Genomic DNA, 226,489 nt, shown 5'->3' with positions numbered 1-226,489 from the left:
AACACCATCGCCCCTGGCATCATGGAGACGCCGATGCTCAAGGGCCTGCCACAGGCGGCCCAGGACTCGCTCGGCCAGCAGGTGCCGTTCCCGTCCCGCCTCGGCCGGCCCGACGAATACGCGTCACTCGTGCAGCACATCGTCGAGAACCCGTACCTCAACGGTGAGACCATCCGGCTCGACGGGGCCATCCGGATGGCCCCGAAGTAGCACGCGAACCTGCGCCGGCCCGACACGCCCGCGACCCCCACGACAGACCCGAACCGAAAGGCCGCTCATGAGCGACAGCATCCTCCTGTCCGTCGACGACGGACTCGCCCACATCACCCTCAACCGGCCGCAGCGGCTCAACGCCATCAACGCTGAAGCTGCGCAGGCCTGGCGGGACATCGCCGCGGAGGTGGCAGACAGGCCCGATGTCGGCGCCGTCCTGTTCGATGCGGTCGGACCGGCGTTCTGCGCCGGAGGCGACGTCGCCGAGATGTCGGCCATGAACGGAGGGGAAGGCTCGATCGGCGGATTCGCCGACATCATCCACGAAGGTCACCGCACACTCGCCGCCATGCCCAAGCCGATCGTGGCAGCCGTGAACGGCGCGGTCGCCGGCGGTGGGCTCGGCTTCATGCTCGTCGCCGACTACATCGTCGCCTCCGAATCGGCGAAGTTCGTCTCCAAATACGCCGACATCGGGCTCACTCCCGACTGCGGCGTCTCCACGCTCCTGCCAGAGGCGGTCGGCATGCGCAGGGCCCTGCAGCTGACCCTGACCAGCCGGTCGCTCACCGCCGCCGAAGCGCTGGACTGGGGGCTCGTCACCGAGGTCGTCGCCGACGGTGAGACGGATGCCCGCGCCCGCGAGATCGCCGCGGGCTGGCTCTCGGGTGCGACCGCAGCCTTCGGTCAGGCGAAGCGCCTGCTCCGAGGCGGGGTCGGTCGCGACTACGCCTCCGCCCTCGACGACGAGGCACGCACCATCGGCGCCGCGTTCGAAACGCCGGATGCCCAGGCGCGCATCGGCGCGTTCCTCGCCCGCTCCGCCCGCCGCTGACAGCCCCGACTTCCGGTCGGGAGCACCTCACGCATGTGGTGCTCCCGGCCGGAACCGCTGCCATCGACCCCGGCATCCGCCCCCGCTCCCCACCCCGTAAGGAACTCCCATGAATGCACCCCTCGCAGGAAAGACCCTGCTCATGTCTGGCGGAAGCCGCGGCATCGGCCTCGCCATCGCCCTCAGGGCCGCCCGCGACGGCGCGAACATCGTGCTCCTCGCCAAGACGGACACCCCTGACCCGCGGCTCGAGGGAACGATCCACACGGCAGCGGATGCCATCCACCGGGCGGGTGGGCAGGCGCTCGCCGTCGTCGGCGACGTTCGCGACGACGAGTCGATCGCGATCGCGGTCTCGCAGGCCGTCTCGGCGTTCGGCGGCATCGACATCGTCGTCAACAACGCCAGCGTGATCAGCCTGGCGCGCACGCTCGAACTCGAGCCCAAGCGCTTCGACCTCATGCAGGACGTCAACATGCGCGGGACGTTCATGCTCTCGAGGGCGGCGATCCCGCACCTCAAGGAGGCCGACAACGCGCACATCCTCTCGCTCAGTCCGCCGATCAACCTCGACCCGAAATGGCTCGGCGCGCACACCGGATACACCCTCGCCAAGTACGGCATGTCGATGGCCACCCTCGGTTTCGCGGCCGAGTTCGCCCGCGACGGAATCGCCGCGAACACGCTCTGGCCGCGCACGACGATCAAGACCGCTGCTGTCGGCAACATCCTCGGCGGCGAAGCGCTGCTCGCGAAGAGCAGGACGCCGGAGATCTACGCGGATGCCGCATACGAGGTCCTGATCAAGCCGTCGCGTGAGTACACCGGCCAGTCCCTCATCGTCGAGGAGGTTCTGATCGCCGCAGGGGTGACCGACTTCGCGCAGTACTCGCCCGGTGTGGACGAGAAGGACCTGTTTCCGGACATCTTCCTGTAACGGCATCCGACGCGCATCAGTTCCGGACGACGGTATCCGGCTTGCGGGGAACCCTGGACCGGAACGGATGCTGTCGGCTGGGCGGCTGCAGAGTCGCTGATCAGCGGCTGAACTCAGATACGCTGCGGGGATGGGCAGACGCACGGCGGCACCGGCGATCGATACGCGTCCGCTGATCCTCCGCCTCGGCCTCATGGCGCTGGGTGCCGTCTTTCTCGTCGCGGGCGCCCTGACGACGCTCCTCGTGATCGGCGTGTTCATCTCCAACGGGTCGGCGAACTTCGAGCAGGTCGGTCATACCGACAATTCGGCCGGTGGCGCGATCCTCGGCATTGCGGTCGTATGCGCCATGGTCGCGTGGGCCGGCTGGGGCATCCTGCTGCACGGGCGCTACGTTCCGCGCAAGAAGTACCGGCTCGGGAAGCACTGGCGGGACGGCGGCGACGGTTCGGGTGGCGACGGATCGGGCGCCGGGTACTCCCGCGACGGCGACGGCGGTGGTGATGGCGGTGGTGACGGCGGTGGTGACGGCGGCGGTGGGGGCGGGGACTGACCAGCCACCTACTCACGCGTTCCGGACCTACTCACCCGGCGCACCTGGTGAGTAGGTCCGGAACAGGTGAGTGCGCCGGGCGATAGGCTCGAAGCGACGTGAGGGGAGCAGGTGTGGGCGAGCTGCTGACGAGCGTGTCCGACGGCGTCGGCCGCATTACACTGAACCGCCCTGAGGCGCTCAACGCGCTCAATCACGGCATGATCCTCGGCATCCGCGACGCCCTCGCCCTCTGGTTGGACGACGCGGAGGTGTCGCTCGTCGTGCTCGACGGAGCGGGCGACCGCGGGCTCAGCGCCGGAGGAGACATCCGGGCACTGCACGCCAACGCGGTCTCGGGCCGCAACGACCTGTCCCGACACTTCTGGCACGACGAGTACGCGCTCTGCGCCACCATCGACGAGTACCCCAAGCCGATCGTCTCGATCATGGACGGCATCACGATGGGCGGTGGTGTCGGCGTCTCGGCGCACGCCGGAATCCGCATCGTCACCGAGCGCAGCCGGGTGGCGATGCCCGAGACCCGGATCGGTTTCTCGCCGGATGTCGGCGGCACCTTCCTCCTCTCCCGCGCCCCAGGTGAGCTCGGCACGTATCTCGCGCTCAACGGTGCGACGATGACCGGGTCGGATGCCATCGCGTGCGGTTTCGCCGATTACTAAGTCCCGTCCGAGCGGCTTCCGCACCTCTACCAGGCACTCGGCGAACGGGCGGACCCCGGCTCGCCCGCCGAAGTGGTCCTGCTCTTCGACGAGACCCCTCCGCCGTCCGAGCTCGAGGCACAGCGGGTCTGGATCGACCGCTGCTACGCACCGGACACCGTCGCGGGGATCATCGAACTTCTCGGTGCCGAGTCCGAGCTGGCCGCCGGTCCGGCCGCCAACGAGCTCACCAGGCTGTCTCCCCTCGCGCTGACGATCGCGCTCGCCGTCGTGCGGCACGCACGGTCGCTCGGGTCCCTCCGCGACGCACTCGAGCAGGAGTACCGGGTGTCTGCCTGGCTGGCCGAACAGCCCGACCTCGCCGAAGGCATCCGTGCCCAGGTCATCGACAAGGACAGGAAACCGCGCTGGATGCCGTCGACGCTCGCAGCGGTCCCGTCCACAGTGGTCGAGGCAGCCTTGCATCACCACCCACCCCGACACTGACTCCGGTATACACAAGGCCGTCGTCGAGCCTGTTCCCTAAGGAATTATCTACTCTCTGTATACCGGTGGTCGCGAAGCCGCGTATGATGGGGCCGTGCGTGCAAGCGATCGGGCCTATGACGTCCTCAAGGATGACATCCTGTCGTGGCGACTCGCGCCCGGCACTGTGCTCGGAGAGACCGAACAGTCCGAGCGACTCGGCATCTCCCGAACGCCCCTGCGTGAAGCGATCACCCGCCTGGCCGCAGAGGGTCTCGTCGACACCCAGCGCGGACGGGCAGGCGTCGTCACCGACGTGTCTCCGGCGAACCTCACCGAACTGTTCGAGCTGCGCGAAGCACTCGAGACGCAGGCGGCGCGACTGGCTGCGCGCCGCAGAAGCACCCGGGTCTTCCAGGCGCTCCGCGACGACTTCCTCGCCGCCCCAGCCGTGCTCGAACGCGGCACTGCCGGCTACTACGAACTCGTGGCACGCCTCGACGCGGCCGTCGACGCCGCCATGGCCAACCCGTTCCTGCTCGCGTCCCTCTCCGGGTTGCGCAGCCACCTCGCCAGGGCCCGCCGACTGGCACAGGACAACCCTGCACGCCTCGCCGAGTCCGTCTCCGAGCACCTCCTGATCGTCCAGGCGATCCTCGACCGCGACGAAATGCTCGCCGCGCAGGCCACAGCGGTCCACCTGCGCAGGAGCCTCGCCAATCTTCTCGACTCCGCCGACTCGTTCGGCGCCTCAGACTCGTCCTCCACGAAGGGAAAACCATGAAGACCCACCACCTGCGGGTACACAAGAGCGAAGAGAACCTCGAGCGCCCCGGCCAGCTCGCCTGGGCCATCGCCGAGGTCGCCGCCGACCCGGTCGAGGTCACCGACGAGGTCACCGAAATGATCATCAACCGCGTGATCGACAACGCGGCCGTTGCAGCGGCATCCCTCACCCGCGCGCCCGTCGTCGCAGCGCGGTCGCAGGCGCTCGCGCATCCGTGCACCACGGGAGGTGACGGCGCCACCGTGTTCGGTGTGGATGCCGCCCGTCGCGTCAGCCCAGAGTGGGCGGCGTGGGCGAACGGCGTCGCCGTGCGTGAACTGGACTACCACGACACCTTCCTCGCCGCCGAGTACTCCCACCCTGGCGACAACATCCCGCCGATCGTCGCTGTGGCCCAGCACGTCGGTGCGACAGGCCGCGACCTCGTGCGCGGCATCGCTACCGGCTACGAGATCCAGGTCGACCTCGTCAAGGCGATCAGCCTGCACAAGCACAAGATCGATCACGTCGCCCATCTCGGCCCGTCGGCCGCTGCCGGTATCGGCACGCTGCTCGGTCTCGACGTCGAGACCATCTTCCAGGCGGTCGGCCAGGCACTGCACACCACGACAGCCACCCGGCAGTCCCGCAAGGGCCAGATCTCCACCTGGAAGGCGCACGCCCCCGCCTTCGCCGGCAAGATGGCCGTCGAAGCCGTGGACCGTGCCATGCGCGGCCAGACGTCACCCGAGCCGATCTATGAGGGCGAGGACGGCGTTCTCGCGTGGCTGCTCGACGGCCCTGACGCGTCATACGAGGTTCCTCTGCCGGAGGAGGGCGAGGCGAAGGTCGCGATCCTCGACAGTTACACGAAGGAGCACTCGGCCGAGTACCAGGCCCAGGCCTGGATCGATCTCGCCAGGAAGCTTCACAACGAACATCCGGAGATCCTCGAGCCCGGCTCGATCGACCACATCGTCATCCACACCTCGCACCACACGCACTACGTCATCGGGTCAGGCGCCAACGACCCGCAGAAGTACGACCCGACGGCGTCGCGCGAGACGCTCGACCACTCGATCCCGTACATCTTCACCGTCGCCCTGCAGGACGGCAGCTGGCACCACGTCGACTCGTATGCGCCCGCCCGCGCCGGCCGTGAAGACACCGTCGCGCTGTGGAACAGCGTCACCACGCAGGAGGACGAGGAGTGGACCCGCAGGTATCACTCGATCGACCCCGCCGAGAAGGCATTCGGCGGCCGCGTCGAGATCGTGCTGACCGACGGTTCGACGATCGTCGACGAGATCGCCGTCGCCGACGCGCATCCGCTCGGCGCCCGCCCGTTCGCCCGCGACGACTACATCGCGAAGTTCCGCACTCTCGCGGCGGACGTCCTCGAGCCGGAGGAGATCGAGCGGTTCCTCGACCTCGTCCAGCGTCTCCCCGAACTCACCGCCGACGAGGTCGGTGGACTCACCATCCATGCGGCCGCCGGGGTACTCTCCTCCGTCGAGTCGCCGAAGGGACTCTTCTGATGCTGTATTCGACGACAACGCCAGAGGACAAGCGGCGGATCTTCCGTGAGCGGCTCACCAGTGGTGAGCTCCTCCGCTTCCCCGGTGCCTTCAACCCCCTGTCGGCGCGGCTGATCGAGCAGAAGGGCTTCGACGGTGTCTACATCTCGGGTGCCGTGCTCAGTGCGGACCTCGGCTTGCCGGACATCGGCCTCACCACGCTCACCGAGGTGGCCGGGCGGGCGAAGCAGATCGCCCGCATGACCGAACTCCCCGCCCTGGTCGACGCAGACACGGGATTCGGCGAACCGATGAACGTCGCCCGCACGATCCAGGAGCTCGAGGATGCCGGTCTGGCCGGCATGCACATCGAGGACCAGGTCAACCCGAAGCGGTGCGGTCACCTCGACGGCAAGCAGGTCGTCGACGAAGCGACGGCGCTCAAACGGATCCGCGCTGCGGCCGACGCGCGCCGCGACGACAACTTCCTCATCATGGCGCGCACGGACATCCGTGCCGTCGACGGGCTCGATGCTGCCGTCGATCGTGCGAAAAAGCTCGTCGACGCCGGCGCGGACGCCATCTTCCCCGAGGCGATGCGCGACCTCAGCGAGTTCGAAGCGGTCCGCAAGGCCGTCGACGTGCCGATCCTCGCGAACATGACCGAGTTCGGCAAGAGCGAGCTGTTCACGAGTGCACAGCTCGCGGACGTCGGCATCAACATCGTGATCTGGCCGGTGTCACTGCTCCGCATCGCAATGGGCGCAGCCGGCCGCGCGCTCGACACGATCACCGACGAGGGGTCGCTGACCTCGAAGCTCGGCGAGATGCAGCACCGTGCAGACCTGTATGAACTCATCGACTATGAGGGCTACAACCACTTCGACACCTCGGTGTTCAACTTCACGGTGGCCAGGTAGCGCGAGACGCCAACGACATAGGCGGTCGCCCCGCCAGTCAATAGGGTAGAGACTCAGCGTCCGCCCTGAGCAAAGGAGCACGGAATGACAGAGACCGACATCAAGAAGGGCCTCGCAGGAGTCGTCGTCGACTACACGGCGGTCTCCAAGGTCAACCCGGAGACGAACTCCCTGCTCTACCGCGGGTACCCGGTCCAGGAGCTTGCAGCCCAGTGCAGCTTCGAACAGGTCGCGTATCTGCTCTGGCACGGTGAGCTCCCGACGGATGACGAACTCGCGGCCTTCGAAGATGTCGAGCGCGGACAGCGCGCCCTCGGCGACAACGTCAAGGCCGTCATCGACCTGATTCCAACGACGGCGCACCCGATGGACGTCATCCGCACCGCGGTCAGCGCGATCGGGGCATCCGACCCGGACGCCGAGCTCGCCACGGAGGAGTCCAGCCTGAACAAGGCTGCGCGCCTGTACGCCCAGCTCCCCGCCATCGTCGCCTATGACCAGCGGCGCCGCCACGGAGACGAGCTCGTCCCGCCGCGTGACGACCTCGGCTACTCAGAGAACTTCCTCTGGATGACCTTTGGCGAGGTCCCCGACCAGGTCGTCGTCGACGCGTTCAACGTGTCGATGATCCTGTACGCCGAGCACTCCTTCAACGCGTCGACGTTCACCGCCCGCGTGATCACCTCCACCCTCAGTGACCTGTACTCCGCTGTCGTCGGCGGGATCGGTGCGCTCAAGGGCGCCCTTCACGGCGGGGCGAACGAAGCCGTCATGCATACCTTCGACGAGATCGGCTCAGCCGACAAGGCCGAGGCGTGGCTCGAGGACGCGCTCGCCACCAAGCGCAAGATCATGGGCTTCGGACACCGCGTCTACAAGAACGGCGACTCGCGGGTGCCCACCATGAGGGCCGCTCTCGAAACGCTCGTCGAGCACTACGACCGCACGGACATCCTCGACCTCTACTCGACGCTCGAAGAGGCCATGGTGTCGCGCAAGAACATCAAGCCCAACCTCGACTACCCGTCCGGCCCGGCGTACAACCTCATGGGGTTCGACACGTTGACGTTCACCCCGCTCTTCGTGGCGTCGCGTGTCGTCGGCTGGACGGCGCACATCATGGAACAGGCGGCGTCGAACGCGCTCATCCGTCCGTTGTCCGAGTACAACGGGCCTGACGAACGTCACCTGCCCTCCTGACCGCACGAGAGCGGATGTTTGTCGGCTGGGTGCAGCACCGCGCCCGGCCGGGTCGTGACGGCTTGTCCGTCACCTACAGGTCGGATGCCTGTCGGCGGGTGAGCGCGTAGCATCCGGGAATGCACATGATCTTCCGCACCCTCCTGCTGTTCGCCCGTGCCAGGAGGGCCAGGCGCGGTGGCTCGGCTCTCGGCCACTACGACGTCGGCCGTCTGCAGATGCGTGTGCTCCCCACCGACCTCGACCTCAACAGGCACATGAACAACGGCGTGTTCCTCTCCGTGCTCGATCTCGGCCGGTTCGACCTGCTCATCCGCAACGGCATCTGGGACATCGTCCGGGAGCAGGGATGGTACCCCGTCGTCGTCTCGGAGACGATCACCTTCCGCAAGTCGCTCACGCTCTGGCAGAAGTTCGTGATCGAGACCCGGGTGTCCGGCTACGACGACAGGGCCGTGTTCGTCGACCAGCGCATCGTGGTCGACGGCGAGATCTTCGCGCAGGCGGTGATCCGCGCCCGGTTCCTCAGGAAGACCGGTGGGACCGTCGCCGTCGCTGAACTCATCGACGCCATCGGCACGGTGCCTCCCGAGCTCCGGATTCCGGACTGGCAGGTGCGGTGGGGCAAGGACGTCGCCCTGCCGTCGACGTCGGCAGCGGCGCCGAGCGAATGGCCGGATGCGGTTCCGGCCGGTTCGGATTCCTGACCGGTCGTCGACGACGGGTCAGACCGCGGCCGGTCCGTAGGCGAAGAGCCGGTCAGGGTCGTATTGCGCCCGTGTCTTCGCGAGACGTTCGAAAGTGTCCCCTGGCCACGCGCTGGCGAAGTGTTCGGAATCGGCGACGGTGCCGGCGAAGTTGATGTTCGTCTCCGGCGATACCCAGCGCGCCGCAGCAGCCAGGAACGCATCCGCTGCAACAGGCATCCGTTCGAACAGGGGCGGTGCGACGCCGATCATCGTCAGGGTGTGCGCGCTCTTCCTGCCGCCTGCCGCCGAGCCGCCCGAGACGTCCGTCGCTGTCGCGCCACCGAGGTGCCGCACCTCGACGCCGGCGAACGGCGCCCCTGCCTGCTGCCCGAAGTGGGCGAGGAGCTCGTCGATGAAGTCCTGGTCGATCGGCTTGAGAAGGAAACCGCGCGTCCACACCGGCCCGGGTTCGTCCGGGTCCCCGTGGATCGCGCCGACGGCGGATGCCGGGATCTCGGAGACCGTGTCGATGTAGACGGGCGCGGCCGCACGGAGGGGCGCGAGGATCCGCGCGCCCTCTGCCGGGTCGCCGACCCACGCGAAGCGGAGGCTGAGCAGGAACCGGCCGCGGAAGGGCTCGGGGATCTCCTCGATCGGTGGCATGTTCATCAGGGCCACGGATGTCGTGGCTGCGGCCGGCGCGCTCGGCAGCCAGTCCGTCCACGCCCGCAGCGCGGTCTCGGCGTGCGGGCCGTCGAAGAAGAGGCTCCCCGCGTACAGGGTGCGGATCGGGACGAGTTCGACCCGCATCTCGGTGACCACCCCGAGTCCGCCCTTGCCGCCGCGGAGAGCCCAGAACAGGTCGGGGTGCTCGTCGGCGTCCGCGGTGACGACAGACCCGTCGGCGAGCACCACGCGGAACCCGCGTACCCAGTCGGAAGTGAAACCGTGGCTGCGGGCAAGCGGCCCGAGACCTCCTCCGAGGGTGTAGCCAATGGCGCCGACGTGGGTGGATGACCCGGTGATCGGAGCGAGACCGTGTTCCGCGGCCGCGCGGATGACCGCCTCCCAGCGCACGCCTGCGCCGACGGTCGCGATGCGCGTGGTCGGATCGACCGTGACGTCGAGCATCCGTTTGGTGAGCAGCAGCAGACCGTCGGTCACCGGGACCTCGGCTCCGTGCCCGGTGGCCTGGATGCGCACCGCGAGCGCGTGCGTGGACGCGAATCGCACGGCCGCCCGCACATCTGCTTCGGAATGGGGGATCACCGCGAGGTCGGGCACGTGCAGGATCCGGGTGTTCTGGGCGGCCACCTCGGCCGCGAGAGCGGGGTCGTTCCGCTCGATGACGTCGCCGCTGATCGCGGCTCGGAATTCGCTGAGGTCGTGGTCGGAGAATGTCATGCGGCACACTTTACGCACGCCGTCGGGTCTGTGCCAGTGCTATCTGAGGAATCCTCATGAACGGGAATGTCGGGGGAGCTGACGTAGGGTGAACGGGATGGATGGACTCGTCGCACCCCGTATCGCGCCCGACGATGCGGTCGACCCAGGGGTGCTGGCGATCCGCATGCGGTACACACCGAGGCATCCGCTTCAGCTGCATCGCACGCTCACCCCGCTGGCCCGCGGAGGTGACGGTCCCTGCTTCAGGCGCACGGCCACCGGCGCGTGGATCACGATGCGCACCCCACACGGCCCAGCGACGCTGCGGCTCGACCAGGACGCCTCGGGCGTCGACGTGTTCGCCTGGGGTCCTGGTGCCGCGTGGGCCGCCGACGGTGTCCCCGAGCTTCTCGGCTCACGCGACGACTGGGACGACATCGACCTGTCGCGGAGCCCGCTGCTCACCGAGGTGCGTCGTCGCAACCCCGGGCTGAGACTCAGCCGCAACCGCCTCGTCTTCGAAATGCTCGTCCCGTCGATCCTCGAGCAGAAGGTCACGGCCGTCGAGGCGTGGGCGGCCTGGCGGTTGCTCGTCCGTCGCCATGGCGAAGCAGCCCCAGGGCCCGCCCCCGACGGAATGGTCGTCGCGCCCTCCGCCGAGAGCTGGCGCCGGATCCCGAGCTGGGAGTGGCACACCGCAGGCGTCGGGCCGCAGCGCTCGGAGACCGCCGTCCGTGCGTCGCGGGTGGCCGCAGCGCTCGAGCGCACCGTCACAGGAGCGGGTGGTGTCGTCGCCGAGGCGGCCGACGCATCCGTCAAGCTGCGCAGCCTGCCTGGCATCGGTGTGTGGACGGCCGCCGAAGTGACGAGCAGGGCGCACGGAGACCCGGACGCCGTGAGCGTCGGCGACTACCACCTCGCGTCGACCGTCGGGATGGCGCTCACCGGCTCACCGGTCGACGACGACGGGATGCTCGAGCTGCTGTCGCCGTGGGTCGGCCAGCGTCAGCGCGTGCTCCGGCTCATCCTCGCCAGCGGTATCCACAAACCCAGGCGGGGTCCGAAGATCACCATCCAGGACCACCGCAGGCACTGAGCCGCCCAGGCCCCGACGTGCCGGGCTACTCGCTTTCGAGCACGGCCATCGCCGCGTTGTGACCGCCGATGCCGCTGACGGCACCGCCGCGTCGTGCCCCAGAGCCGCAGAGCACCACGCGCGGGTGCGGCGTCGCCACGCCCCACCGTTCGGCCGGGGTGGATGCGGGGGCATCGTCCTCGAGGAACGGCCAGTCGAGGCCGCCGTGGAAGATGTTGCCGTTCGGCATGCCGACGGCCCGTTCGATGTCGAGTGTCGTCTTGGTCTCGATGCAGGCCTGCCCTGTGGCATCCGTCATGAGAACTCCTTCGATCGGCTCCGCGAGAACCGAGTTCAGTGAGGCGAGTACGGCGGCCTGCAGGGTGTCACGCATCTCCTCGTTGTTCTCGGGGGTGACGAGGCGTGAAGGGACGTGCAGCCCGAACACGGTGAGTGTGTGCGCGCCTGCGTCGCGCAGTGCGGGGGAGAGGATGGTCGGGTCGGCGAGCGAGTGGCAGTAGATCTCGCACGGCAGCGGGTTCGGGATGCCGCCGGCAGCGGCCGTGACGTACGCGTCGTCGAGCTGCGTCCAGGTCTCGTTGATGTGGAACGTCCCGCCGAACGCGGCCTCAGGGCTCACCGTCTCATCGCGGAGGCGCGGCAGCCGCTTCAGCAGCAGGTTCACCTTCACCTGGGCTCCCTCGCGGGCGTGGTTCGGGTTCGAGTCTGAGCCGATGCCGAACGGGCGGGCCTCGAAGACGCCGGCGGACGGTTCCCCTGCGGCGAGCTGCTCCCGGCCGTACGACACCTCTGTGCCCGCGACGAGGAGGCGGTCGAGGGTGGCAGGGGCCACGTTGGCGAGGATCCAGTCGGCCGTCACCTCGCGGTCGACGCCATCCGAGGAGAACCGCACAGTGCCGGCCGGGTCGACGGCGGTGACCTCCGCGCCCGTGACCAGGTCTGCGCCGGCACCGCGGGCGGCCCTGGCGAGTTCCGCCGATACGGCGCCCATGCCGCCGACAGGGACATCCCAGTCCCCCGTCCCGCCGCCGATGAGGTGGTAGAGGAAACAGATGTTCTGCTGCAGATCCGTGTCGTCCGCGCGGGCGAAGGTGCCGATGAGCGCGTCGGTGAGGAGCACGCCGCGCACGAGGTCGGTGTGCAGGTGCCTGATCACGTCGCCGATGGGCGTCTCGATCATGGCCTTCCACTCGCTCGCCCCTCCGGCATCCGTCACGAGGCGTTTCGCCTCCGATCGGGTCGGCAGCGGCTCGGTCATCGTCGGCCAGAGCACTTCGGTGAGCCGCCTGCAGTGCTCGTAGAACAACTCGAAGAGCTCGAACTCGTCAGCCGGGGCGCCGATCCGGTCGAAGGATGCCTCGGTGGCAGCGGCATCGTCATTGTCGATGAGCAGTCCGCGCGTCGGGTCGGCCGGGTCAGGCGTGTACGAGGAGTAACGCCTGCGCACGAGGGTGATGTCGAGTCCGAGGTCGTCGATGATCCGCTTCGGGAGGAGGCTGACGAGATACGAATAGCGCGACAGCCATGCTTCGACGCCCTCGAAGGCCTGCGCGGAGACGGCGGCGCCACCGACGGCATCCAGCCGTTCGAGCAGCAGCACCCGCTTGCCGGCCTTGCCGAGGTATGCGGCGGCGACGAGCCCGTTGTGGCCCCCACCGACGATGATCGCGTCGTACGTCTTCGTTGTCGTCATGCTGCGATTCTTCCACGCCGGGCACCGACCGCGAGTTGCTGACTTTGCAGGGGTGCGTCCACGGGCGGACCCCCACAAACCCAGCAACTCGCGGGGTCGGATCAGACCAGGAAGCCCGTCGCCCGCGCGAGCGCCCCGCGCACGGCGGTGACCGCAGGCCGCGCCGCACTCACCAGCCGGGCCGACGTGAAGACGGTCCGCGACGGGGTCCCTGGCAGGTCGGCGAGCCGCAGGCCGGGTTCGCGGCCCGCCCAGACGAGGTCGGGCAGCATCCCGACGGCGTTGCCTGACTCGATCAGGCGGATGTGCGCGATCAGGTCGGCCGTCTCGAACCGCACGTCGGGCTCGAACCCGGCGGCGCGGCAGAGTTGTGTCGCCCACAACCGGGCAACGGTGCCCTCCGGCTCCATCACGAACGGGAGCGTCGCGGCATCCGCGAGCGAACCTGCGGCGGATGCCGGTGGCAGGGCGAGCCTGAGCGCATCCGTCGCGAGGAATTCCCGATCGAGGTCGGGGAGGTGAGGCCGGGTGTGCCCCGGGTACTGCTCCGCGAGCACGAGGTCGAAGTCGCGGGCGGCGAGGTCGAAGAGACCCGCCTCCGGCTCGCGCTCGACGATCTCGACCCGCAGCTGTGGGTGCTCGACCCGCAGCAGCGACAGGGCCTCGGGGATCACCGCGTGCGCCGCCGACTGGAACACGGCCAGTCGCACCGTTCCCACCACCGCGTCGAGGGAGGTGGACAGTTCGGCCTCCGCCCGTTCCAGCCCGTCCAGCAGCTCAGCCGCCCGGTTCGCGAGCAGCTCGCCCTGCGGGGTCAGTTGCACCCGCCTGCCGCTCTTCTGCAGCAGTTTCACTCCGGCCTCGCGCTCCAGTTGTGCCAGTTGCTGGGAGACCGACGACGGGCTGAAGGCCAGCGCGGTGGCGACCTCGGCGAGCGTGCCGCGCAACTGGACCTCACGGAGCAGACGGAGCCGTCTCATGTCGAGCATGGCGCCAGCCTACTCGTCAGAAGAAGTGATGAATATCCATTAGAAAGATTCGCTTTTCTGAATCGAGGTGGGGGCGCACACTGAGACTGAGAGTTGCCGCCAGACCGAAGCGACTCACCGTCCACGACCTTCAGAGGGAATAGTCTCGTGATCATGCCTCACACCTCGGCCGGCGCCGATTTGAGCGCCAACCAGCTCGCAACGGATGCCGTCACCCTCGCCCGCAAGTGGGTGGACGAGAGCGCAGGTGCCCCCGTCGCCCCGGCAGCCCAGCGCCTCGCCGAAGTCCTCAAGGACCCGAACGGCCTGGACTTCACCGTCGGCTTCGTCGACGGTGTCATGCGACCTGAGGACCTTTTCGTCGCCGGATACAACCTGCAGCGTGTCGCGAAGCTCACCCCGGCGTTCCTGCCCTGGTACCTGCGTGCGGCGATCACCGCCGGTGGGATCCTCGGCCCTGTCATCCCATGGGTGGTCATTCCGGTCGCCCGTCGCGTCCTGCGGAACATGGTCGGTCACCTCGTCGTCGACGCCACCTCCGAGAAGCTCGGCCCGGCCATCGCCCACCTCAAGGAAGAGGGCTCCCGCCTCAACCTCAACCTGCTCGGTGAGGCCGTCCTCGGCGAACAGGAAGCGGCGAAGCGCCTCGCGGGAACCCGCGAACTGCTCGCCCGCGACGACGTGGACTACGTCTCCATCAAGGTCTCCGCCATCGCATCGCAGCTCTCGATGTGGTCTTTCGACGATGCCGTCGAGCGGGTCGTCGAACGCCTCACCCCCCTCTACGAGCTGGCCGCAAGCTCCGGCTCCGAGAAGTTCATCAACCTCGACATGGAGGAGTACCGCGACCTCGACCTCACCGTCGCCGTCTTCACACGGATCCTCGACCAGCCGCAGCTGAAGAACCTCGAGGCGGGCATCGTTCTGCAGGCCTACCTGCCTGACGCGCTCGCCGCGATGCAGACGTTGCAGGACTGGACCGCTGCGCGCGTGGCATCCGGTGGGGCCCCGATCAAGGTGCGGCTCGTCAAGGGAGCCAACCTCGCGATGGAAGGCGTCGACGCCGCCATCCATGACTGGGCCACGGCGCCGTACGACTCCAAACAGGACACCGACGCGAACTACAAACGCGTGCTGATGTGGGCACTCACCCCTGAGCGCGCGAAGAACGTGCGGGTCGGCGTCGCCGGTCACAACCTCTTCGACCTCGCGTTCGCGTGGCTCCTCGCTCAGTCCCGCGGCGTCACCGACGGGGTGGAGTTCGAGATGCTCCTCGGCATGGCCACCGGCCAGGCCGCGGCCGTCAAGCGTGACGTCGGCAACCTCCTGCTCTACACACCCGTCGTGAATCCGCGCGAATTCGACGTAGCCATCTCCTACCTGATCCGCCGTCTCGAAGAGAACGCGTCACAGGAGAACTTCATGTCCGCCGTGTTCGAGTTGCACGAGAACACCGCGTTGTTCGAGCGTGAGAAGCAGCGTTTCCTCGCCTCTGCCGCCCAGCTCGATGCCACGCCGCACGAGATTCCGTCGCCCCGCCGGACCCAGAACCGTGAGACGGAGTGGACCCTCGGCACGGCCGACGAGCTCGTCGCGCCGAAGCAGGCGGACTCCTTCACCAGGCCGGAGACCGAGGAACTCGGCATGACCCAGCAGGTGCTCGGGTTGTCGCGCGGCTCGAAGACGGAGTCGCCGTTCGACACCGTCCGAGTATTCGACACGACCACGCTCAACACCGTCCCAGCGACCGACCTCGGGGCACCCGGGTTCGTGAACACGAGGGACACCGACCCGGCCCTTCCGGCCAACCGTGCGTGGGCGGGCCGGATCCTCGCTCGCGTGCCAGGAAGCGAACTCGGCAACAGGACGATCACCGCCTGCACGGTCGAGGATGCTGAGACGCTCGAGTTCATCGTCGAGGGCGTCCGAGCCCGCGGCGCAGCGTGGGGCGCGCTGCCCGCAGCCGACCGCGCTGCAGTGCTCGACCGGGCGGGGCTCGCCCTCGCTGCCAACAGGGACCGCCTGATCGAGGTGATGGCATCCGAAACCGGCAAGACCATCGCCGAAGCCGACCCCGAGGTCAGCGAGGCGATCGACTTCGCCCACTACTACGCCGCCAAGGCCCGTGAACTCGACGCCGTCCGCGGTGCGCGGTTCGTGCCATCGCAGCTGACCGTCGTCACGCCGCCGTGGAACTTCCCTGTCGCGATCCCGGCAGGCGGGGTGCTCGCAGCGCTCGCCGCAGGGTCTGGCGTCATCATCAAACCGGCCCACCAGGCCCGCCGCTCCGCCGCCGTTATGGTGGAGGCGCTCTGGGAGGCAGGCATCCCGCAGGAGCTGCTCACCCTTGTCTCCCTCGACGAGCGCGAACTCGGGCAGAAGCTCGTCTCGCACCCCGCCGTCGACCGGGTCATCCTCACCGGGGCCTGGGAGACCGCGAAACTGTTCCGCTCCTGGCGCCCTGAGTTGCCCCTGCTCGCGGAGACCAGCGGCAAGAACGCCATCATCGTCACCCCGAGCGCCGACCTCGACCTGGCCGCAGCCGACGTCGTGAAGAGCGCCTTCGGCCACGCCGGCCAGAAGTGCTCTGCTGCCAGCCTCGTCATCCTCGTCGGTTCCGTCGCCAGGAGCGAGCGGTTCCTCCGCCAGCTCGTCGACGCAGCCACGTCGCTTCGCGTCGGCTACCCCGACGACGCGACGAGCCAGATGGGTCCGATCATCGAACCGGCCGACGGCAAACTGCTGCACGCCCTCACCGAACTCGGTGTCGGCGAGAAGTGGCTCGTCGAGCCACGCAAGCTCGACGACACCGGCCGGCTGTGGTCCCCTGGGATCCGGGCGGATGTCGCCCCCGGCTCCTACTTCCACCTCACCGAATTCTTCGGTCCGGTCCTCGGCGTCATGCACGCGGCGACCCTGACCGAGGCGATCCGGCTGACGAACGCCATCGACTACGGACTGACGTCCGGCCTGCACACCCAGGACCAGGACGACCTGGCCGAGTGGCTCGACACCGTCGAAGCAGGCAACCTCTACGTCAACCGCGGCATCACAGGGGCGATCGTCCAGCGTCAGCCGTTCGGCGGCTGGAAGCGGTCAGCGGTCGGCGCAGGTGCCAAGGCGGGTGGCCCGAACTACCTGCTCACGCTCGGCTCGTGGCTGCCGGACACCGGTTCGAGCAGCAAGACGCTGCATCTCCGTGGGCTCGACGCCCGGGTCACCCAGCTGATCGAAGCCGCCCAGCCGTCGCTCGGCTACGAGGAGTTCGACCTCCTGCGTCGCTCCGCGCTGTCGGATGCCATCGCCTGGGGCAACGAATACGGCGAGACGAAGGACGCATCGGGTATCGCGGTCGAGCGGAATCTGTTCCGGTACCGCCCGGTTCCCGTCGCCGTCCGCGCCACAGTCGATGCCGACCTCGGTGAGGTGCTGCGGGTCGTGCTCTCCGCCGTTCGTTCCCGTTCGGCGTTCACCCTGAGCGTGGCATCCGGGCTTCCGACCGCCATCCGCGGAGTGCTCGGCGACCTCGGTGTGTCGGTGTCCGTCGAGAGCGACGACGAGTGGGTGACCAGGACAGCGTCCAGCGATGTTCCCCGGGTCCGCCTGATCGGTGCCGACGCATCCCGTTCCTCCCTGCACCGGCAGCTCGCGGTCGCTGCGGACGGCAACCCCGACCTCGCGATCTACTCGGGTGCGGTCACCCAGGCCGGACGGATCGAGCTGCTGCCGTTCCTTCACGAGCAGGCGATCTCGATCACCGCGCATCGGTTCGGCAACCTCGACCCGTGGAGTGAGGGAGTCATCTAGGTCGCGACCGTCGGACCGGACCTATACTTTCCCCGGAACGGTTCGAACCATCGCCAATGGAGGTGCGCGGTCATCTCCTCTCATTTCCCGGGTTCTCAGACGTGGGTGCTGTCGCTTGCGGCTCGGCGGTGGGCGTCGCAGTGGAAGCTCTTCGCCCTCGTCCTGGCCGTCGCCATCGTTGCTGGATCCGTGCTGGCCGGAACACTTCTGCTCGTACGCTCCGGCGAGCAAGCCGGGGTGCGCGCTGCGCTGTCGTCCATCCCAGCTGAAAACGTCGACGTCACCGTGCGTGTCCTGAACCCGCCGACACCGGTCTCGGGGACCCGAACCGCTGTCGATGACGCAACGGCCGACGCCTTCGGTTCCGGGACGGAGTGGTCATCCACCGCGTGGGTCACCACGGCGTGGGTGACCACGGAGTCGAACGTGTTCTCCTATCTGGCCGAGATCGACGATCCGCAGGAGGCAGCTTCTCTCGTCGACGGCGTCTGGCCGGACTCCTGGCCCGGGGTTGCAGTGCCGGAGTCTGCGGCGCTGTCACTGGGGTTGTCGGTCGGAGATTCCCTCTCGTTCGATGACGACGACCGGTCGCTCGCCGTGCGCGTCGACGGCATCTATCGCGCAGACACGGCGTCCGGGATCTTCTGGGAGAACGACCCGCTCCTCGCGGCGGGCGACAAGCCACAGTTCGGCGAGCCTGGGAAATCCTTCGGCGACATCGTCCACGCCATGGGACCACTCCTTCTGCCGGCGGGCGGCGCCGACGCCTCAGGGGTGGGGGCGACCCAGCTCGGAGTCACCGAACACCCGTCCTTCGTCGGCGTCGGTGTCGAGGGACTCGATTCCCTGGCTGTGCGGCTTACCGACGCGGAGTCGACGATCGGCGCCGCCGTATCGGAGCCCCGTGGCGCTGTCATCATCGACACGAGCCTGGGGACTGCACTCAGCGATGTGTCCGCCGGGTTGGAGGCCACACGAGCCGCCGCTCTCACCGTCCTCCTCCTGCTGCTGGTCGTTGTGGTGATGGTCCTCTCGACGGCCACCCGGCTCCTCGCCGATGCGCGGGCGCCGGAGTTCGAACTGCTGGGCGAGAGGGGTGCATCCGTCGGTCAGCGAGCCGGGGCGGTCGCCGTCGACGCCCTGGTTGTGGGGACGATCGTTGCCGCAGTGAGTCCGTGGGGTGGGGCGGTCGTCCACGCGATGGTCAGCGCGGTTCCGTCTCTGTCGACAGCCGGCTTTGATCGGTGGGTACAGCCGGGCCGAGACGAGTGGATGGCGGTTGCCGCCCTGGCTGCCGTCGTCGCTGTGCTTGTCTGTGTGCCGTCAGCTCGACGGGGGGACGGGAGATCCGCCAATCGCGGTACGAGCACCCGGGTCGCGCTGGAGACGATCGCCGTGGTCTCGTCGATCGTCCTGTTGTGGCGAGCGGCCGCCCAGGCGTCGACGGTGGGCGACCCGCTTCTCGCCGCCACTCCGGCCGCTCTCGTCCTCGCGTCCGGCATGATGGGAGTACGGATCGTCTCGGCCGCTCTACGGCCCGTTGCGGCTGCCCTCGGGCGGACGCGAGGGGCCGTCGCACCGGTAGCAGGCTGGTATGCAGCACGGAGGCCGGGTCGGGGCGTCGGTCTTCTCGTGGTCGCGGCCGGGATCGGGGCGGCCGTGGTCGTCGCCGGATCAGCGGCCACCTGGCAGCAGTCACTCCGCGAGCTCGCCACTGTGGCGGTCGGCCCACCGGTGCGGCTGCATGGCGACGCTGCCGCAGAGGCCGTCGCGTCCGGAGTCGGTGCCCCCGTCACCCGCGGCGAATCGCTCATTTCGCGGGTGATCATTCCCGGCCTCGAGATCGACGTCCCGTTCGCCTCCGCCCAGGTCCTCGGACTGTCCCCTGCCGCACAGTCGCTGCTCCCGACCGAGGCGAGCGGACGTGCAGACATCATCGGTGCGCTTCCGCCCGCTGGTGCGCCGGACAGTGGGCCGACATTGCCGACTGGAACGGGCGAGGTGCGGGCAATCGTGGATGTCACAGCGCCCGCCGGGGTGTACGTGGAGGTCTCGGTCGTCACCGCGAGCGACCAAGGAGTGCTCACCGTCAGCAGCCTCGGGGAGACGGCGCCTGACCTCCCGCCCCACGAAATGGCGGCCACACTGGATCCGGATGTCGCCGGGACGAGACTGGTCGGAGTGGTGGCCCGTGTCGCATCGGATGTGGAAGGATCCGGGCGAGTGAGCATCATCCTCAGCTCGATCGCGACGGCGAAGGAAGCAGGGGGGAGTTCGTCGACCCCACTCGACCTCAGTGAGGCGGGGGGATGGGCAGGGTCGAGCAGCAACGGTGACGACTTCACCGGCGTGGACGCCACGGCGACGGGCGTCACGATTGCCGCGCCGGTCGTCCTCGGCGGTTTCCCGACAACGCTCGGTGCCGTGGGCTGGGAGCCGGTGGCACAGATCGCAGCCGTCGTGCCCGAAAGCATGGCCGACCACCTGGATGTGACGGCCGGCGCAGACATCACGTCGTTCGTCGCCGGGAGCCGGGTCACGTTCCGCATGGCTGGGACGACGGCCGGCGTCCCAGGGGCGGCATCGACAGGCGACCTCGCCGCACTGGAAGCCGGCCTCCCCGCACCCTCCCGCGCCGAGTCGACGATCGTCGTGGACGGCACAGCACTCGTGCACCAATTGGTGCAGACCTCGGCGCCCGGAAGTCTCGTCGATGAGGTGTGGACGGACGGCACGGCCGCATCGTCGCAATCCCTCGACGGGATGGGGTCGGTCGACGCCGAGTCGTTCGGTGAGCGGATGCTCGACGCCCCCCTTCGCGCGGTGCTTCCGGTCTCGTTCGTCCTCGTCGTCGCTGCGGGGTTCCTTCTCGCTCTCGTCGGATTCTCGGCTCAGACCGCGGCCTCCATCCGGGCGCGCAGGCTCGAGTCGGCGCAGTTGCGGGCCCTCGGGATGTCGCAGCGAGCGATGACTGCCGTCGCGTTGGCAGACGCAGCTCTGGCGGCCGTCGCCGGCGCCGTCATCGGACTCGTGGCCGGGCTGGTCACGCTGGCGTTCGTCGGAACCCGCCTGGTCACCGCCCCGGGGTGGACGGCCGTCGACCTCGTGCTGCCGTGGCAGATGATCGCCGTGCTCCCTGTGCTCGGTGCTGCGGTGCTGGTGGTCACGCTCTTCGTGATTCAGCGAGCACAGCGTGGTCTCCCCCTCGCCGACCTCCTGCGGTCAGGAGCCTCGGAATGATGTTCGGTCGTGTCACGCGGCATGCCGGTCAGGGCGGCGGTCTCCGCGGTGCCGTCAACGCATTCACCGGCACCAGGCGGCTCGTGATACGCCGCATGCGGCAGGATGCGCTTCCGCTCGTCGGTGTGATCGCCCTCATCGCCCTGACCTCGTCGATCGCCGTGGGTGTGCCGCGCACGATCGAGACGACCCTCGATGAGGCGGCGAGGGAGGCCGTCTCCGTCGCCGGCCATGAGGCCGATCTTCTCCTCGCTGCACCCGTCGGAAGCACACAGGAGCCGCGCATCACGACAGCAGAGCGGCTGACCACGTTCGGCGGGGAGTTGCCGTCGCGCCTCCCGCGATCGCTCTCAGAGGTGCTCGGCGAGGTGACCACAAGCATCCTCGGTCCGACTCTGGCCGGTTCGACGACGATCGGACGCGTCGAGGTGCAGGTCGGAGTGCTCGATGCTGCCGCCCGCGACGTGATCGAACAGGTGACAGGAGTGCTGCCGGAGGAGAGCAGCCAGGGCGCGCAGGACGGCTCGGCAGCGCCCACCCCCGTCGTGCTCTCGCCCGCTGTGGCCGATTCAGTCGGACTCGGCGTCGGAGACACCCTCGAGCTGGCCGGTGCATCAGCCAGCCCTCCGGTCCGGCTGATCGTCGTGGGAGTCATCGACCAGGTCACCGAATCTCCGGCGTCGTGGCTCGACCTGCCGAACGTCTGGATTCCCAGCGAGTCGGGGAGCGACCGCGATGCCCTCGGTTTCACCGTGCTGACGGATGCCGACTCGTACGACGACCTCTCCACCCGTTTCACTGGTTCCGTCTCGGGTGTGATCCGGGTGTCGTTCGACGCCGCACGGTTCGACATGGCGACCCTGTCACGGGTGAGTGAGAGCATCGACGCGCTTGAAACGTTGAGCGGCGGCCTCACCGAGAGTGCGCCGCTGACCGTGACGGTGGCATCCGGCTTCGAAGAGGAGCTCGCGCCGTTCGCGTCCGCCGCCGCAGCCGTTTCTGCGCAACTCTCAGCGCTCGGCGCCGGATTGTTCGGAGTCGCGATGTTGCTGCTCATCCTTGCGTTCGTCGCGGTCGGAGGTCGTCGTGAGCGTGAAATCGAACTCCTCCGTTCCCGGGGTGCGCCGCTGGGGCTCACCGCCGCGCACGCCGGTGTCGAGGCTGTCGTCGCCGTGCTCGTCGGCGTCGGCGTCGGTGCCGGTGTCGCCATCGCGGCTCTCGGCCCCCCAGACACGCTTGGGCTAGTTTTCGTCGTCGTCGGTATTTCCGTGGTGACCCCTGTGATCGTTGCGGTCAGGCAAGCCATCATGGCCGACACCAGGGCAGGCACGGTTTCGGCGAAACGACGGCTCTTTCCCGCCATCGCCGTGGCCGTCGTCGTCACGCTCGCAGGCACGGCCGTGATCGCCCTCCGGTCGAGGGAGCCGGACAGTGCGGCGACCGTCGACCCGCTCGCCCTCGTGGCCCCCGTGCTCCTGGCCGCTGTGGTCGCCATCGTTCTCTCGCCCGTTCCGGCGTTGCTGCTGCCACCACTCCGGTGGTTCGTCGAGCGAACCAGGGGGGCAGGTCCACTGGTCGCTGTCACCGGCACAGGGCGAAGCAGTTCTGTGCTCACGCTGACGACACTGACCCTCGCGGTCAGCGTCGCCATCACCTCCCTGGTTCTCACCGAGAGCGTGTCGGCGGCACAGGATGCCGCAGCCTGGAAGTACGTCGGCGCAGACGTACGACTCGACGGCGTCAGCGATCCGGATGCCGCCGTGGCCGCGTTCGAGAGCGAGGGAGGCATTGCGGCCGCCGTGACCGTGATCGGCAGGGCCGACCTGCGTGGGGATGGACACTCGTCGACCGTACGCATGCTCGCCGTCGACGACCGCTACGCCGAGCTGCTCGAGGCGCTGCCCGACGATCGGCCGGACCGGGCGAATGCCGCGTCGGTCTCCAGGCTGGTCGACGAGAGCGCGGATTCTGCCGCTGCCGGAAGCGAGGAACCCGTCCCCGTGCTCCTCGATCCCCGGCTCAGCTCGTCGTTCGAGGGCGAAACGGTCAGGCTCGAGCTCGATGGCCTGCGCGTGCCGATCCGGGTCGTCGATGCTCCTTTCGCCTCTCCTGGTTTTCCGACAGGGATGCTCATGGTGGTCGATTCTGAGGCCCTTGCAGCGTTCGTCACCGCCCAGGGCACAGCGTTGCCTGCGACATCGCAAGAGACGTCAGTGCTTGCCGTCGGCTCGACTGCCGCCGCGGCCGACGCCGGGTCTCAGATCGTCGACCGGCGGGAGGTGCTCGACGACGCGCGCGCCGGCGCCTTGACGGCTGGTGTGACAGACGCAACGCTGCTCTCACTTGTTGGAACGGGAGTTCTCGCTGCGTTCGGTATGCTCCTCATCTCCGTGCTCGGCGCCAGGCGCCGGGGGCGCACATTGGCACTGCTCGGCACGCTCGGGGTACCGAGACGGGCCGGTATCGCGGCCGCGTTCGGGGAACTGACCCCGGTCGTCGCAGGCGCGGTGCTCGGTGGCGCCGTGGCATCCGCGGCGATCCTCGTGGCGGCAGGGCAGGCCTTCGGGGTGGGGGAACCGGCCGGACCAGGCGAAGGGGTAGCCGTCGGGATCGTCGTGCCCGGATGGTCCCTCGTGGGTATCGTCGCCGCTTCGACAACCGCTCTCGCCTTGGCCGTGCTGATCGACACGCCGCTCTCGCGACGTACTCGAGCAACCGCTATTCTGCGATCCGGGGAGGACTCATGACTCTGGTCAGTGCGCTGTCGACAGGCGGCCATGGAGAATTCGGAGCCGGCGCGCTGATCGCCTGCGACAGCGTCGTGCGCGTCTTTCGCGCCGGCGGTGTGGAGGTGCAGGCTCTGCAGGGTCTGGATCTGCTCGTGGAGGAGGGCGACGTGCTGGCGATCGTCGGGGCGTCCGGCTCGGGCAAATCGACGCTTCTCGGCATCCTTTCCGGTCTCGACACGCCGACGGCCGGTCGAGCCCGCGTCGCCGGTCATGACCTCCTCACTATGCGGGGAGCCGAACTCGTGCGTTACCGTCGTTCCACCGTCGGCTTCATTCGGCAGCAATCGTCCCGCAACCTCCTTCCTACCCTGACCGCGGCCGAGAACATCGCTCTCCCGCTCGCACTGGCCGGATCCGGTCGCCGCGCGCGCGATGAGCGGGTGAAGGAACTGCTGGCGGTGATGGACCTCGTCGACAAGGGTGATCGCCGGCCGGAGCACCTCTCGGGTGGTGAGCAGCAGCGTGTGTCGATCGCTGTAGCGCTCGCGGGGGCGCCCCGGGTGCTTCTTGCCGATGAGCCGACGGGTCAGCTCGATGCTGCGACGGGGGACCAGGTCTTCGCCGCCCTGCGAGCGGCAAACGCCGCATTCGGCTGCACGGTCGTCATCGTCACGCATGATGTCGCCGTCGCTGGTCAGGTTCGACGCACCGTGGCGATCCGCGACGGCCGCATCTCGTCGGAGACCCTGCGCCGGGAGGGTCTCGATGCCGAGGGCGAAACCACACTGTCCGAGCAGGAGTTCGCGGTGCTCGACAGGGTGGGGCGATTGCAGCTTCCCGCTGACTACCGCGAGGCGCTCAACCTGAGCGAACGCGTCAGGCTCACCCTCGAGGACGATCACGTCGGGGTGTGGCCAGAGCATGACCAGGAATCGACGGAGACACCGTCATGAGTGATGTGCTCAGGGTCGAGAACCTCACGCGCACCTTTCCCACGCCGGCCGGTGACGTCACCGCGCTCCGCGAGGTCTCTTTCAGCATTCCGAAGGGCGCCATCGTCGCACTCTCCGGCCGGTCCGGCTCAGGGAAGACCACCCTCCTGAACTGTGTGAGCGGGCTGGATGTGCCCAGTTCAGGAACGGTGACGCTCGACGACAAGCCGATCACCGGCCTGAGCGAGGACGCCCGCACCCGGCTTCGCCGGGAATCGATGGCCTTCATCTTCCAGACCTTCGGCCTGCTGCCCCACCTCTCCATCGCTGAGAACGTCGGGATGCCGCTGCGGCTGAGACGCGAGGAACCCCTGCGGCGCGAGGAGAGGGTCGCCGAGCTCCTCGACCTCGTCGGCCTGGCCGGTCGCGGCCGGGTGAAGCCCGATCAGTTGTCCGGCGGACAGCAGCAGCGCGTGGCGATCGCCCGCGCGCTCGCGGGCCGGCCCAGACTGCTGATCGCCGACGAGCCGACGGGTCAGCTCGACGCCGCAACCGGGGCGGCGATCATGGACCTCATTCGCACGGCGGTCCATGCAGAGGGGGCCACAGCGATCATCGCCACTCACGATGTTTCCGTGCAGGGATCCGCAGACCGGGTGCTCCGCATCGACGACGGTCGCCTGGTGCGAACCGGAAGGCACCTCGCCTGAAGGACGGTCGCCTAAGCGTCCTGTTCGGCAGCGTCGAGGACGCCAGCAGCTTCCGACACCTGGGCGGCGGGGAATGCCAGTGAGGTGAGGTAGACGACGAGGACGCTCATGACCGCGATCTCGCCGCCGTCCTCAAGTGCGATGAAGAGCGGGTCGAAGAACGGCACGTCGATGAACGGGCTGTGGACGGCGTCGACGATCACTCCGAAGCCGGCGAGTGCGGCGAAGAGGATTCCGACCGTCACGGTGATTCGCCGCACCTCGCGGCGCGCGAGCTTGTAGCCCACAGCGAGCGCGATGATCAGAACGACGCCCACCACGCCCAGCCAGAGCGTCTCACCGATGTGGGTGGACAGCTTGCCGACGTAGAGCACCGTGCTGGCGAACCAGGTTCCAATGCGTTCGTGGATGAGGAAGTAGTCGTCGGCGAGCAGATACGCGGCAGCGCCCGCCCAGATCAGGAGGACCCCCGCACGCAGCCGGACAGCCGCGATCAGCAGCAGGAGAATCGTCCACGCTGTGAGCGTCTGGAAGAACACCTCGCCGTAGCCCCGCTCGGAGGAGAGGTCGAACAACGGGCTCCACGGTGCGCCGACGAGCCGGTGCGACAGGTGCAGCGCGATGTAGGCGGCGGTCGTCGTCCAGAGCAGAACGAGCATGCCGGTGAGGCGGGAATCGTCGAGCCCGAGTGCCGTCCGGGCGCGGGTGAATTTCGATGAGGTGTCGTCCATGACGGCCTTTCGGTCGGTGTTTCCCGTCGAAGGCCGGGTTCTCGGTGCCTATGATCACAGAAATTCGCTCTCATCGGGGCATCCCGCGCTGACGATCCCGAATTTCGTCTGGAGAGCTTTCGTCAGACCCGAGGAACGATGGTAGAGGTCTCGGGGGCTGACAGACGGGGCGCTCTTCGGAGCATACTTGTGCCATGGCATCCGTCCCCCGCACCGACCAGGCCACGCAGCGCATCGTCTTGCTCGTCGCTATTCTTGCGTCGTTCGTCGCCTTCCTCGATGGAACGATCATCAACGTCGCCCTGCCGGCGATCACCCGCGAATTCGGCGGGGGGCTTCCGGTCCAGCAGTGGGTGGTCGACGCCTACCTGCTCACGCTCGGCGCCTTCATCCTGCTGGCCGGGTCGTTGTCGGATGCCTTCGGTCGCGTGCGCATCCTCACCATCGGCCTGATCGGATTCGGCGTCACGTCGCTGTTGTGCGCTTTCGCACCGAGTGCTGAGTTCCTCATCGTCGTTCGGGCGCTGCAGGGTGCGGCGGCTGCGCTTCTGGTGCCGAGCTCGCTGGCCATCATCATTTCGACGTTCCACGGCCAGGCCCAGGCGAAGGCCATCGGCACATGGACTGCGTGGACCGGTACCGCCATGATCGTCGGCCCGTTGCTCGGAGGGCTGCTCGTCGACACGATCTCGTGGCGGCTGGTCTTCGGCATCAATGTGCTGCCGATCGCGGTCACCCTCTGGCTGCTCATGAAGATGGACAAGGAGCCGGCGCAGCTCACCCGTCCCCGGGTCGACGTGGTCGGTGCGTTCCTCGGGGCCATCGGTCTCGGTGGACCGGTGTTCGCGCTGATCGAGCAGGCCAGGTTCGGCTGGTCGAGCCCGGTGGTGTGGGTCCCGTTCGTCGTGGGCGTGATCGCGTTCGTCCTCTTCATCTGGTGGGAGGGTCGCACGCGTGACCCGATGATGCCGCTGTCGTTGTTCCGCTCACGCAACTTCTCCGCAGGCAACATCGCCACGGTGTTCATCTACGGCGCGCTCGGCTTCGGCTTCTTCGTCATCGCGATCTACCTCCAGCAGGTCGCGGGCTGGCCGGCGACCCTCGCCGGGCTGGCGACGCTGCCGCCCACCCTGGTGATGCTCCTGCTCTCGAGCCGCATCGGTTCCCTCGCCGGCACGTACGGTCCGCGGTTCTTCATGACCGTCGGACCGCTGGTCGCCGGGATCGCCTTCCTGCTGATGCTCTCCGTCACCGAGGACGTCAACTACTGGCTGCAGCTGCTCCCCGGGCTTGTGATCTTCGGCCTGGGGCTCTCCATCACCGTCGCTCCGCTCACCAGCGCGATCCTCGGGGCGATCGACCCCAGCCAGGCCGGCATCGGCTCGGCGGTCAACAACGCCGTCGCTCGTGTCGCCGGCCTCGTGGCCGTCGCGTGCGCCGGGCTCATCCTCGGTGGCGTCCTCGACCTGGCCGGATTCCACCGCGCCATGATCGCCACAGCGATCATGCTCATTCTCGGCGGTGCCGTCTCGTTCGTGGGCATCAGGAACCCGGTGCTCACCGAGGCGCAGTCGCCTCCGTCCTGAGCGACGCCTGCGTGAGGGGTCAGGAGCGGATGCCGAGGGCGGCGGTCACGATGGCCAGCGCTTCATCCGGGTCCAGCCCGAGGGACTTCACCCGGTCAGCGTAGGCGACGGCGGCCAGCTGCGCCTGCTGATGGCCCGCGTCACCGCTCGCGGCGATGAACGACCCGTTGCGTCCTCTCGTCTCGATCACTTCGTCGTGTTCCAGTTCGCGGTACGCGCGGGCGACAGTGTTGGCGGCGAGACCGAGTTCCTCGGCCAGCCGGCGCACCGTCGGTAGTTTGTCTCCAGGCACGAGGTCTCCTGAGCGCGCACGCTCGATCACCTGCATCCGCAACTGCTCGAAAGGGGGCGTCGAGGAGGTCGCGTCGATGACGAATCGTGAACCCATGTTCGCTCCTTCGATGGACATCAATTGTCGCAATACAAAGACGCCGCTGCAAGGCTGAGAGTTGCACGATCGGCATACGCTGGAACCATGACTTCTCGCATCACCGAGCATCGGATCTCGGGACCTGAGGCCCGCCCGTACGGTGTCGCGACGACCAGGGACGGCGCGATCTGGGTCACGCTCATCCACGGACAGGCACTCGTTCGTCGCGACCCGGACGGAACATTCACAACCCTGCCCCTCGGCGCGGGGACCGAGCCCTCGCTTCTCGCCGCGGCCACAGAGGACTCGGTCTGGGTGACGGATGCCGCGGGCGACCGGATTCTGCGGGTCGGCCCTGATGGCATCCGTGGAGCGACCGATCTGCCGACCGCCGGCGCCCGCCCGTTCGGCATCGCCGCCTCGGCAGGAGGCGAGGTGTGGTTCACCGAGATGGGCGGCGACGCACTCGGCCGGATCGGCATCCTCGGCCGCGTGGACGAATTCACCACCGGTGCCGCCGGCGGCATGGTCTCGATGGTGGCGTGCGAGGGTGAGAACGTCTGGTTCACCCTCAACCAGGCCGATGCCATCGGCTACATCCGTGGCGGGAACTCCGCCGTGGTCGTCACCGCACTGCCGACAGCCGCAGCAGCACCGGTGGGGATCACCGTGGCTGACGACGGTGCGGCCTGGTTCACCGAGATCGGCGCCGGCCAGATCGGACGCATCGACAGCGACGGGCGGGTCACGGAGTTCCCGCTGCCCGACCGAACGAGCAAGCCCCATGCCATTGTGGCGGCACCGGCGGGTGGATGCTGGTTCACGCTGTGGGCCTCGAATCAGGTCGGTTTCATCGACGCACACGGGGGAGTCGACCTGACGGACCTGCCGACAGCGTCGAGTGAACCCCATGGGCTCGCCGTCGCGGCCGACGGCACGGTTTGGGTGGCGCTGGAGACCGGATTCCTTGCCGAGCTGAGCGGGTAGGAGCCCCTACCTGATCCGCGTCGTGCTCACTGCTGCCTCTCGGATCGCGCTGCTCCGAGCATCCTGAGCAGGGCGTCCGGTAGTTCCATCCGGCCGATGTCCTTCGTGTCGATCACTCCGTCGTCCGTGCCGGTGACGTCGCTGAGTGCGACGACTTCGTCGTGCAGCCGTTCCATCTTCACGTCCAGCCGGTTCGCGGCCAGCGCCGCCTCGCGGAGCTCCCCGAGCAGTCGCTCAGGAACGTCGCGGTTGTACTTGTAGTAGATCTTGTGCTCGAGGCTGGCCCAGAAATCCATCGCGATCGTGCGGATCTGGATCTCGACTTTCACCTGCTCGACGTGGTCGGACATGAACACAGGGACCTCGATGATCATGTGCAGGCTCTTGTAGCCGTTCGCCTTCGGCTCAGCGATGTAGTCGCGCACCTGGAGCACGGTCACGTCACGCTGCGCGGCGATCATGTCGAAGATCTTGTAGCTGTCAGAGATGAAGCTGCAGGTCACTCGGATGCCGGCGATGTCGTGGAGTTCCGACCGGATGCCGTCGAGGGTGAGCTCGCATCCCTTTCGCGCCGCTTTCGAGAGGATGCTCTCCGGCGACTTCAACCGGGAGCTCACGTGCTCGATCGGGCTGTAATCGTGCCGGTGCGCGAACTCCTCCTTGAGGATGTTGATCTTCGTCATCACCTCGTCGATGCCGAACTTGTACGACAGCATGAAACGGGTGAACTCGTCGGTGATCGTGCGAAAGTCGTTCAGCTCCCGATGGACGTCGGCCATTGCAGCGGTTCCTTCCGGTGGCGGCTGGGTCCGCCGTTCCCCAGTCTGCCACCCGGTCGCTGGCCGTCAGCCGAGAAGGTCCTATGCCGAGAGGTCGCGGGTCCTGGCGTAGTGCCTGCGCGACTTCATGCGGTTACCGCAGGACTCCATAGAGTGCCACTTGCGCGAATTGGCTTTGCTGTTGTCGACGAGGAAGTGCTGGCATTCAGGGTTCGCACACGGCCTGATTCTCGACCCGGTCGGGGTCTGCAGGGCTGACCATTCCTCGATCGCGCGCGCTCCGACGGCGATCTCTTCCGGCACGTCGAGCCCCCAGGCCAGCCGGCCGTCGGCGAGAGTGGCTGACTTGTGCATCCGGGTCAGCCAGGGATCGAGGGCGCTTGCGGGAGCCTCGGAACGAAGGAACGGCACGAGCACGTCGCGCGCCTGCCGAGCGCCGGCGATCTCCGCAGAAGAACCGGTGCCGCCTCGGGCACGGAGCCAGGCCCCTGCCTCTGTCTCGTCGGCCAGTTCGTCGTAGACGCTGTCTCCCAGCACGAGCCGGGAATTCACCAGGTCGAGGAGGAGAGGTGTCGCAGCGGACGTTTCCGGAATGTTCATGACCTAACCATATCAAACCTCTTGACAGGTTGGGTTTTGTCGTGCTTGGATGTCCATACAACCACCCAAACCCCGCAAAGCGGTTAGAGAGAAAGAAGACAGTTCATGGCGTACATCACCGTCGGCCAGGAGAACTCGACGAACATCGACCTCTACTACGAAGACCACGGCTCAGGCCAGCCGGTCGTTCTCATCCACGGCTACCCCCTCGACGGCCACTCCTGGGAGAAGCAGTCTGCCGCCCTCCTCGACGCGGGCTACCGGGTCATCACGTACGACCGACGCGGCTTCGGCCAGTCGAGCCAGCCCACGATCGGCTATGACTACGACACGTTCGCCGCAGACCTGAACACGCTCCTCGAGACGCTCGACCTCAACGACGCCATCCTCGTGGGCTTCTCGATGGGCACGGGTGAGGTCGGAAGGTACATCGGCACCTACGGAACCGGTCGCGTCGCGAAGGCCGCATTCCTCGCGTCGCTCGAGCCGTTCCTGCTCCACACCGACGACAACCCGACCGGCGTCCCGCAGGAGGTCTTCGACGGAATCTCCGCAGCGGCGAAGGCCGACCGGTTCGCCTGGTTCGACGACTTCTACAAGAACTTCTACAACCTCGACGACACGCTCGGTTCGCGGATCAGCGAAGCCGCGGTGCGTGGCAGCTGGAACGTCGCCGTGACGTCGTCGTGGTTCGCGGCATCCGCCGTCGTTCCGTCCTGGCTCACCGACTTCAGGGGCGACATCCCGAAGATCGACGTGCCGACGCTGATCCTGCACGGTACAGCCGACCAGATCCTCCCGATCGACTCGACCGCCCGCCCGTTCTCGAAGCTGCTCCCGGACGCCGACTACGTCGAGATCGAGGGCGCTCCCCACGGTCTGCTCTGGACGCACGCAGACGAGGTCACCGCCGCGCTGCTCGCCTTCGTCCAGAAGTAGCCTTCAGCGCAACCAGATACACCGCCGGATGCCGCCGCTCGCCAACGCGACCGGCGGCATCCGTGCGTCCGGGGAGTCAGAGAATGTGCCGGGTGGGCTGCCCCGAAGCTTGCGGAAGGTCGAAGCGAGCTCTCGCGAGAATGGCGACGGCCCGCTCGATATCGTCGGGTGAGGCCGTGATCGGGATGCGGATGTTGCGTTCGAACTCGCCGTGGAGGCCGAACCAGGGGCCGGCCCCGATGAGGAGCCCGTGGGTGCGCGCTGCGATCGTGAGAGCCGAGCTGATCGGGGCGTCGAGGTCGATCCACGCGGCGACACCCCCTGCGACGTGATGGAGCCTGGCATCAGGGAGGTGTTCTCGCAGCGCACCGGCGAGGGCGCCCCTGGACTCCCGGTGCACGCGGCGGCGGTAGTCGAGGATGGCGGTGAAGTCCTCGAGCACCTCGGCGACGGTGAGCTGGTCGAGAACCCCGACACCGAGGTCGTACGAGAAGCGGGCCGCGTGCAGGCGATTGATGAGGTCGTGCGACGCGCGAATCCATCCAACGCGGAGTCCGCCCCAGATGGTCTTGCTGGCCGACCCGACACTGATCACGGTATCGCCCAGGGTGTCGAATGCGGCGAGTGGGGCGCTGCCGTCCCCCCGGTCGATGTCGAGGTCGGCGGTGGTCTCGTCTGAGACGATGAGCGTGCCGTGCGCTCTGGCGGCGTTCACCACCGACTCGCGGACATCGGTCGTCATGCTGCGGCTCGTCGGATTGTGGAAGTCGGGCATGAGGTAGGCGACCGTCGGAAGCGACCGGGCGAGCGTCTGCGTGAAATTCGCCGTGTCCCAGCCGTCGTCGCCATCGACGATCGTGGGGACGAGCCGGGCCCCTGCGGAGCGGAATGCTTCATTGGAGTGCGGGTAACCTGGCGTCTCGACGACGACCCGGTCACCGATCGAGATCAGGGTCCGCGCGATCAGAGAGATCGCGCCGGCGCCGCCATTGGTGACGAGGATCTGATCCGGTGACGTCGGCACGCCGTCTGCGCTGTACTTGTCGGCAAGCAGTTCCCGCAGGGCAGGCAGCCCCGACAGTTCATAACCGTCTGTCGCCAAACGTGCCGGCAGATGCGCCAGCGCGCGTTCGGCCGCTGCGTGCACGCCGGGTGCGGCGGGCGATGTCGCGCGGCTGAGGTCGAGGAGGTCGCCAGCCCCCGGTATCGGGAGATCGCCGGTTCTTCCCGGTATCGCGATCTCGGTGCCTGAGCCCTGCCGGCTCCGCGCGTATCCTGCGCGCCGGAGTTGCTCGAGCGCGGAATTCACTGTCGTGCGGCTGACCCCGAGGTGGTCAGCGAGCTGACGCTCGGACGGGAGCCGCATCCCCGCCTTGATGCGGCCGTCGATGGTGAGCAGGCGGATCCGCTCCGCCAGGGCCGAGTAGTCGCTGCCCGCGGCGCTGCGCCACTCGCCAAGCAGTTCGGTGAGGTGATGCAGCGAAACCGATGGTGCCGACATCTGACCAGTTTATCGCAATTGGTCTCTTGTTTGAATACCAATTCGGGATTGGTATGGAGGTGGAAAGTGACCAGATCAACGAACAGGAGATGTCATGACCAGTCGAAGTGCACTGACCGCCGGATGGATGTCGGTCGCCTGCGCCATCGTGCTCATTCCGACGACGGCGTCGGCGGCTGAAGGGCCCGGAACCTGCCTGGAGGAGGTGCGGTTGTCAGGGCCGATCGTCGCCGATCGCGTCGAACGCGCTCTCGAACGGTGCCGGGAGGATGCATCGGACGTGCGAGAACTCGCCGATGCGGAGTTCTCGGCGCGCGCGCTCGCGCTCGCCGGATGCGTCCGGGATGCACGGCAGGGCGGATTCCGGCCCGCCGACCGCCTCGAGCACGACATCGAGGTGTGCCTCGTTGCGTCGATGGATCAGGCCGGAACACGGTGACGGGGGCGGGTACGCACAGGAGAGATGCCGCCGATCGCCTTCCGCGACCGGCGGCATCCGTATGTCGACGCCCTATTCCAGATTCTCCTGGATCATCCGCGGTGACGCGTGGATGCACACCAACTCGAGTCGCCCGGTGCCGCTGTTCGTGAACTTGTGGGCCGCGCCAGCAGGCACGGTGACGATGTCGCCGGCGACGGCATCCACAGTCTCCCCATCCGCAACGATGGTGGCCGAGCCTGAACGGACGATCCACGTCTCGGTGTACGGATGCCGGTGAAGGCCGGGACCCTGACCGGGCTCGTTGTCGACCAGGAAGAAGGAGACCCCGGAACCGTAGCCCTCTCCCTCGAATCGCGCGGTGCGACCTGAGCCGACCACGAGGTCGGCGGATCTGACGACGGTGACCATCTGAACTCCTCCACATCGGTGTGCGTCCGGCCTATTGTTCCCGGCTGTGGGGTCAGGTTCAAGGGACTGTGCCCCGTGCGGACACCGTGCGTTCACCCTGCCGCCACCTGGGCTCAATAGACATGACAGGCACCCGTCACTTCCATCCCTTTCACGGAGTACCCATGCCTTCATCCCGGCGTCACCGCCGTCGCTCACCCGCTCTCGTCCTGGCCTCGGCAGTCGTCCTCGCCGTCGGGGGCTCGCTCGTCCTTGCCCCTCCGGCCGTCGCCGGTGTCGTCGCAGAGCCGATCAGCTTCTCGGCTCCAGACGCCGCGCTGGGACTCTCCGCCCTCGGCAGTTACGAGACGGGGCTCTTCGACGAGTCGGCAGCGGAGATCGTCGCCTACTACGGGAAGCGCGTCTTCACGGTGAACGCGCAGGCCGGTGCCGTCGACGTCCTCGACGTCAGCCGTCCGGAAGAGCCCGTGAAGCTCTATTCGATCGAGGGCGACGGCGTCGCCAACTCGATCGCCATCCGGTCGGACGGGCTCGGTGTCATCGCCCTCGAGTCGACGGTCAAGACGGACGCCGGATCGCTGGTCTTCTTCGATGCCAACAGCGCGACGTCGGATGCCGTCCTCGGCGACGTCGAGGTCGGCGCACTGCCCGACATGGTCTCGATCTCGGCAGACGGCACCTACGCGGTCGTCGCGAACGAGGGTGAGCCCAGCGACGACTTCACAGTCGACCCCGAGGGCTCGGTCGGCGTTGTGGCTCTTCCCGGCGCCGTCGCAGCACCCGCACAGGATGCGGTGGCGATCGCCGACTTCCACGACTTCGAGGCCGGCGGGTCCAGGACCCTCGACCCCCTCGTGCGCGTCTTCGGCCCCACGCCTGAGGCTGGGAACCCGATCTCACGCAACCTCGAGCCCGAGTACATCGCCATCGACGGCGGAACCGCGTATGCGGCCCTCCAGGAGGCGAACGCTGTCGCCGTGATCGACCTGGCCAGCGCGACGGTGACCGACATCTGGCCGCTCGGCTACAAGGACCATGGCGCTGCAGGCAACGGCCTCGACGCGTCCGACCGGGACCCGCGCGATGCTCCGACGATCAACATCGAGTCGTACCAGGGACTCCGTGGCGCATACATGCCGGACGGGATCAACGCATTCGACGCGAACGGAACCACCTACCTCGTCACCGCGAACGAAGGCGACTCGCGTGAGTGGGGCGACTTCATCGACGCAGCCAGGGTCAAGGACCTCGGCGACGACCTTCCACCGGTGTGTGAGGACAGCTCGCTGGCCGGGCTCACGGGGGACGCCGACCTCGGCCGCCTGAACATCATCACCGATCTCGGCCTCAGCGAATCCGGGGAGTGCTACGAGGAACTCGTCGCGTTCGGCGGGCGCTCCTTCTCGGTCTGGACCACGGACGGGAACCTCGTCTACGACTCGGGCGACAGCCTCGAACGGCTCACCGCAGAAGCGAATCCGGCGTTCTTCAACTCGAACCACTCCGAGTCGAACGCCGAAGGCCGGAGCGATGACAAGGGACCGGAGCCGGAAAATCTCACCATCGGCACGGTCGACGGTCGTACGTACGCCTTCATCGGACTGGAGCGCGTCGGTGGCGTCGCTGTGTACGACATCACGGACCCAGCTGACGCCACGTTCGTGACCTACGAGAACAACCGAAACTTCGACGAGTCCGTCGAGGACGGCGGGAACCTCGCCGAAGCGGGCGACCTCGGCCCCGAGGGCCTCGCCTTCATCCCTGCCACCGTCTCACCCACCGGCGAACCGATGCTCGCAGTCGGCAACGAGGTATCGGGAACGACGACCCTGTTCGGCATCGACACCCTCGGTTCAGGCACCACGACCGTCCAGGTCCTCGGGATCAACGACTTCCACGGCCGGATCGAACAGAACCTCGGCTCGCGCGAAGCGGGTGCCGCCGTCCTCGCCGGTGCGGTCGACGCTCTCACGGCGGAGAACCCGAACACGGTGTTCGTCTCAGCGGGAGACAACATCGGCGCCTCGACCTTCACGTCGTTCTCACAGCAGGACGCGCCGACCATTGAGGCGCTCGTCGCCTCCGGACTCTCGGTGTCGGCCGTGGGCAACCACGAGTTCGACGCCGGCTGGAGCGACCTCACGGACCGGGTCATCCCGGCCTTCGGCGGCCCGGAGTTCGCTCTCGGTGCGAACGTCTACCTCAGGGGAACGACGACGCCTGCGCTCGACGAGTATGCACTCAAGACCGTCGGGGGAGTCACCATCGGCTTCATCGGGACAGTGACGGAACAGACGGCCACCATGGTGTCGCCTGCAGGCATCGCGGCGATCGAATTCGGTGACCAGCTCGAGGCTGCGAACCGTGTCGCTTCCACGCTGCAGGACGGCGACCCGGCCAACGGTGAAGCAGACGTGATCGTCCTGCTCACCCACGACGGTGCCGCCGTCGCCGATTGCGACTCGATCGCGACGGGGACGAGCGACTACGCCCAGATCGTGCGTGGAGCATCCACGAACATCGACGCCATCTTCTCCGGCCACACGCACCAGGAGTACGCCTGCTCATACCCCGTCGCTGGCTGGGCAGACGGCCTCGAACGACCCGTCGTCCAGGCCGGTCAGTACGGCGCGGCCCTCGACCGCCTCACGATCGAGGTGGACGAGGCAGACATGTCCGTCGCGTCCCTCTCGGCCGAAGTACTCCCACTTGTGGTCGATGGCAAGGCGGCATACTCGGCGGACGCCGACGTGGCAGCTATCGTCGCTGCGGCAGCAGCTGACGCAGCCGTCGTCGGTGCGACGACGGTCGGCCGCATCAGCGGGGACATCCTCAGAGGGGGAACCGCTGGATCGGACCGGGGTGTCGAATCGACGCTCGGGAACCTCGTCGCCGACATCCAGCTCTGGGCGACGTCCAACGAGGACTTCGGAGGAAAGCCGGCGCAGATCGCGATCATGAACTCCGGCGGGCTGCGCGACGATCTGCTCTACGGCACGGACGGAGTGGTGACATACAAGGAAGCCGCAGCGGTGCAGCCGTTCGCGAACACGCTGTGGACGCTCGACCTCACTGGTGCGCAACTCAGGACGATCCTCGAGGAACAGTGGCAGCCGGACGGTGCTCCCAGGCCCAAGCTGCACCTCGGAATCTCTGACGGCTTCGGTTACGTCTACGACCCGGATGGCCCGCGCGGCAGCCACATCCTCTCGATGACCTTCAACGGCGACGAGATCGCTGACGACGACGTGTACCGGGTCGCCACGAACTCGTTCCTGGCAGGTGGCGGCGACAACTTCGGGACCTTCACGCAGGGCGCGAACGCGGCAGACACCGGACAGGCCGACCTCGCCGCGACGGTCGCATACTTCGACGCCCACGACGTCGTCGACCCGGCCGCGCTGGGCCGCGCCGTCGTCGCGGGCACTGACTGGGCCACTGTCGCGGTCGAGTCGGCCACCGTCGTCCAGGGTCAGTCCGTCGACGTCGTGGTGACCGGTCTCACAGAGGGTCAGGAGATCGCTGCCACGCTGTTCTCCGAGCCGCTCGTCATCGACGATATCCCTGCGGCGGATGCGACGGGGACCGCCCGGTTCACCGTCACGGTGCCGCTGGACTTCGCCCCAGGCGCCCACACGCTCGAGGTGTCGTCCGTCGGACTCGAGCCGATTCCGACGGCGCTGACCGTGCTCGCGGCAGCGGCAACCCCTCCCGGTGACGGCTCTCCCGCCGACCTGGCGGCGACAGGCGCGAACGTCGGAGTACTCGCTCTCCTCGGCGTGCTTCTGACGCTCGCAGGCGCCGGTCTGCTCCGTCGCCGTGCGTTGCTGACGGCCGTGGAGTCGACGCTGCACGGGCGCTGATCAGCAGACCGACGGATGCCGCGGCGCCCCACCAGGAGCGCCGCGGCATCCGTCGTCACATCGCTCTCATAACATCATAAATCGTGCAGAGTCAAGGCCCCCTGCTTTGAAAGCCCCGCAAGTCTGCGGCTGATAGCGTCCAGATATGAACATTCTTCTTATCGTCATTGCAGTCATTGCCGTCGTCCTTCTTGTGACCGGTGGGTTCGTGCAGTCCCTCAACTTCCTGCTGTGGGTTGGCGTCGTCCTCCTGGTCCTCGCGATCATCGCCTGGTTGCTTCGTGCAGTCACGGGCCGCAAGAGCATCTGATCTGATCGGCCGCCCTTTGGGGGGAAACCAAAGCACAACTGAATAGACAGACCACGCCGCCGCACATCAGTGCGAGCCGAAACCGAACGGGGTTTCGGGGGCGTGGTTTTGTCATGTCCGGGGATCGGCCGCCGGCCGCCGCTCAGTCTGCGGTGCGGTGGATCAGGCGGGAGAGCACGATGGCGCTGCGGGTGTGGTCGACGTTCGGAGCATTCCTCACCCGCTCGAGGGCGGCCTCGAGGCTCGGGATGTCACGTGAGCGCATGTGGACGATCGCGTCGGCCCCGCCGGTCACCGTCCCGGCATCCACGACCTCGGGAACCGCCGACAGGATCCTCAGCAGTTCATCCGGCGCGACAGTGCCCCGGCAGAACAACTCGACGTAGGCCTCGGTGTGCAGACCGTCGACGGCGGGGTCGACCTGGATCGTGAATCCACGGATGACGCCGTCGGCGACGAGCCTGTCGACCCGACGCTTGATCGCGGACGCGCTCAGCCCGACCTCCTGGCCGATGTCGCCGTAACCCGCCCGCGCATTCTGGCGGAGAAGGTCGATGATGCCGCGATCAAGATTGTCCATGCGGCCATTCTATGGGCCTTCGTTGCGTTTGGCCCCACTGTGACGCATGATTCCTGCGCGTCACTGCGAACAACTTCGCATCGGTGCGTGTCACACTGGAGACACGGCGTGCCCTCGCGATCGAATTGAGCTGCAGGGACTCGAGGACAGCGTCCGCCGCTTCCCTCTGATGGAGACGAGCATGACAAACATCGAAACGGCGGCGCAGGTGGCATCGGTCACCAGGACCCCCACCCCTCGCACCTACCTCATGTGCCGGCCTGACTTCTTCACGGTCTCGTACAAGATCAACCCGTGGATGGAACCGACCATCCCCACTGACACGGCAAAGGCCGTCGCCCAGTGGCAGACGCTCTACGACACCTATGTGGGCCTCGGCCACACCGTCGAACTCATCGACGGCGTCGACGGACTGCCAGACATGGTCTACTCGGCCAACGGCGGTTTCGTCATCGACAACATCGCGTACGGGGCGAGCTTCACCTTCCCCCAGCGCCAGGCGGAAGGCCCCGCATACATGGACTGGTTCCGGGCGAACGGATACGACGTGCGTGTTCCAGGGAACATCAACGAGGGGGAGGGAGACTTCCTGCTCGTCGGCAACACGATTCTCGCCGGTACCGGATTCCGCAGCGAGTCCCGCAGCCACTCCGAGGTCGGTTCACTGTTCGGGCGCGAAGTCGTGACCCTCAACCTCACCAACCCGGCCTTCTACCACCTCGACACCGCCATCGCCGTGCTCGATCCGCTCACCGGCGACGAGAACGCGAACATCGCCTACCTTCCCTCCGCATTCGACGCGAAGTCGCTCGCCATCCTCGAGGACCGCTACCCGGATGCCATCATCGTGAGCGAAGAGGACGCGTCGATCCTTGGACTCAACTCGATCTCCGACGGCTACAACGTGGTCATCGCCGTACGCGCGACGGGCTTCGAACGCCAGTTGCGCGAGCGGGGCTACAACCCGATCGGTGTCGACCTCTCCGAGCTGCTGCTCGGCGGCGGCGGAGTGAAGTGCTGCACGCTGGAATTGCGACGATGAATTTGCGGGAAGCGGCGGCAACACCGAAAGGTTCCGCCCATGGAGGCCCGACCGCACCCGAACCACTCGGCGTCGTCGCCGTGGGTCTCGCGGACGCCGCCAGTGTCCCTGAGGAGGCTGCAGCAGCGATTGCCAGCGAGGAAGTCGTCGTCGCGCACAACTACCACCCGCTTCCCGTCGTCGTGGCATCCGCCGAGGGGGCGTGGGTCACCGATGTGAGCGGCAAGCGCTACCTCGACTGCCTCGCCGCATACTCGGCCGTGAACTTCGGGCATTCGAACCCGATCCTGCTCGACGCCGCGCGCGCCCAGCTCGACCGGGTGACGCTCACCAGCCGCGCGTTCCACAACGACCAGCTCGGCCCGTTCGCCCAGGCGCTCGCCGACCTCTGCGGCAAAGACATGGTGCTGCCGATGAACACGGGCGCCGAAGCCGTCGAGTCGGGGATCAAGGTCGCCAGGGCCTGGGGTTACCGCGTGAAGGGCGTCGCGGCCGACCGCGCGAACATCATCGTCATGGCGGGCAACTTCCATGGCCGCACCACCACGATCATCAGCTTCTCCGACGACCCCGATGCGCGCGCCGATTTCGGCCCGTACACGCCCGGTTTCCGGACGGTGCCGTATGGAGACGCAGACGCGCTCGCCGCTGCCGTCGACGAGAACACGGTCGCCGTGCTCATCGAGCCGATCCAGGGCGAGTCAGGTGTCGTCGTGCCGCCGGCCGGCTACCTGCCTGCGGTCCGCGAGATCTGCACGGCGCAGAACGTCCTGTTCATCGCCGACGAGATCCAGTCCGGCCTCGGGCGCACGGGAGCGACCTTCGCCTGCGAGCTCGTCGGCGTCGTCCCCGACCTCTACCTGCTGGGCAAGGCGCTCGGCGGCGGTATCGTTCCCGTCTCTGCCGTCGTCGGCAACAGCGACATCCTCGGAGTGCTCCGGCCGGGCGAACACGGATCGACCTTCGGTGGCAACCCGCTGGCATCCGCCGTCGGCCACGCCGTTGTCAGGATGCTCGCGAGCGGCGAGTACCAGAAGCGCGCCCGAGTCCTCGGTGCGCGAATGCACCGCCGCCTCGGCGACCTCGTCGGACGGGGAATCGTCGACGTCCATGGTGCAGGCCTCTGGGCCGGCGTCGACATCGAACCGTCGCTCGCCACAGGCCGCGAGGTCTGTGAACTGCTGATGGACAGGGGAGTCCTTGCGAAGGACACCCACGGTTCCACCATCAGGTTCGCCCCGCCGATCGTCATCGAGGAGTCCGACCTCGACTGGATGGTCGACCAGCTGGCAGAAGTTCTGGAGGAGCTTCAGAGGTAGCGAAGACTAGCGGCCGAAAGCCGCGGAGAGTACCTTCGAGCGCATGAGTCAGGTCACCGACCCGTCGACTGCGCGCGAGGATCACAGCTTCTTCGGGCAGCCCCGCCCTCTCGCGAGCATCTTCGGTGTGGAGATGTGGGAGCGGTTCTCCTTCTACGGCATGCAGGGCATCCTCCTGCTCTACCTGTACTACTCGGTGGAGGAGGGGGGCCTCGGCATCCCTCAGTCGACGGCTGCGGGGATCGTCGGCGCGTACGGAGGCTCGGTCTACCTCTCCACGATCCTCGGGGCATGGGTCGCAGACCGGCTCCTCGGCTCGGAGCGGGTGCTCTTCTACAGCGCCATCGTCATCATGTGCGGGCACATCGCCCTGGCGCTGATCCCCGGAGTGGCGGGCGTGACGGTCGGACTCATCCTCGTCGCCGTCGGCAGCGGCGGGCTCAAGGCCAACGCCACCTCCGTCGTCGGCACGCTCTACGCCCCTGAGGATCCCCGCCGCGACGCCGGTTTCTCGATCTTCTACCTCGGCATCAATCTCGGGGCCTTCCTCGGACCGATCCTCACCGGCCTCCTGCAGCAATCGCTCGGCTTCCACTTCGGCTTCGGCCTCGCAGCCGTCGGTATGGCGATCGGGCTCACTCAGTATTCGTTCGGCCGCAAGCGCCTCCCTGACATCGCCAGGCGAGTTCCCGACCCGCTCCCACGTTCGCGCTGGTTGTTGTTCGGAATCGTGGCAGCCCTCGGACTGATCCTCATCGTCGTTCTGGTCGCCGTCGGTCTGATCACGGCGGACAACCTCGTCACTGTCGTCATCGGCGTGACGATCGTCGCGACGATCGCGTATTTCGTCGTCATCCTGTCGAGCAAGCTCATCACGACCACGGAGCGCAGGCGCGTGTTCGCGTTCATCCCCCTGTTCATCGCGAGCGCAGCGTTCTGGTCGCTCTATCAGCAGCAGTTCACTGTCGTGACGATCTACTCGGACGAGAGACTCGACCGCTCCCTGTTCGGCTGGGAGATGCCGGTCTCCTGGGTGCAATCGATCAACCCGATCTTCATCATCCTGCTCTCGGGAGTGTTCGCCGCCCTGTGGACGAAGTGGGGCGCCAGACAACCATCGACCCCTCTGAAGTTCGCCGCTGGGACGATCATCATGGGTGTCGGATTCCTCCTCTTCCTTCCGTTCGCCGGGGGCGCGGCCAACTCGACGCCGCTCCTGGCGATGATCGGCATCCTTCTCGTCTTCACCGTTGCGGAGTTGCTCCTGTCTCCTGTCGGTCTGTCCGTGTCGACCAAGCTCGCGCCCCAGGCGTTCACGACGCAGATGGTGGCGCTGTTCTTCCTCTCCGTCGCTTTGGGCACAGCGGTCTCAGGTCGCCTCGCCGAGTGGTACCTCACGGTCCCTGAGACGCTCTACTTCGGGGTGCTCGGTGGAATCGCGATCGTCCTCGGTGTCGCACTGGCGCTCATGGCCCGCCCCGTGCTCAGGTTGATGAGCGGCGTTCGGTAGTCTGGGATCCCGACTGCCCCGGCGCCCGTGCCGCTGGGCTCGACGTGCGGCCGGAGCCGCGCGAGGGAGGACCCCGTGGCCACGACGCTCGTCATCGTTCCCACCTACAACGAGCGTGAGAACGTCGCAGGCATCGTCGGCAGGGTGCGCACGGCAACGCCTGAGGTCGACGTGCTCGTCGTCGACGACAACTCCCCCGACGGCACCGGAGCGATCGCCGACGGCCTGGCGGCATCCGACGCGGCCATCCATGTGCTTCACCGCACCGGCAAGGCCGGACTGGGCGGCGCGTACGGCGCCGCGTTTCGCTGGGGGCTCGACCGCGGCTACGACCGGCTCGTCGAGATGGATGCAGACGGCTCGCACCAGCCCGAACAGCTCCCAGTGCTCCTCGCCGCCGCGGATGCCGGCGCTGACGTCGTTCTCGGATCACGGTGGGTACCCGGCGGGGGCGTGCGGAACTGGCCCGCCTACCGCGAACTCCTGTCGCGCGGCGGCAGCGTCTACGCCCGGATCGTCCTCGGGCTGCCGCAACGGGACGTGACCGGCGGATACCGCGTGCTGACCGCAAACGCGCTGCGGAGCATCCGGCTCGAGGACGTCCACAGCCAGGGCTACGGATTCCAGGTCGACCTGCTGTTCCACGCCCATCGCGCCGGGCTGAGGATCGTCGAGGTTCCGATCACCTTCATCGAACGCGAGTTCGGGGAGTCGAAGATGACGGGCGGGATCGTCGCCGAGGCGATGCTGCGGGTCACCCTGTGGGGGATCGGGGCGCTGCCCGGCCGGGTTCGCCGGCTGTTCCGGCGGCGGTAGGCCGAGCGCGAGCGCTTCGGGAGGACAATCAGGGGGTCCGTCCGGCTATGGACGATGGACCTCGCGATTGTCCTCCCGAAACCGCGGTTGCTTACTTCTGAGAGGCGGCCACGGCATCCGCTGCTGGCTGCGCGTATGGCACCAGCCTGGCCAGCTGGGTGACGTGGCGCGGTTCGAGCTCGTCGAGGCTCGCGACCCCGAGCAGCTTCATGGTGCGGCGGATCTCCTCGGACAGGATCTGGATCGTGCGGTCCACTCCCTCACGTCCACCGGCCATGAGGCCGTAGAGATAGGCGCGGCCGATGAGCGTGAACCGGGCGCCGAGGGCGACGGATGCCACGATGTCGGCACCGTTCATGATGCCAGTGTCGAGGTGGACCTCGACCTCTGAACCGACCTCGCGGACGACGCTCGGCAGCAGGTGGAACGGGATCGGCGCGCGGTCGAGCTGGCGACCGCCGTGGTTCGACAGGACGATGGCGTCTGCGCCGAGCTCGACGGCGAGACGGGCATCGTCGACGGACTGGATGCCCTTCACGACGAGCTTGCCCTTCCACTGTTCGCGGATGAACCTCACCTCGTCCGGGCCGACCGTCGGGTCGAACATGGTGTCGATGAGCGCGGCGACGGTGCCCGACCAGCGGTCGAGGCTCGCGAAGGCGAGGGGCTCCGTGGTGAGGAAGTTGATCCACCAGGCCGGACGCGGCAGGGCGTTGAGAACGGTCTTCGGGGTGAGGGCGGGCGGTATCGAGAAGCCGTTCTTCACGTCGCGGAGACGTGCGCCGCCGACGGGGGTGTCGACGGTGACCATGAGAGTGTCGTACCCGGCAGCTGCCGCTCGGTCGACGAGGGCGAGTGAGCGGTCCCTGTCTGTCCACATGTAGAGCTGGAACCAGTTGCGTCCACCTGGCGCCGCAGCGGCGACATCCTCGATCGACGTGGTTCCCATGGTGGAGAGGGTGAAGGGGATGCCTGCGGCCTCTGCTGCTGTCGCGCCTGCGCGCTCACCTTCGGTCTGCATCATCCGCGTGAATCCGGTGGGTGCGATGCCGAACGGCATGGCGCTCGTCTTGCCGAGGACTTCGCGGGTGGTGTCGACCTTCGACACGTCGCGGAGAACCGACGGGTGGAACTCGATGTCCTGGAACGCCTGCCGCGCACGGCTCAGCGAGATCTCGCCCTCGGCGGCACCGTCGGTGTAGTCGAACGGAGCCTTCGGGGTCACGCGCTTGGCGATCGTCCGCAGGTCGGCGATGCTCGTCGCCGAGGCCAGGCGGCGGGTCCTGGCGTTGAACTCGGGCTTCTTGAACTGCATGAGCGGTGCGAGGTCACGCACTTTGGGGATTCGTCTCTCGACCATGGGAGTGTCCTTCTGTCGTGTCGAGCTACCGGAACGGGTCGTCTACGCGCCGCGAGGGGCGGCATCCGGAACCATTGTCTGTAACTCGTCTGAGCGGTGGGAGGGGAGGTTGGTTTCGGAGTAGTAGTCGGCGATGTGGGCGTGCACGACCGCGCGGGCGCTCGCCGCGTCGCCGGACGCGATGGCGGTGAGGATGTCCCGATGCTCGCGCATGAGGCGGGCCGAGGTGCCCGCCCACGACGGGAGGTTCGAAGCCCCTGCCATGACGTAGCTCTCGATCGAGCTCCGAAGCCCGGCCATCGTCGCCGCGATCACCTGGTTGCCGGATGCTTCGGCCAGCGACAGGTGGAACTGCGCGTCGAGCGCCAGGAACTCGGCCTCGGGGAGGTCGCGCGATTCCATGACGTCGAGAAGCTCGGTGGATGCCGACAGATCGGGCCGGGGGGAGGCGTCCGCGAGGTCACCGGCGACCGCGGTCTCGAGCACGAGGCGGGTCTTCACGATGTCAGCGACGGCGAACCCGGTCGCTGCGACCTGGAGGCGCATGAGCGCAGACATCCCGCCACCGGGGAGGGCGACGATGATCGCGCCGGCGTTCGGTCCTGAGCCGGTGGCGGTGCGGACGAGGCCGAGTACCTCGAGAACACGGATGGCCTCTCGAACGCTCGACCGGCCGACGCCGAGATCGGCAGACAGGGCGCGCTCCCCAGGCAGGTGGTCACCGGGGCGCAGTCGACCGTCGAGCAGGTCGCGCTCGATGGTCTCGAGCACCACCTGCCATGCGCGTCGGTCGTCTGTCACGCTGCCCCTCCGTCGATGGTGTGGTCTGACCACACAGTTTACACACGTCGACGGCCAGGTGCGAGCGCGCGCTGCTAGCTGCGCAGCACCACGTTCACGGGCTCCTCGCCCTTGAGCATCCGTTCGGCCTGCTCCCTGACGAGGCGCGCCATCCGCGGCAGCATCGCGGTCGACGCACCTCCGACGTGCGGGCTGATCAGCACATTGGGAAGGGCGAACAGCGGATGCCCGTCTGGCAGCGGCTCTGGATCGGTCACGTCGAGCGCGAACCGCAGGCGACCGGATTCGGCGTGCCGCAGGATCGCCTCCGTGTCGGCGACCCGGCCGCGCGCGATGTTCACGAGGAGGGCGCCGTCGCGCATCACGGCGAGGAACTGGTCGTTGACCAGGTGGGTCGTCCCATTGGTCAGCGGGACTCCGACCACGACGATGTCGGCCTCCGGTAACAGCTCGGGCAGTTCGTCGAGGCCGTGGATCGTGCCACGCTCATCCGTCCTGGCACGACTCGCGACGCGGACGACGGTCGTCTCGAACGGGAGCAGGCGGTCCTCGATCGCCTTCCCGACCCCGCCGTAACCCAGAAGGAGGACGGTGCGGTCGGCGAGACTCTCGAACCGCGCGGGCGCCCAACGGCCCTGGTCGGCCGCACGGACGAACTGCGGGATGCCGCGCTGTGACGCGAGGATGAGCGCAAGCGTGAGCTCGGCCGTCGAGGTCTCGTGCACCGACGAGGCATTGGCGAACACATTGCCGGGCGGCAGCGCGTCATCGACGTTGTCGTATCCGATCGACTGGCTCTGAACGAGACGTGCGCTGACGCCGGCCAGGTTCGCGAGCTTCGCCGTGCCGTCCATGTATGGCTGAATGACGATGTCGATCGATGCGGCGGGAGGCGGCCCGTCCATGTCCCAGCGGACGAATTCGACGCCGTCGAGCTCGCCGATCTCGTTGCGGAGGGCGTTACCGGGGACACTGACAAGGAGCGGAGCGGTCATCTCCCGAGCCTACCGAAGGCCCCACAGGCAGGCGAGGTGCTTGGCGATCGTCCGCCCGCACCGCTGTAGGTTCGAGGGATGGAATCCCCGTTCGTGGCCGTGCTCCTGCTGGCCAATGCCGTCTTCAACCTCATCGCGTGGCCGCAGTTCCTCCGGCGGGTGATGCGCGATCCCCGGGCACGCGATTCAGCCGGGAAGCGGACGACGTTCCTCACCGTCCACCTCATCCTCGTCACGATCGCCGTGCTCCTGGCTGTGGCGAGTGCGATCACCGGGATCGTCCTGCTCGTCCCTTAGCCGCCGAGCAGAGGGCACTCCGGCGGGCGTGCGTAACGTCGGAGATTCTCCGCAGAATGCCGTCGTTCGTCTCGATCCGCGGCCTGAGGCGTCACATCTCCGACGTTCGGAACAGCCCGGGTCAGCGGCCCAGCGGCTCGAAGCGCACGGGCTCGAACGAGCGCGCCACGAGCGCCCGCATCGACTCGAGATCGCCCGTGAGCAATCCGACGGCTCGCGCCTGCACCAGGACGTTCCCCAGCGCGGTGGCCTCGACCGGTCCGGCCAGCACAGGGAGTCCCGCCCGGTCGGCGGTGATCTGGCAGAGGAGCGTGTTCAGCGACCCACCCCCGACGACGTGGATGACGTCGACCGGGGTGTTCGCGAGAGCGGATGCCGTGTGCACGGCGCGCGCGAAGGCATCCGCGAGGCTCTCGAGAATGGTGCGTACGAACTCTGCTTTCGACCGCGGCACGGGCTGGCCGTGTTCGGTGAGTGCCTCGGCGATGCGCCCGGGCATGTCGCCCGGCTGCAGGAAGCGCGGGTCATCCGCATCGAACACCGGCATGGGCGCTGTGACCGCCGCGGCCTGGGCGAGGAGCGCAGGGAGGTCGATCGTCTCGCCTGATTCGCGCTCCCAGGTGCGCACGGATTCGCTCAGGAGCCAGAGTCCCATGACGTTGTGGAGGAACCGGACGCGACCGTCGACGCCGCCCTCGTTGGTGAAGTTGGCTTCCCTGCTGGCCTCGGTGAGAACGGGGCGGTCGAGTTCGAGGCCGACGAGTCCCCAGGTTCCGCAGGAGATCCAGGCCGCCTGGCTTGTCGTCATGGGCACGGCCACGACGGCGGATGCCGTGTCGTGCGATCCGACGGCTGTGACCGGTGTCTGGGCGGAGAGTCCGGTTTCGGCGGCCACGGCGGGCAGCAGGGTGCCGAGCACTGTGCCCGGCTTCACGAGCGGCGGGAAGATGTTCCTGGGGAAGCCGAGGCGGGCGATGAGATCGTCGTTCCAGCTGCCGTCGCGCGAGAGCAGTCCCGTCGTCGACGCGTTGGTCACCTCCGCGCTGCGGGAGCCGGTCAGCCGGTTGGCGAGGAAGTCGGGGATGAGCAGAACGGAGTCGGCATCGTGGAGCCTGGGCCTGTCTGCTGCCAGCTGGTAGAGCGTGTTGAACGGCAGGAACTGCAGCCCGTTCTGGCCGTACAGCTCGGCGAACGGGACACGGGAGTGAACGTCGGCGACGCCTCGGTCGTTGCGGTCGTCGCGGTAGTGGAACGGCTCGGAAAGCATCCGTCCATCCGACAGGAGGGCGTAGTCCACCGCCCACGAGTCGATGCCGACGCTCCGGATGCCCGGGTCGCGCCGTGCGGCCTCGGTGAGACCGGTGACGACAGCACTGAGCAGCCCCGTCGCGTCCCAGTGCAGTCCGTCGTCAGTGGTTGTCGGTCCATTCGGGAACCGGTGCACAGGCTCGAGCCGCAACACGTCAGGGCCGACGTGGCCGAGCATGACCCTGCCGCTCGTCGCGCCGAGGTCGACGGCCGCGACGGTCCCGCTGGCGGCGCTCACGAAGCGGACCTGTCCGTCGCCACGTAGTCACCTGTTCCGGACGTACTCACGCGGCGTAACGGATGAGTGCGTCCGGAAGGAGTGAGTGGGTGCACGCTCATCGGAGGAACGCGGCAGCGACGCCGGCATCCACCGGGATGTGGAGCCCGGTCGTGTGCGAGAGGTCGCTCGTGCAGAGGACGAACACAGCGTTGGCGACGTTCTCAGGAACGACCTCACGCTTGAGGATGGTGCGCTGGGCGTAGAACTTGCCGAGGTCCTCTTCCTCGATGCCGTAGGTCTTGGCCCGGTTCGCACCCCAGCCGGAGGCGAAGATTCCGGAACCGCGGACGACGCCGTCGGGGTTGATGCCGTTCACCTTGACGCCGTACTCGCCGAGCTCGGCGGCGAGCAGCCGGACCTGGTGAGCCTGGTCCGCCTTCGTGGCCGAATAGGCGATGTTGTTCGGGCCGGCGAAGACCGAGTTCTTCGACGAGATGTAGATGATGTCACCGCCGAGTTTCTGGTCGATGAGCACGCGGGCGGCCGCCTTCGAGACGAGGAACGAGCCCTTGGCCATGACGTTGTGCTGCAGATCCCAGTCCGCCTCGGTCGTGTCGAGCAGCGACTTCGACAGCGACAACCCGGCGTTGTTCACGACGAGGTCGAGCCCGCCGAACGCGAGCACGGCGGCGTCGATCGCCGACTGCACCGCCTTCTCGCTTGAGACGTCTGCGGCGACGCCGATGGCGACATCCGTGTTTCCGATCTCCGCCGCGGCTTCCTGCGCCTTCTCGAGCGACAGGTCGGCGATGACGACGCAGGCGCCTTCGGCGGCGAGTCGGGTGGCGATGGCCTTCCCGATTCCAGACGCCGCCCCGGTCACCAGCGCGACGCGCGTCGCGAGCGGCTTCGGTTTCGGCATGCGCTGCAGCTTGGCTTCCTCGAGAGCCCAGTACTCGATGCGGAACTTCTCGGCCTCATCGATCGGTGCGTAGGTCGAGAGCCCCTCGGCGCCGCGCATCACGTTGATCGCGTTGATGTAGAACTCGCCCGCGACGCGGGCGGTCTGCTTGTTGGCGCCGTAGCTGAACATGCCGACGCCGGGAACGAGAACGATCAGCGGGTCCGCGCCGCGGATCGCGGGGGAATCAGCCGTCGCGTTGCGGTCGTAGTAGGCCTGGTAGTCGTTGCGGTACTCCTCGTGGAGAGTTGTGAGGCGTTCGATCGTCTCCTCCACCGATGCGGATGCCGGCAGGTCGACGAGAAGCGGCTTCACCTTGGTGCGGAGGAAGTGGTCGGGGCAGCTCGTGCCCAGCGCGGCGAGTCGAGGGTGCTCTGCGCTGGCCAGGAAGTCGAGGACGACGGCGTGGTCGGTGAAGTGGCCGACCTGAGGCTTGTCCGTCGATGCGAGGCCGCGGAGGGTCGGCGCGAGGGCGGCGGCCTTGGCGCGACGTTCGGCGAGGGGGAGGGCGCCGTAACCGTCGAGCTCAGGGCCGAACGGTTCCGGACGCGAGTTCGCTGCGATGTACTCTGCGGCCGTGTCGATGATCCAGAGGGAGTTCCTCTCGCTTTCGTCGCTCGTGTCGCCCCACGCGGTGATCCCGTGTCCGCCGAGGATGCAGCCGACGGCATCCGGGTTCTCGGCCTTGATTGCCGCGATGTCGAGTCCGAGCTGAAAGCCCGGCCTGCGCCAGGGCACCCAGACGACTCTGTCGCCGAAGATCGTCTTCGTGAGCTCTTCGCCGTCTGCGGCGGTCGCGATGGCGATGCCGGAGTCCGGGTGCAGGTGGTCGACGTGCGCCGCGTCGACGAGGCCGTGCATCGCGGTGTCGATCGACGGAGCTGCACCGCCCTTGCCATGGAGGGTGTAGTCGAAAGCTGCGACCATCTCGTCTTCGCGGTCGACACCGGGGTAGACGTTGGTCAGCGCACGCATCCGGTCGAGGCGCAGGACCGCAAGGCCCTGCTCGGTGAGGGTGCCGAGGTCGCCCCCGGAGCCTTTGACCCAGAGGAGCTCGACGTCCTCGCCGGTCGCCGGGTCGATGGCGGTGCCCTTGGCCGACGTGTTGCCGCCGGCGTAGTTCGTGTTCCGGGGATCGGCTCCGAGCCTGTTGCTGCGCGCGATCAATTCCGCTGCGGTGTCGTTCGTCATTGGCCGTCTCCCGGTGTTTGTTTGTGTTAACTGTTACAAAAAGTAACAGCCGTGATCCCCGGAGTCAAGAATTCAGAGGAGGTCCGTGAGCTCCCGGTAGGGCTCGAGCCGCTCATCGGCCGGATCGAGTTCGGTCACCATGGTCGAGATCCTTTCCCAGTCGAGCGCCCGGGCCAGCGCACGCTGACCGAGTTTCGTCGAGTCGATCAGCAGCACGGTTTCGTCAGACGCATCCACGAAGGCCAGTTTCACCTGCGTCTCAGCGAGAGTGACCTCGCTCGTTCCGCGCTCAGGATCTGCCGCAGCTGACGATGTGAAGAACCGCGAGTAGTGCAGCGATGCGGCGGCCTGGCACGCCAGAAGGCCGACGAAACTGTCCGTCCGTTCCTCGGCTTCGCCGCCCACAAGCAACGCGGTGACCCCTGGGAGTCGACGCGCCACCTGGAAGTTCTCGTACGAGTTCGTCGCGATCGAGAGATCGGATGCCCCGTCGAAGCGGGACAGGAAAGTCCCGACGGTCGACGACGCGTCGAAAGCCGCAGCACCGGATGCGGGGATCAGGGTGCGTGCCTTGTCGGCGATGACGAGTTTCGCGTCCGCTCCCGTCGACATCCGTTCGAGGAAGGACCGGGGCTTCAGCGACGGGACTGCCCCTCCACGGACCCGGCGGAGCTGCCCTTCGGTTTCGAGGTCGGCGAGGTCGCGGCGCACGGTCATCGCCGAGACGCCGAGGCGCTCGGCTGCGGCATCCAGGCGGATGATGCCGTCTGCGCTGAGGATTTCGAGGAGGCGCTCACGACGTGACTCCGCGTCGACGGTCGATGTCGTTGCCATCTGCTGCTCCTCGCTTCGCCTGAAATGCTACAGCGCCAGGCGGCGGTCGCACCTGCGGGGCTGGCGAGCTGAGGTCAGGACAACGCAAGTCGTTTGTATCTTTTTGGTTTCGTTTATTGACGCGAATTGTCTTTTGGGCTTGAATTTCGAGAGCAATCCTCAAGAGTTCGTCACTGTCGCCGGCTGGAGGGCCCCATGAGTCGTTACGACTTCGTGCGAGAAGAGATCATTCTCGACGAACTCCATGCGGCCGGCCGTGTGACCGTGAACGACCTCGCCCGCCGTTTCGGCGTCTCTCCTGTCACCGTCCGCAAGGACCTCGATCTCCTGGAGCGCCGGTCCCTCCTTCGCCGGGTGCGCGGGGGCGCCGTCGCTGCTCCGCGGGATGAGGGAGCGTTCGAGACCCGTCTCCGGTCGGATTCCCATGCGAAACACGCCATCGCTGTTGCCGCCGCGAAGCTCGTGAGCGACGGCGACGTCATCGCGATCGATTCGTCGACCACGAGCCACTACCTCGCAGCCGAGCTTCTCTCCCGCTCCGGTCTGATGGTCGTCACCAACAGCATGCGGACGGCGACCCTCCTGATGGAACGCTCGGACGCCACTGTGGTCATTCCCGGCGGTGTGCTTCGCCGGGCATCCCACTCGGTGGTCGGAGCGTTCTCCGACGTTCTCGAGGGCCGCGGGCGGATCAAGGCCGGGTTCTTCGGCGTCGCGAGCGTGTCCAGGACGCTCGGCCTGCTCGAGCTCTCCACTGAGGAGAGCGAGTTCAAGAAGGGCCTCGTGCGAGCGTGCGATTCGGTCATCGGCCTGTTCACCTCGTCGAAGACCCAGGGTTTCGGGCTCCACCCCTTCGTCGGACCTGACGGCATCACCGCCCTCTACACGGACGACGCTGTCGACCCGGGCTTCGTTGCCGCGTGGAACGACTCGAACGTCGAGATCGTCACCGTCCCGGTGTCGCACCCCGGCGGGCAGCACGGCGAAAGCATGACGGCATGACACGGCGAGCCGGATCCCCGGCAAACGACCCCCAGCGGCGGAACCGTCGCGCTCAATCCGGCCCGGCAGGGATGCCAGGGTCACCACCAGAAAGAGGCAACCCAATGTTGAAAAGGAAAGCACTCGCGTTCGGCGCCCTTGCGCTGACTGCAGCCCTCGTCACAACAGCATGTACGAGCCGTGGTGACGGAGGAGGAGACGACAATGCCGGTGGAGGAGGCGACGAGAAGGTCTCGGTCGCGTTCGTTCCCAAACTCCAGGGCATCCCGTACTTCGAGGCGATGAACGCCGGAGGAAAGGCCGCAGCAGAGGAACTCGGGATCGAGTGGCTCTATCAGGGCCCGACGACGGCGGATGCCGCCGCCCAGGCCGACATCGTCCGCTCGTACATCCAGCAGGGTGTCGATGCGCTCATCGTCGCGCCGAACGACCCCGACTCGATGGCTCCACTCCTGCAGGAAGCGGCCGATGCCGGAATCGCGGTCGCGACCAGTGACACGGATGCGCCGAACTCGGTGCGCGAGGTGTTCGTCAACCAGGCATCGGTCGAGGGCATCGGCCAGGGACTGACCGACGCGCTGCTCGAGGCCATGGGTGGGGCGGGCAAGTACGCGATCGTGTCGTGTGGTGAGACCGCCGCGAACCTCAATGCGTGGATCGAGGTCCAGGAGGCCTACACCGCGGAGAAGTACCCGGACGCCGAAATCGTCGACATCGTGTACGCAGGAGAGGACCAGGCCGTCGCGACATCGATGGCCACCGACCTCATGAACGCGCACCCTGACCTCACCGGTCTCGTCGGCGAGTGCACCTCGTCCGCGCCCGGTGTCGCCCAGGCGGTTTCGGACGCCGGAAAGACCGGAACGGTCTTCACTGTCGGACTCGGAACGCCGCAGTCCATGAAGCCGTACCTCGAGGACGGTTCCTCGAGTGCGTCCATCCTCTGGGACGTCGAGGCACTCGGCTACCTGACGGCGTGGGCAGGACTCCAGCTCGCTGAAGGCAACGAGTTCGAAGCGACGAACGACGTCAGCGAGGCCCTGCCCGAGGTCGAGTACGACGAGGAGACCAAGGTTCTCCTCCTCGGCCCGCCGCTCCGCATCACCACCGAGAACGTCGACGACTTCGACTACTAAAGGTGAATGACCGCCGGAGGGGTTCGGCCCGACCGTACCCCTCCGGCTCCCTCCCGTCCCAGAAGCAGTGAGGAACCCATGCCGAACGCAAGCGAAACCGTGGCGACGGTGCCACGCGTGGCGCTCTCAGGAGTGGTCAAGAGCTACGGAGGTGTCCGCGCCATCCGGAATGCCGACATGAGTGTCGCACCGGGTACGGTGCACGCGCTCGTCGGCGAGAACGGCGCGGGCAAGTCCACGCTGATCAAGATCGTGGCAGGGGCCGAGCGCGCAGACGCCGGTTCACTGCAATTCGACGGTGAAGCGGTCTCGATCGCGTCGACGACGGATGCCATCGCTCTCGGTGTGCAGACCGTCTACCAGGAGCCGCAGCTCTTCCCCGAGCTCAGCGTCGCCGAGAACGTCTTCGTCGGACGTGAGCTGAAGAAGGGCATCCGCGTGGACTGGTCGGCCCAGGCCGACGCGATGCACAGCCTGCTCGACACCGTCGGGCTCCCCGACACCATCTCCACCGAGGTCGTCGGCGCCCTCTCGATCGCGCAACAGCAGCAGGTGTCCATCGCCAAGGCCCTCGCGGGTGACGCCTCTGTGCTCATCCTCGACGAACCGTCCGCCATCCTCACCGACTCCGAGATCGACGTGCTCTTCTCGGTGATCCGCAAGCTGACGGCGACGGGTGTCGCAGTCATCTACATCTCCCACCGGCTCGACGAACTCTTCCGCATCGCAGACGTGGTCACCGTGATGCGCGACGGCGAGACCATCACCACGCGGCCGATCGGTGAGCTGAGTGTCCGCGAGATCGCTGAACTCATGGTCGGTGGCGTGCTCGCCGAATCGAGATCCGCCGAATCCGCGACGTTCGGTGACGTCGTGCTCGAGCTCGACAAGCTTCACCTCGACAAGCACTTCGATGACATCAGCCTCACGGTCCGCGCCGGTGAGATCGTCGGGCTCTACGGCCTCATCGGTTCGGGTGCCGGTGAGATCGCCAGCTCGGTCTATGGAATGGAACGGCCGACAGGCGGAAGCATCCGGGTGAAGAATCAGACCGTCCGGATGAAGCGGCCGTCCCAGGCGAAGAAGCTCGGCATCCACCTGCTCCCGGCCAACCGCAGCGCGCAGGGCTCGTTCTCGTTCCAGAGCATCGCCTTCAACATCACCGTCGGTGAGCTCGGGATGCTCTCCCGTCTCCGCGGGTGGGTCGAACGACGCCGCGAGCGTGAGATCGCCCGCGAGTTCATCAGCAGGCTGTCGGTGAAGACGCCGAGTGAGAAGCAGCCGATCAGCGCCATGTCCGGTGGAAACGCCCAGAAGGTCGTTCTCGCCAGGCAGCTCGTCAACCGGCCCGAGCTCCTCGTCCTCGTCGAACCGACACAGGGTGTCGACGTCGGGGCGAAGGAAGAGATCCACCGGATCATCGACGGTCTTGCCTCCGAGGGCACGGCCGTGCTCGTCGTCACCAGCGACCTCGGCGAGGTGCAGAGGATCTCCGACCGCATCCTCGTCGTCCGCGGGGGAGAGATCGTCAGCGAATTCGCCCCGGATGCCACGCAGGTCCAGATCCTCGCGGCGGCAGCGGGCGAGCAACACCAGGAGGACTCCCGATGACCGTTCTCGACCAGAAGCCGCCCGAGGCCGTGAAGCCCGTTGCGCGGAGGATCCTCCCACCTCCGGTGACCGGGCAGGAACTCGTTCTCGTCGCCGTGATCGCCGTGCTCTGGGTGCTCCTGGGCATCTTCACGCCGTCGTTCCTCAGCCCGTCGTCGATCCAGCCTCTTCTCGTCTCCGTGGCTCCGCTCGCCCTGATCGGCGTCGGGATGACGTTCATCATCATCACGGCGGGCATCGACGTCTCGGTCGGAGGCGCCATCGCCCTCTGCGCCGTGGTGACCGCGAAGCTGCTCGTCAACTACGACGTCCCCCTGCTGGTCGCCGTCGGAGCCAGCATGGTCCTCGGGCTCATCCTCGGCCTGATCAACGGAACGCTCATCGCCTACGGCCGTGTCCACGCCATCATCATCACTTTCGGTACGGCGAACATCTTCCAGTTCTTCGCCCTCCGCGTGTTCGGCTCCTCGACGGTCAACAACATCCCTGCCACACTCGACGTCTTCGGTCGCGGCGAGGCAGGACGCACCCTCGGCATCCCGCACAGCTTCGCCATCACGGTCATCGTCGTGATCCTTGGCTGGTGGTATCTCAGGCACACCGCTGGCGGTCGTCATCTCTTCGCCATCGGAGGCAATGCCAACGCGGCACGTCTCGCGGGTGTGAAGGTGCAGCCTCGCGTACTCCTCGCCTATGCCATCACCGGTGCGCTCGTCGGAATCGGGGCATGCTTCCTCATCGCGGCAGGAACGTCGACACTCGACCAGGGTGTCGGTGCCGGACGGGAGCTCGCGGTCATCGCGGCCGTCGTCATCGGTGGCACGTCGATCCTCGGCGGGCGGGGATCGGTCATCGGAACGCTGCTCGGTGCGATCCTCGTCCAGACAGTGACGTCGGGAGTCACCCAGCTCGGCTGGCCCTCCCAGCTCGCGAACCTCTTCGTGGGCCTGTTCATCATCATCGCCGTCGGCACCGACCTGCTCCGCGAGCGGGCACGGAGGAGGAAAGCATGAGCGCCACATCGACCGTCGAGAAGCCCGGAACGACGGCGGAGAAGCGGAGCCTCGGCTCGCGGGCGCTCGAGGCGCTCCTGACCCAGCGCATCGTCCTGCTCGCCGTGCTCATCGTCGTGCTCCTGGTCGTCATGACGATCCTCGACTCGACCGGTGCGCTGAGCGGGTCGTACAACTCCGACTACCTGGCCGCGTCGCTCATCAACGCCGTCCCGCTCGCCATGCTGGGGCTGGCACAGCTGTTCGTGATCCTCTCCGGCCGGGGAGGCATCGACCTGTCCGTCGGGTCGATGGTGTCGGTCACCGGAGTCGCATTCGGGATGTCTTACGGGTTGTGGGGCTGGAATCTCGTGGCCGCGATGATCTTCGCTGTCGTGCTCGGTGGCATCCTCGGGGGGATCAACGGTTTCCTCGTCGCCTACGTCGGTTTCCCGCCCCTGATCGCCACCCTCGCGACGTTCTACGCGTACCGTTCGATCGCGCTCGTCTGGAGTGATCAGAAGCCGGTGAACTCGACCGAGATCCAGGCCTTCTACTCGGCCGCGAAGGCGATCGAGCTTCCCCTGATCGGCGGATCGCTGCCGCTGGTGCCGCTCGGGATCTTCACCTTCCTCATCCCGGTCATCATCGTCGTCTGGGTGCTGCTCAACAAGACGACGTTCGGGCGCCGGGTGTACGCCGCAGGCACGAACGACACAGCGGCGGCGTGGGCGGGCATCAACGTCCGGCCGAACCGTCTCGTCGTGTACATCCTCTCCGGCGTCATCTCCGGGCTCGTCGGGATCGTCACCGTGGCGCAGTTCGCGTCGGCGAGACCGGATGCCGGGACGAGCGGAAACGGCATGGCCCTCCCCGCGATCACCATCGCCGTGCTCGGTGGCGTTGCCATCACCGGCGGGATCGGCCGGGTGGCCGGCGTCGTGCTGGCCACCGTACTCATCGTGTGGCTCAATGCGGGCATCCTGCTGGCGTTCCCTGGGAACGACGGAGTCCAGGTGCAGCTGCTCGCGCTGGGTCTCGTGCTCGTGTTCGCCTCGCTGCTGAACGGACTGACGAAACGGAAGTACGGCGGCATCTGAGGCACGGAGCGAACCTGACGCCCAGCCTCAACCCCTGTACCGGGTGGCGGCTGGCGGACCATAATCGTCAGATGTGCCCGGAGGGGCGCCGAGCGAAGGGTTGACCGTGACTGAAATTCTGCTGTTCCACCACGCCCAGGGCCTGACCGAAGGGGTGAAGGCGTTCGCCGAGACGCTGAGGCAGGCCGGGCACGTCGTCCACCTGCCTGACCTCTACGACGGGCACACGTTCGAGGAGCTGGACGACGGCATGGCGTACGTGCAGAAGATGGGCTTCGACACCGTTCTCGAACGTGGTCGGGCGGCAGCCGTGGGCCTCCCTGACCGGCTGGTCTATGCGGGCTTCTCGCTCGGAGTGATGCCCGCGCAGTACCTCGCGCAGACCCGGCCTGGCGCGCACGGAGCCCTCTTCTTCCACGGCTGCCTGCCGACTGGTGAGTTCGGTTCGTGGCCGGCAGGCGTGCCGGTTCAGATCCACAGCAAGGACGCCGACCCGGAATTCGTGGACTCGGGAGACATCGATGCCGCGCGGGCACTCGTCGAGGAGGCGGAAGACGCCAAACTGTTCCTCTATCCGGGCGGCGAGCACCTGTTCGCTGACAGCAGCCTCGCGTCGTACGACGAGGCGGACGCGGCGATGCTCACTGAACGCGTTCTGGTCTTCCTCGACCGCGTGGGCTGACGGGGCAGAACCGCTGGACACGACTCCGGCGAGGCGGGCGCATCGACCGGACAACGTCTCGTCGTCGGGGATGCTTCGCGTTGAGGCGATCAGCGCCCTGGTCAGTGGAAGTAGGGTTTCCGCTTCAGCCAGTCGGGGAAGGTGACGACCGGCCTCCCGTCGATCATGGTGACGGAGAAGACGCCGGTGTCGATCATGCGGTGGTGGAACCAGCAGTAGAGGGCGCCGTTGTCGGTGTGGGTCGGCCCACCGTCGGAGTACTCGATGATGTGGTGGGCCTCGCATGCGGACGCGGGGATGGTGCACCCGGGGATGCCGCAGGTGGGTCCGTCGCGGGCGATCATTCCGAGGCGTTGGGTGCGGTCGAACAGCCGATTCTCGGTGCCGAGGGCGATGAGGGCTCCGTCGGGATCGATGATCGCGGGGAGGACGCTGCTGTCGCAGAGGATTTGTTTGATCGTGGAGTAGGGAATCGGGTCTGACTCTCCGATGATCTCGCCGGTGCCGGTGCCGGTGCCGGTGCCGGTGCCGTTTTCGTTCTTGAGGACTTCTGCGGTGACCGTGACGATGACGGTGGGTGCTGCGCCTGAGACGGTGGGGGCATCGGTGGAGCGGGCGAGTGAGTCGATCATCGCGGCGAAGACGTCGGCGCGGATCTGGCCTGGGGTGCGGGTCTCTCGCGGTTCGTTGCGCTCGGTGGTGCCGGTGGGTTTGTCAGCGTCGCCGGAGTTCGAGGGGTCGCCGGTCAGGTACCTGGGCGCCGTGCGGGGGCTGAGCACGGCGTCGAACAGGGCGCGGAGTTTCGCGCCGACGTCGACGGTGACCTGGCCGCCGAAGCGGACCAGCCCGTTGGTCGTGGTGTTCGAGATCCAGAAGTCCCGGTTCTGGAATGCTTTCTCGGCTCGTGGTTCGATGCCGTCCTGGTCGAGCCGGTCGCGCCATTGTCTCGCCTGCACAGCGACGAGGTCCGGTGGCAGCGGCAGGCCCAGATCGGTGCCGCTGCCGGTCGCCTGGCCGATCAGGATCTGTTCGGCGACCGCGAGGCCGTCGACGTCTGCGCGGGGCGCTGCCGTGCTGAGTTCTTTGCTGATCAGATCAGCGGTCTCGATCCCGATCAACCCGGCCCGGAACGCGTCCCCCACGGCCGGGAACAGTGGCGGTAACGGCAGCCCGGCATCCGTCGCCCGAGGTGAGGTGCGGGAGCCGACCCGGATCAACCGCGCCGCCGTCGACGCCGACACCCCGGCGACCAACTCCACCAGATGTGACGGCCGGGCGAAGTTCAACCGGGCCGCGAGCCCCGCACTGCCGCGGACCGGATCCGACCTGACCGCGACCTCGTTGGCCGCTGCGGCGAGGATCGCCTCGATCCCGCGCCCGAGTGCTGCGGTCTTCGACAACACGCTCAGCACACCGTCACCGGTCAGCCGGTCGAGATGATCCAGATCGAGGGTGTCGATCGCCTCGGCGAGCTGTTCTCCCAACCGGTCAAGCGCCAGCTCCTCCACCGGCACATCCGATGCCGGTTGGAGGACGCTGACCGGAGCAGTCACAACTCGGGGTCACCACCGAACGTCTGTCGAACGGCCAGCCACACGATCGAACCCGACAGTGTTGATTCCGAACGCGACAGCGCGGACACTGCCGGATCGGAGGTGGCGGCTGGTTCTTTCATGGCTCTATTCCACCACCGACCACCGACATTGCATCACGGCCAGGCGCGCGCACCGCGGAGACCGGGAATCGATCGCTGACCTGTGCTTTCATGCCACAAGTGAACCACCGACCACTGACATTCAGGCGCGTCACACACCCGTCGCGGCCAGACTGTGGATAACTCGCCAGAACGATCGTGGAGCGTCTACGCGCCCCAGCCGGACTGCTGCCCGCCGACGCGTTCTGCGGCGATTCTCGACTGGTATCCGGATGCCGCGTACGCAGCCATCGGGTCGGCCGGAAGACCGCGGGACTCACGCCAGGCAGCGAGGTCGGAGCGGACATCCGTGTAGAAGGCATCCATCAGGATCGCGTTCGCTCCGAGAACGTCACCCGCGTCTTGCGCCGCGGTCAGTGCGAGGCGGTCGACGAGAAGTGCCCGTGCGGTCATCTCCTGCACGTTGAGAACGCTGCGGATCTGGCCGGGGATCTTGTCCTCGACGTTGTGGCACTGGTCGAGCATGAACGCGACGGGGCTGTCGGGGCCGTATCCGCCACCGCGCACGACTTCGAACAGGATGCGGAACAACTGGAACGGGTCCGCGGCGCCGACGATGAGGTCGTCGTCCGCATAGAACCGGGAGTTGAAGTCGAACGACCCGAGCTTGCCGAGGCGCAGAAGCTGGGCGACGATGAACTCGATGTTAGTGCCTGGGGCGTGGTGACCGGTGTCCAGGCACACCATCGCCTTCTCGCCGAGCGCTGTCACATGAGCGTACGAGGTTCCCCAGTCGGGAACATCCGTGTGATAGAACGCCGGCTCGAAGAACTTGTACTCGAGCACGAGGCGCTGGTCGTCGCCGAGGCGGGCGTAGATCTGCTGCAGCGAGTCGGCGAGTCGCTCCTGCCGTCCGCGGATGTCGCCCTGGCCCGGGTAGTTGGTGCCGTCGGCGAGCCAGATCTTCAGGTCGCTCGAACCGGTGGCGTGCATCACGTCGATGCAGTCGAAGTGGTGGTCGATCGCCTTACGGCGGACAGCCGCGTCGGTGTGCGTCAGGCTGCCGAACTTGTACTCGTCGTCCTGGAACGTGTTCGAGTTGACGGTGCCGAGCTCGACACCCAGCTCTCCGGCGAACTCGCGGAGGGCCGCGTAGTCGTCGACCTTGTCCCACGGGATGTGGAGGGCCACCTTCGGGGCGAGGCCGGTCAGCGTGTTGACCTGTGCCGCATCGGTGAGCTTCTCCTGGATGGTGCGGGGCGTTCCGGGCGTGCCGAAGACCTTGAAGCGCGTGCCCGAGTTTCCGAATGCCCACGAGGGGAGCTCGATGGCCTGCTGGGCGAGCTGGTCGGCGATGGAGTCGAATGTCGTCATGGTGTCACTTCTCTGTGCTTGTGGTGCCGGTGGTGATGGGATCTGCGGATGAACGGATGCCTGGGTCGTCGAGCTGGTCTTCGAGGTGGAAGATCTCGGGGATGCGTGTGAAGCCTTCGTCAGGAGCTGTGTCGAGACCCTCGAAGAAACCGGCCATCTCGCGTTGCCAGCGGCCGTTGACTTCGGTCGCGGCCATTCCGGCCTGGGCCGCCTCGAGCGACTCCGTCTCGAAGTATCCGATGAGCTGGCCGTCGGGCCGGAGGAACAGCGAATAGTTGTTCCAGCCCGTCGCCCTGAGCGCCTCCGCCATGTCCGGCCAGATCGCCCGGTGGCGTTCGGTGTACTCAGGAATCCGGTCGGGCTTCACCTGCAACTGGAAACAGACTCGTTCCATCTCAGCCCACCTCGCAGGTGTCACGGAGAGCGAGACGGCACGGAAGCATCCTTGCTGCCATGAATCGTTTCAAAAGCATGATCCGAATATACGTGTCCCATCGCTCCGCCGTCAAGATCGGGCACCGTGACACGTTTCAGATCCGGTGCCATAGGCTATGGCTCGACAGGGCGGGGAGGTTGAGATGGCGTCGATGAGCGTGCGTGACGTCGCCAAGCGCGCCGGCGTGTCCGTCGGCACGGTCTCGAACGTCCTCAATCGTCCTGACAAGGTGTCGCCCGCCACCATCGAGCGTGTGCACGCGGCGATCGACGAACTCGGCTTCGTGCGAAACGATGCCGCCAGGCAGCTTCGCGCCGGGCGGAGCCACAGCATCGGCATGATCGTCCTCGACGTCTCCAACCCTTTCTTCACCGACGTCGCCAGGGGTGCGGAGGACCGGGCCGCCGAAGAGCGCCTCACAGTCCTCCTCGGCAACAGCGACGAGAACAGTGATCGCGAGAAGTCTTACCTCGATCTGTTCGAGGAACAGCGCGTCCACGGCGTGCTCATCACCCCGGTGGGTGATGAGAGCGCCAGGCTCGAACGGCTCCTCCGCCGGGGTATCCCAGCCGTCCTCGTCGACCGGCAGACCGACGACGAGCGGTTCTCCTCGGTCTCTGTCGACGACGTCGCCGGCGGATACCTGGCCGTGCGGCATCTCCTCGACACCGGCAGGCGCCGGATCGCCTTCGTCGGCGGACCGGACAGCCTGCGCCAGGTCGCTGATCGGCTTGCCGGGGCGCGCCGCGCCGTGGACGAGACGCCCGGTGCCGAACTCGAGGTCCTCGAAACGGATGCCCTCACTGTGTTGCAGGGACGCCATGCAGGAGAAGGCATCCGCGACCGCAGCCCCGAGTCCCGGCCGGACGGCGTCTTCGCCGCGAACGACCTGCTCGCGATGGGCGTTCTGCAGGCCCTCAACATGCTGGGGACGGTCCGCGTACCTCACGACGTCGCCCTGATCGGATACGACGACATCGACTTCGCGTCCGCTGCTGTGGTTCCGCTTTCGTCTATCCGCCAGCCGAGTGCTCTGATCGGCCACACGGCCGTCGATCTCCTCATCAGGGAGGCCGCCGCGCCCGAGGACTTCGAACACGAGCACGTCGTGTTCCAGCCCGAGCTCGTCGTCCGCGACTCCACGGATCCCCGCGTCTGATCGCGAAACACCCCGGCAACATGCACACCGTTAGGCTCGGTCCATGGCGGATCTCTTTGACGGCTACGGCGGCACCCTTGCACCACGCGTCAGCGCCACAGGCGAGACGCCGTTCGACGAAATGTTCCAGGATCCCCCCGCGCCAGGGCATGCTGCGGAGTCTCGAGACGCCTACCGCGAGATCTACGCGGGCCTCGCCCAGATGACCCAGACGGAGCTGCGGGGCCGCACGGATGCGCTTGCCAGCTCGTACCTCGCTCAGGGCGTCACCTTCGACTTCGCCGGTGAAGAACGGCCGTTCCCGCTCGACGCCGTTCCGCGTGTGATCCAGCAGGACGAGTGGACCGAGATCGAGGGCGGGATCAAGCAGAGGGTGCGCGCCCTCGAAATGTTCCTCGCGGATGTCTACGGCCGGCAGAACGCGGTCCGTGACGGCGTCATCCCCGCCGGCCTGATCAGTTCGTCGAGTCACTTCCACCGCCAGGCGGCAGGCATCGTGAGCGCCAACAACGTGCGCATCCAGGTCTCCGGGATCGACCTCATCCGTGACGGCGCAGGCAAGATGCGGGTGCTCGAGGACAACGTGCGCGTGCCGAGCGGCGTGAGCTACGTCATCTCCAACCGCCGGGTGATGGCACAGACCCTGCCAGAACTCTTCGTCTCGATGCGCGTGCGCCCGGTCGGGGATTACCCGAACAAGCTGCTTCATGCCCTTCGGGCCAGCGCGCCGAACGGTATCGAAGAGCCCAACGTCGTCGTGCTGACCCCTGGCGTCTACAACTCCGCGTATTACGAGCACACGCTGCTCGCCCGGCTGATGGGCGTCGAGCTTGTCGAGGGTCGCGATCTCTTCTGCTCGGGCGGCAAGGTGTTCATGCGCACCACCTCGGGGCCCCAGCGCGTCGACGTCATCTACCGCAGGGTCGACGACGAGTTCCTCGACCCACTGACCTTCCGGGCCGACTCGATGCTCGGGTCTCCCGGGCTCATGCTCGCCGCGCGCCTCGGAAACGTCACGATCGCCAACGCGGTCGGAAACGGTGTCGCCGACGACAAGCTCGTCTACACCTACGTACCCGACCTCATCAGGTACTACCTCAGCGAAGAGCCGATCCTGCCGAACGTCGACACCTGGCGCCTCGAAGATCCCGGTGCGCTCGAAGAGGTGCTCGACCGCCTCGACGAACTCGTGGTGAAGCCCGTGGACGGCTCGGGAGGCAAGGGCCTCGTCGTCGGCCCGGACGCGTCGAAGAAGGAACTCAACGACCTCGCCGCCCGGCTCCGCAAAGATCCGCGCGGCTGGATCGCCCAGCCCGTCGTCATGCTGTCGACCATCCCCACCCTCGTCGAGGACGGGATGCGGCCGAGGCACGCGGACCTCCGCCCGTTCGCCGTCAACGACGGCGACGACATCTGGGTCCTGCCGGGAGGGCTCACCCGCGTCGCGTTGCCCGAAGGGCAGCTCGTCGTCAACTCCAGCCAGGGTGGTGGCTCGAAGGACACCTGGGTGGTCGGGCGCCGCGGATCTCCTGTCGGCCCCCACGACATCCAGGGTCTCGTCGCCGACCAGGCCACCGTCACGCAGGCTCTCCCGATCGTCTACGACGAGCAGCACGAACCGGAACACTCGCCGCAGGACGAGCCGCGCGGTCGACGCGACCAGCACGAACAACAGCAGCAACAACAGGCGGGAGACGCGACATGCTGAGCCGGATCGCCGAGAGCCTGTTCTGGATCGGCCGCTACATCGAACGCAGCGACGGAACCGCTCGCATCCTCGACGTCCACCTGCAGCTCCTCCTCGAGGATCCGTGGATCGACGAGGACTCCGCGTGCCGGTCCCTGCTCAGCGTGATGGGGAGCGTCGCGCCCGTCGACACCAGCCTCGCCAGGCAGGACGTCCTGCAGCACCTCGCGATCGACCGCACCGAGCCGGCATCCATCGCCTACTCGCTGACCGCCGCACGCGAGAACGCCCGCCGTGCCCGCGAGATCGTCTCGACGGAACTCTGGGAGTGCCTCAACACCACCAGCGCACGGATGCCGCGGCGGCTGCAGACCGAGAAGGTCCACGAATTCTTCGGCTGGGTCCGCGAACGGGCAGCTCTCGCCGTCGGGATCATCGACTCGGCCACCAGCAGGGATGAGGCGTGGCAGTTCTTCACCCTCGGACGCAGCATCGAACGCGCGGACATGACCGCCAGGCTCCTCGCCACACGGTCGCTCACCGAGGCGTCTGGTCCGAGCTGGACCACCATCCTCCGCTCCTGCGGGGCCTACGAGGCCTACCTCCGGTCCTACCGGGGCGTGCCGAGTTCGAAGAATGCGGCCGAGTTCCTCATCCTCGATCGCCTGTTCCCCCGATCGATCCTCTTCGCGTTGAGCCAGGCCGAGGACTGCGTGCGCGAACTCGAGCCGCGCACCAATCGCGTCGGTGTCGGCGGACAGGCGCAGCGCCTGCTCGGCCAGGCTCGAAGCGAACTCGAGTACACGCCCATCGGCGAGGTCCTCGAGGACCTGCCCGCGCACATGGACGCCGTGCAGCAGGTGACACTCGACACGTCGGAGGCGATCAGGCACCGGTTCTTCCCCACGCACGCCGAACCGAGCTGGATCGGAGAACACTCGTGAAACGACTGCGGATCCGTCACCGGACCGGCTTCAGCTACGAAGGCCAGGTCAACGCGTCATACAACGAGGCACGGATGCTCCCGTCGACGACAGACGGCCAGTTCGTGCTGTCGTCCCAGATCGACATCCACCCGCCGGCATCCCAGCACAGCTACGTCGACTACTTCGGCACCAAGGTGACCACTTTCGAAGTGCTCACGCCACACACCGAGCTGTCGCTCACCGCGACGAGCCTCGTCGAGGTGCGGCCGAGGCCGCATGCGGAGCATCCGATGACCTGGGAGCAGCTCGAGCAGCAGACCGCTCGCAGCATCGAGACGATGGAGCAGCTGTCGCAGACGCGCCGCTCGGACCCGCCCGACGATCTCTCTGCGCTCGCGAGGGAGATCGCCGACGCGCACGAAAGCCCGTGCGAAGCGGCGCTCGAGATCGTCGAGACTGTCGGGCGCCTGGTCACATACATGCAGGGAGTCACAGGGGTGCAGACCACGGCGGCGGACGCCTGGGCCCGCAAGCAGGGCGTCTGCCAGGACATCACGCACATCGCGCTCGGCGCCCTCCGCTCGGTCGGCATCCCCGCCCGATACGTCTCCGGCTACCTGCTGCCGAAGCCGAACGCTGAGATCGGCGAGACCATCACCGGCGAATCCCACGCCTGGGTTGAATGGAACTGCGGATCGTGGCGTGGGTACGACCCCACCAACCTCATCGAGATCGGCGACCGCCACGTGCTCGTGGGCCGCGGACGGGACTATTCGGATGTCGCGCCGTTGCGCGGGGTCTACGCAGGCCCGTTCAGCTCACGCCTGTTCGTCAAGGTCGAGATCACGCGCGAGTCGTAGCGGCACACCCGCTGGCTCGCGCTGGCGTTCCGGCTTCGCGCGGGTGAAAAATCACCGGCGCGAAGCCGAAACACCCGCGCCGGCGGGAATCTCGGAGGTTGTCACGCGCGGGCGCGGCTTCTGACCCGCGAGTGCCGGGAGCGAGATCGGCGACGTGAGCGCCACCTCCTCGGAGAAGTCCTCAGGCACGATCGACGACACCGGCAGCGGCTTGCCCGCGTGGGTGACGACGGGGCGCCAGCGGTAGTCAGGGTGCAGCTGCACGCGCAGGCTCCGCGCCATCACGGCCCAGGTCAGCGCGAATGTGCAGGCGAGCAGCGCGGCGACACCGGCAGCGGCAAGTGCCCAGCGCGGACCCCAGGCGTTCGCGATTCCGCCGACGATCGGCGCACCGAGCGGGGTGCCTCCCATCAGCACGGCCATATAGAGGGCCATCACGCGGCCGCGCACCGCGGCATCCGTCGTCGTCTGCACGAAGGCGTTGGCCGTCGTCAGCATGGTGACCGTGGCGAACCCGATGAAGATGAGGGCGAAGGCGAACGTCCAGAACGTCGGCATGACGGATGCCGTGAACGCGGCTATCGCGAACAGGCCGACGGCCGCGATGACGACGCGCATCCGTGCCCGGTCGCGCCTCGCGGCGAGAAGGGCACCGGTGAGTGACCCGATCGCGAGTATCGACGAGAGCAGGCCGTAGTCGCCTGCGCCACCGCCGAGCTCGACGGCCATGGTCGACGCGAAGATCGGGAAGTTCATGCCGAACGCCCCCATGATGAACACGATCACGAAGATGACACCGAGGTCGGGTCGCGACATCACGTAGCGGAAGCCCTGGACGAGCTGACCGCGCTGGCGTGGTGCGCGCGGGCGACTGCGCAGCTGGCTTGCGCGCAGCTTGTAGAGCGCAAAGAGCACGGCGAGGAACGTGAACGCGTTGACCATGAACACCCAGCCGGAGCCGATGACGACGATGAGCAGGCCTGCGAGTGCTGGGCCGATCATGCGTGCCGCGTTGAAAGATGCCGAGTTGAGAGCGACAGCGTTCGACATGTTGTGCTCGTCGACGAGGTCGGAGACGAAGGTCTGCCGAGCAGGGCCGTCGACGGCGTTGACGATTCCGAGGAGTAGGGCGAAGACGTAGAGGTGCCAGAGCTCGGCATGGCCGAGGATGAGGAGCAGGCCGAGGGCGACGCCGAGCAGCATCAGGGCGCTCTGCGTGATCATGAGGATCTTGCGGCGGTCGAAACGGTCGGCGATGAGGCCGGTGATCGGCACGAGCAGGAGCTGAGGTCCGAACTGCAGGGCCATCGTGATTCCGACGGCAACGGCGTCGTTGTCGGTCAGGACGGTGAGCACGACCCAGCTCTGGGTGGTCGACTGCATCCACGCGCCGATGTTCGACACGAGGGCGCCGATGAACCACAGGCGGTAGTTGTAGCTCGAAAGCGATCGGAACATTGCACTCACTGGGTGGCGATTCTCCTCATCAGTTCTGTGGCTTTCGCCAGGGTTTCTCTGTCTGCAGGGTCGAGGGCGCGCAACTGGTGGTGAAGCCAGGCGTCTCTCTTCTTGACGGTTTCCTTGACGATCGCCGTTCCGGCATCCGTCAGCTCGATCGTCACGCGGCGTTTGTCTGCGGCGTCGGCGACGCGGGTGAGGTATCCGGATTCCTCCAGGCAGTTCACCGTGCGGTTCATCGACGGGGCAGAGACATGGTCACGTTCGGCCAAGCCGCTCAGGGTGTGTGGTCCGTGGGTGTACAGCCCTCCGAGCACGGAGAACTGGCCATCGCTGAGTTCGTCGTCAGCCCGTTCGGCGCGGAGGCGCCGTGCGAGTTTGAAGGTGCCCATGCGCAGGTCGGACGCCTGCTCTGCGATTGTCTTTGCCACAGAGAGACAGTCTATCAAAATAGTTAGCAAAGGTAAAGGTCTGCTTAGCGATGCTAATTAACCGTGCTCACCGGGCGGTCGGCGGTCCTGCCGCTACTCTGGGGAAATGACCGACGACGATCAGACCGGGGCGGATGCCGCCTCCCCCGAAACCCGGACCCTCACCGATGCGCACGGCGTCACGATCTACTACTACGTCTGGGCGGTGCCGCAGCCGAAAGCCGTCGTTCACCTCAGCCATGGCGTCGGCGAGCACGCACGTCGTTACAGGCCGCTCGCCGCGGACCTCAATGCCGCCGGGTACACCGTCGTCGCCGACGACCACCGGGGCCACGGGCAGACCGGAACCAACCACCTCGGTGTCGGCAAGCTCGGCGAGAAGCCCACGAAGACGGCGCTCGCGTCGGTGCAGCTCGTGGGCGAACATCTGCGCGAGGACTACCGCGACCTTCCGCTCGTGCTGCTCGCCCACAGCTGGGGTTCGTTCATGGCGCAGAAGGTCATCAACCGTACGAGCATCTACGACGCCGTTGTGCTCAGTGGGTCATCGCTCTCGGTCCTTGGGGTAGTCGGCAGCGGCAACTACAACAAGAAATGGAAGTCGCCGACGGCCACCGGGCTCGAGTGGCTCAGCCGTGACGAAGCTGTCTGGGCGGCGTTCGCTGCGGACAAGTACAACTTCGACGTCGCGGTGACCCCGGCGTGGACGACGGTGCAGGCGTTGACGTATCTCGGGCGTCCGCCGAGAACGATGCCCCGCGACATCCCGATGCTCATCCAGGGTGGGTCGGAGGATCCGCTCGGCGGCACGCGCGGCTTGACGATGCTGCGCAACGCGTACGTGAAGCGGGCGAAGCTCAGCGACGTGACGCTGAAGATCTACCAGGACTGTCGGCACGAGATCTACAACGAGACGAACCGCGACGAGATCATCGCCGACCTCGTGGAGTGGCTGGACCTGCACACGGCATCCTGAGATGTGGTTGGCGCTGGAGCGCATCGTCGAGTTGACGGCATGTCGTGGCGATTCGAGCGGATGCTGCGCGTGCCGCGCTTCAGTACCGGTGCGCCGCCGCGTCTGCCGGCACATTGAACGCGTACAGCCGGGCTTTGCCGTCGATGTATGACAGGGCCGTCACCGCGCAGTTCTGGATCTCCGGCATGAGGTCGCGGTATCGGTTCGGGTCGATTCCGAGCAGGGAACAGAGCGTGAGCCTGAGCGCGGTGCCGTGGCAGGCGACGAGCACGCGGCCGTCCGGGAACGCCGCTTCGATCCGGTCGAACGCACGCAGGTAGCGCGTGATGCCGTTGAGTCCCTGCTCGCCGCCGGGCAGGACGGCCTCCGCCGGGCGCGCGATGAACGCGTCGACCTCGGCCGAGTACTCCGGACGGAGTTCGTCGAGGGTTCGTCCCTCGCCGACGCCGAAGCCCACCTCGTCCAGGTCGGGATCCGTTTCGACGATCTCACCTGTTGCCCGCGCGCTCGGCTCCGCCGTGAGGATCGCCCGGCTCAGTGTCGACGAGTAGACGGCATCGAGGCGCGCGTCAGCGGCCCAGAGGGCGAGCGACTCGGCCTCGCGCAGGCCCTTGTCGGTGAGCTCGACGTCCGCCCGTCCGGCGTAGCGGTGTTCGGCGTGCCACACGGTTTCACCGTGCCTGGCCAGGAAGAGAGTCGTCATACTCCCATTCTGCTCCCGCCCGAGCGGATTGCCGCCCGATGCCCGAGACTAGGCTGAACGCATGCATGGTGAGTACAAGGTCCCAGGCGGAAAGCTCGTCGTCGTCGACCTCGACGTCATCGACGGCGCGATCGCGAACTTCCGGCTCGCCGGCGACTTCTTCCTCGAGCCCGATTCGGCCCTCGACGACATCAACAGGTCTGTCAACGGACTGCCTGTCGAAACGGATGCCGCTTCGCTGGCATCCGCGATCCGCCGCGGTCTTCCCGACGGGGCGACCCTGCTGGGCTTCAGCCCTGAAGCCGTCGGCACCGCGATCCGCCGGTCCCTGGCCGGCGCCGCCGACTGGAAGGACTTCGACTGGGAGCTCATCCACACCGGCTCGGTGTCACCGCGGATGCACCTCGCCCTGGACGAGGTTCTCACCGCCGAGGTCGGCGCAGGCCGCCGCGGGCCCACGCTGAGGATCTGGGAATGGGACGAGTCCGCCGTCGTGCTCGGGAGCTTCCAGTCGGTGAAGAACGAAGTCGACCTCGACCAGGCGAAAGCGAACGGCTTCGAGGTCGTACGGCGTGTGTCAGGCGGCGGGGCGATGCTGATGAAGCAGGGCGAGGTCATCACCTACTCTCTCTACGTCCCGGCCGAACTCGTGCAGGGCATGACCTTCGCAGACAGCTACGCCTACCTCGACGACTGGGTGCTCACCGCACTGCAGTCGCTCGGCATCGATGCGAGCTACCAGCCCCTCAACGACATCACGAGCCCGAGCGGCAAGATCGGCGGAGCAGCGCAGAAGCGTCTCGGCAACGGCGCAGTGCTGCACCACGTCACGATGAGCTACGACATGGACGGCGAGCTGATGGCCCGCGTCCTGCGCATCGGCCGGGAGAAGCTCAGCGACAAGGGAACAAAGTCCGCAGCCAAGCGCGTCGACCCGCTGCGAACGCAGACCGGACTCAGCAGGGCCGAGATCATCGAACGGATGAAGGACACCTTCGTCAGCCTCACCGGCGCGAAGCCCGGGAACATCACCCCAGAGGAATATGAAGCTGCAGAGGCTCTCGTCGAGTCCAAGTTCGTGACGGACGCGTGGCTGAACCGGGTGCCGTGAGCGACGACCTGACCCCAGACGAGGTGCTGCCCGAGGGCTACGCCCCGCGCAGCCGCAAGCGCAAGCGGCCGAGTGGAACCACGACGGGCGGCGCCCTCGGCATCGTCGACGAGATCTTCGCCCCGACCCGTCATGAGGCCCAGCTGGAGCGCGACCGCGAGACCCGGATCCCTGCACCTGCACCGATCCCGGGAGACGGATTCGGCGACATCCTCGACGGGACGGTCTCGATCACCGTCGATCTCGGCGCCGTCACGCCGACGGCGCCGACCGGCAACGTGGTCTACTCCGGTGACAACCTCGACATTCTGCCGACGCTGCCGGACGGGTCATTCACCCTCGTCTACATCGACCCGCCCTTCAACACCGGTCGGGCGCAGAAGAGACACGAGACCAGCAGTGTGCGCGCCGAGCCAGGAGGAGGCGGGCAACTCGGGTTCAAGGGCCAGAGCTACGAGCGGATCCGCGGAGCGCTCAAACGGTACGACGACGCGTTCGACGACTACTGGGCTTTTCTCGAGCCGAGGCTCGTCGAGGCCTGGCGGCTCCTCGCCGACGACGGCACGCTCTACCTGCACCTCGACTATCGTGAAGCCCACTATGCGAAGGTGCTGCTCGACGCGATCTTCGGGCGCGACTCGTTCCTCAACGAACTCATCTGGGCCTACGACTACGGCGCCAAGTCGAAGAGCAAGTGGCCGACCAAGCACGACACGATCCTCGTCTATGTGAAGAATCCGAAGACGTACTACTTCAACTCGGATGCCGTCGATCGCGAACCGTACATGGCACCAGGCCTCGTCACCCCCGAGAAGGTCGAACGGGGCAAACTGCCGACGGACGTCTGGTGGCACACCATTGTCTCGCCGACCGGCAAGGAGAAGACGGGCTACCCGACGCAGAAGCCCATCGGCGTTCTGCGGCGGATCATCCAGGCATCCAGCCGCGAAGGCGACCGCGTGCTCGACTTCTTCGCCGGAAGCGGCACGACCGGCGCCGTCGCCGCGTCCCTCGGCCGCTCATTCGTTCTCATCGACCAGAACCCCGAAGCGCTCACCGTCATGCAGAAGCGATTCGACGGCATACCCGTCGAATGGCACACCATCCAGGACCCCGAGGAGAAACCCCGCAGATGAAGTTCCGCATTTTCACCGAACCGCAGCAGGGCGCGAGCTACGACGATCTCCTCGCGGTCGCACAGACAGCCGAGAGACTCGGCTTCGATGCGTTCTTCCGCAGCGATCACTACATGGTGATGGGTGACCACTTCTCCGGGCTGCCTGGTCCGACCGACGCCTGGACGACCCTCGCAGGCCTCGCGCGCGAGACCACGAGCATCCGACTCGGCACCCTCGTGTCGAGTGTGACCTACCGCCCGCCGGGGATCCTCGCCATCCAGGTGGCGCAGGTCGACCAGATGTCCGGTGGTCGCGTCGAGCTCGGACTCGGCACCGGCTGGTTCGAAGAAGAACATGCCGCCTACGGCATACCGTTCCCTCCGAAGCGATTTGGGATGCTCGAGGAGCAGCTCGAGATCGTCACGGGCCTGTTCGAGACCCCCGTCGGCGACACCTACTCGTTCGCCGGGAAGCACTACTCGCTCACCGAATCGCCTGCGCTCCCGAAGCCCGTCCAGTCGCAGCTGCCGATCATCGTCGGCGGAGGCGGCGCCAAACGCACGCCGGCGCTTGCCGCCAGATTCGCGACGGAGTTCAATCTGCCGTTCGTGCCGTTCGACCAGATCGCCGGCAAGTTCGCCGGGGTCAGGGCGGCGTGTGAGGCGATCGACCGAGACCCGGGCGAGCTCGTGTACTCGGCGGCATTCGTGGCGGCCGCCGGCGCGAGCGAGACCGAGTACGTCAGTCGTGCGACCGCGATCGGCCGGGAGCCTGGCGAACTGCGTCAGAACGGTCTGGCAGGGACGCCGTCAGAGATCATCGATCGGCTGGGTGCGCTGCAGGACGACGGTGTGCAGACCGCATACCTGCAGATCCTCGACCTGAGCGACCTCGAGCACCTGGAGTTCCTGGCCGCCGAGGTGGTTCCGCACTTCGCGTAGCGGCCCGTCGGGGGTCGAGCAGCCGTGCCTGGTGAGATCGCCCTCCGAATACTCAGCAGGAGACCCCGACTGAGAAGTGCGGGTTTCTCTGTCGAGCCTGCGCGGGTGCGGCGGAGGCGTCAGTGAGACGATTCGAGCTGAGCCAGGTCCGCCTCGAGTGCAACCCACGCGAGCATGGCGCACTTGACCCTCGCCACGTACTTCGAGACGCCTTCGAGCACGATGGCGTCTCCAAGCAGTTCGTCCTCGTCCTCGACGCCGGCACCGCGGGAGTGCATGAGCTCACGGAACAGCGCGATCCGTTCCCGTGCTTCAGCGAGCGTGAGCCCCGGTGCGAGGTCGTGCAGGAGCGATGCGGATGCCATCGAGATGGAGCATCCTGCCCCTTCCCACGTGACGGAGCTCACGACGCCGTCCGCGACATGCAGCTGCAGGGTGAGTTCATCACCACAGGTGGGGTTGACCTGGTGGCTGGACGCATCCGCCGAAGACTTGAGCCCGAAGCCGTGCTTCTCTTTCGAATGGTCGAGGATGACCTGCTGGTACAGGCCTGCGAGATCTCCTGAAGCCATCAGCTCACCCCGAAGAACGAGCGCACGTCGCGCATGCCGTCGATGACCGCGTCGACGTCTGCCGTGGTGTTGTAGAGGTAGGCGCTCGCCCGCGTCGAAGCGGTCACCCCGAAACGACGGTGAAGCGGTTGCGCGCAGTGGTGCCCGACCCGCACGGCGATCCCCCTGTCGTCGAGGAACTGGCCGACGTCGTGGGCGTGCACCCCGTCGACGTCGACGCTCGCGAGCCCCGCCCGTTCAACACCTGCATCCGGACCGAGCACGCGGACCCCTGGGATGGAGCTGAAACCCTCGACCAGCCGGGCGCCCAGCTCGGTCTCCCAGGCTTCGATCCGGTCCATTCCCACGGCACCGAGGTAGTCGATCGCCGCGGCGAGGGCGATGGCCTGAGACACCTTCTGGGTGCCCGCTTCGAACCGCTGCGGCGAAGGCAGGTAGCCGGATGCCTCGAGCGTCACCGTGGTGATCATCGAACCACCGGTGAGGAAGGGAGGGAGGGCGTCGAGAAGTTCGCCCCTGCCGTAGAGCACGCCGATCCCGGTGGGGGCGAGCATCTTGTGGCCGGAGAAGACGGCGAAGTCGACGTCGAGCGCGGCGAGGTCGAGCGCACGGTGTGGAGCGGACTGACAGGCGTCGAGCACGACGAGCGCTCCGACGCCATGAGCGAGCCGGACCAGTTCATCGACCGGGTTGATCACACCGGTGACGTTGGAGACGTGCGTGAATGCGACGAGTTTCGTGCGCGGGTTGATCAACCGTTCGGCCTCATCCATCCGCAGCGTTCCGTCGTCCGCGACCGGGATGTGCCGCAGGGTCGCCCCTGTGCGTGCCGCGAGCTCCTGCCACGGCACGAGGTTCGCATGGTGCTCGCCCTCCGTGGTCAGGATCTCGTCTCCCTCACCGAGGACGAACCGAGCGGCATCCGCCCCACCGCGACCGAGGCTGGCATTGGACATGCCGTATGCGATGAGGTTGAGGCCCTCTGTGGCGTTCGAGGTCCAGATGATCTCGTTCTCGCCCACGCCCACGAAGCGGGCGACCGTCGCGCGCGCGTTTTCGAAGAGTTCGGTCGCGTTGGCGGCGAGCGTGTGTGCGCCACGGTGGACGGCGGAGTTGTCGTGTTCGTAGAACGCTCGCTCGGCGTCGAGCACGCTGACCGGTTTCTGCGAGGTGGCGCCGGAGTCGAGGTAGACGAGCTCGTGCCCGTTCACCCGCTGGTTCAGCGCGGGGAAGTCGCGGCGCAGGAGCAGCACCTCGGCGTCGGTCAGCGGGGTGGTCGCCAGCTCCGTCGTCGATCCGGTGGGGTGGGGCATGGGCAACTCACGATCTGTTTTCGGGGCACGGCTGGGCGTCCGGGGGCAGCGCCTTCGCTCGCACCGGTGACCGGGCGTCCACCTGTGTCAAGCACCGGTAGCAGCGCGGTATTCCTTCTATTGTCTCCCCAACACCCCGCCAGATGCTGACTTTGGGGTGGTTCCCTGGTGTCTGAACCACCGCAAACCCAGCAATTCGCGAGGTTAAGCAGACTCCCGCACGACGAGCTTCGTCGGCATGATCGTCGCCGTCTCGACCTGCTCGCCGTCGATGAGTCGCACCACGATCTCGGCCATCTTCGCGCCCATCTCGACAGGGGCCTGGTTGACGGTCGTCAGGGTCGGACTCACCGTCGCCGCATAACGGTCGTCGTCGTAGCCGACCACCGCGACGTCCTCGGGAATCCGGAGCCCGGCCTCCTTGAGGACCGTGTACGCGCCGGCGGCGAGCTGGTCGCTGAAGGCGAACAGCCCGTCGATGGGCACGCCGCGAGCGAGCAGGCGGCGCATCGCTTCAGCACCGTCATCGGGTGAGTAGTCGCCATATTCGACGAGGGCGTCGTCGAGTCCGGCGCCGGTGACGGCATCCCGCCAGCCGGTGAGCCGGTCGACCCCTGGCGGCATGTCCTGTGGCCCGGCGATGGTCGCGATCGAGCGGCAGCCGCGGTCGATCAGCCTCTGCGTCGCAACGCGGGCACCGCTGACGTTGTCGACGTCGACGAAGTGGCCCTGTGAGGTGTCCGGGCTGATCGGCCGGCCACCGAAGACGATCGGCAGCTTCTGTCCGAGGTGCGTGTACGAGTGGTCGCCGGAGTGGTGCGAGACGACGAGAGCGCCGTCGACGTTGCCGCCGAGGAGGTAGCGCCTGGTCTTGTCAGACTTCGTCTCGGATGCGATGAGCAGGTTGAGCGTGTAATCCGTGTCGGCGAGGTACAGCGCGACGCCCTGCACGACGGATGCGAAGAACGGGTCGGCGAACACTTTCGCCGTCGACTCGGGCACCACGAGCGCGATCACCTGCGTCTTTCGGCTGGCCAGGGAACGCGCGGCCCGGTTGGGTACGTAGTTGAGTTCGGCGATCGCGGAATTGACGAGTTCGACGACCTCGGCGGTGACCTTGGGGGAGGAGTTGACCACGCGCGACACGGTCGCGCGTGACACGCCTGCGCGTGCCGCGACCATCTCCAGTGTCGGAGATTGCGTCTGTGTCGTCATGGTCCCCAGCCTCCCCTCGATGGCACCACTCTAATGCGCGGGAATCCCGACCTTGGCGTCCGCGATGATCCGCGAGTACGCCAGGCCGGAGTCCTTGATGGTCCGCTCCTGGCTGTCGTAGTCGACGCGGACGATGCCGAATCGCTTGCCGTAGCCCCACGACCACTCGAAGTTGTCGAGAAGTGACCAGACGAAGTAGCCGCGCACATCCGCGCCGTCTGCGATGGCATCCGACACCGCCTGTACGTGATCGGTGACGTACTGGGTACGTTCGACGTCGTGGATGTGGCCGTCTGCGGAGACGACGTCTTCGTATGCCGACCCGTTCTCGGTGACGAAGAGGGGAGGCATGTTCGGGTATTCACGGCCGAGGCGCACGAGCAGCTTGTGCAGGCCGGACGGGTTGACCTCCCAGTTCATGGCGGTGCGGGGCAGGCCACGGCTCGGGAACGTGATGTACTCCGACCCGATCCAGCACGAGGAGAGTTCCCTCTCGGTCGCTCCGGAGTGGCCGTCCGTGCCCGAGTCGTCCGGATGTCCGGAGACCTGGTCGTCGTGGTAGTGGTTGACGCCGAGGAAGTCGATCGGCGTTCCGATGATCTCCATGTCGCCCGGCTGGATCACGTCGCGGATGCCGAACTGCTCGAGGTCGGACAGCGCGTCTTCCGGGTACGCCCCGGTGACGATCGGGTCGAGGAAGACGCGGTTCTGCAGCACGTCGAACCGGCGGGCTGCCTCGACGTCGACGGGGTCGTTCGCGTCGAGCGGGATGGCGTTCGACAGGTTCAGCGTGATGCCGATCTGCTCGGCGCCGAGGTCGCGCAGCCGGTTGACGGCGAGGCCGTGACCGAGGTGCTGGTGGTGGATGGCGGCGACGGCGGCAGCCGGTTCCTGCCGCCCAGGGGCGTGGACGCCTGCGGCGTAGCCGAGCAGCGAGGAGCAGAACGGCTCGTTGAACGTCGTCCAGTTCTTCACGCGGTCGCCGAGCGTTCCGTAAACGGTCTCGGCGTAGTCTGCGAAGCGCAGAGCGGTGTCCCGGTTTGCCCAGCCGCCCTTTTCCTCGAGGGCCTGCGGCAGGTCCCAGTGGTACAGCGTCAGCCATGGCAGGATGCCGGCACCCAGGAGTTCGTCGACGAGGCGGGAGTAGAAGTCGAGTCCCGCGGCGTTCGGCTCGCGGTCGCCGGGAACGATGCGCGACCAGCTCGTCGAGAACCGGTAGGAGTCGAGGCCCAGCTCCTTCATCACCGCGACGTCGGAGGCGTAGCGGTGGTAATGATCGACAGCGACATCGAGGTTCTCGCCGTTGGCGATGGCCCCTGGGACGCGAGCGAACGCATCCCAGACCGAGTCTTCCTTGCCGTCTTCGTGGGCTGCGCCTTCGACCTGGGCCGCAGCGGTGGCGGACCCCCAGATAAAGGTGGGGGGAAAGTTGAACGTCATTAGCCCTTCACTGCTCCTTGCATGATGCCTGAAATGAGTTGCTTGCCTGCCACGATAAAGAGTATGAGCAGGGGGAGTGTTGCCATGATGGCCCCGGCGAGCACGATCGAGTAGTCGACGTACCGCGCTGACTGCAATTGGCTGAGAGCCGTCTGCAGGGTGGGGTTGCTCGCGTTGAGAACGATGAGCGGCCAGAGGAAGTCGGTCCACGCGGTCATGAACGTGAACAGACCGAGGATCGCCATGGCCGGGCGGGCTGCCGGAACAGCGACGTGCCAGAACGTCGAGATCATGTTGGCGCCGTCCATGCGCGCCGCCTCGATCAGCTCGTCGGGGATGACGTCGACGAGGTACTGCCGCATGAAGAAGACACCGAAAGCCGTGACCAGCGTCGGGATGATGACCGCGCCGATCTCGCCCGTCCAGCCGAGCGTCCTCATCACCATGAACAGCGGGATGATGCCGAGCTGGGTCGGGATCGCCATCGTCGCGATGACGAAGATCATCAGCCCGTTCCGACCCTTGAATCGAAGCTTGGCGAATGCGTACCCCGCCAGCGTCGAGAACACGACGACCGAGACGGTGATGATGCTCGAGATGAGGATGCTGTTGCCGAGGGCGAGCCAGAACGGGATGGTGTCGAAGACCTCGCCGACGTTCTTCCAGAAATTTCCGCCAGGCAGCAGCGGTGGCCAGGTCTGCCCAAACGCGGCGTTGTCGCGGGTGCCCATGACGAACGACCACCACAGCGGGTATGCAGAACAGAGGAAGAAGACGCCGAGGAGCGCATAGGTCAGCCACCCGGGTCGCTTGTCGATGCCGAAATACTTCGACTTGCGCCTGGTGGGGATGCTTGGCGGAGTCTCCGTCTGGCGGGTGAGGGTGTTCGCGCTCATCGGGTGCTCCTCTCTTCTGTCGGTGCTGTGGAGCCTGTCGGTGGGTCGACGGGGGGTGCGGGTGTTGCGGCGCCCGAGCGGAGGTCGGCCTTCGCCTGGCGCTGGCGGACCTTCAGCAGCCGTCGCTGGGACCGTGCTTTCGCGCCCCTGCCCTCTGCGGTCGCAATGCTCCGGGAGAGCAGGAAATTGATCAGTCCGAAGATGACGATGAGAAGGAAGAGCAGCCAGGCGATTGCCGACGCCTTGCCGAAGTTCTGCCTGAAGAAGGCCATCTCCCACAGGTAGAGCACAGTGGTCTGGAACTGACGTTGTGATCCGCCGGCCGTGACCGGGTCGAACAGGCGCGGCTCGGTGAAGATCTGCAGTCCGCCGATGGTTGCGGTGATGATCACGAAGATCATGGTCGGCCGGATCGACGGGAGGGTGATGCTGAAGAACCGGCGGAATGAGCCGGCGCCGTCGAGTGCGGCGGATTCGTGGATGTCACGGGGCACAGACTGCATCGCCGCCAGGAGGATCAGCGCGTTGTAACCGGTCCAGCGCCAGTTGACCATGGTGGCGATCGCGATGTGGCTGGGCAGCGTTTCGTTGCGCCACATCACCGGGTCGAGGCCAAAGCTCTCGAGGATGTTGTTGATGAGGCCGTAGTCCTCGCCGAAGACATTCGAGAAGATCATGGCGACAGCGACGGGAGTCACGACGTATGGCAGCAGGATGCTCATGCGCCAGAACGTCTTCGCGCGCAGGTTCTGATCGAGGACCGCGGCGATCACGACGGCTGCGACCAGCTGCGGGATCGTGGAGAGAAGGAAGATGCTCACCGTGTTGAACAGCGAGTTCCAGAAGAAGCGGTCACCGAGGACGGCTGTGAAGTTGTCGAGGCCCACGAAGTCGCCCTGCCCCTTGAGCAGGTGCCAGTCGTAGAGCGACACCACGAACGTGTAGACGAGGGGGAAGAGGCCGACGATGGCGAAGAGGATGAAGAAGGGGGCGACGTAGAAGTACGGGGATGCTTTCACGTCGAACGCGGCGAGCCGGTGCTTCATCGACATCGTGGTCTTCTTCGGTGTTCGCGGCGGTGGGGGAGAGGAACTCTCGACCGGTCGGTTCAGTGTGCTTGTCATGATCTCGCGTCCAGATGGGGGCCCCCGGAATCGCTTCCGGGGGCCCCACGGTCGGTGTTCCTAGTTGTTGACGACCAGCTCGTTGAGGAGGGTGAGTGCTTCATCCCAGGCCTCATCGGCGCTCGTCGTCTTTCCGGTGTCGAGAAGCTTCAGCGCGGGGCCGAAGACGTTCTCCTGGATGACCGAGTCATACGGTCCCTTGAACTGTGCGACGACACCCTCGGCGCGGGAGGCGAGAATCGCACCGGTCGGAGCGTCGTTGAACACTTCGTTCGGCGTCGCTTCCTCGGCGAGCGTCTCCTGAGCCTCGATGGTGCTCGGGAAGTTGTTCGCTGCCGCAGACTGCTTCACCTGCTGCTCAGGGTCGGTCAGCCACTCTGCAAGTGCGGCCGCTTCCTCGGGGTGCTCGGACGTGGTCGGAACGGAGAGGAATGCTCCACCCCAGTTGGATGCGCCGCCGGGGAAGACGTCGGCGAAGTCCCAGCCGGTTTCGGGGCCGCCGCCACCGGACTCGAGCGAGCCCGTGATGGTGCCGAGCATCCAGCCCGGGCAGACGAACGTGGCGAAGGAGCCGTCGACGAATGCCTTGCCCTTGCCCCAGTCCCATGCGGTCTGGTTGGCGGAGAGGCCACTGGTCGTTCCGGCGGCAAGCTGGTCGAACCGCGCACGCAGTTCGTCGTTGCCCTCGACGTTCAGTTCGCCGTCCTCGGTGTAGTAGCCCTCGTCGAGCTGGTTGACCATGGAGTTCCAGACGAAGCCGGAGTGGTCGTACCAGGCCTTGCCCGTTTTCTCCTTGTACTGCTCCCCGAGCTCGAAGTACTTCTCCCAGGTGGCGTCGTCTCCGCCGAACAGTTCAGCGACGCTCTCGCGGTCGCTCGGCAGACCTGCAGCCTCGAACAGCGGGCCGTTGTAGCAGAGGCCCTGCGGGCCGATGTCGGTGCCGTAGCCGATGACGCGGCCGTCCGGGTCTGTTCCCTGTTCGTACTTCCAGGGGACCCAGTTGTCCTTGAGGTCTTCTGCGCCGTACTCGTTGAGGTCGACGAACTGGTCGGAAACTTCCATGATCGCCCCGAGCCAGCCTTCCTCGATGGCGACGATGTCGGTGAGGCCGGAACCGGCGGAGATCTTGGTGAAGGCATCGGTCCGGGCGTTTCCACCCGTGTCGATGTTCTCTGCCTTGATCGTGATGTTCGGGTTGGCCTTCTCGTACTCCTTGTAGAGGTCGTCGTATCCGAAGGTGCCGAACGTGGTGATCGAGAGTTCGATTTTCTCGTCTCCGGAAGAGCTGGCGCTTTGCGGCGCGCATCCGGTGGCGAGGAGGGCAAAAGCTGCGGCGCCGGCGATGCCGGTCGCGAGCTTGGTGCGTCGTGAGAGGGTCACGGTCACTCCTTTGTGTGTGCGTGGACTGTGCAATGGCTTCGTGAGAGCGCTCTCATTTCGAAGCATGAGAGCGCTCTCACGGATTACGAGACAAGCTACGTTGTGGAGGGGCCTGTTGTCAAGCGCGGCATCAGAGAATGCCCAAACAGGTCGATTACTATGGAAAGCCACCCACCACATTCGAAGGAAGTTCCCGTGTCGAGCAGTGTCCGCAGACCCACACGCGCTCGCCTCGGCAGCCGCAGGATCGTGGCCGCCGCCGTCATCGCCTGCTCTGCACTGCTGTGGGCCGGGTGTGCCAGCCCCTCGACACCGGCAGCGACGCGCCCGCAACCGACCAGCACCCCGACCCCTTCGGCGGTGAGCGCGGTGACCGCCGTGTCGCCGGCATCCGGATCGGTCACGGGCGGAACGACTCTCACGATCACAGGCACAGGGCTGGCGGATGTCACCGACGTCACCGTCGGCGGGATCCCGGCCACCGACGTCACCGTCACCGCTGACGGCACGGTGACCGCCGTCGCGCCCGCTGCTGTCGACTACCAGCCGGCGGACGCCGCCATCGTCGTCTCGGCCGCCGAGAAGGCACTTTCACAGCCGAAGGCCCTGACGCACTCGTACGCCGTCGTCACCGGAGTCGACGCCCAGATGCAGTACGCCCTCGCGCACTGGGACGACTACAACGAGGCCGAGTGGGGCAACCTGAACCCGGTCGGCGGCGACTGCGCGAACTTCGTGAGCCAGACGCTGATCCAGCGCGGCTGGGTGCAGAACTCCACCTGGTTCAACAAGAACGCTGCGGCCACGACCGCTGACTGGAGCCCGGCCTGGGGCTACGTGCCCGCTATGCACGACTGGTTCGCGAGCGACAACGGTCCTGATGTCACCCGGCTGAACCTCGACCAGCGTGACCAGGTCAAGATCGGCGACATCGGTATGTTCGACTGGAACAACAACGACATTCCTGACCACGTCATGCTCGTGTCGAGCGTGAAGGTCGTTGACGGCGTGACCAGGATCGGGTTCGCAAGCCACAACCTCGACGGCCCATACCGAGACCTCGATGTCGCGATCACCGACGAGCACCCGGGTGGGAACGCCTGGTTCTGGAGCATCCCGGCATAATCGTCTGCAACGCCAATCCGCGAAGGGGCGGGCCACGAATGACTCGTGTGACAGCAACTGCGGCAACACGGCTTCTCGCAGCCATCGGGCTGCTCGTCGGCGTCGGAGCGCTGACGGCGTGCACGTCGGCCCAGCCTGGCGGTGTGCCGATGGCGACACCGGGGCAACCGGTCGTCGCCTTCTACGGTGACTCCTACACGCTGGGCACCGGCGCGAGCGAACCGTCCCAGCGCTGGTCGACGCTCATCTGCGCCGACCGCGGCTGGGCGGAATTCAACCCGAGCGTGAACGGTCTCGGATTCGTGAACAACCGCTCAGCGCTTCCTGGCGACCTCATCGGCCGGATCGTCGATGCCGACCCTGACATCGTCTTCGTGACCATGGGGCTCAACGACAACTTTTCGATGCCTGGCAGCGCCGCGGAGATCGAAGCCGCGATCAGCGACGACATCGAGACGCTGGCGGCCGAGCTTCCGGAAGCGCGGCTCATCGTCGTCGAGCCGTTCTGGTACACCGACGAGCGGCCGGCATCCGTCGACACGATCATCTCGTGGGTCCGGGACGCCGCCGAGGGTGTCGGCGCCGACTACATCGCCGGTGCGTCGTACTGGATCGAGGGTCACCCGGAGTGGATGGCCGCCGACGGCATCCACCCCAACGACGACGGCTACGCGGCCATGGCCGAGCGCATGGACACCGAGCTGAAGAAGCTCGGGCTCTAGCGCGCTCTACGCTCCGAGGGCCGCATCCACGATCAGCTTCGCCTCAGCCTGCACCTGCTTGAGGTGGTCCGGTCCCGCGAAGGACTCGGCGTAGATCTTGTAGACGTCCTCCGTGCCGCTCGGACGAGCCGCGAACCATGCGTTCGCGGTCACCACCTTCACTCCACCGACGGCCGCGCCGTTACCTGGGGCGGCACTGAGCTTCGCGACGATGGCGTCGCCTGCCAGCTCGGTGGCCGTGATCGCCTCGCCATCGAGCTTGCCGAGGGCCGCCTTCTGAGCAGGAGACGCAGCGGCATCCACACGCTCGTACACCGGGTCGCCGTACTTCTCGGTCAGCTCGCGGTAGAGCGCCGATGGTGTCTTACCGGTGACGGCAAGGATCTCGGACGCGAGCAGGCAGAGCAGGATGCCGTCCTTGTCCGTCGTCCAGACCGTGCCGTCCATGCGCAGGAAACTCGCGCCGGCGCTCTCCTCGCCGCCGAACGCCACTGACCCGTCGATGAGCCCTGGAACGAACCACTTGAAGCCGACAGGGACCTCCCACAGGGTGCGGTCGAGCGACTCGGCGACCTTGTCGATGATCGAGCTGGAGACGAGCGTCTTGCCGATCGCGGCATCTGCCCCCCAGCCCGAACGGTTGCGGTAGAGGTAGTCGATCGCGACGGCGAGGAAGTGGTTCGGGTTCATCAGCCCGCCGTCAGGGGTGACGATGCCGTGCCTGTCGGCATCCGCGTCGTTGCCTGTGAGGATGTCGTAGTCATCCTTGTGGGCGAGAACGGATGCCATCGCCGACGGCGACGAGGGATCCATCCGGATCTTGCCGTCCCAGTCGAGCGTCATGAACCGCCAGGTCGGGTCGACGTGCGGGTTCACCACGGTCAGGTCGATGTCGTAACGGTCGGCGATCGCCTGCCAGTAGTGAACGCTCGCGCCGCCGAGCGGGTCGGCGCCGATCCGGATTCCCGAGCGTTTGATGGCATCCATGTCGATGATGTTGCCGAGGTCCTCGACGTACTTCCCACGGAAGTCGTACGCCTCGACGGCGCTCGGCTCCGCCATCTTCACGTCGATGAGCCCCGCTTCGATGATCTCGTTGGCGCGGTTGGCGATCCAGCTCGTGGCGTCGCTGTCCGCAGGTCCGCCGTGCGGTGGGTTGTACTTGAAGCCGCCGTCGGCCGGCGGGTTGTGACTGGGGGTGACCACGATTCCGTCAGCCTGCTCCTCGGCGCCCGAACGGTTCCAGGCGAGGATGGCGTGGCTGAGTGCCGGGGTGGGAACGTAGTCGTCGAACTCGTCGACGAGCACGCGCACGTCGTTTCCGACGAGGACCTTGAGCGCTGTGGTCTGGGCCGGGTGGCTGAGAGCGTGGGTGTCCGATCCGATGAACAGCGGTCCTGTGACGCCCTGGTCTGCGCGGTACTCGACAATCGCCTGCGTCGTTGCGGCGATGTGGTGCTCGTTGAACGCCGTGTTGAGGGACGAGCCGCGATGACCTGACGTTCCGAAAACGACCCGTTGTTCAGGTATCGAGACGTCGGGTTTCAGGACGAAGTACGCATCGAGGAGGGCGGGGACGTCGATGAGGTCGGACTCAGCTGCTGGAGTTCCTGCGCGGTCGGTCATGCCCCCATTGTGGCACCATGCCACCGGCATGCGTCAGCGAATTACTTCGCCCCTTCGGCGAGGATCGGAGAGTCGGTGGACGGCGTGCGAGCGCCTGGCGTGATCTCGTGCAATCGCCCCGTGACGATGTTACGGATGTCGTACAGGCTCTCGGTGCCGTCGCCGAGGTACTTGTCGTGGTCTGCGTCGGTGTCAGGGCCGACAACGTCGTGGGCGGTGACGGCGCTGAGGATCGTTCCGTCCTCGAGCGTCGTTCCGTTGCTGCCGAACAGCTGGGCGCCCCAGTCGACCGATGCCGGGTTGACCCTGCCGGACCAGAACTGACCCTTGCCGGCAATCACGTCCGCCATCGCCTCCGATGCGTACACGCGCTCGGGAAGTACGTGCAGGTCATCGAGGCCGATGTCTGCCGGAACGCCTGCCGAGCCGATCATCACGAACGAGCTCACCCCGTAGTTGCCGCCGGTCAGGGCGATGGCCGCTGTCGTCGAACCGTATGAGTGAGCCAGGACGGTGAGTTCGGAGGGGAGGCCGACGGTGTCCCGCCGGGAGTCGTACCCATCGAGGGCTTTGCCGAGCTGGAGGGCGCCGGCCTCAGCGCGTGCCGTCGAAACGGTCTCCACAGGACCGGGGCTTTCGTAACCGAGCCAGAGCACCGCAGCGCTGTCGTCTGACGCCTGCTGGATGCGCGTGACTCCGCGGAGATAGTCCTCCGCCTCGAGCACCGAGCTGTTCATGCCGGGAACGAAATAGGTCGCGTAGAGCGCGGAGTCGAGGTCGCCGACCGAGATGGCCGCGAGCGGTGGGCCGTCGACCGAGTCGTCCAGGCTGATCAGGTAGCGGCGCGGGTCCGTCGCCGTCGCCGGCTGGGTATCGAACAGTCCGAGCAGGACCTCGACCGATTCGACCCGGTCTTCCGCTTCGGCCAGTTCCCGTCCGGAAGCGCTCTGCGGTCCTGTCGCATGCATCCGCGACAGCGCCCGCTGTTCGGCGGCGACGGCTTCCTTCTTGACAGTGGCGAGCCTGCGGATGTTCGCGCGGTCGCGAGCGAGGTAACTGGCGCCTTCGAGGTTGCCGACGGCATCCGGTCGTCGCTCGATGAGGTCGCTCACGAACGCGCTGGGAAAATCAACCCAGAGCGTGGCGACCTCGAGCGGTGAGAGGGTCAGGAGGGCGTCAGCCGCCTCGGACACCCGGCCGGTGAACTGGGCGACGAACTCGTCCCCGTGCACCGGGATCGGCTCCACCGCGACGATGTCGTGGATCGGGCCATCAGGGAGACGGAGGTCTGCGATGAAACCCACACCGGCGGCTCCGACCGCGAGCGCGGTGGCAGCGCCACCGAAGGCATGCAAGACCGGGGAGAGACGACGTGACATCGTTCCCCTGGCAGCCCCCCATACGCCCACTTGACTCCAACCTCTGTCCCACGACTCCCGAATGTCGCTCCCATCGGCGAAGACGCAGTTGGGCAGACTCCCCAACTGTATCGGTGCATGGGGCGTTTGCGCAGTCCCAGTTCGGGCCCGCAGCGGCCCCAGTCCGGGCAGTGACCAGTAGGCTCTGAACCATGGCAGAGACCCCAGACGGCCCCCCGATCCGCACCTACAGCTATCTGGGTCCGCGCGGGACGTTCACCGAGGCGGCACTCGCCCAGGTGCCTGAGGCCGTCGGTCAGAACTGGCGGTCGGTCAACAATGTCGGCGAGGCGCTCGACGACGTTCTCGCCGGACGCAGCGACGCCGCGGTGATCGCCATCGAGAACTCGATCGAGGGCGGGGTCTCGGTCGCCCAGGATGCGCTCGCGACGATCCCAGGACTTCGGATCATCGGCGAGTACCTCGTGCCGGTCAACTTCGTCCTCGTCGCCAGGAAGGGGACCACCCTCGCCGACGTCAAGGTCATCAACGCCCACCCGGTCGCGTACGCGCAGTGCCACCTCTGGATCGACACAGCGCTCCCCGGACACGGGCACATCCCGGCGACGAGCAACGTGGCTGCGGCATCCGCCCTCTTCGACAACGACCTGGCCGACGCCGCCATCGCTCCACCCGGCATCGTCGCTCATTACGACGTCGACGTGCTCGCCGAGAACATCGGCGACAACCCCAACGCCGTGACGCGCTTCCTCCTCGTCAGCCGGACCGCCGTGCTGCCAGAGCCGACGGGAGCGGACAAGACGAGCCTCATCGCCGAGCTTCCCGTCGACCGGGCCGGCGCGCTGCTCGAACTGCTCGAGCAGTTCTCCACACGCGGCGTGAACATGAGCCTTCTCGAGTCCCGCCCGATCGGAGACGAACTCGGCCGGTACCGCTTCATCATCGACGCTGACGGACACATCCGCGATGAACGGGTCGCAGATGCGATGCTCGGCGTGCGACGGTTCAGCCCGAGCGTGCGGTTCCTCGGGTCGTACCCGCGAGCGGACAAAGCGTCGATCGAGTTCGACTCCCGGTATTCAGACGAGGTCTTCGTCGAGGCGCGCGACTGGCTCCGCGGGCTGATCTCGGGCGAACCCGAGGACTGACCTCTCGCCGCCGTGGCACCGGTTGACTAGGCTCCAGACATCGACATGGATGCCGACGAAGGAGCTCCTGATGGACCGCGCAGGATTCGACCCCCGCTACAACCCGGAGTTCCAGCGCGGCTTCGATCCCGCCGTCCACAACGGCCCGGCGACGAGTCCGCAGACGCACGAGCGCATCCCGGTGATCCCTGCGCCCGTCGCGCAGCGCGTGCCCCCGGCGCCGGCACAGGGTGACGTCGTCCCGCCGCCGCCCCTGCCTGACGGCGAAGCCGGGGAGTTCGCCGAACCGGTGGAGGATGTCAGGGTTTCGCCGTGGAGGAACCCGTGGGTCATCGTCCTCACGATCGTCGGGCTGATCCTCCTGGCTGCAGGGGTCGGCGCGTTCCGGTGGTCGGTCGAGCAGGTCTACATGGGCCAGTACGGCTTCGCGAGTGAAGATTCGGAGGCACGGGAGGCCTGGCTGTCGGCGCAGATCGCGTGGGGACTCTCGCCGCTGCTCGCGCTCGCCGGCGTGCTCACTCTGCTCGGCGTGATCTTCTTCGTGGCCGTCACCTGGCGGCCTCATCGCGCGCGCACCGACGACGAGTACGGCGACTTCGATGACATCGACGTCGTCCGCTGAGCCAGGCCTGGTTCGCCGTGTCGGCGTGGTGGGATTCGCCGCGCTCGCCGGCATCCTTCTCCTGATCATCGGTGTCACCCTGGTTGCCGTGGAGTCGCAGCTGAGGATGGACGCTGCGACCGCCGCCGTGTACCTCACCCCTGACGAACTCGAACAGCTCAGCGAAGCGGGAATCGACGACATCGGCCAGGAGTCGTACCGCGACTGGCTGATCACCGGGGGACTGACGACCGGCGGGCCGATGCCGAAACTCGTGCTGGACATCTCCGAAGGCGACGAAGGAATCACGTGGTCCTGGGCACCCGAGGACACTCCGATCGTCGGGTCGCTCGGCGGCTGGCAACCGAAGCCTCTCGCGCTTGTCGTGTTCGCCGGACTCACCATGGTCATCGGCTCGCTCTTCGTCGCAGCGGCCCGGTGGCGCCCGGCGGCGCCCGCTCGCCTGAAATTGACGGATGCCTCCCGGCCGGGTCAGACTGTCTGAGGCCGCACAACGGCCTTTCTGCGCGACGCGCACCCGGTAGATCCACCGTCCGGGCGTTTCCGCCTGTTCCCGCGTACAGCGTCGTCCGCGTTTCTCCACGCTCCAGAAAGTCCCTCCGTGCCCTCTTCTCCCACGCCAGCCGAACTCACCCGCGCCGTCTATGAAACCGCGGTCGCACGGAACCAGGGGGAGCCGGAGTTCCATCAGGCGCTCCACGAAGTCCTCGAGTCGATTGAGCCTGCGCTCGCCGAGCATCCGGAATTCGGTGAGTCTGGCATCCTCGAGCGCCTGGTCGAGCCCGAGCGCCAGGTCATCTTCCGCGTGCCGTGGACCGATGACAGGAACCGCGTGCAGGTCAACCGCGGATTCCGGGTGCAGTTCAACTCGGCGCTCGGCCCGTACAAGGGCGGACTCCGGTTCCACCCCACGGTGAACCTGTCTATCATCAAGTTCCTCGGGTTCGAGCAGATCTTCAAGAACGCGCTGACGGCGCAGGGCATCGGTGGCGCCAAGGGCGGAAGCGACTTCGACCCGCACGGCAAGAGCGACGCCGAGATCATGCGGTTCTGCCAGAGCTTCATGAACGAGCTGTACCGTCACCTCGGCGAGCACACCGATGTGCCTGCCGGTGACATCGGAGTCGGCGCGCGCGAGATCGGCTTCCTCTTCGGCCAGTACCGCAAGATCACCAACCGCCACGAGTCGGGGATGTTCACAGGCAAGGGCACCGGGTGGGGTGGCGCGGAGGTCCGCACGGAGGCCACAGGCTACGGAGCCGTCTTCTTCACCGAGGAGATGTTCGCGATGAAGGGCCAGTCGATCGACGGCAAGACCGCCATCGTCTCAGGCTCGGGGAACGTCGCTACCTACGCCATCGAGAAGGTTCACCAGCTCGGCGGGCGCGCGATCACTGCATCCGACTCGTCCGGGTACATCGTCGACGAGAAGGGTGTCGACCTCGACCTGCTCAAGCAGATCAAGGAGGTCGAGCGCCTGCGGATCTCGGAGTACGCCGAGCGTCGCCCATCTGCGCGATTCATCTCCGGCGGCAGCGTCTGGGACGTGCCTGGACAGATCGCGCTGCCGAGCGCCACCCAGAACGAGCTCACGCTCGCAGACGCGAAGTCCCTCATCGCCAACGGTGTCGAAGCCGTCTCAGAGGGCGCGAACATGCCCTGCTACCCCGACGCCGTCCACGCGTTCCAGCAGTCAGGTGTGCTCTTCGGGCCGGGGAAGGCGGCGAACGCCGGCGGTGTCGCGACCAGTGCGCTCGAGATGAGCCAGAACGCTTCGCGCCAGCGCTGGAGCTTCAGCGACAGCGAGGACCGTCTCCACAACATCATGCGTGGCGTGCACGCTGCCGCGTACGAGGCATCCGAGCGCTATCGTCACCCGGGCGACTACGTCATCGGCGCAAACACGGCCGCCTTCGTCAAGGTCGCGGATGCAATGCTCGCCCAGGGCGTGATCTAGCCGGCACGTCCTCGTCCGTCGCCACTCAACAGGAAGAGAGCGTTCAAACGGGGCTCTGACTCCTGTTGAGTATGCGCGGGCAGCACATTCTCCTGTCCGGCGTGTACTGCTACCGCACCCGCACGGCCAGCGCGCCGGCATCCGCTGCGAAACGCACCCCGGATACGACACCGAACTCGTCGCCGTCGAGCTCGACGTCACGCGGTTTGTCGAGCGAGACCGTGATGCCCGCGCTGCGCAGGTAGGTGATCGTCGACGCGCTCCCCGAGGTCGCCTTGATGATCTTGCGCCCGATGCTCGACCGGCGGAGGAATCCGTTCTCCCAGCGCAGCTTGCGCCACACCTCGATCCAGCCCAGCGTGCCCTTCGGCTGGAGCACGGCGACGTCGAGCAGGCCGTCGTCGACGATGGCATCCGGCATCATCTCGAGACCGCCGGTCAGGGTGCCGCAGTTGCCGAAGAGGATGGTGCTCACGTGGGCGCTGTGTTGTGGTTTGTCGTCGAGTTGGTACCGGATCCGGAACGGGCGAGCGTCGGGGATGACCCGGATTCCGGCGTCCACGTAGGCAAGCCAGCCGACGGTCTTCTTGAGGGTCTCGTTGGTGTTCGCCATGATGTCCGCGTCGATCCCCATACCGGCCATGACGACGAAACCGTGCTCCTCGATCGTGCCGTCCACGCGGCTCAGTGTTGCGATGCCGAGGTCGATGTTGCGGGTCCTGCCGGTGAAACCGATCGCGATCGCCTCGGCCAGGTTCGCCACGGGGATGCGGAGGTTCCTGGCCAGCAGGTTCCCGGTGCCAGACGGCAGGAGTGCCAGAGCGGCCCCTGAGTCACGCATGCCCTGGGACACCGACCTGACCGTTCCGTCTCCGCCGGCGACGAAGACCAAACCCGCCCCTGCGCGCACGGCCTCGCGCGTCACCTCGGCCCCCGGGTCCTCGATTGTCGTCTCGTACCAGAGCGTTTCGTCCCAGCCGGCGTCGGCGGCTGCGCGGTCGATGAGTGGGCGAAGGGACCCGACGGTGACCCTGGTCGGGTTGTAGATAACGGCCGCGTGCTTCCGGCCTGGCTCACTCATACCTGCAACCGTACCCCGCGCCGTTAGACTTGCACCCGTGATTGATCCAGTGCTCCTCCGCGAAAACCCAGACCTCATCAGGCGTTCGCAGGAGGCGCGGCGATCGCCGGTCGACCTTGTCGACCAGGCCCTCGACGCAGACCGTGAACGCCGTACGGCGATCACCGCCTTCGAGGAACTCCGCGCCGAGCAGAACGCGTTCGGCAAGCGGGTCGCCAAGGCGTCCAAAGAGGAGAAGCCCGCCCTCCTCGCCGAGGTCAAAGGCCTCTCTGAGCAGGTCAAACTCGCCCAGCAGCGGGCGACGGATGCCGAGGCCCGTTTCACCGAGGTCGTCGGCGCCATCCAGAACCCGATTCTCGACGGCGTGCCCGCCGGCGGAGAGGACGACTTCGTCACCCTCCGCGAGGTCGGCGACAAGCCGGGCTTCGACTTCGAGCCGAAGGACCACCTCGAACTCGGGGAACTCCTCGGCGCCATCGACATGCAGCGGGGAACCAAGGTCTCTGGTGCCCGCTTCTACTACCTCCGTGGCATCGGGGCTCGCCTCGAACTCGCCATCATGAACATGGCGCTCGACCGGGCGCTCGCTGAAGGTTTCATCCCGCTGATCACCCCGACGCTGGTGAAGCCGGAGATCATGGCAGGGACCGGATTTCTCGGCGCCCACGCCGACGAGGTCTACTACCTGCCTGCAGACGACCTCTACCTCACCGGCACGAGCGAGGTCGCGCTCGCCGGCTACCACGCCGACGAGATCATCGACGTCGCGGATGCCCCGATCCGGTACGCGGGCTGGTCCACCTGCTACCGACGCGAAGCCGGCTCCTACGGGCGAGACACCCGCGGCATCATCCGCGTGCACCAGTTCAACAAGCTCGAGATGTTCGTCTACACGACACCCGCCGAAGCCGAAGCCGAGCACTTGCGCCTGCTCGGCTGGCAGGAAGGCATGCTCAAGGCCCTCGGCCTGAGCTATCGCGTGATCGACACCGCCGCAGGCGACCTGGGCTCGAGCGCGGCTCGCAAGTACGACGTCGAAGCGTGGGTACCGACGCAGGATGCCTACCGCGAGCTCACGTCCACGTCGAACTGCACCACCTACCAGGCGCGGCGACTGAACATCCGTTACCGGGCAGGCGAAGACGGCAAGACCACACCCGTGGCCACGCTCAACGGCACGCTCGCCACGACCCGCTGGCTCGTCGCCCTGCTCGAGACTCACCAGCTGGCGGACGGTTCGGTCGTCATTCCCGAGGCGCTGCGTCCGTACCTCGGCGAACTCGACGTCGTCAGGCCCCTGTGACCGGCGCCGGCCTTCTCGTCGCACTCGACGTCGACGGAACCCTGCTCCACGAGGACGGCACGATGGCGGATGCCGTCATCGAGGCCGCGCAGGCGGCATCCGATCGTGGGCACCACCTCATGCTCGCGACGGGTCGCAGCTGGGAGACCACCCACCAGGTCCTCGATCAGCTCGGGATCACTCCCGAGTACGTCGTCTGCGCGAACGGCGCCCTCGTCATGCGCAGGGACTCGACCGAGCCGACCGGATACAACCGGCACCTGATCGAGACCTTCGATCCGGGTGAAGTGCTGAGGACCATCCGCTCCCATCTCGCCGACGGCCGCTACATGGTCGAATACCCGAGCGGATACCGCCGCTACACCGAGGGAATGACCGACTGGAATCTCGAGAACGCCGAAGAAGTCGACTTCGAGCGGCTCCTCTCTGAGCCGGTCACGCGCGTCGTCGTCGTCTCGCCAGAGCACGACGAGCTCGATTTCCTCTCGATCGTCGAGAAGATGGGCCTGCACCAGGTCACGTACGCCATCGGCTGGACGGCATGGCTCGACATCGCCCCGCTCGGCGTCAACAAGTCGACGGCGCTCGAAAGGGTGCGGCAATGGCTCGACATCCCTGCGGAGCAGATCGTCGCCGTCGGAGACGGTCGCAACGACATCGAAATGCTCGAGTGGGCCGGCCGTTCCGGTCGCGCCGTCGCGATGGGACAGGCTCCTGACGAAGTGAAGTCCGCGGCCACCGAGGTCACTGGGACCATCGACGAGGACGGCCTCGTCGCGGTGCTCGCCTCGCTCTGACCCGGTCATTCAGGCTCCTGTCAGGAGGTCCTGTCACTCTGGAACAGTCCTCATCGGCTACAATCGAGCGTTGCCCGCTGTTCCCGAACGGCGTGCATGGAGGGCTGTCCGAGCGGCCGATGGAGCCAGTCTTGAAAACTGGTGGGCAGAAATGTCTCGTGGGTTCGAATCCCACGCCCTCCGCGTCGCACCATCGATGTGGTGGTACCGGGGCACGGATTGCATAACTGACATGTGCGGTTCGAATCCCACGCCCTCCGCCACATCTCCCCACCTGACACCAGCATGTCGCGAAAGGAACGTTGCGTGAGCGAACCCGTCCGCCGTTCCCGGCGTCCCCCGCTGACCGCCCGCCATGGCCGGCTCAAGAAGTCGACACCTGCGGGAACGATCGCCAAGTTCGTCTCAGCAGCTCTTGCCGTCGTTCTCGTCAGCGGATCCGCCATCGCGGCGTACGCGGTCTGGGACATCACCTCCAGCGTCGCTCCTCCCGTCGCGCTCGCCAACGAGACACCCGGCGCTGCCGCGCCGAACATCGATGCCATCGAAGGAGGGGTGAACCTGCTTCTCGTCGGCAGCGACAGCCGTTCAGGTCAGGATGCCGTCTTCGGCGATGTCGACAAGGACTCGGCGACTCTGAACGACGTGACGATGCTCATGCACATCTCCGAGGATCACACCTCGGCAACTGTGGTGAGCTTCCCCCGCGACATGTTCGTTTCCATCCCCTCCTGCCCGAAGGAGGACGGCGGAACGTACGACGCCATGGCTGCGCAGAAGATCAATACGACACTGTCGTACGGCGGACTGGCCTGCACTGTGCTCACGGTCGAGAAGCTCACCGGTCTGAGCATCCCGTTTGCGGCTGAGGTCAAGTTCGGTGGAGTGATCGAACTCTCCAACGCCGTGGGTGGTGTCGACGTCTGTGTCGCCGAGCCGATCGACGACTGGCGGACAGAGACCTACCTCGACGCGGGCACGCACACTCTCCAGGGGATGGCTGCGCTGCAGTTCCTGCGCACCCGCCACGGTGTCGGTGACGGCTCCGACCTCGGCCGCATCAGCAACCAGCAGGTGTTCCTGTCGTCTCTGGTTCGTACGCTGAAGAGCAGCGAGACCCTGACCGACCCGTCCAAGCTGTTCGGGATCGCCAAGGCGGCCGCGAGCAACATGACCCTGTCGACGAGCCTGTCGAACCTCAACACGATGGTGTCGATCGCCATGGCGCTCAAGAACATCCCGCTCGACCAGGTGGTGTTCGCCCAGTACCCCACCGAGTACGGCGATATCAACGGCTACGAGGGAGTCCTCCCACTCGAGGGGCCGGCGACCGAGCTGTTCGACGCCCTCGCCGCGGACGAGCCGCTGACCCTCACCGGTGAGACCGGCCCGGGTTCCGTCATTGATCCGAACGCGCCCGTCGCTGAAACACCGGACCCGGAAACCACGGCTCCGTCCACGGGCGAAGCAACACCCCCTGGCGTCGTGCTCGACGAATCCGTCCAGGGCCAGACGGCCGGCGACTACACCTGCTCGAAGGGTAACGATTAGACATCCCGGTCAGTAGGGGATTCCCCTCGGCTGTCTGCCCCCTAGAGTTGCTCTGTGAGCAGGTCGAAGAGAAACCAGGCGGGTGTCAAACACGGCCGTCAGCCGCGTCGAGGCGCGGTCGCGACTCTCTTCCGTGGCATCGGAATCGTCCTGGCCGTCGTGCTCGTCAGCGGTGTATCGGTTGCCGCCTGGGTCGTCTGGGACCTCACCTCGAACGTCACCTCCAACGCGATCGACATCGGCCAGCCCGATGATGAGAACACGCCGCTCCCCGAGGTCCCGAACATCAACGCGTTCGAGGGCGGATTCAACCTGCTCGTCGTCGGAGCGGACAACGACCCCGAGCAGGGGAACGCGTACGGACGGCGCGACGTCACGCTGAACGACGTCAACATGCTGCTGCACGTGTCAGAAGACCACTCGACCGCCGTCGTGGTGAGTTTCCCGCGCGACCTCGTCATTCCGCACCCCACGTGCACCGATCCGGAGACCGGGGAGAACCACGGGGCCATGCGGGCGCAGCCCCTCAACTCCGCGTTCGAACGCGGAGGGCTGTCGTGTGTCGTCGCCACGATCTCGGAGCTGACCGGCCTCAACATCGAGTACGCGGCCCTCATGTCGTTCGCATCCGTCGTGAAGATGACGGATGCCGTCGGCGGGGTTCCCGTCTGCCTCACCGCAGCGGTCAAGGACCGCCGCTCCGGGCTCGACCTCCCCGCAGGCACGACGGTGGTCTCTGGCGAGACCGCCCTCGAGTTCCTGCGCACGCGCCACGGCGTCGGCGACGGAAGCGACCTGTCACGCATCGCCAGTCAGCAGCAGTACATCTCCTCCCTGGTGCGCACGATCAAGAGCAACGACACCCTGACGGATGTGGGGAAGCTGTACGCTCTCGCTCAGGTGGCGGCGAAGAACGTCAAACTGTCGACCTCGCTCACCAACCTGACCAGGATGGTCGCGATGGCCCGCACCCTGCAGACCATCGACCTCGACAAGCTCAACCTCATCCAGTACCCGGTGATGGACGACCCCTACGACCGCAACCGGGTGATTCCCCTCAGCAGTCTCGCTGACGAGCTCTTCTCGCGGATCGCCGCCGACCAGCCGTTCTCTCCCGACCCGGACGCCAACCGCACGGGAGTCGAGGCCGACCCGAATGCTCCGGTGCCCACGACGCCGCCTGCCACCCCAGGGACCACGCCTCCGCCCACGGCGGTGTCCGACGTGATCGACGGATTGCAGGGCCAGACTGCGCTTCAGCAGACCTGCTCAGTCGCGAACCGGTAATCGGGTGCCGGTCGCGTGACGTCAATTCGGCGGGCGGCGGTTTGCCCGTTATGATTAACCCCGTGCGTCCGCCAGACGGTCGCGCATGGAGACGTCGCATAGTTCGGCCTAGTGCACCACCCTGCTAAGGTGGAGTCCTCGTAAGGGGACCGCGGGTTCAAATCCCGCCGTCTCCGCCACCGAAACCCTCACTGAAAAGTGGGGGTTTTTGCGTGGTCCTATGGCTGGGGGTCGCCGTCTCGTTGTCGGGATTTCCTTGGGGGTGGGCTGCCGCCTTTCTCGGAGCTTCGCTCCGAGCGGGTTCAAATCCCGCCGTCTCCGCCACCGAAACCCTCACTGAAAAGTGGGGGTTTTTGCGTGGTCTATGGCTGGGGGTCGCCGTCTCGTCGTCGGGATTTCCTTTGGGGTGGGCTGCCGCCTTTCTCGGAGCTTCGCTCCGAGTGACCATCCGTCAGCACAAAATCAACGCGGAGCCGGAAATCGAACGAGCCGCCCGCAGTGCGCACGGCACTCGGATCGGCGAGCGGACCGATCCGTGCTTCGAGTGTGGATCGCGCACTCACGCGGCGGGGCGGCCGTAGGTTTCGAGCAGCCGCAGCCAGATCTCGTTCACGGTCGGGTAGGCGGGGACGGCGTGCCAGAGACGGTCGAGCGGAACCTCGCCGACGATCGCCACTGTCGCGGCCTGGAGGAGCTCGCTCACATCCGGGCCGACAAATGTGACGCCGAGAACGACCTTCCGGTCCTCGTCGACGACCATCCTCGCCATTCCTGCGTAGCCATCCTCTCGAAGGCTGGCCCCGGCGACGTGGCCGATCTTGTAGTCGACGGCTCGGACGTTGTACCCGGCAGCCTGCGCACCCTCCGCCGTGAGCCCGACTGACGCGACCTCAGGGTCAGTGAACGTCACCTGAGGAACGGCTTCATGGTCTGCGGTCGCCACGTGGGTGCCCCACGCTGCATCCGAAACCGGCTTGCCGGTAGCGCGCGCTGCGATCACATCTCCGGATGCCCTCGCCTGGTACTTGCCCTGGTGGGTGAGGAGCGCTCGACGGGTGACGTCACCGGCGGCGTAAAGCCAGTCGTATCCGCGCACCAGCATGGTGTCGTCCGTGTCGAGCCACTGGCCCGGTGTGAGTCCGATGGCATCGAGACCGATGTCACCAGTCTGAGGAGTGCGACCGGCGGCGACGAGGACCTCCTCAGCGCGGATGGTCTGGCCGTCCCCGGTCCTGACCTCGACGCCGGTGCCGGTTCGTTTCACCCCGATTGTCGAGGTGTTGAGCAGGACGGTCGCACCCTGCTTGCGGAGGGCCTTCACGACGAGTTCACCGGCGAATGGCTCCAACTCGGTGAGCATGCCGCTGCGGGCGATGAGGGTGACGTCGGTGCCGAAACTCGCGAAGGCCGTTGCCATCTCGGCCGCGACCACGCCTCCACCGATGATCGCCAGGCTGCGCGGCACCGTTTGTGTGCTGGTGGCTTCTCTGCTCGTCCACGGTGTTGACTCGCGAAGGCCGTCGATGTCGGGGATGAGTGCACTGGAGCCCGTGGTCACCGAGACGGCGTGCCTCGCCGTGAGGACGGTGATCGCCCCGTCCGCGGCGGTGACGGTGACTTCCCTGGGTGCGGTGATCCGGCCGTGACCGCGGACGAGGTCGATGCCGGCTTTCGTGAGCCACTTGGCCTGCCCTGCGTCTGACCAGTTGCTGGTGAAGGAGTTTCGCCTGGCGAGCACGGCATCGACGTCGAGTTCTCCGGTCACCGCCTGTGCTGCACCAGGCACGCGCTGCGCGGTGCGGAGGACCTGTCCGGAGCGGAGCAGGGCCTTGGATGGCATGCATGCCCAGTACGAGCATTCGCCTCCGACCAGCTCGTTCTCGACGAGGACGACGGACAGGCCACCCTGGACTGCGCGGTCTGCGACATTCTCGCCGACCGCACCTCCACCCAGGACGATGAGGTCGAATTCGGTGCTGTGCATGAGTGATCCGTTTCGTGGGGTGTTGTGTGCTGGGGGAGCCGCTCGCGGCGGCGGGGCAATCAGAAGTCGAACGCGCCGAAGAAGTCCATCCCGCCACCGCTGTCTCCACCGGCGTCGGTCGAGTCGGATATGTCAGCGGAGGCGGCCGTGTTCGCGACGACGGTGGTGCCGATGAGGCCGGCCCAGAAAATGGCGTCGATCGCTGTCGAGGCGATCGCGTAGGTGGCGAAGCTCCCCAGGAACGAGCTGCCGAAGGCATCGTTGTTCCCGTTGCGGGTGCGGTCTTCGCTGAAGGTGCGGGTGAGGATGCCGGGTTCGCGTTCCTCGGCACGCGTGGCGGTCTTCGCCAGCGCTGCCGGCGATGCATCTGCGGGGCTCTCGCCACCCGGGAGGTCTGCGGCGAACCGGTCGAACACCAGGTCGCGCTGCTCCGGTGTGAGCTTTTCGAACGCCTCGACGTGGGCCTGTTCGATGGTGTCAGGCTTCGCGGTGCGAAGCAGGTACTCGTAGCGCTCGACGGCCTGCTCGTCGTCCGTGGGCGGTTCGGGGCTGGCGATGGTGATGTTGCGGCCGAGGATTCGATCCAGGAGAGCCATGGTGTGTTCCTTTCCGGGGGCTGTTTCGAGGTGGGTGGGGTGCCGATCGGGGGCGCTCCCGCGCCCCCGATGCGATCAGGCGGTGCGCTGCGTGAGCACCAGGTCGTGCTCGCGCAGCCACACGGTTATGTGTGAGGCGTACCACTCCGGCCATTCGACGTCGTACTCACCGTGAAGCACTTCTGCTTCGAACTTTCCGTGGGCGTCTGCCGCGCTCTTCAGCGCTTCCAGAACCAGCTCGGTTGTCGTGTCGTCGATCTCGTGCGTGTTCATCGTGTCAATCCTTGTTGTTGTCGGCGAGCCAGGTCTAGCGACCGGGAGCGCGGTTGACGATTTCCTGGAGGAACCAGCCGTTGCCGTCCGGGTCTTCGAAGGAGACGAACGAGTTGTAGTCGGCGCGCTTCGGGTCGGGTCCACTGATGCGGTTCCGTCCGCCCGGGCGGTGGAAGAGACCATCGGCGTCGTGCCAGACCTCGCTGACCGGGATGCCACGGCCGGCGAGTTCGTCGTGGGCGGCAATGACATCTGTGACGGTGAGGTGCAGGTTCTGCACGGACCCGGGGGCCGATTCAGTCAGCCCGGTTCCGAAGATGATCGACATCTCGGACCCCGGAGGGGTGAGCTGAACGATGCGGAGCTCCTCGCTGATGTCGAAGTCGGCGTCGAGGCGGAAGCCGGCTTTCTCGTAGAACGCCTTGGCGCGGTTGACGTCGGACACCGGGAGGACCAGTACTTCGAGTTTCATATCCATGATGGGTGTTTCTCCTGTTGATGGTTGTTCGATGGGTTTCGCCTCGTGGTGCTGCTCCCGTTGCGGTGGCGAAAGGCCGGTCGCGGGACGTGGGATCAGGTTAGGATGCTCGAGAAGACCGCGTCGACGAAGTCGTCGAGGGGTGCCTGGGAGCGGAGGACCTTGGCGTGGGCGATCGAACCTTCGAGCCCGGCGATGATGACCTGAGCAAGGCGCTCGGAATCCGTCTGGCTGGAGATCTCCCCCGCCGACCGCGCCTGGGCGATCGTGGCCGCGAGTCGCTGTTTCCAGACCGCGAGCGATTGCCCGACGGCCTCCGTGACCGCTTCGCTCTGGGACGGCATCTCCGTCGAGAAGTTGCCGAGAAGGCATCCTCTGGAGAAGTCGTCGGTGGCAGCCATCTCGACGACGTGGTTGACGTGGTCCCGGATTCGCTGGATCGGCGACTCACTCGGGCCCTCCAGGAGGTCCCATCGCGTGTTCGCCGCGTACTGCGACACCGCCTCGAGGGCGAGTGATTCCTTGCTGTCGAAGAAGTGGTAGAACGAGCCCTTCGGGACCCCAGCCGCCTTGGTGATGTCGAGAACGCCCGTCGCCGTATAGCCCTTCGTGTGGAACAGCCTGACCGCCGTGTCGACGATCACGTTTCTGGTGTCTGAACCCATGTCAATCTCCTCGATGGTGATTCCCGGTAGAATAGACCGGTCGTCTAATGGTTGCGTACTTGTCATCAAGCACATCCCCGGGCGGGTTATTCCCACACTGAGAAGATTTCTGGTGCCCAGTGGTCTTCGGCTCAGCCGGCCGCGAAGGCCACGTGGAACAGCGCCCACGCCCGACGGCCGATGTCGCGTCGCTCGTCCGGCTCGCTTCGCGCGAGCACGCTGGCCAGCATCGAAATGGCGAGCACGACGTCCTCGACGGCGACGCGGTCGCCCAGGCGGCCGGCATCCTTCTCCCGGGAGACGATCCGCTCCACCACGCTCCGCAGCCGGTCGCCGAGGTGGGTCACCCTCGGGTCGTGCGGATGGGCCGTGATCATGTCGATGAACGCCGTGGACACGAGCGCCTGCTCGATGACCCGATCGAGCAAGCCGTCGAGGGTGCTTCCCTCGTCGGCTACGAATTCCTCCAGATCGCCGATGTTCTCCTCGAACACCGCGACCGCGAGGGCGATGCGGTCGGGGAAATGCCGATACAGGCTGCCCTGGCCGACACCGGCCCGACGAGCGACGGCGCTGAGTGGCGCAGCGAGGCCGTCGGCGGCGAAGACGTCGCGTGCTGCCGAGATCAGAGCCCGGCGATTCTCGGGCCCAGCGCTCGGTCCTCGATTTGCTTTCGGCTGCGCTTCCACCCGTGTAGCCTACAACCGGACAGTGTTGTCCGGTACGACAGCGCAGTGGCCGGCCGGAAAACCCTGACCGGCCGAAATCGCGCCCACGCACAACCCGAAACGAAAGTAGGAACCCCCATGGCCCCCACCACCACACTCTCCGGCGACTCCTCGGTCGGCACCTGGCTCGACCACCCGGTCGGCGGTCCGATCCTCCGCGACCTCCTCACACAGGCCGGCCAGAGCGCCGACACACTCCGTCCGGTCCGCCGCCTCGCCATCAAGCGGCTCGTGAAGCTCAGCAAGGGCTCATTCCCGCCCGAACTGATCGACGAACTCGTCCGCAAGGTCGAAGCAGGCGAGGTCCCGGCGTCCGCATCGGCAGATGCTCCGGTCGCAACGGCGAGCGTGGACACAGGCGTCGCGGCTGTCGAACGTCCTGAGTGGGTCGAAAAGGTGAGCGCAGGGCGCTTCACCGGCAAGACCGTCATCGTGACCGGTGCTGGATCGGGCATCGGCCGGGCGACGGCCTCGCGGGTCGCCCGTGAAGGCGGCCGCGTCATCGCCGTCGACATCTCACGCGAACGCCTCGACGACTTCGCCGCCGAGCTGCCCGAGGCCGATGTCGTGACCGTCGCCGCAGACATCACCGATGACGCCGCGATCGCCTCCATCGTCGCCGCTGCCGGTGACCGCATCGATGCCCTGGCGAACGTCGCAGGCATCATGGACGACATGACCCCGGTGCACGAGGTGTCGGATGCCGTCTGGAAGCGCGTCTTCGCCATCAACGTCGAGGGCACGATGAAGCTCATGCGCGCCGTCGTCCCGTCGATGCTCGCCCGCCAGTACGGTTCGATCGTCAACGTGGCCTCAGAGGCAGCGCTGCGTGGGTCGGCGGCCGGAGCCGCGTACACCGCGTCGAAACACGCGGTCGCCGGTCTCACGAAGAGCAGCGCCTTCATGTACGGGCCGAGTGGCATCCGCGTCAATGCCGTCGCCCCCGGCCCCACGATCACCAACATCGAAGCGACCTTCGCCTCCGCACTGGGCGCGGAGCGCGTGCGCGCCGGCATGGCCGTGATGCCCGAGGCCGTCGAAGGCGATGCGCTCGCGGCGTCGATCACCTTCCTGCTCAGCGATGACGGGGTCAACGTGAACGGCGTCATCCTCGCCAGTGACGGCGGCTGGTCGGCGGCCTGATCGGCGGTCTGGTCCGCCCGTTCGAGGTGGGCGGACCAGACCGAAACGCTGGCCCCCCGTCTGAGGGTCCACCGGCACAATGGCCCTGGCCCCCGTCGTGGGGTGGCCAACCTGCGGCAATACTGCGCCAAAACTGCGGTTGGCCAGCGGAATTGTGTGATTTCGGTGGGTGAACCTGACGGGAACTCGACAGGATGAAACGGCGGGGGGAATCTTCCTTCCGTGTTGACGCCGGTCTTCGCGACCGGCGTACGCCCTGCCCGATTGCGGGCAACTTCCGTGTCCCCGACGCGTTCTGGTCCCGCTTCTCGTGCCGGGCCGAAACGACGCTTTTCGCGGCCCCTAGACCTCGGTTCGCGTCCGGAAATGGACATCTTGAAGACTCGTACAAAACTGCTGGCCGGATTCAATGCAAGCATCCTCCTGGGAGCCGCACTCGTGCTCCTGGCCGGAACTGCACCCGCCAGCGCCCACACGCCCGAAGTCGACCCGACGTGCACAGGCGTGACAGTGGCACTGGAGAACTACTCGGAAACCACCGGCGACTCGACACCGAACGCAGTGGTCGTGACCATCGACGGCGTTGAGGTTGCTAACGACGAGTTCGGCGCTGCCTTCGCCGGCCGGTATGACTTCGCCGACACCACGATCGGTCACGAGTACACCGTGACCGTCGATGCGCTCGACAATGCATACGACAGGTTCTTCGAAGGAACGACCGACGCCTGCACCGCACCGCCGGTCCTCGCTGATGCCACGGCGGCTGTGCACGTCACCACTCCTACGTGTGACGTGCCCGCCCGCCTCGAGCTGGGCGAAGCAGTGAACGCCACCTGGTCCACGCCGACCGCGGTGACAGGACCGGCCGACTACTCGGTGGTCGCCACCGCCGACGCCGGCCATGCGTTTGCGGACGGGGAGACGACGGCGACCTTCACCGGACGTCTCGACGGTCAGCTCGATTCCGTCGAGGCCGGTTGCGCCACGTCACCGGGCACCGTTCCGTCGAAGCCTGAGCCCGTCGTGACGTCGACCTCCGTCGACGACGCGAACTGCGACACGGACACCATCACGACGACCACCACGACGGTCTCGACCGGATGGGCCTACGACTCCGACTCGAACTCGTGGCTGGCGACCAAGCCTGTCACCACCGTCACCACCGCGGATCGGGACGCTGCCCAGCAGGACTGCCCGACGCCCGTCGGTGTGAAGTCGGCTGCGACGGAGCTTCCGTCTACCGGAGCTGACAGCGGCTGGCTGCTCGGCGTCGCCGGAGCGCTCCTGGCAGCGGGTGCCGCACTGGTGCTGGTTCGCCGGACGCGTCGCGCCTAGGAATTGACAAACGAGAACGGCCCGCAGAGCTTGCGCTCTGCGGGCCGTTCTCTCTGTAACCGAGGGAGATCGCTGGGGGCCGCCGTCAGGTTCCCGAGGATTCCTGATTCGAGGCTGCCGCCTTGCGCAACGCTTCGCGTTGCGCATCCCGCTCGTTGATGCGGGTGTTCTCGGCACGCACCTCCGCTTGTGTGGCCCTCTCGGTGACGAGCCAGGCCGGCGGCGCTTCGAGCAGTGCCGTGATCTCGGCGGTCGTGAGCGCCTCGGTGATCTCGGCGCGGGCGAGGCCTGACACGGAGACGCCGAGTTTGCGGGCGACTTCGAGACGCGGGTGGGGTCCGTTCTTGCGGAGGTCGACGAGCCACTGGGGCGGGTTGGCGAGAAGCTCGTTGAGCTGTTCGCGGGTGACCGGTCCGCCCTTGAAATCGTCTGGAGTCGCCGGGAGGTAGACGTTCAGCTTTTTCGCGGCCGTCTCCGGCTTCATCGTTTGGGGGGTCTTGTTGGAAGCCATGTCCCCAGAGTAACCGCTGGCAGCACGCCGGAACACAGACTCCGTCAGTCGGACAGCGTGCTGTGGTCCGCGTCGGTGACGAGCCACTGGCCTGCGGCGACGAGAAGAGCGGCGATTCCCCTGTCGAGGGTGGGGTGGATGACCGGCGCGAAACGCGACGAGTGATTCGACGGGATGTCGCTGTCCATCGTTCCCTTCGCCACAGCGGCGGCGATCTCGCCCGGGTCGGTTCCGCCGAGCAGCCAGAAGACCAGCGGTGCGCCGCTTGCGGTGGCGAGGAAGCTGACGTCCTCGCTACCGGTGACCGGCCCCGGTTCGAGAATCGACCCGGGGCCGAATGCCGCACGGAACGCGTCGATCACACGCCGCGTGGCATCCGCGTCGTTGATCAGAGGAGGGAAGGATTCCTGGGGAACGATCTCGGGGTCACGTGGAGCACCGGCAGCGGCCGACTCCGCCCGAATGATGCGCGTGATCGAGCCGAGGACCCGCTCGCGAATCGTGGCATCCGTCGTCCGGACGCTGATCCCGAGTGTCGCCTCTTCGGGGATGATGTTGCTCTTCGAGCCGGCCTGGATCTGGCCGACGGTGACCACGGCCGTGTCGCTTGCGGCGACCTCCCTCGAGACGATGGTCTGCAGACGCATCACGGTCGAAGCCGCCATGACGACGGGATCGACCGTCGTTTCGGGGCGGGAGCCGTGACCCCCACGCCCGAACAGGCGAACGCTCATTGCGTCCGTCCCGGCGAACGCCGCCCCCGGGTGGGCGCCGACCGCCCCTGCAGGCGCAGGAGCGACGTGCTGGCCGAGCACCACATCCGGCGTCGGTACGCGCTCGAAGAGGCCGTCCTCGATCATGGCAGTCGCACCGCGGCCGAGTTCCTCGCCCGGCTGGAACACGACGACGAGCGTGCCCGTCCAGGCATCCGGATGACCGACGAGGATGCTTGTGGCTCCGAGCAGGCAGGTGACGTGGACGTCATGTCCGCACGCGTGCATGACCGGCACGTCGCGGCCGTCTGGGTCGATGCCACGGTCTGTGCTCGCGTAGTCCAGTCCGGTGTCTTCGCGCACAGGGAGGGCATCCATGTCGGCGCGAAGCATCACGGTCGGGCCCTGACCGTTCCGCACGATGCCGACCACTCCCGTTCCGCCGATGCCGGCGAGGACCTCGATCCCCAGCCGGGCGAGGTGCTCGGCGATGATCCCGCTGGTGCGGTGCTCGGAGAACGAGAGCTCAGGATGCCGGTGAAGATCGCGGTACACGTCTGCGAGCGCGGCGCTCGTCGCCGGCACATCGAGCAGGAGGTCGGTCATCGGTGCTCTTTCCTCTGGGGGGCGTCGGGTTCAGACTATGTGTCGCGCGGGTCGTGGCGCAGCACGAATTCGCCGGATGTCGACGAGGCGCGATTCTGCGCATCGGGGAGTGGAATGACGCGCCAGCGGAGGACTTCGGCCACAGGGCCAGCCATAGGGTGACTGCACACACGGTGCGTCGAATCCGGGAGCGCGGTCATGCCAGCAGAAGCCCACGCAGCGGGCAGCGAGAGCACACCGCCGACCCCGGCCGCACGCAGGACCCACATCCTGTCGGGCGGGCCGTTCCGCTTCGGTTTCGTCACAACACTCGGGGTCCTCCTCGCGCTTCTGCTCGGTTCGGCGATCGTGTCACTGAGCACGGCGCTGACACTGATCTTTGTCGCATTCTTCGTCTGCCTGGGGCTCTATCCCACCGTGCAGCGACTCGAATCCCGCGGATTCTCCCGCAGCGGCGCCGTGCTGAGTGTCCTCGCGGCGTTTCTCCTCGTCGTCGCGCTCCTGGCCTGGCTGATCGTTCCGATCATCGTCACGCAGTCAGCGGAACTGGCGAAATACCTGCCGTCAGGCATCGACCAGATCGAAGACCAGGACTGGTTCACCTCCATCAACGAGGCGCTCGGCGGCGCGTTGACGCCGGGCGTCGAGTGGCTCGGGCAGGCGGCGTCCGACCCGAACGTCTGGCTCGCCGTCGGCGGAGGAGCCCTCAGGGTCGGCGCTGGCTTCCTCAACGGTGTGGCCGGAACCGTCTTCGTGATCGTGCTGACGCTGTACTTCGTCGCCGGGCTGGAGAGCATCAAGCACGCGGGCTATGCTCTCGTCCCCGCGTCGAAGCGAGAGTCGTTCATCGACTTGTCTGAGACCATCACGGCATCCGTCGGCAAGTATCTCGGTGGCATGGTGATCCTCGCCGCCATGAACTCCGTGTTCACCTTTCTCCTGCTCACCGCATGCGGGGTGCAGTTCGCCCCCGTCCTCGCAGCCCTCGCCTTCCCGATCACCCTGATCCCGCTCGTGGGCAGCGTCATCAACATGATCATCATCACGACGGTCGCGCTGTTCACATCGCCGATGACCGGACTGATCGTTCTCCTCGTCATGCTCGCTTACGTCCAGGTCGAGTCGTATGTGCTCACGCCGAGGATCGTGGGCAAGGCCATCAACATCCCTGGATCTCTCGTGCTGATCGGCGCGCTGATCGGAGGAACCCTGCTCGGTTTGCTCGGTGCGCTCATCGCGTGCCCGGTCACGGCATCCGTTCTCCTGATCCTGAAGAAAGTCGTCGTGCCGACCCAGAACCTCCGCTGACGGGAGCGTGATGGACGCCGAGACAGTCACCCTCCTGCTGGTCGCGATCCACGCGGTCGTCGGTTTCATCGCCGCTGTGCTCATCGCCGCCAACCGGCGCCCGTCGGCCGCCATCGCCTGGATCCTGACGATCATCTTCATTCCCTTCCTCGGGGCTCTGGCCTTCTTCCTCGTCGGGGTAGGGCGCCTGCCCACAGCGCGACGGGAGAAACAGCGGGAGATCAACGCGCGCGTCCTCGACAGGACGGAGGGGCTCTCCCAGGTGTCGCATCGCGACGAGTGGCCGGGCTGGCTGGCCTCAGCGGTGCAGTTGAATCGCACCCTCGGCGCCCTGCCGATGGTGGGCGGCAACCGGGCTGACCTGCTCGACGACTACTCCGGCTCCATTCGGGCCATGGCCGACGACATCGACACCGCGACGGATTACGTGCACGTGGAGTTCTACATCCTCGTGCTCGACGACACCACCCAACCGTTCTTCGATGCGCTCAGGCGGGCGACCGCCCGCGGCGTCACCGTCCGGGTCCTCTCCGATCACCTGTCCGGGCTGATGAACCCGCGGCGGCGGGAGACGCTCGCCGCGCTCGCCGGGATGGGCGCTGAGTGGCACGCGATGCTCCCACTCCGCCCGTTCCGCGGACAATGGCAGCGCCCGGACCTGCGCAACCACCGCAAACTCCTCGTCATCGACGGCCGCGTCGGCTTCACCGGTTCGCAGAACCTGATCGACGCGAGCTACCTCAAGCCGAAGAACATCGCGAGGGGACTGCTCTGGCATGAACTGATGGTGAGGCTCGAGGGTCCTGTGGTCCGCGAACTCAACGCGGTGTTCGTCACCGACTGGTACAGCGAGACCGACGAACAGTTACCGCTCGACACCTCCCCTGTGGTGCTCGCGGACGAGGCTGCGCTTCTCGATGCGCAGGTGCTGCCGAGTGGCCCCAGCTTCGAGAACGACAACAATCTCAAGCTCTACGCCATGCTCATCCACAACGCGAAGGAGAGGGTGAGCATCACGAGTCCGTACTTCGTGCCGGAGGAGTCGACGATGCTGGCCATACTCACGGCTGCGTCCCGCGGCGTCGTCGTCGAACTCTTCGTCTCCGCCATCGGCGACCAGGCGCTGGTCTACCACGCCCAGCGGTCGTACTACGAAGCCCTTCTCCGCGCCGGGGTGGCCATCTATCTGTACCGCGCGCCGATCGTGCTGCATTCCAAACACTTCACCGTCGACGACGACGTCGCTGTCGTGGGCTCGAGCAACATGGACATCCGTTCGTTCAGCCTCAACATGGAAGTCTCCGTCCTCGTCCATGGTGCGGATGTCGTCCAGCGGATGCGACGGGTCGAGGACGGATACCGCGCGAACAGCGACCGGCTGGAACTCGCCGACTGGATCTCGCGCCCCGTCGGTCAGAAGGTCAGCGACAACCTGGCCCGACTGACATCGGCACTCCAGTGACGCCGGGAGGCGTCGGAGAATGCTGACGAACATCCCCGAGCTGATTCCGCTGGCGCTGGCGATCGCGATCAGCCCGATCCCGCTCGCCGGGCTGCTGCTGAAACTGATGTCCCCCGACGGCTTCCGTGCCACGATCGGCCTCGCCTCCGGCTGGTTCCTCGGGGTGGGGGCCGCTGTCGGCGGGCTGTCCGTCCTGTCGACGCTGCTCCCCGAGCACGACCCCGAGGCAGCCAGGCCATTCGTGGCCATCGGCTCGCTTGTCGTCGGGGTGGCGCTCGCCGGCATCGGGATCGTGCAGATCCGATCCCGTCCAGCGGGAGAAGCCACTGTGACGTTGCCGACGTGGATGGGGGTGCTCGACCGGCTCGGCCCGTGGCGGGCGGCCGCGATCGGCTTCGGATACGCGGCACTGCGGCCTAAGAATCTCATCCTTGCCGCTGCCGCCAGCGTGATCATCTGGCGGAACAACCCCGAGCCGGTCAGTGTCGTCATCTCCCTCGTCGTCTTCACCGTCGTGGCGTCGAGCACGATGATCGCCCCGGTCCTCGCCTATGCGTTCGGGACCACCGTGGTGCGGCGCAGCCTCGTCCTCCTGAGGGAATGGCTCCTCACCCACGTCGCCCTGATCACCGGGGTCACGTTCATCGTCCTCGGCGTGGCGCTCACCCTGTTCGGTCTCGCCGGGCTGATCGCCTGACCTGAGCGGCGGCCCACTGGCGCCGGCTGGCCGCCACGTCGACGGCATCCGTATTAGCCTGTGACACGACCGTTCACCCGAGCGGAGGATGACGGGGACACCATGGCTGCCGAATCGACGCCCGACCCTCTCTTCTCTGTCGCGTTCGTACCGGGGGTGACTCTCGCGAAGTGGTCGAAGGTCTGGAGTGAACGCCGGCCGGACCTGCCGCTGGGATTCCTCCCCACCGCCGAGCAGGATCAGGTGCGGGTGCTGCACGATCGAGTGGCCGAGGTCAGCTTCGTACGACTCCCTGTGGACGGCTCCGACCTCAGCGTGATTCCGCTCTATCGGGAAACACCGGTCGTCGTGCTGCCCAAGGAGCATGCGCTCGCCGACGCGGAATCGGTCACCGTCGCCGACCTCGCGGCTGAGCACCTGCTGCAGGACCCTGACCTCGTGCCGGAGTGGCGCGACGTCGCCGACGAGATCCGCGACGGGACTCGCAGGCCGCTGCCGAGCATCCGTGACGGCGATGACGCCGCCGAGCTCGTCGCCGCCGGTGTCGGCATCGTGATCGTTCCGCAGTCGGTGGCGCGACTGCACAGCCGCAAGGATGTCGTCGCCCGCCCGGTGACGGACGTGGCCGAGTCGCAGATCGCCCTCGCCTGGCTCGAGGAGAACACCACGCCGGACGTCGAAGAGTTCATCGGCGTGGTCCGTGGTCGCACCGCGCGCAGTTCACGTGCACCGCAGGAAGAGCCGGAGAAGGCGCCGCCGAAAGCTCGCAAGCCGCAGCAGAAGCCGAAGGCGAAACCGTTCACCCCGCGGCAGGGCCGTGCCCCGAAGAAGCTCGGCAAGGGCCGCAACCGCGGTCGGGGCCGCTGACCTGACTACGCGATCGTGGTGCCGAACAGCAGGCCGAGCAGGTAGGTGACGGCTGCGGCCCCGTAGCCGATGAGCAGCTGCCGGAGTGCCCGCTTGAGCGGCGAAGCACCGGACAGCACGCCGACGATCGCGCCGGTGATGAGCAGGGCGATGCCCACGAGGACGGATGCCACGGCGACGGCAGCGAGACCGGTCAGGCCGAACATGTAGGGGAGCACGGGCACGATGGCGCCGGACGCGAAGAAGAAGAAGCTCGAGAGTGCCGCGCCCCTTGCGGAGCCGATCTCCTCATGGCCGGTGTTCTGGGCCGAGACGCTTCCGGTGTCGAGCCCCACGTGCACGCAGTCGAGGTCGTTGAGGACTTCGTGCGCGTGCTCGGCCGCCTGCTTCGGGGCCATCCCGCGCACACGGTAGACGAGTTCGAGCTCGTTGGCATTGACATCGAGCTGGGGCAGGACCCGGCGCGCGGACGGGTCCGGCGTCGTCGACTCGAGCAGCTCGCGCTGGGACCGGACCGAGACGTACTCGCCTGCAGCCATCGACAGGGCTCCCGCGAGAAGCCCCGCGACGCCTGCCGCGAGGACGATCCCGGTGCCGACACCCGTTGCGCTCATGCCGAGGACGAGCGCGAGGTTGGAGACGAGTCCGTCGTTGGCGCCGAAGACCGCCGCCCGGAACGTGCCGGAGATGCTGTTGCGGCCACGGGCAGCCAGCCCGCGCACGATCTCCTCGTGCAGTCGTTCGTCCGCGGCCATCGCGTCTGTGGCGTCGGCATCCGACTCGTACGGCGATCGCGATTCGGTGCGCTGCATCAGCGCCAGGACGAAGACTGAGCCGAAGCGCCGGGCGAAGAAGGCCAGCAGCCGGGTGCGGAGTGCCGTGCGGGTCGGGACATCGGCGTGCTCACCGAGGAGCTTGATCCAGTGCGCTTCGTGGCGGCGTTCCGCCTCGACGAGCCCGCGCAGGATGGCGCGTTCCTCACCGGTTCTGCGGCTCGCGAGTTCTCCGTACACGGATGCTTCTGCGCGTTCATCGGCGAGGTACCTGCGCCATCGCTTGATCTCAGCGGCGGTCGGTGCGTGGCGGACGGGGGATTCGGTCACGGCATTCTCCTGATGCAGGTGGCCGGAGACTCCTCTTCGGCCATCGTCGAACGTATGGCCGAAGGTCTCGCTCGCCCGCACAGATGCGGGTGGGCTGCCGGGTTGGGAAACCAGTATGTCGACAGACCGCGTCGCCGTTTCTGGAGTGAAAGCGGCGGTGGGAACTACTCCCCTTCGCTGGGATCGATTCTACCCCAGGCGCCGGCGGACCGGTCAGGCGCGGTCGTAGGCTTCTCGGAGCCAGCCGAGCAGTTCGCCGTCCACGTCTTCGATGCTCGTTACGCCGACCGAGTGGGTGCACATGCCTCCCGTCGCCCTGAGTCGTTCCCCACCCGGCTCGCCCTTGAGGTTGATGCCCACGTCGACGCGGGTCTTCGTCGCCGGATTCACGAGCGCGAACTGTTTCTTCCGGCGGAGAGACACGGTCGCCTGCTTGGGTGCGATTTCCACGTCGGGCCCGAAGTCGGCGACCGCGCCGACGATGGCGTCGTAGATCGGGCGGAGGTTCGGTCTGGTCGCGTACTGCTTGTCGATGAGGTCCTCACCCTCAGGGCCGCCCTGGTTTCGGTACATCAGGGCGATGAAGTTGGCGAAGCCATGGGAGACCCCGTGCTCGGTCTTGAGCAGGGCCATCATCTCACCGTGCTTTTCGAGGCCGGACGCCTCGAGGATCGTGAACCACTCCGGCAGCGACTTGCCTGTGCTCGCCGGCAGCCCGTCGACTCTCTTCTGGGTTTCCGCATCCATGCCCGGAACGCTACTCGCCGCCCGGTCGGGAAATCGAGGGGTCAGCGGGAGTTTGCGGCCGCGATGACCGCGTGGAGGGTCTCGCGCATCCTGGTGAGGTCTTCGATCGACATGCCGAGTTCCGAGACGATCTTCGGAGGGATGCCTTCGGCCTGGTCGCGGAGGCGACGGCCGGCATCCGTCAGCGTGATGTCGAGCACACGCTCATCGACCGTGCTGCGCTGGCGCGTGACGTAGCCCGTCGCCTCGAGTCGTTTGAGCAGGGGAGACAGCGTTGCTGGCTCGAGCTGGAGCGCCGACCCGATCTCCTTGACCGATCGGGGGCTGTGTTCCCACAGGGCGAGCATCACGAGGTATTGCGGGTGGGTGAGTCCGAGGGGTTCGAGGATCGGTCGGTACAGGGCGAGGACGCTCCTCGACGCGACGGCCAGGGCGAAGCAGACTTGGTTCTCGAGGGCGAGCAGGTCGTCGGTGTTGGTCTCGGTCATCACGCTCCTTGTTCTCGAATTATCCTATACACTAATGATTATGGCACGAAGTAAAAAGCCGCGGGAGAGCGTTTCGGATGCCGGTGGCTTCACCAACTGGCTGAACAACCGGCTGCGTCCGTACATCGGGCCTCCGCCGCTCGGGCCGTACAACGAGGAGCCGTTGCCGCCGTCGTCCGAGTCCGGGTGTCCGCTGTGCGGCCAGGCGATGTCGGCGCACGAGGTCGACCGCACCGGAGTGAAGACCCAGCTGCACTGCCCGACGCCGACGAGCTGACGCTGCCCCCTGCTCGCCGCCGGGCGTACAATCGCGGCCATGGAGCATCCGCAGGTCTTCGAATCCGGTGATCGGGTCGTCCAGCGCGTTCGAGTGATCTGCGCGGACTATCCCGAGTTCGCCGAGGCGGAAGCGTGGGGTCGCCCCACCTTTCGCGCAGGCAAGAAACTCTTCGTCGTGATGGGCTCGTCGATGGACCGCCCGCACACGATGGTGTTAAAGCCAGACCCGGATGAGCGCCCAGCCCTGCTCGAGGACGACCGGTTCTTCGTGCCGCCGTACTTCGGCCCTGCCGGCTGGCTCGGCATGGACCTCGATGAGAGGACGAGCGACTGGACCTTCGTCGCCGAACTCATCGACACCTCGTACCGCCAGGTCGCGCTGAAGCGGCAACTCGTCGCGCTCGAGGAGCGCCACCTGCGTTGACCGGCTCGCGGATCGGCTCGCGCGGGTCTTTCGGCTCCGCGCGGGTGAAAAAACACCCGCGCGGAGCCGATCCACCCGCGCAACCGGTTACAGGTCGCTCGACTGCGCCCAGAGGTTGACTCCGGCGTCGCCGGCGAACTCGTCGATGCGCGCGAGTTCGTCGTCGGTGAAATCCAGGTTGTCGAGTGCGGCGAGGTTCTCGTCGAGCTGCTCGATCCGGGAGACGCCGATGAGCGCGCTCGTTGCGCCACCCTCGCGGAGCACCCATGCGATGGCGAGCTGGGCAAGCGTCTGGCCGCGGGATGCCGCAATGTCGTTGAGACCACGCAGGCGAGCGAGGTTGTCCTCAGACAGGAAGCTGTCGTTGAACGATCCGCGCTCGGTGGCGTGCGTGGCGTCCGGGTCATCGAGGAATTTGCTGGTGAGCAGTCCCTGCGCCAAGGGTGTGAACGCGATCGACCCCATACCGCCATCGCGGAGGGTGTCGAGCAGGCCATCCTCGACCCAGCGGTTCACGAGGGAGTACGACGGCTGGTGGATGACGAGGGGAGTGCCGAGGCCCCTGGCGATCTCGATGGCACGCGCCGTGCGTTCGGCCGAGTACGACGAGATTCCGGCGTAGAGGGCTTTGCCTTGACGGACGGCGGTGTCGAGGGCGCCGATCGTCTCCTCGAGCGGGGTGTCGGGGTCGAAACGGTGCGAGTAGAAGATGTCGACGTAGTCGGTGCGCAGTCGTTCGAGCGACTCCTCGAGGCTGTTGAGCAGGTACTTGCGCGAGCCGAGCCGGCCGTGCGGGCCCGGCCAGTGGGGCCAGCCCGCCTTTGTCGACACGATCAGCTCGCTGCGGTACGGCTTGAAGTCCTTCGCCAGCATCCGACCGAAGTTCTCCTCGGCGCTGCCGTTCGGTGGGCCATAATTGTTCGCCAGATCGAAGTGCGTGATGCCGCGATCGAATGCGTGGCGCAGGATCTCGCGCTGCGTGTCGAACGGCCGGTTGTCGCCGAAGTTGTACCAGAGCCCCAGCGAGATCGGGGGCAGCAGCAGCCCGCTCTCACCCACACGGCGATAGCCGAGATGGGTGTAGCGGTCGGATGCCGCTTGATACGGCGCGTGGATGTCGGGAACGGATGCGTCGAAGCGCACGTCGTCGGGCACGGTGATCTCCTCAATGGTGGAACAGGCGGACATGAGTGCGCCTGTACGTACAGGCTAGGTCACACGCTTCGTTCGTCGGCAGGGACCGCCGTCAATTGGCGCGCGGACGAATGGTCATGTAGTCTCTAATACGGCCTGCGAGCAGCTTTGTTTTGTCAGGCCAAGCCCATGCGCCCGTAGCTCAACGGATAGAGCATCTGACTACGGATCAGAAGGTTGGGGGTTCGAATCCCTTCGGGCGCACGGTATGCCTCGGAAAGACGCCAGTTCTGGCTGTCTCTCCGGGGCTTTTTCGTTGGTGCATCGCTCCATCCCCTACGAAACGAAGGACGAAGCCCATGAATCGAGCCGCAGGCCCAGTGCGCCCCCTCCTTCTCGTTGTGGGCATCATTGCCATCGGCCTCATTCTCCGCGGGCCCATCGTCGCTGTGGCGCCCATCGCCGGCGAGATCAGTGCCGACCTGTCGCTGAACGCGGCTCAGGTCGGCCTGCTCACCAGCGTGCCAGTGCTGTGCTTCGCGCTGATGACGCCTCTTGCGTCGCTCCTCATCGGCAAGGCAGGCGCGAACGTCGCGACCACGATCGCCATCATCGGTGTCGGCGTCGGCTCGATCGTGCGCTCGGCAGGGGACGTCGGCGCCCTTCTCATCGGGACGATTCTCATGGGGGCGTTCATCACGATCGGCAACGTGGTGATCCCCGTCATCATCCGTCGCGACATCTCGGCCGGCCGCGTCGGAATCGTCACCGGTGCCTACACCTCGGCGTTGAACGTGGGCTCGATGATCACCACGCTCGCGACGGTGCCGCTAGCCAATGCCCTGGGCTGGCGCGGAGCATTGCTGGCATGGCTCGGTTTCGTCGTGCTGGCCGCTGTGGCCTGGTTGGTCGCCGTGGGACCCCGGCGCGCCTTCCGTTGGGGCCCTCTCAAGCCACTGGTCGAGACGGACGCCGTCGACACGGTCGCCGTCGACACCCGCGGCATCCCGCTCGCCGCTGTGGAACCCCGAACGTGGCGCAGCCTGTCCGCGATCTTCCTCTCGCTCGCGTTCGGCGCCCAGGCCTTCTCCTACTACGGGCTCACCGCGTGGTTCCCGACCATTCTTGAACAGGAGCTGGACTACTCGGCGGGCGAGGCCGGCGCGAGTTCGTCGATCTTCCAGATCGCCGCTGTTGTAGGGGCACTCGGAGTGCCTCTGCTTTCCCGGCGCATCGGCATCCCGAAGACGTTCTCGCTCGTATCCGTACTCTGGATCAGTCTGCCGCTCGGCATGATGCTCGCTCCGGCCGGATGGCCCATCTGGGGTTTCCTGGGCGGTGTCGCCCAGGGCGGCGGGATCACGATCGTGTTCATACTGGTCGTGCAGCTCGCCCTGAGTGGCGCGCACGCCAGGCGGCTCTCGGCGATGGTTCAGGGAGTGGGCTACGCCCTCGGGGCCACTGCCGCGTTCCTCGTCGGAGCAGTCCATGACGCCACAGGGACGTGGACCCTCCCCATCGGCGTCCTCCTCATTTCCACTCTCGTCTTCACCGCTTCGGGCCTCACCGCGGCCCTCCGGGCGAGTGGACCCCGACAGCGGAAGTAGACGGACTGACCCGGACGCCTTCGGGCGAACTGGGTGCCCCGGACAGACGCCGGTTCTGGCTGTCTCTCCGGGGCCGCTCCCGTCGGCCACCCGCTCCCTCCGTGTGCATCGATCCCGTGTTTTCCCACGAGCCGAATGCCAGGGAGGAAGCCAGGTGTCCTCGCCGCACTCTCAGGCCGTTGCTGCGCCCGTCATGATCGCCACGGCTTCGGTCATCGTGTGCGAGGTCGGCGTGATGGTCGCCGCCCGTTTGCCGAGGCGCTGAATGTGGATCCTGTCCGCCACCTCGAATACGTGTGGCATGTTGTGACTGATCAGGATCACCGGGATTCCCCGGTCGCGGAGGTTGCGCACGAGCTGCAACACCTGGTTCGACTCGCGGACCCCGAGTGCGGCAGTCGGTTCATCGAGGACGACGACCTTCGACCCGAATGCCGCTGCGCGAGCAACAGCGACTGCCTGACGCTGACCGCCGGAGAGATTCTCGACGGGCACCGTGACATCCTGCAGTGTGGAGATGCCGAGCCCGGTCAGCCCGTCGCGCGCCTTCTTGCGCATCCCCGCTGTGTCGATGATTCGGAAGACGGATCCGAGGATTCCCTTTTTGCGCTCTTCCCGACCGAGGAACAGGTTGGATGCCACGTCGAGCGCCGGTGAGACCGCGAGGTTCTGGTAGACAGTTTCGATTCCGGCGTGGCGAGCGTCCTGTGGGCGTTTGAAGGCCACCGGCTTCCCGTCGAGCAGGATCTCGCCCTGGTCGGGAACCTCGGCCCCGGTGAGGCATTTGATCAGCGTGGACTTCCCGGCGCCGTTGTCGCCGATGATGGCGAGGACTTCGCCCGGATATAGCTCCAGGCTCACCCCGTCCAGTCCGACGACACGGCCGAACGTCTTGACCAGGTTCTTCGCCTGGAGGATCGGCGCGGGCGGAACGGCCGGCGCGGAATCAGGCAGTGCATTGGTGAGGGTCATTTGCGTACCTTTCGGATCCACTGGTCGAGCGAGACGGCGACGATGATCAGGACGCCGACGGCGAGGGTCTGGTAGAGCACATCCAGGCCGGCGAGGGAGAGTCCGTTGCGGAAGACGCCGACGATGAGTGCGCCAAGCAGCGTGCCCCACACCGTCCCGCGCCCGCCGAAGAGGCTCGTCCCGCCGATCACCACGGCGGTGATCGAATCGAGGTTCAGGTCTGCCCCGGCGTTCGGGCTGGCCGCGTTCGACCGGCCGATCTGGATCCAGGCAGCGATGGCGAGGATGGCCCCGGCGGCGAGGTAGACGCTCATCAGCACCCGGTCCACGCGGATACCGGCGAGCCTGGCGGCCTCCTTGTCGTCCCCGACGGCGTAGACGTGCCTGCCCCACGCGGTCTTGTGCAGGATGAACGCGACGGCGACATAGAGCAGGAGCATCATCAGCACACCGACGCTGATCCGCACGCCGAGCACGTCGAACGTCGATCCGGTCCAGGTGAGGAGGGCGGGCATATCGGTACCCCGGACGGTTGCGCCGGCGGAGTAGAGGAGCGTGAGCGCTACGAAGATGTTCAGGGTGCCCAACGTCACGATGAACGGTGGCAGTTTCAACCGCGTGACGAGGAGCCCGTTGAACGCTCCTGCGGCGAGCCCGACGACGAGCCCCAGAAGGAGAGCGACGATCGCCGGCAGGCCGTTCTGGGTCGCGGTCTGGGCGATCACCATCGATGTGAGCACCATGACGGCGCCGACGGACAGGTCGATTCCCGCGGTGAGGATGACCAGGGTCTGCGCGATGGCGAGGGTGCCGACAACGGCGACCTGCTGGGTGATGAGGGAAAGATTGGAGGGGGCGAGGAACCTGTCGTTGAGGAACCCGAAAACGATGATGGCGATGACGAGCACGACGGCCGGGCTGAGTGCCGGGTAGCGGTGCAGTGTGTTGCGGATGCGGTCGATGGGCGTACGCCGGTCGAGGAACTCGGTCGCGAGATCGTGCTGACCGGTTGACGACGCGGGCTCGGTGGTCTGGGAACTCACGGGGACTCCTATGTCTGGTGATCTGCCGGTCGCCCGGCGGGGGAAGGGGTGCGGCCGCTGGTCGGCCGCACCCGGGCGCGGGGGCTATCCCCAGCAGATATCCGCTGCCTCGCCGGAGTCGATGCTCTCGACGCCGTCCGCAGGCGTGTCGGTCACCAGTGCGACACCGGTGTCGAAGAAGTCCAGTCCCTCGGTGGTGCTGGGCTTGGTTCCGTCCTCGGCGAGTTTCGCGATCGCCTCGACGCCCAGTTCAGCCATCTTGACGGGGTACTGCTGCGATGTCGCGCCGATGACGCCATCCTTGACGTTCTTCACCCCGGCGCAGCCACCGTCGACGGAGACGAGAAGGACATCCTTCTCGCGGCCCGCCGCTTCAAGGGCCTGGTACGCGCCGTATGCCGCTGGTTCGTTGATCGTGTAGACCACGTTGATGTCGGGGTTCTTCGACAGCAGGGTCTCCATGGCCGTGCGCCCGCCGTCCTCGGCGCCCTGCGTGGCCTCGTTGCCGACGATCTCGTACTCGCCCCCGGAGTAGGAGCCGGTGGACTCTTCGTCTCCGTTGGTGCTTCCGTCTGCGACGTCGATGCCCATGCCCTCGAGGAAGCCCTGGTCACGGTTGTAGTCCACAGAGACCACCTTGTCGTCGAAGAGGTCGAGCATCGCGATGGTCGCCTTGTCCCCGTCGAGCTGCGCAGCCGTCCACTCGCCGATAGCGGTGCCCGCGGCGCGGTTGTCGGTCGCGAAGGTGATGTCGACGGCGTCGGCGGGATCCGGCGGAGTGTCGAGCGCGATCACGTAGAGACCGGCATCCCGCGCCTTCTGGATGGCATCCACGACGGCGGGGCCGTTCGGCGTGATCAGGATGCCCTTGTCTCCCTTGGAGATCGCATTCTCGATCGCCTGGATCTGTGTGTCCTCGTCGCCGTCCTCCTTGCCCGCCGCGAGGGTGAGCGTGACGCCGGCGTCCTCCGCAGCGGCCTTCGCGCCATCCTGCATCGCGACGAAGAAAGGGTTCGAGGTGGTCTTGACGATCAGGGTGACCCCGACCTCTTCGCTGTCCCCTCCCGTGGTGCCGGATCCGCCGGCGGCAGAACAGGCGCTTGTGCCGAGCAGGGCGAGTGCTGTGACGGAGCCGGCCACGAAGAGCCGCTTTCCGAGCATCGATCGATTCAACATTGAACTTCCTCTTGGTTTGGGGGATTTCGGAATCCCGACAACGATGTCATGAGTAGGTCTATGCCATTAACGCCGATATAGTCAAGTCAAATCGTATTTTGGAGACTAAATGGTGACACCGTTGTCAACATCCGCTTCTGACAGCAACCCGCCGAGGCAGCGCGCGACCATGCGGCATGTGGCGGCACTGGCCGGCGTCGGGATCAAGACGGTTTCGCGCGTCATCAACGGTGAGCCGAACGTGTCTGACGCCACGATCGCCCGCGTGCGGTCGGCGGCCGAGCAGCTGAATTACCAGCCTGACCTTCATGCCGGGAATCTCAGGCGGACGGATCGGAGAACGCAGACCGTCGGACTTCTGGTGGGTAGTGTTGCCAACCCGTTCTCCGGCGCGATTCATCGTGCCGTCGAAGATGCTGCAGCTGAACGCGGGGTCGCCGTGTTCGCCTCGAGTCTCGACGACGATCCCGATCGCGAGCGAGGGATCGTCGATGCCTTTCTGCGGCGGCGGGTCGACGGTCTCATCCTGACCACGGTGAACAGAAGCCAGGGGTACCTGCAGCATGAGCTCGACCAGGGAACCCCGATCGTCTTCGTCGACCGGGAGCCCGTCGGCGTGGATGCTGACGCAGTCGTTGCAGACAATGTCGACGGTGCCGCGGCAGCGACCAGCCATCTCATCGATCACGGTCATCGCCGGATCGCATACCTCGGTGACCGGACAGACATCCAGACGGCGGCCCTGCGTAAACGCGGGTTTCTGAACGAGGTCGGGAAGGCCGGGATTCCGACCAGCGACGTGCGCCTCCTCGATGACCTCCACGACGAAGAGACCGCCCGGGTCGCCGTCGCCAGGTTGCTGGAGAGCGACACCCCGCCGACGGCAATCTTCAGCAGTCAGAACCTCGTGACGATCGGCGCTGTGCGCGCGCTTCGCGAGCACGGACTCAGCCGGCAGATCGCGCTTGTCGGCTTCGACGACATCGAGCTCGCCGATCTTCTCGAACCTGCAATCACGGTGGTCGCCCAGAACCCCCAACGCATCGGTGCACTGGCCGCCGAGCGCTTGTTTGCCAAGCTCGATGGGAACGCCGACCCGGCCCGCACCTGGGTCGTGCCGACCGAACTGATCGTGCGCGGCTCGGGGGAGATTCGACCGAATGGCTGACAACTCCCGTGTCGTCGTCATCGGCGACGCCCTCATCGATGAGCTCCGATTCGGACGAGAGACCGCGAGCTTCGTGGGCGGGGCAGCTCTCAACGTCGCCGTCGGGCTCTCTGTCCTGGGCGTTCCGACAACTCTCATCGCCATGGTCGGCGACGACAGTGACGGCCAGGACATTCGCGACCACCTCGCCGGACACGGCGTGGGTCTCCTCGCGACGACGGGCCCCCGTGGCTCGTCTCGCGCGATATCCGACCGAACAGACGGTGAACCGACCTACCGCTTCAACGAGGCAGCGCAAGCACGACGGATCGTGTTCGGCGCGCGAGAGAAGGCCGCGATAGATTCCGCCGCCCTCGTCGTGGTGAGTTGCTTCCCCTTCGACGACGACGAGCAGGCTGCTGCGCTGGCAGATTCGGTCAGCACGCCGGAGAGGCGCCTTCTGCTCGATCCCAACCCGCGGGCGGGCATGCTCCATGACCGGGAACGTTTCGCCCGCAACTTCGAGAGGGCCGCAGCACAGGCGCTTCTCACCAAGGTCGGAGAAGAGGACGCGGAGCTGCTGTACGGCGTGACGCTGTCGGCCCTACGGGATAGGCTTCTGCGATCCGGCGCGTCATCCATCCTCGCGACTGCCGGCGCGGAGGGCGCAGAAGTCGCGACCGGATCGGGCACCCGCGTGCGCTCATCGATCGTGCCGCTGCCTGGCCCCGTCATCGACACCATGGGGGCCGGTGACGCGACCCTCTCGGCTTTTGCGGCGACGATCGCACTCGACGGCATCCCGACCACCGACCGACGGTGGCAGGAGGCCCTCGTCGACGCGATGGGCATCGCCGCGGCGACCTGTCGCGCCGAAGGTGCGCTCCTGCGACTGCCCGTCGACCGTGTCCCGCCTGTCCACGAGGACGACGGCCAGGTGGTCACTGACGAAACATTGCGTATATGAATTTCAGATTTGCATGTGTAAAGTGCAGATATGACCACTGAATCCCTTGTCAGGCAGGGCGGTGCGCGGGTCGCCTGGATCCGGTCCCGGATGACGATGCTGGCCGCGACGCGAGAGGACTTCCAGGCATCCCAGCCCTTCGCGGGCCACCGGATCGGGATGTCGCTCCACGTCGAGCCCAAGACGGCGGCTCTCGTCGAGACCCTCGCCGCCGGCGGCGCCGAGATCGTCGGGACCGGCAACTTCGGTTCGACGCAGAACGACGTCGTCGCCTACCTGAACTCCCTGCCGAACATCGCCATCTACGGAACCCGTGAGGATTCCCTCGATCAACACCACTCGAACATCGCCCGGGTCCTCGACGCGCAGCCGGACATGCTGCTCGACAACGGAGCGGACCTCGCCGCGGGCCTCGCGGAGCGCGGCACCTTCGGTAGCGTCATCGGCGGAACCGAGGAGACGACCAGCGGCGGCGACCGGCTGCGCGCCGAGCTCGCCGGACAGGTGCCGTGCCCGGTGATCGTCATCAACGACAGCCTGCTCAAGGCCATCGGAGAGAACAAGCACGCGGTGGGCCAATCTGCCGTCGAGAGCTTCATGCGGATCACCAACCTGATGATCCCCGGCCGCCGCTTCGTCGTCTTCGGCTACGGCTGGTGCGGCCGCGGTGTCGCGCAGTACCTCCGCGCCATGGGTGCCAAGGTGGCCGTGGTCGACACCGATGAGCTGAAGGCATTCGAGGCCACTCTCGACGGTTTCCGGGTGGGAGACGCGCACGACTTCGCCGAGTGGGGTGACGTCTTTCTCACCGCGACGGGCCGACCCGACGTTCTCACTTACGACGTGATCGAGCGGATGCACGACGGGGTGATTCTCGGCAACATCGGCCACTTTCCGTGGGAGATCGACGTTCCAATGCTCCGTGCCCACCAAACGGCAAGCACCGAGATCGTGGACTCGTTGGAGCGGATCGATCTGCCCGCCGGCAAGCATGTCGTGCTCATCGCCAACGGTCGCATGTTCAACCTCGCCGGCCGCGAGCCGAAGGGCAACTCGATCGAATCGATGGACATCGGCTTCCTCCTCCAGTCGCTGGCACTCGAGCGCATAGCGACTGGGGCAGCGACGTTGCGCCCAGGTGCCCAGCCGGTGCCGGATGACATCGACCGGCAGATCGCACGCCGGCTCATGGCGTCGCTCCAGGCCTCGACGTGACTGGAGCGCGTGCCCGATGACTGACACTCCCGAGTACTCTGCACCGGCGATTGACAAAGCGCTCGACATCCTCGAGGTTCTTGCCGGCAGCTCGGGGACGATGAGCCAGCTCGACATCGCGAAAGCCGTCGACCTTTCCCCCGGTCAGATCTTCAGGCCCCTGGTGCGACTCGAGAAACGCGGCTACATCTTCCGCGACAAGCAGTCAGGCCTCTATCAACTGTCGATGCGCCTCTTCGATCTCGCGCACCGTCAGGAGCCGTTGCGGTCCCTGCTGACCGTCGCCGTTCCCGTCATGCAGGAGTTGGCCACCGAGATCGGCCAGTCCTGCAATCTCGGCATCCTCGACGCCGATCGCGTGCGCATCGTCGCTCAGGCGGAAAGCCCCACGGATTTCGGATTCCGCGTCCGCGTCGGCGCACTTTTCGACCTCAGACAGACGGCGACAGGCATGGTCATCGCCGCATTCAGCGGGCGGCCCTCCGCCGGAGTGGCTGACGACCGGATGGAGGCCATCAGGACGGACGGTGGACTCGTGCTCCCCGACCAGGCGCAGCCGGGAATCACTGATGTCGTCGTGCCGATCCTCCGCTCGAACGGGCGCGAGGCCGTCGCAGCGCTCACCGTTCCGTACGTCGCGACCAGCTACAGCCGGTCGAGCCTTGACGTCGTCCAGGAGAGCGCGGCGCAGGCCGCACGCGAGATTCAGGTCGCGCTGGGGATCTGAGCCCGGGCCCGACGTGGTGTCAGACGGTGGACCCGGTCAGCGGCAGGGCTTCGACGGCAGCGCGCTCGACCGCGAGGCCGGCGCGATACCGGTCCAGGTAGGAGGCGAAGCCGCCCACGTCGTCGGGGTCAGGGCCGGTCGTTTCGAACAGCGCATCGCCGAACACCCGCTCGCTGAGGTAACCGTCGAGGTCGAGCGTCGAACCGGACGACGTGGCCGAGACGTATGACGCAAGGACCGCAATACCCCACGCGCCGCCCTCAGACGCCGTCGCTGCGATCGAAACCGGGGCATCCAGTGCTCCGGCGAGGAACCGCTGGGCGACCCCGGCGGTACGGAACATGCCTCCGTGCGCGAACATCTGATCGAGTTCGACGCCCTCGTCGGCCAGTACGCGCATGCCGAGGCTGAGCGTACCGAAGACACCATAGAGCTGTGCGCGCACAAAGTTGGCGAGGGTGAATCGGCTGTCAGGCGCGCGGACGACCAGCGGCCTGCCCTCTGTAAGACCGGCGATGGGCTCTCCGGCCAGGTGGTTGTATGCCAGCAGCCCGCCGGCATCCGCGTCGCCCTCGAGAGCCTCACGGAAGAGCGCATCGAAGACGCCGTCGTTGTCGACAGGGGTGCCGGCGACCGTGGCGAAACGGCCGAACAGGCCCGCCCATGCGGCGAGCTCGCTCGCGCCGTTGTTGCAGTGCACCATGGCGACCGGGTCGCCTGCGGGGGTGGTGACCAGGTCGAGCTCGTGGTGCACGCTCTGAAGCGGGCGCTCGAGAACGACCATCGCGAAGATGCTCGTTCCTGCGCTCACGTTGCCGGTGCGCGGGGCGACCGAGCGCGTCGCGACCATCCCCGTGCCAGCATCGCCCTCTGGCGGGCAGAGCACGGCGCCAGGCTGAAGGTTGCCCGTGGGATCGAGGAGTTGCGCTCCCTCCGGCGAAAGTTCCCCGGCCGGCTGTCCGGCCACGAGGACCTCGGGAAGGATTGTGGCGAGCTTCAGCTCCGGCCGCTGTGTGGAGACCAGCTCGTCGTACTTCGCCAGGAGTCCCGCGTCGTAGTCCCTGGTCGCCGAATCGATGGGGAACATTCCGGATGCGTCGCCGATACCGAGAACTTTGCGCCCGGTGAGCCGCCAGTGGACGTACCCGGCGAGGGTGGTCACGAAATCGACCTGCGGAACGTGGGGTTCGTTATCGACAACAGCCTGGTGCAGGTGAGCGATCGACCAGCGGAGCGGGATGTTGACGCCGAACAGCTCGGTCAGCTCGGACGCTGCCACACCGGTCGTCGTGTTGCGCCAGGTCCGGAACGGCACGAGAAGGTCGCCGGCTTTGTCGAACGCGAGGTAGCCGTGCATCATCGCCGAGACGCCGATGGCGCCGTAGCTCTCCGGGCGCACGCCGAAGTTCTTCTCGACATCGGCGACGAGGTCGGCGTGGGCGGCCTGGATGCCCGACCAGACGTCCTCGAGCGAATAGGTCCAGACCCGGTCGACGAAGGCGTTCTCCCACTCGAAGGACCCGACGGCGAGCACAGTCGCCGGATCGTCGCCGAGGAGGCAGATCTTGATCCGGGTCGAACCCAGTTCGATTCCCAGTGATGTCCGTCGGCCCAGAATCGCGTCCCTGATGCTGGCGTGGCCTTCGGCGGCGTTCGCTGCGCCGTTCTGACCGACGGCTGTGTCGATGCGGTCACCCATGGTGGGACTCCTTCGGGTCTGGATGTGATCGGTCACTTAACCGGTCGAATTCCGAGCCTATCCTCCCTGGCCGCCCCCGCATGGCGCGGTTCGACGCGGCGGGCGCACCGCAATACCACTTTGGGATGGGTAGAGATACCCATGGGCTGCGAACCCGGGCCGAATTAGGCTCGGAGTCTCTGGCCAAGGGGCATTGGCCGGAAGCCCGAGCAGGATGCACCGGTGCGTTCCCGCGAGGGTATGCAGGAGAAGACCCCCTGTGAACCGTCCCTACGTCGGTTCAGAGGGGGTCTTTCAGCTGGGGGCACAGCTGGGGAATTTCGCGACTTCGGAACCCGACTCCCTCGGAGAGTTCCCGCGTTCTGACCCTATCCGCGTGTGCGATGCCCGGATAGTCCACCCTTTGGTGGACCCGCACCGCAGTGAGATCGCAGTTGCGCACCCACAGAGGCTCGTTCGAGCGGGATTGGGTGCGCAACTGCCATCTCGTCGGCACCTGAGAGCGCGGTCAGCCGCCGAGGGCATCCCGGATGACCGCGGCCGACCGGCGGAGGCGCTCGGCGACCGTGGGCGCCACCCCTCCGCCAGGCAGATGGACCGCCGCGATGGCCGCGGGTGGCCGGCCGCGCACGACGAGCGGCACGGCGACCGCGTGCAGGCTCGGAATCACTTCGTTCTGGCTCTCGGCCCACCCGCGCACGGAGGCCGTACGCACCTGCTCAGCGAGAGCAGCACTCGTGTTCTTCGGCCAGGCATCCGGGGGAAGCTGCGACAGAATCGCCTTGCCCGGCGCACCCGCCGTGACCGGATGGCGCGTCCCCGGCCGTTGCGCGACGGCCGCGACCGCGTGGCGCGGCTCCACGCTGGCGAGGGTCACGCACTCGTCGCGGTCGAGGACGACGAGGAAGCAGGTCATGCCCAGGTCGTTCGCTGCTGCGGTCAACTCTGGCAGGGCCTCGGCCTGCAGATCGCGAGCGACACCGGCGGCCAGCGCGGCGAGCCCGGCACCCAGCTGGATCCGCCCGGCGGCATCCCGACCGACCAGCCCGTGCAGTTCCAGCGTCCGGATGAGCCGGTAGGCGACCGACCGGTGGGCGCCCAGCTCGGCGGTGATCTCCTCGATCGACAGCGGATGCCCCGCGCCCGCGAGTACTTCCAGCACGCGGATGCCCCGGCTCAGCGTCTGTGACGCTGCATTCGCTGTGGCGTCGGTCAGGGGCATGGACACTCCATTGCGTCGGGAAACGGCTCGGGATACGATCTGATCAATAGTAGAACGCTTCGTTCGATAATAGAACGACTGTCCTGCATCGCATCAGTCAAAGAAGACTCGTGAGGACCCCATGCAGTTCCACCACCACGGCTACGTCTCCGGTGACCCGCGGGTGAGCCCTGCCGCAGGCACGGGGCTGAACCGCCCGGACGAACTGCCAGACGAGGTCGACGTTCTCATCGTCGGCGCCGGGCCTGCGGGCATGATCCTCGCCGCCCAGCTCTCCCAGTTCCCGAGCCTCACGGTCCGGCTCGTCGAACGGAGACCCGGCCGTCTCGCGATCGGCCAGGCCGATGGCATCCAGGCGCGAAGCGTGGAGACGTTCCAGGCATTCGGGTTCGCTGAGCGGATCACCACCGAGGCCTACCGGATCACCGAGATGTGCTTCTGGGGACCGGACGCGGATGATCCCACGAGGATCGTCCGCACCGACCGGGCCGTCGACGACGTCACCGGGATCAGTGAGTTCCCGCACCTCATCGTCAACCAGGCCAGGGTCCTCGACTACTTCGCCGAGGTCATGCGGAACAGCCCGTCGCGAATGACACCGGACTACGGACTCGAGTTCGTGGGGCTCGAGATCTCGGATGCCGGTGATCACCCGGTCGACGTCACGCTGCGAGAGACGGCGGGGGAGCGGATCGGGCATGAGCGTCGGGTGCGGGCGAAGTACGTTGTCGGCTGCGACGGCGCCAGGAGCGCCGTTCGTGAGTCGATCGGCCGCTCGCTCGTCGGCGACCAGGCCCGTCATGCGTGGGCGGTGATGGACACCCTCGCGGTCACCGACTTCCCCGACATCCGCACCAAGTGCGCCATCCAGTCGCGTGCAGGCAGCATCCTGCTCATCCCTCGCGAGGGCGGACACCTCTTCCGGATGTACGTCGACCTCGGCGCCGTCACCCCGGAAGACAAGGGTGCGATCCGGGCCACCACGGTCGAGACGGCGATCGTCAAGGCCAACGAGATCCTGCACCCGTACACGCTCGACGTGAAGAACGTCGCCTGGTACAGCGTCTACGAGGTCGGACACCGGCTCACAGACAAGTTCGACGATGTCGCCCACGAGAGCGACAGGTCGCCGCGGGTGTTCATCACCGGGGACGCCTGCCACACGCACAGCGCGAAGGCCGGGCAGGGGATGAACGTGTCGATGCAGGACGGTTTCAACCTGGGCTGGAAACTCGCACACGTGCTCACCGGCCTCAGCCCAGAGCGGCTGCTCGAGACGTACTCCGACGAACGGCAGGTGATCGCCAGGGACCTCATCGAGTTCGACAGGGTGTGGTCGACGCTCATGGCGAAGAAGCCGGAGGAGTTCGACGATCCGAAGGAGCTCGGAGAGTTCTACGTGCGGACGGCCGAGTTCCCGGCCGGCTTCATGACGCAATACCCGCCGTCCATGCTCATCGGAGGGGACGAGCACCAGGACCTCGCGACCGGATTCCCGATCGGCAAACGCTTCAAGTCCTCGCCCGTCGTCAGGGTCGCCGACGGCAACCCGAAGCACCTCGGCCACCACCACCGCGCCGACGGGCGCTGGCGGCTGTACGCGTTCCCCGGGGAGGCATCCGGAGGCGATGCGGCGCTCGCCGAGTGGGCCGACTGGCTCGCGACCTCGCCCGATTCGCCGATCGTCCTGTACACCCCCGCCGGGGCAGACATCGACAGTGTCTTCGACGTCAAGGTGGTGTACCAGCGACCGCACGCGGCCGTCGACATCATGGCGGTGCCGGCGATCTTCCTCCCCCGGGTCGGTCCGTTCGGGCTGATCGACTACGAGAAGGTCTATGCCGCAGATCCGGTCGACGACATCTTCGACCGGAGGGAGCTGAACCGTTCCAGCGGATGCGTCGTGGTGGTCCGGCCGGACCAGTACGTCGCGCATGTCCTCCCGCTCGCGGCGACCGCCGAGCTGGCCGGCTTCTTCGCCGGCAACATGCTTGCACCGCGACCGGTGTCCGTCGACTCCCTGCGTGCCTGACTGCTCGGTTCGGGTGCGCCGCCAGGACGCGAACACCGATTCGAGGACGGTGCTTGGCGAAATGTATCAAATGATATACGTTCGCAGCATGACTGATTCCGAGTCCCCGACGACGCGCCTCGATGGAGAGGGCAGCGGCATCCGTCGCCCCGGCAAGATCATCGCCGTTCATCTCAACTACCCCAGTCGCATCGCGCAGCGGGGCCGCGTTCCCTCGCAGCCCTCGTACTTCCTCAAGCCCTCCACGTCGGTCGCGTCGAGCGGCGGAGTGATCGAACGGCCCCTCGGTACCGAGTTGCTCGCATTCGAGGGCGAGATCGCCCTCGTCATCGGTGCAGCGGCGAAGAATGTGACGCGCGAGGATGCCTGGTCGCACATCGCCGCCGTGACCGCCGCGAACGACTTCGGCGTCTACGACCTGCGCTGGGCCGACAAAGGCTCGAACCTCCGGTCGAAGGGTGGAGACGGATTCACCCCTCTCGGCCCCCGACTCATCGATGCGCGCACGGTCGATCCACGCGGCCTGCGGGTCCGCACCTGGGTCGACGGCGCCCTCGTGCAGGACGACACGACAGCGGAACTGGTCTTCCCCTTCGACCAGCTCGTCGCCGACCTGTCGCAACTCGTCACCCTCGAGGAAGGCGACGTCATCCTCACCGGCACACCGGCCGGGTCGAGCGTTGTCACTCCAGGCCAGGTCGTCGAGGTGGAGGTCGACGCCCCGAACGCTGAGGGCTCGCCCTCGAGTGGTCGCCTCGTCACCACCGTCGTAGAGGGTGAGACACCACTCGGTGCACACGGAGCCGGCCCGAAGGTCGACGACACGCAGCGCGCAGAGGCATGGGGAAGCCGTGCTGGGGCCGGGCTGCCTGAGACCTTCGAACTCACCGACGGCCTCAGGGCCAGGATCGCCTCCGTCGGGACGGCGACACTGAGCGCGCAGCTGCGCAAACGCGGCCTCAATAACGTGACGATCGATGGAGTGCACCCAACACATCCGGGAGAGCGGATGATCGGGCGGGCGCGAACGCTTCGCTTCATCCCCTCTCGCGAGGATCTCTTCGAGAGCCACGGCGGCGGCTTCAACGCCCAGAAACGCGCCTTCGACTCGCTCCGCCCTGGCGACGTGCTGGTGATCGAGGCTCGAGGAGAGGCGGGCACCGGCACGGTGGGCGACATCCTCGCCCTGCGCGCCCAGGTGCTCGGTGCATCAGGGATCGTCACAGACGGCGGCATCCGTGACCTCGATGCGGTCACAGCGCTCGGGATACCCGCCTACTCGCAGGGAGGACACCCCGCGGTTCTCGGCCGCAGGCACGTCCCCTGGGACGTCGATCTCACGATCGCCTGCGGAGGTGCTGCGGTGCAGCCAGGCGACGTCATCGTGGGCGACGGCGACGGGGTACTCGTGATCCCACCCCGCTATGTCCACGAGGTCGTCGAAGCGGCGATCGAGCAGGAGCGCCAGGAACGGTTCATCGCCGACCGGGTGGCTGCAGGCGAGAGCGTGGACGGGCTGTATCCGATGAACACCGCGTGGAAGAAACGCTTCGAGGAGGAGAGCCGATGACCGCGGGGAACGTTCAGAAGACGAACAGTTCCGTGACGGATGCCGATGGCGGCAGCAAATCGGAGCGCGCGTACGCCTTCATCAAGGAACGCATCGAGAACGGCAGCTACACCCCGGGCTTCCGGCTCGTCCTCGGGCAGATCGGCAAGCAGCTCGATGTCAGCGTCGTGCCCGTTCGCGAGGCCATCCGCCGACTCGAAGCCGAAGGACTCGTGACCTTCGAACGCAACGTCGGCGCGCAGGTGGCCATGGTCGACGAGCGTGAGTACTTCTACACGATGGAGACGCTCAGCCTGGTGGAAGGCGCAGCTACTGCGCTCTCCGCCCCGTTCGTCACACCCCTCGACCTGCTCAGGGCACGGGAGATCAACGCCGAGATGGTGACCTGCCTCGACCACTTCGAGCCCCACCGGTTCACCGAACTGAACCTCGCATTCCATGCCGTTCTCTTCGAGCACTGCCCCAACCCGCACATCCTCGACCTCGTCCACCGGGGCTGGAAGCGGTTGACGGTGCTTCGCGACTCGACTTTCAGTTTCGTGCCCGGTCGAGCCCGTGAGTCGGTCGAGGAACACGAACACCTCCTGCAGCTGATCGAGTCGGGCGCTCCGTCGCTGGAGATCGAACTCGCCGCGCGCGCCCACCGGACCGGCACGCTCGACGCGCTCCTCACGTACCAGGCCGAACACCACACCGAAAGCAGTCGACGATGACCTTCCGAACAGATCCCCACACCATCCGCGGATCCATCGCTCCGCTCATGACACCGTTCACTGCCGACGGCGCCGTCGACCATGACAGCCTCGCCAACCTCGTCAACTGGCAGCTCGCCAACGGCACCCACGGACTGTCGATCGGTGGATCCACCGGTGAGCCCGGCGCGCAAAGCACTGCCGAACGCCTCACCGCCATCACGACAGTCATCGCCGCTGGTGCCGGCCGGGTGCCCGTCGTGGCCGGGACAGGAAGCGCCAGGCTCGACGAGACCATCGAGCTCACCGGCCAGGCCGTCGACGCGGGCATCGACGCGTCGCTCATCATCACCCCGTACTACGCGAGGCCCACCCAGGAGGCACTGTACGTCTGGTACAAGACGATCGCGGCCGAGTTCCCCGACCTGCCGATCCTCGCATACAACGTCCCGGTGCGCACCGCCGTCGACATCGCACCGGAGACCATCGCGAGGCTCTACCGCGACGTCGACAACTTCGTCGGTGTCAAGGAGACCACGAAGGATTTCGAGCATTTCTCCCGCGTCCTCCAGCTCTGCGGCAGGGAGCTCATCGTCTGGTCGGGAATCGAACTGCTCTGCCTGCCGCTCCTCGCACTCGGGGGAATCGGATTCCTCAGCGCAACGGCGAACATCGCCCCCGCGGCCCACGCTCAGATGTTCGAACTGTGGGAATCCGGTGACATCGAGGCAGCTCGGGAGATCCACTACGGGCTGCATCCCCTCGTCGACCTGCTCTTCGTCGAGACGAACCCGGCGCCGGGCAAATGGGTGCTCGAACAGCGCGGACTCATCCGCTCGGGCTTCGTCAGGCCGCCGCTCATCACGCCCACAGACGCAGGTCTGACGAAGATCCGGGCCTATCTCGAGCAGGGTGCCGACTACCTCACGCCCGTCGGCGAATTCAACATCGGGGGAGATCGACCATGACGCACCTCCAGCACGTTCCGGAAAACCTGCCGGAGAAGATCCAGCACTACATCGACGGAGCGTTCGTCGACAGCGTCTCGGGTGCGACGTTCGACGTGCTCGATCCGGTGTCGAATGAAACGTACGTGCAGGCTGCCGCCGGAGCGCAGGCCGACATCGATCGGGCGGTCGCCGCGGCCCGCAGGGCGTTCGATGAGGGGCCGTGGCCCCGGATGCTCCCCCGTGCCCGGTCTCGCATCCTCAACAGGATCGCCGACATCGTGGAATCGCGCGACGCCCGGCTGGCCGAACTGGAATCGTTCGATTCAGGGCTCCCGATCACGCAGGCGCTTGGCCAGGCCCAGCGGGCCGCGGAGAACTTCCGGTTCTTCGCCGACCTGATCGTGGCCCAGGCCGACGACACCTACAAGGTGCCAGGGCGCCAGTTGAACTACGTCAACCGCAAACCGAAGGGTGTCGCCGGGCTCATCACGCCGTGGAACACTCCATTCATGCTGGAGAGCTGGAAGCTCGCCCCTGCGCTGGCATCCGGCTGCACGGTCGTGCTCAAGCCGGCCGAGTTCACCCCGCTCTCGGCGAGCCTCTGGGCCGACATCTTCCGTGAGGCGGGGGTGCCTGACGGCGTGTTCAACCTCGTCAACGGTCTCGGCGAGGAGGCGGGAGACGCGCTCGTGAAGCACGAGGATGTGCAGCTGATCTCGTTCACCGGCGAAAGCTCGACCGGGCAGACCATTTTCGCGAACTGCGCACAGACGCTGAAGGGAATGTCGATGGAACTCGGCGGCAAATCGCCCGCCGTGATCTTCGCCGACGCCGACCTCGACGCCGCAATCGACTCCACGCTGTTCGGTGTCTTCTCGCTGAACGGCGAACGTTGCACCGCCGGATCCCGGATCCTCGTCGAGCGCCCGGTCTACGACGAGTTCGTCGAGCGGTTCGCCGCCCGCGCGAAGAACATCGTGGTGGGCGACCCGCACGACCCCAGAACCGAGGTCGGCGCGCTCGTGCATCCTGAGCACTTCGCAAAGGTGATGAGCTACGTCGAGATCGGCAAGAGCGAAGGCCGGCTCGTCGCAGGGGGAGGCCGCCCCGAGAGCCTTCCCACCGGCAACTATGTTGCCCCGACGGTCTTCGTCGACGTGAAACCGGATGCCCGGATCTTTCAGGAAGAGATCTTCGGCCCCGTCGTCGCGATCACACCGTTCGACACCGACGGCGAAGCCCTCGAACTCGCGAACGGTGTCAGGTACGGCCTGGCCGCGTACATCTGGACCTCACACCTCGAACGCGCGCACACCTTCGCCCAGGCCGTCGACTCCGGCATGGTCTGGCTGAACTCGCACAACGTGCGCGACCTCCGCACGCCGTTCGGCGGTGTGAAGGCCTCGGGGCTCGGCCACGAGGGCGGATACCGCTCGCTCGACTTCTACTCCGACCAGCAGGCGGTGCACATCACCCTCGGAGAGGTGCACACTCCCCGGTTCGGCGCGACACCTGCCACCGACGACTGATCCGGACCCACCGACTCTGCACAGAAAGACAGTTCAATGACGAACGACGGAATTCCCACCCCGACCGCCACCCCACCAGACATCCTGCGATGCGCCTACATGGAGATCGTGGTCACCGACCTGGCGGCATCCCGCGAGTTCTACGTCGACATCCTCGGGCTCGTCGTGACCGAGGAAGACGAGAACGCGATCTACCTCCGCACCTTCGAGGAGTTCATCCACCACAACCTCGTCCTGCGGAAGGGTCCCGTCGCCGCTGCGGCCGCCTTCGGATTCCGGGTGCGCGTCCCGGAGGATGTCGACCTGGCCGAGGCCTACTACCAGGAGCTCGGCTGCCGCACGGAACGACGCCGCGACGGCTTCGTGAAGGGCATCGGCGACGCCGTCCGCGTCACAGACCCGCTTGGATTCCCGTACGAGTTCTTCTACGAGGTCGAGCACGTCGAACGCCTCGCCTGGCGGTACGAGCTCTACGGCCCCGGCGCGCTCGTCCGTCTCGACCATTTCAACCAGGTGACCCCGGACGTGCCCAGGGGGCGCACCTATCTTGAAGACCTGGGTTTCCGGGTGACCGAGGACATCCAGGACGAGAACGGGGTCACCTACGCCGCCTGGCTCCGTCGCAAAGACACCGTTCACGACACCGCGCTCACCGGAGGAGACGGGCCGCGGATGCATCACATCGCGTTCGCGACGCACGAGAAGCACAACATCCTCTACATCTGCGACAAGCTCGGGGCGCTCCGAAAGTCGGATGTGATCGAACGCGGACCTGGCAGGCACGGCGTCTCGAACGCGTTCTACCTGTACATCCTCGACCCCGACGGTCACCGCGTCGAGATCTACACCCAGGACTACTACACCGGCGACCCCGACAACCCCGTCGTCACCTGGGACGTACACGACAACCAGCGTCGTGACTGGTGGGGCAACCCGGTCGTACCAAGCTGGTACACCGAGGCCTCCCTGGTCCTCGACCTCGACGGCAACCCGCAGCCGGTCGAGAAACGCACAGACGCGAGCGAGCTCGCCGTCACGGTCGGGGCGGACGGATTCTCGTACACCCGTAAGGACGACGTCGATCAGGGCTTCAAACTCGGGGGCGCGCTGTAACATCCCCGGCGCCTGACCCGCGATACTGATCAGCGGGATGCTGCGCCGGCGGCCCCGGAGGAGACAGAGCCGATGACTGGCGAACGAAGGTATCCGGTGCTGCCGGATTCCGTGGAGCATGGATGAGCGGTGTGATCGCGGCCGGTCTGCGCATCCGCGTGCTGTCCGGCCTGATCGACGGCCTGATCGTGAGCACGACCTTCAGCGTCGTGACGTTCGGCATCGTCCGGCCTCTCAGCGCACGGTTCGACAATCAGAACGCCTTCGTCGTCGCAAAACTCGCTGCACGTCTCGGGGTCCCTGCGGAGCTTCTCGCCGGAACGCCTGCGATCATCGTCGGTGCCCTCATCTCGTTGCTCATGCCGATGGGGCTCATCCTGTCGACGGCCGTGTTCGGTCAGACTCCCGGGAAGCGTCTGCTCGGGCTCCGGGTCGTCACCAACGCCAGGATGCGACGCCCGGGCCTCGGCCGTGCCGTCTCCCGGAAGATCATTCCACTCCTCGTTCCCGCACTGATCCTTCTCGTGCTCGGCGGGACGACGTTCCTGCTGACCTTCCAGCCGAGCACCGAGTCGTTGTCGTCCCTCGTCGGCCTGACCTGGGTGTCCCTGGTCGCGGCGTTGCTCGTCGTCCCCGGCCTGATGTACCTGTCGATCGTCTGGGGGCCGAACAAGCGGGGATGGATCGAACTGCTGACGGGAACGCGGGTGCTGAACATCGGGAAGGGCGCTGACCCGTACAGGGGAAGGAACTGGCGGAAGGACTGACCGATGCCAGACTGGAGTCTCTGTTTGTCGCGCGGACGGTGCCCTGGGTTTCGCTGCTCAGAGCAGGGGCTGCAGCCCGCTCCATCCGCTATCGACCTTGAGTCGTGCGCCGAACGAGTTCCCGCGGCCGGGATACCGGTAAAGGTCGCCTGTCGTGGCTTGCACCGCGATGAGGTCGGTGAAGCCGTCCCGGTCGACGTCGCCGATCCCGGTGAGGTTGCGCATGCTCTGCCATCCTGTCCCCACCTTGGCGCGCGCCCCGAGACCGCCGGTCGTTCCCGGGTAGAGCCACAGTTCCCCGGTCGCTGTTGTTCGCGCCATCAGGTCGACTCGTCCGTCACGGTTGAAGTCGCCTGCCCCCATCAACTCGCTCATCGCGTTCCACCCGCAGCCGAGCCTGGACCCGCTTGCCAGGCTGTTGCCGCGCCCGCGGTAGAGGTACAGGCATCCGGACGAGGCCTGTACGGCAAGAACGTCTGGACGGCCGTCCAGGTCGAGATCCCCGATCGGGGTGATCTCGCGCATGCCGTTCCACCCGGCGCCGATTTTGACCCGCCCACTGAACCCGGTGCCGGTTCCGCGGTAGAGCCAGAGCGCCGCCGTCGCGGTCTCGCTCGCAATGATGTCCTCGAAGCTGTCGCCATCGAAATCGCCGAACCGCGTGATGGTACTCATGCCGTTCCATCCGTTTCCGATGCGGGTAGCAGTGCCGAACTGTGCACCGTTCCCGGTGTAGAGATGGAGGAAGCCCGTCGAGGCCTGTCGGGCGATGAGGTCCGACCAGCCGTTGCGGGTGAAATCGCCGAACGGCGACTTCGGCACCGGTGTCACGTCGAGTTGGTTGCGGTCGACCGAGAGGGACAGGCCGCCCCACGTCTCCTGGCCGCCTGTCTGGGTGGGCGACTGGTACTGCTTGATGCGGCGATGCGGCCAGTAGCTCTCGGGAATCGCCGCGTTCGAGACGGTCGCCACGCCGTCGTATCGCGCGAACCAAAGGTAGTCAGGGCGCACCCATGTCGGCGACGGGTACGCGGCGACCTGGTCGGCGATGCCAGAAGCGAGGCTCGAGTAGAAGCCGGAAAGGAATCCGAGGTCGTGCAGTCGCGCGGTCCAGGCGCTCTGGTACGTCAGCACGGCGGTGCGGCACGTCGGATCCGTCGTGCTGTACGCCTCGACGTCGAGGAAGATCGCGGTCTCGGCCGCGAGCCCGATGGCTCGTGCCGCGGCGACGGCTTCATCGGCGGCCGCGCGCCCTGAGGTGGCTGCGTTCGCTGCGGTGAACCGGAACTCCTTGGTCGAGGTCGTGCAGTATGGCTGCAGCCCCATGTGGATCGGCAGCAGGTGCCAGCCCGCCGCCTGCTGAGCGCTGACCCAGGATGCGGTCAGCTCCGGTTGGGTGCAGAAGCGGTTGACGCCGCTCGTGTAGATGCCGACAGCGCGGTACGGAGAGTCGGAGAGCCAGGTGGTCATCAGGTTCTGAGTCGGGGCCGTGCACGCGTCGAATCCGGCCCCGGTGTAGCTGCCGGGCGCAGGGATGTTGGGGGCTGCCTGAACGGACGGGGTCACCGGCGCGGTGGTCAGGGGCGCGATGAGCGCTGTGGCCGCGAGCCCGGCAGCCACGATTCGAGCGAGAGCTGCGCGTCGCAACCCCATCATGACCATCCTTCTGCCCCGGAAGCCGAGGCATAGCAACATTTTCGGTCGCGATCGCCGATGCCGCAAGGGTCCCGGAGTCCGTGCAGGCGCCGTGCGGGCTAGGTGCTCTCGCGAGGCACGACCCGGCACGGCAGCGACTCGATCCCCGAGCTGGCTTCGCCGTTGATCGCATCGAAAAGCCGGCGCGCAGCCTGGGCGCCGAGTGCCTCGAGGTTCATGTCGACGCTCGTGAGATGCGGGCTGGCGCCGGTGGTGAAGACCTCCCAGTTGTCGTAGCCCATCACGGAGACGCGCGACGGAACATCCCAGCCCGCTTCGTGCAGGGTGTCGAGAGCGCCGCGCGCGATCTGGTCGTTCCCGCAGAGGATCCCGTCGACATCGGGATGCTGTTCGATCAGTCGCGCCGTGGCGTTGCGTCCCCACTGCTCGGTCCATGAGCCGAACTGGGCGCCGCCCACGAGTGACAGCCCATGCCCGCTGAGGGCGCGTTCGATCCCGACCACGCGGTCCTGCGCCGCGGCGTAATCCGATTCGCCGGTGATGTGCGCGATCCTCCGACGACCGCGTGAGATCAGGAACTCTGCCGAGTCCGCACCGCCGCCGACGTTGTCGACGACGAGCGACAGGTCGTTCTCGTCGGTCGACGGGCCGTAGGCGTACACGACGGGGACGGGCAGGTTCCGCCCGATCGACGGCCGCGGATCGGTGCGGGAACCCACGACGATGAGTCCGTCGACGCGTCGGCTCAACAGTGCGTCCAGATGGTATTGCTCGCGAATCGAGTCACCCCGGGCATCGCAGAGAAACACCGACATCTTGCCCTTGCCGAAGGCATCCTCTGCCCCCATCAGGATGGGGAGGGAGAAGCGGCCGTCCAGGTCGCCGGTGATGAGCCCGACCGTTCCCGTCTGCCCGGCGAGCAGCCCACGGGCGAGGGCGTTCGGGGTGAACGAGATCTTCTCGGCTGCGACGAGAACGCGCGCCCTGGTCTCCGGGTGTACCTGATCCCGGCCGTTCAGGGCCTTCGATGCGGTCGCCACCGACACGCCGGCTAGCTTCGCGACATCGCGCAATGTCGCCCGCGGCGACGGCGTGTTTGCGATCGTCATGGTGCGCCCCTGTGTTTCGCTCGCGGCTCGTGCCTCGGTGGTCTGCTCTGACTGCGCCGGTGGCCTCGGTGATCCCCGCGTAGTGAAGCGGTTGATGAGGTCTTTCGGCTGACTCGACAATACACCGGTTGACGTAAGTGAGAAGGCAATGCTAGATTCACCGAAAACCTTTTCGGAATGTTTCGTCAAGGTTTGCTCTCCACCGGATGTACCCCAATCAACGACGATTCCAGACAAGGAAGTCACATGGCAGTGAAATTCCCGCGCTCCAGCCGCAACCGCTCGATCCCGTTCGTCGGGATGGCACTTGCGGCCACGGCAGCGCTTGCGCTCACCGGTTGCACCCCGACCTCATCGGGCGGCTCATCTGGCGACAGCGACACCATCACGGTGTGGCACTACTTCAGCGACGAGAACCAGGTCAAGGTCATGACCGACTACAAGGAACTCTTCGAGAAGAACAACGACGGCGTGACCGTCGACAACGTCTTCGTGCCGTACGACCAGATGAACTCGAAGCTCATCTCGGCTGTCGGTTCGAAGACGGGACCGGATGTCGTCGTGTTCAACGGCGCTGACACCTCGACCCTCGCACTCGGCGGCGCCCTCGCCCCGATCACCGAGCAGTGGGACGGTTTCGACGAGAAGAGCGAGTTCCCCGAGTCCGTCGTGCACTCACTCGAGGACGAGGTCTACGCCGCGCAGGGCTACGTGAACCTGCTCGGGCTCTGGTACAACCAGGACATCCTCGACGAGGTCGGCGTCGAGCCGCCCACCACGATGGACGAACTGACCTCGGCACTCGACACCGTCGCCGCCGCTGGAAAGGGTGGCATCACACTCTCCGGTCTCCCGCAGTCGCAGGGGGAATGGCAGGCCTACCCGTGGCTGTCGAGCTTCGGCTTCAACTACGACGACCCGCAGGCAGCTCCGCTCGAGGAGGCATTCACGGCCATCCAGTCGTGGACCGAGTCCGGCGCCCTCACCCGTGAGGCCGTGACCTGGGACCAGACGGTTCCGTTCCAGACCTGGGCCGCAGGCGACGTCGCTTTCGCCGAGAACGGCAACTGGCAGATCGGCACCGCGCGCAGCGATGCGAAGTTCAACTACGGTGTCGTACCCCTTCCCGTCGGCGAGGACGGCCAGGTCTACCTCGGTGGCGAAGGCGAGGGCATCGGTGCGTTCAGCAAGAACCCCGAGCTCGCCTGGCAGTACCTCGAGCAGACGTACTTCAGCGAAGAGGGCCAGGCCATCGCGCTGAAGGATGTCGGAAGCATCCCGAGTCGCGGCGACGCGGCATCCGCTCCCGAGATCACCGAAGACCCCATCCTCGCCGCATTCGCCCAGTCCCTCGCGGACAACGGCGCGAACTACCCGGCCCCCGCGGTGCCCGCTGAGGCCGTCGCCGACCAGCAGCTCGTCGTCGGACAGGTCTGGAGCGCCGTCATCGGCGGCCAGATGACTCCGTCGGAGGCGGCGGCGAAACTGATCGCCGACCTCGAGCCCCTGCTCGCGAAGTAGCCGGCAACACCCGAGACGAGGAAGACCCCATGTCAGCAGATCTGACGGCCCAACGGCCGACCCGGCGGACGCTCGCGTCCGTCGGGCGGCCACCCCGGTCAGCACGCCGCCGGAACGGCAACCGACGCAGGAAGCTCGCCTTCGCTCTGCCGGCAGGGGTCTTCCTCCTCATCTTCTCCTTCTTCCCGCTCGCCCAACTGGCGAGGATGAGCGTCAGCGATGTGTCCGCACGCACGCTCAACCAGCCGTGGGAGTTCGTCGGCTTCGACAACTTCGTGGGAAGCGCCACCCAGGGATCCCTGTTCCCCGCATTCGGCAACACCGTCGTCTTCGTGCTGATCGTCACAGGGATCGGCCTGATCGGTGGGCTCGGTGCCGCCATCCTCCTGAGCACGAGCACCTGGCTGTCGGCCTTCGTCCTCGGTCTCATGGTGTTCATCTGGGCGCTGCCCCCCGTGGTCAACGGGAGTGTCTGGAAGTTCCTGCTCGGGGACGCTGGACTGATCAATTCACTGATCGTCGGGGCCGGCCTCTCAGCGGATGCCGTTCCGTTCCTCTACGACGAACGATTCGCCCTGCTCTCGGTCGCGATCGTCAACTCGTGGGCCGTCATCCCGTTCAACGCCCTGGTGTTCAGGGCCGCGATCCTCGGCATCCCGGGCGAGACCTTCGAAGCGGCTCGCATCGACGGGGCCAACCGCTGGCAGGAGATCTGGCACATGATCATCCCGGCCGTCCGGCCGACGACCCTCGTGCTCGCCGTCCTGACCATCGTCTACGCCTTCCGATCATTCGACTTCATCTTCGTCATGACCTACGGAGGGCCGGGCGTCGCCACCAACACTCTGCCGTTCCTCAGTTACCTGCAGGCGTTCGTCCGCTTCGACTTCGGCATGGGTGCAGCGACCGCAGTCATCTCCGTACTGCTCGTCCTCGTGCTCGCCGTGATCTACGCCAGGAGCGTCCGCTCAGAGGAGGCTCACTCATGAGCATCGTGATCCCCGCAACGGATGCCGCGTCCGCAGCTCCCACCACTCCCCAGCCACGCCGGAAGAGACGGCGCTTCGAACCCGTCGCCGGTCCGCTGCGCGTCGTTCTCCTGCTCGTCTACGCCGTCCCGATCCTGTTCATCGTCCTGACCTCGCTCAAGGACCCGAGCGACGTCATCTCGTCGCAGTCGTCATTCCTGTTCACCCCGACGCTCGAGGCGTACACCTCTGTGCTGTCGAACTCGGGACTCTTCGTCGCGATGCAGCAGTCTCTCGTCATCGCGGCGGGGACGACAGTGCTGACTCTCCTCGTCGCCATCCCGGCCGGGTACGGACTGGCGCGGGTCGACTCGCGCATCACCACCATCGGGCTCGGTCTGCTGATCGTGCTGCAAATGGTCCCGCAGACCGCGAACGTGATCCCGCTGTACCAGATCTTCGGGGCGTGGGGTCTGCTCGACCAGAACATCGGCGTGATCATCGCGGACACGGCACTTCTCATCCCGTTCGCCACCCTGCTTCTCCGGCCGTTCTTCCGGGCCGTGCCTGAGGCGCTCGAGGAGGCCGCGTCAATCGACGGCGCGAGCGTGATGCGCACGTTCTGGTCGATCATGCTCCCCATCGCACGCAACGGCGTCGCCACGACGGGGACCCTCGTGTTCCTCCTCTCGTGGGGTGAGTTCCTCTACGCAGTCAACTTCTTCCTCTCGCCGGGCAACTACCCGCTCAGTGCCCTCCTCGCCCAACAGGTGTCCGCTTTCGGCATCAACTGGCCGGGACTCATGGCACTCGGCGTCATCACATCCGTGCCCATCCTCATCCTCTTCACCTTCACCTACCGGCTGCTGCGTGAGGGACTCACGCTCGGCGCCGTGAAGTAGACCTCTTCTTACCGACCCTCCCGAACTGGAGACCCCATGACTTCGCTCACCGAGATCACGACCACGACCACCTCGATTCCCGTCGACCCGTCCAGGGGCGCGCTGCGACCCCTCGCGCTGTCACAGGTACGGATCGGCGGCGGATTCTGGGCAGACAAGCAGGAGCTGAACGCCTCGGCGATCATCGCCCACTGCGAAGCCTGGATGGAGAAAGTCGGCTGGATCGGCAATTTCGACGCCGCCATCGAGGGGCGCCTTCCCGCCGATCGGGCCGGCCGCGAGTTCTCGGACTCCGACGTCTACAAGCTGATGGAAGCCATGGCCTGGGAGATCGGCCGCACCGGCGACGAGAAGCTCGACGCACGCTTCCGCGCCCTCGTCGCCCGCATCGAACCCGTGCAGGAGTCAGACGGGTACCTCAACACGAAGTTCGGGCGCCCCGGCCAGGAGCCGCGATACTCAGACCTCCAGTGGGGACACGAGCTGTACTGCTACGGCCACCTGCTTCAGGCGGCCGTCGCCCGCGGCCGCACCACAGGAGATGACGCTTTCGTGCAGCTTGCACGCCGTGCTGCCGACCACGTCTGCGACGTGTTCGGCGAAGGCGGCATCGAATCCGTCTGCGGCCACCCGGAGGTGGAGATGGCGCTCGTGGAGTTCGGTCGCTACACCGGCGAACAGCGGTACATCGACCAGGCGCGGCTGTTCATCGACCGGCGCGGAACGGGAACGCTCGGCGACATCGAGCTCGGGCGGAGCTACTACCAGGACGACGTTCCTGTGCGGGATGCAGAGGTGCTCCGTGGGCACGCGGTCCGCGCCGTCTACCTCGCCGCCGGTGCCGTCGACCTGGGCATCGAGGATGACGAGCAGGGCCTCATCGATGCGATCTCATCACAGCTCGAGCGGACGGTCGCCCGGCGGACCTACGTGACCGGCGGAATGGGAGCACACCACGAGGGCGAGTCCTTCGGCGCCGACTTCGAGCTGCCGAGCGACCGCGCGTACTCCGAAACCTGTGCGGGCATCGGCTCCATCATGCTCAACTACCGTCTGCTCCTCGCGACGGGCGAGCCCCGGTATGCCGACCTGATCGAACGCACCCTGTTCAACGTCGTCGCCACCTCACCGGCAGCCGACGGACGCGCCTTCTACTACACGAACACACTCCACCAGCGGGAGCCAGGGTCGACCCCGCCGGAGGACCAGCCGAGCCCGCGCGCGTCATCCAGCCTCAGGGCCCCGTGGTTCGACGTCTCCTGCTGCCCAACGAACGTCGCACGCACCCTGGCCTCGCTCGGCTCATACGTCGCGACGTCGACGGCTGACGGCCTGCAGCTGCACCAGTACGCGGAGGGAGACGTGTCCGCGGCGCTCGACGGAGGACCGGTCGCGCTGCGTGTCGAGACCGACTATCCGTCGAACGGAGACATCCGGGTGGTCGTGACCGAGACGCTCGATGCGGAATGGGAACTCTCCCTCCGTGTTCCGGCTTGGGCTCGAAACGGCGCACTGCTCCACGTCAACGGGAGCTCCCGTGAGGTGACACCGGGAACGGTCGCGGTTCGCCAGACGTTCAGCGTCGGCGACGAGATCGTGCTGACGCTTCCCGTCGAAGCGCGGTGGACCACACCCGATCCGCGCATCGACGCGCTCCGAGGTCAGCTGGCTGTCGAACGTGGTCCCCTGGTCATGTGCCTCGAATCGACGGATGTCCCTGACGCGGACAGCGTCGACGAGCTGCGCGCCACGGGGGAACTCTACGACATCGATGGCGTCGTGTCCGTCGGCATCCGCCGGATGGCCGTTCCGGACCACGCCTGGCCCTTCGGAGTCGATGCCCCGGACATCTCGCCCGAAACGGAGAGCGTCGAGCTGCTCCCGTACCACTCGTGGGCGAACCGCGGCCCGTCGACGATGAGAGTGTGGCTGCCGGTCGAAGGCGACACCGTCGCCGGATGATCTGAGCCTGTCGACGTGAATCGCGACTGACGACGGCCTCTTCTGCCTCCCCGGGCGGAAGGGGCCGTCGTCGTTCTGTCGAGGCGCGATTTGTGACGACATCCCGCGACATACGCCGTTACAAACCGGATCGCGGAGTGCCGCGCGCTTCTAGCATGGGGCTGCCAGTCCCAGCCAGAAAGGCCAGTGTCATGTCATCGACCACCAAGAAGAGACTCATCCTGAACCTCTTCGAAATGAACTGCGTCAGCCACATCACCCATGGGTTGTGGCGGCTGCCCGAGAACAACCGGCACCGATACACCGACATCCGGTACTGGACGGAGCTCGCGCGGATCACAGAGGACGGCGGTTTCGACGCCATCTTCATCGCAGACGTCATCGGCGCATACGACGTGTTCCGCGGGGGTCCTGCCGATGCCCTTCGTGAGGGGCTGCAGATCCCCAACAACGACCCTCTGCTCGTCGTCCCCGCCATGGCGGCGGTCGCCGACAACGTGGGATTCGGCGTCACGTTCTCCACCAGCTACGAGCCCCCGTTCGCCTTCGCGCGGAGGATGAGCACCCTGGATCACCTCACCGACGGGCGCATCGGCTGGAACATCGTCACCTCTTACCTGCCGAATGCCGCCCGCAACTTCGGGCTCGCCGGAGAGATCCCGCATGACACCCGTTTCGCCATCGCCGAGGAGTACCTCGATGTGCTCTACAAGCTGTGGGAAGGGTCATGGGACGACGACGCGGTGATCCGGGATGCCCGTCGCGGCATCTACTCGGACCCGGACAAGGTGCGCTACATCGACCACGTCGGCGAGCACTTCCAGGTCGCGGGACCCCACCTCTCCGAGCCGTCCAGGCAGCGCACCCCTGTGCTCTTCCAGGCGACCGCGTCCCCGGCAGGAATCCAGCAGGCAGGCAAGCATGCCGAAGCGGTGTTCACCGGCGTTCGCGGCGAATCCGGGATCACCCCGCTGGTCGGTCGCTTCCGTGACGCGGCTCGCGCCAACGGGCGACCGGGCGACTCGCTCAAGGTCATCGTGCAGGCCGCGGTCATCGTCGGCCGCACGGATGCAGAGGTGGCAAGCAAACTCGACGAGTACCGTCGACACGCGAGCACGATCGGACGATACGTCCACGCCAGTCTGCCGTTCGACCCGACGGCGCACCCGGGGGACATCACGGTCGCCGAGGCGCTGCGCCGGGAGGGTGTCGCTGAGACCGCCGTACCCCCTGCCGTGCTCGGCCTGAGCATCGAGGACTTCGCCGCATCGGCGGCGACCGAACTCGAACGGGACTTCTTCGCTGCAGGCACCCCCGGCGCCGTCGCGGACGAGATCGAGCGCTGGCTCGACGAACTCGGCATCGACGGCATCAACCTGCGCCAGTACCACAGCTTCGACACGGTCCGGGATTTCGTCGACCTGGTCGTCCCCGAACTCCGCAGGCGCGGCCGGCTGCGCGAGTCGTACGTTCCGGGCGAGACGCTCAGGGACCGACTCACCGGCGCTGGGGATCGTCTCCCGTCCACCCATCCTGCCGCAGCGTACCGGGGCGGCCATGGTCTCCTCGCTGGGTCGGATGCCGTTCTGGAAGGAGCGCTCCGATGACCTCCATCGCCACCCGAGCCACCGGTGCTCCCGCCGGGATCGCGGCCGCCCGCGCCCGGCTCCGGCCGGTATTCGCCACCATCGCGGCCCGCGCGGCCGAACGGGACAACGAGCGGTCGCTTCCGGAAGAGGAGGTGCGCCTGCTGGCCGAAGCGGGATTCGGTGCCTTACGGCTGCCCGTCGACGCCGGAGGGGCCGGACTCACGATCACCGAGTTCACCGACCTGCTCATCGAGCTGGGCACTGCAGACTCCAACCAGCCTCAGCTGTGGCGGAACCACATCGCCTTCGTCGAAGACCGCGTCTGGCACCGGTCGGCTCCTGGGGCGGACGGCTGGCTCGAACGCATCGCCTCCGGTGACATCGTCGGCGGCGCCTGGTCGGAACGCGCCACCGTGCCTGGAGCGCCGAGCTCCACCCTTTTCGATGAGACCACGCAACCGTCGACCGTCAGCGGGACCAAGTACTACAGCACGGGGAGTATCTACGGGGACTGGATCTCGGTCGCCGCGAAGACCGCTGATGACACCGACGTGTTCGTCATCGTCGATGCCCGCGGCGACGGTGTCGAACTCTTCGATGACTGGGACGGCATCGGCCAGCGCCTGACCGGAAGCGGGACCACGGTCCTCGACCGGGTCGCCGTCGCAGAAGATGGTCTGTTTCGGGCCGGCGAGCGGGCTCCGCACCAGGAGATCATCTACCAGATCGTTCTGCTCGCCTCGCTCGCAGGGGTTGCCGTCTCTGCCAGGGACGAGGGCGCGGCAGCCGTCAGGGCCCGCGTGCGGAACTACCCGCACGGCCTTGCCGCCGCACCACGGGAAGATGCCATCGTCCAGGAGGCGATCGGGGGAGTGGCAGCGGCTGCGGCGGCGGCGAAGTCCGTGGTCCTGCGTGCGGCCTCAGAGCTCGATGACGGTCTCGCAGAACTGGTGCGTGTCGGCGGTGATCGCCCGACACCCGTCCTCCCCACTGCGCCAGGGGTGAAGGCGTCGGCCGGCACTGCCGAGCAGTTGCGTGACGCCGCCGTAGCCACCTGGGAGGCACAGCTGGTGGCGGCAGACGCCGCCCTCCGTGCGTCCACCGAGCTCTACGACGCCCTGGGCTCGTCCGCCGTCGAACGCGGCACCGGCCTCGACCGGCACTGGCGCAACGCGCGCACGCTGGTCTCCCACAACCCGCGAGGGTACAAGGCCAGACTCGTCGGCGACTGGTACCTCAACCAGGCGGACCCGTACCCGTGGGGACGAAAGCACGAGCAGGAGCCGCGCACGGACTGATCGGGAATCCACAGGGAGCCACAGGCACGGAACGCACCGCGCCTGTGGTTTCTCGCGCGCCTGAAATATCCCCTCAACAGGGATTTTTCTGTGACCGATTGTGTCGACACAGACCGCAATACAGCTCGACACGGACCCAGGTGGAAATACAGCATGAGAACCGTCGAGCCGTCACAGCGCGACCCGAACACCGTCGCCGATCCGGCACATCATCGAACTCAGGAGCATCCGTGAAGAAAAGAACCTGGCTCGCCGCAGCCCTCACCGCCGTCACCCTCTTGACCGCCGGCTGCGCTGCGGAGACCGAAGCCGGTTCCGCGGACGGCGGCACACTGACCTACCTCGACGCGGAGATCGCGACGAGCGCCCAGGTTCAGGAATCCGGCACCTGGCAGACGAGGGCACTCCAGCAGAACATCACCGACCGGCTCATCTACCGCAACGCGGAAACCGGGGAACTCGAGCCGTGGATCGCCGAGAGCTGGGAGGCAGGCCAGGACGGTCTCACCTACACCTTCGTGATCCGCGAGGGCGTCACGTACAGTGACGGCACTCCGGTGGACGCCTCGAGCGTGAAGAAGAACCTCGAATGGCAGTCGAGCGGAGACGACGCCAAGGGGACGACTCCCAACGCCCAGTTCCCGGCCGGCCTCACCGCCACGGCTGACGATAAGTCGCGCACCGTCGTCGTCACCCTCCCCACCCCGTACGCGCCGTTCCTCAACGTGCTCACCGGATGGGGTGCCGGCCTCGTCGCCGACGCGACCATCGATGCAAGTAAAGAGGAACAGTCGAAGTTCGTGAACCTCATCGGCAGCGGCCCGTTCGTCGTCGACTCCGAGGTGTACGGCAAGGAGATCGTGCTCACGCGCCGCGACGGATACGCGTGGGCGCCTCCGAGCTCGCCCAACCAGGGCGAAGCGCACCTTGCCCAGGTGACCGTGATCCCCGTTCTCGAGGACAGCGTCCGTCTCGGCACGCTCAAGTCGGGCGAGGGCGACCTCATCCGTTACGTGCAGCCGAGCGAGGAGCAGGCCCTGGCCGACGCCGGCTACCAGGTGGTCGCCGGGACCGGTGTCGGGCTCTCGAACCAGTGGTTCCTCCGCACGGCCGCACCGCTCCTGGATGACATCAACGTTCGTAAGGCACTCCAGCACGTCATCGACCGCGACGCGATCGTCGAGAACCAGTACACCGAGAGCTGGTCGCCCGCGACATCCGTTCTCGCCCCCGGCACCTTCGGCTACGTCGACGAGTCGGCGAAGTTCGACTTCGACCTCGATGAGGCCAACGCACTGCTCGACACGGCCGGATTCACCGAACGCGACTCCGACGGATACCGCACAAAGGGCGGCGAGCGCCTCGTGGTGAAGACGTACATCGACGTGTACGACAACACGGCGAAGAGCCTGTTCCAGGCCATTCAGAACCAGTTCCTGGAAGCCGGCATCGAACTCACCCTCAACGAACTGGACTACTCGACCTACTGGGCGACCGCCTTCGCCGACCCCGAGGTCGCGGCGCTCAGGGTCGGCTGGCCGCACCCGGACCCGTCGAAGGGGCTGAGCGAGTACTACAGCGCTGACGGATCCGACCTGCTGGGCCTTGCCGGTTCGGATGCCACACTGCAGTCCCTGCTGGACGCCCAGAATGCGGCAACGGACGACACGGACCGTCAGGCGCTCCTGGCCGAGATCCAGGACTATCTGATCGACCAGGCGTACGTGATCCCGATACTCAACGACAGCCAGGTCTTCGTGGCAGCGGAACGGGTCAAGGGGTTCGAGCTCACCGACGGGGCCCTCCCCGAGTTCTACAACGTCTCCGTGACCGACTAACGACCTCGCGGATGTTGGTGCGACGCCGGTCGGCGTCGCACCAACACCACACAGATTGGAACTGCCGTGGCAGCCCGAACCTATGTCGCCAGACGAATCGCCCAGGCCGCGCTCGTCGTCGCACTTGTCTACACGATCGTGTTCTTCACCCTCTTCGTGCTCCCGGGCGACCCGATTGAGAACAAGCTGACCAGCCCTCTGAACCCCCTGCCACCGGCATCCGCCGATGCGCTGCTCGCCTATTATCAGCTCGACAGGTCGGCGATCGAACAGTTCGCGATCACCGTGGGACGGCTGTTCACCGGTGACCTCGGCTATTCGCTCGTGAGCGGTCGGCCGGTCAGTGAACTCATCGCACAGGGTGTCTCGGACACCATCGTCCTTGCGGCCATGGCTTTCGTCTTCACCATTGTGCTCTCGCTCGCCATCGCGCTCACAGCGGTCTTCGCACCGTGGGCAGGCGCGAGGCACGCCGCCGCTTCACTCCCGATCATCTCGATTTCGACGCCCAGCTTCCTGATCGGGTTCATCCTGCTGACGATCTTCTCGTTCCAGCTGGGGTGGGTGTCCTCGATCCGTGACCAGGGCCTGGTGTCGTACATCCTGCCCGCCGCGACTCTCGCCATCGCCGTGAACGGGGTGCTCTCCGAAGTGCTCATCCAGGGCCTCCGAAAGGCTCGGTCTGAGCCTTTCGTCACCGTGCTGCGTGCCAAGGGAACGAGTGAGGGCGCCATCGCGATCCGTCACATCCTGAAGAACGGTGCGGTTCCGGCCATCACGGTCCTCGCCCTCGTGGTCGGTGAGCTCCTCGCGGGAGCGGTCGTCGTCGAGACGGTCTTCTCGCGAAGGGGCCTGGGATTCGTCACCTATGAGAGCGTCCGTGACCAGGACACCCCGGTGATCATCATCGTCGTCATTCTCGTGTCGACGGTCTACGTCGTGATCAACCTGATCACCGACCTGCTCTACCCGATCCTGGATCCACGGATCCTCCGTCACGGATCGACGGCGCCGACCAGCCGGACGATCACCAGACAGAAGGTGACCGCAGCATGAGTGCCTCCACTCGCAACGCGCCACGCACGTCGTTCCAGAATGCGGATGCCGGTTCCTGGCGTGCCATCGTCGCCCGGCTCGACCCGACCGACTACGTCGCTCTCGGTGTCGTCGCCCTCGTGGTTCTCGCCCTTGTCGCACCGGGCATCCTCACGCCATACGATCCGCTCGTCGGCGACGATGCGAACATCCTCTCAGCCCCGTCGCTCTCGCACTGGTTCGGCACCGACTACCTCGGCAGGGACCTGCTGTCACGGATCGTCCACGGCACAGGGCGCACCCTCCTCGGCTCAGCCGTTGCCGTGGTGATCGGTCTCGGAGTCGGGACGATCCTGGGACTCATCGCAGCGTACTTCGGCGGCCTCGCCGACTCCGTCATCAGCCGTCTCGTCGACGTGCTGCTGTCGATCCCCGGTCTCCTGCTCTCCATGGTGGTCGTCGTCGCGCTGGGCTTCGGCGCGCTCAACGCGGCGCTCGCCGTCGGAATCGCCTCCATCGCCGCATTCACCCGGATCATGCGCTCCGAAGTCCTGACGGTCAAAGGTCTGCCGTTCGTCGAAGCGAGCCACCATCTGGGCGGGAAGCGACTGTACGTGCTCGCCAGGCACATCTTCCCCAACTCGTACTCGTCCGTGCTCGCCCTCACCGGGCTGCAGTTCGGCATCTCCATCATCTGGATCTCGTCGCTGAGCTTCCTCGGCTACGGTGCTCCGCCCCCGCGGCCCGAGTGGGGACTTCTCGTGTCCGAAGGTCGCGAATACGTCGTCTCATCGCCCTGGCTCGTCGTCATCCCCGGCCTGGTCATCGCCGCAACCGTGCTTTCGATCAGCCGCCTCAGCCGCGTTCTCAAGGAAGGCCACACACCATGACCCTGCTCGCGCCCGAGTTCTCCGCGCCCCTCGTCGTCGACAACCTCTCCATCGGATACCGCAGGCGCAGGCGTGGGCAGGTCGAGAATGTCGTCCACGATGTCTCCTTCGCCGTCCCGCACGGGTCCACCGTCTCTCTCGTCGGTCAGTCGGGATCGGGGAAGAGCACGATCGCCCGCGCCGTCGCCGGACTGCTTCCGCACAACGGCGCCCTCACCGCGGGATCCGTTGCCGTCGTCGGCCGCGACGTCACCAGGTACAGCGCTTCCCAGTGGCGACCGCTTCGGGGGAAGGCCGTCGGTTTCGTGCCGCAGGATCCGCTCAGCTCACTCGACCCCCTCCAGAGGATCGGCGTGCAGATCGCCGGAGCCCTCGCCCAGGCCTCCATCCCGCGCTCAGAGGTCCCGGCCCGCGTCATCAGGTTGCTCGAACACGTCGGCATCCGAGACGCCAAAGCGCGCGCCCGCGCGTTCCCCCACGAACTGTCCGGCGGGCAGCTGCAGCGTGTGCTGATCGCGATCGCCATCGCAGCGGATCCGGCCCTGCTCATCGCCGACGAGCCGACGTCGGCGCTCGACGTGACCGTGCAGAAGCGCATCCTCGACCTCATCGACGGCCTCCGCGAGGAGCTCGAGCTCGGCGTCCTGTTCATCACCCACGACCTCGCGCTCGCGCAGGAACGCAGTGACGAGATCGTCGTGCTCAAGGACGGGGTCGTGCGGGAGCAGGGTCCTGCCGATGTCGTGTTGGTGTCTCCCCAGGACCCGTACACGATCACCCTCCTCTCCGATGCGCCTGCCGCCTCTCCCGATAGATACCGGGACCGTGTGCGCGAGCCGGACGCATCGGCCGCGGAGATCGTCTCGGTCGCGAACGTCACGAAGACGTTCGCGGGGCGGACCAGGGCCGACGCGGCCACGGTCGCCCTCGACGACGTGTCGCTGACTCTCAAGCAGGGGTCGATCCACGCCCTCGTCGGAGAGTCAGGGTCGGGCAAGACGACGCTGGCACGGATCATCGCCGGGCTGACCGGCTTCGACGAGGGTCGCACCATCGTCGACGGCAGAGAACTGCCGTCCCACGAAACCTATGCGAACCCGTTCGCCCGCACGCTCCAGCTCGTGTATCAGAACCCTCTCTCGGCCGTTGATCCGCGCTACAGCGTGCGCCGCATCATCGAAGAGCCGCTCCGCATCCACGGCATCGGCGACGTACGCAGCCGCAGGGCACGGGTCGCTGAAGTCCTCGACCAGGTCGCGCTGCCGTCGACAGTGCTCGGGCGGACCGCTCGGGAGGTCTCGGGCGGACAGCGTCAGCGGGTGGCTCTCGCGCGGACGCTCGTGCTGGCCCCAGACGTCCTCGTGCTCGATGAGCCGACATCCGCTCTCGATGTCACCGTTCAGGCCCAGATCGTCGAACTCCTTCTCGAGCTTCGGGATCGCCACAACCTGAGCTACCTGTTCATCTCGCACGACCTCGGACTCGTCCGGCAAATCGCAGACACCGTCACGGTGCTCAGGCATGGCTCGGTGGTGGAGAGCGGAGGCTCCCAGGAGATCTTCTCGAACCCTCAGGATGCATACACGCGCGAGCTCCTCGACTCGGTGCCACGACTCGAACGGAAGACCGAGGTCGCCGCCTAGGCCTGGTCAGCCCTCGGCACGGGCGAGTTCGGACTTCCACACCCGGAATCCCTCCTCGGTGCGGCCACGACGCCAGTATCCAGAGACGGAGAGCTGGTCGCGCGCCAGCCCGCGGTCCGTACGCAGGTACGGACGCACTCCGTGCATGATCTCCTCGGCCTCACCGTGGGCGAACGCGTGCACGCGGCCGCTGAGCCAGGGCACCGCGCGCACGGCGGCCTCGAGAAGACCATCCGCCGTGCCGCCGTTCCGGTGCACGACAGTGACGGCACCGTCAGCGGGGAGCGCCAGGGTCGGCTCGTGGTCGTCCGACTCGACCAGGAGGACGACCCGGACGACCGCCTCGGGAGGGAGCGACTCGAGGGCGGCGGTGACAGCAGGAATGGCCGACTCGTCGCCGATGAGGAGATGCCAGTCGGCCGTCGGGTCCGGTCGGTACGCTCCGCCCGGGCCGTTCGCCAGCAGGATGTCGCCGACCTGGGCGCCGGCAGCCCACGGCCCCGCGATGCCCTCGTCGCCGTGCACGACGAAGTCGATGTCGATCGTGCCCGCTTCGAGGTCAGGGTGGAGCGCCGTGTAGGTGCGGACATCGGGCAGGTCTTCTGGCGGGAGGGTTGCGCGGAGTGCGCGCACGTCGATGTCATCCGGGTAGTCGACTCCTGCTTTGGGGAAGACGAGTTTGACGTAGCGGTCGGTGAAGCGGCTCTCGGCGAAGGCGGACAGATCCTCGGTCACAAGGTGCAGCCGCCGGAGCGACGGGGTGACCCACGATGCAGCGGCCACGGTGAAACGGGTGGTCGGCATGGACGGTGTCCTTCCGGGCTGGAGTGCGGGCGATTCCGGATGGCCGGAGCACGTCATTCTTTCAGATGGCTCTGGGTGATGCCCGATTACAGACCCAGGAGCAGGCTCGCCGCGATCGCGATCATGACGGCGGCGATCAGGGCGTCGAGGATGCGCCAGGACAGGGGTTTGGAGAAGAGAGGCCGAAGCAGCCGTGAGCCGAAGCCCAGCGCCGTGAACCACGCCACGCTGCCGAGCGCGGCGCCGAGCGCGAACCACCACCGGCCATCCCCATAGGTGGCGCCGATCGACCCGAGGAGCACGACCGTGTCGAGGTACACGTGCGGGTTCAGCCAGGTGAGTGCGAGCGCCGTGAGGATCGCGGTTCGCAGCGACACCGGTGCGCCCGCCGGGTCAGTATCGAGGCTGCCGGGGCGGGCTGCGCGGATCGCGGAGCGGACGCCGTACCAGACGAGGAACGCGGCTCCGGCGATCCGGACGACCGTGAGCAACCAGCCGGCCTGCTCGATGAGCGCTCCGAGCCCCCAGATGCCGAGCGCGATCAGGACGGCGTCCGAGACGGCGCAGATGGCGACGATCCAGGCGACGTGCTCCCGCCGCAAGCCCTGCCGCAGGACGAACGCGTTCTGGGCCCCGATCGCGACGATGAGGGAGAGGCCCAGGCCAAGGCCGGCCAGCAGGGGGGTGAGCATGAGTTCACGCTAAGGCTAGAAAAACCATAAATCCAGCTATAGATTCTTCGTGAGCATTAGAATCGCTAATCATGGATCTTTCCCAGTTGCAGGCCATGGCCGCCGCGGTGGACGGTGGCACGTTCGAGGCGGCCGCTCGGGCGCTGCACGTGACACCCTCGGCGATCAGCCAGCGAATCCGCGCCCTTGAGAACGCCGTGGGGGGTGTGCTCCTTCAGCGCAGCAAGCCGATCGCGCCCACCGCCGTGGGACTCACCTACCTCAGGCTCGCTCGACAGATCGAAACGTTGACGGCCGATGCAGCTGCAGAAACCGCGCACGGTCCGATCGGCAGCCGGCCGAGCGTGTCGCTTGCCATCAACGGGGATTCGCTTGCAACCTGGGTGATGCCCGCGCTCGCCTCGCTCGCCCACGAGGTGACGTTCGACATCCATCGCGAGGATCAGGACCACTCCGCCGAGTTGCTCAGGGACGGCACGGTCATGGCCGCGATCACGACCCAGGCGCGGCCCGTTCAAGGCTGCACGTCAACACCCCTCGGCGTCATGCATTACCGGCCGATGGCATCCCCCGCCTTCATCTCCCGGTGGTTCCCGGACGGTGTGGATGCCCGCTCTCTCGCCGAGGCGCCCGTTGTCGTCTTCGATCACAAGGACGACATCCAGCACCGCTACCTTCGGGCGTTCTCGCGTACCCCGTTGATGCCTCCGCAGCATTTCGTCCCGGTCTCGGCCGACTTCGCCGAGGCCGTGCGGCTCGGCTTCGGCTGGGCCATGCTCCCAGACCAGCAGTCCGAGGACCTCATCTCGACGGGCGAGCTGGTCGAGCTCGCAGCGGGCGACACGGTCGACGTGGCGCTCTACTGGCAACAGTGGGCGTTGCGGATGGGCGCCCTCGACCGTGTCGCGGCAGTGCTGGGCGATGCGGCAGGTCAGCAGTTGACCCCGCTGCCCCGCAGCAACGCGTCCGTCAGGCGATGACCTGCTCCGTGGATGACGAGTACCGTGCACCACGAGCGGCAACACCCTCGGTACGCTGAACAGCATGCGCGACGACGATGAAGTGGACCTGCTGGTCGACGCCTGGGCCGACCGCATCCCCGGCGTGGACTTCACGCCCCTGGATGTCATGTCGCGCCTGCGCCGTGTCGCGCTCCGGCTCAACGAACTCCGGGCGTCCGCCTTCCGTGGTGCCGAGCTCAGCAGCTGGGAGTTCGACGTCCTCGCCGCGCTCCGTCGTGCAGAGCCGCCGCACGAAATGAGCCCGATGGAGCTGTCGCGGGCGACCATGATCGGCACTGCGGCGATGACGAACCGGCTGGAGAACCTGGCGGCCCGCGACCTCATCGCCCGCAAGCCGAATCCGAACGACGGACGAAGCAACCTTGCACGGTTGACTCCTGCCGGGCTCGCGCGCGTGGACGCGGCCATGGTCGCCCTGGTCATGCTCGAGGCCGAGGAACTCGAGGTGCTGACCGCCCAGCAGCGTTCGCAGCTCGCGGATCTGCTCAGGCGCCTCGGAGGGTCTCAGCGGTAGAACGTCGGGCAGGTCGGGTCACAAACCCATGTTCTCCCAGGACGCTCCCTTATTGATGTCGTCCTGCACGGCGAAGAGCGCTTCCGCGCTCTCCGGGTCCACCGGTGCCGGTTCCTGTGGGCCCCTCCATTCGGAGATTCGCCGGCAGACGACGACGGTGACCCAGGCGGCGAGTCCGAGGGTGACGAGAGTGAACCAGTCCATGGCTTCTCCTTTTCGAAAATTCTAGATCTGTTGCGGCAACCGGAACAGGGGTGAATGTGGCCCTGTCGGGTGGCGGACGGGGCCAGGAATGTGCTCGAATGCAGCCATCGCCGCGCTGGGCCCGGCGGCAATCCTGATCGGCTCAGGTGAGGAGAGCGATGTACTACGGACACGAGCTGCACTTCGGCACGTTCATCACGCCGGGCAACAATCCGCCGGAGGTCGCCGTGGACCTCGGCATCCTCAGCGAGCAACTCGGCTTCGATCTCGTCACCTACCAGGACCATCCGTACCAACCGCGCTTTCTCGACACCTGGACGCTGCTGAGCTGGGTGGCTGCTCGGACCGAGCGCATCCACCTCGCACCGAACGTACTCAACCTGCCGTTGCGTCAGCCGGCGGTCGCCGCACGTGCGGCCGCCAGCCTCGATCTCCTTTCGCACGGCCGGTTCGACCTCGGCCTCGGCGCCGGCGCATTCTGGGATGCCATCGAGGCGATGGGCGGGCGCCGGCTGACGCCCGGCCAGGCGGTTGACGCCCTCGAAGAAGCGATCGACATCATCCGGGCGATCTGGGACGTCTCGGAACGCACGGTGCTCCGTACCGATGGCGAGTTCTACCGGCTCGACGGCGCCAAGAGGGGCCCGGTTCCCGCCCACGACATCCCGATCTGGCTGGGGGCATACAAACCGCGGATGCTGCGCCTCACCGGGCGGAAGGCCGACGGCTGGCTCCCGTCCCTCGGCACCATGACCCCGGGGGAGTTCGCGTCGGCGAACGCGATCATCGATGACGCGGCTCTCGAAGCGGGGCGCGACCCGCGCAGCATCCGTCGGCTCGCCAATGTTGGTGGCCGGTTCACGGCTGACGTCGGCGGCTTTCTCGTCGGACCCGGCGAGAAGTGGGTGGACGACCTCCTTCCCTATGTTCTCGAGCACGGGGTCGGTACCGTCATCCTGGCCACGGACGACCCCGAGGTGCTTCGCCGCTTCGCCGGTGAGGTCGCCCCGGCTGTGCGGGAGGCTGTCGCGCTCGAGCGTGCCGAGGAGTGACGAAAATCGTGAAGTAAGGTAACAATGTAGTATGGTATCGGTATGGCATCGACCGCACCGAACCCGCTTGACCTTCTCCTCGAGATCGGGGAACTGTTCCGCAACGACATGGCGCGTGCCTTCGACGGGACCGCACTGACAACGGCCAGGACGCACCTGCTCTGGGTGCTCGCAGGCCTCGGGCCGTCGACCCAGCAGTCACTCGCCGATGCGATGCAGGTCAGCGCCCGGAACATCACCGGACTCGTCGACGCTCTCGAGGATGCCGGATTCGTGGCGCGCACGCCCCATCCCACCGACCGGCGGGCCACCATCGTCTCGCTCACCCAGACCGGTGAGACAACGATGAGCGACATGGCTCGTGAACACGCTGACCTCTCCAGCGAGCTACTGGACGCGGTCTCCCCGGGCGACCGCGACGCCTTCGTGCGCGGGCTCGACGCGATCGCAGTCCGTCTGCGCGCCCTGATCCAGGCCCAGGCCCAGGCCGATGCCGATACCGCGAAGGCGGGCGTGCGATGAGCACCGAAACGGACACGACTACCAGACGATCGCCATGGGGCCGGGTCGTGTACATCGCCCGTCGTGCCTGGACCATGGAAATCGGGATCTGGCAGAGCCTCTACCGTTTCATCTTCCGGCGCCCGCGAGTGCCGAAGGGGGCGGTCGGCTTCAGCTACCACCAGCAGGTCTGGACGATCCTGATGATCTTCATCGGCCTCTCCGCCTTCGAGATCCCGATCCTCGACCTCATCGTCCACCGCTGGCCCGCCGTCAGGATCGCCTTCCTCGCCCTGGGCATCTGGGGCCTCACCTGGATGATCGGCCTGGCTCTCGGCTTCATCACCCGGCCACACGCCGTCGGGCCGGAGGGCATCCGTGTCCGTAGCGGAGCCGAGACAGACATCCCGCTGCCGTGGGACGACGTGGAATCGGTCAGTCTTGCCAGGCAGACAGACGAAGCGAAGGCGCCGAGGATCACCGTGGACGACGGCAGGCGCACACTGTGGATGCGGATGCAGAACGAGACGAACATCGAGGTCGCGTTGGAGCGCACCGTCCCGGTCCGGTTGCCGTCCGGTCCGGAGACCGTCGACGTGGTGCGGTTCTGGGTCGACGATCCGAAGGGCTTCCTGGCCGAGGTCCGCAAACACATTTGAGTGCGGTTCAGGGTCGGGATGCCTCCCGCGACCGGGCGCGGTCAGCCGAGGTCGATCGTCCAGACGGCGTCAGTCGTGTCGGTCATCGTGTGAGAGGAGACCGCGATGACCGACGGGCCCGCGACAAGCGCGTTGGTGGCATCCGTCGGTTTTCCGCCATCGAAGATCGCAAGGTTCTGCGCGTCGGCGGTGTGCTGTATGACGCTCATGTTCGCGGTCTCACTCGAGATCGGTCGCGCAGTTCCGTCATAGAGGTAGACGTCCCACCCGCTGCCCGTCGCGGGCAGCTGGTCGACGAGATCCGCGATGGGATTGAAGGTGATGGTCCAGGGTCCACCCGTGGACCAGACCCTCATGTAATCGACGGTGGCAGGACCGTTCAAACCGAAGACGCCGCTGTTGCCCGCCTTGCTCGAGTACGCGGGTGACGAACCGGTCGCCTCACCGTCGTCATCCATGGGCTGGACGGATGCGCCGATTCCGGTCACCGTGTACCAGCCGGAACGGATGCCGTCGGGGAGCCTGACGTTCTCGTCGCCTGCCCCGGACACCGAGGCAGGTTCGAAGTCGCCGAAGTTGTCGATCGCCCAGTCGTGCGAATCAGACTCTTCTTCGACGACGGCGGCGACGGTCGGCTCTGAAGAAGTGGTCGGCTTCGAGGTCGACTGCGGATCCGGTTGTGCGCTCCCGTCTTGCGGGGCGCACCCCGTGAGTGCGGCGGCGAGAAGAAGCGTGGCGACGGCAACGGCGAACTTCATGGTTTGGCCCCCTGGGCATCGGTGCGGTCGGGGGCGCGAACCGCCACCGAGTCGTGATCCGCTCGCCCGGACTATGGCGCTCGTTCCTCGAACTCTAGTCATCTGCGAGGTCAGCAAGGTCCCTCGATCCATACCGATCCGGTAACGAGATTTTTGCAGGTTAACCGGGGGTTTCATGACGGATGTGACGAGGTGCCTCTTCGCGAGTGCTGTCGTGCTCGGTACGCTGTCACCACACACCGTGACAGAACCGTTGTCGAGCGTTCGCTCGCTGGAGGAAGGCACTGCCGATGGATGTTTCGCCGCTGGTCTGGACCCTGACCGTCGTCTTCATCGTGGGGCTGCTGGCCTTCGACTTCTTCTTCCACGTGCGCAAGGCGCACGTTCCGACTCTCAAGGAAGCGGCCATCTGGTCGTCGATCTACATCGGCATCGCCGTGCTCTTCGGACTGGGCATCCTGCTCTTCGGGGGCCCAGGTCCCGGCTCCGAGTATTTCGCCGGGTACATCACCGAGAAGGCACTCTCGGTCGACAACCTCTTCGTCTTCCTCATCATCATGTCGAGCTTCCGCGTGCCCCGCGAAGATCAACAGAAGGTGCTGCTCTTCGGCATCGTCTTCTCGCTGATCGCCCGCACCGGTTTCATCTTCCTCGGCGCAGCGCTGATCAACATGTTCGCGTGGGTGTTCTACTTCTTCGGCCTCATCCTGTTGCTCACGGCCGGGAACATGCTCAGGCCGAAGAAGGACGAGGCGGATGAGGCGGACAACGTCATCATCCGACTGGCCAGGAAGTTCCTGCCGACGTCCCAGCACTATGACGGCGACAAGCTGTTCACCATTGAGAACGGCAAGCGCGTTCTCACCCCGATGCTCCTCGTCATGGTCGCCATCGGCGGCACAGACATCCTCTTCGCCCTCGACTCCATCCCGGCGATTTTCGGGCTCACGCAGGATGTCTTCATCGTGTTCACGGCCACAGCCTTCTCGCTGCTCGGCCTGCGCCAGCTCTTCTTCCTCATCGACGGACTGCTCGACCGCCTCGTGTATCTCTCCTACGGACTCGCGGCCATCCTCGCCTTCATCGGAGTCAAGCTCATACTCCATGCGCTTCACGAGAACAACCTCCCGTTCATCAACGGCGGCGAGCCCGTCCCCGTCGTCGAGATCAGCACCGGCCTGTCGCTCACGGTCATCCTCGGAGTGCTCATCGTCACCGTGATCGCCTCGATGGTGAGCCCGAAGGGGAAGGCGCATTCCGCGATCTCCGGTGCCCGCCGCCACGCGACGGAATACGTCGATCTCGAGTACACGGCCGACCAGGCCGAGCGCAACCGGATCTTCGCCAGGCTCGAAGCCGAGGAAGACGCGATCCGCAAGCTTCAGCCCAAGTACCGGCAGTGGGTCAGGGACGAGGAGGAGCTCATGGCCCTGCTGCAGCGGGCGCACGCGGAGCACGACGCATCCCTCTCGAAGTAGCCCACAGCAGTACCCCCCTGTTGCACCGGCGCCCCGCTGGCGGAGAATGTCCGCATGGGCAGCCACAGCGCGGGCGCATCGCCGGGTGCACCCGATCCCCCCGATCCATCCCTCTCTGTTCGCGCGCAGCTGCTGGCGACAGAGCACTGGGGCCTGCTCGCTGCACGCGGCACGGCGCAGAGTGAGGTGCTCTCGCGGATCGCCATCCTCCTCACCCTCGTCTCCGCCGGTCTGGTCAGCCTGGCCCTCGTCGGCCAGGCGACCGACTTCTCGGATGCCTTCATCGCGTTCGCGATCGGCGTGCTGGCCTTCATCGCCATCGTCGGAGTGCTCACCCAGATCCGCGTGACCAACATCGGCATGGAGGACCTCATGTACGTCGTCGCCATGAACCGCCTCAGGGGCGCGTACGTCGAACTCGACCCGGCCGTCGAACGGATCCTCCTGGCCTCGCCGCATGACGACATGGCCGGGGTGCAGCAGACCTACTATTTCTTCAGCCCGAAGCGGAACCTCAGCCAGTTCTTCGGCAGCACGATGATGTTCATCCTCGTCATCAACGCGGCGTTGCTCGGACTCCTGGCCGCAGCGGTCGCCATGGTGTTCACCGCGTCGACGCTGATCGCCGTCATCGTCGGACTCGCGGTCGGCGCCACCTTCTTCGGCCTGAACTTCTGGATGGGAAACCGGCAGTTCAGGGCGGCGCTCGCCGGCTACACGCCGGAGTACCCGACGCCGGTGTGACCGGAAGCGGGTGCCGGTCCACCGCAGTGGCGACCCGGCACCCGCTGTCTGCGGTCAGAGGGTGGCGGGAACCAGTACTCGATCGATTGTGTGAATGATGCCGTTGCTCGCCCTGATGTTGAGCCCACGCAGCACCAGCCGCGGGTCACGGAGTTGTGTGTTCTCGTCGCGAAGCGTGGTGAGCCGAACCTTCACGATTCCTCCGTTCGCCATGGTCAGCGATCGTGAGAAGAGAACCTTGACCGCACCGAGAGACCGGTCGGGCACCACATGGTAGAGCAGCACGTTGCTGATCTGATCCAGCGTGAGCGCCGAGGTGATCGTCGTCAGCGCGGCCGCTTCGCTGGCCGGCGCCGCGCCCGTGAGGTCCGTGACGAGCCTCATGAACGCACGGTCGTTCGGGGCGAACACGGTGAACCGGCGGGACGTGTCGGCGAGGACCGGAGCCAGCCCGGTGGCAACGACTGCCTGCACGAGGAGGTCGTAGTCGTACGGGTTGCTGTCGGGTGTTCCGCCGCCTGACGCGGCGACCGCGACATCGACGATCGAACCGACGGGCGCTGGAGTCGAGCCGTGGGCGGTCGCTGGTGTGACCGGCCCCACGAGGATCAACGCTGCGGCCGCAGCGGTGATGGCGAGGAACGTGTTCTTCTTTTTCATGTTCGGCACTCCTTTGTCATGGCATATGCATGCCTTCGAATGGGTGCCTCCCGCGAGGGAGTCTACGACGAAAGTTCTCACTGGCGCCATCCCCGGATTTTTTCGGGAAAGTGCATCCAAACAGGACCTGACGGCGGAAGTGACTGTGAGAGCGCGGATGCGTCCGCCGGGTCCTGGTTGGGTGCCTCCGTCCTGGGCCCCGTCGGCGCATCCCGCCCTCGAATGACGCCAGTGCGAGATCCGCCAGGGGTCGGGGTAAGGCGACGATCCGATGAATGGTCGAGAGTATGCTTGACGGCGCTGCTCCGCAGATGACGCCGATGCGACGCCCGTCGCCCCGGAGGTCTGCCCCGCTGCCCCTGATCGAGAGGTCGCACAGTGACGTGACGGATCACGACGATGCGGACATCGCCGCGCGATTCAGCGCGGGTGATGAAAAGGCGATCGCGGACGCCTACGCGCGCTGGTCAGGTGTCGTGTTTTCCCTTGCCCGACGAACGCTCGGGGTCGAAGCGGACGCCGAGGACGTCACGCAGCAGGTGTTCATCTCTGCCTGGCGAGGGCGTGGAACGTTCGACGCAGCGAAGGGACCATTCGGTGCCTGGCTGGTCGGGATCACACGACGGCGGATAGCAGACACGCTCGAGGCGCGCACCCGGGTGCGTCGGATAGAGGAGAGTTGGGCCGAGGCATTCGCCGATGATGTCCAGCCCGACGTCGCAGCCGTGGCCGAACGGTTGATGATGGTCGATGAGCTAGACCGTCTCGACCCCGAGCCCCGGAGGGTCATGGCGCTCAAGTTCTACGGCGATCTGACCCAGGCGGAGATCGCCGACTCGACGGGCATCCCGCTGGGAACGGTCAAGAGTCACATCCGGCGAAGCCTCGTGAGGCTGCGACGACGATTGGAGGAGGTCGATGATGCATCTCGATGACGAGGATCTCGTCCTTTTCTCCCTCGGCGAGGCAACTCCTGATGCCGCTGCGCGCGAGCATCTCCTCACCTGTTCCCGATGCGAGGCTGAGCTGGTCGCTTTGACCAAGGTGGCGGGGATCGGGCGCACGCTTCGCGACGTGGAGCTGGACAACGCGCCTTCTTCCGTGTGGGAGGGCATCCACTCCGAACTCGGACTATCACCTGAACTCGGCGACGTGCCTCAGGACCGTGAGCGGCCGCCCGTGGACGGGCAGACTCGTCCTGAGCATTCCGGCAGATCGATGAAGCGTGCCGGGCGCGCGCGCCGCCCGGTGAGGCGGCGGGTGCTTACGGGGCTCATCGCCGCAGCGGCGCTCGTGATCGGGCTTCTCGCTGGGACTGCGGGAACATTGCTGCTCTTGCGCCCAGACGAACCGCGTCTCCTTGCCGAGGCCGAGCTCGAACCCTTCCCCGATTGGCCGGCCTCCGGTTCGGCCCGGGTCGAAGAAGACGCGTCAGGGGAGCGGCGCATCGTCGTCGACATGTCCGCCCCGAGCGGCGGTTTGCGGGAGGTGTGGTTGCTGGATCCGGAGACGTCTGGACTGATCAGCCTCGGCTTGCTCAGCGGTGAAACCGGCACGTTCCTCATCCCGGCCGACATCGACCTTGTGCGTTATTCGGTGATCGACGTCTCCGAGGAACCTGACGACGGCGATCCCGCCCACTCCGGCGACTCGATCGTACGCGGCGATCTGCGTAGCACCTGAGCGTGCCGGATTCGCGGTGACGGGGGCAGATGGAGACAACGCTGCTGACGTAGGCTCGTGCCCAACTCACCCGCCAACGGAAGGAACCCCAGGATGTCACGGATCATCGTCATCGGAGCGACAGGTCACGTCGGGGGATACCTCGTTCCCCGGCTCGTCCGGGCAGGCCACGACGTGGTCGCTGTGAGTCGAGGTCGGCGTGCGCCGTACCGCGAGGATTCCGCGTGGGCACGGGTGACGCGGGTGGAACTCGACCGTGAAGCCGGCGACGCCGACGGGTCGTTCGCCGGCGCGATCGCCGACCTCGGAGCAGACGTCGTCATCGACATGATGTGCTTCACCGAGGACTCGGCACGGCAGCTCGTCGACGCGCTCCGCGGCCGGGTGGACCAGCTCGTGAGTGCCGGGACGATCTGGGTTCACGGCCCGGCGGTCGCTGTGCCGGTGACCGAAGCGGATGAGCGACGACCGTTCGGGGAGTACGGCGTCGGCAAAGCCGCGATCGAAAGGCTCCTCGCCGCCGAGGCGGAGCGGCCGGGCGGACTCCGTTCCACCGTCCTGCACCCCGGCCACATCAGCGGACCGGGCTGGCCGATGGTCAACGCCGCAGGCAATTTCGACCTCGGCGTCTGGGAGACGCTGGCCGCGGGTTCGCCACTGACGCTGCCCAACCTCGGACTGGAGACCGTACACCACGTGCACGCCGACGACGTCGCCCAGTGCTTCCAGCTGGCGGTCGAGCGACCAGACGTCGCCGCCGGGAAGAGCTATCACGTCGTCTCCGAACGTGCGATGACCCTGCGCGGGATCGCTGAGACGGCCGCCGCCTGGTTCGGTCAGGAGGCCGACCTCGACTACCTGCCACTCGACCAGTTCCTCGCCGGTCTTCCGGCCGAGCACGCAGAGGCCTCGTACGAGCACATCAGCAGGAGCCCGTCGATGAGCATCGCTGCCGCGGTCTCCGACCTCGGCTATGCGCCGCGCTACACCTCAGCCGCTGCGATCGCCGATGGCCTCGAATGGCTCATCGCTGATGGTCAGATCGACACAGGAGGCAGGTCTCTCCGGGCTGTGTGAGGCCGGTGCGGCTCAGCCGAGGGCTTCACCGGTCGGGTCGTCTGCCGTGGCGTCGCGCAACTCCACGCCGCCGATCGGTTGGCCGTCCCATTCCTCGACGACCCAGCCGTCGGCGACACTGCCACGCATGATCACGACACCGGTGTTCGAGAGAGCGCGCGAGGCGGCGTAGTCGACATCGACGTTCCGGCCGCGAGCCCCGGCCCAGGTGCGGATGGCCGCACCGTGGCTGACAACGGCGACCGTGCCGTCGTGCTCTGCGCCGATCGCGTCGACTGCAGCGTCGAACCGACCGAAGAAGTCATGTCCGTTCGGTCCGCCTGGCATCGCCAGACCGAGGTCGCCCGCTGCCCACGAGAACACCGTGTCGAGGTACCGCAGGGCGGCCTTATGGCTGCTGAGGCCTTCGAGGTCGCTGGCCTCGATCTCGTGGATGCCGTCGATCACCCGGCTTTCCAGCGCACGGACTCGCGCCAGGGGCGCAGCGGTGAGCTGCGTGCGCAGCAGCGTCGAAACGAAGATGGCGTCGATCGCCTCCGAGCGCAGGGCGTCGGGAACCGCCTCGGCCTGCCGTTGGCCCAGGGCGGTGAGGCCCGGGCCGGGGTGAGCCGTGTCCAGCTGGCCGAGCACATTGGCGGGCGTCTGGCCGTGACGGATGAACAGGATTCTCATAGATCACCAAGCCTACGCACGCCGGCCGGTGACGCGGCATCCGTCTCAGCGGATCAGGTCAGTTCAGAACCCGGTTTCTTCGGGGCGCTGGCCTTGAGCGCGGTCTCCTCGGCATCGATCGAGGCGAGTGCGGCACGGACCGCGTGCTCCTGGTACCTGCGCTCAGAGCGTGCCGTCAGCACGGCATCCCGTTCGGCCGCGAGCATCAGCCTCCGCAGGCGCCGGTAGGTCGCAGGGAGCGGCTCCGACCCGTCAGCGGCCGGCCGGTCGAGGGCGTCCGCGAGGAAGCGGGCGTTGGTGCGGAGCCGCTCGACCACGCGTTCCTCATCGGTTTCCACCAACTCTTCCTCCAGTCGAAGCACCCCTGCTGTCTGCGCCTCGGCCATCAGCCGTTGCGTCTCGATCCCTTCCTGGTCGAAGTCGGGAGAGGGCAGCGCGAGCCTGCGGATGATCCAGGGGAGGGCGAGTCCGGCGACGAGCGACCCGACGACGATCACGAAGGCGAGGAACTGGAGGAACTCGCGGTTCGGGATCTCCTCGGGGAGCAGGAAGACGGCGGCGAGCGTGACGACGCCGCGGATGCCGGCGAAGGCGACGACGATGCTCGTCGACCAGGTCCAGCCGCGCTCCCTCAACCGGGCCGGCCCGTTTCGGTAGACGATCGTGGCCACCGCGATCCAGGCGAACCGGGCGAAACCGAGGGCGAGGAAGATGGCAACGCTGATGAAGACGGTCTGCCACAGGCCAGGGCCACTCTTCACCGCACCGTCGAGGATGCCTGCGAGGTTCAGCCCGATGAAGAGGAAGACGGCGTTCTCGAGCAGGAACTGGATCGTCTTCCAGTTGACGGACTCCGCGATCCGGGCTTCGGCCGACTGGATCGCCGGCGACCGGTAGCCGAGGTAGAGGCCGGCGACGACGACGGCGAGGACGCCGGAGCCGTGGATCTTTTCCGCGAGGAGAAAGGCGACGAACGGTGTGATGAGCGAGAGGCTCGTGTCGAGAACCGGCGCGTGCACGTATTTTCTGACGGCCGCAAGGGCGAAGCCGACGGCGAGCCCGACGGCCACGCCTCCGATCACGGCGACGACGAAGTCGGTGGCGATCTCCAGGGGGGTGACGACGCTCACGACCGCGGCGATCGACGCGTTGAGGGCGACAAGGGCCGTCGCGTCGTTGAGCAGGCTCTCCCCCTCGAGCACGGTGACGGCCCGGCGCGGGAGGCCGACCCGTCCGGCGATGGCGGTGACGGCGACGGCATCCGTCGGCGCGACGACGGCGCCGAACGCGAAGGCCGCCGCGAGGGTGATTGCGGGCACGACCCACCAGGTGGTCAGTCCGACCACGACGACGGTGAATGCGACGAGGCCGACGGACAGCAGCAGGATGCTGTCGCCACGGGCTCGCACGTCGATCAGCGACGTGCGGATGGCCGCAGCGAACAGCAGGGGTGGCAGCAGCCCGTACAGCACGAGGTCGGGTTCGATTTCGATCGCCGGGATGCCGGGGATGAACGAGACGAGCGCGCCGACGCCGACGAGGGCGACAGGCGCAGACCACCCGATCTTGCGCGACAGGCCGGTGACGGCCACGGTGACGATGACGAACGAGACGATCCACGCGATGCCGGCGATGGGATCCATTGATCCTCCAGGGTGTCGGGAAACAGTCTTGACGGTCGGTGCCGGTGGCGCAAGGAAATCGCGCGTGCTCACGAGAAGTAACGCCGCAGGCATCCGGAAATTCCGTTCTTGGCGTGTCGTGACAATGCGTCTAAGCTTCCTTAACATTCGAACATATCTACGAATGAGGCATCATGGACACATCGACGGATCGAACCGCAACGATCTGGACGGACGGGACCCGCCCGTTGCGGATGTACTGGCGTGACAGGCGCTGGCGCGTCTCAGACACCCCGACCGGGCTCTTCGGGGAACCCGAGTACCTGCATCCGCTGATGACCCACTCCCCGCTTGTGCGTATCGGCTGGCGGTTCCAGGCCACAGACGAGTCGGGAGAGTCCGTCGTCGTAGACGCCGTGCACACCGAGACCGAATGGGTGATCGTCCGCACGTACCAGTGAGAGGCGGATGCGGCCGAGCGGTAAGCGGTGGCGCGGGAACCTTTCTAGGATGAAGGCGTGACACCAGCATCCGAACCGCGTCGCCGCGACATTCCGCAGGCGGTGACCCGTGGCGCAGTCGACTGAGACCGAGGCGCACCGGTCCTGGCGCAAACGCGATGAGGTGAAGGACGCGGCGCGGCGCGCGAACCGCGACCCCAAGGTCCGCGGATTCGGCCGTGCCGGCCTCATCGCCAACGGTGTCATCCACGTGCTCATCGGCTGCATCGGAATCAGCGTCGCCTGGGGAAGCAGGGGAGACGTCGACCAATCAGGCGCCCTGCGCACTGTGTCGGACACCCCCGGCGGTGTCTTCCTGCTGTGGGCCGCAACGATCGCCCTGTTCGGCCTCGCCGTGCTGCAATGGACGGAGGCGGCGCAGGTCGAGTCGAAGAAGCGCCGCCTCGTCGTCATGCGCCGGATAACGAACGTCGCGAAGGCTGTGGGCTATGCGGCCATCGGCGTCGTTGTCGGCTTCTACGCGCTCGGCGGACGATCGGATGCCTCGGAGACGTGGCAGGGGTTCAGCACGACACTGCTCGGCACCCCGGGGGGTGTGTTCGTCCTTGCCGCGGTCGGAGTGCTCGTGGGAACGGTCGGCGGCACGCTCGTTTTCCGCGGCGTGACGAGGAACTTCCGGGAGGAGCTGAAACCGCTCGACGGCATCCTCTCCGTCGGGATCGACGTGCTGGGGGTCGTCGGTCACGTCGCGAAGGGCCTCGCACTCGCCGTCGCCGGCATCCTGTTCCTGGCCTCCGCAGCCTTCACCGACCCGGGACCCGCCCGCGGTCTCGATGGCGCTCTCAAATGGGTGGGGACCCTCCCCATCGGCGGCCCTCTGCTGCTCGTCCTGGTCGCGAGCGGGTTCATCGCGTACGGTCTCTACCTGTTCGCCCGCGCCAGGTTCCTGCGCAAGGGGCCGATGGTGGTCACGTCGGTGAACGAACGCTGACGATTCCCCGGCGGCTTGACGCTCGCCGTGAAGGCCTGAAGCCCGAAATCGTCCGCTTAACGAGAAGTGGCCCGGTCTCCGCAAAGGCAGCGGAGCCGAGCCACAGGGGTGAGGGCGTTACTTGAACGCATCCTTCACATGCTCGCCGGCCTGCTTGAGGTTGGCTTTGGCCTGGTCGGACTGACCCTCGGCTTCAAGTCGATCGTTATCGGTCGCTTTGCCGGCGCCTTCTTTCGCCTTCCCAGCAGCTTCTTCAGCGGCGTTGCCGATTTTATCTCCGAGTCCCATGTGGTCCCTCGCTTTCTGTGGTGGCGACCCGCGGAAATCCGCGGCCGAACTCACTCAGGCTACGGAGCGGGTCGCAGCACGCTCAAGGCCTTGACAACCCGCGCGGCCGAGCTCACTCGCCGTCGCTAGAGATCAGGGTGACGGAACCGGTCGTCGGCGAGTTGAGTCGAATCGCTCGAGGGGTCGAGTGGCGGGAGGCGGTCGTCACCGTCCGTCTCCGGATCAGCCGAGGCATCCTGAGCCGTGCCGCCACCGGTCGCCGTGCTGCCCGGTCCGATCAGGGCGTCATCCGGGGCGTTCTCGTCGTCGTCGAGTGGGTTGCTCATTGGATCTCCTCTGGTCGGAGGCCCATTCTGCACGGCGGTGTCGACCGGGTCAAGTCGCGCATCCACGCTGGGAGCGCAAGGCCTTGACCGGAAATTCCCGCATCGTTTCACTGGTCCGATGACCCGAACAACTCTCTCCGCCTTCGCCCTCGTCTGCACCCTCACCCCCTCGCCTGAACCATCGAGCAGCGACCTGCTCGCCGACCAATTCCTTGACGCTCTGGCCGGACACGGCGTCGCCGTGGACAAGGTCCGTGTCGTCGATCACGACGTCAAACCCGGGGTGAAGACAGACATGGGCGATGGTGACGCCTGGCCCGCCATCCGCGAGAAGGTCCTCGCCGCAGACATCCTCCTCGTCAGCACGCCGACCTGGGCGGGTCACATGTCGAGCGTCGCATCACGCGTCGTCGAGCGCCTGGATGCCGAACTCTCGGAGACGGATGCCGACGGCCGGCCCATCCTCTACGACAAGGTTGCCCTCGTCGCCGTCGTCGGCAACGAGGACGGCGCCCACAAGATCAGCGCCGACCTGTTCCAGGCACTCAACGACTACGGCTACACGATCCCGGCCCAGGGGGTTTCTTACTGGAACGGTGAAGCGATGCACACCACCGACTACATGGAACTCGGCAGTACCCCGGACGAGACGGCATCCGCAACGTCCGCCGCCGTCGCGAACGCCGTCCACCTCGCGCGGTTGCTCAAGTCGGGCAGCTACCCGCAACCGGCCTAGGCGGCTATCCGCGCATCGGGGCGCGGAGTACATTGGGCGCCATGTCGCCGGCTGATGTGCCCACCGCACTCGATGACAGTCTCCCTGACATCGACTGGGTGACGCTGCCGCACGGCGTCACCCGGTTCTATTTCGCGGCGCCGAGCGGGCCACTCGCCGCGATCGAGATCGGGGAGCGTTCCGCGCAACGGGTGGTGCTCGTGCCGGGCGTCACCGGGTCGAAGGAGGACTTCTGGTTCCTCCTCGACCAGCTCGCGGCATCCGGATACCACGTGGAGAGTTTCGACCTGGCCGGCCAGTACGAGTCCGCAGGCGCCGGACCTGAGCGGCTCGCGCCGCCCAGGGGCCGCTACGACTACGACCTGTTCGTCGACGACCTCATCGCGTTCATCGAGCGAGGGCAGACACCCGTGCATCTCCTCGGCTACTCCTTCGCGGGCGTCGTGGCCGAGCTCGTCGCCGAGCGGAGACCCGACCTGGTCTCCAGCCTCACCCTCCTCAGCACTCCGCCGCTCGCGGGTCGCCCGAATCGCGGCATCCGGAAGATCGGCTGGCTCGATGCGCTGACGAGCCCGCTGGTCGATGCGGCGCTGATGAAGTGGGGCATCGTCTGGAACGTGCAGAGGGTGGGTCCTGGCCGGCTCGCGTTCGTCAGGTCTCGGTTCGCCCTCACGCGGACGTCCTCCCGCGTGCAGGTGATGGGACTGCTGAAGAACGTCCCGGATGTGTCTGAGGCGCTCGCCGAAGCATCCGTTCCGAAGCTCATCGCCGTCGGCTCGCACGACCTGTGGCCGCTGCGGCTGCACAGCGAATTCGCGGAACGGATCGGGGCGACGCTCTGCGTCTATCGCACAGGCCACAGCCCGTGCGAGACGGCACCCCACCAGCTGAGCCGCGACATGCTCAGGCTGTTCGCGCTGGCCGTCGCCGAACGGCGGTGACCACCTTTCGTCTGGCCGCCCGTCGTTTGCGGGGCGACTCGTCGAGAACGTTCACAGTGACCGTGCCGAAGCCCCATGAGACCCGGCGAGCGAACCCCGCCCAGTTGTCGAACGGGCGTGCAGACACGGCGATGGTGAGGTCCGGGTCGAAATGCACGGTCATCCCTGGCCGGAACTGGAAGCTCAGGTCGAGGTCGTCGTGCAGGTCGGCCCTGCCTCGGTGGGTTCGCTCACGCACCATCCGCCAGGCGTCGGCCCGGATGGCGAAATTGGAGCCGAAGAGCGGCGGATGCCCGAGAAGCAGCTCCATCGACCAGAAATAGCTCGCCAGATAGCAGGAGCGCCCGAACCACCGGGTGAATGCCGACCCGCCGTAGAACTCTGCCGAGCCGGTGACCGCCGACGCGTCCGGATGTGACTCGAGTGAGCTCTCCAGGCGTTCGAGCCAGTCCGGCGCAGGGACGCAGTCAGCGTCGAGGCGCGCCAGTATCTCACCGTCTGCGGCGTCGAACCCGGCGCTCGTCGCCGCGGGGATTCCCCGACGCGGTTCGACCACGACGCGCGCGCCGAACGAGCGCGCGATGCGCGCGGAGGCATCCGTGCTGCCGTTGTCGACGACGATCAGCTCATCGGCGATGCGGGTCTGCCTGGCGAGGGCGTCGAGGCAGACGCTGAGGAGCTCGGCGTCGTTGTAGACGGGGATGATCACGGAGATGCGGGTCACGGCTCTCACGATACGGACCACTGACGGATACCGTCATGGGGTTGCGCAGCGCTGCCAGTTCGGTGCAGCTGAGGCAAGCCCTATGCCGAATTTACGGGCGAGGATTATGGTGAAGAACATGGCTGATCAGAATGGCGTCACGATGACGCTCCCCACCGATCGTCGCGAGCGCGACGGTTCGGTAGGCGAGCAGGTACGGATTCTCAATCTCGAGGAGATCCGTGAAGACCTGGCCTCGACGATGGCCGAAATCCGGCGCAAGGTCTCACTCGGGATGGTGATCGCGGTCTCTGCGGCGTTCGTCGGCATCATCGTTGCGGCGTTCGTCGCCATCGTGAGCGGTGACCATGACTCAGAGTAAAGCGGACGCCGACCGCGACGAGCGCGAGCGCGAGGAGCCCGAAACGGCGATCGCCGGCGCGCCATCGGACGCCGAGCTCGCCCAGGAAGCACCGTCGGAGGCCCGGGTCAGGCCGCCCAAGCTGCGCCCCAGGGATTTCTCGGTCGTGTACAAGCGGGCTTTCCAGCAGTTCGGCAAGGATCAGGTCACCGACATCGCTGCCGGACTGACGTACTTCGCCGTTCTCGCGCTCTTCCCGGCCATCCTGGCGATCGTCTCGTTGCTCTCCCTCGTCAACCAGGACTCGAACGTCACGGAGCAGTTGCTCGCGATCTTCCGATCGATCGCACCGCAGGATACTGTCGACAGCCTCGAAGGTCCGATCACCGACCTCACGGCGACGCCGGCGGCGGGTCTCGGTTTCGTCGTCGGACTCGTGGGCGCGATCTGGTCGGCATCCGGTTTCGTCGGCGCGTTCTCGCGTGGGATGAACCGCATCTACGCGGTGCAGGAAGGCCGCACCTACCTCAAGTTCCAGCCGGTGATCCTGCTGGTCACGATCATCTCACTGGTGACCCTGACCGCGATGGCGCTGATCATCGTCGTGAGCGGTGACATCGCCCAGGCAGTCGGAAGCGTCATCGGGATCGGTGACGAAGTCGTGCTGGTCTGGGACATCGCGAAGTGGCCGGTGCTCGCGTTCCTGGCCGTGCTGATCCTCGCCATGCTGTACTACGCGACCCCGAACGTGAAACAGCACAAGTTCCGCTGGCTGACGATCGGTTCGGTGACAGCTCTGTTCGCGTGGGCGGCTGCGACCTTCGGTTTCTTCTTCTACGTCTCGAACTTCGGCAACTACGGCAAGGTGTACGGAGCCCTCGGTGGCATCATCGTGTTCCTGTTGTGGCTCTACATCAGCAACATGGCGATCCTGTACGGCGCCGAGGTCGACTCCGAAGCCGAACGCGTGCGTGAGCTGCGGGCGGGAATCAAGGCCGAGTACGCCGTCCAGTTGCCGCTGAGAGGCACTGCCCGGATCGATGCGGCGATCGAGGCCGAGGCGCGAGCCGTGCTCGAGGCGAAGAAACTCCGCCAGGAGGGCTGACGCCGGCACCGTCGCCTCGCGGCGTCGGTGTTTCAGGAGATCACCCGATTATCAGGATGGATCTCGGAATTGGGTCCTGAAATTCGTGCGATCTCCTGCAAATCGTGCGTCGTTCGCTGATGTAGCCGCTTTCCTGATGCCGGTGTCAGCGTGCTGTAGCAGCCTCGCGCGCGAGCAGCGACCGCTTCACGTCGAGACCCCAGGCGAACCCGCCGAGCGACCCATCGGTGCGCAGGACGCGGTGGCACGGCACGAAGAGGGCAGGGGCGTTCGTCGCGCAGGCGCTCGCTGCAGCCCGGACCGCGCGCGGGTTGCCGATGGCCGCGGCGAACTCGGTGTAGCTCTGCGGGTGTCCTGGCCGGATGCGACGCAGCTGCGCCCAGCCACGCATCCGGAACTCCCCGCCGCGCTGGGCGACCACGACGTCGTCGATCGCCGACACGTCTCCGGCGTAGTACGCGAGAACCGCGTCGGCCGCAGGGGTGTTCCCGGGCTCGACCGCTGACGGCCGGAGCTCAGGGGCGATGCGCGCCACGAGGGCGTCGACCGATGCCGTCCAGCCCGAGGCGAGGACGGCGCCGTCGGCACGGGCGACGATGCTGAACGGTCCGTCAGGGGTGGCGACCGTCTCGAAGATGGCGGTGCCGGTGGTGATGGTGGTCATGGGATCTCCTGGAGGATCGGGGAAGGCAGCCCGGCAGCGCGCCAGAGGTGCAGACAGAGGTAGGACCGCCAGGGCGAGAGCCCGGCGGCGTATGCGGTGAGGGGTCGTGGGTCGCCGGGCAGGCCGAGGTTTCGGGCGCCGGAGCGGACGGCGACGTCGCCGGACAGGAACACGTCCGGATTGCCGAGCACGCGCATCCCGACATAGCCGGCCGTCCAGTCGCCGATGCCGGCGAACGCGGTGAGCCTGGCGTGCTGTTCGGTGGCGTCGTCGCCCAGGCTGAGCGTGAGGTCTCCGGAAGCGAGGGCATCGGCGATGCGCATCACCGTGTCGATCTTCGCGCGTGGCCCGACGAGGGCATCCCGTCCGTTGGCGGCGATCTGCGCGGCGGACGGGAAGAGATGGGTGAGGCCGTCGGCGTTGTCGGCGGGTGCGAGCACGGTGCCGCAGACCGCCGTCAGCCGATTCAGTTGGGTGCGCGCCGCGGCGACGGTGATCTGCTGGCCGATGATCGCGCGGAACAGCATCTCTTCGGCGTCCACGGCACCCGGCAGGCGGATGCCGGGGATGGCCGCGACGCGCGGAGCAAGGTTCGGGTCGGCGCTGAGTGCCGTGTCGACCGCGATCGGGTCAGCGTCGAGGTCGAACAGTCGCCGAACCCGTGACACGAGCACGGGCAGGTCGCCGAGCTGGGTGAGTCGAGCGTCGAGCCGGAGTGCCTTGCCGTCGAAGCGGACCTCGAACCGCGCCGGTCCGCCCGGCAGCAGGATTGTGCGCGTGTACGTCGTCGCCGTGGCGATCTCGACGCCGGTGACGGCGCGCGGGATGAGCCAGCCGAATACCCCTGCCGCGTCGAACGGGGCACGGAACGGCAACGACAGCGACAGCGTGCCCGGCGTCGACGAGTGCGGCCCGCGTTTCGCCCGGATCTGCCCTGGCGTCAGCTCGAAGACCTCGGTGATGGTGTCGTTGAACTGGCGGATGCTGGCGAATCCGGCGGCGAAAGCGATGTCGGCGACGGGGAGGTCCGTGGACGTCAGCAGGGTGCGGGCGGTCTGGGCCCGGTGGGCGCGGGAGAGGGCGAGCGGCCCTGCGCCGAGCTCCTGGTGGAGGACCCGGGTGAGGTGCCTGGACGAGTACCCGAGGCGTCCGGCCAGGCCGGGGACTCCCTCGCGCTCGACGATGCCGTCGCCGATCAGGCGCATGGCCCGTGAGGCGAGGTCGTTGCGGAGATTCCAGTCCGGGGTGCCGGGCACGGCCTCCGGGAGGCAGCGCTTGCACGCACGGAATCCCGCCTCGTGCGCGGCGGCGCTGGTGGCGTAGAAGGTGACGTTCTCGGCCTTCGGGGTGCGGGCCGGGCAGGACGGTCGGCAGTAGATGCCGGTCGAGCGCACCGCGGTGATGAATTGCCCGTCGAAACGGGAATCCTTCGCCTGGATGACGCGGTACCGCTCGGTGAAGTCCATGGCTTCAGCCTGTCACAGCGGATGTCACGTCGCTAGCGGAAATCGGACATCGCCGTCGCCCGCCTGAGTCGAGCAGGCAGCAACCCACGCACGGTTTTCAGGAGATGGGAGGGTTTGCAGGAGGGAATCGGCCGAAGCATCCTGATAACCGTGCGATCTCCTGCAAACCTGACGCCGGCCGAGCTCCGAGGCCGCAGCGCCCGGACTACTCGGGGGTCGGCTCGGACTCGGGTTCCGGGCAGCGCAGCTTGCCGGTGAGGCGCGCGAGCTGAGTGAGTTCGTCGTCGTCGAGCGCGGAACCCATCAGTTCGGTGATGGTCTGCATGTGCAGCCTGGCCACCTCGCGGTACTTATCGAAGCCGGCATCCGTGATGGCGACGATCGTTCCTCGCTTGTCGGTCGGATCCGGATGCTTCGACACGAATCCGCGCGAGACCAGCCGGTCGATGAGGCGGCTGACGCTCGGCTGGCTCAGCAGGACCAGCTGGTTGATGTCGCGCAGGCGGGCACGCCGCTCCGGCTGCAGGGAAAGGTTGAACAGGACGTCGTACTCGTTGAGCGACATGGTGCGTGTCGGAAACTCAGACGCGAGCACCCGGATGACCCCGACCTGGGCGCGGAACAGCGACTCCCATGCGGATACCGCCAGCTCTCGATCCGTCATTCTCGCCCTCCTGACGACCTAGCCTAGGGGTTTGGGGCGCCATTCCCAGCCCCTTGCCTGGGGCCCGTGACCCCGCGGTAGAGCAGCACGAGTCCGAGAACGTTGACGCCGAAGCCGATCAGGGCGAGCGGGATGCCGATGAACAGCGACATGGGGTTCATGGTGAGGAACCAGAGCAGGCACAGCAGCACGCCGCCGGCGAGGATGAGCAGACCGATGCCGAAGCACACGATGCCAATGGCGACGGAGGATGTCAGCAGGCGGGGATGCTCCACCGGTGGGGTGTCGGCATCCGCGTTTTCGGGGCTCATCTTCTCAGGGTAGCGTCCGGATCACGGGTGCCCGTTAACAGGATTGAGGGCCGGTCGTAGAGGCTTACGACCGACCCTCCCCTTGCACCAAGAGTGTCCTGCAATCACATTCCGCGGTAGCTGCCACAGCAAAACAACTAACGCTCTCTGAATATATAACGGAAAGGTAACAGCGTCTAGTTATCGAAACGTTATTTTTCTGGGAGTTGTCCGCGAGGCAGGAGCCGACGCGTGCGCAGCCCGCAGTCGGTTGCCATGAAACCCCCCGTCCGGGCCACTTTCGAGCATCTCATCCTTCAGGAGGACGCGGCATGTCGCATGTGGCGAGTAGCCTCGCGGATGAGCGAAGACGACGAGCCGCCGTTCGAATCAGGCTTGCCGTCACACCGTCGCACGCACGCCAACAGCTATCCGGGGGGATACCGCATGACCGAATCGAGCGCGCCCGAAAGGAACGACAGAAGAGGCGTCATCCTGGGCGTCTCCATCGCCGTGATCGCGGTGCTCATCCTGGGCGGTGGGACGGCGTACGCACTCGCGATTCAGCCCGCCCCTGAGGCACCGCCGGTGCCGTCCACCGAGCAGCCCGCCGTGCCGGACGAGCCGGCGCCGGTCTCCGAGCCGACGGCCGAGCCCGTCGCGCTGCCGACCGACTGCCGGAAGATCTACACCGAGGAGTTCCTTGCCGCGCACAAGAACGCGGATCTGAACCACGAGGGCGTCGTCGGGACACCGGTTTCCCGGTTCGCGCCGATCGAAGCCATCCGTGAGACGCTCCCCGGCATCGAATGCCAGTGGGGCGGACCGACCGAGGGCGGCATCTACAGTGCCGTCAACGCACTCACGCCCGACGTGGAGATCGACCTCATCGCCGCTGCCACCGAGAGCGGATTCACGTGCGAAGGGGCCGGCGACGACATCACCCTCTGCCGACACAGCGAGACGTTCCCGGAGGATGAGGCGGACCCGGACAACACGACGGTCTGGACCAGTGCCGAAGACGTGTACCTCCGTGACGGTCTCGTCGTCACGACCTGGTTCGCCGGGACCGCGAGCTCGATCGACGCCGTGACTCAGCCGATCTACGACACGCTCTGGCCGTAGCCACTCGAGACCGACCCTGCTGACGCGGCTGTGCCGGGCGATGAGAGACGAGGCACGCCGTCGGCCGTGAGATGTCAATGCCCCGGTGCCTGCCACAGTGCCCGCATATGGTGGAGACGGTGTCGATACTTCAGCAACACCCCAACCCCGCCGCGCAGGATGCCCACGATGAGGGATTCGTCCGCGTCCGAGGCGCCCGCGAGAACAACCTCCGCGATGTCGACGTCGACGTGCCCCGAGGAACCATCGTCGCGTTCACCGGGGTGTCGGGTTCCGGAAAGTCCTCACTGGCATTCGGCACCATCTTCGCCGAGGCCCAGCGCCGGTTTCTCGAGTCTGTCGCCCCGTATGCCAGGCGGCTGATCGCCCAGGGACACACGCCCCACGTCGACGAGATCACCGGGCTTCCGCCGGCCGTCGCACTCCAGCAGCGTCGCGGAGCCGCGAGTTCCCGATCGACCGTCGGCACACTCACGACACTGTCGAACTCGACGCGGATGCTGTTCTCGCGTGCGGGAACGTACCCGCCGGGTGCCCCTCGGCTGGAGTCGGATTCCTTCTCACCCAACACCGCGACGGGCGCCTGCCCGCGCTGCCACGGGTTGGGCATCGCGCACTCGGTCACCGAATCCTCCGCGGTCCACGACCCCTCGCTGAGCATCCGCGAAGGGGCAATCACCGCCTGGCCGGGCGCGTGGCAGGGCAAGAATCTTCGCGACATCGTCGTCCAGCTCGGCTACGACATCGAGGCCCCGTGGCGAGACCTGCCGCGAGCGGACCGCGACTGGCTGCTGTTCACCGACGAGCAGCCGGTCGTCGAGATCACACCGCAGCGCGACCGCGTGGCGAAGCCGTACAAGGGGCGCTTCTGGAGCGCCCGAAGCCACATCATGCACACGCTCGCCGACTCGAAGAGCGAGTCGTCGCGTGCACGGGCATCGCGCTTCGTCGAATCGGGACCCTGTGAGTTGTGCGGCGGAAGCGGACTCACCCGGGCAGCGCTCGCGGTGACGTTCGCCGGTCTCACGATCGCCGACCTCAACGCACTGCCGCTGTCTGAACTCGCCGAGGTCATCCGTCCGACGGCCGAACTGGATGAGGCGACCGCTGCCGTGTCATCCGCATCGTCGGGCGAAGTCACCGAGGTCGCCGTCACGATCGCGTCGGATCTCCTCAGCCGGATCGAACTGCTCAGTGGCCTCGGGCTCGGGTACCTCAGCCTCGGCCGGCGCACGCCGACACTGTCACCTGGAGAGATGCAGCGCCTCCGCATCGCGACCCAGTTGCGCTCAGGACTGTTCGGCGTGATCTACGTCCTCGACGAGCCGTCGGCGGGGTTGCATCCCGCCGACGCCGAGCCGCTGATCGTCGTCCTCGAGCAACTCGTCGCCGCAGGCAATTCCGTGTTCGTGGTCGAGCACAACATGGACGTCGTCCGTCGGGCCGACTGGCTCGTCGATGTCGGCCCAGGCGCCGGTTCCGGCGGCGGTTCGGTGCTGTACAGCGGCCCGGTTGCCGGGCTCGCCGAGATCGACGCCTCCCTGACGAGGCGTTTCCTCCACCGCGACGGCGAGGCTGCGACCGACCGACCTTCGGTGCGGACGCCGTCGGGCTGGCTCGGGCTCCGCGGCATCACCCGCCACAACCTGCTGGACCTCGACGTCGACGTGCCTCTCGGTGTGCTGACCGCCGTGACCGGTGTGTCTGGATCGGGCAAGTCGACACTCGTCAGCCGCGTCCTGGCTGACGCCGCTCGCGAGGGGCTCCACCGGTCCCACGGCCGCGGCGCCGTGCCCGCTGACCCGGCTGGTGAGCCCGCCGATCCCGACGGCGTCGACGACACGACCGGGACGACTGCGCTCGACGAGGTGACCGGTCTCGAGACGGTCGATCGGATGGTCCGCGTCGACCAGCGGCCCATCGGACGGACGCCCCGATCGAACCTGGCCACGTACACCGGCCTGTTTGACGCCGTCCGGGCGACGTTCGCGGCGACCCCGGATGCCGTCGCTCGCGGGTACGACGCCGGCCGGTTCTCCTTCAACGTGGCCGGCGGTCGCTGCGAGACCTGCCTCGGAGAGGGTTTCGTCGAAGTCGAGCTGCTGTTCCTGCCTGGGAGTTACGCACCGTGCCCCACCTGCGGCGGGTCACGCTACAACGCGGAGACCCTCGAGATCGAGTACCGCGGCACGAACGTCGCAGACGTGCTCCGGATGACCGTCGACGACGCCGCCGGATTCCTCGTCGACGTCGCTCCGGCGTCCCGCAGTCTCGAGACGCTGCGCGAGGTGGGCCTGGGCTACCTCCGACTCGGTCAGCCGGCCACGGAGCTCTCCGGCGGTGAAGCGCAGCGCATCAAGCTCGCCACGGAGCTGCAGCGCGCCCGCCGCGGTCACACGCTCTACCTCCTGGACGAGCCGACCACCGGCCTCCACCCCGCCGACGTCCAGCTGCTGATGACGCAGCTCAACCGTCTCGTCGACACCGGCAACACCGTCGTTCTCGTCGAACACGACATGGACGTGGTCGCGGGCTCGGATTGGGTCATCGACATGGGCCCTGCGGGAGGCAACGACGGCGGCCGCGTCGTCGTTGCCGGGGTGCCCGAGACCGTTGCCGAGCATCCCTCGAGTCGAACTGCCCCGTACCTTGCCGACCGGATCGCGGAGTATTCAGCGTCGCCTCAGGTGTGATCGGCAGGCGGCTCAGGCGGGACCGAGGGCTGGTTCACGGCCTCGCCTGCTTGCGTCGCCCGAGAGGTGTCCAGCCGATCGGCAGCGGCCCGGAGACGGTCCCCCTGCGGTCGTCGGCGTCGGCGGACCAGCCCTGCGCCTCCCGCGCCCCAGGCGTCCCGACGGAGCCACGCGCCATCCGGAAGCCGACATCCTCGAGCACCGCGTCCGGTGCGCTGCCCCGGCGGACGGATGCCCTGGCGCTCCACACGCGGTCGGCCCAGCCGCCGCCGCGAAGGGTGCGGTAGTCGCCGTAGCGAGCCGGATCCGCATAGTCCCAGCACCACTCCCACACGTTCCCGATGGTGTCGAAGAGGCCGAAGGCGTTCGGGCGCTTTCGGGCGACCGGCTGCGGTCCGGTCACCGCATCATCCGCCGTCCAGGCGATGACGTCGATCGGTCCGTACGTCGGCGCGGTCGTCCCAGCGCGGCACGCCCATTCCCATTCCGCTTCAGTGGGCAGGCGATACCCGTCCGCGTGCACGTTCCACTCGACCGAGCCAGCGGTGAGGACGTACGCCGGGTCGAGCCCGGCTGTGAGGGACGCACGGTTGCACCACTCGACGGCCTGCCACCAGGTCACCGGATGCTTCGGTGTCCCGTCCTCGTCCGTCACCGGGGTCGTGGCGATCTCGAACGGCACCAGCGAGACATCACGGGCCGACCCTGTGCGCGCGTCGCGCAGGGTGATCGTTCCCCCGGGGATCGGTACCAGATCGACGAGGGGATGGAACATCCCTCGAACCCAGCCCGTCACGGGCATCCGCTCGCGACGGGCCCGTCAGAAAAGGTCGGGTGACGGGGTCGAGGAGTGGCGGATCGACACGTCGGCGTGGCGGTCGAAGCGGTAGCCGACGCCACGGACGGTGCGCACGATGTCTTCGTAGCGGCCGAGTTTGGCGCGCAGGCGACGCACGTGCACGTCGATGGTGCGCTCGTTGGGGACCTCGTCCTCGTCGCCGGCCTTCCAGAGCGACGAGATGAGTTCCGCGCGGTCGATCGTACGACCCTCCCGGAGCACCAGGTACTGCAGGAGTTCGAACTCTTTGTAGGTGAGGCCGACCGAGTCGTTGTCGAGGACGAGACGCTTGCGGGAGATGTCGATGACGACGCCGGCGTGAGCACGGTCGAGTTCTTCTTCGTCATCGGCCTGGCGGTGGTGGGCGAGGGCCGACGGGTCCTGAAGCGCGAGCCGGACGACGTCGACGTCACGGCCGCCTGCTCCCTCGGGAGCGAGTGCCACAGCCGCGTACGTTTCGGACGTCGGAGCGAGCTCGGCCGCCAGGGCCTTGAGGGCCTGGACGATCGCGCCGAGGTTCGTTCCGGCGGCCGCTGCCTTGGCGTCATCGATCCCGACGTAGAGCACGAAGCCGCGGGCTTCGGTCCCGGCCGGGACGGCGCGGAGGCGGGGAGCGGCTGCCGGCGTGTTGGCGGCGACGGTGGTGGACGGTGCGAAAGAGGTTGCGTGAACGAGAGACATGAGGGGGAATCCTTTTGGATGATGTGATGCGTCGAACCGCGGTCACCGCACGAAGCGGGTGCGACGGATGCCGTCAGCTGACGGCGGTTCGGAATGTGGCCTGTGCGGCGGCCGGAACGGATGCGAGGTGTGGCATCCGGGACGCAACGCGGCGACGAGATCGGTCGGGCGAGAGCGTGGCGACGGTTTACGCGGTTAGCGACACATTCGACAACACACGACTGCGCTACGGGCCATCATCATGCCCGCAGTTCCACGAGGCTCAAGGGAGCTCAGGGGATACGCGTTATCAGTCATGTCGTTGAGTTAACAGCACGGTGTCGCGGTGTGTCAAATCTTTGCACCGCATGACGAAAAAACTCAAAAATCGAAAGGTTCTGCGTAAAGACTTGACTTTGTAAAAAGAACCTTCGAAGCGCACCCAGCCGTTCGCGACCTGTCGCAAGGACCTGCGTCGTGAATTCTGGCGCAGCGGGCGTCGGCATCGTGTGCCGAGGGTGTGGTCGGGCGCCCATGGGCGCCGGTGCACGGTGCCGCCGCCCGCGTGGAAGTGGAGGGGTCTAGACCAGGCCGTAGAGGCGGTCGCCCGCATCCCCGAGGCCCGGCACGATGTAGCCCTGCTCGTTGAGACGTTCGTCGAGTGCGCCGAGGACGATGGTGACATCGCGTCCCTCTGTCGCCTTCTCCAGAGCCGCGATCCCCTCGGGGGCGGCGAGGAGACAGATCGCGGTCACATCGACCGCACCGCGCTTGAAGAGGAATTCGATGGCGGCGCCGAGCGAGCCGCCCGTGGCGAGCATCGGGTCGAGCACGAAGCACTGGCGGTCGGACAGATCATCCGGCAGACGTTCGGCGTATGTCGTCGGTTCGAGGGTCTCCTCGTTGCGCACCATGCCGAGGAAGCCGACCTCGGCGGTCGGCAGCAGCTTGACCATGCCCTCGAGCATGCCGAGTCCTGCACGCAGGATCGGGACGACGAGGGGGCGCGGCTGGCTGATCGCAAGACCGGTCGTCGTGGTCACCGGGGTCTCGATCTCGACGCTCTCGGTGCGCACGTTGCGGGTGGCCTCGTAGGCCAGGAGTGTCACCAGCTCTTCGGTCAGCGCGCGGAACACCGGAGACGGAGTCGTCCGGTCACGCAACACCGTGAGTTTGTGGGTGATCAGGGGGTGGTCCGCTACGTGCACTCGCATGGGTCAAACCTACCGGGTGCAGGGCGGATCCACCTCCCCGGCTGGACCATCACCTGGTGTCGTAGGCGCATGAAAATCCTTTGCAAACGAGCGCGCCCCAGTGAATACTATTTTCATGCCGACGCCGCAGCAGCTGTTCCGACGACCTCTCTCGACGGTGTTCCGGCGACGGGTCCCCGGAAAGGCGGCATCGACGATGATCGCCATGCCGGTGTCGATCGTGCTCTTACGGGATGCGTGGTCTGTCGAACGAGGCGCGGTCGCGTCGCGATGAGTGCGCATAACGACCCCGCCGTTCTCGCGCTCATCCGCGGCGTCCTCTGGCCCGGTTTCCTCGGCCGAGCCATCCCAGACTGGCTCCGTCAGGAGCTCGCCGGGGGACTCGCCGGTGCGGTACTTTTCGCGCAGAACATCGACGAACACGACCCTGAACAGCTGCCAGGCCTCACGAGTGCCATGCGTTCGGTGGCGAATCACCCTCTCATCGGTATAGACGAGGAGGGCGGAAACGTCACCAGGCTCGAAGCCGCTCGAGGGTCGACCCTGCCCGGCCATGCCCAGCTCGGCGCCGTCGACGACGAGGAGTTGACCCGGGCGACCGGTGGCGAGCTTGCCCGCCGAGTCGGGGCAGCCGGTGTGAACGTTGCGCTTGCGCCTGACGCCGACGTGAACACGGAACCGCGCAACCCGGTGATCGGCGTGCGCTCGTTCGGGACCGACCCGATCCTCGTCGCACGACACGTGGCCGCGATGGTCGAGGGTATCCAGGCCGGCGGAGTCGTGGCTTGCGCGAAACACTACCCCGGGCACGGAGACACGAGTGCAGATTCGCACACGGACCTGCCGCGTTCGAACAGCGATTGGGGCCTGATGCTCCGTGAGCACCTGCCACCGTTCGACGCCGCGATCGCGGCCGGTGTGCGTGCCATCATGACGGCACACATCCTCGTGCCAGGGCATGGCGCGCGCCCTGCGACCCTGAACCCGGCGATCCTGGGCTCGCTGCGCGAGCGCGGATTCACCGGCACCATCGTGACGGATGCCCTCGACATGGCAGCGATTCGGGGCACGGTGGGTTCCGGCCCCGGGGCTGTACAGGCGCTCATCGCCGGCTCGGACCTTCTCTGCATCGGCAACCCTGCGAACCCCGGAAACAGCGGACCGGCCGCCGACGCTGATGCCTACTTCGACGTGAGACGCGCGATCAGCGACGCCATCGACGACGGCACGCTGCCCCTTGCTGTTCTCGAGCGTGCCGCCGCGAACGTGGCCGACCTGGGCCGGTGGACCGACGACTTCAGTGGTCTCCGCCGTGCCGCAGGCGACGCCCGATCTCCCCTGGTCAGCACCGACAGTATCGTCGCCGCAGCGATACGAACCGGCGGCAGGATTCCCCGGCTCGTCGGAGCTGTTCGAGTTCTCGATCTTCGCCATCGGGCGACGATCGCCGTTGCCACCGAAACCGACGTTTTCACGACGGCGCTCGCCGCCGACGGCGCCTCAGCTGAGAGCCTCCGCCTGGGGCCGGTGTCGAACGAAGCGTCACCCGACACCATCCGCTCGGCCGTCTCATCTGCGCCCGATGGGCTCGTCGTGATCGTCGATCGGATCGGGGTCTCCGATCCGCAGGCGGAGGCGCTCGCCGTGATCCGCAGCCTCCGGCCGGACGCCGTCGTCATCAACGTCGGCATGCCAACCGCAGAAGGCGCGCGCGTGCTCGGCCCGATCATCGAGACGCTCGGCAACTCCTTGGCAAGTGCCACCGTCGTCGCGCGTATGCTTCGCACAGGGAGCAAGGCGTGACAGACGTGCACTCAGAAGCATCCCGGTTGCCCGTGGCTTCCCTGACCGGGCTTCGCAACGAAATGAGGATGACTCGTGGATGACACGACTGCTGCACGGCCAGGAAACCCCCTACACGAGGTCCTCGAGTCGCTCGCCACTGAACAGGTCGATGTTCGTTACGGCGAGCTCGACCTGCTGTCGACCAGGGACCTGGTCAGTGCGATGGGCGCCGAGGATGCGACGGTTCCGATAGCCGTCGCCGCTGCCGGCGACGCGATCGCAGCAACCGTCGACCAGGTCGTTGCCCGGATGCATCAGGGGGGACGAATCATCTATGTCGGCGCTGGAACGCCCGGCCGACTGGGCGTGCTCGATGCAAGTGAGGCTCCTCCGACGTTCGGAATCGATCCCGGCGTCATCGTGGGAGTCATCGCCGGGGGACGGGATGCCCTCCTCACTGCGGTCGAAGGCGCTGAGGACGACGAATCAGCCGGCCGTGCCGACCTCGCAGCGCTGAACGTCACCCCGCTGGACGCTGTCATCTGTATCTCTGCTTCTGGGCGGTCGCCGTACGTGGTGGCTGCCGCACGAGAGGCGAGGAGGCGAGGTGCATTCACGGCGAGCATCGCGTGCAACGCGGCATCCGACCTCGCCAAAGCGGTCGACGTTGCGATCGACGTCGTCGTCGGGCCCGAGATCCTGGCCGGGTCGACGCGGTTGAAAGCAGGGACGGCCCAGAAGCTTGTCCTCAACATGATCTCAACGATCACGATGGTCCGACTCGGCAAAACCTTCGGCAACCTGATGGTGGACCTGCAAGCCAGCAACGAGAAGCTTCGCGCCAGATCTGAGCGCACGGTCATGCTGGCGACAGGCGTCGACGAGGCGACCGCCGTGGCGACCCTGGCCGACGTGGGCGGCTCCGTGAAGGCAGCCATTCTCGTTCACCTCGGTGGGGTCGATGCAGCTGACGCGCTGCGGGTGCTCGCAGACAACGACGGCTTCCTTCGACGGGCGATCAGGCGGGCAACCCTGGCGGACGGCAGGGAGATCGATGAAGGTAACAGGCAGCGATCAGGAGCGGCCTCGCTCGAATAGGCTGACGACGCAGCAATGAGGGAGGATCATGCCACTGCCCGTCGACCCAGCAGACCACGAGTGGATGCGGCGTGCCCTCGACGAAGCCAGGGCCGCACTCGCGACGGATGACGTCCCGGTCGGGGCCGTCGTCGTCACGGCCGGAGGTCGTCTCCTCGGAACCGGCCGCAACGCCCGCGAGGCCAGGCAGGATCCGACGGCGCACGCCGAGGTCGAGGCGATTCGCGCCGCCGCCGAAGCATCAGGCGACTGGCACCTCACGGATGCCACGCTGTACGTCACGCTCGAACCCTGCGTGATGTGCGCAGGGGCCATCCTCGCCGCCCGCATTCCCCGGGTCGTCTTCGGGGCGTGGGATGAGAAGGCCGGCGCAGCCGGCAGCGTCTACGACGTGCTGCGCGACCGACGGCTCAACCACCGCGTGGAGGTCGTGTCCGGCGTCGACGCGGATGCCTGCGGCGAGCTTCTCACCGACTTCTTCCGGTCTGGCCGCTGACGCGGCATCCACCCTCATCCGAGCGCGGCGGCTCAGCGCACGATCACCGTCGGCGCCGCGAGCCTGGCGAGGACACCGTGGCTGACGGACCCGAGAAGGAACCGGGCGACGGCCCCACGGCCGTGGCTTCCGACGACGACGAGTGACGCGTTCGACGCCTCCTCGAGGAGCACCGTCGTCGGGTCCCCTTCGGCGACGACGCGGCGAACGCTGACGCTCGGATGCGCTCCCATCACCTGGTCGAGCGAGCGCGTGAGCGTCTCCTTGCCGATCTCCGTGAGGTCTTCCACGTATTCGACCGGGAACGCGAGGTCATAGCCGTAGACGACGGGGTTCGGCCAGGCGTTCACAGCGATGAGCGGTTCGCCCAGCCGGTCGGCCTCCTCGACGGCGAAGGCCAGCGCATGTTCCGAGATCGGCGATCCGTCGACGCCGACGACGACGCCGTCACGTCCGCTCAGGTCGAGGGTGGGGATGACGGCGACCGGTGTCGTGCTGGCGGCCGCGATCCGGAAGCCCCGGTTCCCGTGCCCGCTCGACGCCGTGTCGCCGGTCGAATCGCTGCCGACGACGACCATGTCCGAGTCCTGCGACAGCCGGACCAGTTCCCCGAGCGGGTCACCTTCGCCCGTGCTCGTTGTCACGTCGAGCCCGGGCGAGCCGGCCCGGGCGAGATCGGAAGCGGACGCAAGCATGGCATCCACTTCCGAACGTGCTGCCGAGAGGAGACCGGCGTTTCCTGCCCGGCGGATCCCTTCGTCGACGACATGGACGAGGTGCAGCCCGAGCCCACGAGAGGCCGCGCGCCTGGCCGCCCAGCGCACGGCGGCCGCGCTGGTGTCCAGGGTCCTCACACCGACAAGCATCCGATTCGACACGGGGTCCTCACTCTCGCTCGGTTCTCAGGGGGCCTTCTTCGCGGCGGCTTTGGCTGCTCGCTTGGTCTCGCGGACTTTCGCGAGCGACTCGGCGTCGACGATGTCGGCGACGGAGCGGTGGCTGCCGTCGTCGCCGTATGATCCGGCTGCATCACGCCAGCCGTCCCCGTCGAAGCCGTACTGCTTGCCGAGGAGAGCAACGAAGATCCTGGTTTTCTGGTCGCCGAAACCGGGGAGGGCGGCGAGCCTGCGGTACACCTCAGCGCCGTCCGGGTCGCCGCGCGTCCACAGGGCTGACGCGTCCCCGTCCCAGTTCTCGACGAGGCTCTGGCAGAGTGCCTGGATCCGTCCGGCCATGTTGCCTGGATAGCGATGGACGGCGGGTGGAGTGCGGCAGAGTTCGACGAATGCCTCCGGTTCGACGCCGGCGATCGTCGCGGCGTCGAACGAGCCGAGTCGGTCCCGGATCTTCGCCGGGCCTGCGAACGCCGTCTCCATCGGGACCTGCTGGTCGAGGAGCATCCCGATCAACAGCGCCAGCGGGTCGGCCCCGAGCAGATCGTCTGCTGTGCGGTCTCCGGTGATCGTCAGGTGCGGCGTCATGCCTCATGCTTACCACTCGGCAGCACGCGGCGCGATCCCGTGACCGGGCGCCGACGCGAGCGCCGTCCGCTCAATCCTCGCTCTTGAGCACGATGGTCTCGGTGGCCGGGGTCTCGGCGGCTGGGCGGCGGTAGACATCCGGTTCGAGGTAGATGACGCGCGCCGCCGGGACCGCAGCCCGGATGCGCTCCTCGACGACGTCGATCTGCTTCGCCACCTGGGCGAGAGGAAGGTCGGTGGGAAACCCGAGCTTGGCGGCCACGAGCAGTTCGTCAGGGCCGAGGTAGAGCGTCTTCATGTGGATGAGCTTCTCGACCTCGTCCCCGCTCTCGATCGCGGCCGTGATGGCATCCGCGTCGGCGTCTGTGGCGCCCTCTCCGACCAGGAGACTCTTCGTCTCGATGCCGAGAAGCACGGCAACGACGATGAGCAGCGCGCCGATGAAGAGCGTGCCGATGGCATCCCAGGTCCCGTCGCCGGTGAGCACGCTGACCGAGACGCCGATGAAGGCGAAGGTGAGGCCGAGGAGGGCGGCGACGTCTTCCAGCAGGACGACGGGGAGTTCGGGCGCCTTGGCCCTGCGGACGAACTGCACCCAGGTCTGCGTTCCGCGGACGTGGTTCGATTCGCGGACGGCGGTGCGCAGCGAGAGGGACTCGAGAACGATGGCGATGGCGAGCACCAGGAGCGGCAGCCACGGCACCTCGATGGGATGCGGCTCCCTGAGCTTTTCGATGCCCTCGTAGATCGAGAACACACCACCGACCGAGAACAGGATGATGGCGACCACGAAGGCATACACGTAGCGTTCACGGCCGTAACCGAACGGGTGCTCCTTGTCAGCCGCACGCTTGGCCTGGCGGCCGCCGAAGATCAGCAGGAGCTGGTTGCCGGCGTCAGCGAGCGAGTGGACGCTCTCCGCCAGCATCGACGACGACCCCGAGAACACGAACGCGATGAACTTGGTGATCGCAATTCCCGTGTTGGCGAGGAACGCCGCGAGAATTGCCTTCGTCCCGCCGGATGCGCTCATGGTTCTCCTTGTGTCTGTAGGAAGTGTAGTTACTCCGCGACAGCGGGCAGCAACCCGGCGGTGTGGATGAATTCGCTGAGGGGATGCCCCGGCGCGACGTCGAGAAGGGCCTGCACTCCATCGAGCGGCCTGCCGAGAGGTTGCTCGAGTGTTGCACCAGGCGCGTGCGAGGCGAGAGCGACCGAGAGAGCCTCCCTGAGGATGGCCGCGTGGGTGGGAAGCGCCCCGACGGCACCGACCCTGGCGGGCTGCCCCCTCTGCCAGCCGACTCGCGCCAGCGCGCTGGCCGCCGAGTGGGCCAGCTCGCCGGCAGCTGCGGTGACGATGGCGTGAGCGGCGGCGTCGCCGGCGGTTGCGGCGTCGACAACCGGTCGGCAGAAGGAAGCGATACGGGACACCCGCTTCGGGTCGGCCTGCACAACCATGTACACCTCGTCGAGTGGCCCGAAGAACTCGATCGCGGTTGCCTCGAGGCTCGTGTGCGGCGCGCGGCCGTCGAACGCCCGGAGGGCGGCATCGAGTCCGGCCCGTCCGATCCAGTAGCCGCTGCCTGCGTCGCCGAGGAGGAAGCCCCAGCCGTCGACCTTGGCCACCCGCGATTCGGACAGCGCGAGCACGACGACTCCGGTGCCGACGGCGAGCATCACACCAGGGGCGGTCCCATTCGCCGCGAGGTAGCCGGTGATCGAGTCGTGGGCAAGGGCGACCCTCTGCACTCCGATCTGCCGGGTGGCGGCGAGGAGCGCGTCCGGGTTGGCCGCTGCTGGCGTGAGCCCTGACGTGCCGACGGCGAGTTCGTCGATCCGCTGGCCGGTGCTCGCGGACAGGCCGATGGCCAGATCCGCGATCTGGTCGACGACCGGGCGGTCGGTGAGGATGCCGTGCCCGTCCGTCTCGCTCACAACACGGCCGTTGTCGGTGAGACGCAGCCGCGCGCCGGTCTGCCCGCCGTCGATGGACAGGCGGAGGAGGGGGAGAGTCATGAGAGTTCCGTGGATCAGGCGAACGTGACAGAACGCAGTGAGCGGGGGGAGAGGCGGTCCTGCAGGACGAGAGTGGCCGCGCCCAATGCCGCTGCGTCGTTGCCGTTCACCGACATCCGCACTTCGACACCGTGGATGCCCCGGGCCAGCGCACGTTCATCGAGCGCACGCGCGATGGTCTGCACATAGATCGATCCGGCGGTGGAGAACGCGCTCCCGGCCAGGACGATGAGCTGGAGGTCGAGGAGGTTGACCATCGAGACGACGGCGCTCGCCAGGTAGTCGGCCGACTCCTCGATGAGAGCGCGCGGCCCGGCCTCGCCCCTGGCTGCCGCACTGCTGATGGTTGCGAAGTCGACGGAGATGTTGCCGGTCAGTTGCAGGTCGAGGGTGCCTTTAGCGACGGCATCCGCCGCCTTCTCCACGATCGCGCGGGGTCCGGCGTACAGCTCGAGACAGCCGATGTTGCCGCAGGGGCAGGTCAGCCCCCTGGCGTCCACACTGAGGTGCCCGATCTCGCCGACGTTCGACGAGACTCCGTGGTAGATCGTGCCATCGATGACGATTCCGGACCCGATGCCCGAACCCATGTACACGGACGCGTAGCTCTCGTAGCCCGCGGTCGCACCGAGCCAGTACTCGCCGATCGCAGCCGCCGTCGCGTCGTTGTCGAACTCGCACTGCAGGCCGGTCGTGGTGGCGAGGGCCTTGCGGATGGGGAAATCGCTCCAGCCGGTGAGCGACGGAACTCCGCGGACCGTGCCGTTCCCCCGGTCGACGGGGCCGGGGATGGCGAGGCCCATCCCGACGATCGACGAACGGTCGAGGTCGAGGCCGGCGATGAGGGACTCGATGTCCTCCGCCATGCGTGCGACGACCGCGACAGGTGAGGCGTCACCGGGGCCACCGACGCGCTTCCGGCCGACGACGGTGCCGCCCAGGTCGGCGACGATGTAGGTGATGTAGTCCTGCCCGACGTGGACGCCGATGGCCAGGCGCGACGCAGGGTTGATTTCGAGCCGCATCCTCGGCTTGCCGCCTGTGGACTCGCCGCGGCCGGTCTCACTGATGACGCCGTCTGCGAGGAGTTCGCGGACGACCGTCGAGATCGTCGCCTGCGTGAGGCCGGTGAGCTCGGCGAGTTCCACCCGGCTGATCGGGCCGGCAGAGCGGATGAGGTCGAGCGTCTTCCCTTTGGAGGAGGCGCGGCGTCGAGGTTTTTCGGTCACGACGACCATACTAACTAACTTTGCTTTATAAAGTGCATGAAGAAAGTGGCCGGTTCCGTGAGGAACCGGCCACAGTCTATCGTCGCGAGCGGTTCATTGTCTGGAATTCTCGCGAATCCGAGGCCGTCAGCCGCCTGGCGTGATCGAGATCGTCGTTCGAGGGTTACAGGGTCGCTGCGCGGGGATCCCAATCCGCCGGGAGCGGCGGCACGCTTGGCGCAGTGCTGTCAACCGCGACGAACTCCCCTGACTCGACTGATTCGGCGATCGAGACCATCGTGTCGACGACGTGGAATGCGAGCTCGCCGGATGCCCGGTGGGGTCGGTCCTCACGGATCGCCCGCGCGAGTTCGAGCACGCCGGTGCCCCGGGTGGAGCTGGCGACGGTGGAGGCGAGCACCTCGGGGCTCTCGGCTCCGCGGCGATGGATGACGAGGTCTCCGTCGAAGTTGTTCGGGTCGGGGAGCACGAGAGTGCCTTCTGTTCCGGAGATCTCGACGAAGCCGTGGCGCCGGAGCGCGGAGTCGAAGCTCCAGATGCTCTGCCCGGACCCACCGGCCTCGAACTGGAGCAAGGCGCCGACGTGGGACGGCACGGTCACGTCGAACTCTTCACCCGCCTTCGGGCCTGAGCCGATCGTGCGGCGCGGGTGCGCAGTCGACCCGGACGCCGCCACGCGCGCGATCGATCCGAATGCCTGGACGAGTGCCGTGAGATAGTACGGGCCGATGTCGAACAGCGGGCCGGCGCCCTCCTGGAACAGGAAGGCGGGGTTCGGATGCCAGGCCTCAGGCCCAGGGGACTGCATCAGCGTGAGGGCAGACAACGGTGTGCCGATCTGGCCCTCGTCGATGGCCCGGAACGCGGCCTGCAGACCGGCCCCGAGGAAGGTGTCAGGTGCGCAGCCGACGCGGAGGCCGGCAGCGGCCGCTGCGGAGAGAAGGCGGTGACCGCTTTCCCGGTCGAGGGAGAACGGCTTCTCGGTGAGGACGTGTTTGCCTGCCGCAATCGCGTCGAGCGCGATGGGGACGTGGGCGGTCGGTATCGTGAGGTTCACGACGATTTCGACGTCCGGGTGGGAGAGCACGGCGTCGACGCCGCCGCTGGTCTCGATCCCGAATTGCGCCGCGCGTTTCGCCGCCGAGTCCTCGAAGAGGTCCCCGACCGCGTGCACCGTGACATCCGGGAACGAAGTCAGGTTCTCGAGGTACGTCTCGCTGATGACGCCGGCACCGATGATGCCGATGCCGACGGGGCCCGCGCCGCTCATGAGGTGGCCTTTCCTAAGGTGAGGTAGGTGTAGCTGTCGGCGACGGCGTCGAAGACATCGCCATCGAAGTCGTCGAGCTCGACGACGCCGATCCTGAGATCGGGGACGGCGTCGATGATCGACCAGATCGGGAGTGTGCCTGACCCGACCGCGACCTGCTTCTTCGGGTCGAGGCTGCCGTCGCCGTCCTTTATGTGGATCGCGACGACCCTGCTGCCGAGGCGTTCGAGCAGGTCGACAGGGTCGACGCCGCCCGCCTGCGCCCAGTAGGTGTCGACCTCGAGGACGACCGCCGGGTCGAGCCCGTCGACCAGAAGTTCGAGGGCAGGGCGGCCGTCGATGCGGTTCTCGAGTTCGAAGTGGTGGTTGTGGTAGCCGACGGTGAGCCCGAACTCGGCAGCGAGGCGCGCGGCCGCATTGAGCTTGTCGGCGGTGGCTGCCACGTCCTCGGCGGTCGTCCACAATGTGCGGTCGACGTGAGGGTCGATGACGAGTCCGATCCCGAGACGGACGGCTGCCTCGAACGCGGGCCGCTGGTCATCAAGCCGGAGCAGGCCGACGTGGGTCGACGGCGCCGTGAGGCCTGTTTCAGCAAACGCGGACTCGAGCTGGTCGGCCTTCTCGATGAAATTGAACGGCTCGACCTGGCGGTAGCCGATGTCGGCGATGCGTCGCATCGTTCCGGCGAAGTCTGCTTCGAGGGCATCCCTCACGGTGTAGAGCTGCAGGGAAGGGGTGGGAAATACAGGCATGGACTCCATCATCCTTGGTTGTTTTTCGCGACTTAGTTAACTTGCCTAAGATAGTAGTACCACGCCAGAGCAGCCGAGGAAAGGGAAAGCATGACCCCGACGAACAGTGACCGCATCCATCTGCGCTCCCACGGTGTGAGCGTGATTGTCGACTGCCCGTCCGATGCCCTCCCCGCCATCCTCCACTGGGGCGCAGACCTCGGCGAGTGCTCGGAGGCCGACCTCGACGATCTCGCCGCGACGGTCGCGCCGCTGCTGGAGAATTCCGTCGACGTGCCCGTCAGGGTGTCGCTCGTCCCTGAGCACAGCGCCGGCTGGCTGGGTGCGCCTGGCCTCATGGGTCGGCGTGCCGGCGGCGGGGACTGGTCTCCGCGATTCTCCCGCGTGTCCTACGACGCCGACAGCACCGGCATCCGCGCAATCGCCCACGACGATTCGGCCGGCCTCCGACTGGACATCGACATCGAACTCGCGGCGTCCGGGTTGCTTCGTGCCCGCGCAACCGTCACGAACCTGGCGGGACCCGAGTACGAGGTGCACCGGCTCGTGGTGGCCCTCCCGGTGCCGCCGGTGGCAACGGAGACCCTCGACCAGGCGGGGCGCTGGGCCAAGGAGCGCGTGCCGCAGCGCCGCGCCATCACGGTCGGAACCCATCTGCGGGAGTCCAGACGCGGCCGCACAGGAGCGGACGCCGCCACGGTACTGACCGCAGGAGAGCCAGGATTCGGTTTCGGCTCGGGCGAGACCTGGGGGATGCACGTCGGCTGGAGCGGCAACCACGTCTCCTACCTCGAGCGGATGACGAGCGGCAGGACCGTGCTCGGTGGCGGCGAGTTGCTGCTCCCTGGAGAGGTGGTCCTCGGAGCGGACGAGAGCTATGCGACACCGTGGATCTACGGCTCATGGGGCAGGGGACTCGACGACCAGGCCGCCCGGTTCCACGAGTGGCTGCGGTCGCGGTCGTCGCATCCGTCGTCGGTGCGGCCGGTCACGCTCAATGTGTGGGAGGCCGTGTACTTCGACCACCGGCTCGAGCCGCTCCTGCGACTGGCTGAACACGCGGCGGCAGCCGGCGTGGAGCGGTACGTCCTCGACGACGGCTGGTTCCATGCCCGGCGGAGCGACGACGCCGGCCTCGGCGACTGGTGGGTCGACCCGGATGTCTGGCCGGACGGTCTCACCCCGCTCGTGGAGAAGGTGCGTAGGCTCGGCATGCAGTTCGGGTTGTGGTTCGAGCCCGAGATGGTGAACCCTGACTCGGACCTCGCCCGCGCGCACCCGGACTGGATCCTGCAGACCGAAGGCAGGCTCCCGCTCGAGCAGCGGCGCCAGCAGGTGCTCAACCTCGCGATCCCCGAGGCATATGAGCACATCCTCGACTCGGTCTCGAGTCTCGTGACCGAGTACCGGATCGACTACCTCAAGTGGGACCACAACCGCGACCTCGTCGACGCGGGGTCCACGGTGACGGGCGCGGCAGGCGTGCACGAGCAGACACTCGCGATCTACCGGATGTTCGCCGAGCTGAAGGCGCGGCATCCCGGTCTCGAGATCGAGTCGTGCTCGTCAGGGGGTGCCCGCGTCGATTTCGGTGTGCTCGAGCACACCGACCGGGTGTGGGCCAGTGACTGCATCGACCCGCTGGAGCGGCAGCAGATCCTGCGCTGGACCGCCCAGCTCCTGCCGCCGGAACTGACGGGCAGTCACATCGGCAGCCCTCGCTCGCACACCACCGGACGCACCCACGACCTCTCCTTCCGGGCGTCGACGGCGTTGTTCGGGCACTACGGCATCGAATGGAATCTGTCGGATGCGAGCGAGGCCGACCGTGCCGAGGTCGCGGAATGGGTCGCGTTGCACAAGCGCTTCCGCTCGCTGATCCACAGCGGCAGGACGGTGAGGGTCGACCACCCCATCGAGGAGCTCATCGCCCACGGAATCGTCGCTCAGGATGCCTCCGAGGCCCTGTTCGAATTCGCACTCCTCGCCCGCCCGTCGACGTGGCCTCCTGGCCTGGTCCGGATTCCTGGCCTCGCCCCGGATACGCGATACCGGGTGAGTTCGGTTGGTCCACGCGCGCCGTTCTCGACGAACAACACTGCGCCGAGCTGGCAGGACGACGGGGGAGTCGTGCTGTCCGGCCGCGCACTGGCCGCTGTCGGCATCCAGGCCCCGCCGCTGCAGCCGGAGCACGCGGCGCTCGTGCACCTGGTGGCGGTGTGAGCGCGTTCCGCTGATCGAGCGCCCTCCGCTGATCGAGCGCGCTCCGCTGATCGAGCGCGCTCCGCTGATCGAGCTTGTCGAGATCGAGGGTGCTGCGGGGGTGGTCTCTACGGGCTGACCGGCGGGATGGGGTCGATCGACAGGGCCCGTCCTGTGGATAACCAACCGAGGCCCTGCTCAGCGTGCATCATCTACGGATGCCGTACATGTACATCCTCGAGTGCCGCGATGGTTCGTTCTACGTGGGAAGCACGTGGAACGTCGAAGGGCGCCTCTGGCAGCACAATCAGGGTGAGGGGGCTGAGTACACGAAACGTCGTCGTCCGGTGCGGGTGGTCTACGTCGAGGAGTACAGCAGTATCGCTGAGGCGTTCGGCCGGGAGAAGCAGGTGCAGAACTGGAGCCGACGCAAGCGGATCGCGCTGATCGAAGGGCGCGGCGACGAACTCCCACGGCTGTCGAGGACCGCGAAGGACCGCCCGCCGACTGAGTGAGTCAGCCCGGCCGCTGATCGAGCGCTCTCTGCCCGCTGATCGAGCTTGTCGAGATCAAGGGTCGTGCAGCGTGTGGTCTCGACAAGCTCGACCGACGGGATTGCCCGACCGACGTGGTGGCGCCGTACAGAGTGTGGTCTCGACGGGCTCGACCGACGGCGCGGGCTTGACCGACGACGTGGACTCGACCGACGGCGCCATCGAATCTATTTCTTGACTTACATAATAAAGTGGCCTAAGAAAGTACCTACGGTCTCTTTCCCGCTCCTCGCACACGGTGAAGCGTCCGCATCCCACGCCACAGTTCCGTGGCGGATCACAGATGAAAGGTCCAACGATGTCCCTGAAATCACCGTTCCTGAGGCGAATCGGCACAGCGGCCGCCGCCGCAGCCGTCACCGCTCTCGCACTGGCCGGCTGTGTCCCGCAGTCCAGCTCGACGTCCGACTCCGACGGCTCGACGCTCGTCGCGTACACCGGCCAGTCCGGCGACTACCAGCTCAACTTCAACCCGTACTCTCCAACCAAGATCGGTGGACTCGGAACAATCTTCGAGTCGCTGTTCTTCATCACGCAGGTCAACTCGGACGCATACAAGCCCCTCCTGGCAACCGAATACACCTGGAACGAGGAGGGCACTCAGCTCGACGTCACGCTCCGCGACGACGTCACCTGGTCAGACGGCGAAGCCTTCACCGCAGACGACGTGGTCTTCACCTACCAGATGCTTCTCGACACCCCGGCTATCAACGGCATCGGCTACGACGGCGCTGTCACGAAGGTCGACGACACGCACGTCACATTCGCATTCGATCACCCCGCATTCGTCGACGGTCCGAACATCCTGGGCAAGGCGCCGATCGTGCCCGAGCACCTGTGGAGCGACATCGACCCGACTACAGACGTCGTCAAGGAGCCCGTCGGAACGGGTCCGTACACGCTCACCAACTTCAAGCCGCAGGCCTTCACGATCTCGGCGAACGAGGACTACTGGGACGGCGCGCCCGAAGTCAAGAACGTGCGATTCCTCTCGTTGTCCGGCAACACCGCCGGCGCGGATGCTCTCGCGGCGGGAACGATCGACTGGCAGACCGGGCCGGTGCCCGACCTGGAGAACGTTTCCAAGAATTACCCCGGATACGAGGCCATCACCATCCCGATGAACCAGATGGCGCTGCTCACCTGCTCCAACGCCGACCTCGGCTGCACGGGGCCGCAGACCGACCCGGCCGTCCGGAAGGCGATCTACTACGCGATCGACCGCGACCAGCTGAACTCGCTCGCGTTCCAGAACACGGCAAGCGAGATGTCTCCCACGTTCGCACTCACCGAGACCCAGGGTGAACTGATCTCACCGAGCATCGAGGAGCCGATCGCACCGAGCACCCCTGACACCGCAGCATCCGACGCCCTTCTCGAAGAGGCCGGCTACGCCAAGGGATCCGACGGCATTTACGCCAAGGACGGCGTCGCGCTCAACCTCACGGTCGAGGTCGTGACCGGCTGGACCGACTACATCACCGCGATCGACACCATGGCCCAGCAGCTCAAGGCGGCGGGAATCGGCGTCTCCGCCTCGCAGTCGTCCTGGAACGAGTGGACCGAGAAGAAGACCAAGGGCACCTACCAGCTCGCCATCGACTCACTCGGCCAGGGTCCGGCGAACGACCCGTACTACCTCTACAACAACAACTTCTCGACCGGCAACACGGCGAAGGTCGGCGAGACTGCACCGGTGAACATGAGCCGGTTCAGCGACCCAGACGTGGATGCAGCGCTGGAGATCCTCAAGGCCACCGATCCCGCTGACGCTGAAACCCGCCAGGCTCAGTTCGACATCATCCAGCAGAAGATCGTCGAGGTGATGCCATACATCCCGATCATGACCGGAGGCACGACGAGCGAATACCACGCAGACAAGTTCACCGGGTGGCCGACCGCGGACGACCTCTATGCGTTCCCCGCGATCTGGCAGGCGCCAGACAACGCGGAGATCTTCAAAGCACTGAAGCCGACGGGGAAGTGACCGTGGCCAAGGAGAAGCTCGGACTCACGGGGAGCACGCCCGCATGAGCTATTACCTGCGCAAACTGGGGTTCTATCTCGTCGCGTTGTGGGCGGCCCTGACACTCAACTTCATCATTCCGAGGTTGATGCCAGGCAATCCGGTCGACATCCTGCTCGCCAAGCTCCAGCAGCGAGGCGGAACGGTGGATGCGTCCACCCGGCAGGCCTATGAGCTTCTCCTTGGTGGCGACGACTCCCAGCCGGTGATCGTGCAATACGTCCAGTACCTGCTGAGCGTGGCGCAGGGTGACCTCGGGGTCTCCGTCAGCTACTTCCCCGCACCGGTGACGGATGTCATCAGTTCGTCGCTTCCGTGGACGATCGTTCTCGTCGGAATCTCGACGGTGATCGCGACGGTCATCGGTGTCTCGCTCGGCGCGATCGTCGGCTGGAAGCCGGGGACCTGGCTCGACTCGCTGGTTCCGGCGACGACGCTCCTCGCGGCCGTCCCGTACTTCTGGCTGGCCCTGATCCTCGTCTACGTGTTCGCGACCACCCTGAAATGGTTCCCGTCCCAGGGCGGCTACGACGTCGTGCTCGACCCCGGTTGGACTCCCGAGTTCATCGCATCGGCCATCACCTACGGGTTCCTTCCCGCGCTCACCATCGTGATCGCGTCGCTCGGCGGCTGGCTCCTCGGCATGCGCAACATGATGGTCTCGACGCTCTCTGAGGACTACATGGTCACCGCCCACGCGAAGGGGCTGCGCAGCAAGCGGATCCTCCGGACCTACGCAGCACGCAACGCCGTGCTGCCGAGCGTGGCTGGGTTCGCCATCTCCCTCGGGTTCGTCGTCTCAGGGTCGATCGTGACCGAGCAGGTGTTCTCCTATCCGGGAATCGGATCGAAGCTGCTCACGGCGGTCACCAATAACGACTACGCGTTGATGCAGGGTCTCTTCCTCTACATCACCCTCGCAGTCCTCGGCGCGAACTTCGTCGTCGATTTGTTCTACGGGGTCATCGATCCCCGCACGAGAGCACGGAGCTGATCACGATGACGAATACCCTCGGGCTCGCTGAAACCGACACCGTCGACACGACGGCACAACTCGCCGCAGCAAGGGGAGGCGGTTCGGGTAAACCGCGCTCCGCTCTGCGTCTCATGCTCCCGACCCCGACGCCCTGGCTCATCACCGGCCTCGTGCTGATCGGCGGGATCTCACTCTTCGGCATCCTCGGCCCGTTGTTCGTCATGGACCCGACCGAGATCCGGAACATCGGCCTCACTCCTCCATCGCCCGAGCACATTCTCGGAACCACCCAGACCGGGCAGGATGTCTTCGCGCAGCTCGCATACGCGACGCGCGGATCGCTCGAGATCGGGCTCATCGTCGGAGTGCTCGCCACGGCGCTCTCTGCTGTGTTCGGGATTCTCGGCACCTACATCGGCGGTTTCGCCGACGAGGTGTTCTCGCTGTTCTCGAACGTGTTCCTCGTCATCCCCGGTCTTCCGCTCGTGATCGTCATCTCAGGGTTCGTTCCGCCCGAGTCGCGAGGGCTCTGGACGATCGCGGTCGTCCTCGCCATCACCAGCTGGGCAGGCTCAGCACGCGTGCTGAGGGCGCAGACGCTGTCGATTCGGAGCCGGGATTACGTCTCCGCATCCCGCGTCGCCGGAGAGAGGGCCTGGCGGGTGATCTCCGTCGAGATCCTGCCCAACCTTCTCCCCGTGCTCGCATCGCAATTCGTGTTCGCCATCATTGCCGCGATCCTCGGCGAGGCAGGCCTCTCGTTCCTCGGCCTCGGAGCGTCGAACTCATCCACTCTTGGCACGATGCTGTTCTACGCACAGAACGGGTTCGCGCTTCCGCTGGGTGCCTGGTGGTGGTTCGGGCCCCCTGGACTCGTCATCGCCCTGTTCGGCATGGGCCTCTCGCTGGTGAATTTCTCGATCGACGAGATCATCAACCCGAAACTCAAGAACGTGCGGCAGCACAAGAAGCGCGCGAAACTGGCGGCCCGCGTGGCGCGCCGGAAGGAGAGGTCACGATGAACACAGGAGCCACCGCTGAGCTGCTGGTCGCCGAGACGGCGACCAGACGGATCGTCCTCACTGTGAACGACCTCTCGGTCGTCTACGAGACCGACCAACCAGTGCACGCGGTCAAGCACGCTTCGTTCGAGCTGGCCGCCGGTGAGATCCTCGGGCTCGCCGGGGAGTCAGGCTGCGGCAAGACCACGCTCGCCTACGCCATCAACCGGCTGCACAAGCCACCGGCTCGTATCTCCAGCGGCAGCGTCGTGTTCAACGACCGTGACGACGGCGACATCGACATCCTCGGTCTCAGTGACGAGGAGATTCGTACCGTCCGCTGGTCGAAACTGTCGATGGTGTTCCAGGGGGCGATGAACGCGCTCAACCCGGTCATCAGCATCCGGGCACAGCTCGAAGACGTCCTGACCACTCACCGCCCAGGACTCAGCCGTACCGATCGACGGGACATCGCGGCAGACGTCCTGAAGCGGGTCGGCGTCGACCCCGCGCGACTGAATTCGTTCCCGCACGAGTTCTCGGGTGGGATGAGACAACGTGTGATGATCGCCATGGCGATGATCCTCGAACCGCAGATCATGATCATGGATGAGCCGACGACAGCGCTCGACGTCGTCGTCCAGCGCGACATCCTCCGGGAGATCGTGCGCCTGCGAGATGAGCTGGGCTTCGCGGTCATCTTCATCACCCACGACCTCCCTCTGCTCCTCGAGATCAGCGACCGGATCGCCGTCATGCTGCGCGGCGAGATCGTCGAGCTCGAGGAGGCGGATGAGCTCTACCGGAATGCGCAGCATCCGTACACCCGCAAACTGCTCGGGTCGTTCCCGAGCCTCAGCGGTTCCCGCGGATCATTCATCCGCACCGGAATCGACGAGCTCTACGAAGAGGACATGGCATGACCAGCGTTGAAGTCGTCGATCTCGTCAAGGAGTTCACCGTGCGGAAGGGACTCTCCCGCTCGAAGTTCCGTGCTGTCGACCGGGTGTCGTTCGACCTCGTTCCCGGTCGAACGGTCGCCCTCGTCGGCGAGTCGGGTTCGGGCAAGTCCACGATCGCGCGCATCCTCGCGCGCCTCGACAAGCCCACGAGCGGCTCGATCAATGTGTCGCTCGACGACGGTACCCCCGTGGCCGGCTCGCTCTATCGCCGCCAGGTGCAGATGGTGTTCCAGGACCCGTTCGCATCGCTCAACCCGTTCCACTCGATCGAGCACCACATCGCCAGGCCATTGCAGATCCACCACCGGGCGAAGGGGGCGGCGCAGACGCGTGAACGTGTCGTGCAGATGCTTGAACGTGTCAACCTCGAGCCTGCAGCCGATTTCGCTCAGCGCAGACCGCACGAGCTGTCCGGGGGCCAGCGGCAGCGGGTGGCCATCGCGCGCGCTCTCGCCCCTGGAGCGAGCGTCGTGATCGCAGACGAGCCGGTGTCGATGCTCGACGTGTCGATCCGGCTGGGCGTGCTCAACCTGCTCGGCCGCCTCCAACGCGAAGATCACCTCTCCGTGCTGTACATCACCCACGACCTGGCAACCGCCAGACACTTCTCCGACGAGATCCTCGTGCTGTACAAGGGCCGCATCGTCGAGCGGGGACCTGCCGACGACGTCATCCTCGATCCGCACCACGACTACACGCGGCTTCTTGCGCTCGCCGCTCCCGACCCGGAACGGATCGGCAAGGTCGTGAGCACGGAGGACGCGCCGGATCGCTCGACACTCGACAACACGATCTGCTTCAATCACTTCACCGGTGCGTGGGAAGAGGCAGAAGTACGGGCCACTGCGTGACCCACTCGTTCGCCGCACCGCACGAGGCCTCGAACACGTCGCCCCTGCACGACGCACCACCGACAACCGCACAGAACCCAGAGAAGAGACACACCGCGTGACGTTCCGTTCCCTCAACACCGCAGACGGCTCCGCCTGGACGTTGCGCGCCACCGCCGGCCCGATCGACGAGGCTGTCGCGGGACGTGACGTCCTCGCCACCGTCCCGGGCGAAGTCCAGCTCGACCTTCTCGCGGCCGGTCTCATCGACGACCCGTACGACGGCGCGAACGAGAAGGTCCAGGAGTGGATCGGATACGCGGACTGGCAGTACCGCACCATTTTCACCTGGGCTCAGACCGATGCCCAGCGGCACGACCTCGTCGCCGACGGGCTGGACACAGCCGCGACGCTCACCCTGAACGGCACGGTCGTCGGCCGGACGCAGAACCAGCACCGCGGCTACCGATTCGACATCGGGGCGCTCCTCGTCGACGGTGACAACGAGCTGGTCATCGATTTCCGTTCACCCATCGAGTTCGCGCGTGAGCAGGAGAAACTTCTCGGTGAACTGCCGACGGTGATGCACCACCCGTTCAACGCGGTGCGCAAGATGGCCTGCAACTTCGGCTGGGACTGGGGCATCGACATCTCGTCATCCGGGATCTGGAAGTCGATCGGCATCGAGTCCTGGTCCGGCGTGCGCATCGCATCCGTCCGTCCGCTCGTCGAGGTGGCGGCTATCGACGGCGCATACGGACAGGGCATCCTGAACGCGCACGTCGCACTCGAATGGGCGGATGCCGCCGCGACGGCGAACGTGGACGTGGCGGTCAACGGCAGGCAGGGCTCGGTCGACGTAGATGCGTCGCAGACCGACATCACCGTTTCCGTCGACGCGGGAGTCATCGGCCTATGGTGGCCTCGCGGCTACGGCGCGCAGCCTCTGTACCCTGTGACCGTTTCTGTCGGAGCGGCGGAGTGGACGTCGCGGGTCGGATTCCGGTCCGTCTCACTCGACACCGCACCCGACGAGCACGGGGCACCGTTCAACATCTCGGTCAACGGGCAGCTCGTCAACATCCGTGGCGCGAACTGGATCCCTGACGACACGTTCATCACCCGTGTGACGCCCGAACGTTACCGCACGGCGGTCGGCGGTGCAGTCGACGCGAACATGAACATGCTCCGGATCTGGGGCGGAGGGATCTATGAGCAGGACGCCTTTTACGACGCCTGCGATGAGGCTGGAATCATGGTGTGGCAGGACTTCCTGTTCGCGTGCGCGGCCTATGCAGAAGAAGATCCCCTGCGCAGCGAGGTCGAGGCTGAGGCGCGCGATAACGTCACCCGCCTGTCACCGCACGCCAGCCTCGTGCTCTGGAACGGCTGCAACGAGAACATCTGGGGCTACCTCGAGTGGGACTGGCGCCGGAAGATCGGTGACCGTACGTGGGGAGAGGGCTACTACTTCGACCTGCTTCCCGCGATCGTCGCCGAACTCGATCCGACACGTCCTTACTCGCCCGGGAGCCCCTTCTCCTTCACGCGATACGCGCACCCCAACGATGAGCGCAACGGCACCATGCACATCTGGGATGTCTGGAACACCCTCGACTACACCGAATATGCGAACAAGCATCCGCGGTTCGCGTCCGAGTTCGGGTTCCAGGGCCCACCAGCGTGGACGACCCTGACCGACGCCGTGCACGACGCGCCACTCGACCCGTACGGTACCCAGATGCTCGTGCACCAGAAGGCCGCAGACGGCAACCTCAAACTCGAGCGCGGCCTCGGCGAGCACCTGCCGACGTGGAGGTCCGTCGAGGAGTGGCACTGGGCGACCCAGCTGAACCAGGCTCGCGCCATCCGCTTCGGCATCGAGCACTTCCGCTCGCTCTACCCCCGCACGACCGGCTCGCTCGTGTGGCAGCTCAACGACAGCTGGCCGGTGATCTCCTGGGCCGCCGTCGACTACAGCGGGGCCCGCAAACCACTCTGGCACGCGCTGCGGCACGCATACACCGATCGACTTCTCACGATCCAGCCGAGAGACGGGGTGCCGGCGCTGTTCGCCCACAACGACTCGGGTGACGACTGGACCGAGTCGATCCGCATCCGCCGCATGACGACGGACGGCAGCGCACTCGCCGACCAGACGGTGACGCTGACCGTGCCGGCTCGGGGCATCGTCGAGATCGCACTCGACAACGCAGTCGCAACACCGACGGATGCGGCGAGGGAATTCGTCGTCGCCGAATCCGGCGTGACCGACAACGCGTTCTGGTACTTCGTCGAAGACACTGCCCTCGACCTGCCTGCCCCTCGAGACGCCCTGACCACCTCGGTCGCGGGCGACGCCGGAGGTCTGCGGATCACGGTGACGGCATCCGGCCTCGTCAAGGATCTCTTTCTTCAGGCGGATCGCCTGGACCGCGGTGCCTCCGTGAGCTCTGGCCTCGTGACCCTCCTGCCGGGGGAGTCGCACGTCTTCGTGGTCGGCGGCACATCGGGGGGTGTCGACTCCGCTGTCGTCGGCGTGTTCCCGGTGTTATGTTCAGTCAATGATCTTGTCACCGGGTAGCTGAACGATGCCATCGGTGGGTTTGTGCCTGCATCAACCCCGTCGGCGTGTGCCGATGGAGCCGTTCTGGATGCAGGTCATCAAGGGCGTCGAGGACGAACTCGCCACGCGGGGGATGACCCTGCTCGTGCAGGTCGTCGCGACACCGGCCGAAGAGATCGCCACGCACCATAGGTGGCAGGTCGACAGGCATGTCGTCGGAGTGATCGTCGCTGACCTCGTGCCTGACGATCCGCGGCTCGATGCCCTCCGGAACGGCGGGTTGCCGAGCGTCGTGATGGCTCAGCCCGAGTTCGCGCCGGGGTTCGCCACGATTTCGACCGACAACAAAGCGACGATGACCGGGGCCGTCGAGTACCTCGTCTCCAAGGGGCACCGCAGCATCGGGCGTATCTCCGGTCCGCTGAGCTTTCTGCACTCGCGACTCCGCAGCGAGGCCTTTACCGCCGCCGGCGCCGCGAACAGCGTCGAGACGAACATCGTCGAGGGCGACTACACGGCGGAGCGCGGTGCTGCGGCAACGGCGGATCTGCTCGAGCGCACTGAGCATCCGACCGCCATCATCTACGACAACGACGTGATGGCGCTCAGTGGACTCGAAACCATCATCGGGCGCGGGCTTCGCGTACCTGAAGACGTCGCGATACTCGCCTGGGACGACTCGGTGCACTGCCAGCTCGCGAAGCCGCCCCTGTCGGCGATCGCCCACGACGTCGTCGCGTACGGTCGCTCGATCGCGCTCGTCCTTCTCGACGTGCTCGACGGCGTCGCGCAGCCCAGCGCCAAGGCCACTCCGCCCCACATCGTCGAACGCGCATCGACGATGTTCGAGCGAGAATCCGCGGAAGCACCGACGCGTTAGCGGCCATGACCGGCGGGAGTCGTCATCCGATCCGGCGACGCGCAGCGCCCGGTCTCTCCGAGGAGTGAAAACGTAGACTGGGCCACATGAGCGACGACGTGACGATCCCCAGCATTGCAATTCTCGGCAGCGGCTCGATGGGGTCGGCGATCCTGTCAGGGCTGCTCCAGCCGGGTGTGACGGTGGCAGGAGGCATCCGCGTCACCAACCGGACCCGCGCCAAGGCAGACGCGCTTGCGAAACTCCCGGGTGTGACCTCGCTGGCCGTCGAAGACGACGCTGAGGCCAACCGCACCGCCGTCGCCGGAGCCGAAGTGGTGCTCGTCGCCGTGAAACCGGCCATGGTCCCCGACCTGCTGCGCGAGATCGCGGACGCCCTCGACCCAGGCACCCTCGTCGTCAGCGTGGCAGCCGGAGTCACCGTTGCCACGTTCGAGTCGCTGCTGCCCTCGGGCATCCCCGTGCTGCGTTCGATGCCCAACACGCCGTCGGTCGTCGGCCGCGGCGTCACCGGGCTCTCGTCGGGCACCCGCTCGACCGACCACGATCTCGCCATGGGGCGCGCCGTCTTCGAAACCGTCGGAACGGTCGTGGAGGTGCCCGAGAGTCAGCTCGACGCACTCGGCACCATCTCCGGCTCCGGCCCCGCATACGTCTTCCTCCTGATCGAAGAGTTCACAAAGACGGCCGTCGCCAAGGGCTTCACCCCCGAGCAGGCCGCCGTCCTCGTGAACGGCACGTTCAGGGGCGCAGCAGAGCTGCTCGCCCAGTCGGACAAGACCCCCGAAGAGTTGCGCATCCAGGTCACGAGCCCGAATGGAACGACCGAGAGAGCCATCGCAGTGCTGCAGCGGGCCGAGCTCTCGAAGACGTTCGATCAAGCGACGGATGCCGCGCTCGCGCGGTCGAAGGAACTCGCCGCAGGCGCGTGATCGGCACTACCCCGCGAGTTGCTGGGTTTGCGGGGGTTGCCGGGCTTCCTGACCCCTGCAAACCCAGCAACTCGCGCTGGTGGGCTAGCTGCTGAGCGCGGCGAACTTCTCGATGTCGGCTGTCGTGCCTGACACGATGATGAGGTCGTGGTCTGAGACGACGGTGTCTGCTGTGGCGTAGGTGAACGGCTTACCCGGCGACTTCACGCCGACCACGGTGATCTTGTGCTTGGAGCGCACGCCGCTCTCGGTGAGGTTGAGCCCGCGGATCGGCTTCGGCGGGTACATCTTCACGAGCGCGAAGTCGTCGTCGAACTGGATGAAGTCGAGCATCCGGCCACTGACCAGGTGTGCGACGCGCTCGCCGGCCTCTGCCTCCGGATAGATCACGTGGTTGGCGCCGACGCGGGCCAGGATCTTGCCGTGGGACTGCGAGACGGCCTTCGCCCAGATCTGTGGGATCTTGAGGTCGACAAGGTTCGCCGTGATGAGCACGCTCGCCTCGATCGACGAGCCGACGGCAACGACGGCGATGGAGAAGTCCTGCGCACCGACCTGTTTCAGCGCTTCGATGTTGCGCGCGTCCGCCTGAACGGTGTGGGTGATCCGCTCCGACCACTTCTGCACGAGCTCTGCACCTTCGTCGATGGCGAGCACCTCGCGGTCGAGGCGATCCAGTTCCCCGGCACACGCTGCACCGAACCGCCCAAGTCCGATGACGAGGACGGGTGCGTCGTGCTTGATCCGATCAACCAACGATGGGCCTTTCTTCCGGTCTCCGATACAGCTTGGAGGTCGTGGCGGCCGCGACAGCCGCAGCGAGTGTCACTGTACCAACACGACCGAGGAACATGGTCATGGCCAGCACATACTTCGCCGGGTCGTCGAGATCCTCCGTCAACCCTGTCGACAGACCGACGGTGCCGAACGCAGAGATCACATCGAACAGCACATGGTCGAGCGGCGCCTTCGTCATCTGCAGCAGCACGATGCACGACAGGGCGACGATGGTCGCGCCCCAGAGCACGACGCTCAGCGCGACGCGGAGAACGTCGGGCGGGACCCGGCGGCCGAAGGCCTCCATGTCGGGGCTGCCCTTCGCCTCGGCAGCCGCGGCAAGGAAGATGACAGCGAGTGTCGTGACCTTGATGCCGCCGCCGGTGGATGCCGAGCCGCCACCGATGAACATGAGCATGTCGGCGACGAGCAGGCTGGAGCCGTTGAGATCCGCGATCTCGATCGACGCGAACCCTCCCGACCGCGTCATCATCGAGAGGAACAGCGACTGGAACACCGTGTCGCTGAAATTCAGCTCGCCGAAGGTCTTCGGGTTGTTGAACTCGAGAAGGGCGAGGACTCCCGCACCCAGGAACAGCAGGATGAGCGTGGTCAGAACGGTGAGCTTGACGTGCAGTGACCAGAACCGCGTGTGGAAGAGGTGACGCTTGAGGGCGTAGATCACCGGGAATCCCAGGGCACCGAGGAAGACGCCGACCATCAGGATCGACAGGAACCAGTAGTCGTTGGCGAAGGTGCCGAGGCCATCGGCGTTCGGCGTGAAGCCGGTGTTGGTGAACGCCATGGCCGAGTAATAGAGGCTGTTCCAGACGGCGTCCCAGAGGGGGATGCCGTCGATGAGCATCCGTGGGAACAGCAGGATCGCGATGGCGGCTTCGATGACGACGAGGCTGAGGGCCACGGTGGCCAGCATGCTCCCGATCTCGCCGAGGCGGACGGCCTGGCCCTCGGCCACCGGCCCACGGTGACCCCGCATCGGGTTGGAGTCACTCGCCGCCATGAGCTTGGCCCGCAGGCCGAGCTTTCGCGAGATCACCATGCCGAGGATCGACGCGAGGGTCAGTACGCCGACCGCCCCGATCTGAACGCCGATGTAGACCAGGACGTGTCCGACGATCGACCAGTGTGTCGCCATGTCGACGGTCGAGAGTCCGGTGACGCAGATCACCGAGACCGCGGTGAAGAAGGAATCGGCCAGAGGGGTCGACGTGCCGGATGACGACGCGATCGGCAGGGAGAACAGCAGCGTGAAGAGGAGGATCAGGGCCGAGAAGATGAGGATCGCGAAGCGGGAAGGTGACCGGCCGGTGAAGTCGTTGATCGTCTCGCGCACACGCGCGAATCCGGTCTGGACCAGAATGTGGGGCCGTGCCTCGGTGCTGCTGCCTGCCACGGTTCCCCCGTTCTTGGCTTGGTTGGGACCGTTGTCATGGTACTCCGTGCTGAGAGTCACTAGCCTTGACCCATGGCTGACATTTTTGACGTGATTGCAGACGCCACCCGGCGTGACATCCTGCAGATCCTCCTCGACCGTTACGAGAGCGATTCGGCCGTCACGCACGGTGGCACAAGCGTCTCCGAAATCGTCACCGCACTCGGTCTCAGCCAGCCGACGGTGTCGAAGCACCTCAAGGTCCTGCGCGAGGCCGGCCTGGTCGTCGTGCGTGAGGAGGGGCAGCACCGCTACTACCGTCTCGAGTACAGCCCACTCGAGACCGTCGAGGACTGGCTCATCCCGTTCCTCAGCGTCGACTTCGACATCGCCGAAGCGGTCGGCCTCGGCGAGCATGCGCTCACCGGTCAGGCCAAGCAGATGGCGGATGCCATCGGGCACGCGGTCGCAGACACCACCCACCGCGTCTCGAGCGCTGTGCAGGCCGTCAGCAAGAAGCTGGGCAAGTAGTCCCCTCGACACGGCCGAGCCGTGGAGGCTACAGTGGGCGGGAGATCACCGCAACATCAGCCTCATCACCGCACAGGAGACATCATGGCCACCGGAATGGAAGACGTTCGTTTCCTGACCGTGGCTGAAGTCGCCGACATGATGCGCGTGTCGAAAATGACGGTGTACCGCATGGTGCACGCAGGCGATCTGCCGGCCATCAGGTTCGGTCGATCGTTTCGTGTTCCGGAGTCCGCGGTCGCCCAGGTGATCTCGACGCATGTAGCCGACAGCGCCTGAAACCGGCGTGGGAGCTTGCGCCTCGCGGATCAGCTAGACTGTTCCGAGGCATTTTTTTCTGCCGGCCGTGGCATCCGCGGCCACAGCCAAACTTTGTGAGGTAAGTAGTGGGTTCTGTAATCAAGAAGCGCCGCAAGCGTATGGCGAAGAAGAAGCACCGCAAGTTGCTTCGCAAGACTCGTCACCAGCGTCGTAACAAGAAGTAAGTCGCAACGCACCAGTTAAGCGTCAGACCCGCGAGGGACTGGCGCTTTTTGGCGTTCCTCGCCGCTGCCCGCCCGGTTGATCGGGTCGAGATCTCAGCGGGACGTCTCGCCGGCGATCGCCGTGGGTTCGCGCACGATCAGGCGTGGCCGGTAGAGCCGGTGGCGCGGGTCGCCGGATGTCTCGCTCCAGCTGATGATCTCCCGGCCGTTCGGTCCGAGCAGGAGATCGAGTGCGCCAGCGGCCACGTCGGTGAGGGGCTGCTCGACGCTGGAGAGTCCGATCGCGTCGGCAACGGGCGTGTTGTCGTATCCCACGACGGGAACGCCTGCCCGCGTGGCGAGCATCGCGCCGAGACCGAGGGTGTCGCTCGCGCAGACGATGGCGTCGACGCGCACGCCTGAGTCGAGCAGGGTGCGGATCGCTGCGCTTCCCTCGGCGACGCCGTCCTGGACTTCGAGATTCAGCCGGTCGATGGCATCCGCTGCCAGCCCGCTGCGCTCCGCCATGGCGTCACGCCAGCCGCGGCGACGGTCGTCACCGGTGCCGGAGTGGGTCGGCCAGCCGAGATACGCGACATGGCTCACACCGGTGTCGAGGAGATGGTCGGTCGCGTCGTGCACGCCGCTCCAGCCGTCCACATCGACCCAGAGGTGCAGGGGGTCGTTGAGGTCGTCGATGCCCCACGGGCGCCCGAAGGTGACGAACGGCACGTCGTGTGCGATCAGCCACTCCGTGCGCGGGTCCTCATAGAACGTGGATGTCAGGACGAACGCATCGACGTCGGCGCCGTCGTGCAGTCTCGAGATCTGACGGATCTCGTCATCGGGATCCGTCGCAGTGAAGAGCGTCACGCGCAGCCCCCTGGCGTCTGCCTGTTCGGTCAGCGCGTGGAGGAACCGGTCGAGCACAGATCCTGAGATGCCGTTCGTCATCGGATCGAGCCGGATGCCCAGCGTCGAACTCTTGCGGGTGCGGAGCCTCCTGGCCGACGCATGCGGCCGGTAGTTGAGCGACGCGATGGCCGCCTCCACCTTCTCCCGCGTGGCCGGCTTGACGAGCTCGGGGGAGTTGAGGACATTCGACACGGTCTGCCTGGACACTCCGGCAGCATGGCCCACGTCGGTCACCGTCGGCAGTCGAGCCATGGCGCCTCCGTTTGATCGATCAACATCGTCAGGGTATCGCAGACCGAGACGATCCGTCGGGTCAAGAGCATTGACAGCGTCCGCACCTCTGGCTTATGTTTCACACATCAGTTTGATCGATCAAATTGCACAGCAGCGTTGCAGAGTTTGAACGATCAAATAGCTACCAAGGAGAATTCCATGCAAAGACGCACCTCCCGCTGGCTCACTGTCGGCGCCCTCGCCGCGGCGGGCACTCTCGTCCTCACCGGTTGTGGTTCGGGATTCAGCGAAACACCAGAACCCGGCTCCGGCGGCGGCGAGCTCACCTCGTCGGACGACGCCCTCACGGTGCTGATCGGATCCAGCGGCGACGCGGAGACCGCGGCCGTCACGGACGCGGTCTCCGCGTGGTCCGAGTCGTCGGGCACCGACGCCGAGGTCAAGGTCGCCAGTGACCTGACCCAGGAGCTCACCCAGGGCTTCTCGTCAGGTAAGCCGGCAGACGTGTTCTACCTGTCAACCGAAGCGCTCCCCGGCTACGCCTCGAACGGCTCCGTCCTCGCCTACGGCGACATGCTCGAGAACAAGGACGACTTCTACCCGAGCCTCGTCTCCTCCTTCACCTACGAAGGCGACTTCTACTGTGCTCCGAAGGACTTCTCCAGCCTCGCGCTGCAGATCAACACGGACATGTGGGCCGAAGCCGGACTCACCGATGACGACATCCCCACGACATGGGAAGAACTCGAGACGGTGAGCAAGGCCCTGACCACACCGGAGCACGTCGGGCTTGCGCTCGGTGCCGAGTACCAGCGCCTCGGAGCCTTCATGGCGCAGGCCGGCGGTAACCTCATGAACGAAGAGAGCACCGAAGCGACAGCGAACAGCGCCGAGAACGTCGAAGCGCTCACCTTCGTCCAGAAGATGCTCAACGACGGAACGCTCAAGTACGTCAAGGATCTCGGAGCGGGTTGGGGCGGAGAAGCCTTCGGCAAGGGTCTGTCGGCGATGACCATCGAAGGCAACTGGATCACCGGCGCCATGACGAATGACTTCCCCGACGTGAAGTACACCGTTGCGGAACTCCCCGAGGGTCCGGCAGGCAAGGGCACCATGCAGTTCTCCAACTGCTGGGGAATCGCGGCCGACAGCCCGAACCAGCAGGCAGCGCTCGAGCTGATCCAGGAACTGACGACCGCCGAGAGCCAGCTGGCGTTCTCCGAGGCGTTCGGCCCGATGCCGTCGATCCAGTCGGCTGCCGAGGACTGGAAGGCCGCCAACGAGATGCTCGTTCCGTACCTCAACGGGGCCGACTACGCGCAGGGCGTGCCGACCATCCAGGGGGCGATCGACGTCATGACCGACCTCAACGCAGAACTCGAAGGGCTGAAGGACGGTGACCCGCAGGCGATCCTCGACTCGGCCCAGGCCAACATCGAAGCACTGCTGAAGTAGAGAGTCATGTCGACGACCGCGAGTCGGTCTCCCCGCACCGGAAGCCGGCGTTCCGGCATCCGGCGTGGGGAGGCCGCATCGGGGTGGCTGTTCACGGCCCCGATGCTCTTCCTCCTCGGCCTCTTCCTCGTCGTCCCTGTCCTGATGGCGCTGTGGGTCAGCGTCTCGGACTGGACCGGTCGAGGCAGCCCGTTCTCGGGCAACGTGAGTTTCGTCGGTGCCGAGAACTACGAGGCGCTGCTGACCGGCGGAGGCCTCGCCCAGCGGGACTTCGGCACCGCACTGAAGAACAATGCCTGGTACGTCGTGTTCGTCGTGCCGCTGCAGACCGGCCTGGCCCTGTTTCTCGCCGTGCTGCTCAACCGCCAGATCCTCAAGGGCCGTGGCTTCTTCCGGACGGCCTTCTACTTTCCCTCCGTGACGAGCTCGGTCGCGATCACGGTTCTCTGGCTCTTCCTCTTCAGCGCCACAGGCGCTGTCAACAAGCTTCTGTCCTTCGTCGGCATCAACGGCCCGACCTGGTTCAACGACCCATCGGGCATCCTCCACTTCGGCGTGACGACCGGACCGGCGTTCCTCACCGAGAACTCGACTCTCGGTGTGACCTGGTGGGACTGGCTGGGTGGTCCGAGTGTGGCGATGTCTGCGTTCATCCTCATGGCCATCTTCACGACGAGTGGAACGTTCATGCTCCTCTTCATCGCCGCCCTGCAGAACCTCGGCGGCGACGTCACCGAAGCAGCGATGATGGACGGGGCCAGCGGCTGGCAGCGTTTCTGGCAGGTCACTCTGCCTCAACTGCGCCCGACCCTGTTCACCGTCCTGACTCTCGGGCTGATCGGATGCTGGCAGGTCTTCGACCAGATCTACACCGGCACCAAGGGTGCACCATCCAAGACCACGCTGACCCCCGCCTTCCTGTCGTACCAGACGGCGTTCAACAACCAGCAGTGGGGCCAGGGTGCGGCGATCGCGTTCATCCTCTTCGCCATCATCGTCTTCTTCACCCTGATCCAGCGCTGGGTCCTCGCCGACCGGGGAGTGTCCAGGCGTCGCGCTCGTCTGTACGCGCTGCCGCCTGCGGCATCCGACGGCACGCCGTCACAGGCATCCGTCCTCACGGAGACCGGGAGAAACCGATGACCGTCACGGCACCGAAGCCGACAGCCCCCGTCGCGCTGCCACCGATGAAGCGGCGCGCGAGGCCGTCGACGAAGATCCTCGCCGGCACGTCCTTCGCCTACGCGCTGCTCGTCGTGATCGCGATCGTCTACATCTTCCCGTTCATCGTGCAGGTGGCGACGTCGTTCAAGACGGATGCCGAGGCGGCATCCGACCCCCTGTCCCTCCTCCCCGCGACCTGGACGACGGCCGCGTACGAACGGTTGTTCCTCAACTCGGACTTCCCGCTCTGGTCGATGAACTCGATCATCGTGACGCTCTGTGTCACGTTCGGCCGGGTCTTCTTCTGCTCGCTGGCCGGCTACGCGCTCGCCCGCCTGCAGTTCAGGGGGCGCGCCCTCGTGTTCGCCGGCCTCGTCGCGGTGATGAGCGTCCCCGGTGTCGTGCTGCTCATCCCGAGGTTCCTCGTCATCAACCAGATCGGCATGTACGACAGCTACGCGGGAATGATCATCCCCCTGCTCGTCGATGCCGCAGGCGTCTTCATCATGAAGAACTTCTTCGAATCGATCCCGGCGAGCGTCGAGGAGCAGGCGCGCATCGACGGTGCTGGCACGTTCCGGGTGTTCTGGTCCGTCGTCCTCCCCATGGCCAGGCCGGCGCTCATCACGATCATCATCCTGTCGTTCCAGGGATCCTGGAACGAGCTCAACCACTTCATCGTGGCGAGCCAGTCCGCCGAGCTCGTCACGCTCACCAAGGGTGTGGCCTCGCTGGCGTCCGGGCAACTCAGCCAGGGCACCCAGTACCCGATCAAGCTGGCCGCCGCGGCCATCATGACCATCCCCGTCGCCATCGTCTTCTTCGTCTTCCAGAAACGGATCATGAACACGAGTGAAGGCGCCGTGAAGGAATAGTCAGGCGCTCTCGGCCGACCGTTCCGCTTCACTCAGAGGAGTCCCCATGCACCCATCGCTGCAACCGCTGCTGCACAACGAAACCGTCATTCTCCGGGCGCCGTTCCAGGCGTGGTCGTCTCCTGACGGCAGCATCGGAGGGCGCTCGATCCACGGGATCTACCTCGCCGATGTCCGCCTCGTCTCCGGGTTGTCGGTGAGGTTCGGCGGCCAGGAAGCCGAGCACATCGCCACCGTCCCACGCGGGGCATTCTGTGCCGGGTTCGTGTCGCTGCTTCGGCATCTCGACGATGCCGAAGCGGATCCGCGCGTGCGGGTCACGCAGGACCGGACGCTGTCTGTCACAGGGGCCGGGGACATCTTCGTCCTCGAGTCGACCCTGGCGACGGATGTCACGACGACCGTGACGGTGTCGCTCCGCGCAGACCTGGCCACGATGGAAGCCGTCAAGATGGGAGAGAGTTCGGAGCCTGTCCTGATCGACTTCGACGGGTCGTGGGCGTTCTGGGGCTCCGGCTCCGTCTCGGTGTCGCTGTTCGCACCGGGCGCATCGCTCGCCCGCAACGGCGACACCCTCGATCTGACCTGGGACGTGACCGTCCCGGCGAAGGGCAGCGCGACCGTCGGCTGGTCCCTCGAGGCCGCTGACACGGCATCCGTCGTCGCCGGTGTGTCGGAGGATGCACCGTGGAGCGTGCCAGAGGTACGCGCGGGGGACGACCGTCTCACACGGTGGGTGGCGCAGGCGCTCGACGACCTCGACGCGCTTCGCCTGACGACAACCGCAGAGCCAGGCGCGCAGTTCCTCGCCGCAGGAGCACCGTGGTTCTTCACTCTGTTCGGCCGGGACTCGATCTGGGCGGCCCGCTTCCTTCTGCCGCTCGGTACCGGGATCGCCGCTGACACGCTCCGCGTGCTGGCCGGACTGCAGGGGACGCAGTCGGTGCCCGCCACTGCGGAACAACCGGGCAAGATCATGCACGAACTGCGGCGTGAGGCTCTGAATCTCGGCGACGGAGTGACACTCCCTCCGCTGTACTACGGCACGGTGGACGCGACGCCGCTGTGGGTGTGCCTGCTGCACGACGCGTGGCGCTGGGGGATGCCGGATGACGAGGTGCGCGCCCTGCTGCCGAACCTCGAGCGTGCGCTCGACTGGATGCGCGACTTCGGTGACGCCGACGGCGACGGGCTCCTCGAGTACGTCGACGAGACCGGGCACGGGCTCGCGAACCAGGGCTGGAAGGATTCAGGCGACTCGGTGCAGTGGCGCGATGGTTCGCTCGCCGACGGGCCGATCGCGCTGTGCGAAGTCCAGGCGTACGCCTATGAAGCCGCTCGGCACGGCGCCGACCTGCTCGAGCACTTCGGCGTCGGTGACCCGGCCGCGCGACGCGAATGGGCGGAGGCGCTCCGGTCGACGTTCCACGAGAAGTTCTGGATCGAGGACGAGACCGGCCGCTACCCGGCGATCGCGCTCGACGTACACAAGCGCGCGGTCGACACCGTGACGAGCAACATCGGGCACCTGCTCGGTACCGGCCTGCTGGATGCGTCTCAGGCGGCGGACGTGGCCGCGCGGCTGGTCGCGCCGGACCTGAACTCGGGTTTCGGACTCCGCACCATGTCGACCGACTCTGCGGGCTACTGGCCGCTGAGCTATCACGGTGGCAGCGTCTGGACCCACGACACCGCCATCGCCATCGCCGGGCTCGTCCGCGAGGGCCACTCCCACGAGGCGGGTGAGCTGATCCGGGGTCTCCTGGCGGCGGCATCCGCATTCGATTACCGGATGCCCGAGCTCCACTCGGGGGACGCCGCCGGCACGTTCTCCCGCCCGGTTCCGTACCCGGCGGCCTGCCGTCCGCAAGCATGGTCGGCTGCTGCAGCGGTCGCCGTTCTCGGTGCGAGCCTCGGGGTCGAGCCGACGGACGGCGCTCTCGCAGCGTCGCCTGGTGCGCTCAGCAGCTCCGTCACGGTGGACGGCCTGGTCTTCGGCGGCGTCCCGGTCTCGATCGACGAGTCCGGAGTGGTGACGGCCGCGGCCGCGTTGGTCGGCTAGAGCCACCCGTCGGTCGCGCTTCGACGAGCTCAGTGACCGGCGACTGCGCGTACCGGGACCGGTGTTCGCAACGTCGGAGATCCGTGGCGGGTGCCTGGCATACGGGCCGTTTCCGCCCGATTCAGCCGAAATCTCCGACGGTGAGAACGGTGCCCCCCGGTCCCGTCGCACTCGCGGGCGCTCGCTATTCGCTCTGCGGGGCTGATGGCGGTGCCACCTCCTTCGCCTCGAAGCGTCGCCGCAGCATCGCCCGCTCCACCAGCGTCCACGACGTGGTCACCGCGAGGTAGATCGTCGCCGCCAGCGGAACGATCGCCGCGAAGATCACCGTGAGAAACGGCATCCAACTGAGGATCCCGGTGAGATTCTGCATGCCTGGCGGCACCGAGTCAGGCGAGACCGGTGCGTTCCTCACCGCGGCCAGCCTGGACAGCCAGGCCACGGCGGCGATGACCGCGAGGAGGGTCAGGTAGACGAGCATCCCTGGCCACGCACCACCGCCGAGAAATCCCACCAGGGGGAGGCCGAGAGGGACGCCGAAGACCTCTTCGGTGAGCAGCCCGTTCGGATGCCCGTTGATGCCCTGCAGGATGAACAGACCATAGACGGTGGAGATCACGGGGGCCTGCAGCAGGGTGGGGAAGCACCCGGCGAGCGGCGACGCCTTCTCGGCAGAATAGAGCTCCATCGTCTTCTGCTGGAGAAGCTCGGGCTTCTTCTTGCATCGGCGCTGCAGTTCCTGCAGTTTCGGTGCCAGACGCCGGCGGGTGAACTCGGCGCGCACCTGCGAGCGCCCGACGGGAATCAGTGCGGTGCGCACGAGCACTGTGATGGCGATGATCGCGAACGCCGTGCTCAGGGTTCCGGCGAACGGCGTGAACAGGGTGGCGATGGCGGTGACGAGGGAATAGGCGAAGTCGAGCACGATCGCGACGGGCGCGAACGAATAGATGTCCACGGATGTGGTCCTAACGGTCAGAGGGGAAGGGTCGCGTCTGGTCGCGAGCCTGCTCTTACCGATGGGCTACGCGACCGCCTCTGACAGCGAAGGGGCGCGTGGCCGGGGGCGCCCCGCTGTGTTGGGGTGAGTCGGAGCGGGGATGCGCGTGAGGACCTCGCGGTGCTGGCGCGACCGCGACCCGACCATGAGCCTCAGCGCGGTGATGATCACCGCGAGGTACCGGGCTCCGAGAAGAGCGGATGCCGCCAGGACGGCGACGCCGGCAACGAGCATCGCGGATGGCTCCGCCTGGGCGACCGCGAGCACGACGAAGGACACGGTCAGGAGCATGACCAGCCTGGTGTGGATCGATCGCACGGTGTCCTCTGGGGTCGGTGAGTTCGAGGCTACAGCACCACGGAACTCGGCAACTCGTGGTCCTGTCCGAGGCCGGGAAGGTTCACGACGGCTTCGACGCCCACCAGCGCGCCCTCGCGACCGAGCGCGTACACCTGCAGCACGGTGATCGCCGTCGGCTGGGTTCCCCAGCTCTGGATCGCGGGACCGAACACCTCGTCCAGCGTCACGTCCCTGGCGAAGTAGACGGTCAGTTTGGCGACCGCCGAGGTGTCGACGCCGACGTCTGCGAGCACGAGCTTCAGCTGCTCGACCGCCTGGGCCGCCTGCGCGCCTGCGCCACCTGGAACGATCGCGCCATCGGCATCCACTCCGTTCTGTTCCCCGATGAACATGATGCGTCCGCCATCGACGATCGTGGCCTGCGAGAAGTACGGGTTGTGATGCATGGACTCGGGGTTGATGTGTGACAGGGTCATGACGCCTCCAGTGCCATCGGTCTTGTCCGGGAATTGTAACCATTAAGCTCGGTTACATGAGCGAATCGAAGAAAACCACCGGTCACACGGATGCCGGATGGGACGTCGGAGTTCGCAAGACCGTCGCAGCGCCTGTCCCAGACGTCTGGGCGTACATCACCGGTAAGGGCCTGCCGATGTGGCTCGGCGAGATCACCGAGCTCCCGACAAAAAAGGGAGTTCGGTACAGCACGAGTGACGGTGTGCGCGGCACCATCCGTGGCTATGTCGAACAGAAGTTCATCAAGCTGACCTGGAAGCCCGAAGACTGGCCCCACGAAACCATGCTTGAGATCACCCTCACCAAAGCCGGCGCAGGCACGACGGTCGGCATCCACCATTCGGAACTCGCCGACCGTGAGGAACGCCGGATGATGGTCGGCCACTGGCACCGCGTCGCGGACTCCCTCGTCGAGCATTTCGCCTAGGCGATTAGGCTGGGAACGTGGCTACGGCATCCCTCACCCTCATCGGCAAACCGGGCTGTCACCTCTGTGACGACGCCCGCGTCGTCGTCGCCCGCGTGATCGGTGACCTCGAGTCGCGCGCCGACGCCCCGCAGCTCACCCTCGACGAAGTGTCGATCCTCGACGACCCCGCCCTGAACGACAGGTACGCGGAAGAGATTCCCGTCCTGCTGATCAACGGGCGGGTCCACAACTACTGGCGGATCGACCCGGTCCGCCTGGCCACCGCACTCCTGGAGCTCACATGATCCGTCACATCGTCTGCTGGAAGCTCACCGCGACGGATGCCGAGACGAAATCCGAACATGCGGCCGAGATCGCGCGCCTGATGAACGAGCTGCCCGCGCTGATCCCCGAGATCCGCGCGTTGCAGGTCGGTGAGAACGCGTTGTTCCCCGAGGTCAACTGGGACGTCGTGCTCATCGCCGACTTCGACGACGCTGATGCTCTCGAGCGCTACTCCGTGCACCCGGAGCACCAGCGGGTCGGCAAATACATCGGCGAGGTCCGTTCGGACCGCGTCGCCGTCGACGTCGAGGTCTGACGCCGCCGTTCACGCGAGGGCATCACTTCCGGTCGAGGACACCCGGCGGACCGGGAGCCCTCGACCGCAACTGATGCCTTCGGTGCTCGAACGTCCCGCTAGGAGCGCGCGAGCGCCTTCGTCTTGAGCGCGGCGTACTCGTCCGCCGTGATCGCGCCGGAGTCGAGCAGCGCCTTGGCGGTCGCGATCTCCTCGCTCGGCGACGATCCGCCTGCGGTCTTACGGATGTAGGACTCCGTTGCCGCCTGCGACTCCTGGAGCCTCGACACCGAGCGCTCTGCCATGCCGTTGCCGCGTGCGATCAGGTAGACGAGCGCGGTGAGGAACGGCAGGAACACCAGAAAGATGAGCCACACGGCCTTGAGCCAGCCGTTGAGGTTCCTGTCGCGGAAGATGTCCCCGATGATCGAGAACAGCGCGAACAGGTACGCGATGAATGCGAACGCCCAGAAGAAGACCCACAGCAGGTCCCAGATGTTTCTCAAGAAATCCATGACCGAAGCCACCCTCCGCCGATGCGGCGCCACGGTGACGCTCTCTTACGGCTTCGGGGTCAAGCTAATGCACACGCGCGGGAGGGGATGAGAGCTTGGCGCGAAACTGCGTTTACGGGAGCAGGCGGGTCGGGCCGCGGAAGAGGTAGGTGACCTCGCGGATCGACGTCTCGTGCAGCATGAGCATGAGAACACGGGCCAGGCCCATGCCGAATCCGCCGTGCGGCGGGACGCCGTACCGGAAGAAGTCGAGGTAGAAGTCGAGCTCTTCCGGGTCGAGCCCCTTCTCCTTCGCCTGCTCGATGAGCACGTCGACGCGGTGCTCGCGCTGTGCGCCCGTGGAGATCTCGACACCGTTGAAGATGAGGTCGTAGCTGTTGGTGACCGTCGGGTCGTCGTCGTTCCGCATGTGGTAGAACGGCCTGATGCTCGACGCGTAGTCGGTGAGGAACACGAACTCGTGTCCGAACGTCTCAGCGACGTAGGCCGAGATCTGGCGTTCGCCCTCGGGGTCCATGTCGTCGTCTGCGCGCGGGACCTCGTAGCCGCGCTCGGCGACGATGCGCTTCGCCTCGGCGAGGGGGATGCGCGGGAACGGGGTCGTCGGCACGGTCACGTCGAGGTCGAACAGAGCCTTGATCTCGTCGCCGTGCTTCTCCTTCACGGCGCTGAAGCCGGCGACGATGAGGTCTTCGTGCAGCTGCATGACGTCGTCGTGCGAGTCGATCCAGCTGATCTCGGAGTCGATCGAGGTGAACTCGGTGGCGTGGCGTGAGGTGAACGACGGGTCTGCGCGGAACGCGGGGCCGACCTCGAACACCTTGCCGAAGCCGGCAGGCTGGGCCATCTGCTTGAAGAACTGCGGGCTCTGGGCCAGGTACGCCTTCGTGTCGAAGTATTCGATCTCGAAGAGCTCCGCGCGGGATTCGCTCGCGGATGCCATGAGCTTCGGGGTGTGGAGCTCGATGAAGTCGTTGTCGATCCAGTAGGTCCTGAGCGCGTGCTCGAACGTCGTCTGGATGCGGAAGATGAGGTTCTGCTTCGGGTTGCGCAGGTCGAGGAAGCGCCAGTCGAGACGCTTGTCGAGGCTGGAATCCGCGGCGATCGGGGTCTCGGGGAGCGCTTCGCCGACGACGTCGAGTGATTCGAGCTTGATCTCGAGGCCGCCGAGTTTCACGCGCTCATCGATCTTGAGGGTGCCGGTCACGGTGACGAAGGAGCCGTGCGCGAGCGCTGAGATGGCCTCCGTGATCGCGAGCTTCGTCGCCGATGCCTCGTCCTCGGGGTTCAGCTCACGAACCGCCGGGTTCACCAGCTGAACCGCACCTGACTCATCGCGCAGCACGATGAACTGGACCTTCTTCTGGTCGCGGACGGTCTCCACCCAGCCGGAGACGGTCACGGGACCCTCGGGAAGCGCGGCCAGGTTCTTGATCAATACTCGTGAGTTCACGGTAGCCAAGCTTACGCGAGGCTTTTCTCTCTGGCGGATTCCCAGCATCCACCTCCGTAGACTGGACAGGTGGTAGCCAGCCAGATCCATCTCGTCCGTCATGGAGAGGTGCATAACCCATTGCGTGTCCTGTACGGACGCCTTCCCGGCTACCGACTTTCAGAGCTCGGCGAGAGGATGGCCGCTGCCGCCGCCGATGACCTCGCCGGCCGCGACCGCGAGATCACGCGCCTGGTGGCATCCCCGCTGCAGCGGGCCCAGGAGTCGGCCGCTCCTGTTGCGGAACGCTTCGGCCTCGACGTCATCACCGATGATCGGATCATCGAGCCCACGAACCACTTCGAAGGCACCATCATGCGCCTCGCGCTGCGCAACCCGGCCAACTGGGTCGCGTTGCGCAACCCGAACAAGCCGAGCTGGGGCGAGCCGTACGTCTCGATCGTCGGCAGGATGCTCGACGCCGTCCGCGACGCGTGGGAATCGACCCCGTCAGGTGACGTCGTCCTGGTCAGTCACCAGCTGCCGATCTGGATGGTGCACTCGGCGCTCGGCGACGGCCGTCTGCCGCATGACCCGCGCCAGCGCCGCTGCGCGCTGTCCAGCATCACGACCTTCGAGCACCGCGACGGTGTCTTCGTCGAGGTCGGCTACACCGACCCGGCCGCGGCCCTCGCCGCTGACGCCACCGACGTGGGGGCGGTATGAGTCGACGGATGCGCGTGGCCGCGACAGTGATCGCCGCCTCGCTTCTCCTCGCTGGCTGCTCGAGTGACCCGCTCGCCGACCAGTACAAAGAGGGAAGCAACAAGGGCTACATCGCCGGCGACGGAACGGTGACCGAGATAGCGGAGGCGGACCGGGGCGAGCCGATCAGCTTCGCCGGTACGACGGAGTCTGGCGAGGAGATCTCCTCTGAGGATTTCGACGGCGACGTTCTCGTCGTCAACTTCTGGTACGCCGCGTGCGCGCCGTGCCGCGCAGAGGCGCCTCAGCTGCAGGAACTCAGCGCCGAGTACGACGGGGAAGGCGCACGGTTCATCGGCGTCAACGTCTACGACCAGGCCGACACCGCGCTCGCGTTCAATGACACCTACGGCATCACCTATCCATCGATCATGGACGTCGAGGACGGTGCCGTGAAACTGGCGTTCACCGGCACCGTTCCGCCGAAGGCCGTCCCGACCACCCTCGTGCTCGACAAGGAAGGCCGGGTGGCCGCGCGCATCCTCGGCCAGCTCAAGGATGCCTCCATCCTCGGCACCCTCATCCGCGACGCGATCGCGGAGTAGGACCCGCCATGAACCCGGGTGAGATCGTCTTCAACGGCCAGCTGTTCGCTGCCATCCCCATCGCGCTGCTGGCAGGGCTGGTGTCGTTCGCGTCGCCGTGCGTCCTCCCGCTCGTACCGGGTTACCTCGGCTACGTCAGCGGAATGTCGAACGGCTCCCGGTCGAAAGAGGCGCCTGCACGTTCGCGTGTGATGCTCGGCGCCCTGCTGTTCGTGCTCGGTTTCAGCCTCGTGTTCGTGCTCATCGGAGCCTTCGCTGGCACCATCGGCGCGTTCGTCATCCAGTGGCAGGATGTCATCACCCGGGTACTCGGGGTCGTTGTCATCGTCATGGGGCTGGTCTTCATCGGCCAGTTCTCGTTCCTGCAACGTACCGTGAAGTCGTCCTTCCGCCCGGCGACGGGACTCGCAGGCGCCCCACTTCTCGGCATCGTCTTCGCGGTCGGCTGGGCTCCATGCCTCGGCCCGACCCTCATCGCCATCCAGGCGCTCAGCCTCAACGCCGGATCGACCGGTCGTGGCGCGCTCCTCGGCCTGTTCTACTGCCTGGGTCTCGGCATCCCCTTCCTCCTCGTCGCGGCCGGCCTCAACTGGGTTACCGGATCCGTTGCATTCCTGAAACGGCATATCCGTGCGATCAACGTCGGAGGCGGCGTCCTGCTCGTCCTCGTCGGTCTGGCCATGGTGTCCGGGGTCTGGGGAGTTTTCATGTCTAGAGTCGGAGTGTTGATTCAGGGTTATGTCACGACCATCTGATTACGTCGATGCGGGCGCGCCGCAGCGGCAGGACACCCCTCAGGACGACATCGTCCAGCCGAAACTGGGCTTCGTCGGCACCCTCCGGTTCATCTGGCGACAGCTCACGAGCATGCGCACCGCCCTGCTCCTCCTGTTGTTGCTCGCGATCGCCGCCGTTCCCGGTTCGCTCGTGCCTCAGCGCAGCTCCGACCCCAACGGCGTGATCCAGTACTTCACCGACAACCCCACGCTCGCGCCGGTGCTCGACAGCATCCAGATGTTCGACGTGTACGGCTCGGTCTGGTTCTCGAGCATCTACCTGCTGCTGTTCGTGTCGCTCATCGGCTGTGTGATCCCCCGGACGAAGCATCACTTCCAGGCCATGCGTGCCCGCCCGCCGCGCACGCCTGCGCGCCTCGAACGACTCGCCGTGCACAGGGACGTCACCCTCGAAGGCGGCGACGCCGGCACGGCGATCGAGTCGGCACACGCGCTGCTCAAGAAGTCGGGCTACCGCACCGAGCTGTACCAGGGTCGCAACGGCGACGTGTCCGTGTCCGCTGAGCGTGGCTACCTCCGGGAGACCGGCAACCTCGTCTTCCACTCCGCGCTCGTCGGCATCCTCGTCACCGTAGCCGTCGGCGGCGGTCTTGGTTACGCCGGTCAGCGCGTCGTCGTCGAGGGGCAGACCTTCGTGAACACCCTGCTCGATTACAACTCCTTCAACCCTGGTCGCTTCTACAATCCCGACTCGCTCGCGCCGTACTCGCTTTCGCTCGACTCCTTCGACGTGACCTACGAGCAGGAGAACCTCGACGCATACGGCCAGCCGACCGACTTCACCGCGAACGTCACCACCCGCCTCCCCGGCGGCGAGGAAGAGGAACGGTCGATCAAGGTCAACGACCCGCTCCGTTTCGAGGGCACGGACGTCTACCTGCTCGGCAACGGCTACGCGCCGACGATCACCGTGCGAGACCCCGAAGGTGCTGTCGTCTTCACGGACTCGGTCCCGTTCCTTCCCCAGGACGGGAACCTCACGTCCCTCGGCGTGATCAAGGTCCCTGACGGGCTGGAGAAGCAGCTCGGCATGATCGGGTTCCTCTACCCGACGGCCTTCGAGATGGAGACCGGCGCGTATACGTCGACCTACCCTGACCTCGTCTTTCCTGTGCTCACCCTCAACGTGTATTCGGGTGACCTCGGCATCGACGCCGGTGTTCCGAAGTCCGTGTATTCGCTCGACCTCGACGACATGACCCAGCTCACCGGCGGCGAGACCGGTGTCGACTCGATCGAGCTCATGCCTGGACAGAGCCAGGAGCTGCCGGACGGGCAGGGCACGATCACCTTCGAGAACGCGAATCCGGATGCGGCTGAGCCGACCGACGACGACGTCACCACCGCTGACTTCACCGGGTCGGTTCCCCGGTTCGCCTCGTTCGACGTCCACCACGACCCGACTCAGGGCTGGGTGCTGCTCTTCGCGATCCTGATCCTCGGCGGCCTTCTGACCTCCCTCTTCGTTCCCCGCAGACGGGTCTGGATCAAGGCCACAGATCACGCCGACGGCACCGTCCGTGTCGAATACGCCGGCCTCGCACGCGGCGAGGACCCCGGTCTCGCGGATGCCGTCGAGGTCATCGCTTACCGGCACGGCACCGCGCTCGGCCTCGAGCGATGACGACGAGGGTCAGCTGGGTTGCGCTGGCGCTCGGCATCGACCTCGTCGCGACACTGGTCTTCGTGCTCACCGGCAGGGGAAGTCACAACGCGGACGCGAGCATCGCCGGTCTGCTGACCACCTGGTGGCCGTTCGTCGTGGCTCTGCTTCTCGGCTGGCTGGTCACCGTCGCCTGGAAACGACCGTTCGGAGTCGTGCACCCGGGGATCGGAATCTGGCTGGTCACGGTCATCGGTGGGATGGCCCTGCGTGCGATATCGGGCCAGGGCACCGCCGTGCCCTTCATCGTCGTCGCGACGATCGCCCTCGCCGTGCTGCTCGTCGGCTGGCGGGGGATCGCCGCCCTCATCCGGCGGCGCCGTGCATCCTCGACTGAATCTCCCCGCGAAACCGGAAGGTACTCTTAGACCGTGGACTTGAACGAACTCTCAGTGCTGTCCCTCTGGTCGGCCATGGCGATGTACGCACTCGCCTTCATCGCGTTTGCGCTCGACCTGGCCAAACGGTCGGCAGACGTCACTGCGGCGACGCAGGCGACGGCATCCGTCGAATCCGCATCGACCGCAACGGCAACCTCCGGGTCCGGCTCGCGTGTCGCGACGCTCGCCAGGGCTGACGTCGATGCACCCGATGTGACCGCGAAACGCTCGCCCGTCCTCCGGGTCGCCGTTGCGCTCACCGTCATCGGTTTCCTGCTGCAGCTGACCGCGACGGTCACCAGGGGCGTTGCGGCCGAACGTGTGCCGTGGGCCAACATGTACGAGTTCGCGATGACAGGAACACTGCTCATCATCGCCGTCTACCTCGCCGTTCTCGTGCGTGTGGACCTGCGGTTCCTCGGCACCTTCATCACCGGGCTCGTCCTTGTGCTCCTGGGCATCGCCGCCGTGAACTTCTACGTCGAGGTCGTCCCGCTGCCGCCGGCACTGCAGTCGGCGTGGCTCATCATCCACGTCTTCGTCGCGTCGACCGCGACGGCGTTCTTCGCGCTCGGCTTCGCGCTTTCGGTGCTTCAGCTCGTCCAGCATCGTCGTCAGATGGCCGGAACCGACCTGAAGAACCTGAAGCTCAAGTTCCTGGCGACACTGCCGTCGGCCGAGCGGCTCGAAAACCTCGCCTACCGCACCAACATCGTGGCGTTCATTCTGTGGACGTTCACCCTCATGGCCGGTGCGATCTGGGCAGAACGCGCCTGGGGCCGGTACTGGGGCTGGGACACCAAAGAGGTCTGGACATTCATCATCTGGGTGATCTACGCCGGGTACATCCACGCCCGTGCCACCCGTGGCTGGCGCGGATCACGGTCGGCCTGGCTGTCGATCATCGGCTTCGCCGCCGTGATGTTCAACTTCTCAGTCGTCAACCTGTTCTTCAAGGGTCTGCACGCGTACTCGGGCCTGTAGGCCCTCTCGGCGGCGCTACCCGATCAGCGGTGCTCGGTCGAGCAGCGCGTGACAGCGACGCAGCCGGTCAAGCCACCATTCGCGTCGTTCCTCTGCGGCTGCATAGCCGTCGAGCAGTCGTGGTGACGGGATGACCCGGCGCACGTCGATCGATCCGTGAACGGCCTGCAGCGGATCATCCGTCACGTCAGCGGACAGCAGCGAAGCGGTCCCGAGTCCGCAGTCGTATTCGAGCTCGGGCACGGCGGCGGCGAGCCACGCGCCCATCGACAAGCCGACGGAGGTGTCCAGCGCGCTCGATACGACGACAGGCAGCCCGGCCTGGTCGATGATCTCGAGCGACCGGCGGATGCCGCCAAGCGGCTGCGCCTTCAGCACGAGAATGTCTGCGGCGCCGGCCTGGGCGACAGCGATCGGGTCAGCAGCCTTACGCACGCTCTCGTCAGCGGCGATCGGCACACCCATGTACTTCGTGCGGCGGCGGATTTCTACGAGCTCTGGCACGGTGTCGCACGGCTGCTCGACGTATTCGAGGTCGAACTCGGCCAGGGCATGGATGGCGTGCTCGGCTTCGTCGACGTTCCATCCGCCGTTGGCGTCGACACGGATGCGGCCCTCAGGGCCCATCAGGTCACGGACGGTGCGCACCCGTGCGACGTCTTCGACGAGGGTCTGCCCGCGCTCAGCGACCTTCACCTTCGCGGTCCGGCATCCGTCGAAGCGCTTGAGGATGCCTGCGACCCTGTCGACATGGACAGCCGGGACCGTCGCGTTGACCGGGATGCTCCGCCGCACCGGGGTGGGAAGGTCGCCCCACGCGAACTCGACAGCTGCGCGCAGCCAGGTCGCACTCTCGGCGTCGTCATACTCGACGAACGGTGAGAACTCAGCCCAGCCGTTCTCGCCTTCGAGGAGCAGCGCCTCACGGACCTCGATGCCCCGGAACCTGGCCGCCAGGGGAAGCGCCACCACCCGCGCCGAGGCGAGGAGGTCACCAAGATCCGGCAGCGGCCGGCCGAACGACGATGTGTCAGGCATGCTCTCATTCTGCCGTGCCGGACGGTGAACACACGCCCGACAGGAGCCGTCGGGCAAAAACTGCGGATGTGTCCTGTTGAGTGTGCGTCGAGCACAGAATCTCCTGTTGAGCTGCGCGCGGGTGAACCGAGTGCGGCTCACTAGGCTGAAATCATGACCGTGTCTGAGATTTTCGACGAGAGCGCGTGGGTCGAGGTTGCCGGATTCGGCGCCCTGACCGACATCACCTACCACCACGACGTCTCGGGCCGGATCGCCCGGGTCGCGTTCAACCGCCCTGAGGTGCGCAATGCCTTCAGGCCGCACACGGTCGACGAGTTGTATCGTGCCCTCGAGGACGCCCGCACCAACCCCCGCATCGGAGTCGTGCTCCTTACAGGCAACGGGCCGAGCCCCAAGGACGGCGGCTGGGCGTTCTGCTCGGGTGGCGACCAGCGCATCCGGGGCCGCGACGGCTACAAATACTCCGAGAGCGCCGAGGCGTCCGGCGTCGACACGGCCCGCAGCGGCCGGCTGCACATCCTCGAGGTGCAGCGCCTCATCCGGTTCATGCCGAAGGTCGTCATCGCCGTCGTCCCTGGCTGGGCCGCAGGAGGCGGGCACTCACTGCACGTCGTCTGCGATCTCACCATCGCCAGTCGTGAGCACGGCAGGTTCAAGCAGACGGATGCCGACGTCGGGTCCTTCGACGCCGGTTACGGCAGTGCGTACTTCGCCAGGCAGATCGGGCAGAAGTTCGCCAGGGAGGTCTTCTTCCTCGCTGAGGAGTACTCCGCCCAGCGCGCCTACGAGATGGGTGCGGTCAACGCGGTCGTCCCGCACGAGGAGCTCGAGTCCACCGCGATCGACTGGGCGCGGACCATCCTCACGAAATCGCCGACGGCGATCCGGATGCTCAAGTATGCGTTCAACGCCGTCGATGACGGATTGATGGGCCAGCAGGTCTTCGCCGGGGAGGCCACGCGCCTGGCCTACGGCACGGACGAAGCGGTCGAAGGGCGTGACTCGTTCCTCGAGAAGCGCGAGCCGGACTGGTCGCCGTACCCGTGGCAGTTCTAGGGCGACCGCCTTTGATTCCGCTCCGGCGGGTCGGATCGGACGGTCTGCGGGACGGGCTCTGACGCCGTAACTGGGGGTCGGCGATCCGGCGGAAAGCGGCTCGTGGTCACTCCGCTGATGCCAGTATTGGCCGGTGCCCACAGACAACCAGGACACGGCGGTGCAGCCGGTCGATGACGTCGTTCTCATGATTCTGGGAACGGATGCCGCGTTCAGCGGGCGCCTGCACGCGTCGCTATCGCGCCGCAAGGTGCCGGCGATCTTCATGGAGGATCAGGAACGGTACGGGTTCCGCTCATTCATCGTGAGAATTCTGGGGGACGAAGACGGATCCCCCCTGCGTTGGGTGACCCACGCCCCAGGGCTGCATGGTCTGGAACCCCTCGACCGTGCAGGCCTCGTCGAAGAGTTGAGCATCGAACTGGGGTGCCTGGTGGAGTCGCCATTCGAAGGGTTCGACGGAACGCGCGGTACCGATACCTCCGAAGTCGCGGGGGATGCCGGGGATCCGCAGGACGACGGTGGCGCGGAGCTCGAGAACGCGGCCTGTGCCGAGGCCTTCTCGGTGAGTGCATTCACCTGGTACACGCCGGGCGACACCGATATCGTGAGCGTCCTCGCGCGACAAGCGGGAGAGGCCTTCGTGGTGTGCCCTGCCGGTTCCGGCTACGTAGCAGAACCCACCGAGTCGCCGGAGTCGGTCTTCGATGGAGGAACCTGGGCAGCGAAGGGTGGTCTCTTCCTGGCACGATCCGCCGGACGACGAGGGGTCGGCTTCTACTCGAAGCGCGAGCCCGTCGTCGTTCACTGGTGGGACGAGGTCTGGACTGTCGTCGATCCGGCGAAGCCATGGGAGACGGACGCGGAGGGTCTGGCCGTTCGTGACTACCTCGAGATGCTCCTTCCGGTGCCCGAGCCTGAGCCGTGGATCGAGAACTTCGCTCTCGATCCCCAGCGCGCCGAGGAACTCCGGATTCTGTTCCGACACGACGTGAGCGACGAGAACACATTCGATCGGGTGGTCAGAGCAGTCGGCCTGCCGCCACTCCTTTCCGACGTGGCATCGGGACGCACTCGTCTGCTGGACGTCGAGGGAGCTGAGACGATCCAACCGAGCACGATGTGGCAGGCCATGAAGGGAATGGCGCGTGAGGAATGGGAACGTCCCGTCGAGTTTCCTGCGTGGGCCGCTCCGCTGAAGCGATGGCAGGAACGGCGGCGCCGACGGTCAGCGGGCTATCTCGCACTCATGGGCACCGCATTCGTCGGCGTTGCGGTTCTTCTCGCGGTGAAGCTGGCCGACGGGGCGGACATCGAGTCCGTGTGGTGGAGGTTCGCCGTGCTCGGGTATTGCATCCTCGACGTCGCGTGGCCGCGGCGGGCCGCCGCGGAGTCCGCGATCTCGGACTCCGCCGCAGCGCCGCAGTCCTGACCGCCGCAGGGATCTCGATTCGCTCCTCCGTCGCCACTCGATCAGTGGGAGGACGGCAGTCATACACTGAGACCATGACGCGGATGCTCGTACGGGTGCCGGCCACGGAACCACTCGACCTCATGGTCGAGTTACGCCGCGCCCTGGACCGCTCGGGCCCGGCGCTCACGCCCGTCGAGGCGAGCGAGCCGGAGACCTCCAGCGACGAGCAGGTGCCGCAAGCGGTCGGCGTCGTCATCGAAACCTCCGGCTCGACCGGCGTGCCCAAGCGGGTGGCGCTCAGCTGCGACGCCCTGCTCGCCAGCGCTGCGGCCAGCGCGACGGTGCTCGAAGGCCAGGGGCAGTGGCTGCTCGCGCTTCCCGCCCACTACATCGCGGGCCTCCAGGTGCTCACCCGGTCGATCGCCGCCGGGACGGTTCCCGTCGTCCTTCCGCCCGGCCGGTTCGATCCCGCCGCCTTCGCCGAAGCGTCACGCTCGCTCACCGGAGAGCGTCACTACACCTCGCTCGTTCCCCTGCAACTGGCCCGTCTGCTGGAAAGCAGGGCTGGGCTGATGGCGCTCCGCCGTTTCGACGGCATCCTCGTCGGCGGGCAGGCCACGCCTCCGCAGTTGCTGCAACGCACCGAACAGCTCGGGCTCCCGATCTTCCGTACCTACGGTTCGAGCGAGACCGCGGGCGGCTGCGTCTACAACGGCGTCCCGCTCCCCGGCGTGCATGTGCGCGTCGTCGACGACCAGATCGAGCTGGCGGGACCGATGCTCGCCGAGGGATACCTCGGCGACGATGCTCTCACCGATCGCACCTTCGTCGTGGCGGACGGGCTCCGCTGGTATCGCACCGGCGACCTCGGCGAAGTCGAGGAGGGCCGCATCCGCGTCACCGGGCGCGCTGACAACGTCATCATCTCCGGAGGCGTCAACGTTTCGCTCGACCGCGTCGAGCGCATCGTCCGCGGGCTGCCCGACCTGACCGAATCGGTCGTCGTCGCAGCGCCCCACCGTGAGTGGGGCGAGGTTCCCGTCGTCGTCACGACCGGGTCGCACCCGTCGCTCCGTGAGATCGCGGATGCCGTGGCCGATTCCCTGGGCAAGCCGTCGCGTCCCGCCCACATCC

General features: G+C 66.7%; 214 protein-coding genes, 3 tRNA genes and 2 pseudogenes (2 of these 219 running past the window's edge). 135 read left to right on the top strand and 84 right to left on the bottom strand.

From position 1 onward, the window contains the following. The 10 genes and pseudogenes from AC1M0F_RS11395 to AC1M0F_RS11350 form a co-directional block, all read left to right on the top strand. Positions 1-210 carry the end of a 3-hydroxyacyl-CoA dehydrogenase gene (locus tag AC1M0F_RS11395; RefSeq protein ID WP_480238339.1) on the top strand. The gene continues 555 nt to the left of window position 1, outside the view, so 210 of the gene's 765 nt are visible here — the last part of the coding sequence; the start codon falls outside the window, past its left edge; the stop codon is at positions 208-210. 67 nt (positions 211-277) lie between these two features. Beyond that, the gene (locus AC1M0F_RS11390) at positions 278-1,048 is read left to right on the top strand and encodes an enoyl-CoA hydratase/isomerase family protein (RefSeq protein ID WP_480238338.1); all 771 of its coding nucleotides are present in this window, start codon (positions 278-280) and stop codon (positions 1,046-1,048) included. A 109-nt stretch (positions 1,049-1,157) separates the two neighbouring features. Further along, positions 1,158-1,985, top strand: a complete 828-nt coding sequence (locus AC1M0F_RS11385) for an SDR family oxidoreductase (protein WP_480238337.1) — start codon at positions 1,158-1,160, stop codon at positions 1,983-1,985. Positions 1,986-2,115: 130 nt separating this feature from the next. Further along, positions 2,116-2,538, top strand: a complete 423-nt coding sequence (locus AC1M0F_RS11380; RefSeq protein WP_480238336.1) for a hypothetical protein — start codon at positions 2,116-2,118, stop codon at positions 2,536-2,538. Positions 2,539-2,636: 98 nt separating this feature from the next. Then, positions 2,637-3,686: pseudogene (locus tag AC1M0F_RS11375) on the top strand (enoyl-CoA hydratase/isomerase family protein). Positions 3,687-3,780: 94 nt separating this feature from the next. Then, a complete protein-coding gene (locus tag AC1M0F_RS11370) occupies positions 3,781-4,449 on the top strand; it encodes a GntR family transcriptional regulator (RefSeq protein WP_480238335.1) in 669 nt (222 codons plus the stop codon). Beyond that, positions 4,446-5,969 (top strand): MmgE/PrpD family protein, encoded by a 1,524-nt coding sequence (locus AC1M0F_RS11365; protein ID WP_480238334.1) that lies wholly within the window; start codon positions 4,446-4,448, stop codon positions 5,967-5,969. Before AC1M0F_RS11370 ends, AC1M0F_RS11365 begins: the two co-directional genes overlap by 4 nt. Beyond that, entirely contained in the window at positions 5,969-6,868 is a 900-nt protein-coding gene (gene prpB / locus AC1M0F_RS11360; protein WP_480238333.1) for a methylisocitrate lyase, read from the top strand. Before AC1M0F_RS11365 ends, prpB begins: the two co-directional genes overlap by 1 nt. An 84-nt stretch (positions 6,869-6,952) precedes the next feature. Next, positions 6,953-8,068: a bifunctional 2-methylcitrate synthase/citrate synthase gene (locus tag AC1M0F_RS11355; protein ID WP_480238332.1), complete on the top strand. Its 1,116-nt coding sequence runs from the start codon at positions 6,953-6,955 to the stop codon at positions 8,066-8,068. A gap of 119 nt (positions 8,069-8,187) precedes the next feature. Then, positions 8,188-8,775 (top strand): acyl-CoA thioesterase, encoded by a 588-nt coding sequence (locus tag AC1M0F_RS11350; protein ID WP_480238331.1) that lies wholly within the window; start codon positions 8,188-8,190, stop codon positions 8,773-8,775. 18 nt (positions 8,776-8,793) lie between these two features. Here the strand turns inward: AC1M0F_RS11350 and AC1M0F_RS11345 are convergent, their stop codons facing one another. Further along, a complete protein-coding gene (locus AC1M0F_RS11345) occupies positions 8,794-10,161 on the bottom strand; it encodes an FAD-binding oxidoreductase (protein WP_480238330.1) in 1,368 nt (455 codons plus the stop codon). 97 nt (positions 10,162-10,258) lie between these two features. Between AC1M0F_RS11345 and AC1M0F_RS11340 the strand changes: the two genes are divergently transcribed. Next, a complete protein-coding gene (locus tag AC1M0F_RS11340) occupies positions 10,259-11,239 on the top strand; it encodes a DNA-3-methyladenine glycosylase family protein (protein WP_480238329.1) in 981 nt (326 codons plus the stop codon). Between the two features lie 25 nt (positions 11,240-11,264). On the opposite strand, the gene AC1M0F_RS11335 is transcribed toward AC1M0F_RS11340, so the two are convergent. Together AC1M0F_RS11335 and AC1M0F_RS11330 are read right to left on the bottom strand one after the other, a co-directional pair. Then, the gene (locus tag AC1M0F_RS11335) at positions 11,265-12,932 is read right to left on the bottom strand and encodes a phytoene desaturase family protein (RefSeq protein ID WP_480238328.1); all 1,668 of its coding nucleotides are present in this window, start codon (positions 12,930-12,932) and stop codon (positions 11,265-11,267) included. 101 nt (positions 12,933-13,033) lie between these two features. Continuing rightward, positions 13,034-13,921, bottom strand: coding sequence for a LysR substrate-binding domain-containing protein (locus AC1M0F_RS11330; protein WP_480238327.1), 888 nt, complete (start codon positions 13,919-13,921; stop codon positions 13,034-13,036). A 153-nt stretch (positions 13,922-14,074) separates the two neighbouring features. Here AC1M0F_RS11330 and AC1M0F_RS11325 point away from each other — a divergent pair, with 153 nt between their 5' ends. From AC1M0F_RS11325 to AC1M0F_RS11305, 5 genes are all read left to right on the top strand, one after another. After that, entirely contained in the window at positions 14,075-17,728 is a 3,654-nt protein-coding gene (locus tag AC1M0F_RS11325; RefSeq protein WP_480238326.1) for a proline dehydrogenase family protein, read from the top strand. Between the two features lie 105 nt (positions 17,729-17,833). Continuing rightward, positions 17,834-20,968, top strand: coding sequence for an FtsX-like permease family protein (locus AC1M0F_RS11320; protein WP_480238325.1), 3,135 nt, complete (start codon positions 17,834-17,836; stop codon positions 20,966-20,968). Continuing rightward, complete coding sequence (locus AC1M0F_RS11315; RefSeq protein WP_480238324.1) at positions 20,965-23,715, top strand: ABC transporter permease family protein; 2,751 nt, start codon at positions 20,965-20,967, stop codon at positions 23,713-23,715. Before AC1M0F_RS11320 ends, AC1M0F_RS11315 begins: the two co-directional genes overlap by 4 nt. Further along, on the top strand, positions 23,712-24,650 hold the full coding sequence (locus AC1M0F_RS11310; RefSeq protein ID WP_480238323.1) for an ATP-binding cassette domain-containing protein: 939 nt from the start codon (positions 23,712-23,714) through the stop codon (positions 24,648-24,650). Before AC1M0F_RS11315 ends, AC1M0F_RS11310 begins: the two co-directional genes overlap by 4 nt. Then, positions 24,647-25,339, top strand: coding sequence for an ABC transporter ATP-binding protein (locus AC1M0F_RS11305; protein WP_480238322.1), 693 nt, complete (start codon positions 24,647-24,649; stop codon positions 25,337-25,339). The genes AC1M0F_RS11310 and AC1M0F_RS11305 overlap by 4 nt, the downstream gene beginning before the upstream one ends. 11 nt (positions 25,340-25,350) lie before the next feature. On the opposite strand, the gene AC1M0F_RS11300 is transcribed toward AC1M0F_RS11305, so the two are convergent. Then, positions 25,351-26,070 carry a hypothetical protein gene (locus AC1M0F_RS11300; protein ID WP_480238321.1) on the bottom strand — a complete coding sequence of 240 codons (720 nt, stop codon included), beginning with the start codon at positions 26,068-26,070 and terminating at the stop codon, positions 25,351-25,353. 194 nt (positions 26,071-26,264) lie between these two features. Here AC1M0F_RS11300 and AC1M0F_RS11295 point away from each other — a divergent pair, with 194 nt between their 5' ends. Next, positions 26,265-27,656 (top strand): MFS transporter, encoded by a 1,392-nt coding sequence (locus AC1M0F_RS11295; RefSeq protein WP_480238320.1) that lies wholly within the window; start codon positions 26,265-26,267, stop codon positions 27,654-27,656. Between the two features lie 19 nt (positions 27,657-27,675). Here the strand turns inward: AC1M0F_RS11295 and AC1M0F_RS11290 are convergent, their stop codons facing one another. Further along, positions 27,676-28,044 carry a GntR family transcriptional regulator gene (locus AC1M0F_RS11290; protein WP_480238319.1) on the bottom strand — a complete coding sequence of 123 codons (369 nt, stop codon included), beginning with the start codon at positions 28,042-28,044 and terminating at the stop codon, positions 27,676-27,678. 87 nt (positions 28,045-28,131) lie between these two features. On the opposite strand from AC1M0F_RS11290, the gene AC1M0F_RS11285 reads away from it, so the two are divergent. Then, positions 28,132-29,013, top strand: coding sequence for a Vgb family protein (locus tag AC1M0F_RS11285; protein WP_480238318.1), 882 nt, complete (start codon positions 28,132-28,134; stop codon positions 29,011-29,013). A gap of 26 nt (positions 29,014-29,039) precedes the next feature. Here the strand turns inward: AC1M0F_RS11285 and AC1M0F_RS11280 are convergent, their stop codons facing one another. Together AC1M0F_RS11280 and AC1M0F_RS11275 are read right to left on the bottom strand one after the other, a co-directional pair. Beyond that, positions 29,040-29,792: a GTP pyrophosphokinase gene (locus AC1M0F_RS11280; protein ID WP_480238317.1), complete on the bottom strand. Its 753-nt coding sequence runs from the start codon at positions 29,790-29,792 to the stop codon at positions 29,040-29,042. Positions 29,793-29,873: 81 nt separating this feature from the next. Then, complete coding sequence (locus AC1M0F_RS11275) at positions 29,874-30,392, bottom strand: CGNR zinc finger domain-containing protein (protein ID WP_480238316.1); 519 nt, start codon at positions 30,390-30,392, stop codon at positions 29,874-29,876. Positions 30,393-30,497: 105 nt separating this feature from the next. Between AC1M0F_RS11275 and AC1M0F_RS11270 the strand changes: the two genes are divergently transcribed. Next, a complete protein-coding gene (locus AC1M0F_RS11270; protein ID WP_480238315.1) occupies positions 30,498-31,331 on the top strand; it encodes an alpha/beta fold hydrolase in 834 nt (277 codons plus the stop codon). Between the two features lie 76 nt (positions 31,332-31,407). Here the strand turns inward: AC1M0F_RS11270 and yczR are convergent, their stop codons facing one another. After that, a complete protein-coding gene (yczR, locus tag AC1M0F_RS11265; RefSeq protein ID WP_480238314.1) occupies positions 31,408-32,832 on the bottom strand; it encodes a MocR-like transcription factor YczR in 1,425 nt (474 codons plus the stop codon). A gap of 94 nt (positions 32,833-32,926) precedes the next feature. Here yczR and AC1M0F_RS11260 point away from each other — a divergent pair, with 94 nt between their 5' ends. Continuing rightward, on the top strand, positions 32,927-33,271 hold the full coding sequence (locus tag AC1M0F_RS11260; protein WP_480238313.1) for a hypothetical protein: 345 nt from the start codon (positions 32,927-32,929) through the stop codon (positions 33,269-33,271). Between the two features lie 72 nt (positions 33,272-33,343). On the opposite strand, the gene AC1M0F_RS11255 is transcribed toward AC1M0F_RS11260, so the two are convergent. Then, a complete protein-coding gene (locus tag AC1M0F_RS11255) occupies positions 33,344-33,682 on the bottom strand; it encodes a cupin domain-containing protein (protein ID WP_480238312.1) in 339 nt (112 codons plus the stop codon). Between the two features lie 164 nt (positions 33,683-33,846). Between AC1M0F_RS11255 and AC1M0F_RS11250 the strand changes: the two genes are divergently transcribed. Together AC1M0F_RS11250 and AC1M0F_RS11245 are read left to right on the top strand one after the other, a co-directional pair. Then, the gene (locus tag AC1M0F_RS11250; protein ID WP_480238311.1) at positions 33,847-37,545 is read left to right on the top strand and encodes a choice-of-anchor I family protein; all 3,699 of its coding nucleotides are present in this window, start codon (positions 33,847-33,849) and stop codon (positions 37,543-37,545) included. Between the two features lie 145 nt (positions 37,546-37,690). Beyond that, on the top strand, positions 37,691-37,855 hold the full coding sequence (locus AC1M0F_RS11245; protein WP_480238310.1) for a hypothetical protein: 165 nt from the start codon (positions 37,691-37,693) through the stop codon (positions 37,853-37,855). 142 nt (positions 37,856-37,997) lie between these two features. On the opposite strand, the gene AC1M0F_RS11240 is transcribed toward AC1M0F_RS11245, so the two are convergent. Next, positions 37,998-38,435 (bottom strand): Lrp/AsnC family transcriptional regulator, encoded by a 438-nt coding sequence (locus AC1M0F_RS11240; RefSeq protein ID WP_480238309.1) that lies wholly within the window; start codon positions 38,433-38,435, stop codon positions 37,998-38,000. A 181-nt stretch (positions 38,436-38,616) separates the two neighbouring features. Here AC1M0F_RS11240 and ddaH point away from each other — a divergent pair, with 181 nt between their 5' ends. The 4 genes from ddaH (at position 38,617) to AC1M0F_RS11220 (ending at position 43,122) form a co-directional block, all read left to right on the top strand. Next, positions 38,617-39,477 (top strand): dimethylargininase, encoded by an 861-nt coding sequence (gene ddaH, locus AC1M0F_RS11235; protein WP_480238308.1) that lies wholly within the window; start codon positions 38,617-38,619, stop codon positions 39,475-39,477. Then, positions 39,474-40,796 (top strand): ornithine--oxo-acid transaminase, encoded by a 1,323-nt coding sequence (rocD, locus tag AC1M0F_RS11230; protein ID WP_480238307.1) that lies wholly within the window; start codon positions 39,474-39,476, stop codon positions 40,794-40,796. Before ddaH ends, rocD begins: the two co-directional genes overlap by 4 nt. 43 nt (positions 40,797-40,839) lie before the next feature. After that, positions 40,840-42,306 (top strand): peptide MFS transporter, encoded by a 1,467-nt coding sequence (locus AC1M0F_RS11225; protein ID WP_480238306.1) that lies wholly within the window; start codon positions 40,840-40,842, stop codon positions 42,304-42,306. A gap of 75 nt (positions 42,307-42,381) precedes the next feature. Beyond that, positions 42,382-43,122 carry a polyprenol monophosphomannose synthase gene (locus AC1M0F_RS11220; protein ID WP_480238305.1) on the top strand — a complete coding sequence of 247 codons (741 nt, stop codon included), beginning with the start codon at positions 42,382-42,384 and terminating at the stop codon, positions 43,120-43,122. Between the two features lie 91 nt (positions 43,123-43,213). On the opposite strand, the gene AC1M0F_RS11215 is transcribed toward AC1M0F_RS11220, so the two are convergent. The 3 genes from AC1M0F_RS11215 to AC1M0F_RS11205 all read right to left on the bottom strand — a co-directional run bounded on the left by AC1M0F_RS11215 (position 43,214) and on the right by AC1M0F_RS11205 (position 46,278). Then, entirely contained in the window at positions 43,214-44,482 is a 1,269-nt protein-coding gene (locus AC1M0F_RS11215) for an alpha-hydroxy acid oxidase (RefSeq protein WP_480238304.1), read from the bottom strand. A 42-nt stretch (positions 44,483-44,524) separates the two neighbouring features. Then, complete coding sequence (locus AC1M0F_RS11210) at positions 44,525-45,283, bottom strand: FadR/GntR family transcriptional regulator (protein ID WP_480238303.1); 759 nt, start codon at positions 45,281-45,283, stop codon at positions 44,525-44,527. 74 nt (positions 45,284-45,357) lie between these two features. Next, the gene (locus AC1M0F_RS11205) at positions 45,358-46,278 is read right to left on the bottom strand and encodes a 2-hydroxyacid dehydrogenase (protein WP_480238302.1); all 921 of its coding nucleotides are present in this window, start codon (positions 46,276-46,278) and stop codon (positions 45,358-45,360) included. Between the two features lie 78 nt (positions 46,279-46,356). Between AC1M0F_RS11205 and AC1M0F_RS11200 the strand changes: the two genes are divergently transcribed. Then, the gene (locus AC1M0F_RS11200; protein WP_480238301.1) at positions 46,357-46,575 is read left to right on the top strand and encodes an SCO4848 family membrane protein; all 219 of its coding nucleotides are present in this window, start codon (positions 46,357-46,359) and stop codon (positions 46,573-46,575) included. 121 nt (positions 46,576-46,696) lie between these two features. Here the strand turns inward: AC1M0F_RS11200 and AC1M0F_RS11195 are convergent, their stop codons facing one another. The 3 genes from AC1M0F_RS11195 to AC1M0F_RS11185 all read right to left on the bottom strand — a co-directional run bounded on the left by AC1M0F_RS11195 (position 46,697) and on the right by AC1M0F_RS11185 (position 51,089). After that, positions 46,697-48,121: a rhamnulokinase gene (locus tag AC1M0F_RS11195; protein ID WP_480238300.1), complete on the bottom strand. Its 1,425-nt coding sequence runs from the start codon at positions 48,119-48,121 to the stop codon at positions 46,697-46,699. Between the two features lie 97 nt (positions 48,122-48,218). Continuing rightward, positions 48,219-50,255 (bottom strand): bifunctional aldolase/short-chain dehydrogenase, encoded by a 2,037-nt coding sequence (locus AC1M0F_RS11190; RefSeq protein ID WP_480238299.1) that lies wholly within the window; start codon positions 50,253-50,255, stop codon positions 48,219-48,221. A 72-nt stretch (positions 50,256-50,327) separates the two neighbouring features. Next, on the bottom strand, positions 50,328-51,089 hold the full coding sequence (locus tag AC1M0F_RS11185) for a DeoR/GlpR family DNA-binding transcription regulator (protein WP_480238298.1): 762 nt from the start codon (positions 51,087-51,089) through the stop codon (positions 50,328-50,330). A gap of 195 nt (positions 51,090-51,284) precedes the next feature. Between AC1M0F_RS11185 and AC1M0F_RS11180 the strand changes: the two genes are divergently transcribed. From AC1M0F_RS11180 to AC1M0F_RS11155, 6 genes are all read left to right on the top strand, one after another. Next, positions 51,285-52,091 (top strand): DeoR/GlpR family DNA-binding transcription regulator, encoded by an 807-nt coding sequence (locus AC1M0F_RS11180; RefSeq protein ID WP_480238297.1) that lies wholly within the window; start codon positions 51,285-51,287, stop codon positions 52,089-52,091. A 104-nt stretch (positions 52,092-52,195) separates the two neighbouring features. Next, the gene (locus tag AC1M0F_RS11175; protein WP_480238296.1) at positions 52,196-53,227 is read left to right on the top strand and encodes an autoinducer 2 ABC transporter substrate-binding protein; all 1,032 of its coding nucleotides are present in this window, start codon (positions 52,196-52,198) and stop codon (positions 53,225-53,227) included. A gap of 78 nt (positions 53,228-53,305) precedes the next feature. Then, entirely contained in the window at positions 53,306-54,838 is a 1,533-nt protein-coding gene (locus AC1M0F_RS11170; RefSeq protein WP_480238295.1) for a sugar ABC transporter ATP-binding protein, read from the top strand. Next, positions 54,835-55,851 carry an ABC transporter permease gene (locus tag AC1M0F_RS11165; protein WP_480238294.1) on the top strand — a complete coding sequence of 339 codons (1,017 nt, stop codon included), beginning with the start codon at positions 54,835-54,837 and terminating at the stop codon, positions 55,849-55,851. The genes AC1M0F_RS11170 and AC1M0F_RS11165 overlap by 4 nt, the downstream gene beginning before the upstream one ends. Further along, positions 55,848-56,930 carry an ABC transporter permease gene (locus AC1M0F_RS11160; protein WP_480238293.1) on the top strand — a complete coding sequence of 361 codons (1,083 nt, stop codon included), beginning with the start codon at positions 55,848-55,850 and terminating at the stop codon, positions 56,928-56,930. Before AC1M0F_RS11165 ends, AC1M0F_RS11160 begins: the two co-directional genes overlap by 4 nt. A 106-nt stretch (positions 56,931-57,036) precedes the next feature. Then, positions 57,037-57,612, top strand: coding sequence for a dienelactone hydrolase family protein (locus AC1M0F_RS11155; protein ID WP_480238292.1), 576 nt, complete (start codon positions 57,037-57,039; stop codon positions 57,610-57,612). A gap of 101 nt (positions 57,613-57,713) precedes the next feature. Here the strand turns inward: AC1M0F_RS11155 and AC1M0F_RS11150 are convergent, their stop codons facing one another. The 3 genes from AC1M0F_RS11150 to AC1M0F_RS11140 form a co-directional block, all read right to left on the bottom strand. Then, a complete protein-coding gene (locus AC1M0F_RS11150; protein WP_480238291.1) occupies positions 57,714-59,165 on the bottom strand; it encodes an HNH endonuclease signature motif containing protein in 1,452 nt (483 codons plus the stop codon). 308 nt (positions 59,166-59,473) lie between these two features. Continuing rightward, complete coding sequence (gene rhaI / locus AC1M0F_RS11145; protein WP_480238290.1) at positions 59,474-60,640, bottom strand: L-rhamnose isomerase; 1,167 nt, start codon at positions 60,638-60,640, stop codon at positions 59,474-59,476. Between the two features lie 4 nt (positions 60,641-60,644). Then, the gene (locus AC1M0F_RS11140) at positions 60,645-61,034 is read right to left on the bottom strand and encodes an L-rhamnose mutarotase (protein ID WP_480238289.1); all 390 of its coding nucleotides are present in this window, start codon (positions 61,032-61,034) and stop codon (positions 60,645-60,647) included. A gap of 184 nt (positions 61,035-61,218) precedes the next feature. Here AC1M0F_RS11140 and AC1M0F_RS11135 point away from each other — a divergent pair, with 184 nt between their 5' ends. From AC1M0F_RS11135 to AC1M0F_RS11120, 4 genes are read left to right on the top strand one after another with little or no spacing between them, the layout of a single operon-like run. Then, a complete protein-coding gene (locus AC1M0F_RS11135; RefSeq protein ID WP_480238288.1) occupies positions 61,219-62,235 on the top strand; it encodes a LacI family DNA-binding transcriptional regulator in 1,017 nt (338 codons plus the stop codon). A gap of 43 nt (positions 62,236-62,278) precedes the next feature. Further along, positions 62,279-63,943: a circularly permuted type 2 ATP-grasp protein gene (locus tag AC1M0F_RS11130; protein ID WP_480238287.1), complete on the top strand. Its 1,665-nt coding sequence runs from the start codon at positions 62,279-62,281 to the stop codon at positions 63,941-63,943. After that, positions 63,937-64,866 carry an alpha-E domain-containing protein gene (locus AC1M0F_RS11125; protein ID WP_480238286.1) on the top strand — a complete coding sequence of 310 codons (930 nt, stop codon included), beginning with the start codon at positions 63,937-63,939 and terminating at the stop codon, positions 64,864-64,866. Before AC1M0F_RS11130 ends, AC1M0F_RS11125 begins: the two co-directional genes overlap by 7 nt. Then, positions 64,863-65,708 (top strand): transglutaminase family protein, encoded by an 846-nt coding sequence (locus tag AC1M0F_RS11120; RefSeq protein WP_480238285.1) that lies wholly within the window; start codon positions 64,863-64,865, stop codon positions 65,706-65,708. The genes AC1M0F_RS11125 and AC1M0F_RS11120 overlap by 4 nt, the downstream gene beginning before the upstream one ends. 51 nt (positions 65,709-65,759) lie before the next feature. Here the strand turns inward: AC1M0F_RS11120 and AC1M0F_RS11115 are convergent, their stop codons facing one another. After that, the gene (locus tag AC1M0F_RS11115) at positions 65,760-67,166 is read right to left on the bottom strand and encodes an MFS transporter (protein WP_480238284.1); all 1,407 of its coding nucleotides are present in this window, start codon (positions 67,164-67,166) and stop codon (positions 65,760-65,762) included. Between the two features lie 5 nt (positions 67,167-67,171). Beyond that, the gene (locus AC1M0F_RS11110) at positions 67,172-67,597 is read right to left on the bottom strand and encodes a MarR family winged helix-turn-helix transcriptional regulator (protein WP_480238283.1); all 426 of its coding nucleotides are present in this window, start codon (positions 67,595-67,597) and stop codon (positions 67,172-67,174) included. Positions 67,598-67,703: 106 nt separating this feature from the next. Here AC1M0F_RS11110 and AC1M0F_RS11105 point away from each other — a divergent pair, with 106 nt between their 5' ends. Next, complete coding sequence (locus AC1M0F_RS11105) at positions 67,704-68,573, top strand: alpha/beta hydrolase (RefSeq protein WP_480238282.1); 870 nt, start codon at positions 67,704-67,706, stop codon at positions 68,571-68,573. Between the two features lie 79 nt (positions 68,574-68,652). Here the strand turns inward: AC1M0F_RS11105 and AC1M0F_RS11100 are convergent, their stop codons facing one another. Next, entirely contained in the window at positions 68,653-69,276 is a 624-nt protein-coding gene (locus AC1M0F_RS11100) for a histidine phosphatase family protein (RefSeq protein ID WP_480238281.1), read from the bottom strand. Between the two features lie 61 nt (positions 69,277-69,337). Here AC1M0F_RS11100 and lplAB point away from each other — a divergent pair, with 61 nt between their 5' ends. From lplAB to AC1M0F_RS11085, 3 genes are all read left to right on the top strand, one after another. Further along, positions 69,338-70,387: a lipoate-protein ligase LplAB gene (lplAB, locus tag AC1M0F_RS11095; protein ID WP_480238280.1), complete on the top strand. Its 1,050-nt coding sequence runs from the start codon at positions 69,338-69,340 to the stop codon at positions 70,385-70,387. Positions 70,388-70,617: 230 nt separating this feature from the next. Further along, positions 70,618-71,523, top strand: coding sequence for a DNA-methyltransferase (locus tag AC1M0F_RS11090; protein ID WP_480238457.1), 906 nt, complete (start codon positions 70,618-70,620; stop codon positions 71,521-71,523). Further along, entirely contained in the window at positions 71,520-72,446 is a 927-nt protein-coding gene (locus tag AC1M0F_RS11085) for an LLM class F420-dependent oxidoreductase (protein ID WP_480238279.1), read from the top strand. Before AC1M0F_RS11090 ends, AC1M0F_RS11085 begins: the two co-directional genes overlap by 4 nt. Positions 72,447-72,565: 119 nt before the next feature. Here the strand turns inward: AC1M0F_RS11085 and sufU are convergent, their stop codons facing one another. The 7 genes from sufU to AC1M0F_RS11050 form a co-directional block, all read right to left on the bottom strand. Beyond that, positions 72,566-73,018 carry a Fe-S cluster assembly sulfur transfer protein SufU gene (sufU, locus tag AC1M0F_RS11080; protein ID WP_480238278.1) on the bottom strand — a complete coding sequence of 151 codons (453 nt, stop codon included), beginning with the start codon at positions 73,016-73,018 and terminating at the stop codon, positions 72,566-72,568. Next, positions 73,018-74,331, bottom strand: coding sequence for a cysteine desulfurase (locus AC1M0F_RS11075; RefSeq protein WP_480238277.1), 1,314 nt, complete (start codon positions 74,329-74,331; stop codon positions 73,018-73,020). Before AC1M0F_RS11075 ends, sufU begins: the two co-directional genes overlap by 1 nt. A gap of 204 nt (positions 74,332-74,535) precedes the next feature. Beyond that, positions 74,536-75,546, bottom strand: a complete 1,011-nt coding sequence (locus tag AC1M0F_RS11070) for a LacI family DNA-binding transcriptional regulator (RefSeq protein ID WP_480238276.1) — start codon at positions 75,544-75,546, stop codon at positions 74,536-74,538. Between the two features lie 30 nt (positions 75,547-75,576). Beyond that, positions 75,577-76,986 carry a GH1 family beta-glucosidase gene (locus AC1M0F_RS11065; protein WP_480238275.1) on the bottom strand — a complete coding sequence of 470 codons (1,410 nt, stop codon included), beginning with the start codon at positions 76,984-76,986 and terminating at the stop codon, positions 75,577-75,579. Further along, positions 76,986-77,882 (bottom strand): carbohydrate ABC transporter permease, encoded by an 897-nt coding sequence (locus AC1M0F_RS11060; protein ID WP_480238274.1) that lies wholly within the window; start codon positions 77,880-77,882, stop codon positions 76,986-76,988. The genes AC1M0F_RS11065 and AC1M0F_RS11060 overlap by 1 nt, the downstream gene beginning before the upstream one ends. Beyond that, positions 77,879-79,006 (bottom strand): carbohydrate ABC transporter permease, encoded by a 1,128-nt coding sequence (locus AC1M0F_RS11055; RefSeq protein ID WP_480238273.1) that lies wholly within the window; start codon positions 79,004-79,006, stop codon positions 77,879-77,881. The genes AC1M0F_RS11060 and AC1M0F_RS11055 overlap by 4 nt, the downstream gene beginning before the upstream one ends. A 60-nt stretch (positions 79,007-79,066) precedes the next feature. After that, on the bottom strand, positions 79,067-80,386 hold the full coding sequence (locus tag AC1M0F_RS11050) for an ABC transporter substrate-binding protein (RefSeq protein WP_480238272.1): 1,320 nt from the start codon (positions 80,384-80,386) through the stop codon (positions 79,067-79,069). A gap of 195 nt (positions 80,387-80,581) precedes the next feature. On the opposite strand from AC1M0F_RS11050, the gene AC1M0F_RS11045 reads away from it, so the two are divergent. After that, the gene (locus tag AC1M0F_RS11045) at positions 80,582-81,511 is read left to right on the top strand and encodes an amidase domain-containing protein (RefSeq protein ID WP_480238271.1); all 930 of its coding nucleotides are present in this window, start codon (positions 80,582-80,584) and stop codon (positions 81,509-81,511) included. A gap of 38 nt (positions 81,512-81,549) precedes the next feature. Beyond that, positions 81,550-82,233: an SGNH/GDSL hydrolase family protein gene (locus AC1M0F_RS11040; RefSeq protein ID WP_480238270.1), complete on the top strand. Its 684-nt coding sequence runs from the start codon at positions 81,550-81,552 to the stop codon at positions 82,231-82,233. Between the two features lie 6 nt (positions 82,234-82,239). On the opposite strand, the gene pgm is transcribed toward AC1M0F_RS11040, so the two are convergent. Beyond that, positions 82,240-83,859, bottom strand: coding sequence for a phosphoglucomutase (alpha-D-glucose-1,6-bisphosphate-dependent) (gene pgm / locus AC1M0F_RS11035; protein ID WP_480238269.1), 1,620 nt, complete (start codon positions 83,857-83,859; stop codon positions 82,240-82,242). Between the two features lie 41 nt (positions 83,860-83,900). Next, positions 83,901-85,238 carry an alpha/beta hydrolase gene (locus AC1M0F_RS11030; RefSeq protein WP_480238268.1) on the bottom strand — a complete coding sequence of 446 codons (1,338 nt, stop codon included), beginning with the start codon at positions 85,236-85,238 and terminating at the stop codon, positions 83,901-83,903. A gap of 191 nt (positions 85,239-85,429) precedes the next feature. Between AC1M0F_RS11030 and pheA the strand changes: the two genes are divergently transcribed. The 4 genes from pheA (at position 85,430) to gdhA (ending at position 88,965) form a co-directional block, all read left to right on the top strand. Beyond that, complete coding sequence (gene pheA / locus AC1M0F_RS11025) at positions 85,430-86,386, top strand: prephenate dehydratase (RefSeq protein ID WP_480238267.1); 957 nt, start codon at positions 85,430-85,432, stop codon at positions 86,384-86,386. A gap of 70 nt (positions 86,387-86,456) precedes the next feature. Then, entirely contained in the window at positions 86,457-87,008 is a 552-nt protein-coding gene (locus AC1M0F_RS11020) for a hypothetical protein (RefSeq protein ID WP_480238266.1), read from the top strand. Beyond that, positions 86,986-87,492: a hypothetical protein gene (locus AC1M0F_RS11015; protein ID WP_480238265.1), complete on the top strand. Its 507-nt coding sequence runs from the start codon at positions 86,986-86,988 to the stop codon at positions 87,490-87,492. Before AC1M0F_RS11020 ends, AC1M0F_RS11015 begins: the two co-directional genes overlap by 23 nt. 117 nt (positions 87,493-87,609) lie before the next feature. Next, on the top strand, positions 87,610-88,965 hold the full coding sequence (gdhA, locus tag AC1M0F_RS11010; RefSeq protein WP_480238264.1) for an NADP-specific glutamate dehydrogenase: 1,356 nt from the start codon (positions 87,610-87,612) through the stop codon (positions 88,963-88,965). A 109-nt stretch (positions 88,966-89,074) separates the two neighbouring features. On the opposite strand, the gene AC1M0F_RS11005 is transcribed toward gdhA, so the two are convergent. After that, complete coding sequence (locus AC1M0F_RS11005) at positions 89,075-90,046, bottom strand: diacylglycerol/lipid kinase family protein (protein ID WP_480238263.1); 972 nt, start codon at positions 90,044-90,046, stop codon at positions 89,075-89,077. A gap of 37 nt (positions 90,047-90,083) precedes the next feature. On the opposite strand from AC1M0F_RS11005, the gene serS reads away from it, so the two are divergent. The 6 genes from serS (at position 90,084) to AC1M0F_RS10975 (ending at position 95,163) form a co-directional block, all read left to right on the top strand. Continuing rightward, positions 90,084-91,349: a serine--tRNA ligase gene (gene serS, locus AC1M0F_RS11000; RefSeq protein WP_480238262.1), complete on the top strand. Its 1,266-nt coding sequence runs from the start codon at positions 90,084-90,086 to the stop codon at positions 91,347-91,349. Further along, positions 91,346-92,146: a Cof-type HAD-IIB family hydrolase gene (locus tag AC1M0F_RS10995; RefSeq protein WP_480238261.1), complete on the top strand. Its 801-nt coding sequence runs from the start codon at positions 91,346-91,348 to the stop codon at positions 92,144-92,146. The genes serS and AC1M0F_RS10995 overlap by 4 nt, the downstream gene beginning before the upstream one ends. A gap of 98 nt (positions 92,147-92,244) precedes the next feature. Next, positions 92,245-92,329 (top strand) — tRNA-Ser (locus AC1M0F_RS10990). 123 nt (positions 92,330-92,452) lie between these two features. Next, the gene (locus tag AC1M0F_RS10985) at positions 92,453-93,697 is read left to right on the top strand and encodes an LCP family protein (protein WP_480238260.1); all 1,245 of its coding nucleotides are present in this window, start codon (positions 92,453-92,455) and stop codon (positions 93,695-93,697) included. A 54-nt stretch (positions 93,698-93,751) separates the two neighbouring features. Further along, positions 93,752-94,984 carry an LCP family protein gene (locus AC1M0F_RS10980; RefSeq protein ID WP_480238259.1) on the top strand — a complete coding sequence of 411 codons (1,233 nt, stop codon included), beginning with the start codon at positions 93,752-93,754 and terminating at the stop codon, positions 94,982-94,984. 87 nt (positions 94,985-95,071) lie between these two features. After that, positions 95,072-95,163, top strand: a tRNA-Ser gene (locus tag AC1M0F_RS10975). 380 nt (positions 95,164-95,543) lie between these two features. Here AC1M0F_RS10975 and AC1M0F_RS10970 read toward each other — a convergent pair. From AC1M0F_RS10970 to AC1M0F_RS10945, 6 genes are all read right to left on the bottom strand, one after another. Continuing rightward, entirely contained in the window at positions 95,544-96,968 is a 1,425-nt protein-coding gene (locus AC1M0F_RS10970; RefSeq protein ID WP_480238258.1) for a dihydrolipoyl dehydrogenase family protein, read from the bottom strand. 59 nt (positions 96,969-97,027) lie between these two features. Next, complete coding sequence (locus AC1M0F_RS10965; RefSeq protein WP_480238257.1) at positions 97,028-97,564, bottom strand: hypothetical protein; 537 nt, start codon at positions 97,562-97,564, stop codon at positions 97,028-97,030. 75 nt (positions 97,565-97,639) lie between these two features. Further along, positions 97,640-97,837, bottom strand: coding sequence for a hypothetical protein (locus AC1M0F_RS10960; RefSeq protein ID WP_480238256.1), 198 nt, complete (start codon positions 97,835-97,837; stop codon positions 97,640-97,642). A gap of 34 nt (positions 97,838-97,871) precedes the next feature. Then, positions 97,872-98,315 (bottom strand): VOC family protein, encoded by a 444-nt coding sequence (locus AC1M0F_RS10955; RefSeq protein WP_480238255.1) that lies wholly within the window; start codon positions 98,313-98,315, stop codon positions 97,872-97,874. Between the two features lie 95 nt (positions 98,316-98,410). Further along, entirely contained in the window at positions 98,411-98,980 is a 570-nt protein-coding gene (locus AC1M0F_RS10950) for a TetR/AcrR family transcriptional regulator (protein WP_480238254.1), read from the bottom strand. Between the two features lie 131 nt (positions 98,981-99,111). Further along, entirely contained in the window at positions 99,112-99,669 is a 558-nt protein-coding gene (locus tag AC1M0F_RS10945; RefSeq protein WP_480238253.1) for a TetR/AcrR family transcriptional regulator, read from the bottom strand. Positions 99,670-99,786: 117 nt separating this feature from the next. On the opposite strand from AC1M0F_RS10945, the gene AC1M0F_RS10940 reads away from it, so the two are divergent. Continuing rightward, on the top strand, positions 99,787-100,851 hold the full coding sequence (locus AC1M0F_RS10940; protein WP_480238252.1) for an SDR family NAD(P)-dependent oxidoreductase: 1,065 nt from the start codon (positions 99,787-99,789) through the stop codon (positions 100,849-100,851). Positions 100,852-101,217: 366 nt separating this feature from the next. Then, positions 101,218-102,186: an LPXTG cell wall anchor domain-containing protein gene (locus AC1M0F_RS10935; RefSeq protein WP_480238251.1), complete on the top strand. Its 969-nt coding sequence runs from the start codon at positions 101,218-101,220 to the stop codon at positions 102,184-102,186. Between the two features lie 85 nt (positions 102,187-102,271). Here the strand turns inward: AC1M0F_RS10935 and AC1M0F_RS10930 are convergent, their stop codons facing one another. Together AC1M0F_RS10930 and AC1M0F_RS10925 are read right to left on the bottom strand one after the other, a co-directional pair. Further along, on the bottom strand, positions 102,272-102,697 hold the full coding sequence (locus AC1M0F_RS10930; protein ID WP_480238250.1) for a DUF5997 family protein: 426 nt from the start codon (positions 102,695-102,697) through the stop codon (positions 102,272-102,274). A 44-nt stretch (positions 102,698-102,741) separates the two neighbouring features. Then, positions 102,742-104,016, bottom strand: a complete 1,275-nt coding sequence (locus AC1M0F_RS10925; RefSeq protein ID WP_480238249.1) for an amidohydrolase — start codon at positions 104,014-104,016, stop codon at positions 102,742-102,744. A gap of 198 nt (positions 104,017-104,214) precedes the next feature. Between AC1M0F_RS10925 and AC1M0F_RS10920 the strand changes: the two genes are divergently transcribed. The 4 genes from AC1M0F_RS10920 (at position 104,215) to AC1M0F_RS10905 (ending at position 108,350) form a co-directional block, all read left to right on the top strand. Next, positions 104,215-105,324 (top strand): AI-2E family transporter, encoded by a 1,110-nt coding sequence (locus AC1M0F_RS10920; RefSeq protein ID WP_480238248.1) that lies wholly within the window; start codon positions 104,215-104,217, stop codon positions 105,322-105,324. Between the two features lie 10 nt (positions 105,325-105,334). Further along, entirely contained in the window at positions 105,335-106,786 is a 1,452-nt protein-coding gene (cls, locus tag AC1M0F_RS10915; protein ID WP_480238247.1) for a cardiolipin synthase, read from the top strand. Positions 106,787-106,805: 19 nt separating this feature from the next. Further along, positions 106,806-107,483 carry a GAP family protein gene (locus AC1M0F_RS10910; RefSeq protein WP_480238246.1) on the top strand — a complete coding sequence of 226 codons (678 nt, stop codon included), beginning with the start codon at positions 106,806-106,808 and terminating at the stop codon, positions 107,481-107,483. A gap of 102 nt (positions 107,484-107,585) precedes the next feature. Further along, positions 107,586-108,350 (top strand): LysR family substrate-binding domain-containing protein, encoded by a 765-nt coding sequence (locus tag AC1M0F_RS10905; RefSeq protein WP_480238245.1) that lies wholly within the window; start codon positions 107,586-107,588, stop codon positions 108,348-108,350. 5 nt (positions 108,351-108,355) lie between these two features. Here AC1M0F_RS10905 and AC1M0F_RS10900 read toward each other — a convergent pair whose 3' ends face one another. The 3 genes from AC1M0F_RS10900 to AC1M0F_RS10890 form a co-directional block, all read right to left on the bottom strand. Further along, on the bottom strand, positions 108,356-109,453 hold the full coding sequence (locus tag AC1M0F_RS10900; protein WP_480238244.1) for a VIT1/CCC1 transporter family protein: 1,098 nt from the start codon (positions 109,451-109,453) through the stop codon (positions 108,356-108,358). Positions 109,454-109,666: 213 nt separating this feature from the next. Next, positions 109,667-110,200 carry a DUF5655 domain-containing protein gene (locus AC1M0F_RS10895; protein WP_480238243.1) on the bottom strand — a complete coding sequence of 178 codons (534 nt, stop codon included), beginning with the start codon at positions 110,198-110,200 and terminating at the stop codon, positions 109,667-109,669. Positions 110,201-110,241: 41 nt separating this feature from the next. Beyond that, positions 110,242-110,688: a MarR family winged helix-turn-helix transcriptional regulator gene (locus AC1M0F_RS10890; RefSeq protein WP_480238242.1), complete on the bottom strand. Its 447-nt coding sequence runs from the start codon at positions 110,686-110,688 to the stop codon at positions 110,242-110,244. Between the two features lie 40 nt (positions 110,689-110,728). On the opposite strand from AC1M0F_RS10890, the gene AC1M0F_RS10885 reads away from it, so the two are divergent. Both AC1M0F_RS10885 and AC1M0F_RS10880 read left to right on the top strand, forming a co-directional pair. Beyond that, the gene (locus tag AC1M0F_RS10885) at positions 110,729-110,965 is read left to right on the top strand and encodes a hypothetical protein (RefSeq protein WP_480238241.1); all 237 of its coding nucleotides are present in this window, start codon (positions 110,729-110,731) and stop codon (positions 110,963-110,965) included. A gap of 39 nt (positions 110,966-111,004) precedes the next feature. Then, positions 111,005-111,391, top strand: a complete 387-nt coding sequence (locus AC1M0F_RS10880) for an MmcQ/YjbR family DNA-binding protein (protein ID WP_480238240.1) — start codon at positions 111,005-111,007, stop codon at positions 111,389-111,391. Between the two features lie 87 nt (positions 111,392-111,478). On the opposite strand, the gene mgrA is transcribed toward AC1M0F_RS10880, so the two are convergent. Then, complete coding sequence (gene mgrA, locus AC1M0F_RS10875; protein ID WP_480238239.1) at positions 111,479-112,579, bottom strand: L-glyceraldehyde 3-phosphate reductase; 1,101 nt, start codon at positions 112,577-112,579, stop codon at positions 111,479-111,481. 137 nt (positions 112,580-112,716) lie between these two features. On the opposite strand from mgrA, the gene AC1M0F_RS10870 reads away from it, so the two are divergent. Then, positions 112,717-112,789: transfer RNA gene (locus AC1M0F_RS10870), tRNA-Arg, on the top strand. Positions 112,790-112,884: 95 nt separating this feature from the next. After that, on the top strand, positions 112,885-114,132 hold the full coding sequence (locus AC1M0F_RS10865; protein WP_480238238.1) for an MFS transporter: 1,248 nt from the start codon (positions 112,885-112,887) through the stop codon (positions 114,130-114,132). A 171-nt stretch (positions 114,133-114,303) separates the two neighbouring features. On the opposite strand, the gene AC1M0F_RS10860 is transcribed toward AC1M0F_RS10865, so the two are convergent. From AC1M0F_RS10860 to AC1M0F_RS10850, 3 genes are all read right to left on the bottom strand, one after another. Next, a complete protein-coding gene (locus tag AC1M0F_RS10860; RefSeq protein ID WP_480238237.1) occupies positions 114,304-115,104 on the bottom strand; it encodes an ATP-binding cassette domain-containing protein in 801 nt (266 codons plus the stop codon). Continuing rightward, on the bottom strand, positions 115,101-116,147 hold the full coding sequence (locus AC1M0F_RS10855) for an ABC transporter permease (protein ID WP_480238236.1): 1,047 nt from the start codon (positions 116,145-116,147) through the stop codon (positions 115,101-115,103). Before AC1M0F_RS10855 ends, AC1M0F_RS10860 begins: the two co-directional genes overlap by 4 nt. Before the next feature lie 84 nt (positions 116,148-116,231). Continuing rightward, positions 116,232-117,323, bottom strand: a complete 1,092-nt coding sequence (locus AC1M0F_RS10850; RefSeq protein ID WP_480238235.1) for a substrate-binding domain-containing protein — start codon at positions 117,321-117,323, stop codon at positions 116,232-116,234. A 109-nt stretch (positions 117,324-117,432) separates the two neighbouring features. On the opposite strand from AC1M0F_RS10850, the gene AC1M0F_RS10845 reads away from it, so the two are divergent. From AC1M0F_RS10845 to AC1M0F_RS10830, 4 genes are read left to right on the top strand one after another with little or no spacing between them, the layout of a single operon-like run. Continuing rightward, positions 117,433-118,491, top strand: a complete 1,059-nt coding sequence (locus AC1M0F_RS10845; protein ID WP_480238234.1) for a LacI family DNA-binding transcriptional regulator — start codon at positions 117,433-117,435, stop codon at positions 118,489-118,491. Continuing rightward, positions 118,484-119,437, top strand: a complete 954-nt coding sequence (locus tag AC1M0F_RS10840) for a carbohydrate kinase family protein (protein WP_480238233.1) — start codon at positions 118,484-118,486, stop codon at positions 119,435-119,437. Before AC1M0F_RS10845 ends, AC1M0F_RS10840 begins: the two co-directional genes overlap by 8 nt. Before the next feature lie 30 nt (positions 119,438-119,467). Continuing rightward, positions 119,468-120,652, top strand: a complete 1,185-nt coding sequence (locus AC1M0F_RS10835) for an adenosylhomocysteinase (protein WP_480238232.1) — start codon at positions 119,468-119,470, stop codon at positions 120,650-120,652. Between the two features lie 16 nt (positions 120,653-120,668). After that, positions 120,669-121,379, top strand: coding sequence for an IclR family transcriptional regulator (locus tag AC1M0F_RS10830; protein ID WP_480238231.1), 711 nt, complete (start codon positions 120,669-120,671; stop codon positions 121,377-121,379). A 19-nt stretch (positions 121,380-121,398) separates the two neighbouring features. Here AC1M0F_RS10830 and AC1M0F_RS10825 read toward each other — a convergent pair whose 3' ends face one another. Both AC1M0F_RS10825 and AC1M0F_RS10820 read right to left on the bottom strand, forming a co-directional pair. Further along, positions 121,399-123,078 (bottom strand): xylulokinase, encoded by a 1,680-nt coding sequence (locus AC1M0F_RS10825; RefSeq protein WP_480238230.1) that lies wholly within the window; start codon positions 123,076-123,078, stop codon positions 121,399-121,401. 508 nt (positions 123,079-123,586) lie between these two features. After that, complete coding sequence (locus tag AC1M0F_RS10820) at positions 123,587-124,300, bottom strand: IclR family transcriptional regulator (RefSeq protein WP_480238229.1); 714 nt, start codon at positions 124,298-124,300, stop codon at positions 123,587-123,589. A 121-nt stretch (positions 124,301-124,421) separates the two neighbouring features. On the opposite strand from AC1M0F_RS10820, the gene AC1M0F_RS10815 reads away from it, so the two are divergent. The 7 genes from AC1M0F_RS10815 to AC1M0F_RS10785 all read left to right on the top strand — a co-directional run bounded on the left by AC1M0F_RS10815 (position 124,422) and on the right by AC1M0F_RS10785 (position 132,953). Beyond that, a complete protein-coding gene (locus AC1M0F_RS10815) occupies positions 124,422-126,332 on the top strand; it encodes an FAD-binding monooxygenase (RefSeq protein WP_480238228.1) in 1,911 nt (636 codons plus the stop codon). Between the two features lie 88 nt (positions 126,333-126,420). After that, positions 126,421-127,902 carry a fumarylacetoacetate hydrolase family protein gene (locus tag AC1M0F_RS10810; RefSeq protein WP_480238227.1) on the top strand — a complete coding sequence of 494 codons (1,482 nt, stop codon included), beginning with the start codon at positions 126,421-126,423 and terminating at the stop codon, positions 127,900-127,902. Next, positions 127,899-128,615 carry a GntR family transcriptional regulator gene (locus tag AC1M0F_RS10805; RefSeq protein ID WP_480238226.1) on the top strand — a complete coding sequence of 239 codons (717 nt, stop codon included), beginning with the start codon at positions 127,899-127,901 and terminating at the stop codon, positions 128,613-128,615. Before AC1M0F_RS10810 ends, AC1M0F_RS10805 begins: the two co-directional genes overlap by 4 nt. Continuing rightward, positions 128,612-129,562 carry a 4-hydroxy-tetrahydrodipicolinate synthase gene (gene dapA / locus AC1M0F_RS10800; protein ID WP_480238225.1) on the top strand — a complete coding sequence of 317 codons (951 nt, stop codon included), beginning with the start codon at positions 128,612-128,614 and terminating at the stop codon, positions 129,560-129,562. The genes AC1M0F_RS10805 and dapA overlap by 4 nt, the downstream gene beginning before the upstream one ends. Continuing rightward, positions 129,559-131,073 carry a 5-carboxymethyl-2-hydroxymuconate semialdehyde dehydrogenase gene (gene hpaE, locus AC1M0F_RS10795; RefSeq protein ID WP_480238224.1) on the top strand — a complete coding sequence of 505 codons (1,515 nt, stop codon included), beginning with the start codon at positions 129,559-129,561 and terminating at the stop codon, positions 131,071-131,073. The genes dapA and hpaE overlap by 4 nt, the downstream gene beginning before the upstream one ends. A gap of 36 nt (positions 131,074-131,109) precedes the next feature. After that, complete coding sequence (hpaD, locus tag AC1M0F_RS10790) at positions 131,110-132,186, top strand: 3,4-dihydroxyphenylacetate 2,3-dioxygenase (protein WP_480238223.1); 1,077 nt, start codon at positions 131,110-131,112, stop codon at positions 132,184-132,186. Positions 132,187-132,308: 122 nt separating this feature from the next. Then, positions 132,309-132,953, top strand: coding sequence for an RDD family protein (locus tag AC1M0F_RS10785; RefSeq protein WP_480238222.1), 645 nt, complete (start codon positions 132,309-132,311; stop codon positions 132,951-132,953). A gap of 57 nt (positions 132,954-133,010) precedes the next feature. Here AC1M0F_RS10785 and AC1M0F_RS10780 read toward each other — a convergent pair whose 3' ends face one another. Next, a complete protein-coding gene (locus AC1M0F_RS10780; protein WP_480238221.1) occupies positions 133,011-134,609 on the bottom strand; it encodes a glycoside hydrolase domain-containing protein in 1,599 nt (532 codons plus the stop codon). Positions 134,610-134,707: 98 nt separating this feature from the next. Next, entirely contained in the window at positions 134,708-135,718 is a 1,011-nt protein-coding gene (locus AC1M0F_RS10775) for a LacI family DNA-binding transcriptional regulator (protein WP_480238220.1), read from the bottom strand. A gap of 246 nt (positions 135,719-135,964) precedes the next feature. On the opposite strand from AC1M0F_RS10775, the gene AC1M0F_RS10770 reads away from it, so the two are divergent. From AC1M0F_RS10770 to AC1M0F_RS10725, 10 genes are all read left to right on the top strand, one after another. Beyond that, a complete protein-coding gene (locus AC1M0F_RS10770) occupies positions 135,965-137,239 on the top strand; it encodes a sugar ABC transporter substrate-binding protein (protein WP_480238219.1) in 1,275 nt (424 codons plus the stop codon). A 29-nt stretch (positions 137,240-137,268) separates the two neighbouring features. Next, complete coding sequence (locus AC1M0F_RS10765) at positions 137,269-138,228, top strand: carbohydrate ABC transporter permease (protein WP_480238218.1); 960 nt, start codon at positions 137,269-137,271, stop codon at positions 138,226-138,228. Next, positions 138,225-139,109, top strand: a complete 885-nt coding sequence (locus tag AC1M0F_RS10760; RefSeq protein WP_480238217.1) for a carbohydrate ABC transporter permease — start codon at positions 138,225-138,227, stop codon at positions 139,107-139,109. The genes AC1M0F_RS10765 and AC1M0F_RS10760 overlap by 4 nt, the downstream gene beginning before the upstream one ends. Before the next feature lie 36 nt (positions 139,110-139,145). After that, on the top strand, positions 139,146-141,071 hold the full coding sequence (locus AC1M0F_RS10755; protein WP_480238216.1) for a glycoside hydrolase family 127 protein: 1,926 nt from the start codon (positions 139,146-139,148) through the stop codon (positions 141,069-141,071). A 191-nt stretch (positions 141,072-141,262) separates the two neighbouring features. Continuing rightward, positions 141,263-142,678 carry an NtaA/DmoA family FMN-dependent monooxygenase gene (locus tag AC1M0F_RS10750; RefSeq protein ID WP_480238215.1) on the top strand — a complete coding sequence of 472 codons (1,416 nt, stop codon included), beginning with the start codon at positions 141,263-141,265 and terminating at the stop codon, positions 142,676-142,678. Next, positions 142,675-143,958 carry an acyl-CoA dehydrogenase family protein gene (locus AC1M0F_RS10745; RefSeq protein WP_480238214.1) on the top strand — a complete coding sequence of 428 codons (1,284 nt, stop codon included), beginning with the start codon at positions 142,675-142,677 and terminating at the stop codon, positions 143,956-143,958. The genes AC1M0F_RS10750 and AC1M0F_RS10745 overlap by 4 nt, the downstream gene beginning before the upstream one ends. Positions 143,959-144,188: 230 nt before the next feature. Further along, positions 144,189-145,796: an ABC transporter substrate-binding protein gene (locus AC1M0F_RS10740; RefSeq protein ID WP_480238213.1), complete on the top strand. Its 1,608-nt coding sequence runs from the start codon at positions 144,189-144,191 to the stop codon at positions 145,794-145,796. Positions 145,797-145,862: 66 nt separating this feature from the next. Continuing rightward, the gene (locus AC1M0F_RS10735; protein ID WP_480238212.1) at positions 145,863-146,852 is read left to right on the top strand and encodes an ABC transporter permease; all 990 of its coding nucleotides are present in this window, start codon (positions 145,863-145,865) and stop codon (positions 146,850-146,852) included. Continuing rightward, positions 146,849-147,721: an ABC transporter permease gene (locus AC1M0F_RS10730; protein WP_480238211.1), complete on the top strand. Its 873-nt coding sequence runs from the start codon at positions 146,849-146,851 to the stop codon at positions 147,719-147,721. Before AC1M0F_RS10735 ends, AC1M0F_RS10730 begins: the two co-directional genes overlap by 4 nt. After that, positions 147,718-149,364 carry a dipeptide ABC transporter ATP-binding protein gene (locus AC1M0F_RS10725; RefSeq protein WP_480238210.1) on the top strand — a complete coding sequence of 549 codons (1,647 nt, stop codon included), beginning with the start codon at positions 147,718-147,720 and terminating at the stop codon, positions 149,362-149,364. Before AC1M0F_RS10730 ends, AC1M0F_RS10725 begins: the two co-directional genes overlap by 4 nt. Positions 149,365-149,370: 6 nt before the next feature. On the opposite strand, the gene AC1M0F_RS10720 is transcribed toward AC1M0F_RS10725, so the two are convergent. Together AC1M0F_RS10720 and AC1M0F_RS10715 are read right to left on the bottom strand one after the other, a co-directional pair. Next, positions 149,371-150,168: a siderophore-interacting protein gene (locus AC1M0F_RS10720; RefSeq protein WP_480238209.1), complete on the bottom strand. Its 798-nt coding sequence runs from the start codon at positions 150,166-150,168 to the stop codon at positions 149,371-149,373. A gap of 86 nt (positions 150,169-150,254) precedes the next feature. Further along, the gene (locus AC1M0F_RS10715) at positions 150,255-150,860 is read right to left on the bottom strand and encodes a LysE/ArgO family amino acid transporter (RefSeq protein ID WP_480238208.1); all 606 of its coding nucleotides are present in this window, start codon (positions 150,858-150,860) and stop codon (positions 150,255-150,257) included. Positions 150,861-150,931: 71 nt separating this feature from the next. Between AC1M0F_RS10715 and AC1M0F_RS10710 the strand changes: the two genes are divergently transcribed. Together AC1M0F_RS10710 and AC1M0F_RS10705 are read left to right on the top strand one after the other, a co-directional pair. Then, positions 150,932-151,840, top strand: a complete 909-nt coding sequence (locus AC1M0F_RS10710) for a LysR family transcriptional regulator ArgP (protein ID WP_480238207.1) — start codon at positions 150,932-150,934, stop codon at positions 151,838-151,840. A gap of 64 nt (positions 151,841-151,904) precedes the next feature. Continuing rightward, complete coding sequence (locus AC1M0F_RS10705) at positions 151,905-152,396, top strand: MarR family winged helix-turn-helix transcriptional regulator (RefSeq protein WP_480238206.1); 492 nt, start codon at positions 151,905-151,907, stop codon at positions 152,394-152,396. Between the two features lie 18 nt (positions 152,397-152,414). Here the strand turns inward: AC1M0F_RS10705 and AC1M0F_RS10700 are convergent, their stop codons facing one another. Further along, the gene (locus tag AC1M0F_RS10700) at positions 152,415-152,600 is read right to left on the bottom strand and encodes a hypothetical protein (protein WP_480238205.1); all 186 of its coding nucleotides are present in this window, start codon (positions 152,598-152,600) and stop codon (positions 152,415-152,417) included. Between the two features lie 158 nt (positions 152,601-152,758). Here AC1M0F_RS10700 and AC1M0F_RS10695 point away from each other — a divergent pair. From AC1M0F_RS10695 to AC1M0F_RS10685, 3 genes and pseudogenes are all read left to right on the top strand, one after another. Continuing rightward, positions 152,759-153,643 (top strand): annotated as a pseudogene (locus tag AC1M0F_RS10695) (LLM class flavin-dependent oxidoreductase); the annotation flags it as partial. 51 nt (positions 153,644-153,694) lie between these two features. Continuing rightward, positions 153,695-154,174 (top strand): MarR family winged helix-turn-helix transcriptional regulator, encoded by a 480-nt coding sequence (locus AC1M0F_RS10690; RefSeq protein WP_480238204.1) that lies wholly within the window; start codon positions 153,695-153,697, stop codon positions 154,172-154,174. Further along, positions 154,171-154,812 (top strand): hypothetical protein, encoded by a 642-nt coding sequence (locus AC1M0F_RS10685; RefSeq protein ID WP_480238203.1) that lies wholly within the window; start codon positions 154,171-154,173, stop codon positions 154,810-154,812. The genes AC1M0F_RS10690 and AC1M0F_RS10685 overlap by 4 nt, the downstream gene beginning before the upstream one ends. A gap of 41 nt (positions 154,813-154,853) precedes the next feature. On the opposite strand, the gene AC1M0F_RS10680 is transcribed toward AC1M0F_RS10685, so the two are convergent. Next, complete coding sequence (locus tag AC1M0F_RS10680; protein WP_480238202.1) at positions 154,854-155,570, bottom strand: hypothetical protein; 717 nt, start codon at positions 155,568-155,570, stop codon at positions 154,854-154,856. A 290-nt stretch (positions 155,571-155,860) separates the two neighbouring features. On the opposite strand from AC1M0F_RS10680, the gene AC1M0F_RS10675 reads away from it, so the two are divergent. After that, the gene (locus AC1M0F_RS10675; RefSeq protein WP_480238201.1) at positions 155,861-157,048 is read left to right on the top strand and encodes a TerC family protein; all 1,188 of its coding nucleotides are present in this window, start codon (positions 155,861-155,863) and stop codon (positions 157,046-157,048) included. 54 nt (positions 157,049-157,102) lie between these two features. Beyond that, complete coding sequence (locus tag AC1M0F_RS10670) at positions 157,103-157,792, top strand: hypothetical protein (RefSeq protein WP_480238200.1); 690 nt, start codon at positions 157,103-157,105, stop codon at positions 157,790-157,792. 54 nt (positions 157,793-157,846) lie between these two features. Here the strand turns inward: AC1M0F_RS10670 and AC1M0F_RS10665 are convergent, their stop codons facing one another. Continuing rightward, positions 157,847-158,452 carry a fasciclin domain-containing protein gene (locus tag AC1M0F_RS10665; RefSeq protein WP_480238199.1) on the bottom strand — a complete coding sequence of 202 codons (606 nt, stop codon included), beginning with the start codon at positions 158,450-158,452 and terminating at the stop codon, positions 157,847-157,849. Between the two features lie 383 nt (positions 158,453-158,835). Between AC1M0F_RS10665 and AC1M0F_RS10660 the strand changes: the two genes are divergently transcribed. From AC1M0F_RS10660 to AC1M0F_RS10650, 3 genes are all read left to right on the top strand, one after another. Further along, a complete protein-coding gene (locus tag AC1M0F_RS10660) occupies positions 158,836-159,387 on the top strand; it encodes an RNA polymerase sigma factor (protein WP_480238198.1) in 552 nt (183 codons plus the stop codon). Further along, positions 159,371-160,135, top strand: coding sequence for an anti-sigma factor domain-containing protein (locus AC1M0F_RS10655; protein ID WP_480238197.1), 765 nt, complete (start codon positions 159,371-159,373; stop codon positions 160,133-160,135). Before AC1M0F_RS10660 ends, AC1M0F_RS10655 begins: the two co-directional genes overlap by 17 nt. Before the next feature lie 93 nt (positions 160,136-160,228). After that, entirely contained in the window at positions 160,229-161,212 is a 984-nt protein-coding gene (locus AC1M0F_RS10650; protein ID WP_480238196.1) for an NAD-dependent epimerase/dehydratase family protein, read from the top strand. 12 nt (positions 161,213-161,224) lie between these two features. Here the strand turns inward: AC1M0F_RS10650 and AC1M0F_RS10645 are convergent, their stop codons facing one another. Continuing rightward, on the bottom strand, positions 161,225-161,884 hold the full coding sequence (locus AC1M0F_RS10645) for a histidine phosphatase family protein (protein ID WP_480238195.1): 660 nt from the start codon (positions 161,882-161,884) through the stop codon (positions 161,225-161,227). A gap of 53 nt (positions 161,885-161,937) precedes the next feature. Then, positions 161,938-163,527 (bottom strand): Na+/H+ antiporter, encoded by a 1,590-nt coding sequence (locus AC1M0F_RS10640; RefSeq protein WP_480238194.1) that lies wholly within the window; start codon positions 163,525-163,527, stop codon positions 161,938-161,940. Positions 163,528-163,700: 173 nt separating this feature from the next. Here AC1M0F_RS10640 and AC1M0F_RS10635 point away from each other — a divergent pair, with 173 nt between their 5' ends. Both AC1M0F_RS10635 and AC1M0F_RS10630 read left to right on the top strand, forming a co-directional pair. Then, entirely contained in the window at positions 163,701-163,967 is a 267-nt protein-coding gene (locus AC1M0F_RS10635) for a hypothetical protein (RefSeq protein ID WP_480238193.1), read from the top strand. 109 nt (positions 163,968-164,076) lie between these two features. Continuing rightward, on the top strand, positions 164,077-164,958 hold the full coding sequence (locus AC1M0F_RS10630; RefSeq protein WP_480238192.1) for a DUF1206 domain-containing protein: 882 nt from the start codon (positions 164,077-164,079) through the stop codon (positions 164,956-164,958). 117 nt (positions 164,959-165,075) lie between these two features. Here the strand turns inward: AC1M0F_RS10630 and AC1M0F_RS10625 are convergent, their stop codons facing one another. Both AC1M0F_RS10625 and AC1M0F_RS10620 read right to left on the bottom strand, forming a co-directional pair. Continuing rightward, the gene (locus tag AC1M0F_RS10625; protein ID WP_480238191.1) at positions 165,076-165,246 is read right to left on the bottom strand and encodes a CsbD family protein; all 171 of its coding nucleotides are present in this window, start codon (positions 165,244-165,246) and stop codon (positions 165,076-165,078) included. Positions 165,247-165,371: 125 nt separating this feature from the next. Continuing rightward, positions 165,372-165,572 carry a hypothetical protein gene (locus AC1M0F_RS10620; protein ID WP_480238190.1) on the bottom strand — a complete coding sequence of 67 codons (201 nt, stop codon included), beginning with the start codon at positions 165,570-165,572 and terminating at the stop codon, positions 165,372-165,374. Between the two features lie 118 nt (positions 165,573-165,690). On the opposite strand from AC1M0F_RS10620, the gene AC1M0F_RS10615 reads away from it, so the two are divergent. After that, a complete protein-coding gene (locus AC1M0F_RS10615) occupies positions 165,691-166,308 on the top strand; it encodes a flavodoxin family protein (protein ID WP_480238189.1) in 618 nt (205 codons plus the stop codon). Between the two features lie 41 nt (positions 166,309-166,349). After that, entirely contained in the window at positions 166,350-167,249 is a 900-nt protein-coding gene (locus AC1M0F_RS10610) for an alpha/beta fold hydrolase (RefSeq protein ID WP_480238188.1), read from the top strand. Here AC1M0F_RS10610 and AC1M0F_RS10605 read toward each other — a convergent pair. After that, positions 167,212-167,973, bottom strand: coding sequence for a glycosyltransferase family 2 protein (locus tag AC1M0F_RS10605; RefSeq protein ID WP_480238187.1), 762 nt, complete (start codon positions 167,971-167,973; stop codon positions 167,212-167,214). The genes AC1M0F_RS10610 and AC1M0F_RS10605 overlap by 38 nt on opposite strands. A gap of 118 nt (positions 167,974-168,091) precedes the next feature. On the opposite strand from AC1M0F_RS10605, the gene AC1M0F_RS10600 reads away from it, so the two are divergent. Together AC1M0F_RS10600 and AC1M0F_RS10595 are read left to right on the top strand one after the other, a co-directional pair. Beyond that, positions 168,092-168,334 (top strand): hypothetical protein, encoded by a 243-nt coding sequence (locus tag AC1M0F_RS10600; RefSeq protein ID WP_480238186.1) that lies wholly within the window; start codon positions 168,092-168,094, stop codon positions 168,332-168,334. Then, complete coding sequence (locus AC1M0F_RS10595; protein ID WP_480238185.1) at positions 168,321-169,418, top strand: YihY/virulence factor BrkB family protein; 1,098 nt, start codon at positions 168,321-168,323, stop codon at positions 169,416-169,418. Before AC1M0F_RS10600 ends, AC1M0F_RS10595 begins: the two co-directional genes overlap by 14 nt. Before the next feature lie 145 nt (positions 169,419-169,563). Here AC1M0F_RS10595 and AC1M0F_RS10590 read toward each other — a convergent pair whose 3' ends face one another. The 4 genes from AC1M0F_RS10590 to AC1M0F_RS10575 form a co-directional block, all read right to left on the bottom strand. Continuing rightward, the gene (locus AC1M0F_RS10590) at positions 169,564-170,082 is read right to left on the bottom strand and encodes a methylated-DNA--[protein]-cysteine S-methyltransferase (RefSeq protein WP_480238184.1); all 519 of its coding nucleotides are present in this window, start codon (positions 170,080-170,082) and stop codon (positions 169,564-169,566) included. After that, complete coding sequence (locus AC1M0F_RS10585; protein ID WP_480238183.1) at positions 170,079-171,548, bottom strand: AlkA N-terminal domain-containing protein; 1,470 nt, start codon at positions 171,546-171,548, stop codon at positions 170,079-170,081. Before AC1M0F_RS10585 ends, AC1M0F_RS10590 begins: the two co-directional genes overlap by 4 nt. Before the next feature lie 205 nt (positions 171,549-171,753). Continuing rightward, entirely contained in the window at positions 171,754-172,212 is a 459-nt protein-coding gene (locus tag AC1M0F_RS10580; protein ID WP_480238182.1) for a MarR family winged helix-turn-helix transcriptional regulator, read from the bottom strand. A 23-nt stretch (positions 172,213-172,235) separates the two neighbouring features. After that, on the bottom strand, positions 172,236-172,523 hold the full coding sequence (locus AC1M0F_RS10575) for a hypothetical protein (protein ID WP_480238181.1): 288 nt from the start codon (positions 172,521-172,523) through the stop codon (positions 172,236-172,238). Positions 172,524-172,949: 426 nt separating this feature from the next. Between AC1M0F_RS10575 and AC1M0F_RS10570 the strand changes: the two genes are divergently transcribed. Continuing rightward, entirely contained in the window at positions 172,950-173,627 is a 678-nt protein-coding gene (locus tag AC1M0F_RS10570) for a hypothetical protein (RefSeq protein ID WP_480238180.1), read from the top strand. Positions 173,628-173,734: 107 nt separating this feature from the next. Next, on the top strand, positions 173,735-176,320 hold the full coding sequence (locus tag AC1M0F_RS10565; protein ID WP_480238179.1) for an excinuclease ABC subunit UvrA: 2,586 nt from the start codon (positions 173,735-173,737) through the stop codon (positions 176,318-176,320). A 34-nt stretch (positions 176,321-176,354) separates the two neighbouring features. On the opposite strand, the gene AC1M0F_RS10560 is transcribed toward AC1M0F_RS10565, so the two are convergent. From AC1M0F_RS10560 to upp, 3 genes are all read right to left on the bottom strand, one after another. After that, positions 176,355-177,095: a formylglycine-generating enzyme family protein gene (locus AC1M0F_RS10560; protein ID WP_480238178.1), complete on the bottom strand. Its 741-nt coding sequence runs from the start codon at positions 177,093-177,095 to the stop codon at positions 176,355-176,357. A gap of 45 nt (positions 177,096-177,140) precedes the next feature. Beyond that, positions 177,141-177,839, bottom strand: a complete 699-nt coding sequence (locus AC1M0F_RS10555; RefSeq protein WP_480238177.1) for a winged helix-turn-helix domain-containing protein — start codon at positions 177,837-177,839, stop codon at positions 177,141-177,143. Between the two features lie 560 nt (positions 177,840-178,399). Further along, entirely contained in the window at positions 178,400-179,032 is a 633-nt protein-coding gene (gene upp, locus AC1M0F_RS10550) for a uracil phosphoribosyltransferase (protein ID WP_480238176.1), read from the bottom strand. Between the two features lie 115 nt (positions 179,033-179,147). Between upp and AC1M0F_RS10545 the strand changes: the two genes are divergently transcribed. From AC1M0F_RS10545 to tadA, 4 genes are all read left to right on the top strand, one after another. Continuing rightward, positions 179,148-179,306, top strand: a complete 159-nt coding sequence (locus tag AC1M0F_RS10545; protein WP_480238175.1) for a hypothetical protein — start codon at positions 179,148-179,150, stop codon at positions 179,304-179,306. Next, positions 179,303-180,835 (top strand): glycoside hydrolase family 3 protein, encoded by a 1,533-nt coding sequence (locus AC1M0F_RS10540; protein WP_480238174.1) that lies wholly within the window; start codon positions 179,303-179,305, stop codon positions 180,833-180,835. Before AC1M0F_RS10545 ends, AC1M0F_RS10540 begins: the two co-directional genes overlap by 4 nt. 75 nt (positions 180,836-180,910) lie before the next feature. After that, on the top strand, positions 180,911-181,915 hold the full coding sequence (gene murQ, locus AC1M0F_RS10535) for an N-acetylmuramic acid 6-phosphate etherase (protein WP_480238173.1): 1,005 nt from the start codon (positions 180,911-180,913) through the stop codon (positions 181,913-181,915). A 28-nt stretch (positions 181,916-181,943) separates the two neighbouring features. Beyond that, positions 181,944-182,411, top strand: a complete 468-nt coding sequence (gene tadA / locus AC1M0F_RS10530) for a tRNA adenosine(34) deaminase TadA (protein ID WP_480238172.1) — start codon at positions 181,944-181,946, stop codon at positions 182,409-182,411. A 32-nt stretch (positions 182,412-182,443) separates the two neighbouring features. Here tadA and AC1M0F_RS10525 read toward each other — a convergent pair whose 3' ends face one another. The 7 genes from AC1M0F_RS10525 to AC1M0F_RS10495 form a co-directional block, all read right to left on the bottom strand. After that, complete coding sequence (locus AC1M0F_RS10525) at positions 182,444-183,277, bottom strand: universal stress protein (protein WP_480238456.1); 834 nt, start codon at positions 183,275-183,277, stop codon at positions 182,444-182,446. A 36-nt stretch (positions 183,278-183,313) separates the two neighbouring features. Beyond that, on the bottom strand, positions 183,314-183,892 hold the full coding sequence (locus AC1M0F_RS10520) for an HhH-GPD-type base excision DNA repair protein (RefSeq protein WP_480238171.1): 579 nt from the start codon (positions 183,890-183,892) through the stop codon (positions 183,314-183,316). Between the two features lie 70 nt (positions 183,893-183,962). Beyond that, the gene (locus tag AC1M0F_RS10515) at positions 183,963-184,925 is read right to left on the bottom strand and encodes a cation diffusion facilitator family transporter (protein ID WP_480238170.1); all 963 of its coding nucleotides are present in this window, start codon (positions 184,923-184,925) and stop codon (positions 183,963-183,965) included. Positions 184,926-184,954: 29 nt separating this feature from the next. Further along, entirely contained in the window at positions 184,955-185,908 is a 954-nt protein-coding gene (locus AC1M0F_RS10510) for an N-acetylglucosamine kinase (protein WP_480238169.1), read from the bottom strand. 14 nt (positions 185,909-185,922) lie between these two features. After that, entirely contained in the window at positions 185,923-187,137 is a 1,215-nt protein-coding gene (locus tag AC1M0F_RS10505) for an ROK family transcriptional regulator (protein WP_480238168.1), read from the bottom strand. Positions 187,138-187,300: 163 nt separating this feature from the next. Continuing rightward, the gene (locus tag AC1M0F_RS10500) at positions 187,301-188,407 is read right to left on the bottom strand and encodes a Gfo/Idh/MocA family protein (RefSeq protein WP_480238167.1); all 1,107 of its coding nucleotides are present in this window, start codon (positions 188,405-188,407) and stop codon (positions 187,301-187,303) included. Continuing rightward, positions 188,404-189,159: a sugar phosphate isomerase/epimerase family protein gene (locus tag AC1M0F_RS10495; protein WP_480238166.1), complete on the bottom strand. Its 756-nt coding sequence runs from the start codon at positions 189,157-189,159 to the stop codon at positions 188,404-188,406. The genes AC1M0F_RS10500 and AC1M0F_RS10495 overlap by 4 nt, the downstream gene beginning before the upstream one ends. 90 nt (positions 189,160-189,249) lie before the next feature. Between AC1M0F_RS10495 and AC1M0F_RS10490 the strand changes: the two genes are divergently transcribed. The 10 genes from AC1M0F_RS10490 (at position 189,250) to proC (ending at position 202,088) form a co-directional block, all read left to right on the top strand. After that, positions 189,250-191,382, top strand: coding sequence for an alpha-galactosidase (locus tag AC1M0F_RS10490; protein WP_480238165.1), 2,133 nt, complete (start codon positions 189,250-189,252; stop codon positions 191,380-191,382). Between the two features lie 197 nt (positions 191,383-191,579). Continuing rightward, the gene (locus tag AC1M0F_RS10485; protein WP_480238164.1) at positions 191,580-191,876 is read left to right on the top strand and encodes a GIY-YIG nuclease family protein; all 297 of its coding nucleotides are present in this window, start codon (positions 191,580-191,582) and stop codon (positions 191,874-191,876) included. A 337-nt stretch (positions 191,877-192,213) separates the two neighbouring features. After that, positions 192,214-193,902 carry an ABC transporter substrate-binding protein gene (locus AC1M0F_RS10480; protein WP_480238163.1) on the top strand — a complete coding sequence of 563 codons (1,689 nt, stop codon included), beginning with the start codon at positions 192,214-192,216 and terminating at the stop codon, positions 193,900-193,902. Between the two features lie 43 nt (positions 193,903-193,945). Beyond that, complete coding sequence (locus tag AC1M0F_RS10475) at positions 193,946-194,935, top strand: ABC transporter permease (protein WP_480238162.1); 990 nt, start codon at positions 193,946-193,948, stop codon at positions 194,933-194,935. Between the two features lie 5 nt (positions 194,936-194,940). Beyond that, complete coding sequence (locus AC1M0F_RS10470) at positions 194,941-195,939, top strand: ABC transporter permease (protein WP_480238161.1); 999 nt, start codon at positions 194,941-194,943, stop codon at positions 195,937-195,939. Next, complete coding sequence (locus tag AC1M0F_RS10465; protein ID WP_480238160.1) at positions 195,936-196,841, top strand: ABC transporter ATP-binding protein; 906 nt, start codon at positions 195,936-195,938, stop codon at positions 196,839-196,841. The genes AC1M0F_RS10470 and AC1M0F_RS10465 overlap by 4 nt, the downstream gene beginning before the upstream one ends. Continuing rightward, on the top strand, positions 196,838-197,731 hold the full coding sequence (locus tag AC1M0F_RS10460; RefSeq protein ID WP_480238159.1) for an ABC transporter ATP-binding protein: 894 nt from the start codon (positions 196,838-196,840) through the stop codon (positions 197,729-197,731). The genes AC1M0F_RS10465 and AC1M0F_RS10460 overlap by 4 nt, the downstream gene beginning before the upstream one ends. A 97-nt stretch (positions 197,732-197,828) precedes the next feature. Then, on the top strand, positions 197,829-200,294 hold the full coding sequence (locus AC1M0F_RS10455) for a glycoside hydrolase family 2 protein (RefSeq protein WP_480238158.1): 2,466 nt from the start codon (positions 197,829-197,831) through the stop codon (positions 200,292-200,294). Positions 200,295-200,301: 7 nt separating this feature from the next. Further along, positions 200,302-201,156 carry a LacI family DNA-binding transcriptional regulator gene (locus AC1M0F_RS10450; RefSeq protein WP_480238157.1) on the top strand — a complete coding sequence of 285 codons (855 nt, stop codon included), beginning with the start codon at positions 200,302-200,304 and terminating at the stop codon, positions 201,154-201,156. An 86-nt stretch (positions 201,157-201,242) separates the two neighbouring features. Continuing rightward, positions 201,243-202,088: a pyrroline-5-carboxylate reductase gene (proC, locus tag AC1M0F_RS10445; RefSeq protein WP_480238156.1), complete on the top strand. Its 846-nt coding sequence runs from the start codon at positions 201,243-201,245 to the stop codon at positions 202,086-202,088. Between the two features lie 84 nt (positions 202,089-202,172). Here the strand turns inward: proC and AC1M0F_RS10440 are convergent, their stop codons facing one another. Together AC1M0F_RS10440 and AC1M0F_RS10435 are read right to left on the bottom strand one after the other, a co-directional pair. Further along, positions 202,173-202,844, bottom strand: a complete 672-nt coding sequence (locus AC1M0F_RS10440; protein WP_480238155.1) for a potassium channel family protein — start codon at positions 202,842-202,844, stop codon at positions 202,173-202,175. Then, entirely contained in the window at positions 202,837-204,246 is a 1,410-nt protein-coding gene (locus AC1M0F_RS10435; RefSeq protein WP_480238455.1) for a TrkH family potassium uptake protein, read from the bottom strand. Before AC1M0F_RS10435 ends, AC1M0F_RS10440 begins: the two co-directional genes overlap by 8 nt. A 105-nt stretch (positions 204,247-204,351) precedes the next feature. Here AC1M0F_RS10435 and AC1M0F_RS10430 point away from each other — a divergent pair, with 105 nt between their 5' ends. The 3 genes from AC1M0F_RS10430 to AC1M0F_RS10420 all read left to right on the top strand — a co-directional run bounded on the left by AC1M0F_RS10430 (position 204,352) and on the right by AC1M0F_RS10420 (position 205,274). Beyond that, on the top strand, positions 204,352-204,789 hold the full coding sequence (locus AC1M0F_RS10430; RefSeq protein WP_480238154.1) for an ArsR/SmtB family transcription factor: 438 nt from the start codon (positions 204,352-204,354) through the stop codon (positions 204,787-204,789). 84 nt (positions 204,790-204,873) lie between these two features. After that, positions 204,874-205,068 carry a helix-turn-helix domain-containing protein gene (locus AC1M0F_RS10425; protein ID WP_480238153.1) on the top strand — a complete coding sequence of 65 codons (195 nt, stop codon included), beginning with the start codon at positions 204,874-204,876 and terminating at the stop codon, positions 205,066-205,068. A 107-nt stretch (positions 205,069-205,175) separates the two neighbouring features. Then, complete coding sequence (locus AC1M0F_RS10420) at positions 205,176-205,274, top strand: 30S ribosomal protein bS22 (protein ID WP_003792170.1); 99 nt, start codon at positions 205,176-205,178, stop codon at positions 205,272-205,274. Positions 205,275-205,367: 93 nt separating this feature from the next. Here the strand turns inward: AC1M0F_RS10420 and AC1M0F_RS10415 are convergent, their stop codons facing one another. Then, positions 205,368-206,420, bottom strand: coding sequence for a LacI family DNA-binding transcriptional regulator (locus AC1M0F_RS10415; RefSeq protein ID WP_480238152.1), 1,053 nt, complete (start codon positions 206,418-206,420; stop codon positions 205,368-205,370). Between the two features lie 180 nt (positions 206,421-206,600). On the opposite strand from AC1M0F_RS10415, the gene AC1M0F_RS10410 reads away from it, so the two are divergent. From AC1M0F_RS10410 to AC1M0F_RS10395, 4 genes are read left to right on the top strand one after another with little or no spacing between them, the layout of a single operon-like run. Further along, on the top strand, positions 206,601-207,857 hold the full coding sequence (locus AC1M0F_RS10410; protein ID WP_480238151.1) for a sugar ABC transporter substrate-binding protein: 1,257 nt from the start codon (positions 206,601-206,603) through the stop codon (positions 207,855-207,857). A gap of 6 nt (positions 207,858-207,863) precedes the next feature. Then, positions 207,864-209,000: a carbohydrate ABC transporter permease gene (locus tag AC1M0F_RS10405; RefSeq protein ID WP_480238150.1), complete on the top strand. Its 1,137-nt coding sequence runs from the start codon at positions 207,864-207,866 to the stop codon at positions 208,998-209,000. Further along, the gene (locus tag AC1M0F_RS10400) at positions 208,997-209,896 is read left to right on the top strand and encodes a carbohydrate ABC transporter permease (RefSeq protein WP_480238149.1); all 900 of its coding nucleotides are present in this window, start codon (positions 208,997-208,999) and stop codon (positions 209,894-209,896) included. The genes AC1M0F_RS10405 and AC1M0F_RS10400 overlap by 4 nt, the downstream gene beginning before the upstream one ends. Positions 209,897-209,942: 46 nt before the next feature. Then, on the top strand, positions 209,943-211,958 hold the full coding sequence (locus AC1M0F_RS10395; RefSeq protein WP_480238148.1) for a glycogen debranching N-terminal domain-containing protein: 2,016 nt from the start codon (positions 209,943-209,945) through the stop codon (positions 211,956-211,958). A 184-nt stretch (positions 211,959-212,142) separates the two neighbouring features. On the opposite strand, the gene AC1M0F_RS10390 is transcribed toward AC1M0F_RS10395, so the two are convergent. From AC1M0F_RS10390 to AC1M0F_RS10380, 3 genes are all read right to left on the bottom strand, one after another. Next, the gene (locus AC1M0F_RS10390) at positions 212,143-212,916 is read right to left on the bottom strand and encodes a YidC/Oxa1 family membrane protein insertase (RefSeq protein ID WP_480238147.1); all 774 of its coding nucleotides are present in this window, start codon (positions 212,914-212,916) and stop codon (positions 212,143-212,145) included. Between the two features lie 66 nt (positions 212,917-212,982). After that, entirely contained in the window at positions 212,983-213,276 is a 294-nt protein-coding gene (locus tag AC1M0F_RS10385) for a DUF6412 domain-containing protein (protein ID WP_480238146.1), read from the bottom strand. A gap of 29 nt (positions 213,277-213,305) precedes the next feature. Next, positions 213,306-213,734 (bottom strand): RidA family protein, encoded by a 429-nt coding sequence (locus AC1M0F_RS10380; RefSeq protein WP_480238145.1) that lies wholly within the window; start codon positions 213,732-213,734, stop codon positions 213,306-213,308. Between the two features lie 56 nt (positions 213,735-213,790). On the opposite strand from AC1M0F_RS10380, the gene AC1M0F_RS10375 reads away from it, so the two are divergent. The 3 genes from AC1M0F_RS10375 to AC1M0F_RS10365 are packed head-to-tail and all read left to right on the top strand — an operon-like array spanning position 213,791 to position 214,784. Next, complete coding sequence (locus AC1M0F_RS10375; protein WP_480238144.1) at positions 213,791-214,201, top strand: SRPBCC family protein; 411 nt, start codon at positions 213,791-213,793, stop codon at positions 214,199-214,201. A gap of 17 nt (positions 214,202-214,218) precedes the next feature. Next, a complete protein-coding gene (locus AC1M0F_RS10370) occupies positions 214,219-214,488 on the top strand; it encodes a glutaredoxin family protein (protein ID WP_480238143.1) in 270 nt (89 codons plus the stop codon). Next, on the top strand, positions 214,485-214,784 hold the full coding sequence (locus AC1M0F_RS10365; RefSeq protein WP_480238142.1) for a Dabb family protein: 300 nt from the start codon (positions 214,485-214,487) through the stop codon (positions 214,782-214,784). The genes AC1M0F_RS10370 and AC1M0F_RS10365 overlap by 4 nt, the downstream gene beginning before the upstream one ends. A 98-nt stretch (positions 214,785-214,882) precedes the next feature. Here AC1M0F_RS10365 and AC1M0F_RS10360 read toward each other — a convergent pair whose 3' ends face one another. Next, positions 214,883-215,278: an SHOCT domain-containing protein gene (locus tag AC1M0F_RS10360; RefSeq protein ID WP_480238141.1), complete on the bottom strand. Its 396-nt coding sequence runs from the start codon at positions 215,276-215,278 to the stop codon at positions 214,883-214,885. 112 nt (positions 215,279-215,390) lie between these two features. Then, entirely contained in the window at positions 215,391-216,716 is a 1,326-nt protein-coding gene (gene aspS / locus AC1M0F_RS10355) for an aspartate--tRNA(Asn) ligase (RefSeq protein WP_480238454.1), read from the bottom strand. 84 nt (positions 216,717-216,800) lie between these two features. Here aspS and AC1M0F_RS10350 point away from each other — a divergent pair, with 84 nt between their 5' ends. Genes AC1M0F_RS10350 through ccsB form a run of 6 tightly spaced genes read left to right on the top strand, consistent with a single transcriptional unit; the run spans position 216,801 to position 221,844 of the window. Further along, positions 216,801-217,436, top strand: a complete 636-nt coding sequence (locus tag AC1M0F_RS10350) for a histidine phosphatase family protein (RefSeq protein WP_480238140.1) — start codon at positions 216,801-216,803, stop codon at positions 217,434-217,436. An 8-nt stretch (positions 217,437-217,444) separates the two neighbouring features. Next, positions 217,445-218,020, top strand: a complete 576-nt coding sequence (locus AC1M0F_RS10345) for a TlpA family protein disulfide reductase (protein WP_480238453.1) — start codon at positions 217,445-217,447, stop codon at positions 218,018-218,020. 8 nt (positions 218,021-218,028) lie between these two features. After that, positions 218,029-218,775 carry a cytochrome c biogenesis CcdA family protein gene (locus tag AC1M0F_RS10340; RefSeq protein WP_480238139.1) on the top strand — a complete coding sequence of 249 codons (747 nt, stop codon included), beginning with the start codon at positions 218,029-218,031 and terminating at the stop codon, positions 218,773-218,775. Then, on the top strand, positions 218,759-220,441 hold the full coding sequence (gene resB, locus AC1M0F_RS10335) for a cytochrome c biogenesis protein ResB (RefSeq protein ID WP_480238138.1): 1,683 nt from the start codon (positions 218,759-218,761) through the stop codon (positions 220,439-220,441). The genes AC1M0F_RS10340 and resB overlap by 17 nt, the downstream gene beginning before the upstream one ends. After that, positions 220,438-220,848, top strand: coding sequence for a DUF3054 domain-containing protein (locus AC1M0F_RS10330; RefSeq protein WP_480238137.1), 411 nt, complete (start codon positions 220,438-220,440; stop codon positions 220,846-220,848). Before resB ends, AC1M0F_RS10330 begins: the two co-directional genes overlap by 4 nt. 45 nt (positions 220,849-220,893) lie before the next feature. Then, the gene (gene ccsB / locus AC1M0F_RS10325; RefSeq protein ID WP_480238452.1) at positions 220,894-221,844 is read left to right on the top strand and encodes a c-type cytochrome biogenesis protein CcsB; all 951 of its coding nucleotides are present in this window, start codon (positions 220,894-220,896) and stop codon (positions 221,842-221,844) included. Positions 221,845-221,859: 15 nt separating this feature from the next. Here the strand turns inward: ccsB and AC1M0F_RS10320 are convergent, their stop codons facing one another. Then, positions 221,860-222,882, bottom strand: a complete 1,023-nt coding sequence (locus tag AC1M0F_RS10320) for an o-succinylbenzoate synthase (RefSeq protein ID WP_480238136.1) — start codon at positions 222,880-222,882, stop codon at positions 221,860-221,862. Between the two features lie 153 nt (positions 222,883-223,035). Between AC1M0F_RS10320 and AC1M0F_RS10315 the strand changes: the two genes are divergently transcribed. The 3 genes from AC1M0F_RS10315 to AC1M0F_RS10305 form a co-directional block, all read left to right on the top strand. Further along, positions 223,036-223,941 carry a 1,4-dihydroxy-2-naphthoyl-CoA synthase gene (locus tag AC1M0F_RS10315; protein ID WP_480238135.1) on the top strand — a complete coding sequence of 302 codons (906 nt, stop codon included), beginning with the start codon at positions 223,036-223,038 and terminating at the stop codon, positions 223,939-223,941. 133 nt (positions 223,942-224,074) lie between these two features. Next, positions 224,075-225,373: a hypothetical protein gene (locus tag AC1M0F_RS10310; protein WP_480238134.1), complete on the top strand. Its 1,299-nt coding sequence runs from the start codon at positions 224,075-224,077 to the stop codon at positions 225,371-225,373. 74 nt (positions 225,374-225,447) lie between these two features. Beyond that, positions 225,448-226,489: the 5' portion of an AMP-binding protein gene (locus tag AC1M0F_RS10305; protein WP_480238133.1), read on the top strand. The gene runs 116 nt beyond the window's last position; only the first 1,042 of its 1,158 coding nucleotides appear in the window; it begins with the start codon at positions 225,448-225,450; its stop codon lies beyond the right edge, outside the window.

It is taken from the genome of Mycetocola sp. Y719, assembly GCF_056713205.1.
This window is presented reverse-complemented; position numbering and strand designations above follow the sequence as displayed.

Coding starts and splice junctions, on each gene's coding strand:
- AC1M0F_RS11390 (WP_480238338.1), top strand. CDS start 278: ATGAGCGACAGCATCCTCCTGTCCGTCGACGACGGACTCGCCCACATC.
- AC1M0F_RS11385 (WP_480238337.1), top strand. CDS start 1,158: ATGAATGCACCCCTCGCAGGAAAGACCCTGCTCATGTCTGGCGGAAGC.
- AC1M0F_RS11380 (WP_480238336.1), top strand. CDS start 2,116: ATGGGCAGACGCACGGCGGCACCGGCGATCGATACGCGTCCGCTGATC.
- AC1M0F_RS11365 (WP_480238334.1), top strand. CDS start 4,446: ATGAAGACCCACCACCTGCGGGTACACAAGAGCGAAGAGAACCTCGAG.
- prpB (WP_480238333.1), top strand. CDS start 5,969: ATGCTGTATTCGACGACAACGCCAGAGGACAAGCGGCGGATCTTCCGT.
- AC1M0F_RS11355 (WP_480238332.1), top strand. CDS start 6,953: ATGACAGAGACCGACATCAAGAAGGGCCTCGCAGGAGTCGTCGTCGAC.
- AC1M0F_RS11350 (WP_480238331.1), top strand. CDS start 8,188: ATGCACATGATCTTCCGCACCCTCCTGCTGTTCGCCCGTGCCAGGAGG.
- AC1M0F_RS11345 (WP_480238330.1), bottom strand. CDS start 10,161: ATGACATTCTCCGACCACGACCTCAGCGAATTCCGAGCCGCGATCAGC.
- AC1M0F_RS11340 (WP_480238329.1), top strand. CDS start 10,259: ATGGATGGACTCGTCGCACCCCGTATCGCGCCCGACGATGCGGTCGAC.
- AC1M0F_RS11335 (WP_480238328.1), bottom strand. CDS start 12,932: ATGACGACAACGAAGACGTACGACGCGATCATCGTCGGTGGGGGCCAC.
- AC1M0F_RS11330 (WP_480238327.1), bottom strand. CDS start 13,921: ATGCTCGACATGAGACGGCTCCGTCTGCTCCGTGAGGTCCAGTTGCGC.
- AC1M0F_RS11325 (WP_480238326.1), top strand. CDS start 14,075: ATGCCTCACACCTCGGCCGGCGCCGATTTGAGCGCCAACCAGCTCGCA.
- AC1M0F_RS11315 (WP_480238324.1), top strand. CDS start 20,965: ATGATGTTCGGTCGTGTCACGCGGCATGCCGGTCAGGGCGGCGGTCTC.
- AC1M0F_RS11310 (WP_480238323.1), top strand. CDS start 23,712: ATGACTCTGGTCAGTGCGCTGTCGACAGGCGGCCATGGAGAATTCGGA.
- AC1M0F_RS11305 (WP_480238322.1), top strand. CDS start 24,647: ATGAGTGATGTGCTCAGGGTCGAGAACCTCACGCGCACCTTTCCCACG.
- AC1M0F_RS11300 (WP_480238321.1), bottom strand. CDS start 26,070: ATGGACGACACCTCATCGAAATTCACCCGCGCCCGGACGGCACTCGGG.
- AC1M0F_RS11295 (WP_480238320.1), top strand. CDS start 26,265: ATGGCATCCGTCCCCCGCACCGACCAGGCCACGCAGCGCATCGTCTTG.
- AC1M0F_RS11290 (WP_480238319.1), bottom strand. CDS start 28,044: ATGGGTTCACGATTCGTCATCGACGCGACCTCCTCGACGCCCCCTTTC.
- AC1M0F_RS11285 (WP_480238318.1), top strand. CDS start 28,132: ATGACTTCTCGCATCACCGAGCATCGGATCTCGGGACCTGAGGCCCGC.
- AC1M0F_RS11280 (WP_480238317.1), bottom strand. CDS start 29,792: ATGGCCGACGTCCATCGGGAGCTGAACGACTTTCGCACGATCACCGAC.
- AC1M0F_RS11275 (WP_480238316.1), bottom strand. CDS start 30,392: ATGAACATTCCGGAAACGTCCGCTGCGACACCTCTCCTCCTCGACCTG.
- AC1M0F_RS11270 (WP_480238315.1), top strand. CDS start 30,498: ATGGCGTACATCACCGTCGGCCAGGAGAACTCGACGAACATCGACCTC.
- yczR (WP_480238314.1), bottom strand. CDS start 32,832: ATGTCGGCACCATCGGTTTCGCTGCATCACCTCACCGAACTGCTTGGC.
- AC1M0F_RS11260 (WP_480238313.1), top strand. CDS start 32,927: ATGACCAGTCGAAGTGCACTGACCGCCGGATGGATGTCGGTCGCCTGC.
- AC1M0F_RS11255 (WP_480238312.1), bottom strand. CDS start 33,682: ATGGTCACCGTCGTCAGATCCGCCGACCTCGTGGTCGGCTCAGGTCGC.
- AC1M0F_RS11250 (WP_480238311.1), top strand. CDS start 33,847: ATGCCTTCATCCCGGCGTCACCGCCGTCGCTCACCCGCTCTCGTCCTG.
- AC1M0F_RS11245 (WP_480238310.1), top strand. CDS start 37,691: ATGAACATTCTTCTTATCGTCATTGCAGTCATTGCCGTCGTCCTTCTT.
- AC1M0F_RS11240 (WP_480238309.1), bottom strand. CDS start 38,435: ATGGACAATCTTGATCGCGGCATCATCGACCTTCTCCGCCAGAATGCG.
- ddaH (WP_480238308.1), top strand. CDS start 38,617: ATGACAAACATCGAAACGGCGGCGCAGGTGGCATCGGTCACCAGGACC.
- rocD (WP_480238307.1), top strand. CDS start 39,474: ATGAATTTGCGGGAAGCGGCGGCAACACCGAAAGGTTCCGCCCATGGA.
- AC1M0F_RS11225 (WP_480238306.1), top strand. CDS start 40,840: ATGAGTCAGGTCACCGACCCGTCGACTGCGCGCGAGGATCACAGCTTC.
- AC1M0F_RS11215 (WP_480238304.1), bottom strand. CDS start 44,482: ATGGTCGAGAGACGAATCCCCAAAGTGCGTGACCTCGCACCGCTCATG.
- AC1M0F_RS11205 (WP_480238302.1), bottom strand. CDS start 46,278: ATGACCGCTCCGCTCCTTGTCAGTGTCCCCGGTAACGCCCTCCGCAAC.
- AC1M0F_RS11200 (WP_480238301.1), top strand. CDS start 46,357: ATGGAATCCCCGTTCGTGGCCGTGCTCCTGCTGGCCAATGCCGTCTTC.
- AC1M0F_RS11190 (WP_480238299.1), bottom strand. CDS start 50,255: ATGACGAACGACACCGCAGCGGAATTGATCGCGCGCAGCAACAGGCTC.
- AC1M0F_RS11185 (WP_480238298.1), bottom strand. CDS start 51,089: ATGGCAACGACATCGACCGTCGACGCGGAGTCACGTCGTGAGCGCCTC.
- AC1M0F_RS11180 (WP_480238297.1), top strand. CDS start 51,285: ATGAGTCGTTACGACTTCGTGCGAGAAGAGATCATTCTCGACGAACTC.
- AC1M0F_RS11175 (WP_480238296.1), top strand. CDS start 52,196: ATGTTGAAAAGGAAAGCACTCGCGTTCGGCGCCCTTGCGCTGACTGCA.
- AC1M0F_RS11170 (WP_480238295.1), top strand. CDS start 53,306: ATGCCGAACGCAAGCGAAACCGTGGCGACGGTGCCACGCGTGGCGCTC.
- AC1M0F_RS11165 (WP_480238294.1), top strand. CDS start 54,835: ATGACCGTTCTCGACCAGAAGCCGCCCGAGGCCGTGAAGCCCGTTGCG.
- AC1M0F_RS11160 (WP_480238293.1), top strand. CDS start 55,848: ATGAGCGCCACATCGACCGTCGAGAAGCCCGGAACGACGGCGGAGAAG.
- rhaI (WP_480238290.1), bottom strand. CDS start 60,640: ATGACGACATTCGACTCCATCGCCGACCAGCTCGCCCAGCAGGCCATC.
- AC1M0F_RS11140 (WP_480238289.1), bottom strand. CDS start 61,034: ATGGAACGAGTCTGTTTCCAGTTGCAGGTGAAGCCCGACCGGATTCCT.
- AC1M0F_RS11135 (WP_480238288.1), top strand. CDS start 61,219: ATGGCGTCGATGAGCGTGCGTGACGTCGCCAAGCGCGCCGGCGTGTCC.
- AC1M0F_RS11130 (WP_480238287.1), top strand. CDS start 62,279: ATGGCGGATCTCTTTGACGGCTACGGCGGCACCCTTGCACCACGCGTC.
- AC1M0F_RS11125 (WP_480238286.1), top strand. CDS start 63,937: ATGCTGAGCCGGATCGCCGAGAGCCTGTTCTGGATCGGCCGCTACATC.
- AC1M0F_RS11115 (WP_480238284.1), bottom strand. CDS start 67,166: ATGTTCCGATCGCTTTCGAGCTACAACTACCGCCTGTGGTTCATCGGC.
- AC1M0F_RS11105 (WP_480238282.1), top strand. CDS start 67,704: ATGACCGACGACGATCAGACCGGGGCGGATGCCGCCTCCCCCGAAACC.
- AC1M0F_RS11100 (WP_480238281.1), bottom strand. CDS start 69,276: ATGACGACTCTCTTCCTGGCCAGGCACGGTGAAACCGTGTGGCACGCC.
- lplAB (WP_480238280.1), top strand. CDS start 69,338: ATGCATGGTGAGTACAAGGTCCCAGGCGGAAAGCTCGTCGTCGTCGAC.
- AC1M0F_RS11085 (WP_480238279.1), top strand. CDS start 71,520: ATGAAGTTCCGCATTTTCACCGAACCGCAGCAGGGCGCGAGCTACGAC.
- sufU (WP_480238278.1), bottom strand. CDS start 73,018: ATGGCTTCAGGAGATCTCGCAGGCCTGTACCAGCAGGTCATCCTCGAC.
- AC1M0F_RS11075 (WP_480238277.1), bottom strand. CDS start 74,331: ATGCCCCACCCCACCGGATCGACGACGGAGCTGGCGACCACCCCGCTG.
- AC1M0F_RS11070 (WP_480238276.1), bottom strand. CDS start 75,546: ATGACGACACAGACGCAATCTCCGACACTGGAGATGGTCGCGGCACGC.
- AC1M0F_RS11065 (WP_480238275.1), bottom strand. CDS start 76,986: ATGACGTTCAACTTTCCCCCCACCTTTATCTGGGGGTCCGCCACCGCT.
- AC1M0F_RS11060 (WP_480238274.1), bottom strand. CDS start 77,882: ATGAGCGCGAACACCCTCACCCGCCAGACGGAGACTCCGCCAAGCATC.
- AC1M0F_RS11055 (WP_480238273.1), bottom strand. CDS start 79,006: ATGACAAGCACACTGAACCGACCGGTCGAGAGTTCCTCTCCCCCACCG.
- AC1M0F_RS11040 (WP_480238270.1), top strand. CDS start 81,550: ATGACTCGTGTGACAGCAACTGCGGCAACACGGCTTCTCGCAGCCATC.
- pgm (WP_480238269.1), bottom strand. CDS start 83,859: ATGACCGACCGCGCAGGAACTCCAGCAGCTGAGTCCGACCTCATCGAC.
- AC1M0F_RS11030 (WP_480238268.1), bottom strand. CDS start 85,238: ATGTCACGTCGTCTCTCCCCGGTCTTGCATGCCTTCGGTGGCGCTGCC.
- pheA (WP_480238267.1), top strand. CDS start 85,430: ATGGCAGAGACCCCAGACGGCCCCCCGATCCGCACCTACAGCTATCTG.
- AC1M0F_RS11020 (WP_480238266.1), top strand. CDS start 86,457: ATGGACCGCGCAGGATTCGACCCCCGCTACAACCCGGAGTTCCAGCGC.
- AC1M0F_RS11015 (WP_480238265.1), top strand. CDS start 86,986: ATGACATCGACGTCGTCCGCTGAGCCAGGCCTGGTTCGCCGTGTCGGC.
- AC1M0F_RS11005 (WP_480238263.1), bottom strand. CDS start 90,046: ATGAGTGAGCCAGGCCGGAAGCACGCGGCCGTTATCTACAACCCGACC.
- AC1M0F_RS10970 (WP_480238258.1), bottom strand. CDS start 96,968: ATGCACAGCACCGAATTCGACCTCATCGTCCTGGGTGGAGGTGCGGTC.
- AC1M0F_RS10965 (WP_480238257.1), bottom strand. CDS start 97,564: ATGGCTCTCCTGGATCGAATCCTCGGCCGCAACATCACCATCGCCAGC.
- AC1M0F_RS10960 (WP_480238256.1), bottom strand. CDS start 97,837: ATGAACACGCACGAGATCGACGACACGACAACCGAGCTGGTTCTGGAA.
- AC1M0F_RS10955 (WP_480238255.1), bottom strand. CDS start 98,315: ATGGATATGAAACTCGAAGTACTGGTCCTCCCGGTGTCCGACGTCAAC.
- AC1M0F_RS10950 (WP_480238254.1), bottom strand. CDS start 98,980: ATGGGTTCAGACACCAGAAACGTGATCGTCGACACGGCGGTCAGGCTG.
- AC1M0F_RS10940 (WP_480238252.1), top strand. CDS start 99,787: ATGGCCCCCACCACCACACTCTCCGGCGACTCCTCGGTCGGCACCTGG.
- AC1M0F_RS10935 (WP_480238251.1), top strand. CDS start 101,218: ATGGACATCTTGAAGACTCGTACAAAACTGCTGGCCGGATTCAATGCA.
- AC1M0F_RS10930 (WP_480238250.1), bottom strand. CDS start 102,697: ATGGCTTCCAACAAGACCCCCCAAACGATGAAGCCGGAGACGGCCGCG.
- AC1M0F_RS10925 (WP_480238249.1), bottom strand. CDS start 104,016: ATGACCGACCTCCTGCTCGATGTGCCGGCGACGAGCGCCGCGCTCGCA.
- AC1M0F_RS10920 (WP_480238248.1), top strand. CDS start 104,215: ATGCCAGCAGAAGCCCACGCAGCGGGCAGCGAGAGCACACCGCCGACC.
- cls (WP_480238247.1), top strand. CDS start 105,335: ATGGACGCCGAGACAGTCACCCTCCTGCTGGTCGCGATCCACGCGGTC.
- AC1M0F_RS10910 (WP_480238246.1), top strand. CDS start 106,806: ATGCTGACGAACATCCCCGAGCTGATTCCGCTGGCGCTGGCGATCGCG.
- AC1M0F_RS10905 (WP_480238245.1), top strand. CDS start 107,586: ATGGCTGCCGAATCGACGCCCGACCCTCTCTTCTCTGTCGCGTTCGTA.
- AC1M0F_RS10895 (WP_480238243.1), bottom strand. CDS start 110,200: ATGGATGCGGAAACCCAGAAGAGAGTCGACGGGCTGCCGGCGAGCACA.
- AC1M0F_RS10890 (WP_480238242.1), bottom strand. CDS start 110,688: ATGACCGAGACCAACACCGACGACCTGCTCGCCCTCGAGAACCAAGTC.
- AC1M0F_RS10885 (WP_480238241.1), top strand. CDS start 110,729: ATGGCACGAAGTAAAAAGCCGCGGGAGAGCGTTTCGGATGCCGGTGGC.
- AC1M0F_RS10880 (WP_480238240.1), top strand. CDS start 111,005: ATGGAGCATCCGCAGGTCTTCGAATCCGGTGATCGGGTCGTCCAGCGC.
- mgrA (WP_480238239.1), bottom strand. CDS start 112,579: ATGTCCGCCTGTTCCACCATTGAGGAGATCACCGTGCCCGACGACGTG.
- AC1M0F_RS10865 (WP_480238238.1), top strand. CDS start 112,885: ATGAATCGAGCCGCAGGCCCAGTGCGCCCCCTCCTTCTCGTTGTGGGC.
- AC1M0F_RS10860 (WP_480238237.1), bottom strand. CDS start 115,104: ATGACCCTCACCAATGCACTGCCTGATTCCGCGCCGGCCGTTCCGCCC.
- AC1M0F_RS10850 (WP_480238235.1), bottom strand. CDS start 117,323: ATGTTGAATCGATCGATGCTCGGAAAGCGGCTCTTCGTGGCCGGCTCC.
- AC1M0F_RS10845 (WP_480238234.1), top strand. CDS start 117,433: ATGGTGACACCGTTGTCAACATCCGCTTCTGACAGCAACCCGCCGAGG.
- AC1M0F_RS10840 (WP_480238233.1), top strand. CDS start 118,484: ATGGCTGACAACTCCCGTGTCGTCGTCATCGGCGACGCCCTCATCGAT.
- AC1M0F_RS10835 (WP_480238232.1), top strand. CDS start 119,468: ATGACCACTGAATCCCTTGTCAGGCAGGGCGGTGCGCGGGTCGCCTGG.
- AC1M0F_RS10830 (WP_480238231.1), top strand. CDS start 120,669: ATGACTGACACTCCCGAGTACTCTGCACCGGCGATTGACAAAGCGCTC.
- AC1M0F_RS10825 (WP_480238230.1), bottom strand. CDS start 123,078: ATGGGTGACCGCATCGACACAGCCGTCGGTCAGAACGGCGCAGCGAAC.
- AC1M0F_RS10820 (WP_480238229.1), bottom strand. CDS start 124,300: ATGCCCCTGACCGACGCCACAGCGAATGCAGCGTCACAGACGCTGAGC.
- AC1M0F_RS10815 (WP_480238228.1), top strand. CDS start 124,422: ATGCAGTTCCACCACCACGGCTACGTCTCCGGTGACCCGCGGGTGAGC.
- AC1M0F_RS10810 (WP_480238227.1), top strand. CDS start 126,421: ATGACTGATTCCGAGTCCCCGACGACGCGCCTCGATGGAGAGGGCAGC.
- AC1M0F_RS10805 (WP_480238226.1), top strand. CDS start 127,899: ATGACCGCGGGGAACGTTCAGAAGACGAACAGTTCCGTGACGGATGCC.
- dapA (WP_480238225.1), top strand. CDS start 128,612: ATGACCTTCCGAACAGATCCCCACACCATCCGCGGATCCATCGCTCCG.
- hpaE (WP_480238224.1), top strand. CDS start 129,559: ATGACGCACCTCCAGCACGTTCCGGAAAACCTGCCGGAGAAGATCCAG.
- hpaD (WP_480238223.1), top strand. CDS start 131,110: ATGACGAACGACGGAATTCCCACCCCGACCGCCACCCCACCAGACATC.
- AC1M0F_RS10785 (WP_480238222.1), top strand. CDS start 132,309: ATGAGCGGTGTGATCGCGGCCGGTCTGCGCATCCGCGTGCTGTCCGGC.
- AC1M0F_RS10780 (WP_480238221.1), bottom strand. CDS start 134,609: ATGATGGGGTTGCGACGCGCAGCTCTCGCTCGAATCGTGGCTGCCGGG.
- AC1M0F_RS10775 (WP_480238220.1), bottom strand. CDS start 135,718: ATGACGATCGCAAACACGCCGTCGCCGCGGGCGACATTGCGCGATGTC.
- AC1M0F_RS10770 (WP_480238219.1), top strand. CDS start 135,965: ATGGCAGTGAAATTCCCGCGCTCCAGCCGCAACCGCTCGATCCCGTTC.
- AC1M0F_RS10765 (WP_480238218.1), top strand. CDS start 137,269: ATGTCAGCAGATCTGACGGCCCAACGGCCGACCCGGCGGACGCTCGCG.
- AC1M0F_RS10760 (WP_480238217.1), top strand. CDS start 138,225: ATGAGCATCGTGATCCCCGCAACGGATGCCGCGTCCGCAGCTCCCACC.
- AC1M0F_RS10755 (WP_480238216.1), top strand. CDS start 139,146: ATGACTTCGCTCACCGAGATCACGACCACGACCACCTCGATTCCCGTC.
- AC1M0F_RS10750 (WP_480238215.1), top strand. CDS start 141,263: ATGTCATCGACCACCAAGAAGAGACTCATCCTGAACCTCTTCGAAATG.
- AC1M0F_RS10745 (WP_480238214.1), top strand. CDS start 142,675: ATGACCTCCATCGCCACCCGAGCCACCGGTGCTCCCGCCGGGATCGCG.
- AC1M0F_RS10730 (WP_480238211.1), top strand. CDS start 146,849: ATGAGTGCCTCCACTCGCAACGCGCCACGCACGTCGTTCCAGAATGCG.
- AC1M0F_RS10725 (WP_480238210.1), top strand. CDS start 147,718: ATGACCCTGCTCGCGCCCGAGTTCTCCGCGCCCCTCGTCGTCGACAAC.
- AC1M0F_RS10720 (WP_480238209.1), bottom strand. CDS start 150,168: ATGCCGACCACCCGTTTCACCGTGGCCGCTGCATCGTGGGTCACCCCG.
- AC1M0F_RS10715 (WP_480238208.1), bottom strand. CDS start 150,860: ATGCTCACCCCCCTGCTGGCCGGCCTTGGCCTGGGCCTCTCCCTCATC.
- AC1M0F_RS10710 (WP_480238207.1), top strand. CDS start 150,932: ATGGATCTTTCCCAGTTGCAGGCCATGGCCGCCGCGGTGGACGGTGGC.
- AC1M0F_RS10705 (WP_480238206.1), top strand. CDS start 151,905: ATGCGCGACGACGATGAAGTGGACCTGCTGGTCGACGCCTGGGCCGAC.
- AC1M0F_RS10700 (WP_480238205.1), bottom strand. CDS start 152,600: ATGGACTGGTTCACTCTCGTCACCCTCGGACTCGCCGCCTGGGTCACC.
- AC1M0F_RS10690 (WP_480238204.1), top strand. CDS start 153,695: ATGGCATCGACCGCACCGAACCCGCTTGACCTTCTCCTCGAGATCGGG.
- AC1M0F_RS10685 (WP_480238203.1), top strand. CDS start 154,171: ATGAGCACCGAAACGGACACGACTACCAGACGATCGCCATGGGGCCGG.
- AC1M0F_RS10680 (WP_480238202.1), bottom strand. CDS start 155,570: ATGAAGTTCGCCGTTGCCGTCGCCACGCTTCTTCTCGCCGCCGCACTC.
- AC1M0F_RS10675 (WP_480238201.1), top strand. CDS start 155,861: ATGGATGTTTCGCCGCTGGTCTGGACCCTGACCGTCGTCTTCATCGTG.
- AC1M0F_RS10670 (WP_480238200.1), top strand. CDS start 157,103: ATGGGCAGCCACAGCGCGGGCGCATCGCCGGGTGCACCCGATCCCCCC.
- AC1M0F_RS10665 (WP_480238199.1), bottom strand. CDS start 158,452: ATGAAAAAGAAGAACACGTTCCTCGCCATCACCGCTGCGGCCGCAGCG.
- AC1M0F_RS10655 (WP_480238197.1), top strand. CDS start 159,371: ATGATGCATCTCGATGACGAGGATCTCGTCCTTTTCTCCCTCGGCGAG.
- AC1M0F_RS10650 (WP_480238196.1), top strand. CDS start 160,229: ATGTCACGGATCATCGTCATCGGAGCGACAGGTCACGTCGGGGGATAC.
- AC1M0F_RS10645 (WP_480238195.1), bottom strand. CDS start 161,884: ATGAGAATCCTGTTCATCCGTCACGGCCAGACGCCCGCCAATGTGCTC.
- AC1M0F_RS10640 (WP_480238194.1), bottom strand. CDS start 163,527: ATGGATCCCATCGCCGGCATCGCGTGGATCGTCTCGTTCGTCATCGTC.
- AC1M0F_RS10635 (WP_480238193.1), top strand. CDS start 163,701: ATGGACACATCGACGGATCGAACCGCAACGATCTGGACGGACGGGACC.
- AC1M0F_RS10625 (WP_480238191.1), bottom strand. CDS start 165,246: ATGGGACTCGGAGATAAAATCGGCAACGCCGCTGAAGAAGCTGCTGGG.
- AC1M0F_RS10620 (WP_480238190.1), bottom strand. CDS start 165,572: ATGAGCAACCCACTCGACGACGACGAGAACGCCCCGGATGACGCCCTG.
- AC1M0F_RS10615 (WP_480238189.1), top strand. CDS start 165,691: ATGACCCGAACAACTCTCTCCGCCTTCGCCCTCGTCTGCACCCTCACC.
- AC1M0F_RS10610 (WP_480238188.1), top strand. CDS start 166,350: ATGTCGCCGGCTGATGTGCCCACCGCACTCGATGACAGTCTCCCTGAC.
- AC1M0F_RS10600 (WP_480238186.1), top strand. CDS start 168,092: ATGGCTGATCAGAATGGCGTCACGATGACGCTCCCCACCGATCGTCGC.
- AC1M0F_RS10595 (WP_480238185.1), top strand. CDS start 168,321: ATGACTCAGAGTAAAGCGGACGCCGACCGCGACGAGCGCGAGCGCGAG.
- AC1M0F_RS10590 (WP_480238184.1), bottom strand. CDS start 170,082: ATGACCACCATCACCACCGGCACCGCCATCTTCGAGACGGTCGCCACC.
- AC1M0F_RS10585 (WP_480238183.1), bottom strand. CDS start 171,548: ATGGACTTCACCGAGCGGTACCGCGTCATCCAGGCGAAGGATTCCCGT.
- AC1M0F_RS10580 (WP_480238182.1), bottom strand. CDS start 172,212: ATGACGGATCGAGAGCTGGCGGTATCCGCATGGGAGTCGCTGTTCCGC.
- AC1M0F_RS10575 (WP_480238181.1), bottom strand. CDS start 172,523: ATGAGCCCCGAAAACGCGGATGCCGACACCCCACCGGTGGAGCATCCC.
- AC1M0F_RS10570 (WP_480238180.1), top strand. CDS start 172,950: ATGACCGAATCGAGCGCGCCCGAAAGGAACGACAGAAGAGGCGTCATC.
- AC1M0F_RS10565 (WP_480238179.1), top strand. CDS start 173,735: ATGGTGGAGACGGTGTCGATACTTCAGCAACACCCCAACCCCGCCGCG.
- AC1M0F_RS10560 (WP_480238178.1), bottom strand. CDS start 177,095: ATGTTCCATCCCCTCGTCGATCTGGTACCGATCCCCGGGGGAACGATC.
- AC1M0F_RS10555 (WP_480238177.1), bottom strand. CDS start 177,839: ATGTCTCTCGTTCACGCAACCTCTTTCGCACCGTCCACCACCGTCGCC.
- upp (WP_480238176.1), bottom strand. CDS start 179,032: ATGCGAGTGCACGTAGCGGACCACCCCCTGATCACCCACAAACTCACG.
- AC1M0F_RS10545 (WP_480238175.1), top strand. CDS start 179,148: ATGCCGACGCCGCAGCAGCTGTTCCGACGACCTCTCTCGACGGTGTTC.
- AC1M0F_RS10540 (WP_480238174.1), top strand. CDS start 179,303: ATGAGTGCGCATAACGACCCCGCCGTTCTCGCGCTCATCCGCGGCGTC.
- tadA (WP_480238172.1), top strand. CDS start 181,944: ATGCCACTGCCCGTCGACCCAGCAGACCACGAGTGGATGCGGCGTGCC.
- AC1M0F_RS10525 (WP_480238456.1), bottom strand. CDS start 183,277: ATGCTTGTCGGTGTGAGGACCCTGGACACCAGCGCGGCCGCCGTGCGC.
- AC1M0F_RS10520 (WP_480238171.1), bottom strand. CDS start 183,892: ATGACGCCGCACCTGACGATCACCGGAGACCGCACAGCAGACGATCTG.
- AC1M0F_RS10515 (WP_480238170.1), bottom strand. CDS start 184,925: ATGAGCGCATCCGGCGGGACGAAGGCAATTCTCGCGGCGTTCCTCGCC.
- AC1M0F_RS10510 (WP_480238169.1), bottom strand. CDS start 185,908: ATGACTCTCCCCCTCCTCCGCCTGTCCATCGACGGCGGGCAGACCGGC.
- AC1M0F_RS10500 (WP_480238167.1), bottom strand. CDS start 188,407: ATGAGCGGCGCGGGCCCCGTCGGCATCGGCATCATCGGTGCCGGCGTC.
- AC1M0F_RS10495 (WP_480238166.1), bottom strand. CDS start 189,159: ATGCCTGTATTTCCCACCCCTTCCCTGCAGCTCTACACCGTGAGGGAT.
- AC1M0F_RS10490 (WP_480238165.1), top strand. CDS start 189,250: ATGACCCCGACGAACAGTGACCGCATCCATCTGCGCTCCCACGGTGTG.
- AC1M0F_RS10485 (WP_480238164.1), top strand. CDS start 191,580: ATGCCGTACATGTACATCCTCGAGTGCCGCGATGGTTCGTTCTACGTG.
- AC1M0F_RS10480 (WP_480238163.1), top strand. CDS start 192,214: ATGTCCCTGAAATCACCGTTCCTGAGGCGAATCGGCACAGCGGCCGCC.
- AC1M0F_RS10475 (WP_480238162.1), top strand. CDS start 193,946: ATGAGCTATTACCTGCGCAAACTGGGGTTCTATCTCGTCGCGTTGTGG.
- AC1M0F_RS10470 (WP_480238161.1), top strand. CDS start 194,941: ATGACGAATACCCTCGGGCTCGCTGAAACCGACACCGTCGACACGACG.
- AC1M0F_RS10465 (WP_480238160.1), top strand. CDS start 195,936: ATGAACACAGGAGCCACCGCTGAGCTGCTGGTCGCCGAGACGGCGACC.
- AC1M0F_RS10460 (WP_480238159.1), top strand. CDS start 196,838: ATGACCAGCGTTGAAGTCGTCGATCTCGTCAAGGAGTTCACCGTGCGG.
- AC1M0F_RS10450 (WP_480238157.1), top strand. CDS start 200,302: ATGCCATCGGTGGGTTTGTGCCTGCATCAACCCCGTCGGCGTGTGCCG.
- proC (WP_480238156.1), top strand. CDS start 201,243: ATGAGCGACGACGTGACGATCCCCAGCATTGCAATTCTCGGCAGCGGC.
- AC1M0F_RS10430 (WP_480238154.1), top strand. CDS start 204,352: ATGGCTGACATTTTTGACGTGATTGCAGACGCCACCCGGCGTGACATC.
- AC1M0F_RS10425 (WP_480238153.1), top strand. CDS start 204,874: ATGGCCACCGGAATGGAAGACGTTCGTTTCCTGACCGTGGCTGAAGTC.
- AC1M0F_RS10415 (WP_480238152.1), bottom strand. CDS start 206,420: ATGGCTCGACTGCCGACGGTGACCGACGTGGGCCATGCTGCCGGAGTG.
- AC1M0F_RS10410 (WP_480238151.1), top strand. CDS start 206,601: ATGCAAAGACGCACCTCCCGCTGGCTCACTGTCGGCGCCCTCGCCGCG.
- AC1M0F_RS10405 (WP_480238150.1), top strand. CDS start 207,864: ATGTCGACGACCGCGAGTCGGTCTCCCCGCACCGGAAGCCGGCGTTCC.
- AC1M0F_RS10400 (WP_480238149.1), top strand. CDS start 208,997: ATGACCGTCACGGCACCGAAGCCGACAGCCCCCGTCGCGCTGCCACCG.
- AC1M0F_RS10395 (WP_480238148.1), top strand. CDS start 209,943: ATGCACCCATCGCTGCAACCGCTGCTGCACAACGAAACCGTCATTCTC.
- AC1M0F_RS10380 (WP_480238145.1), bottom strand. CDS start 213,734: ATGACCCTGTCACACATCAACCCCGAGTCCATGCATCACAACCCGTAC.
- AC1M0F_RS10375 (WP_480238144.1), top strand. CDS start 213,791: ATGAGCGAATCGAAGAAAACCACCGGTCACACGGATGCCGGATGGGAC.
- AC1M0F_RS10365 (WP_480238142.1), top strand. CDS start 214,485: ATGATCCGTCACATCGTCTGCTGGAAGCTCACCGCGACGGATGCCGAG.
- AC1M0F_RS10360 (WP_480238141.1), bottom strand. CDS start 215,278: ATGGATTTCTTGAGAAACATCTGGGACCTGCTGTGGGTCTTCTTCTGG.
- AC1M0F_RS10345 (WP_480238453.1), top strand. CDS start 217,445: ATGCGCGTGGCCGCGACAGTGATCGCCGCCTCGCTTCTCCTCGCTGGC.
- AC1M0F_RS10340 (WP_480238139.1), top strand. CDS start 218,029: ATGAACCCGGGTGAGATCGTCTTCAACGGCCAGCTGTTCGCTGCCATC.
- resB (WP_480238138.1), top strand. CDS start 218,759: ATGTCACGACCATCTGATTACGTCGATGCGGGCGCGCCGCAGCGGCAG.
- AC1M0F_RS10330 (WP_480238137.1), top strand. CDS start 220,438: ATGACGACGAGGGTCAGCTGGGTTGCGCTGGCGCTCGGCATCGACCTC.
- ccsB (WP_480238452.1), top strand. CDS start 220,894: ATGGCGATGTACGCACTCGCCTTCATCGCGTTTGCGCTCGACCTGGCC.
- AC1M0F_RS10320 (WP_480238136.1), bottom strand. CDS start 222,882: ATGCCTGACACATCGTCGTTCGGCCGGCCGCTGCCGGATCTTGGTGAC.
- AC1M0F_RS10315 (WP_480238135.1), top strand. CDS start 223,036: ATGACCGTGTCTGAGATTTTCGACGAGAGCGCGTGGGTCGAGGTTGCC.